General features: G+C 72.4%; 156 protein-coding genes, 3 tRNA genes and 1 riboswitch (1 of these 160 only partly in view). Of the genes, 65 read left to right on the top strand and 94 right to left on the bottom strand.

The window, feature by feature from the left end; all coding sequences use genetic code 11:
- Both AMK19_RS21435 and AMK19_RS21440 read left to right on the top strand, forming a co-directional pair.
- Nucleotides 1–4,790, top strand: partial view of a hypothetical protein gene (locus AMK19_RS21435; RefSeq protein WP_073814192.1) — the 3' portion only. 70 nt of this gene lie to the left of the window's left edge; only the last 4,790 of its 4,860 coding nucleotides appear in the window; its start codon lies beyond the left edge, outside the window; the stop codon is at nucleotides 4,788–4,790.
- 108 nt (nucleotides 4,791–4,898) lie between these two features.
- Nucleotides 4,899–5,828, top strand: a complete 930-nt coding sequence (locus AMK19_RS21440; RefSeq protein WP_014138112.1) for a cellulose-binding protein — start codon at nucleotides 4,899–4,901, stop codon at nucleotides 5,826–5,828.
- Between the two features lie 82 nt (nucleotides 5,829–5,910).
- On the opposite strand, the gene AMK19_RS21445 is transcribed toward AMK19_RS21440, so the two are convergent.
- A complete protein-coding gene (locus AMK19_RS21445) occupies nucleotides 5,911–6,714 on the bottom strand; it encodes an alpha/beta fold hydrolase (protein WP_073814194.1) in 804 nt (267 codons plus the stop codon).
- Nucleotides 6,715–6,809: 95 nt separating this feature from the next.
- Between AMK19_RS21445 and AMK19_RS21450 the strand changes: the two genes are divergently transcribed.
- The gene (locus AMK19_RS21450) at nucleotides 6,810–7,793 is read left to right on the top strand and encodes an ABC transporter ATP-binding protein (protein ID WP_073814196.1); all 984 of its coding nucleotides are present in this window, start codon (nucleotides 6,810–6,812) and stop codon (nucleotides 7,791–7,793) included.
- A gap of 1 nt (nucleotide 7,794) precedes the next feature.
- Entirely contained in the window at nucleotides 7,795–8,562 is a 768-nt protein-coding gene (locus AMK19_RS21455; protein ID WP_073814198.1) for an ABC transporter permease subunit, read from the top strand.
- Between the two features lie 7 nt (nucleotides 8,563–8,569).
- On the opposite strand, the gene AMK19_RS21460 is transcribed toward AMK19_RS21455, so the two are convergent.
- Nucleotides 8,570–8,884 (bottom strand): ATP/GTP-binding protein, encoded by a 315-nt coding sequence (locus AMK19_RS21460; protein ID WP_073814200.1) that lies wholly within the window; start codon nucleotides 8,882–8,884, stop codon nucleotides 8,570–8,572.
- 411 nt (nucleotides 8,885–9,295) lie between these two features.
- On the opposite strand from AMK19_RS21460, the gene AMK19_RS21465 reads away from it, so the two are divergent.
- Nucleotides 9,296–10,420, top strand: a complete 1,125-nt coding sequence (locus tag AMK19_RS21465) for an LLM class flavin-dependent oxidoreductase (RefSeq protein ID WP_073814500.1) — start codon at nucleotides 9,296–9,298, stop codon at nucleotides 10,418–10,420.
- A 64-nt stretch (nucleotides 10,421–10,484) separates the two neighbouring features.
- Here the strand turns inward: AMK19_RS21465 and AMK19_RS21470 are convergent, their stop codons facing one another.
- A complete protein-coding gene (locus tag AMK19_RS21470; protein WP_073814202.1) occupies nucleotides 10,485–10,877 on the bottom strand; it encodes an SCO5389 family protein in 393 nt (130 codons plus the stop codon).
- 558 nt (nucleotides 10,878–11,435) lie between these two features.
- On the opposite strand from AMK19_RS21470, the gene nucS reads away from it, so the two are divergent.
- From nucS to AMK19_RS21485, 3 genes are all read left to right on the top strand, one after another.
- Nucleotides 11,436–12,095 (top strand): endonuclease NucS, encoded by a 660-nt coding sequence (nucS, locus tag AMK19_RS21475; RefSeq protein WP_073814204.1) that lies wholly within the window; start codon nucleotides 11,436–11,438, stop codon nucleotides 12,093–12,095.
- Between the two features lie 61 nt (nucleotides 12,096–12,156).
- Nucleotides 12,157–12,804 carry a hypothetical protein gene (locus AMK19_RS21480; protein WP_073814206.1) on the top strand — a complete coding sequence of 216 codons (648 nt, stop codon included), beginning with the start codon at nucleotides 12,157–12,159 and terminating at the stop codon, nucleotides 12,802–12,804.
- A 13-nt stretch (nucleotides 12,805–12,817) separates the two neighbouring features.
- Complete coding sequence (locus AMK19_RS21485) at nucleotides 12,818–14,008, top strand: nucleotidyl transferase AbiEii/AbiGii toxin family protein (RefSeq protein ID WP_073814208.1); 1,191 nt, start codon at nucleotides 12,818–12,820, stop codon at nucleotides 14,006–14,008.
- A 647-nt stretch (nucleotides 14,009–14,655) separates the two neighbouring features.
- Here AMK19_RS21485 and AMK19_RS36065 read toward each other — a convergent pair.
- The 4 genes from AMK19_RS36065 to AMK19_RS21505 all read right to left on the bottom strand — a co-directional run bounded on the left by AMK19_RS36065 (nucleotide 14,656) and on the right by AMK19_RS21505 (nucleotide 19,658).
- Nucleotides 14,656–16,875, bottom strand: coding sequence for an ATP-binding protein (locus AMK19_RS36065; protein ID WP_158071931.1), 2,220 nt, complete (start codon nucleotides 16,873–16,875; stop codon nucleotides 14,656–14,658).
- A gap of 110 nt (nucleotides 16,876–16,985) precedes the next feature.
- Complete coding sequence (locus tag AMK19_RS21495; protein ID WP_073814212.1) at nucleotides 16,986–17,321, bottom strand: STAS domain-containing protein; 336 nt, start codon at nucleotides 17,319–17,321, stop codon at nucleotides 16,986–16,988.
- A gap of 493 nt (nucleotides 17,322–17,814) precedes the next feature.
- Nucleotides 17,815–18,468, bottom strand: a complete 654-nt coding sequence (locus AMK19_RS21500) for a response regulator (RefSeq protein ID WP_073814214.1) — start codon at nucleotides 18,466–18,468, stop codon at nucleotides 17,815–17,817.
- Nucleotides 18,465–19,658, bottom strand: coding sequence for a sensor histidine kinase (locus AMK19_RS21505; RefSeq protein WP_073814216.1), 1,194 nt, complete (start codon nucleotides 19,656–19,658; stop codon nucleotides 18,465–18,467). Before AMK19_RS21505 ends, AMK19_RS21500 begins: the two co-directional genes overlap by 4 nt.
- 123 nt (nucleotides 19,659–19,781) lie before the next feature.
- On the opposite strand from AMK19_RS21505, the gene AMK19_RS21510 reads away from it, so the two are divergent.
- The gene (locus AMK19_RS21510; protein WP_073814218.1) at nucleotides 19,782–20,312 is read left to right on the top strand and encodes a hypothetical protein; all 531 of its coding nucleotides are present in this window, start codon (nucleotides 19,782–19,784) and stop codon (nucleotides 20,310–20,312) included.
- A gap of 7 nt (nucleotides 20,313–20,319) precedes the next feature.
- Here the strand turns inward: AMK19_RS21510 and AMK19_RS21515 are convergent, their stop codons facing one another.
- The 26 genes from AMK19_RS21515 to AMK19_RS21640 all read right to left on the bottom strand — a co-directional run bounded on the left by AMK19_RS21515 (nucleotide 20,320) and on the right by AMK19_RS21640 (nucleotide 48,073).
- Nucleotides 20,320–20,892 (bottom strand): cob(I)yrinic acid a,c-diamide adenosyltransferase, encoded by a 573-nt coding sequence (locus AMK19_RS21515; protein ID WP_073814220.1) that lies wholly within the window; start codon nucleotides 20,890–20,892, stop codon nucleotides 20,320–20,322.
- 67 nt (nucleotides 20,893–20,959) lie between these two features.
- Complete coding sequence (locus tag AMK19_RS21520; protein WP_073814222.1) at nucleotides 20,960–21,460, bottom strand: DUF2550 domain-containing protein; 501 nt, start codon at nucleotides 21,458–21,460, stop codon at nucleotides 20,960–20,962.
- A gap of 127 nt (nucleotides 21,461–21,587) precedes the next feature.
- The gene (locus AMK19_RS21525; RefSeq protein ID WP_073814224.1) at nucleotides 21,588–21,971 is read right to left on the bottom strand and encodes a F0F1 ATP synthase subunit epsilon; all 384 of its coding nucleotides are present in this window, start codon (nucleotides 21,969–21,971) and stop codon (nucleotides 21,588–21,590) included.
- Between the two features lie 219 nt (nucleotides 21,972–22,190).
- Nucleotides 22,191–23,636 (bottom strand): F0F1 ATP synthase subunit beta, encoded by a 1,446-nt coding sequence (gene atpD / locus AMK19_RS21530; protein ID WP_073814226.1) that lies wholly within the window; start codon nucleotides 23,634–23,636, stop codon nucleotides 22,191–22,193.
- A gap of 2 nt (nucleotides 23,637–23,638) precedes the next feature.
- The gene (locus AMK19_RS21535; RefSeq protein ID WP_073814228.1) at nucleotides 23,639–24,553 is read right to left on the bottom strand and encodes a F0F1 ATP synthase subunit gamma; all 915 of its coding nucleotides are present in this window, start codon (nucleotides 24,551–24,553) and stop codon (nucleotides 23,639–23,641) included.
- A gap of 32 nt (nucleotides 24,554–24,585) precedes the next feature.
- A complete protein-coding gene (atpA, locus tag AMK19_RS21540) occupies nucleotides 24,586–26,160 on the bottom strand; it encodes a F0F1 ATP synthase subunit alpha (RefSeq protein WP_073814230.1) in 1,575 nt (524 codons plus the stop codon).
- Between the two features lie 153 nt (nucleotides 26,161–26,313).
- Complete coding sequence (locus tag AMK19_RS21545; protein WP_073814232.1) at nucleotides 26,314–27,129, bottom strand: F0F1 ATP synthase subunit delta; 816 nt, start codon at nucleotides 27,127–27,129, stop codon at nucleotides 26,314–26,316.
- The gene (locus tag AMK19_RS21550; RefSeq protein ID WP_073814234.1) at nucleotides 27,126–27,683 is read right to left on the bottom strand and encodes a F0F1 ATP synthase subunit B; all 558 of its coding nucleotides are present in this window, start codon (nucleotides 27,681–27,683) and stop codon (nucleotides 27,126–27,128) included. The genes AMK19_RS21545 and AMK19_RS21550 overlap by 4 nt, the downstream gene beginning before the upstream one ends.
- Before the next feature lie 41 nt (nucleotides 27,684–27,724).
- A complete protein-coding gene (atpE, locus tag AMK19_RS21555) occupies nucleotides 27,725–27,952 on the bottom strand; it encodes an ATP synthase F0 subunit C (RefSeq protein ID WP_043916032.1) in 228 nt (75 codons plus the stop codon).
- Between the two features lie 80 nt (nucleotides 27,953–28,032).
- A complete protein-coding gene (gene atpB / locus AMK19_RS21560; RefSeq protein ID WP_198953402.1) occupies nucleotides 28,033–28,848 on the bottom strand; it encodes a F0F1 ATP synthase subunit A in 816 nt (271 codons plus the stop codon).
- Nucleotides 28,849–29,127: 279 nt separating this feature from the next.
- Nucleotides 29,128–29,481 carry a hypothetical protein gene (locus AMK19_RS21565; protein WP_241844505.1) on the bottom strand — a complete coding sequence of 118 codons (354 nt, stop codon included), beginning with the start codon at nucleotides 29,479–29,481 and terminating at the stop codon, nucleotides 29,128–29,130.
- 346 nt (nucleotides 29,482–29,827) lie between these two features.
- Nucleotides 29,828–31,183: a glycosyltransferase family 4 protein gene (locus AMK19_RS21570; RefSeq protein WP_073814240.1), complete on the bottom strand. Its 1,356-nt coding sequence runs from the start codon at nucleotides 31,181–31,183 to the stop codon at nucleotides 29,828–29,830.
- Nucleotides 31,184–31,333: 150 nt separating this feature from the next.
- Nucleotides 31,334–32,596, bottom strand: coding sequence for a serine hydroxymethyltransferase (gene glyA / locus AMK19_RS21575; RefSeq protein ID WP_073814242.1), 1,263 nt, complete (start codon nucleotides 32,594–32,596; stop codon nucleotides 31,334–31,336).
- Nucleotides 32,597–32,802: 206 nt separating this feature from the next.
- On the bottom strand, nucleotides 32,803–33,438 hold the full coding sequence (locus AMK19_RS21580) for an arsenate reductase/protein-tyrosine-phosphatase family protein (RefSeq protein ID WP_073814502.1): 636 nt from the start codon (nucleotides 33,436–33,438) through the stop codon (nucleotides 32,803–32,805).
- A 32-nt stretch (nucleotides 33,439–33,470) separates the two neighbouring features.
- Entirely contained in the window at nucleotides 33,471–34,118 is a 648-nt protein-coding gene (locus tag AMK19_RS21585) for an L-threonylcarbamoyladenylate synthase (protein ID WP_073814244.1), read from the bottom strand.
- Nucleotides 34,119–34,194: 76 nt separating this feature from the next.
- The gene (prmC, locus tag AMK19_RS21590; protein WP_073814246.1) at nucleotides 34,195–35,061 is read right to left on the bottom strand and encodes a peptide chain release factor N(5)-glutamine methyltransferase; all 867 of its coding nucleotides are present in this window, start codon (nucleotides 35,059–35,061) and stop codon (nucleotides 34,195–34,197) included.
- 22 nt (nucleotides 35,062–35,083) lie between these two features.
- Entirely contained in the window at nucleotides 35,084–36,160 is a 1,077-nt protein-coding gene (gene prfA, locus AMK19_RS21595) for a peptide chain release factor 1 (protein ID WP_073814248.1), read from the bottom strand.
- Between the two features lie 120 nt (nucleotides 36,161–36,280).
- Nucleotides 36,281–36,505: a 50S ribosomal protein L31 gene (gene rpmE, locus AMK19_RS21600; RefSeq protein WP_073814250.1), complete on the bottom strand. Its 225-nt coding sequence runs from the start codon at nucleotides 36,503–36,505 to the stop codon at nucleotides 36,281–36,283.
- A 125-nt stretch (nucleotides 36,506–36,630) separates the two neighbouring features.
- Nucleotides 36,631–37,743, bottom strand: a complete 1,113-nt coding sequence (locus AMK19_RS21605) for an LCP family protein (protein WP_073814252.1) — start codon at nucleotides 37,741–37,743, stop codon at nucleotides 36,631–36,633.
- Between the two features lie 145 nt (nucleotides 37,744–37,888).
- Nucleotides 37,889–40,045, bottom strand: a complete 2,157-nt coding sequence (gene rho / locus AMK19_RS21610; protein ID WP_073814254.1) for a transcription termination factor Rho — start codon at nucleotides 40,043–40,045, stop codon at nucleotides 37,889–37,891.
- A gap of 511 nt (nucleotides 40,046–40,556) precedes the next feature.
- Complete coding sequence (thrB, locus tag AMK19_RS21615) at nucleotides 40,557–41,474, bottom strand: homoserine kinase (protein WP_073814256.1); 918 nt, start codon at nucleotides 41,472–41,474, stop codon at nucleotides 40,557–40,559.
- Nucleotides 41,475–41,770: 296 nt separating this feature from the next.
- Complete coding sequence (gene thrC / locus AMK19_RS21620; RefSeq protein ID WP_073814258.1) at nucleotides 41,771–42,868, bottom strand: threonine synthase; 1,098 nt, start codon at nucleotides 42,866–42,868, stop codon at nucleotides 41,771–41,773.
- Between the two features lie 8 nt (nucleotides 42,869–42,876).
- A complete protein-coding gene (locus tag AMK19_RS21625) occupies nucleotides 42,877–44,169 on the bottom strand; it encodes a homoserine dehydrogenase (protein WP_073814260.1) in 1,293 nt (430 codons plus the stop codon).
- A gap of 132 nt (nucleotides 44,170–44,301) precedes the next feature.
- The gene (gene lysA / locus AMK19_RS21630) at nucleotides 44,302–45,693 is read right to left on the bottom strand and encodes a diaminopimelate decarboxylase (RefSeq protein ID WP_073814262.1); all 1,392 of its coding nucleotides are present in this window, start codon (nucleotides 45,691–45,693) and stop codon (nucleotides 44,302–44,304) included.
- A 97-nt stretch (nucleotides 45,694–45,790) separates the two neighbouring features.
- Nucleotides 45,791–47,449 carry an arginine--tRNA ligase gene (gene argS / locus AMK19_RS21635; protein WP_073814264.1) on the bottom strand — a complete coding sequence of 553 codons (1,659 nt, stop codon included), beginning with the start codon at nucleotides 47,447–47,449 and terminating at the stop codon, nucleotides 45,791–45,793.
- Between the two features lie 117 nt (nucleotides 47,450–47,566).
- Nucleotides 47,567–48,073, bottom strand: coding sequence for a response regulator (locus AMK19_RS21640; protein WP_083647164.1), 507 nt, complete (start codon nucleotides 48,071–48,073; stop codon nucleotides 47,567–47,569).
- Between the two features lie 166 nt (nucleotides 48,074–48,239).
- Here AMK19_RS21640 and AMK19_RS21645 point away from each other — a divergent pair.
- Nucleotides 48,240–48,311: transfer RNA gene (locus tag AMK19_RS21645), tRNA-Arg, on the top strand.
- Between the two features lie 117 nt (nucleotides 48,312–48,428).
- Nucleotides 48,429–48,767 carry a hypothetical protein gene (locus AMK19_RS21650; protein ID WP_073814266.1) on the top strand — a complete coding sequence of 113 codons (339 nt, stop codon included), beginning with the start codon at nucleotides 48,429–48,431 and terminating at the stop codon, nucleotides 48,765–48,767.
- Between the two features lie 33 nt (nucleotides 48,768–48,800).
- On the opposite strand, the gene AMK19_RS21655 is transcribed toward AMK19_RS21650, so the two are convergent.
- The 5 genes from AMK19_RS21655 to AMK19_RS21675 all read right to left on the bottom strand — a co-directional run bounded on the left by AMK19_RS21655 (nucleotide 48,801) and on the right by AMK19_RS21675 (nucleotide 54,928).
- Nucleotides 48,801–49,553 (bottom strand): hypothetical protein, encoded by a 753-nt coding sequence (locus AMK19_RS21655; protein ID WP_073814268.1) that lies wholly within the window; start codon nucleotides 49,551–49,553, stop codon nucleotides 48,801–48,803.
- Between the two features lie 67 nt (nucleotides 49,554–49,620).
- The gene (locus tag AMK19_RS21660; RefSeq protein ID WP_083647167.1) at nucleotides 49,621–50,607 is read right to left on the bottom strand and encodes a trypsin-like serine peptidase; all 987 of its coding nucleotides are present in this window, start codon (nucleotides 50,605–50,607) and stop codon (nucleotides 49,621–49,623) included.
- Nucleotides 50,608–50,826: 219 nt separating this feature from the next.
- The gene (locus AMK19_RS21665) at nucleotides 50,827–52,335 is read right to left on the bottom strand and encodes an MFS transporter (RefSeq protein ID WP_073814270.1); all 1,509 of its coding nucleotides are present in this window, start codon (nucleotides 52,333–52,335) and stop codon (nucleotides 50,827–50,829) included.
- Nucleotides 52,336–52,508: 173 nt separating this feature from the next.
- Nucleotides 52,509–54,221 (bottom strand): DUF885 domain-containing protein, encoded by a 1,713-nt coding sequence (locus AMK19_RS21670; protein WP_073814272.1) that lies wholly within the window; start codon nucleotides 54,219–54,221, stop codon nucleotides 52,509–52,511.
- Between the two features lie 56 nt (nucleotides 54,222–54,277).
- The gene (locus tag AMK19_RS21675) at nucleotides 54,278–54,928 is read right to left on the bottom strand and encodes a rhomboid-like protein (protein ID WP_073814274.1); all 651 of its coding nucleotides are present in this window, start codon (nucleotides 54,926–54,928) and stop codon (nucleotides 54,278–54,280) included.
- Between the two features lie 128 nt (nucleotides 54,929–55,056).
- On the opposite strand from AMK19_RS21675, the gene AMK19_RS21680 reads away from it, so the two are divergent.
- Nucleotides 55,057–55,791, top strand: a complete 735-nt coding sequence (locus AMK19_RS21680) for a TetR/AcrR family transcriptional regulator (RefSeq protein ID WP_073814276.1) — start codon at nucleotides 55,057–55,059, stop codon at nucleotides 55,789–55,791.
- A gap of 10 nt (nucleotides 55,792–55,801) precedes the next feature.
- Here AMK19_RS21680 and AMK19_RS21685 read toward each other — a convergent pair whose 3' ends face one another.
- Together AMK19_RS21685 and AMK19_RS21690 are read right to left on the bottom strand one after the other, a co-directional pair.
- On the bottom strand, nucleotides 55,802–56,908 hold the full coding sequence (locus tag AMK19_RS21685; protein ID WP_073814278.1) for a DUF6745 domain-containing protein: 1,107 nt from the start codon (nucleotides 56,906–56,908) through the stop codon (nucleotides 55,802–55,804).
- 29 nt (nucleotides 56,909–56,937) lie between these two features.
- On the bottom strand, nucleotides 56,938–57,264 hold the full coding sequence (locus AMK19_RS21690; RefSeq protein ID WP_073814280.1) for a hypothetical protein: 327 nt from the start codon (nucleotides 57,262–57,264) through the stop codon (nucleotides 56,938–56,940).
- A gap of 165 nt (nucleotides 57,265–57,429) precedes the next feature.
- Here AMK19_RS21690 and AMK19_RS21695 point away from each other — a divergent pair, with 165 nt between their 5' ends.
- The 5 genes from AMK19_RS21695 (at nucleotide 57,430) to AMK19_RS21715 (ending at nucleotide 62,704) form a co-directional block, all read left to right on the top strand.
- Entirely contained in the window at nucleotides 57,430–58,380 is a 951-nt protein-coding gene (locus tag AMK19_RS21695) for an STM4015 family protein (RefSeq protein ID WP_073814282.1), read from the top strand.
- A gap of 14 nt (nucleotides 58,381–58,394) precedes the next feature.
- A complete protein-coding gene (locus AMK19_RS21700) occupies nucleotides 58,395–59,522 on the top strand; it encodes an STM4014 family protein (protein ID WP_073814284.1) in 1,128 nt (375 codons plus the stop codon).
- Nucleotides 59,523–59,634: 112 nt separating this feature from the next.
- Nucleotides 59,635–60,459, top strand: coding sequence for an STM4013/SEN3800 family hydrolase (locus AMK19_RS21705; protein WP_073814286.1), 825 nt, complete (start codon nucleotides 59,635–59,637; stop codon nucleotides 60,457–60,459).
- Nucleotides 60,456–61,811: an STM4012 family radical SAM protein gene (locus AMK19_RS21710; RefSeq protein ID WP_073814288.1), complete on the top strand. Its 1,356-nt coding sequence runs from the start codon at nucleotides 60,456–60,458 to the stop codon at nucleotides 61,809–61,811. Before AMK19_RS21705 ends, AMK19_RS21710 begins: the two co-directional genes overlap by 4 nt.
- Nucleotides 61,808–62,704 carry an STM4011 family radical SAM protein gene (locus tag AMK19_RS21715; RefSeq protein ID WP_073814290.1) on the top strand — a complete coding sequence of 299 codons (897 nt, stop codon included), beginning with the start codon at nucleotides 61,808–61,810 and terminating at the stop codon, nucleotides 62,702–62,704. Before AMK19_RS21710 ends, AMK19_RS21715 begins: the two co-directional genes overlap by 4 nt.
- On the opposite strand, the gene AMK19_RS21720 is transcribed toward AMK19_RS21715, so the two are convergent.
- From AMK19_RS21720 to AMK19_RS21745, 6 genes are read right to left on the bottom strand one after another with little or no spacing between them, the layout of a single operon-like run.
- On the bottom strand, nucleotides 62,673–63,662 hold the full coding sequence (locus tag AMK19_RS21720) for an ABC transporter substrate-binding protein (protein ID WP_443135031.1): 990 nt from the start codon (nucleotides 63,660–63,662) through the stop codon (nucleotides 62,673–62,675). The two genes, AMK19_RS21715 and AMK19_RS21720, sit on opposite strands and share 32 nt — an antisense overlap.
- Nucleotides 63,663–63,708: 46 nt before the next feature.
- Nucleotides 63,709–64,479 (bottom strand): amino acid ABC transporter ATP-binding protein, encoded by a 771-nt coding sequence (locus tag AMK19_RS21725; RefSeq protein ID WP_073814292.1) that lies wholly within the window; start codon nucleotides 64,477–64,479, stop codon nucleotides 63,709–63,711.
- Nucleotides 64,476–65,414: an amino acid ABC transporter permease gene (locus AMK19_RS21730; protein ID WP_073814294.1), complete on the bottom strand. Its 939-nt coding sequence runs from the start codon at nucleotides 65,412–65,414 to the stop codon at nucleotides 64,476–64,478. The genes AMK19_RS21725 and AMK19_RS21730 overlap by 4 nt, the downstream gene beginning before the upstream one ends.
- Before the next feature lie 16 nt (nucleotides 65,415–65,430).
- Complete coding sequence (locus AMK19_RS21735; RefSeq protein WP_073814296.1) at nucleotides 65,431–66,366, bottom strand: ABC transporter substrate-binding protein; 936 nt, start codon at nucleotides 66,364–66,366, stop codon at nucleotides 65,431–65,433.
- On the bottom strand, nucleotides 66,363–66,869 hold the full coding sequence (locus tag AMK19_RS21740) for a GNAT family N-acetyltransferase (RefSeq protein WP_073814298.1): 507 nt from the start codon (nucleotides 66,867–66,869) through the stop codon (nucleotides 66,363–66,365). The genes AMK19_RS21735 and AMK19_RS21740 overlap by 4 nt, the downstream gene beginning before the upstream one ends.
- Nucleotides 66,866–67,981: an LLM class flavin-dependent oxidoreductase gene (locus tag AMK19_RS21745; protein WP_073814300.1), complete on the bottom strand. Its 1,116-nt coding sequence runs from the start codon at nucleotides 67,979–67,981 to the stop codon at nucleotides 66,866–66,868. Before AMK19_RS21745 ends, AMK19_RS21740 begins: the two co-directional genes overlap by 4 nt.
- A 575-nt stretch (nucleotides 67,982–68,556) precedes the next feature.
- Here AMK19_RS21745 and AMK19_RS21750 point away from each other — a divergent pair.
- From AMK19_RS21750 to AMK19_RS21760, 3 genes are all read left to right on the top strand, one after another.
- Nucleotides 68,557–69,498 (top strand): amino acid ABC transporter permease, encoded by a 942-nt coding sequence (locus tag AMK19_RS21750; RefSeq protein WP_073814302.1) that lies wholly within the window; start codon nucleotides 68,557–68,559, stop codon nucleotides 69,496–69,498.
- A 5-nt stretch (nucleotides 69,499–69,503) separates the two neighbouring features.
- Nucleotides 69,504–71,390, top strand: coding sequence for an FAD/NAD(P)-binding protein (locus AMK19_RS21755; protein ID WP_198953404.1), 1,887 nt, complete (start codon nucleotides 69,504–69,506; stop codon nucleotides 71,388–71,390).
- Between the two features lie 71 nt (nucleotides 71,391–71,461).
- Nucleotides 71,462–73,738: an FdhF/YdeP family oxidoreductase gene (locus AMK19_RS21760; RefSeq protein ID WP_073814305.1), complete on the top strand. Its 2,277-nt coding sequence runs from the start codon at nucleotides 71,462–71,464 to the stop codon at nucleotides 73,736–73,738.
- A gap of 66 nt (nucleotides 73,739–73,804) precedes the next feature.
- Here the strand turns inward: AMK19_RS21760 and AMK19_RS21765 are convergent, their stop codons facing one another.
- A complete protein-coding gene (locus tag AMK19_RS21765) occupies nucleotides 73,805–75,226 on the bottom strand; it encodes a C40 family peptidase (RefSeq protein WP_073814307.1) in 1,422 nt (473 codons plus the stop codon).
- 288 nt (nucleotides 75,227–75,514) lie between these two features.
- Here AMK19_RS21765 and AMK19_RS21770 point away from each other — a divergent pair, with 288 nt between their 5' ends.
- Together AMK19_RS21770 and AMK19_RS21775 are read left to right on the top strand one after the other, a co-directional pair.
- Nucleotides 75,515–76,675, top strand: a complete 1,161-nt coding sequence (locus AMK19_RS21770; protein ID WP_073814309.1) for an inorganic phosphate transporter — start codon at nucleotides 75,515–75,517, stop codon at nucleotides 76,673–76,675.
- A 14-nt stretch (nucleotides 76,676–76,689) separates the two neighbouring features.
- Nucleotides 76,690–76,917, top strand: a complete 228-nt coding sequence (locus AMK19_RS21775) for a hypothetical protein (protein WP_073814311.1) — start codon at nucleotides 76,690–76,692, stop codon at nucleotides 76,915–76,917.
- Between the two features lie 530 nt (nucleotides 76,918–77,447).
- Here AMK19_RS21775 and AMK19_RS21780 read toward each other — a convergent pair.
- Nucleotides 77,448–79,019: an MDR family MFS transporter gene (locus AMK19_RS21780; RefSeq protein WP_083647169.1), complete on the bottom strand. Its 1,572-nt coding sequence runs from the start codon at nucleotides 79,017–79,019 to the stop codon at nucleotides 77,448–77,450.
- Between the two features lie 105 nt (nucleotides 79,020–79,124).
- Nucleotides 79,125–79,589 (bottom strand): MarR family winged helix-turn-helix transcriptional regulator, encoded by a 465-nt coding sequence (locus AMK19_RS38150; protein WP_073814315.1) that lies wholly within the window; start codon nucleotides 79,587–79,589, stop codon nucleotides 79,125–79,127.
- A 107-nt stretch (nucleotides 79,590–79,696) separates the two neighbouring features.
- Between AMK19_RS38150 and AMK19_RS21790 the strand changes: the two genes are divergently transcribed.
- On the top strand, nucleotides 79,697–80,731 hold the full coding sequence (locus AMK19_RS21790; RefSeq protein WP_073814317.1) for an ABC transporter permease: 1,035 nt from the start codon (nucleotides 79,697–79,699) through the stop codon (nucleotides 80,729–80,731).
- Between the two features lie 25 nt (nucleotides 80,732–80,756).
- Here the strand turns inward: AMK19_RS21790 and AMK19_RS21795 are convergent, their stop codons facing one another.
- The 3 genes from AMK19_RS21795 to AMK19_RS21805 form a co-directional block, all read right to left on the bottom strand.
- Nucleotides 80,757–81,281, bottom strand: coding sequence for a GtrA family protein (locus AMK19_RS21795; protein WP_073814319.1), 525 nt, complete (start codon nucleotides 81,279–81,281; stop codon nucleotides 80,757–80,759).
- Between the two features lie 78 nt (nucleotides 81,282–81,359).
- Nucleotides 81,360–83,753 carry an endopeptidase La gene (gene lon, locus AMK19_RS21800; RefSeq protein ID WP_073814321.1) on the bottom strand — a complete coding sequence of 798 codons (2,394 nt, stop codon included), beginning with the start codon at nucleotides 83,751–83,753 and terminating at the stop codon, nucleotides 81,360–81,362.
- A 110-nt stretch (nucleotides 83,754–83,863) separates the two neighbouring features.
- Nucleotides 83,864–84,550: a rhomboid-like protein gene (locus AMK19_RS21805; protein WP_073814323.1), complete on the bottom strand. Its 687-nt coding sequence runs from the start codon at nucleotides 84,548–84,550 to the stop codon at nucleotides 83,864–83,866.
- 360 nt (nucleotides 84,551–84,910) lie between these two features.
- Between AMK19_RS21805 and AMK19_RS21810 the strand changes: the two genes are divergently transcribed.
- The 6 genes from AMK19_RS21810 to AMK19_RS21835 all read left to right on the top strand — a co-directional run bounded on the left by AMK19_RS21810 (nucleotide 84,911) and on the right by AMK19_RS21835 (nucleotide 93,326).
- Complete coding sequence (locus AMK19_RS21810) at nucleotides 84,911–85,645, top strand: response regulator transcription factor (protein ID WP_014138042.1); 735 nt, start codon at nucleotides 84,911–84,913, stop codon at nucleotides 85,643–85,645.
- An 82-nt stretch (nucleotides 85,646–85,727) separates the two neighbouring features.
- Entirely contained in the window at nucleotides 85,728–86,867 is a 1,140-nt protein-coding gene (locus AMK19_RS21815) for a HAMP domain-containing sensor histidine kinase (RefSeq protein ID WP_073814326.1), read from the top strand.
- 299 nt (nucleotides 86,868–87,166) lie between these two features.
- The gene (locus tag AMK19_RS21820; protein ID WP_073814328.1) at nucleotides 87,167–90,913 is read left to right on the top strand and encodes a multifunctional oxoglutarate decarboxylase/oxoglutarate dehydrogenase thiamine pyrophosphate-binding subunit/dihydrolipoyllysine-residue succinyltransferase subunit; all 3,747 of its coding nucleotides are present in this window, start codon (nucleotides 87,167–87,169) and stop codon (nucleotides 90,911–90,913) included.
- Nucleotides 90,914–91,040: 127 nt separating this feature from the next.
- Complete coding sequence (locus AMK19_RS21825; RefSeq protein WP_073814331.1) at nucleotides 91,041–91,223, top strand: DUF6104 family protein; 183 nt, start codon at nucleotides 91,041–91,043, stop codon at nucleotides 91,221–91,223.
- Between the two features lie 212 nt (nucleotides 91,224–91,435).
- Nucleotides 91,436–92,329 carry a DUF4097 family beta strand repeat-containing protein gene (locus AMK19_RS21830; RefSeq protein ID WP_073814335.1) on the top strand — a complete coding sequence of 298 codons (894 nt, stop codon included), beginning with the start codon at nucleotides 91,436–91,438 and terminating at the stop codon, nucleotides 92,327–92,329.
- 1 nt (nucleotide 92,330) lies between these two features.
- Entirely contained in the window at nucleotides 92,331–93,326 is a 996-nt protein-coding gene (locus tag AMK19_RS21835; RefSeq protein WP_073814337.1) for a PadR family transcriptional regulator, read from the top strand.
- Nucleotides 93,327–93,368: 42 nt separating this feature from the next.
- Here the strand turns inward: AMK19_RS21835 and AMK19_RS21840 are convergent, their stop codons facing one another.
- A complete protein-coding gene (locus AMK19_RS21840; protein ID WP_073814340.1) occupies nucleotides 93,369–94,331 on the bottom strand; it encodes a zinc-binding dehydrogenase in 963 nt (320 codons plus the stop codon).
- Between the two features lie 259 nt (nucleotides 94,332–94,590).
- The gene (locus tag AMK19_RS21845; protein ID WP_073814342.1) at nucleotides 94,591–95,784 is read right to left on the bottom strand and encodes an NAD(P)-dependent malic enzyme; all 1,194 of its coding nucleotides are present in this window, start codon (nucleotides 95,782–95,784) and stop codon (nucleotides 94,591–94,593) included.
- Nucleotides 95,785–96,364: 580 nt separating this feature from the next.
- On the opposite strand from AMK19_RS21845, the gene AMK19_RS21850 reads away from it, so the two are divergent.
- From AMK19_RS21850 to AMK19_RS21870, 5 genes are all read left to right on the top strand, one after another.
- On the top strand, nucleotides 96,365–97,294 hold the full coding sequence (locus AMK19_RS21850; protein WP_073814343.1) for an ABC transporter substrate-binding protein: 930 nt from the start codon (nucleotides 96,365–96,367) through the stop codon (nucleotides 97,292–97,294).
- A 302-nt stretch (nucleotides 97,295–97,596) separates the two neighbouring features.
- Entirely contained in the window at nucleotides 97,597–98,541 is a 945-nt protein-coding gene (locus tag AMK19_RS35355) for an ABC transporter substrate-binding protein (RefSeq protein ID WP_073814345.1), read from the top strand.
- Between the two features lie 35 nt (nucleotides 98,542–98,576).
- Nucleotides 98,577–99,539 carry an amino acid ABC transporter permease gene (locus tag AMK19_RS35360; RefSeq protein WP_073814347.1) on the top strand — a complete coding sequence of 321 codons (963 nt, stop codon included), beginning with the start codon at nucleotides 98,577–98,579 and terminating at the stop codon, nucleotides 99,537–99,539.
- A 41-nt stretch (nucleotides 99,540–99,580) separates the two neighbouring features.
- A complete protein-coding gene (locus AMK19_RS21865) occupies nucleotides 99,581–100,333 on the top strand; it encodes an amino acid ABC transporter ATP-binding protein (RefSeq protein WP_073814515.1) in 753 nt (250 codons plus the stop codon).
- Between the two features lie 226 nt (nucleotides 100,334–100,559).
- On the top strand, nucleotides 100,560–101,159 hold the full coding sequence (locus AMK19_RS21870; protein WP_073814348.1) for a CGNR zinc finger domain-containing protein: 600 nt from the start codon (nucleotides 100,560–100,562) through the stop codon (nucleotides 101,157–101,159).
- A 7-nt stretch (nucleotides 101,160–101,166) separates the two neighbouring features.
- On the opposite strand, the gene sodX is transcribed toward AMK19_RS21870, so the two are convergent.
- A complete protein-coding gene (gene sodX / locus AMK19_RS21875) occupies nucleotides 101,167–101,574 on the bottom strand; it encodes a nickel-type superoxide dismutase maturation protease (protein ID WP_073814349.1) in 408 nt (135 codons plus the stop codon).
- A gap of 104 nt (nucleotides 101,575–101,678) precedes the next feature.
- Here sodX and sodN point away from each other — a divergent pair, with 104 nt between their 5' ends.
- The 4 genes from sodN (at nucleotide 101,679) to AMK19_RS21895 (ending at nucleotide 104,396) form a co-directional block, all read left to right on the top strand.
- Nucleotides 101,679–102,074, top strand: a complete 396-nt coding sequence (gene sodN, locus AMK19_RS21880) for a superoxide dismutase, Ni (RefSeq protein WP_073814350.1) — start codon at nucleotides 101,679–101,681, stop codon at nucleotides 102,072–102,074.
- Between the two features lie 240 nt (nucleotides 102,075–102,314).
- Nucleotides 102,315–102,794 carry a GNAT family N-acetyltransferase gene (locus AMK19_RS21885; RefSeq protein WP_073814351.1) on the top strand — a complete coding sequence of 160 codons (480 nt, stop codon included), beginning with the start codon at nucleotides 102,315–102,317 and terminating at the stop codon, nucleotides 102,792–102,794.
- A gap of 171 nt (nucleotides 102,795–102,965) precedes the next feature.
- A complete protein-coding gene (locus tag AMK19_RS21890) occupies nucleotides 102,966–103,379 on the top strand; it encodes an anti-sigma regulatory factor (protein ID WP_073814352.1) in 414 nt (137 codons plus the stop codon).
- A gap of 36 nt (nucleotides 103,380–103,415) precedes the next feature.
- Nucleotides 103,416–104,396, top strand: coding sequence for an RNA polymerase sigma factor SigF (locus tag AMK19_RS21895; protein WP_073814519.1), 981 nt, complete (start codon nucleotides 103,416–103,418; stop codon nucleotides 104,394–104,396).
- 68 nt (nucleotides 104,397–104,464) lie between these two features.
- On the opposite strand, the gene AMK19_RS21900 is transcribed toward AMK19_RS21895, so the two are convergent.
- Nucleotides 104,465–104,884 carry a hypothetical protein gene (locus tag AMK19_RS21900; protein WP_073814353.1) on the bottom strand — a complete coding sequence of 140 codons (420 nt, stop codon included), beginning with the start codon at nucleotides 104,882–104,884 and terminating at the stop codon, nucleotides 104,465–104,467.
- A 51-nt stretch (nucleotides 104,885–104,935) separates the two neighbouring features.
- Here AMK19_RS21900 and AMK19_RS21905 point away from each other — a divergent pair, with 51 nt between their 5' ends.
- Nucleotides 104,936–105,907 carry a diacylglycerol/lipid kinase family protein gene (locus AMK19_RS21905; protein ID WP_073814354.1) on the top strand — a complete coding sequence of 324 codons (972 nt, stop codon included), beginning with the start codon at nucleotides 104,936–104,938 and terminating at the stop codon, nucleotides 105,905–105,907.
- 342 nt (nucleotides 105,908–106,249) lie between these two features.
- Nucleotides 106,250–106,501 carry a WhiB family transcriptional regulator gene (locus AMK19_RS21910; protein ID WP_014138019.1) on the top strand — a complete coding sequence of 84 codons (252 nt, stop codon included), beginning with the start codon at nucleotides 106,250–106,252 and terminating at the stop codon, nucleotides 106,499–106,501.
- Nucleotides 106,502–106,815: 314 nt separating this feature from the next.
- Here the strand turns inward: AMK19_RS21910 and AMK19_RS21915 are convergent, their stop codons facing one another.
- The 3 genes from AMK19_RS21915 to AMK19_RS21925 all read right to left on the bottom strand — a co-directional run bounded on the left by AMK19_RS21915 (nucleotide 106,816) and on the right by AMK19_RS21925 (nucleotide 111,293).
- On the bottom strand, nucleotides 106,816–108,336 hold the full coding sequence (locus AMK19_RS21915) for a sensor histidine kinase (protein ID WP_073814355.1): 1,521 nt from the start codon (nucleotides 108,334–108,336) through the stop codon (nucleotides 106,816–106,818).
- Nucleotides 108,337–108,763: 427 nt separating this feature from the next.
- The gene (locus AMK19_RS21920) at nucleotides 108,764–109,822 is read right to left on the bottom strand and encodes an SIS domain-containing protein (protein ID WP_073814357.1); all 1,059 of its coding nucleotides are present in this window, start codon (nucleotides 109,820–109,822) and stop codon (nucleotides 108,764–108,766) included.
- 166 nt (nucleotides 109,823–109,988) lie between these two features.
- The gene (locus AMK19_RS21925) at nucleotides 109,989–111,293 is read right to left on the bottom strand and encodes an extracellular solute-binding protein (protein WP_073814359.1); all 1,305 of its coding nucleotides are present in this window, start codon (nucleotides 111,291–111,293) and stop codon (nucleotides 109,989–109,991) included.
- A gap of 564 nt (nucleotides 111,294–111,857) precedes the next feature.
- On the opposite strand from AMK19_RS21925, the gene AMK19_RS21930 reads away from it, so the two are divergent.
- The 8 genes from AMK19_RS21930 (at nucleotide 111,858) to AMK19_RS21965 (ending at nucleotide 120,936) form a co-directional block, all read left to right on the top strand.
- Nucleotides 111,858–113,159: an extracellular solute-binding protein gene (locus AMK19_RS21930; RefSeq protein ID WP_241844506.1), complete on the top strand. Its 1,302-nt coding sequence runs from the start codon at nucleotides 111,858–111,860 to the stop codon at nucleotides 113,157–113,159.
- A 149-nt stretch (nucleotides 113,160–113,308) separates the two neighbouring features.
- Nucleotides 113,309–114,298 (top strand): carbohydrate ABC transporter permease, encoded by a 990-nt coding sequence (locus AMK19_RS21935; protein ID WP_073814363.1) that lies wholly within the window; start codon nucleotides 113,309–113,311, stop codon nucleotides 114,296–114,298.
- On the top strand, nucleotides 114,295–115,221 hold the full coding sequence (locus AMK19_RS21940) for a carbohydrate ABC transporter permease (RefSeq protein ID WP_073814365.1): 927 nt from the start codon (nucleotides 114,295–114,297) through the stop codon (nucleotides 115,219–115,221). Before AMK19_RS21935 ends, AMK19_RS21940 begins: the two co-directional genes overlap by 4 nt.
- A 58-nt stretch (nucleotides 115,222–115,279) precedes the next feature.
- Nucleotides 115,280–116,860, top strand: coding sequence for a glycoside hydrolase family 3 protein (locus AMK19_RS21945; RefSeq protein WP_073814366.1), 1,581 nt, complete (start codon nucleotides 115,280–115,282; stop codon nucleotides 116,858–116,860).
- A gap of 170 nt (nucleotides 116,861–117,030) precedes the next feature.
- Nucleotides 117,031–117,813 (top strand): GntR family transcriptional regulator, encoded by a 783-nt coding sequence (locus AMK19_RS21950; protein ID WP_073814367.1) that lies wholly within the window; start codon nucleotides 117,031–117,033, stop codon nucleotides 117,811–117,813.
- A 290-nt stretch (nucleotides 117,814–118,103) separates the two neighbouring features.
- Nucleotides 118,104–118,406 carry a DUF3311 domain-containing protein gene (locus AMK19_RS21955; protein ID WP_073814368.1) on the top strand — a complete coding sequence of 101 codons (303 nt, stop codon included), beginning with the start codon at nucleotides 118,104–118,106 and terminating at the stop codon, nucleotides 118,404–118,406.
- A gap of 20 nt (nucleotides 118,407–118,426) precedes the next feature.
- Nucleotides 118,427–120,022: a monocarboxylate uptake permease MctP gene (mctP, locus tag AMK19_RS21960; protein WP_073814523.1), complete on the top strand. Its 1,596-nt coding sequence runs from the start codon at nucleotides 118,427–118,429 to the stop codon at nucleotides 120,020–120,022.
- 167 nt (nucleotides 120,023–120,189) lie between these two features.
- Entirely contained in the window at nucleotides 120,190–120,936 is a 747-nt protein-coding gene (locus tag AMK19_RS21965) for a histidine phosphatase family protein (protein ID WP_073814369.1), read from the top strand.
- Nucleotides 120,937–120,943: 7 nt separating this feature from the next.
- On the opposite strand, the gene AMK19_RS21970 is transcribed toward AMK19_RS21965, so the two are convergent.
- Nucleotides 120,944–121,918 carry a helix-turn-helix domain-containing protein gene (locus AMK19_RS21970; RefSeq protein WP_073814370.1) on the bottom strand — a complete coding sequence of 325 codons (975 nt, stop codon included), beginning with the start codon at nucleotides 121,916–121,918 and terminating at the stop codon, nucleotides 120,944–120,946.
- Between the two features lie 117 nt (nucleotides 121,919–122,035).
- Here AMK19_RS21970 and AMK19_RS21975 point away from each other — a divergent pair, with 117 nt between their 5' ends.
- From AMK19_RS21975 to AMK19_RS21985, 3 genes are all read left to right on the top strand, one after another.
- Nucleotides 122,036–122,548, top strand: a complete 513-nt coding sequence (locus tag AMK19_RS21975) for a GNAT family N-acetyltransferase (RefSeq protein ID WP_073814371.1) — start codon at nucleotides 122,036–122,038, stop codon at nucleotides 122,546–122,548.
- Nucleotides 122,549–122,606: 58 nt separating this feature from the next.
- Nucleotides 122,607–122,766, top strand: a riboswitch (cobalamin riboswitch).
- 172 nt (nucleotides 122,767–122,938) lie between these two features.
- The gene (locus AMK19_RS21980) at nucleotides 122,939–125,353 is read left to right on the top strand and encodes a ribonucleoside-diphosphate reductase subunit alpha (protein ID WP_073814373.1); all 2,415 of its coding nucleotides are present in this window, start codon (nucleotides 122,939–122,941) and stop codon (nucleotides 125,351–125,353) included.
- Nucleotides 125,353–126,372, top strand: coding sequence for a ribonucleotide-diphosphate reductase subunit beta (locus AMK19_RS21985; protein WP_073814376.1), 1,020 nt, complete (start codon nucleotides 125,353–125,355; stop codon nucleotides 126,370–126,372). The genes AMK19_RS21980 and AMK19_RS21985 overlap by 1 nt, the downstream gene beginning before the upstream one ends.
- 95 nt (nucleotides 126,373–126,467) lie before the next feature.
- Here the strand turns inward: AMK19_RS21985 and AMK19_RS21990 are convergent, their stop codons facing one another.
- From AMK19_RS21990 to AMK19_RS22030, 9 genes are all read right to left on the bottom strand, one after another.
- The gene (locus AMK19_RS21990; protein ID WP_073814390.1) at nucleotides 126,468–128,441 is read right to left on the bottom strand and encodes a glycoside hydrolase domain-containing protein; all 1,974 of its coding nucleotides are present in this window, start codon (nucleotides 128,439–128,441) and stop codon (nucleotides 126,468–126,470) included.
- A 116-nt stretch (nucleotides 128,442–128,557) separates the two neighbouring features.
- Nucleotides 128,558–129,190: a peptide deformylase gene (gene def / locus AMK19_RS21995; RefSeq protein WP_073814393.1), complete on the bottom strand. Its 633-nt coding sequence runs from the start codon at nucleotides 129,188–129,190 to the stop codon at nucleotides 128,558–128,560.
- Nucleotides 129,191–129,295: 105 nt separating this feature from the next.
- The gene (locus AMK19_RS22000; RefSeq protein ID WP_073814396.1) at nucleotides 129,296–130,279 is read right to left on the bottom strand and encodes a tetratricopeptide repeat protein; all 984 of its coding nucleotides are present in this window, start codon (nucleotides 130,277–130,279) and stop codon (nucleotides 129,296–129,298) included.
- 128 nt (nucleotides 130,280–130,407) lie between these two features.
- Nucleotides 130,408–131,730 carry an HD-GYP domain-containing protein gene (locus AMK19_RS22005; RefSeq protein ID WP_073814398.1) on the bottom strand — a complete coding sequence of 441 codons (1,323 nt, stop codon included), beginning with the start codon at nucleotides 131,728–131,730 and terminating at the stop codon, nucleotides 130,408–130,410.
- Entirely contained in the window at nucleotides 131,727–133,121 is a 1,395-nt protein-coding gene (locus tag AMK19_RS22010; RefSeq protein WP_073814399.1) for an HD-GYP domain-containing protein, read from the bottom strand. Before AMK19_RS22010 ends, AMK19_RS22005 begins: the two co-directional genes overlap by 4 nt.
- 178 nt (nucleotides 133,122–133,299) lie before the next feature.
- Entirely contained in the window at nucleotides 133,300–133,659 is a 360-nt protein-coding gene (gene rsrA, locus AMK19_RS22015) for a mycothiol system anti-sigma-R factor (RefSeq protein WP_073814400.1), read from the bottom strand.
- Nucleotides 133,656–134,402 carry a sigma-70 family RNA polymerase sigma factor gene (locus tag AMK19_RS22020; RefSeq protein WP_443135034.1) on the bottom strand — a complete coding sequence of 249 codons (747 nt, stop codon included), beginning with the start codon at nucleotides 134,400–134,402 and terminating at the stop codon, nucleotides 133,656–133,658. Before AMK19_RS22020 ends, rsrA begins: the two co-directional genes overlap by 4 nt.
- 248 nt (nucleotides 134,403–134,650) lie before the next feature.
- Nucleotides 134,651–135,271, bottom strand: a complete 621-nt coding sequence (locus AMK19_RS22025; RefSeq protein ID WP_073814401.1) for an alpha/beta hydrolase family protein — start codon at nucleotides 135,269–135,271, stop codon at nucleotides 134,651–134,653.
- Between the two features lie 26 nt (nucleotides 135,272–135,297).
- The gene (locus AMK19_RS22030; protein ID WP_073814402.1) at nucleotides 135,298–136,035 is read right to left on the bottom strand and encodes an SOS response-associated peptidase; all 738 of its coding nucleotides are present in this window, start codon (nucleotides 136,033–136,035) and stop codon (nucleotides 135,298–135,300) included.
- 109 nt (nucleotides 136,036–136,144) lie between these two features.
- On the opposite strand from AMK19_RS22030, the gene AMK19_RS22035 reads away from it, so the two are divergent.
- From AMK19_RS22035 to hisN, 5 genes are all read left to right on the top strand, one after another.
- Entirely contained in the window at nucleotides 136,145–136,849 is a 705-nt protein-coding gene (locus tag AMK19_RS22035; RefSeq protein WP_073814403.1) for a M50 family metallopeptidase, read from the top strand.
- 28 nt (nucleotides 136,850–136,877) lie between these two features.
- Nucleotides 136,878–138,212 (top strand): 3-phosphoshikimate 1-carboxyvinyltransferase, encoded by a 1,335-nt coding sequence (aroA, locus tag AMK19_RS22040; protein WP_073814405.1) that lies wholly within the window; start codon nucleotides 136,878–136,880, stop codon nucleotides 138,210–138,212.
- Nucleotides 138,213–138,227: 15 nt separating this feature from the next.
- Nucleotides 138,228–139,283, top strand: a complete 1,056-nt coding sequence (rsgA, locus tag AMK19_RS22045; protein WP_073814407.1) for a ribosome small subunit-dependent GTPase A — start codon at nucleotides 138,228–138,230, stop codon at nucleotides 139,281–139,283.
- Between the two features lie 89 nt (nucleotides 139,284–139,372).
- The gene (locus AMK19_RS22050) at nucleotides 139,373–139,696 is read left to right on the top strand and encodes a DMT family transporter (protein WP_073814409.1); all 324 of its coding nucleotides are present in this window, start codon (nucleotides 139,373–139,375) and stop codon (nucleotides 139,694–139,696) included.
- Nucleotides 139,697–139,715: 19 nt separating this feature from the next.
- On the top strand, nucleotides 139,716–140,513 hold the full coding sequence (gene hisN, locus AMK19_RS22055) for a histidinol-phosphatase (protein ID WP_073814412.1): 798 nt from the start codon (nucleotides 139,716–139,718) through the stop codon (nucleotides 140,511–140,513).
- A gap of 153 nt (nucleotides 140,514–140,666) precedes the next feature.
- Here the strand turns inward: hisN and AMK19_RS22060 are convergent, their stop codons facing one another.
- The 5 genes from AMK19_RS22060 to AMK19_RS22080 form a co-directional block, all read right to left on the bottom strand.
- Nucleotides 140,667–142,583, bottom strand: a complete 1,917-nt coding sequence (locus AMK19_RS22060; RefSeq protein WP_241844507.1) for a tetratricopeptide repeat protein — start codon at nucleotides 142,581–142,583, stop codon at nucleotides 140,667–140,669.
- A 352-nt stretch (nucleotides 142,584–142,935) separates the two neighbouring features.
- Nucleotides 142,936–144,942 (bottom strand): glycosyl hydrolase family 18 protein, encoded by a 2,007-nt coding sequence (locus AMK19_RS22065; protein ID WP_073814415.1) that lies wholly within the window; start codon nucleotides 144,940–144,942, stop codon nucleotides 142,936–142,938.
- A gap of 258 nt (nucleotides 144,943–145,200) precedes the next feature.
- Nucleotides 145,201–145,274 (bottom strand) — tRNA-Met (locus tag AMK19_RS22070).
- Nucleotides 145,275–145,419: 145 nt separating this feature from the next.
- Nucleotides 145,420–145,493: transfer RNA gene (locus AMK19_RS22075), tRNA-Met, on the bottom strand.
- A gap of 57 nt (nucleotides 145,494–145,550) precedes the next feature.
- The gene (locus AMK19_RS22080) at nucleotides 145,551–148,451 is read right to left on the bottom strand and encodes a UPF0182 family membrane protein (RefSeq protein WP_073814536.1); all 2,901 of its coding nucleotides are present in this window, start codon (nucleotides 148,449–148,451) and stop codon (nucleotides 145,551–145,553) included.
- A gap of 172 nt (nucleotides 148,452–148,623) precedes the next feature.
- Between AMK19_RS22080 and AMK19_RS22085 the strand changes: the two genes are divergently transcribed.
- Nucleotides 148,624–149,184 (top strand): PPA1309 family protein, encoded by a 561-nt coding sequence (locus AMK19_RS22085; protein WP_198953406.1) that lies wholly within the window; start codon nucleotides 148,624–148,626, stop codon nucleotides 149,182–149,184.
- A 118-nt stretch (nucleotides 149,185–149,302) separates the two neighbouring features.
- On the opposite strand, the gene AMK19_RS22090 is transcribed toward AMK19_RS22085, so the two are convergent.
- The 4 genes from AMK19_RS22090 to AMK19_RS22105 all read right to left on the bottom strand — a co-directional run bounded on the left by AMK19_RS22090 (nucleotide 149,303) and on the right by AMK19_RS22105 (nucleotide 152,470).
- A complete protein-coding gene (locus tag AMK19_RS22090; RefSeq protein ID WP_073814417.1) occupies nucleotides 149,303–150,385 on the bottom strand; it encodes a YlbL family protein in 1,083 nt (360 codons plus the stop codon).
- Nucleotides 150,386–150,454: 69 nt separating this feature from the next.
- Nucleotides 150,455–150,634 carry a hypothetical protein gene (locus tag AMK19_RS22095; protein WP_073814419.1) on the bottom strand — a complete coding sequence of 60 codons (180 nt, stop codon included), beginning with the start codon at nucleotides 150,632–150,634 and terminating at the stop codon, nucleotides 150,455–150,457.
- A gap of 159 nt (nucleotides 150,635–150,793) precedes the next feature.
- Nucleotides 150,794–151,234, bottom strand: a complete 441-nt coding sequence (locus AMK19_RS22100) for a molybdenum cofactor biosynthesis protein MoaE (protein WP_241844508.1) — start codon at nucleotides 151,232–151,234, stop codon at nucleotides 150,794–150,796.
- Between the two features lie 87 nt (nucleotides 151,235–151,321).
- Nucleotides 151,322–152,470 (bottom strand): NAD-dependent epimerase/dehydratase family protein, encoded by a 1,149-nt coding sequence (locus AMK19_RS22105; protein ID WP_143200325.1) that lies wholly within the window; start codon nucleotides 152,468–152,470, stop codon nucleotides 151,322–151,324.
- A 191-nt stretch (nucleotides 152,471–152,661) separates the two neighbouring features.
- Between AMK19_RS22105 and AMK19_RS22110 the strand changes: the two genes are divergently transcribed.
- Together AMK19_RS22110 and AMK19_RS22115 are read left to right on the top strand one after the other, a co-directional pair.
- Nucleotides 152,662–154,221: a zinc-dependent metalloprotease gene (locus AMK19_RS22110; RefSeq protein WP_073814423.1), complete on the top strand. Its 1,560-nt coding sequence runs from the start codon at nucleotides 152,662–152,664 to the stop codon at nucleotides 154,219–154,221.
- Nucleotides 154,218–154,781: an NUDIX hydrolase gene (locus AMK19_RS22115; RefSeq protein ID WP_073814425.1), complete on the top strand. Its 564-nt coding sequence runs from the start codon at nucleotides 154,218–154,220 to the stop codon at nucleotides 154,779–154,781. The genes AMK19_RS22110 and AMK19_RS22115 overlap by 4 nt, the downstream gene beginning before the upstream one ends.
- Before the next feature lie 58 nt (nucleotides 154,782–154,839).
- On the opposite strand, the gene AMK19_RS22120 is transcribed toward AMK19_RS22115, so the two are convergent.
- A complete protein-coding gene (locus AMK19_RS22120) occupies nucleotides 154,840–155,499 on the bottom strand; it encodes a M48 metallopeptidase family protein (protein WP_083647177.1) in 660 nt (219 codons plus the stop codon).
- 230 nt (nucleotides 155,500–155,729) lie between these two features.
- Here AMK19_RS22120 and AMK19_RS22125 point away from each other — a divergent pair, with 230 nt between their 5' ends.
- The 3 genes from AMK19_RS22125 to AMK19_RS22135 all read left to right on the top strand — a co-directional run bounded on the left by AMK19_RS22125 (nucleotide 155,730) and on the right by AMK19_RS22135 (nucleotide 159,663).
- Nucleotides 155,730–156,839 (top strand): ThiF family adenylyltransferase, encoded by a 1,110-nt coding sequence (locus AMK19_RS22125; protein ID WP_073814427.1) that lies wholly within the window; start codon nucleotides 155,730–155,732, stop codon nucleotides 156,837–156,839.
- A 299-nt stretch (nucleotides 156,840–157,138) separates the two neighbouring features.
- Nucleotides 157,139–158,473, top strand: a complete 1,335-nt coding sequence (locus AMK19_RS22130; protein WP_073814430.1) for an ABC1 kinase family protein — start codon at nucleotides 157,139–157,141, stop codon at nucleotides 158,471–158,473.
- Nucleotides 158,474–158,496: 23 nt separating this feature from the next.
- Nucleotides 158,497–159,663 carry a barstar family protein gene (locus AMK19_RS22135; protein WP_143200326.1) on the top strand — a complete coding sequence of 389 codons (1,167 nt, stop codon included), beginning with the start codon at nucleotides 158,497–158,499 and terminating at the stop codon, nucleotides 159,661–159,663.
- Between the two features lie 13 nt (nucleotides 159,664–159,676).
- On the opposite strand, the gene AMK19_RS22140 is transcribed toward AMK19_RS22135, so the two are convergent.
- The 5 genes from AMK19_RS22140 to AMK19_RS22160 form a co-directional block, all read right to left on the bottom strand.
- Complete coding sequence (locus AMK19_RS22140) at nucleotides 159,677–160,750, bottom strand: phosphotransferase (RefSeq protein ID WP_073814433.1); 1,074 nt, start codon at nucleotides 160,748–160,750, stop codon at nucleotides 159,677–159,679.
- A gap of 289 nt (nucleotides 160,751–161,039) precedes the next feature.
- Entirely contained in the window at nucleotides 161,040–161,450 is a 411-nt protein-coding gene (locus tag AMK19_RS38655; RefSeq protein ID WP_143200327.1) for a hypothetical protein, read from the bottom strand.
- Entirely contained in the window at nucleotides 161,447–161,812 is a 366-nt protein-coding gene (locus tag AMK19_RS22150) for a WhiB family transcriptional regulator (RefSeq protein ID WP_143200328.1), read from the bottom strand. Before AMK19_RS22150 ends, AMK19_RS38655 begins: the two co-directional genes overlap by 4 nt.
- A 172-nt stretch (nucleotides 161,813–161,984) precedes the next feature.
- On the bottom strand, nucleotides 161,985–162,404 hold the full coding sequence (locus AMK19_RS22155; RefSeq protein WP_073814435.1) for a hypothetical protein: 420 nt from the start codon (nucleotides 162,402–162,404) through the stop codon (nucleotides 161,985–161,987).
- A gap of 159 nt (nucleotides 162,405–162,563) precedes the next feature.
- The gene (locus tag AMK19_RS22160) at nucleotides 162,564–164,861 is read right to left on the bottom strand and encodes an ATP-dependent DNA helicase UvrD2 (protein ID WP_443135032.1); all 2,298 of its coding nucleotides are present in this window, start codon (nucleotides 164,859–164,861) and stop codon (nucleotides 162,564–162,566) included.
- Nucleotides 164,862–165,030: 169 nt separating this feature from the next.
- Here AMK19_RS22160 and AMK19_RS22165 point away from each other — a divergent pair, with 169 nt between their 5' ends.
- Nucleotides 165,031–165,282 (top strand): mycoredoxin, encoded by a 252-nt coding sequence (locus AMK19_RS22165; RefSeq protein WP_073814440.1) that lies wholly within the window; start codon nucleotides 165,031–165,033, stop codon nucleotides 165,280–165,282.
- A gap of 38 nt (nucleotides 165,283–165,320) precedes the next feature.
- On the opposite strand, the gene AMK19_RS22170 is transcribed toward AMK19_RS22165, so the two are convergent.
- The 6 genes from AMK19_RS22170 to AMK19_RS22195 all read right to left on the bottom strand — a co-directional run bounded on the left by AMK19_RS22170 (nucleotide 165,321) and on the right by AMK19_RS22195 (nucleotide 173,009).
- Nucleotides 165,321–166,100: a GntR family transcriptional regulator gene (locus AMK19_RS22170; protein WP_073814442.1), complete on the bottom strand. Its 780-nt coding sequence runs from the start codon at nucleotides 166,098–166,100 to the stop codon at nucleotides 165,321–165,323.
- 212 nt (nucleotides 166,101–166,312) lie between these two features.
- A complete protein-coding gene (nudC, locus tag AMK19_RS22175) occupies nucleotides 166,313–167,254 on the bottom strand; it encodes an NAD(+) diphosphatase (RefSeq protein ID WP_073814444.1) in 942 nt (313 codons plus the stop codon).
- 58 nt (nucleotides 167,255–167,312) lie between these two features.
- Nucleotides 167,313–168,710, bottom strand: a complete 1,398-nt coding sequence (locus AMK19_RS22180; RefSeq protein ID WP_073814446.1) for a dipeptidase — start codon at nucleotides 168,708–168,710, stop codon at nucleotides 167,313–167,315.
- Nucleotides 168,711–168,794: 84 nt separating this feature from the next.
- Nucleotides 168,795–171,617 (bottom strand): FtsX-like permease family protein, encoded by a 2,823-nt coding sequence (locus AMK19_RS22185; protein WP_083647183.1) that lies wholly within the window; start codon nucleotides 171,615–171,617, stop codon nucleotides 168,795–168,797.
- On the bottom strand, nucleotides 171,614–172,378 hold the full coding sequence (locus tag AMK19_RS22190) for an ABC transporter ATP-binding protein (RefSeq protein ID WP_073814449.1): 765 nt from the start codon (nucleotides 172,376–172,378) through the stop codon (nucleotides 171,614–171,616). The genes AMK19_RS22185 and AMK19_RS22190 overlap by 4 nt, the downstream gene beginning before the upstream one ends.
- A gap of 16 nt (nucleotides 172,379–172,394) precedes the next feature.
- On the bottom strand, nucleotides 172,395–173,009 hold the full coding sequence (locus tag AMK19_RS22195; RefSeq protein WP_073814451.1) for a PadR family transcriptional regulator: 615 nt from the start codon (nucleotides 173,007–173,009) through the stop codon (nucleotides 172,395–172,397).
- A gap of 87 nt (nucleotides 173,010–173,096) precedes the next feature.
- Between AMK19_RS22195 and AMK19_RS22200 the strand changes: the two genes are divergently transcribed.
- Nucleotides 173,097–174,008 (top strand): endonuclease/exonuclease/phosphatase family protein, encoded by a 912-nt coding sequence (locus AMK19_RS22200; RefSeq protein ID WP_198953408.1) that lies wholly within the window; start codon nucleotides 173,097–173,099, stop codon nucleotides 174,006–174,008.
- On the opposite strand, the gene AMK19_RS22205 is transcribed toward AMK19_RS22200, so the two are convergent.
- The 4 genes from AMK19_RS22205 to AMK19_RS22220 form a co-directional block, all read right to left on the bottom strand.
- Nucleotides 174,005–175,222: a PP2C family protein-serine/threonine phosphatase gene (locus AMK19_RS22205; protein WP_083647185.1), complete on the bottom strand. Its 1,218-nt coding sequence runs from the start codon at nucleotides 175,220–175,222 to the stop codon at nucleotides 174,005–174,007. The genes AMK19_RS22200 and AMK19_RS22205 overlap by 4 nt on opposite strands.
- Before the next feature lie 195 nt (nucleotides 175,223–175,417).
- Nucleotides 175,418–178,609, bottom strand: coding sequence for an ATP-dependent DNA helicase (locus AMK19_RS22210; protein WP_073814454.1), 3,192 nt, complete (start codon nucleotides 178,607–178,609; stop codon nucleotides 175,418–175,420).
- Nucleotides 178,596–181,865: an ATP-dependent helicase gene (locus AMK19_RS22215; RefSeq protein ID WP_073814456.1), complete on the bottom strand. Its 3,270-nt coding sequence runs from the start codon at nucleotides 181,863–181,865 to the stop codon at nucleotides 178,596–178,598. Before AMK19_RS22215 ends, AMK19_RS22210 begins: the two co-directional genes overlap by 14 nt.
- Before the next feature lie 132 nt (nucleotides 181,866–181,997).
- Nucleotides 181,998–182,333, bottom strand: a complete 336-nt coding sequence (locus AMK19_RS22220) for an MGMT family protein (protein ID WP_073814459.1) — start codon at nucleotides 182,331–182,333, stop codon at nucleotides 181,998–182,000.
- A 143-nt stretch (nucleotides 182,334–182,476) separates the two neighbouring features.
- On the opposite strand from AMK19_RS22220, the gene AMK19_RS22225 reads away from it, so the two are divergent.
- Nucleotides 182,477–185,317: a lysylphosphatidylglycerol synthase domain-containing protein gene (locus AMK19_RS22225; protein WP_241844510.1), complete on the top strand. Its 2,841-nt coding sequence runs from the start codon at nucleotides 182,477–182,479 to the stop codon at nucleotides 185,315–185,317.
- Nucleotides 185,318–185,335: the final 18 nt, after the last annotated feature.

The following is a 185,335-nucleotide window of genomic DNA, read 5'->3' on the forward strand; positions in this document are numbered from 1 at the left end:
AGCGGGACAAGACCATCGAGCACGCCGACGACCTCGCCTACCAGGTGGAGGTGCTGCGGGCCAAGCTCCACGAGGCCCGTCGGCAGCTGGCGCAGCCGCGCGCCTTCGACTCCGTCTCCGGCCAGGCCGAACAGCTCCTGCGCAACGCCGAGATGCAGGCCGAGGCGCTGCGTGCGGACGCCGAACGGCAGGTGCGCGAGTCCCAGGTCGCGACCCAGCGGATGATGGCCGAGGCGGCCGAGCGCACCGCCCAGCTGGAGGCCGAGTTCAACACCCGGCGCCGCCGGCTGGAGGAGGAACTCGCCGAGTTCCGCGCCGCCGCCGAACGCCACGTCAACGAAAACGTCAACTGGGCGGAGCAGACCCGCGCCGGGACCGAGCAGGAGGCGCAGCGCCTGCTCCAGGAGGCCCGCGCCGAGGCCGACCGGATGATGGCCGCCGTCCGCGCGGAGGCCACCGCCCTCGCCGACCAGGCCCGCGCGCAGACCGCCGCCGACGTGGACGCCGCCCGCGGTGAGGCCCGGGCCCGCGCCGAGGAAGCCCTGCTGCGCGCCCAGTCCGACGCCGAACGCCTGCTGCGCGCCGCCTCCGAGCAGGCCCAGCAGACCGGCGCCCAGGCCGAGGAACAACGCGTCGCCGCCGCCAGCGCCGCCCAGCAGCAGCTGGCCGAGGCGCACTCCGCCGCCGAGCAGAAGCTCGGCGCCGCCGAGGCCGAGATCACCGCCCTCAAGCAGCAGGCCCGTGCCGACCAGGAGCGTGCCGAGGCCGCCCTGGTCGGTGCCCAGGCCGAAATAGAGCGGCTGCGCGCCGAGGCCCTCGCCGAGGCCGAGCGGGCCCGCACCGAGGCCGCCCGGATGCACCAGGAGGCCCTCGCCGCCGCCGAACGCCTCCAGTCCGAGGCCGCCGCCGAGGCCGAGCGCAAGGTCGCCGACGGCGACGCCGCCAGCGAACAGCGCTCGCAGACCGCCCGGGCCGAGATCGCCAAGATGGTGGCCGCCGCCACCCGCGAGACCGAGCTGATCAAGGCCGCCGCCTCCACCGCCCAGGCCCAGGCGGACGCCGCCAAGGCCGCCGCCTCCGAAGAGAGCGAACGCCTGCGCAGCGCCGCCGAGTCGGTCGCCACCGAGCTGCGCTCCGACGCCGAGAAGGAGATCGCCGAGCACTGGGCCGCCGCCGAGCGCAAGGCATCCGAGCTGCGCGAACAGGCCGCCGCCGACGCCGAACGGCTGCGCGCCGAGGCCGCCGAGGAGGGCCGCGCCGAGGGCGCCAAGGACGCCGCGCTGCGCCTCGCCCGGGGCGCCAAGCAGGCCGAAGAGGTCCTCGCCCGCGCCGCCGTCGACGCCGAGGCCACCCGCGGCGAGGCCGCCGCCGAGGCCGAACGGCTGATCGAGCACGCCAAGTCCGAGGCCGGCACGCTGCTGGAGCAGGCCCGCGAGGCCGTCGAGCAGGCGCAGAACGCCGCCATGGAGGACGCCGCCTCGATCCGCGAGCAGCTGGAGCGGATGCAGGCCGAGGCCGCCCGGGCCCGCGAACAGGCCGAGGAGCAGCGCTCCGCCGCCGAGGCCGAGGCCGAACGGGTCCGCGCCGAGGCCCGCCGCCAGGCCGCCGTGCAGATCGAGGAGTCCGCCAAGCAGGCCGAGGAACTCCTCACCGGCGCCAAGACCGACGCGGACGCCCTGCGCGCCGGCGCCGCCGAAGAGGTCGAACGGCTGCGCACCGCGACCCGCGAGCAGGCCTCCGCCGTCCAGGGCCGCGCCGAGCAGACCCTGACCCGGGCCCGCACCGAGGCCGAGAAGCTCACCTCCTCCGCCGCGCAGGCCCGCGACGAACTGCTGGCCGCCGCGAAGACCGCCGCCGAGGAGCAGCGGGCCGCCGCCGAACGCGACGCCGCCGAGACCCGCGAACTGGCCGACGCCGACGCGGAGACCGTCCACACGGAGGCCGAGGCCGCCGCCGAGGCCGTCCGCTCCGACGCCGCCCAGTGGGCCGAACTCCGGCGCGAGCAGGCCGAGGAGGCCGGTCGGGGCGTGCGCGAGGCCGCCGAGGAGGCTGCCCGTACGGTCGCCGAGCAGGCCGAGGCCGCCGCGCAGGCGCTGCGCGACGAGGCCGGCGCCGCCCGCGAGGCCGCCCGTGGCGACCTGGAGCGCGACCAGGCACTGACCGCCGAGAAGCTCGCCGAGGCCACCGCCATCCGGGAGGCCGCCGACGGCGAGGCCGCGGCCGTCCGCAAGGCCGCCGCGCAGGACGCCCAGCGGGTCCGCGCCGAGGCCGACCAGCAGCTCTCCACCGCCCGCACCGACGCCGAGACGCTGGCCGCCGAGGCCACCGCCGACCGCGCCGGGGCCGAGCGGCTGCGCGAGGACGCCGAGACCTTCGACCGCGAACTGCGCGCCACCGCCGAGCAGGAGACGGCCGAGCTGCGCGCCCTCGCGGAGCGGGAGACCACCGAACTGCGGGCCGCTGCCGAGCGGGAGACCACCGAGCTCCGCAACGCCGCCGACCGCGAGACCACCGAGCTGCGCGCCCTCGCGGACCGCGAGACCGCCGAACTCCGCGACGTCACCGACCGCGAGACCGCCGAACTCCGGGACGCCGCAGCCACGTTCGACCGCGAACTGCGCGCCCTCGCGGAACAGGACACCGTCGAACTCCGCGACGCCACCGAGCAGGAGGTCGCCGAGCTCCGCGCCGCCGCGGACCGCGAGACCGCCGAACTCCGGGACGCCGCAGCCGCGTTCGACCAGGAGCTGCGCGCCACCGCCGAGCAGGAGGTGGCCGAGCTCCGCGCGGTCGCCGACCGCGAGACGGCGGAACTGCGCGCGAACACCGAACGAACCGCCGAGGAGCTGCGGGCGCAGGCCGAGGCGCTGGCCGCCGAGCTGGTCGAGACGGCCGAGCAGGACGCCGCCGAGGTCCGGCAGTCGGTCGCGGGCCTGCACGAGACGGCGACCCGGCAGATCACCGACCTGCGGGCCGCCGCCGAGCAGGAGGCCGCCGGCCTGCGCGAGGCCGCCGAGCAGGACGCGGCCGAGCTGCGCGCAACGGCCGAGCGCGAGACCACCGAGCTGCGCGCCGTCGCGGACCGCGAGGCCGTCGAACTCCGCGACGCCGCAACGGTGTTCGACCAGGAGCTGCGCGCCCTCGCCGAGCGGGAGACCACCGAGCTCCGCAACGCCGCCATCGCGTTCGACCACGACACCCGGGCGACCGCCACCACGTTCGACCGCAAGCTCCGCTCCACCGCCGAACGGGAGACCGCCGAACTCCGCGAGGCCACCGAGCAGGAGGTCGCCGAGCTCCGCGCCGTCGCCGAGCGCGAGACCACCGAGCTGCGGGCCGTCGCCGACCGGGAGACCGCGGAACTGCGCGCCGTCGCGGACCACGAGACCGCCGAGCTGCGCGCCGCCACCGAGCGGGAGGTGGCCGAGCTGCGCGCCCTCGCCGACCGCGAGGCCGCCGAACTGCACGCCGCCGCAGCGGAGTTCGCCGAGCAGCAGCGGTCCGCCGCGGAGGCCGGGGCGCAGCGCGCGCTGGCCGAGGCGGACGAGCTGGCGACGGCCGCGCTGGCGGACGCCGAGGAGCGGGCCGCGGCGCTGCGTGGGGACGCCGAGGAGTACGCGCTGGCGACCCGCACCCTGGCGGAGGAGTTCGACGCGGGCATCCGTTCCCGCGCGCAGTCCTTCGACGCGGAGCTGCGGGAGGCCGCCGAGGCGTACGACCGTTCGACCCGCGAGCAGGCCAAGTCGGTGCTGGAGAAGGCGTTCGCGGACGCCGAGCAGCTCGCCGAGCAGGCCCAGTCGGAGGCGCTGGCGGCGGCCGCGGCGGCCGAGGAGCAGGCCGACGCACTGGTCACGGCGGCCCGCAAGGAGGCCGAGCGGCTGGCCGCGACCGCCGAGGCGCAGGGCAGGGCCGAGGTGGAGCGGGCCCGTTCGGACGCGGACGCGTTGCTGAAGGAGGCCCGCCGGGACTCCCACGCGATCCGCGAGCGGGCGGAGGAGCTGCGCGAGCGCACCGACTCCGAGATCGAGGCGCTGCACGAGCGGGCCCGCAAGGAGAACGCGCAGGCGATGAAGTCCGCCGGCGAGCGGGTGGACGCGCTGGTGACGGCCGCCCAGGAGCAGCTGACCGAGGCCGAGGAGCAGGCGCAGGCGCAGGTCGCGGAGGCCGAGGAGCGGGCGGCGGAGCTGATCGCCGCGGCCGAGTCGCGGGCGGCGGAGCTGACGTCGGAGGCGTCGGCGGAGGCCGGCCGGGTGCGGATCTCGGCGGTGCGCAAGGCCGAGGGTCTGCTGAAGGAGGCGGAGAACAAGCTCGCCGACTCCACGACCCGCGCCGAGGCGCTGATCATCAAGTCGGAGGCCAAGCTGAAGGCCGCCGAGATGGAGTCCGAGGAGCAGCTCGAAGCGGCGGCCGACGAGGCCGCGACCCGGCTCAAGCGCGCCGACGAGGAGTCGGAGAAGCGGATTCGGCGGGCCGGTTCGGACGCCGAGGAGCAGCTGCGGCTGGCCGCCGAGGAGGCGGAGCGGCTGCTCGCGGAGGCAAAGGCCGAGGCGAAGCGCGTGACCGACGAGGGCCAGCGGGAGTTGGACGAGTTGGTGCGCCGCCGAAAGGACATCAACACCGAGATTTCTCGGGTCCAGGACGTGCTGTCGGCGTTGGAGGCGTTCGAGGCCCCGGCGCCGGCCGCTCACAGCAACGGGGGCAGTAAGAAGGACGGAGGACCCAAGGCCGGTGCCGGGGTGGGCTCTCCGCGATCGGGCGGCAATCGCTCCGGGGGCGCGCCACCCGATTGAGCGGACATTGTCCGTCAGCCAACGGCGTTTCGCCGTTGACACTCCGGTACCGTGTCAGGATTCCCTCAACCATCTCAGCGGTTTGACGACAGGAAGCCCAGAAATCCCATGAGCGACAGTCACTCCCCGCACGGCTTCGACCTGGTACGCCGTGGGTACGAGCGCGCCCAGGTCGACGAGCGGATCGCCAAGCTGGTGGCCGACCGAGACAGCGCGCTTTCCCGGATCAGCGCGCTGGAGAAGCGCATCGAGGAACTCCACCTGGAGACCCAGACCGCGCAGGCTGCGGTCACCGAGGCGGAGCCCTCCTACGCCGGTCTCGGCGCCCGCGTCGAGAAGATCCTCCGCCTCGCCGAGGAGGAGGCGAAGGACCTGCGCGACGAGGCGCACCGCGCCGCCGAGCAGCACCGCGAGCTGGCCGAGGCCGCGGCGCAGCAGGTCCGCACCGAGGCCGAGAACTACGCCAAGGACCGCAAGGCCAAGGCGGAGGACGAGGGTCTGCGGATCGTCGACAAGGCCAAGTCGGACGCGGCGCAGCTGCGTGCCGAGGCCAACAAGGACGCGCAGAACAAGCGCGAGGAGGCGGACGCCCTCTTCGAGGAGACCCGCACCAAGGCCGCGCAGGCCGCGCTGGAGTTCGAGACCAACCTGGCCAAGCGCCGGGAGCAGTCCGAGCGCGACCTGGCGGCCCGTCAGGCCAAGGCCGAGAAGCGCCTCGCCGAGATCGAGCACCGTGCCGAGCAGCTGCGCCTGGAGGCGGAGAAGCTGCGCACCGACGCGGAGCGCCGTTCCCGGCAGACCATCGAGACCGCGCAGCGCCAGGCCGAGGACATCGTGGCCGACGCCAACGCGAAGGCCGACCGGGTCCGCAGCGAGTCGGAGCGCGAGCTGGCGGCGCTCACCAACCGCCGCGACTCGATCAACGCGCAGCTGACCAACGTCCGCGAGATGCTGGCCACCCTGACGGGTGCGGCGGTCGCCGCGGCGTCGCTGCCGACCGACGACTCGCTGGGCGTCCCGGCGCAGCAGTCGCGCTGACGGCGGCCCCGGTCGGGGCAGCCGCCCGCTGAGAACAGCACGGAAGGGCCCGGAGCGTGCCGCTCCGGGCCCTTCCGGCGTGTCAGGAGCCGTGCTGCTTCAGGCGCTTGAGGAAGGCCCGGACGGCGGCGTTGAAGGTCTCGGGGGCCTCCAGCGAGGAGAGGTGGCCGACGGCGGGGATGACGGTCAGTTCGGCGTCGTGCAGCGCCTCGGCCATCATCCGGGCCTCGTCGAGCGGGGTGACGGTGTCGAGTTCGCCGACGATGACGGCGGCGGGCACCTCCAGAGCGGCCAGCGCCTCCAGCGAGTCGGGCCGGTCGGCCATCGCGCGCTGCGCCCAGGCGACCGCGGCCGGGTCGGCCTCGGCGATCATCTGCCGGACGCTGTCGGCGAGTTCGGGGTCGGTGCCGGGGGCGAGCAGGTTCTCGGCGGTGTTCTCCTCGATCAGCAGGTCGGTGCTGCGGCGTTCGAGGACGGTGGCGGCGATGCGTTCGCGGTTGGCGCGGGCGGTGTCGGTGTCGGTGGTGGCCTTGGTGTCGGCGAGGATCAGGCCGGCCAGCCGTTCCGGGTGGCGGCGGGCGAAGGCCATCGCCACGTAGCCGCCCATGGACAGGCCGCCCACCACAGCCTGTTCGATTCCGAGCCGGTCCAGCAGCTCGGCCAGGTCGTCGGCGGCGGCGTCCAGCGAGGGCGGCCCGTCGCCGAGCGGGGCGGCGCCGAAGCCGCGCTGGTCCGGTGCGACCACCCATGCGTCGTCCCCGGCCGGGCCGGGTACACGTTCCAGTTGTCCTTCCCACATGCGCGCGGAGAGCGGGAAGGCGTGCAGGAGGACGAGCGGGGTGCCGGTGCCGTTCTCGCGGACGGTCGGCGCGCTGGGGGAGGTCATGGCTCCACCGTAGGCCCCGTGGCCGCGCCCCGGACGGCGTTCGTCCGATTCCAGGGCTTTTGTCCTACCCTGGCCGCAGACCAAGGGAGTGGCACATGATCGAGTTGCACCACCTGACGAAGCGTTATGGCGACAAGTTGGCCGTGGACGATCTGAGCTTCCGGATCCCGGAGGGCGTGGTCACCGGCTTCCTCGGCCCGAACGGCGCGGGCAAGTCCACGACCATGCGGATGATCCTCGACCTGGACCGGCCGACCGCCGGCGAGGTGACCATCGACGGCCGCCGCTACGCCGACGTCCAGGACCCGCTGCGGGAGATCGGCGCGCTGCTGGAGGCGAAGGGCGCACACCCGGGGCGGACCGCCTACGACCACCTGCTGTGGATGGCGCAGTCCAACCGGATCCCGCGCGAGCGGGTGGACCAGGTGCTCGACCTGGTGGGCCTGACGGCCGTCGCGAAGAAGCGCGCCCGGGGGTTCTCGCTGGGCATGGGCCAGCGTCTGGGCATCGCCGCGGCGCTGCTCGGCGACCCGAAGATCCTGATGTTCGACGAGCCGGTGAACGGCCTCGACCCCGAGGGCATCGTGTGGATCCGGCGGCTGATGAAGTCGCTGGCCGCCGAGGGCCGCACGGTGTTCGTCTCCTCGCACCTGATGAGCGAGATGGCGCTGACCGCGGACCACCTGGTGGTGATCGGCCGCGGCCGGCTGCTGGCGGACCTGCCGATGGCCGAGTTCATCCGCCAGAACTCGCGTTCCTCGGTGCGGCTGCGCACCCCGCAGCCGGAGCAGCTGCTGGACGCGCTGCGCGGTGCCGGCCTGTCCCCCCGGCCGGGCCCGGACGGGTCCTGGGAGGTGACCGACGGGGACCCGGTGCTGCTCGGCGACCTGGCCGCCGCGCACGGCGTCACGCTGCACGAGCTGAGCCCCCAACAGGCTTCGCTGGAGGACGCGTTCATGCAGATGACCGCGGACTCCGTGGAGTACCGCACCGACATCCCCGGCGCCGCCGCGACCCCGGCCCCGCAGCCCGCCTGGGGCTCCGGCTGGGACACTCGCCAGGCCGGAAAGGAGAGCTGAGATGGCCGCGTTCCCCGCTGTCCTGCAGTCCGAGTGGACCAAGGTCCGCAGCATCCGCTCCACCGTGTGGACGCTGGTGACCACCTTCCTGATCGTGGTCGCGATGGGCTTCGCGATCTCGCTGCTGACCAGGCTGAACTTCGCCCAGTTCACCGAGCACGACCGGAACCCGTTCGACGCGACGAACACCTCGCTCTCCGGGATCGCACTCGGCGAGCTGGCGATCGTCGTGTTCGGCGTGCTGGCGGTCGGCAACGAGTACGCCAGCGGCATGATCCGGGTGTCGCTGGCGGCCGTCCCGCAGCGCGGCGTCCTGATGGGCGCGAAGACCGCGGTGCTGGGCGTGCTGGCGCTGGCGGTCTCGTTGGTGACGGTGTTCGTCGCGTTCTTCGTCGGGCAGGTGGCGCTCGGCCGGTACAACACCGATCTCGGCCGGCCCAACGTGCTGCGGGCGGTGTTCGGCGCGGGCTGCTACCTGACGCTGCTGTGCCTGTTCTCGATCGGCGTCACCATGATGCTGCGCAGCCAGGTGCTGTCGCTGGGCATCCTGATCCCGTTCTTCTTCCTGGTCTCGCCGATCCTGTCGATCGTCCCCGTGGTGAAGAACGTGGTCCGCTACTTCCCGGACCGGGCCGGCTCGGCGGCGCTCCAGGTGGTGCCGACCGGGGACCACCCGTACGGGCCGTGGACGGGCCTGGCGATCTGCGCGGCGTGGGCGGCGGCCGCGTTGATCGGCGGCTACCTGGTGCTGAAGCACCGCGACGCCTGACCGGCCGTCAGTACCTCGGAGCGCCGCGGCCCCGCAGCAGGTTGGAGCCGCGGCGCTCGCGTGCGCCCCAGCACGCCCGGTGCCAGTGCCGCCGGTCGTCCACCCCGCTGCCGTGGTCCGGCCAGGCCACCACGTGGCCGACGCCGGGCGGGATCTCCTGGTCGCAGCCGGGGCAGCGGTAGTGCCGCCCGGCGGTGCCGGCCACGGTCTGCACGACCCAGTCCTCGCCCCGGTACGACTCCACCCGACGCAGCGAGCCGCCCATGGGCGCGGCGCTCTCACGGTCCTCGGACTTCTGGATCCGGTTGCGGCGCGGTGACACGTGACTACCCCTCGTTCCGGCGCGTTGTCCCTCCAGGGTACGGTCCGCCGCGCCGCCGGGGGACGGCGGTGGCCGGACCTGTTCCCGCCCGCTGTGTCCGGGAGTCACACGCGTCACACCCGTCACTCCCGCGCCATTAGCATGTATCCCCGCCAGGCTTCAGCGATTCGACGGTAATCCACCCTTCCCTTGGGCAAATTGAGGGTTCGGCGTGCCATTGGCACATGACATGGGTTACTCACGAGGTGACACGGCGGGGCCCGCGAACCCTGCGCGCGCACCGAGGAGACACGCCCCATGACGAAGACCACCGCCCGCCCGCATGCCCGCTCCGCCGAGCGGCGAACGACCGCCCGAGGGGTGGCCCCGGCCACGCAGCCGGCCCCGGCACCGGGCGCCGACACGGACGCGATCCGGGTCGGCGCGTTCCTGCTGTCCGCGCAGTTCCCCGGCCAGAGCCACGGCGAGGCGCTGGAGCGGACCGTCTCGGCGGCGCTGACCGCCGAGCGGGTGGGCCTGGACGCGGTGTGGCTGGCCGAGCACCACTTCGTGCCGTACGGGGTCTGCCCGGACGCGGCGACGCTGGCCGGGATACTGCTGGGCCGCACCCGGCGGATCGGCGTGGGCACCGCGGTGAGCGTGCTGAGCACCCGGCACCCGGTGGCTCTGGGCGAGCAGGCGGCGCTGCTGCACCTGACCTCCGGCGGCCGGTTCACCCTCGGCGTGGGCCGCGGCGGGCCGTGGATCGACCTGGCGGTGTTCGGCGGCGGCCTGGCGGCGTACGAGCAGGGCTTCCCGGAGCGCCTGGACCTGCTGCTGAGCTGGCTGCACGGGGCCCGGGTGGGCGGCTCGGGGCCGCAGTTCGACTTCCCGGAGGTGGCGGTGGTGCCGCGGGCCGTGGAGCCCCGGCGGGCCGACCTGACGGGCTGGCTGGGCCTGGACGGGACGCCGCCCGCGGCGGCCGCGGTGATTCCGAGGCAGCGTCAGGAACCGTCCCAGCAGCTGCAGTCGGGCCCGCCGGTGGTGATGGCTTGCACCTCGCCGGCCGGGGTGCGGACGGCCGCCGAGCGGGGCCTGCCGATGCTGCTGGGCATGCACTCGGGCGACGAGGACAAGCGGGAGATGCTGGCCGCCTACCGGGCGGCCTGGCGGGCCGCGGGGCGCGGCGAGGAGCAGTTGGCCCGGGTGGAGCGGGAGCACGTGGCGGCGGGCGTGGTGCAGGTCGACGACCGGGCGGGGGCGGCCCGGGCCGACCTGCTGCGGACGATGCCGGACTTCTTCGCGTACGGGCTGGGAGCGCACCGCACGGTGGACGGCCGGGAGCGGTCGATGCGCGATCCGCGGGCGTACACCGAGCTGCTGTGCGACCTGCACGCGGTGGGCACGCCCCGGCAGTGCGCGGACCGGCTGCTGGCGACCGCGGAGGGCACCGGCATCCGGCGTTTCGCGCTGCTCGCCGAGGGGTCCGGGGACACCGCGGCGACGCTGCACAACCTGGACCGGATCGGCGCCGAGGTGCTGCCGCAGCTGCGCTGAGCATGCGCCCGCGGGCCGCCCCGGCCCTGGGTCCGGGGCGACCCGCGCTCGGGTGTGTCGGGTCTCAGCAGTCGCGCAACTCGGGCGACTGGTTGAGGAGTTGGGCACGGACCGAGGTGAAGCGGGCGTGCCGCTCGGTGGTGTCGGGGCCGGGGGCGAAGACCGCGACCCGGTGGCAGTTCTGGAAGGCCAGCTGGACGCCGAAGTGGCGCTGCAGGGCTCCGCGGATGGCGTCACTGGCCATCGCCCGGAGCAGCTGTCCGCGTTCCTGCTCGCTCGGCGGGGGGACTTCGTTGTCGGCGAAGTCGGTCCCGTCGACCTCGAGTTGGGTGACCAGGGAGCTGATCATGTCCCAGGCGTAGGGCAGCGAGGTGCGGACACAGTCGACGAACTCCCGCTCGTCGACCTCGCCTCGTTCGGCCTTCTCCAACAGGGCCGGTGAGACGTCGAGCGACATGGGTTCTCCTCTCACGGTCCGCCCCGGCGGAGTCGACGGGGCGGTCGTACCGGTGTGCTGAGGGTGCGTTGGACGGACGTGCGGTGAACCGCGCGCGATGTTCGAGTGCCGGCGGCGCGACGGTCTGGGGGGTCGCGTCGCGTCGTCGAGGTCCTGGCCAGGGGTTCAGACCAGCGTGTCAGTCCTTCCCGGGCCCGGCTGGAGAATCCGGGGATTGCCACCCGAATCGCTCCGCCGGGGCCCAGATTGGCCGGAATCAGTTGTGCACCGACCCTTCGCGCCGAGCCGGCCCGGCCCACCTCGGTGGCCTTGCGAGCACCATGGTTCGCCCCTCCCGGCCCGCCCACACCCGCTCTGCGGGCACTCGCTTCAAACGGCCCCCGGGCCCGCCTTCCGACAGCCGCCTGTCTCGGGAATCACGCCCCCTCGACCCACTGCGCGCCGGCGCACCTCCCCCGGCCGCACGCCCCGTCCACGCGCCCCTCCCCGCGCCCCTCCCCGCGCCTCCGGAATCGAACAGGGACAGGGGCACTCCCGGCGGGCCGTAGGCTTGTCCCCATGCGTCTTGTAATCGCCAAGTGCACCGTGGACTACGCGGGCCGCCTCGCTGCACATCTGCCCTCCGCCGTGCGCCTGGTGATCGTGAAGGCCGACGGGAGCGTCAGCATCCACGCCGACGACCGGGCCTACAAGCCGCTGAACTGGATGTCCCCGCCGTGCTCCCTGAAGGAGACCGAGGGGGTGTGGACGGTCACCAACAAGGCCGGCGAGAAGCTGATCATCACCCTGGAGGACGTCCACCACGACTCCAGCCACGAGCTCGGCGTCGACCCCGGCCTGGTGAAGGACGGCGTCGAGGCGCACCTGCAGGAGCTCCTCGCGGACCGCATGGAGGTGCTCGGCGCCGGCTGGTCGCTGATCCGCCGCGAGTACCCGACCGCGATCGGCCCGGTCGACATCCTCTGCCGCGACTCCGACGGCGCGACCGTCGCCGTCGAGATCAAGCGCCGCGGCGAGATCGACGGCGTCGAGCAGCTCACCCGCTACCTCGACCTGCTCAACCGCGATCCGCTGCTCGCCCCGGTCAAGGGCATCTTCGCCGCCCAGGAGATCAAGCCCCAGGCCCGCGTGCTGGCCACCGACCGCGGCATCGGCTGCGTCGTCCTCGACTACAACGAGCTGCGCGGCATCGACGACGACAAGCTCAAGCTGTTCTGAGCCCCCCGCGGCGGCCGATTGCGGTGGCCGCCGCCCGCACCGCGCTGCGACAATCCCCCGCATGCCCGTTCGAAGCGCCGACCCGGTCGGCCGGTACGAGACCCATCTCACCCTGGCCCCGGCCGAGGTCGACGCGCTGGCCCGCTGGGCGGCCGCGCACGGCCTGGAGTTCACCCACATCCTGCTGGCCCGCGGCCGGCACCCGTCGCAGCCGATGCTGTCCTGGCAGAGCGACGGCACTCTGGCCGCCCAGCACCGCCGCGCCGCCGCCGAGGTGGCCCGGCTGCGGGCCGCCGGGTTCACCCCGGTCCGGGTGAAGATCGAGGCGGCGCCCTGGACGCCGGGCGTCCCCGACACCGACGCGGAGGCCGAACTCGCCGACGCCGCCTGCTACTTCGAACACCATGTGAAGGTCCGGACGGCCCCCGGCGTCCCCCGCGACGCGCTGGCCCGGGCCGCCGACGGCCACCACGCGCACGTCTCCTGGAACGCCCGCCGTACCGAACCCGACGGCCACCGCCAGTACTTCGTCACCCAGCGCTGCCACCGCCTCGGCCCGGCCTCCGCCGGCGCCCGCCTCGACGACCTCACCGCCGCGCTGACCGCCGCCGGTTTCCCACCGCTGAAGGTCACCCGCGAGTACGTGGTCCACGACTCGGCGCTCGCCCTGGACTCCGGCTGGCTCGACGACGCCCCGACCACCCGCTGACCGAGGAGGCCCCGTGCCCGACCACCGCCTGCTGCCCGAGGACCGTCGCCACCGGCCGCGCACCCACCGGCCGATCGACGACCCGCGGGCCACTCAGCCCGAGATCTTCGACCCGGCCCTGAAGCAGTTCGACAACGCCTACCGGGCGGGCGAGCCGCGCTTCACCGACCCCGACCTCTCCACCGCCTGGTACGCGGCCCGCCGCACCGCGATGGACGCCGCCCTGGCCGCCGTCGCCGCCTCCGGCCGGGCCGACCACCTGGTGCTGCGCGGCTCCGTGGTGCTGAAGGCCTGGTTCGGCGACGCCGCCCGCGAACCCGGCGACGTGGACTTCGTCGTCACCCCCGCCGACTGGACGCTCGACGACCCGCGCACCGAGAACCTGTTCGACGAAATCGTCGGCGCCGTCAGCCGCACCACCGGGCCCGTCCGCTTCCCGCCCGGCCGGAGCGTCACCGAGGACATCTGGACGTACGAGCGGGCCCCCGGTCGCCGCCTGCTGCTCGGCTGGGAGGCCGACGGCCTGCCCGGCGGCACGGTGCAGCTCGACTTCGTCTTCAACGAGGAGCTGCCCGTCCCCGCCGAGCCCCTGGAGCTCGCCCCCGGCACCGTGCTGAACGTCGCCGGGCGTGAACTCTCGCTCGCCTGGAAGCTGTTGTGGCTCGCCACCGACTGCTACCCGCAGGGCAAGGACCTGTACGACGCGGCCCTGCTGGCCCGCTCGACCGGCCTGCGCTACCAGGTGCTGCGGGACGTCTTCGTCACCGGCGAGGCCCACTACGCCGAGGACCCGGTGGGCCCGGAGAGCGTCCCCACCGAGACCGACTGGTCGAACTTCGCCACCGAGTACCCGCAGCTGGCCGGCGAGGAGTCCGACCACGCCCGCAGCCTGGCCGAGGCCCTCGCGCCGACCTTCGCGGAAGTCCCCGACGCCGATCGCGCCGCCTGGTGGCGCGAAGGCTGGCTCGGACCCGTCCGCCGCCTGCACGCCGACCAGGGCTTCGCCGCCGCCCAGGCCTGGCTGGGCGCCCGCCAGGCACCGCTCCAGCTGGCCCACCGCCTCACCGCCGAGGCCCTCGGCCCCGCCGCCCCCGAGCACCTCGGCGCGGCCATGCTCGACTGCCCGGCCTGGTCCTGGTACACCGACCGGGCCGCGGGCGGGCGGCTGTCCGCGGAGACCGTCGACGCCTGGCTCCGTTCCTGACCCCGCCGCCCTTCCAGTGGATTCGCGTGCCCGGGGCGCCGATTCGGTGAGGCGTGCCCACGCTGCCGGATTCCCTGAACGGCAGAGGGCCGCAAGGCCCCCACCGAAGGGAGCCGTCAGCGTGCACCACGTCATCCGCAGGTTCGCCCCACTCGCCGCCGTCGCAGCGACCGCCGTCGCGACCGTCCTTCCCGCGCCGCCCACCCCAACGGCGAGTGGATCGTCCTCGACGCCGACGACCGCCCGGGCGGCTGCCTGCTCGCCTTCGGCCTGTTCGACCCGCAGAACCAGCTGGGCCCGGCCTCCGTTCGGTACGCCTGGACGGCCTCGCCCGGCACCGGCCCGGGCCAGTGCGAAAACCAGGGCGACTACCGGATGCCTGCCTCGCCCTCGGCCCGCACCTTCGGCCCGTCGATCCGCATCGACACCGACAGCCGACCGGGCGGGTGCATCCTCACCTTCCTCGTGGCGGACACCCCGTCCGTCTCCCCCGACATCCGGTACGCCGGGAACGGCGACGCCCGCCAATGCGGCGGCGCGCTCCCCGACGATCGCTTCACGGCCACCCCGGGCCACCCGGTGCACTCACCGTGGACACCGACAACCGCCCCGGCGGCTGCCGGCTCCAACTCCGGCTCAACGTCCAGCTAACCGGCGGCGGGCGGGCTGGTCGACGGGTCCGGGCCGGTCGGCGGCGGGGAGCTCGGCGTCTGGCTGTTGGACGGCGGCGAGGGGCTCGACGACTGACCGGTCGACTTGCTCGGCTGCGGAGCCGAACTCGACTGTGCCGGCGTGGACTTGGTGGAGCTGGGCGTCGTGCCCGGCTTCGTGCTGCTCGGGCTGCCGCTCGGCCGGTGGGTGCTGGACGGGCTGTCGCTCGCCGACTCCGACGGGCTGTCGGACGGCGTCGCACTGTCACTCGCCGACGGCCGCGGGCTGGTGCTCGGCCGGGGGCTGGTGGTCGCGTCCGGCACGGGGATGTCGTCGGCGGACGTGCCGGGCTGCTTGCCCGCGGGGGTGTCCTCGTTGCTGACGGCCACGCCGATCGCGGTGCCGAGCACGCCGAGCGCCATCACCGCCGCGCTCGCCGCCAGCACCGTCCTGCGCGCCCCGGCGGGTGCCCGCTTGCGCAGCCGGGCCGGCACCTGGGCGATCGCCCGGATGGTGCGCCGCCCGCGCATCGGCTGGGTGTCGTCGGCCCCGGCGGTGAGCGCCGCGGTCTCCTCCAGCCGGATCAGGTCGAGCATCCGCCGCGCCGCCGTCCCGCCGCGCCGGTCGCCGCCGTCGGCCCGCAGCGCGAGCGCCGCCTCCAACTCGCCGACGGCCCGCCGGGAGCTGCCGACGCACAGTGCGAGAACGCCCAACTCGTGGTGGAACCAGGCCTGTTCGGCCGTCGCCCCGAGCATCCGGGCGGCCTCCAGGCCGAGTTGGAGGGCCTGCTCCCAGGCGCCCCAGCGCAGCGAGAGGGCCAGCGCGGGCGCGGCGGCCCGGGCCAGCCGCAGCACCTGCTCGGGTTGGTCGGCGTCCCGTTCGGCGCGCAGCACCGCGAGGATCACCCCGGCTTCGGCGGCGACCTGCCGGGTCGTCACCGACGCGTGCCCGACCCACCAGGAGAGGTGCTCGGCCGCGCCGTGCGCGACCCCGCCGGGGGCGAACGGCGCGGGCTCGCCCTGCGTGTCGGACTCCAGTTCGGGGAGCAGCGCGACCAGCACGCCCTCGGTGAGCCGGTGGTGGCCGCCCACCGACACCGCCAGGCCGTTGTCCACCAGTTCCTGCAGCGCGCTCTCGCCGAGGCCGACGTCGATCAGCGCGGGCAGGTGCGGCGCGGTCGGGCACTCGCCGTCCAGCGCCAGCGCCAGCCGCAGCACCCGCCGGGCCGGCTCGCTCAGTCCCTGCACCAGCAGCCGGGCCGGCGAGGCGCTCTCGCCCACCGACGGCAGCGGCACCCCGGCCCGCAGCTCGGCCTCCAACTCGGCCGGATCGCCGGGGAGTTCGTACTCCTGCACGAAACCGAAGACGCTCCGCCGGTCCTCCTGCGCGGCGACCAGCGCGTCCACTGTGACGTCCCGCTGCCGCAGCAGCGCCGCCGCCCGGACGAAGCGCAGCGGCAGGCCCTCCGACTCGAACCACAGGTCCACCGCCCAGGCCCGCTCGCCCTCGTCCAGCTGACGCCCCGCCAGTCGCGCCGCGAGCGTCAGGGACGCCGGCCGGGACAGGCCCGCCACCAGGTGGTCCCGCAGCCGCGAACCGGGGGCCGACAGCGGCGCGTCCGGCGCGGTGGAGACCAGGAACGCGCACTCGGGCGCCAACGCCAGCAGGCCTTCCAGCTCGTCGCCGGACGGCTCCACGTCGTCGATCACCACCACCGCGGCGACCCCGGCCAGCAGCTCGACCAGCTGCTCCCGATCGGGGCGGAAGTCCGGTGCCTGGTGCGTCGCCGCGAACAGGTCCTGCAACAGGTCGGCGGGCGTCCGGCGGTAGCCGCTCAGCCGCACCACGCCGTCGGGCGCCAGCTCCCCCGCCGCCTCGGCGACGGCCGCGAGCAGGGCGGAGCGGCCCGAACCGGCCTGCCCGACCAGCCGTACCGAGCGGCCCTCGCGGAGCTGCCCGAGCACCGCCTCGATGTCGCCGTCCCGATCCAGCAGCGGCAGGTCCCCGGGCCCGGCCCCCAACGCGAGCGGTCCCACCGCGGCCGTCGGCCCCAACTCCGGCCGCGCCTGCACCAGTCCGCGGATCCGCCGCGGCTCGGGCAGCCACTCGTCCGGGCAGTGCCGAGCCTCCGACCCCTCCGGTCCCCCGACCACCACCAGCCGCTCACCGCTGACCAGTTCGCCGCCCCGCGGACGTATCCCACTCGGCTGTCCCACGTCACTGCTCCCCGCCATTCGGACACCTGACCGGAGACTGTCCCACATGACCGAACCGGGTCAACACACCGGGTGGACAAGGGCGGGCGGGAGGACGGGGAGTGCAGAACCTAGCCCAGCATGGGGAGCGTCGTCCCCACCGGGTCCTGAACCGCCCCCTCGACCGCCAGGATGCGGTGCAGCCGGGTCGCCACCAGCAGCCGCTGCAGCTGCACCGGCACGTTCCGCAGGACCAGCCGTCGTCCGACCCGCCCGGCCCGCCGGTGGGTGCCCATGATGACACCGAGCCCGGTCGCGTCCCAGAATTCGAGCCGCCCGAGGTCGAGGACGAGGTCGCCCTCTCCGCCGTCGACCGCCGCGTGCAGCAACGCCCTGGCATCGGCGGCGCTGCGCACGTCGAGCCGCCCTTCGATGGCCAGTCCGGTGTGGTCGCCGGTGATGCGCACGCTGTCCTCCTCCTCCGCCGTGTGCCGTTGTTCGCCCGCCGCGTTGCGCCTGCCGCCCGTCCCGTGCCCCAGGGACCGATCGCGCTGCGTTTCAGGTCCGGTTGTGCACCGGTCCTTTTCTGAATCTGACGGCCAACCAGTTCCGCAGGTTGCTGTCACCCGGCGGACTGTCCCTCAACTTCACCCGTCCGAGGGAATATACGCAGGTACACCTGGTACCTACGCTCGATTACCGCCCAAATCACCCGTCTGCGCGGTGCTCCGTGAGCAAACTCACCCGGAGGGTGCGGGGCTTCATCCTGCGGTCATCTGGTCCTCCCGGGGGCACGCCGAGCAGCTCGCCGTGCCGGGGCAGCACGGACCGCCCGACGGGAGCCACATCGCTCTGCGCCGGACTCTAGTAGGAGCACGCGCCCCGTGGTGCGTTCCGGCAGTGTGATCTGCACCGGAACCGGTGTGATCTGCGCCCCTCCCCCCGAAACGGCAGGAACCGTCACTGCTCCCCGGGAACGGTCACTCCCCATTCCTGCGCGAGGATCGCCGCCTGCACCCGGCTGCGCAGTCCGAGCTTCGCGAGGATCCGGCTGACGTGCGTCTTGGTGGTGGCCTCCGCCGTTCCGAGCCGGTGCGCGATCTCCGCGTTGGACAGGCCCGCGCCGAGGCAGCCGAACACCTCGCGCTCCTTGGGCGTCAGCGCGTCCAGCGCGTCCGGCTCCACCGCCGACGCCTCGGACCGGGCGAAGGAGGAGATCAGCCGCCGGGTGACGGACGGCGCGAGCATCCCGTCGCCGCGGGCGACCGTGCGGATGCCCTCGACCAGCGTCTCGGCCTCCAGGTCCTTCAGCAGGAACCCGGCCGCGCCGGCCCGCAGCGCGCCCCACACGTACGCGTCCAGGTCGAAGGTGGTCAGGACGAGAACCTGCGCGGCCCCGGCCTCCACCACCCGCCGGGTCGCGGCGACGCCGTCCAGCCGGGGCATCTGCACGTCCATCAGCACGACGTCGGGCCGCAGCTCCAGCGCCATCCGGACGGCTTCCTCGCCGTCCGCGGCCTCGCCGACGACCGCGAGGTCGTCCTCGGCCCGCAGGATCATCACCAGCGCGGCCCGGACGGCCGCCTGGTCCTCCGCCACCAGTACCCGGATCATTCCCGCTCCCCGCTCGTCGTCCGCGGCAGCACTGCCCGCACCCGCCACGTGTGTCCGTCCGTCGGCCCGGCGTCGAACTCGCCGCCGAGCAGCTGGGCCCGCTCCCCCATGCCGACCAGCCCGGCCTTCGCGCCGGGCACCGCCCGGCCCTCGCCCTCCCGGTACGGGGACTCCACGATGATCTCCAACTCCCGCTCGCCGTACCGGATGCGCAGCCGGACCGGGCCGGGCGCGGCGTGCTTGACGGCGTTGGTCAGCGACTCCTGGACGATCCGGTACGCGGCGAGTTCGACCGGCGCGGGCAACTCGCCCGGCTCGCCGAGCTGTTCCTCCTCGAACCGCAGCCCGGCCGACCGCCCGGCCGCGACGGCCTGTTCCAGCAGCACGTCGACGGCCGCCAACCGCGGTGCGGCGTACGGCTCTTCGGGGGCGGCCTCGCGCAGCAGGCCGATCATCCGGCGCATCTCGGCGAGGCCCTGCACGCTGTTCTCCCGGATCACCGCGAGCGCCTCCACCAGCGGTTCGTCCGCCGCGCGCTCCTGCCGGCGGGCCACCGACTGCGCGCCGGTGGCGTGGATGGCGATCGCCGACAGGTGGTTGGCGATCACGTCGTGCAGCTCGCGGGCCATCCGCGACCGTTCGGCGACCACCGCGCCGCGCCGGTCCATCTCCGCGAGCAGCGCGGTCTGTTCGGCCCGCAGCCTCTCCGCCTCAGCGGCGTCCCGGTGCCGGCGCAGCAGGTCGGCCGTCCACACCGGGGAGAGGAAGATCAGCCCGCAGAACACGGCGACCAGCAATGCCTCCGGCAGCGAGGCGAACTGCCAGGCCAGGCCGGTCAGCACCACGGTGGTGGCGGCGCCCGACAGCTGCAGGACCCGGCTCATCCGCGGCGGGCCGTACAACACGGCCGCGTACAGCAGGTCGGTGTACAGCAGCAGCGTCGCCAGCACCGAACCGAGGTACAGGCCGAGGCCGAACACCACCCCGCCGACGCTGACCGCCAGCACGGTGCGCCGGCGGCGCAGCAGCGTGAGCCCGGCCATCGCGACCAGCGGCAGCACCGACGCCCACGCCGACAGCCCGGGCCGCCGGTCGTACGCGCCGACCACGATCAGCAGCAGCCCGCCGAGCAGCCCGGCCGCGGCGATGGCCTGGTCCTGTCGGTGCTCGGAGAGTCTCACCCGGCCCATCCCAGCACTCCTTCCGCCCCGCCGGAACGACCGGTCGGACGACCCGCCGTCCGACGAACGGCTGACGTCCCTGTCCGCTGGGCGGACGATGACGACGTGCCCGTACGCGGGGAGGATCGAAGCATGGTATCCCTGATCGTGGCCGGCGAGGCCGGCTTCTGGGTGGTGCTGGCGGCGGGGCTGCTGGCCCGCTACGCGCTGCGCCTGCGCCGCACCGGTCTGGCACTGCTGGCGCTGCTGCCGGTGGTCGATCTGGTGATCCTCGGCGCCACCGTCGCCGATCTGCGCGGCGGCGCCACTGCCGACTGGTCGCACGGCCTGGCCGCCGCGTACGTCGGCTTCTCGATCGCCTACGGCCACCGCATGGTCCGCTGGGCCGATGGCCATGCCGCGCACCGGCTGGCGGGCGGCCCCAAGCCCGCCGGCGCGCCCAAGTACGGTGCGCCGCGGGCCCGTTACGAGTGGGGCGTGTTCCTGCTGACGCTGCTGGCCGCGGCCGTCACGGTGGCGCTGGTCGCCGCCGTCCAGTGGCTGGTCGGCGACGCCGCGCGCACCGCGGCGCTCGACGACTGGTACCCGCGCATGGCCCTGGTGGTCGGCATCAACCTGGTGGTGGCCGCCAGCTACACGCTCTTCCCGAAACGGCAGAAGTGACGGCGGGTCAGCGGTTCTCGCCGGGCACCCAGAGCACGTCGCCGCGCTCCTTGTTCGCCACCCGCGCCAGGATGAACAGCAGGTCGGACAGCCGGTTGAGGTACTTCGCGGTCAGCGGGTTGATGTTGTCGCCGTGCGCCTCGATCGCCGCCCAGGTGGCCCGCTCGGCCCGCCGCACCACGGTGCACGCCAGGTGCAGGTACGCGGCGCCGGGGGTGCCGCCGGGCAGGATGAAGCTGCGGAGCTTCTCCAACTGCTCCAGGAACCGGTCGCAGTCCCCCTCCAGCCGGTCGATGTAGGTCTGCTCGACCCGCAGCGGCGGGTACTCGGGGTTCTCCACGATCGGCGTCGCCAGGTCCGCGCCCACGTCGAACAGGTCGTTCTGGATCCGGGTCAGCACCGGCACCAGCTCGCCGTCCAGCGCCCCGGCGGCCAGCGCCACACCGATCGCCGCATTGGCCTCGTTGGTGTCGGCGTACGCGATCAGCCGCGGGTCGGTCTTGGTGGTCCGGCTCATGTCGCCGAGCGCGGTCGTGCCGTCGTCCCCGGTCCGGGTGTAGATGCGCGTCAGGTTCACCATGCCCGCAGCCTAGCGCGCACGTCGAAGCCGGTGGACGCGAGCCGCGTCACGCCCGACTGGCCGGGAATCAGGCGACGTTGACCCTCTGCCCGGGCGGGGCGGCCTCCAGCCAGGCCAGGAAGCCGGTCAGCGCGTCGTCGCTCATCGCGAGCTCCAGCGGCGCGCCCCGGTGCAGGCAGCGCAGCACCACCGAGCCGGAGAGCAGGGCGAGTTCCTCCTGCCCCTGCGGGTAGCGGCGGCCCAGCACCTCGATCTCGGTGCGCGGCAGGACCCGTCGCGGCCGGGGCGCGTACGAGAACACCCGGAACCACTCGATGGAGTCACCGCTGTAGCGGCCGATACCAAAAACCCACCCCTTGCCATCGGTCTGGGGGACCGGGGCCGAGGTGGGCTGGCCGTTCTCGTCGAGATCCGGCTGCGTGGAGGCGTCCACAGGCATTTTCAAGCGGTAGGAGCAGTCGAAGGTGCCGCCCACCCGCTGGATGAGGCGGCGGCGTACCGCGAAGCCGACCAGCCCCGCGATGGCGAGGACCACCACCGACGCGCACACCACAAGGGCGAGGACCACGCTCACCTACCTCCTCGCTGCCTTCATCCCCGTTGACGGCCTTGCGCGGCCGCCCATTCCTACCAACTGATACGACAGTCCCGAGGACACGCACCAGGCGTCCCCGGGACCGTCGCTGAAACCAGGCTCAGTGATGCGCCTTCAGGCCGCCGGCGGCGACCAGTCGGACCTCGGCGCGACGCTCGGCGTGCGAGTCGGTGTCGGCCTTGGCGTTCTCCAGCGCGCGCTCGGCGCGGGCGACGTCGATCTCGTCGGCCAGCTCGGCGATCTCGGCGAGGATCGACAGCTTGTTGTCGGCGAACGAGATGAAGCCACCGTGCACCGCGGCGATGATCGTGCCCTCGGAGGCGGTGCGGATGGTGACCGGACCGGTCTCCAGCACGCTCAGCACCGGGGTGTGACCCGGCATGATGCCGGTGTCGCCGGAGGCCGTACGGGCAACAACGATGGTGGCCGCACCGGACCACACCTTGCGGTCGGCTGCGACCAGCTCGACGTGCAGCTCAGCCAACGTGGGCTCCTTGGCTCTTGCCGGGCCTCGACCACCCGGGCGAACGGGCGGCTGAGCTCTCGGCAGTTTCGGTAAGAATAACGGTCTCGCGCCCCCGGAACGAAACCAAGGGCCCGTAAATGACCGGGATCACAGCAGATCCAGCGTTGAGGGGTGGCCCCCGACGAGAGCCGGGAACCACCCCTCAACGGTTGGGTCTGCCGTGCGACCGGTCTGCGGTTACTTCTTCAGCAGCTCGGCGGCGTTGCGCTCGAGGTCGTCGATGCCACCGCACATGAAGAAGGCCTGCTCCGGGATGTGGTCGTACTTGCCGTCCGCGATCGCGTTGAAGGCCTCGATGGTCTCCGACAGCGGCACGGTCGAACCGTCGACACCGGTGAACTGCTTCGCCACGTAGGTGTTCTGCGAGAGGAAGCGCTCGATGCGGCGGGCACGCTGCACCGTGATCTTGTCTTCCTCGGACAGCTCGTCGATACCGAGGATCGCGATGATGTCCTGCAGGTCCTTGTACTTCTGCAGGATCCCCTTGATACGGATGGCCGTGTCGTAGTGGGTCTGCGCGATGTACCGCGGGTCGAGGATGCGGGACGTGGAGTCCAGCGGGTCGACGGCCGGGTAGATGCCCTTCTCCGAGATCGGGCGCGACAGAACGGTGGTCGCGTCCAGGTGGGCGAAGGTGGTGGCCGGCGCCGGGTCGGTCAGGTCGTCCGCGGGGACGTAGATCGCCTGCATCGAGGTGATCGAGTGACCGCGGGTCGAGGTGATGCGCTCCTGCAGGAGGCCCATCTCGTCGGCCAGGTTCGGCTGGTAGCCCACCGCGGAGGGCATACGGCCGAGCAGGGTCGACACCTCGGAACCGGCCTGGGTGAACCGGAAGATGTTGTCGATGAAGAGGAGCACGTCCTGCTTCTCGACGTCGCGGAAGTACTCCGCCATGGTCAGCGCGGAGAGCGCGACGCGCAGACGGGTGCCCGGCGGCTCGTCCATCTGACCGAAGACCAGCGCGGTCTTGTCCAGAACGCCCGAGTCGACCATCTCGTCGATGAGGTCGTTGCCCTCACGGGTGCGCTCACCGACACCGGCGAACACCGACACACCACCGAAGTTCTCGGCGACGCGGTAGATCATCTCCTGGATCAGAACGGTCTTGCCGACACCGGCGCCACCGAACAGACCGATCTTGCCACCCTGCACGTACGGGGTGAGCAGGTCGATGACCTTGATGCCGGTCTCGAACATCTCGGTCTTCGACTCGAGCTCGGAGAAGTTCGGGGCCTTGCGGTGGATCGGCCACTTGACCTCGACGGAGGCCTCGAACTCGGCCTTGTCGACGTTCAGCACCTCGCCGAGGGCGTTGAAGACCTTGCCCTTGGTGATCTGGCCGACCGGGACGGAGATCGCCGCACCGGTGTCGGTGACCTGCGAGCCACGGACCAGGCCGTCGGTCGGCTGCATCGAGATGCCGCGGACCAGGCCGTCGCCGAGGTGCTGGGCAACCTCGAGGGTCAGGGTCTTCTTGCCCGTGCCGTCGGGGTTGTCCACCTCGACGCGCAGGGCGTTGAACATGTTCGGGATCGCGTCGACGGGGAACTCCACGTCGACGACCGGGCCGATGACCCGCGCGACGCGGCCCGTCGCCGTGGTCGGCTCAACAGTGGTGGTCATACTCATTCGCTCCCGCGGCTAGCGTCGGCGAGGGCGTTGGCACCGCCGACGATCTCGCTGATTTCCTGGGTGATCTCGGCCTGACGGGCCGAGTTGGCAAGCCGCGTGAGCGACTTGACGAGCTCGCCGGCATTGTCCGTCGCGCTCTTCATCGCGCGGCGGCGGGCGGCGTGCTCGGAAGCGGCCGACTGCAGCAGCGCGTTGTAGATCCGGCTCTCGACGTACCGCGGCAGCAGGGCGTCGAGGACGCCCTCCGCCGACGGCTCGAAGTCGTACAGCGGGAAGATCTCGTTCTTCGCCGACGACTTGTCGCTGAGCTCGACCTCGTCGAGCTTCAGCGGCAGCAGGCGCTTGTCCACGGCGGTCTGCGTCAGCATCGACACGAACTCGGTCGACACCAGGTGCAGCTCGTCCACGCCACCGGTCTCCGCGGTGAAGGCCTCGATGAGGTCCGCCGCGACGGCCTTCGCGTCCCCGTAGGTCGGCTTGTCCGAGAAGCCCGTCCACGAGTTGGCGACCGCCAGGTTGCGGAACCCGTAGTACCCGACGCCCTTGCGGCCGACGATGTACGTGACCACGTCCTTGCCCTCTTCGCGGAGCCTGGCGCTGAGCGCCAGGGACTGCTTGATGGCGTTGGTCGAGTAGCCGCCCGCCAGACCGCGGTCCGCCGTGATCAACAGCACGGCGGCACGGGTGGCGTTCGGGTTCTCGGTGGTCAGCGGGTGCTTCGCGTTGGACCGGGTGGCCACCGCGGTCACCGCACGGGTGAGCTCATCGGCGTACGGAGTGGAGGCGGCCACCGCGCGCTGCGCCTTGACGATGCGCGACGCGGAGATCATCTCCATCGCCTTGGTGATCTTCTTCGTCGCGGTGACGGAGCGGATGCGGCGCTTGTAGACCCGAAGCTGTGCTCCCATGGGTCGTTACGTCCTTTCCCTCGCTACCGGACTCAGGCCTGCTCAGACAGCAGCTTGCCGTCCGCGGTGGTGAAGCCCTGCTTGAAGCCGGTGATGGCGGAGGTCAGCGCGTCGACGGTGCCCTGCTCCAGCAGGCCCGTCTCGACGATGCCGGCCAGGATGCCCTTGTGCTCCAGGCGCACGTGGTCCAGGAACTCGCGCTCGAAGCGGCGGATGTCGGCGACCGGGACGTCGTCCAGCTGACCGGTGGTGCCGGCCCAGATCGAGACGACCTGCTCCTCGACCGGGAACGGCTGGTACTGACCCTGCTTCAGCAGCTCCACCATGCGGGCGCCGCGCTCCAGCTGGGCCTTGGAGGCCGCGTCCAGGTCGGAACCGAAGGCGGCGAACGCCTCCAGCTCGCGGTACTGGGCCAGGTCCAGACGCAGGCGGCCGGCGACCGAACGCATGGCCTTGATCTGGGCAGAGCCACCGACGCGGGAGACCGAGATACCGACGTTCACGGCCGGGCGGATGCCGGCGTTGAACAGGTCGGACTCCAGGAAGCACTGGCCGTCGGTGATGGAGATGACGTTGGTCGGGATGTACGCCGAGACGTCGTTGGCCTTGGTCTCGATGATCGGCAGACCGGTCATCGAGCCGCCGCCGAGGGCGTCGTTCAGCTTGGCGCAGCGCTCCAGCAGGCGGGAGTGCAAGTAGAAGACGTCACCCGGGTAGGCCTCGCGGCCCGGCGGGCGGCGCAGCAGCAGGGAGACGGAGCGGTAGGCCTCGGCCTGCTTCGACAGGTCGTCGAAGACGATCAGGACGTGCTTGCCGTCGTACATCCACTCCTGGCCGATGGCCGAACCGGTGTACGGGGCGAGGTACTTGAAGCCGGCCGGGTCGGAGGCGGGAGCAGCCACGATGGTGGTGTACTCCAGCGCGCCGGCCTCCTCCAGGGCGCCGCGGACGGACGCGATGGTGGAGCCCTTCTGGCCCACGGCGACGTAGATGCAGCGGACCTGCTTCTCCGGGTCGCCCGAGCGCCAGTTGTCGCGCTGGTTGATGATGGTGTCGACGGCGACGGCGGTCTTGCCGGTCTGACGGTCACCAATGATCAGCTGGCGCTGGCCGCGGCCGATCGGGGTCATCGCGTCGATGGCCTTGATGCCGGTCTGCAGCGGCTGCTTGACCGACTTACGGGCCATGACGCCGGGGGCCTGCAGTTCCAGGGCGCGACGGCCGGTGGAGGCGATGTCGCCCAGGCCGTCGATCGGGTTGCCCAGCGGGTCCACGACGCGGCCGAGGTAGCCGTCGCCGACCGGAACCGAGAGGACCTCGCCGGTGCGGCGCACGGTCTGGCCCTCTTCGATGCCGCCGAACTCACCGAGGATGACGACACCGATCTCGCGGGTGTCGAGGTTCAGCGCGAGGCCGAGCGTGCCGTCCTCGAACTTCAGCAGCTCGTTCGCCATGACCGAGGGCAGGCCCTCGACATGCGCGATGCCGTCCGCAGCGTCAGTGACCTTGCCGACCTCTTCCACAGAAGCGGCGTCCGGCTGGTACGACTGGACAAAGTCGGCCAGCGCGTCCCGGATCTCCTCCGGACGGATCGTAAGCTCCGCCATCAGGCTTCCCTGCTCTCCTAGTTTGCGATCCTCGGCCCGCCATTGAGGGCCGCAAGTGCTCGACTCTCGGCCGGGTCAGGTGAACCGGCCGTACGTTTTGCCGGCCCACCTGGTGTGGACCGACGCCCGACCGAGGGTCGGATAGTGCTGGTGTCAGCCTTCGAGGCCCTGACGAGCGCCTTCGAGGCGGCTCGCGACCGTGCCGTCGATGACCTCGTCGCCGATCTGCACCCGGACACCGCCCTGGACCTCGGGGTCCACGTCGATGTTCAGGTGGACCGGGCGGCCGTGCAGGCCGGCCAGGGCAGCGGCGAGCCGCTCCTTCTGGCGGTCCGACAGCGGCACGGCGCTGGTGACCCGCGCCACCACGCGGCCCCGCCGGGAGGCGGCGAGCTTGGAGTAGGACTCCAGGCCACCCTCCAGGCTACGGCCCCGGGGAGCGGTGATCAGGCTGGTGACCAGGCGGACGGTGCCCGCATTGGCCTTGCCGCCGAGGAGCTTGCGGATCAGCGCCGCCTTGGCGGCGGCGTCGGCCTTCGGCTCGGTCAGCGCGGCGCGCAGCTCGTGCGAGCCCGCCACCACCCGGCCGAACCGGAACAGCTCGTCCTCGACGTCGTCCAGCGCGCCCGACTTGTCGGCAGCGATGACCTCGGCGTACGCGGTCAGCTGCTCGGCCGCGTCGGCCAGGTCACGCGAACCGGACCAGCGCGAGCGCACCAGGCCGGAGACCAGGTCGACGGTCTCGCCCGAGACCTGACCGGTCAGCAGCGAGGAGACCAGCTGGGCCTTGTCCTGACCGGCCCGGGACGGGTCGGTCAGCACGCGGCGCAGCGAGACCTCGCGGTCCAGCAGCGCGGTGACGGAAGCGAGTTCCTCGGCGAGCTTGGCCGCGTCCACCGAGGTGTTGTCGGTCAGGCTCTCGAGGTTCTCGCGACCGGCGGCGAGGGCCTCGCGGCTCGCGCCGATCACTTGGACGCACCCTGGGCAGCGGCGGCCTTGGACTCCAGCTCGTCCAGGAAGCGGTCGATGACACCGCTCTGGCGGGCGTGCTCCTCCAGGGACTCACCGACGATGCGGGAGGCCAGCTGGGAGGCCAGCGAGCCCACGTCCTGGCGCAGGACGGCGGTCGCCTGCTTCTTGTCGGCGTCGATCTGCGCGTGGCCGGCGGCGACGATGGCCTCACGCTGACGCTGGCCCTCCTCGCGCATCTCGGCGATCAGGACAGCACCCTGCTCACGGGCGTGCTCGGTGATCCGAGCGGCCTCGTGACGCGCCTCGGCCAGCTCGGCACGGTACTGCTCAAGCATGGCCTGGGCCTCGGCCTGAGCGGTCTCCGCGCGCTTCATGCCGCCTTCGATGGCGTCACGGCGCTCCTCCAGCACCTTCTCGATGCTGGGGAGGAGCTTCTTGCCGAGAAGGCCGAAGACGATGAAGAAGCAGAGCAGGCCGATGATGACCTCGGGCCACGCGGGGAGAAGAGGGTTCATCTTCTCTTCAGCCGCGAGGAGAACCTCGGGGGTCATATCAGAACCTTTCGTCGGAATTGACTACCGGTGCGCCTGGCTCACTGGCCGTAGACGAACGGCATGACGATGCCGATCAGGGCGAGGGCCTCGGTCAGGGCGAAGCCGATGAACATGTTGGAGCGGATCAGGCCGGCAGCCTCGGGCTGACGGGCCATCGCCTGCACGCCGTTACCGAAGATCAGACCGACGCCGATGCCGGGGCCGATCGCGGCGAGGCCGTAGCCGATGGAAGCGACGGAACCGGACACAGCAGCGAGAGCGGACATCTCAGCTAATCCTTTGCGGGGATGGGATACCGGTGGGTGTTGGCCACCGGGAGTTCAGGGCGCGGCCGGGGCCGCGGGGCTCAGTGCGCCTCTTCCAGGGCACCGGCGATGTAGCTGCTGGCGAGCATCACGAAGATGTACGCCTGCAGGAACTGCACCAGCAGCTCGAAGGCGGTCAGACCGACGGCCACCACGAAGGACACGGAGCCGTACAGGGCGCCGAGGGTGGGGCTCAGCAGGTACCACGAGGCCACCGAGAACACGACGATCAGCAGGTGACCGGCGAACATGTTCGCGAAGGCTCGGACCGCGAGGGTGAAGGGGCGCACGAAGATGTTCGAGAAGAACTCGATCGGCACCAGGATGAACATGACCCAGCCCGGAATACCGGACGGCCAGCAGAGGTTCTTCATACCGCCGACGAAGCCGTGCTTCTTGAAGGTCAGCGTCATGTAGGTGATCCATACGATCACCGCGAGCCCGACCGGGAACGCGATGCGCGACATCACCGGGAACTGGGCGAACGGGATGATGGACATGATGTTCATGATCCACACGAAGAAGAACATCGAGACCAGCATCGGGACGTACTTCTCGCCCTTTTTGCCGATCGTCTCGAGCACGATGCTCCGCTTGACGAAGTCGTACCCGATCTCACCGACCAGCTGGAGCTTGCCCGGGAGCAGCTTCGGCTTGGCGAACGCGGCCCAGAAGAAGCCCACCACCAGCAGCGCGCAGATGATCGACAGCAGCATCGGCTTGGTGAAGTCGACGCTGCCGATCGAGAAGATCGGCTTGAACTCGAACTCGTTCAGGCCGGGGGCGGGGAAGCCGCAGCCGGAGTCGAAGTGGCAGCTGGCCTCGGAGGCGAGCTGGACGACGTCAGCACCCACCACAGACTCCTTCGTTCTGACGCATGGTTACGGCAACCTCGGTGTGTCGGCATGGCCGGCGGCCACGGTGCGGCACTGGGACTAGTTGGATTTCTCGCGGACCCGACGCGGCGCATATCCACGCCGCGGGATCTTCGAAAGCTTCGTGGAGCCGGGGGGCGATCCGTCCGATTCTCGGAGAGACCTGGCCGCATCCCGTACTCCGCCGTTGGGACGGACGATAGCAGCCCGTCAGGAGGGCATAAACACCGCCCCCCTCGCGAGGGGGACAGCAAGCCCCGCTCACGGTTGACGCCCGGATTTCGGCTTGTTGCCGGGTTCCACGTAGTAGATCTTCGCCTTCAGCGCACCCCGGACCTGGAACGCGGTCCAGATGATCGCGAGCCCGAGCAGGGTGAACCCGAAGACCTTGCGGTCGAAGAACGTCAGATGCTTGGCCACCGCGAGCAGGATGCCGATCGCGAAGATCTGGGTCGTGTAGACCAGCAGCGCGGCGGCCATCATCATCTGCGGGTTGTTGCGGGTCAGGCGGTCCAGCGCGTACTGGCCGAAGCTGAAGAAGCCCAGCACCACCACGGTCGCGAGCGCCGCGCCGAGCAGGCCCTTCCCCTGGGCGACAACGAAAGAGATCACCATGGCGATCACTCCGGCGGCCGCAGTGGGAATTGCGGCGCCACGGAGGATCCGGGCGTCGTGGGACGGCATGTCGGCAGCTCCGGCGGCATGTCGGCGGCAAGGGCGGAAGTACTTGGACGAGCACCACACCGCAGACCGCCGTTGAGGGCGAGCCCGTCGAGGGAGACCGACCGGGGACGGAAGTCCTCCATGTCAGGTCTTTCGGCGTGTTCTCGGTACTCGTGAACGGTATCACAAACTATTTGATGAGAGCTTTACCATGAAGATGTGGCACCTGTCACACCATCGACCCGCGGGTGCCGCCGAACGGGTGGCCCCGTTCGGCGGAGCGGGAGTTGACGATCCCTCAGGACTCCTGCTCGCCCCGCCGGCCGGACGCCGTCGCACCGGTGCCGATCCGCCCCAGCAGCGCCTTGTCCTCGGCCGACAGCTCGGCCATCGCGGGCGTCTCGGGGGCCTCGTCCTCGGCCCGCTCGACGCCGTCCGTCGCCGAGACCTTCGCAGTGGCCCGGGCGGCCCGCGCGGCGCGCAGGCCGCGGCTGCGGTAGCGGGGCGGCACGAACGGCTGGACGGCCTTCGGGGCGCGCGGCCGGAAGCGCGGCATCAGCAGCACCGCGAGGCCCACCAGGCACAGGCCCGCCGTCGTCAGGACCACCGTGCGGCCGGTGTTGGTGACCGAGACCGCGACAGTGCCGAAGGCGATCAGCGCGGCCCAGAAGTACATGATCAGCACGGCCCGGCTGTGCGAGTGCCCGACCTCCAGCAGCCGGTGGTGCAGGTGCTGCTTGTCCGCCGCGAACGGCGACTTGCCCGCCCAGGTGCGGCGCACCACGGCCAGCAGCAGGTCGGCCAGCGGCAGCGCGATCACCGTCAGCGGCAGTAGCAGCGGGATGTAGATCGGCACCAGGGCGTGCACCGTGATGGTCTGCGAACCGGTGCGGGACGAGACCAGGTCGGGGTCGACGCGGCCGGTGATGGAGATCGCGGCGACGGCCAGCATCAGGCCCAGCATCATCGAGCCGGAGTCGCCCATGAAGATCCGCGCCGGGTGCAGGTTGTGCGGCAGGAAGCCCAGGCACATGCCGATCAGCACGGCGGTGAACAGCGCGGCCGGCGCGGCGTCGTTGATCCCGTAGCCCAGCCAGAGCCGGTACGAGTACAGGAAGAACGCGATCGCGGCGATGCACACCATGCCCGCCGCCAGGCCGTCCAGGCCGTCGATGAAGTTCACCGCGTTCACCATCACGACCACCAGCGTGACCGAGATCAGCATGCCCTGGGTGGGGGTGAAGGTGACGGTGCCGTAGCCGGGGACCGGGATGGAGATCACCGTGACGCCCTGCCACACCATCACGCCGGCCGCGATCATCTGACCGCCGAGCTTCACCAGCGCGTCCACGCCCCACTTGTCGTCCAGGACGCCCAGCACGAACATGATGCCGGCCCCGGACAGCAGCGCCTTGACGTCCGCGCTCTGCACGAACAGCCGCCCCAGGTTGGTGAGTTGGGAGGCCGCCAGCAGGCCGGCCAGCAGGCCGCCGAACATCGCGATGCCGCCCAGCCGGGGGGTCGGTTCGCGGTGCACGTCACGTGCCCGCACGGCGGGCATCGCGCCGGCCGCGATCGCGAACTTCCGTACCGGGCTGACCAGCAGGTAGGTCACCGCCGCCGAGACGAACAGGACCAGCAGATACTCACGCACCACTGGCCTCCAGGGTCATGGTCCGACGGACGAGTACGCAGGGTACTCCCGCGCAGGTTCGGGGTTCGAGGTGCGTCGCCACGATGCACACCTTATTGACTCCGACGCCCGGGTCCCGCATCGCGGTTCGCCTCCGCGACCGCCGAATGCTCAGCGGCGCCCCGCGAAGTCCCGCGCGAGCTCCCGGACCCGGTCCCGCACCGGCTCCACCGGGGCCCCCGCGAGCACCCGTCCGAGCAGTTCGCCGACCTCGCCGAGCTCGGTCTCCGCCATCCCCTGGGCGGCGCACGTCCCGGTGCCCAGCCGGATCCCGGAGGTCTCGGTGGCCGGTGCCGGGTCGTACGGGACGGCGCACCGCCCGAGCAGCAACCCGGCTGCGGCGCACCGGCGTTCGGCCTCCACGCCGGTCAGGCCGAGGCTGCCGACCTCGGCGGTCACCAGGTGGGTGTCGGTGCCTCCGGTGAGCGGCTCGGCGCCGGCGGCGGACAGCGCGGCGGCCAGCGCGCGGGCCCCGTCCACCGCCCGGCGGGCGTACTCGGCGAAGCCGGGGGTGGCAGCCTGGGCCAGCGCCACCGCCTTGGCGGCCACCTCGTTCATCGCCGCCCCGCCCTGGCAGAACGGGAACACCGCCCGGTCGATCCGGTCGGCCAGCGCGCCGCCGGACAGCAGCAGGCCGCCGCGTGGGCCGCGCAGCAACTTGTGGGTGGCCACCACGGTGACGTCCGCGTACGGCACCGGGGAGGGCGCCAGGCCGACCGCGACCAGGCCGGCGGTCTGCCCGGCGGTGGCGATCAGGTAGGCGTCCACCTCGTCGGCGATCTCCCGGAAGGCCGCCCAGTCCGGGTGCCGGGGGTAGGAGATGCCGCCCGCGACGATCGCCTTGGGTCGGTGTTCGTGGGCCAGCCGGCGGACCTGGTCGAGGTCGATCAGGCCGTCCTCCTCGCGCACCCCGTAGCCGTGGAACTGGAACCAGCGGCCGGAGAAGTTGGCCCGCGAGCCGGCGCTCAGGTGGCCGCCGTGCTCCAGCGACATCGCCAGCACCGCGTCGCCGGGCCGCAGCAGCGCCGCGTAGGCCGCCAGCACGGCCGAAGTCGCCGACCGGGGTTGGACGTTGGCGTGCGGGGCGGCGAACAGCTCACGGGCCCGGTCGACGGCCAGCAGCTCGACGGTGTCGGCGGGCGCGCAGCCGGTGTGGTGGCGGCGGCCCGGGTAGCCCTCGGCGTACTTGTCGACCAGCGGGCCGGCCAGCGCCGCCAGCACGGCGGGGGTGGCCAGGTTCTCGCCGGCCAGCAGTTGCAGGCTCTCGGCCCGGCGTTCGTCCTCCGCGGTGAGCAGGTCGGCGATCAGCGGGTCCGCCGTTCGCAGGGCCTCGGCGGCCTGCCAGTGGATCTGTCGGGCATCGGCGACCGTCATGCTGCGGCTCCCGGGTGGGGGGTCCCCCCAGCCGAAGGCGAGGGGGCCGGTGCGGGCGGAGATCCCTCCAGCCTAGGCCGGGCCCTGCCGCCGGGCCCGCCCCCACACGCGGGACTGGGCCTTTCGGCCGCGCCCCGTCACCTGCACTCTCTGCGCACATGGGCTTCACAAATCCTCCACCGAAACTTTAGTGGAGGGCGCTCAACTCACCGGCCCACGCCGGTCAGCGCGGTCACCACCGGGTCCAGCGCGTCGAATATCTCCTCGCCGCAGTTGCGGAACATGCCGATCGGGGCACCGTACGGGTCCCTCAGCTCGTCCGATTCCGGCGCGGCGGCCAGCAGCCAGCCCCGCAGGGCGGCGGCCGAGCGGACCAGCGCGCGGGCGCGTTCGGTCAGCCGCGCGCCGTCCCTGGGGTCCGGCAGGGTCCGCGGATCGACCCTTTGCACCAAACGGGTGAACTCCTTCAGCGTGAAGGTGCGCAGACCCGCCGCGTGTCCCATCGAGATCACCTGCGCGCGGTGGTCCAGGGTCGCGGTCAGCACCAGGTCGGCGTCGATCACGTGCTCGTCGAGCAGTTCCCGCCCGGCGAAGTCGGCGCTGTCCGCGCCGTACTCCCCCAGCACGGTGGCCGCGTGCGCCTCCATCGGGGCGCCCTCGTGGCCCCAGGTCCCGGCGCTCTCCACCACGATCCGGCGACCCACCGGGACCCCGAGCCGGGAGTCCAGCTCCAGTCGGGCCAGCCGCTCGGCGATCGGCGAGCGGCAGATGTTGCCGGTGCAGACGAACAGGATCCGGAAGGTGTCGAGCGGGAGCGGCCCGGACGCCGGGAACGGCGCCAGGGCACTCCCCGCTCCGTACAACGGGGCGGCGGTCAACTGCCGGCCTCGACGTCCGGAGCGACCTCCCTCAGCTGCTCGACGCTGATCGCGCCCGCCCGCAGCACCACCGGTACCTTGCCGGTGACGTCGACGATGGTGGAGGCCGTCGCATGGTCGGCCGTTCCGCCGTCGAGGTAGATCGACACCGCGTCGCCGAGCTGCGCCTCGGCCGCGTCGCAGGTGGACGGGGACGGGCCGCCGGTCTTGTTCGCGGAGGAGACCGCGAGCGGGCCGGTGGCGTTCAGCAGCTCCAGTGCCACCGGGTGCAGCGGCATCCGGACGGCGACGGTGCCGCGGGTCTCGCCCAGGTCCCAGCGCAGCGACGGTTGGTGCCGGGCCACCAGGGTCAGGCCGCCCGGCCAGAACGCGTCCACCAGTTCCCAGGCCTGCTCGGAGAAGTCGGTGACCAGCCCGTGCAGGGTGGTCGGCGAGCCGACCAGCACCGGCGAGGGCATGTTCCGCCCGCGGCCCTTGGCCGCCAGCAGCGCGCCGACCGCCTCCGGGGAGAACGCGTCCGCGGCGATCCCGTACAGCGTGTCGGTCGGCACCACCACCAGCTCCCCGCGGCGGATCGCCGTGGCGGCCTCACGCAGCCCGCTCGCGCGGTCCTGGGCGTCGGAGCAGTCGTATCGGCGGCTCATCGGAGCAATCCCCTTCCGGTGATGTCAGTGGTGGTCCACAGCGAAGCGCGACGCGCGGTCGTGCCGGGCCCGACGGTCACAGCGAAGCCCTGCGGGCCGTGGTGAAGCGCGGGCGGTTGTTGAGGTCCCGGTGGTCGGCGGCGTCCGTCCAGCCGCCCTCCTCGCGGAAGATCCACGGGACCTGCCCGCCCTGGGTGTCCGCGTGTTCGATCACCACCGCGCCGCCGGGCCGCAGCAGCCGGGCGGCGACCCGCTCGATGCCGCGGATGGTGTCCAGGCCGTCCTCGCCGGAGAACAGCGACATCTGCGGGTCGTGGTCGCGCGCCTCGGGCGCGACGTACTCCCACTCGGTGAGCGGGATGTACGGCGGGTTGCTGATCACCAGGTCGAACCGGCCGTCCCAGGCCCGGTCGTCGGCGAACGCCTTGGTGGCGTCGCCCTGGTGCAGGTGGATCCGGGCCCGGTCGGGGCTGGCCTCGACGTTGCGGCGGGTGTAGGCGATCGCGCCCTCGTCGAGCTCGAACGCGTGCACCGTGGAGCGCGGCAGCTCCTGGGCGAGGGCCAAGGCGATCGCCCCGGAGCCGGTGCACAGGTCGACCACCAGCGGCTCGGCGACGTCCATCGCGCGGACCGCCTCTATCGCCCACTCGACCACGCTCTCGGTCTCCGGCCGGGGCACGAACACCCCGGGGCCGACCTCCAGTTCGAGGTAGCGGAAGAACGCCCGCCCGGTGATGTGCTGGAGCGGCTCGCGCTGCTCGCGGCGGGAGATCGCCTCCCAGTAGCGGGCGTCGAAGTCCCCGTCCGGCACGGTGTGCAGCTGGCTGCGCTTCACGCCGTGGACGTGCGCGGCCAGTTCCTCCGCGTCGAAGCGCGGCGAGGGAACGCCGGCCGCGGCCAGGCGCTGGGTGGCCTGGGCCACCTCGGCGAGCAGCAGGTTCATCCCACGGGCCCCTTAGCTAGGCTCAGTTCTCCTGGGCGGCGGCCAGCTTGGCCGCGGCGTCGGCGTCCACACAGGACTGGATCACCGCGTTCAGGTCGCCGTCCAGCACCTGGTCCAGGTTGTAGGACTTGAAGCCGGTGCGGTGGTCGGAGATGCGGTTCTCCGGGAAGTTGTACGTCCGGATCCGTTCGGAGCGGTCCATCGTGCGGACCTGGCTGCGGCGGGCGTCGGACGCCTCCCGCTCGGCCTCCTCCTGCGCGGCGGCCAGCAGCCGCGAACGCAGGATGCGCAGTGCCTGCTCCCGGTTCTGGAGCTGGCTCTTCTCGTTCTGGCAGGACGCCACGATACCGGTCGGCAGGTGGGTGATCCGGACCGCGGAGTCGGTGGTGTTGACCGACTGCCCGCCCGGGCCGGAGGACCGGTAGACGTCGATCCGCAGGTCGTTGGCGTGGATCTCCACCTCGACCTCCTCGGCCTCCGGGGTGACCAGCACGCCCGCGGCGGAGGTGTGGATGCGGCCCTGCGACTCGGTCGCCGGCACCCGCTGCACGCGGTGCACGCCGCCCTCGTACTTCAGCTGCGCCCAGACGCCGTGGCCGGGTTCCGCGTTGCCCTTGGTCTTCACGGCCACCGAGACGTCCTTGTACCCGCCGAGGTCGGACTCGTTGGCGTCGATGATCTCGGTCTTCCAGCCGACCCGCTCCGCGTACCGCAGGTACATCCGGAGCAGGTCGCCGGCGAACAGCGCGGACTCCTCGCCGCCCTCGCCCGCCTTGACCTCCAGGATGACGTCCTTGTCGTCATTGGGGTCGCGCGGCACCAGCAGCAGCCGCAGCTCCTCGGTGAGCTCGCCCTGCCGGGCCTCGGACGCCTTCGCCTCGGCGATGAAGTCCGGGTCCTCGACCGCGAGTTCACGGGCGGCGGCGATGTCCTCGCCGGCCTGCTTCCAGGCCACGTAGGTGCGGGTGATCGGGGTCAGCTCGGCGTACCGCTTGGCCAGCTTGCGCGCGTTCGCCTGGTCCGCGTGCACGGACGGATCGGCCAGCCTCTTTTCGAGGTCGGCGTGCTCGACGAGGAGCTCTTCGACTGCCTCGAACATCGGGTGGTCCTACTTCCGTGAGTGCCGAACGGGGGTGATGGCGGGAGAGACGCGAACGGCGCCGGCCCGGACGCCCCCGTGGAGTACACGAGAACGCCCGAGACCGGCGCCGTGGAAGCGCTAGGCCTTGTTGCCGGAGAGCTTCTTGCCGAAGCGGGCCTCGAAGCGGGCCACGCGGCCACCGGTGTCCAGAATCTTCTGCTTGCCGGTGTAGAACGGGTGGCAGCTCGAGCAGACCTCGGCGCGGATCTCACCGCTGGTCTCGGTCGAGCGAGTGGTGAACTCGTTGCCGCAGGTGCAGGTCACCTTGGTGACCACGTACTCCGGGTGAACGTTGGACTTCAACGGATTCTCCTAGCTGATCGGGAGGGTACCGGGTCGGCGAACATGGACATCCGCACGTGAACCGGGACCGACGGACCAGTGTGCCAGCACTGCCCGCTACTTCCCAAACCGGGAGGCCGATCGCGCTATTCCGCGCCCCCTCGGAGGGCCGCCTCGCCGGGGTTGACCGAGGCCGTGGCGGACGGCGAGGCCTCCGCCGGGTTGTTGGGCTGCTGGGAGACCACCGAGGTCGGCACCGGCTGGTCGGCCCGCAGCGCGGCCCACAGCTGCTGGGCGTCCGGGTTCTTCGGCACCACCCGGTTCGGGTCGCTGGGGGCGTACCCGACCGGCAGGGTGACCATGGTGAGCTGGTCCGGGCCGATCTGCTTCAGGGTCTGCGCCAGGCCCACCAGCGAGCTCACCGAGGCCAGGTCGGAGTCGGTGGTGAGCGACTTGGTCAGCTTGTCGCCGAGGTTCCACATCGCCACCGGGTCGGTGGCCAGGCCGAGCGTGTTCACCCGGCCGAGCATGGCCTTGACCATCTCCTTCTGGAGCTCGATCCGCCCCAGGTCGCTGCCGTCGCCCACGCCGTGCCGGGTGCGGACGAACGCCAGCGCCTGCTGCCCGCCCAGGTGGTGGGTGCCGGCCGCCAGGTGCAGCCCGCTGTCCTGGTCGCTTATCGGCACCGTGGTGGTGACGTCCACCCCGCCGATCGCGTCGATCAGCGAGGCGAAGCCGGCGAAGTCCACCTCGACGAAGTGGTCCATCCGCATCCCGGTGAGCTGCTCGGTGGTCTTCACCGCGCAGGCCGGGCCGCCGACCTCGAAGGCGGAGTTGTACATCGCGCTGCGGACCGCCGGGACGGCCTTGCCGTCGGCGCCGGTGCAGGCGGGCCGGGCGACCAGCGTGTCGCGCGGTATCGAGACCACCGAGGCCGCCGTGTGCGACTGGTTGACGTGCACCACCATCGCGGTGTCCGAGCGCGCGGTGTCCCCCGTGTCGCCGCCCGCCAGGTTGCCGTTGGCGCCCGCCCGCGAGTCGGAGCCGAGCACCAGCAGGTTGAACGAGCCGTCGGTGGACGCGGGCGGACGGGCGCTGCCCAGCTGCCCGGAGATGTCGACGCTGTGCAGGTTCCCGTTGAGCTTCCAGTAGGCGAGCCCGCCGAGGCCCGCCACCACCAGCACCACGCCGACCAGCGCGAACAGCACGATCCGCAGCCCGCGGCGACGCGGGGTGCGGCCCTTCCGGTGTTCGCCCATATCGCCTCATTCCACCTTCAGTGCGACCTTTCGAGCATAAGTGACGCACCGGTAGGGCGAGCGGGTTCTGAATCGAGGATGAGAAAAGCCTGAGACCCCGCACCGCGCGGAGCGGTACGGGGTCCCAGGCCTGTGGCCCGACGGATCAGTCGCCGGAACCGGGGGTGTTCTTGGCGATCTGCATCAGGAACTCGGCGTTCGACTTGGTCTGCTTCATCTTGTCCAGCAGCAGCTCGATCGCCTGCTGCGAGTCGAGCGCGTGCAGCACGCGGCGGAGCTTCCAGACGATCGCCAGCTCCTCGTGACCGAGCAGGATCTCCTCCTTGCGGGTGCCGGAGGCATCCACGTCGACGGAGGGGAAGATGCGCTTGTCGGAGAGCCTCCGGTCGAGCTTGAGCTCCATGTTGCCGGTGCCCTTGAACTCCTCGAAGATCACCTCGTCCATGCGCGAGCCGGTGTCGACCAGCGCGGTGGCGAGGATGGTCAGCGAGCCGCCGTTCTCGATGTTGCGCGCCGCGCCGAAGAACTTCTTCGGCGGGTACAGCGCGGTCGAGTCGACACCACCGGACAGGATGCGGCCGGAGGCGGGCGCGGCCAGGTTGTAGGCGCGGCCCAGGCGGGTGATGGAGTCCAGCAGGATCACCACGTCGTGGCCCAGCTCCACCAGGCGCTTGGCGCGCTCGATGGCGAGCTCGGCGACGGTGGTGTGGTCCTCGGCCGGGCGGTCGAAGGTCGAGGAGATGACCTCGCCCTTCACCGACCGCTGCATGTCGGTGACCTCTTCCGGACGCTCGTCGACCAGGACGACCATCAGGTGGCACTCGGGGTTGTTGTGGGTGATCGCGTTGGCGATCGCCTGCATGATCATGGTCTTGCCGGTCTTCGGCGGGGCCACGATCAGACCGCGCTGGCCCTTGCCGATCGGCGACACCAGGTCGATGATCCGGGTGGTCAGCACGCCCGGGTCGGTCTCCAGGCGCAGCCGCTCCTGCGGGTACAGCGGGGTCAGCTTGCCGAACTCGGGGCGGCCGCGGCCGCTGTCCGGGTCCATGCCGTTGACGGAGTCCAGGCGCACCAGCGCGTTGAACTTCTCGCGGCGCTCGCCGTCCTTCGGCTGCCGGACGGCGCCGGTGATGGCGTCGCCCTTGCGCAGGCCGTGCTTGCGGACCTGGGCCAGCGAGACGTAGACGTCGTTCTGGCCGGGCAGGTAGCCGGAGGTCCGGACGAAGGCGTAGTTGTCGAGGATGTCCAGGATGCCCGCGACCGGGATCAGGACGTCGTCGTCGCTCAGCGGGACCTCGGGGCCGGCCGCGGCCTCGAAGCCGTCACGGCGACGGCCCCGGCGGTCGCGGTAGCGGCCACGACGGCCGCGGCGGCCGTCGCCGAACTCGTCGTCGTCGTAGCCGCCCTGTTGCTGGGCGCCGCCGACCTGCTGTTGCTGGCCGCCGCTCTGCTGCTGGCCCTGCTGGCGGGACTGGCCGCCGTCCTGCTGCTGGCCGCCGCCCTGCTGCCGGTCGGCGCGGTCGCGCTCGCGGCGGTTGCGGCGGTCCCGGCGGGACTCGCGGATCTCGTCACCCTCGGCCGAAGCGGCCTCGGTGCGCTCAGTGCGCTCAGTGCGCTCAGTGCGCTCGGTGCGCTCGGTGCGCTCCGTACGCTCGCCGCCCTCGCGGCGGTCGCGGCGGTCCCGGCGCTCGCGGCGCTCGGAACGGCCCTCGGCCTCGCCGGCCTGGCGCTGGCCCTCGGCCTTGGCCTCGGCGGCCGGCTGGGCCTGCTCGGTGGCGGCGGCTGCCGCTGCGGCTGCGGCCTCGGCGGTCGGCGCACCGGCGGCGGCGGTGGCACGGCGGCGCGGACGCTCGGTCCGGGCGGCGGCGGCCGCGGTGTCGGCGGCGGCCTGCACCGGGATCTCGATCTGCGCCTGCGCCTGCGGCTGCGGCTCGGTGGCGGCGGCGGTGCGGGCGCGGCGGGCCGGCTTCTCCTTCTCCTCGGCGGCCGGGGCGGCCTCCGCGGGAGCAGCCGACTTGGCGGCCTTCTTGGCGGCCGGAGCGGCGGGGGCGGAGCCGCCCGCGAGCAGCGGGTCTCCGCCGCTCTTCTCCTTGATGGCCTCGATCAGCTGGCTCTTGCGCATCCGTCCGGTACCGCTGATCCCGAGGGTCGAGGCGAGCTTCTGGAGCTCGGTCAGGACCAGACCGTCCAGGCCGGCGGCAGCGGTACGACGGCGTCGCGCCGGAGCCGCCGGGGCGGCGGCTGCGTCCGACGCCTCGGCGTCCGGGCGCGCGCCCATCAGATCGGTGGTGTCGCTCACTAAGGGTCCTTCCCTGGAGCGGACGTCGGCCTGTCTGGCACGGCGACCGGTTGTGCTGTCCTGGCCAGCATCTCTGTGCGCTGGTCAGGGGCTGGATTCCCGCGGAAGGCTGGTCCTTCCGGGGAGCTGCGAAGTGCGGTGCACTGTGGTGCGAAGTGGCGCGGACGGCCGGTACTGGTGCCGACCTCGCTGCGCCTGTTTGATGCCCGGCCCCCGTCGCGCGGCGGCAGTTCGGGCCCCGCCCGACCAAGCCTCAGTACAGAGGCTGCGGGTGGGAGTCTGGTGCCGTCACGGCCTCCGGATGGGCCGCAGTCGCGCAGGCAGGCTGCGTACGCGGTGTGGCGGGCTCCCGGAGAATCGTGATCCCGAGCTTCCGGCCCCCGTGCAGACGGGGGAACGGGATCGGGATGCGTCGCACCGGGCCCCGGAGGGCATCTGGTGCAGCAATGAGGTTAACACTACCTACCCCCTGACACATTCCCCAGCCCTTTGTTTGTCAATCGTGTCCGTCTCACATGTCGAGCGGCAGCACGGTCGCGCCGGTGCGGTCGAGTTCGAGCCGGTGCGCCGCGAACTGCGGCCCCGCGAAGGAGAGGAGCTTCTCGGCGCCGGCCTCGTCGGTGAGCGCGAGGACCGTCGGTCCGGCGCCCGAGATGACGGCCGGCACGCCCTCGGCGCGCAGGGCGGCGACCAGGGCGGCGCTGTCGGGCATGGCGGAGGCCCGGTAGTCCTGGTGCAGGCGGTCCTCGGTGGCGGTGAGCAGCAGTTCGGGGCGGCGGGTGAGCGCCTCGACCAGCAGGGCGGCGCGGCCGGCGTTGACGGCGGCGTCGGCGAGCGGAACGGTCTTGGGGAGGAGACCGCGGGCCGTCTCGGTGAGCACCTCGGTGGAGGGCACGAACACGACCGGCACCACCCGGTCGGAGGGGTCGAGCGCGATGGTGCGGGCGGTGCCGTCCTCGGTCCAGGCGACGGTGAAGTTGCCGCGCAGGCAGGCCGCGACGTTGTCGGGGTGGCCCTCCAGCTCGGAGGCGAGGGCGAGCAGCGCGTCGTCGTCGAGGGCGGAGGCGCCGCCGATGGTGACGGCGCGGGCGGCGACGATGCCGGCGCAGATAGCGGCGGACGAGGAGCCCAGGCCGCGGCCGTGCGGTATGCGGTTGGCGCAGACCACTTCGAGGCCGCGGGGCTGTCCGCCGAGCCGGTCGAAGGCGGCGCGCAGCGAGCGGACCAGCAGGTGGCGCTCGTCGCGGGGCAGGGTGTCGGCGCCCTCGCCGGCGATGTCCACGCTCAGACCGGATTCGGCGACCCGGACCACCACATCGTCGTAGAGCCCCAGGGCGAGGCCGAATGCGTCGAAGCCGGGGCCGAGGTTGGCGCTGGTCGCGGGGACGCGGACCCGGACGGCGGCGGCGCGGAACGCGGGACCGGCCATGCGGTGGACACTCCTGAAAGTGGGGGCGGCCCGGACGACGGGGCCTGCGGTGGTACGACGGCGGGGTGGTCGAAGGGAGCGCGCAGCGTGGCGCGGCCCGCCGGGGTCCAGCGTATCGAAGAGAGGTTCCAGAGCGGTACACCCTGCCCGACTCCGATCTGCCGTGTTGCCCACAGCAGCGGAAAAGCGCCGGTCCGATGACCTGAAAGCGGCGGGAAAGTGTGGCTCGGTGGCCCGAATGCGACGGCGAGCGGCAGACCCGGATCGGGTCTGCCGCTCGCCGTCGTGACGCGGGGTCAGTCCAGCAGGCCGAGGCGGCGGGCGGCCGTCTCCGGGTCGATCGGGACGATCTGCGGCTGCGGCGCGCCGGCCACCGCCCAGTCCGGGTCCTTGAGGCCGTTGCCGGTGACGGTGCAGACGATCCGCTGGCCGGGGTCGACCAGTCCGGCCTCGGCCTTGGCGAGCAGGCCGGCCACCGAGGAGGCGGACGCGGGCTCGACGAAGACGCCCTCCTGCGAGGCCAACAGGCGGTAGGCGGACAGGATCTGGCGGTCCGTCACCTTGTCGATGAGGCCGCCGGACTCGTCCCGCGCGGCGAGCGCGTAGTCCCAGGAGGCGGGGTTGCCGATCCGGATCGCGGTGGCGATGGTCTGCGGCTTGAGCACCGGGGCGCCGTCCACGATGGGGGCGGAGCCGGACGCCTGGAAGCCCCACATCCGGGGGGTCTTCGAGGAGAGGCCGTCCGCCGCGTACTCGCGGTAGCCCTTCCAGTAGGCGGTGATGTTGCCGGCGTTGCCGACCGGGAGGACGTGGATGTCCGGGGCGTCGCCGAGCATGTCGACGATCTCGAAGGCGGCGGTCTTCTGGCCCTCGATGCGCACCGGGTTGACCGAGTTGACCAGGGCGACCGGGTACTTCTCGGAGAGTTCGCGGGCGAGCGTGAGGCAGTCGTCGAAGTTGCCGTCGACCTGGAGGATCTTCGCGCCGTGCACCAGCGCCTGGCCCATCTTGCCGAGGGCGATCTTGCCCTGCGGGACGAGCACGGCGGACACCATGCCGGCGCGGACCGCGTAGGCGGCGGCGGAGGCGGAGGTGTTGCCGGTGGAGGCGCAGATGACGGCCTGGGCGCCGTCCTCCTTGGCCTTGGAGATGGCCATGGTCATCCCGCGGTCCTTGAAGGAGCCGGTCGGGTTGGCGCCTTCGACCTTGAGGTAGACCTCGCACCCGGTGCGCTCGGAGAGCACCTGGGCGGGGACGAGCGGCGTGCCGCCCTCCAGCAGGGTGATCACGGGGGTGGAGTCGGTGACCGGGAGGCGGTCGCGGTACTCCTCGATGAGGCCGCGCCACTGGTGGGTGTGGGTGCCTCGGGCAGCGTTTCCGGCAAGGGCGTTCATGGTTCCTGTTACTCCCCTTCGACCCGCATGATGCTGGCCACGTCGCGCACGCTGTCCAGTGCGCGGAGCTTGTCGACCGTCGCCGACAGCGCGGCGTCGGTGGCGCGGTGGGTGACCACGACGAGCGCGGCGTCGCCGTCGCGGCCCTGCTGGCGGACGGTGTCGATGGACACGCCGTGCTCGGCGAAGACCGAGGCCACCTGGGCCAGCACACCGGCCCGGTCGTCCACGTCGAGGCTGACGTGGTAGCGGGTGACGACCTCGTCCATCGGCTTGGCGGGCAGCTGGGCGTAGACCGAGTCGCCGGGGCCGGTGGTGCCGTTGACCTTGTTGCGGCAGACCGCGACCAGGTCTCCGAGGACCGCGGAGGCGGTGGGCGAGCCGCCCGCGCCGGGGCCGTAGAACATCAGCCGGCCGGCCGCCTCGGCCTCGACGAAGACGGCGTTGTAGGCCTCGCGGACGGAGGCCAGCGGGTGGCTGAGCGGGATCATCGCCGGGTGCACCCGGGCGGTGACCGAGGTGCCGTCGGCGGAGCGCTCGCAGATCGCCAGCAGCTTGACGACGCAGCCCATCTGCTTGGCGGAGGCGATGTCGGCGGCGGTGACCTCGGTGATGCCCTCGCGGTAGACGTCCGCGGCGGTCACCTTGGTGTGGAAGGCGATCCCGGCCAGGATGGCGGCCTTCGCGGCGGCGTCGAAGCCCTCCACGTCGGCGGTCGGGTCGGCCTCGGCGTAGCCCAGCGCGGTGGCCTCCTCCAGCGCCTCGGAGTACCCGGCGCCGGTGGAGTCCATCTTGTCGAGGATGAAGTTGGTGGTGCCGTTGACGATGCCCAGCACCCGGTTCACCTTGTCGCCGGCCAGCGACTCGCGCAGCGGGCGCAGCAGCGGGATGGCGCCGGCCACGGCGGCCTCGTAGTAGAGGTCGGCGCCGGCCGCGGCGGCCGCGGCGTGCAGTTCGGCGCCGTCCTTGGCGAGCAGCGCCTTGTTGGCGGAGACCACCGAGGCGCCGCCCCGGAAGGCTTTCAGGATCAGCGATTTGGACGGCTCGATGCCGCCGACGACCTCGATCACCACGTCGATGTCGTCGCGGCCGACGAGGGCCTCGGCGTCGGTGGTGAGCAGGTGCTCGGGCACCCCGGGGCGGGGGCGGCCGGCACGCCGGACCGCGATGCCCGCGAGCTCCACCGGGGCGCCGATGCGCGCGGCGAGGTCGTCGGCCGTCGTCGTCATGATGCGCGCCACCTCGGAGCCCACCACACCACAGCCCAGCAACGCCACCTTCAGCGGGCGCGTACGCATCATCCGACTCCGCTCTGCATTCTTCGGTCCCCGCCGGGGCGATTCGGTGTCCCCGGGGGCTTTCCTGTCCGTACCAGTCTCCGGGACTTTCCGCACAGATCTACGGCCGGTCCACGTTATGAGACGAAAATTTCGTCAGCCGATATCGAGGCGCAGGAGATCCTGTTCCGTCTCGCGGCGGACGATCACCCGGGCGGCGCCGTCGGCGACGGCCAGCACGGGGGGCTTGAGGGCGTGGTTGTAGTTGCTCGCCATCGACCGGCAGTAGGCGCCGGTGGCGGGCACCGCGATCAGGTCGCCGGCGGCCAGGTCGGCCGGCAGGAAGGCGTCCCGGACCACGATGTCGCCGGACTCGCAGTGCTTGCCGACCACCCGGACCAGCATCGGCTCGGCCTCGCTGGTGCGGGAGACCAGCGCCACCGAGTACTCGGCGTCGTACAGCGCGGTGCGGATGTTGTCGGACATGCCGCCGTCCACGCTGACGTAGGTGCGCAGGCCCTCCAGCGGCTTGACGGTGCCGACCTCGTACAGCGTGAACGCGGTCGGGCCGACGATCGCCCGGCCGGGCTCCACCGAGATCCGAGGGGGCGTCAACTGCGCTGCGGTGCACTCGCGTCGGACGATCTCGCCGAGCGAGACGGCGATCTCGGCGGGCTCGCGCGGGTCGTCGTCGGGGGTGTAGGCGATGCCGAGTCCGCCGCCGAGGTCGATCTCCGGCAGCTCGACGCCGTGCTCGTCGCGGACCTCGGCGAGCAGGCCGACCACCCGGCGGGCGGCCACCTCGAAACCGGCGAAGTCGAAGATCTGCGAGCCGATGTGCGAGTGGATGCCGCGCAGCTCCAGGGAGGGCTTGGCCAGCACCCGGCGGACCGCCTCGGCGGCCAGGCCGCCGGAGAGCGACAGGCCGAACTTCTGGTCCTCGTGCGCGGTGGCGATGAACTCGTGGGTGTGCGCCTCGACGCCGACCGTGATCCGGATCAGCACCGGCTGCCGGACGCCCTGCGCGTCGGCGATCTCCGCCAGCCGGTCGATCTCCTGGAACGAGTCGACCACGATGTGCCCGACGCCGGCCTTCACGGCCTGCTCCAGCTCGTGCACCGACTTGTTGTTGCCGTGCAGCGCGATCCGCTCCCCCGGCATCCCGGCCGCCAGCGCCACCTGCAGCTCGCCGGAGGAGCACACGTCGACGTTGAGGCCCTCCTCGTGCAGCCAGCGGACGACGGCCTTGGACAGGAACGCCTTGCCGGCGTAGTACACGTCCGCGTGGTCGCCGAAGGCGTCCCGCCAGGCGCGGGCGCGGGCCCGGAAGTCGGCCTCGTCCAGCACGTACGCGGGGGTGCCGAACTCGGCGGCGAGGGTGCGGACGTCGATGCCGCCGACGGTGGCCACGCCCTCCGCGTTGCGGGTGACGGTGCGCGACCAGACCTTCGGGTCGAGGGCGTTCAGGTCGGCGGGCGGAGCCTGGTAGTGACCCTCGGGCAGGACGTCGCCGTGCCGGGGGCCTGCGGGGTGTGCGGAGCGAGACATGTGCGGAACTTCCTCGGCCTATGGCAAGGGGCGGCGACCGGTCTCCGTCGACCGGTCCGCCGCCCCCGCTCTTGCTGCGCTTGGGGGTTGTGGTGCTTTACATCCGCTCGGGGGCGGATACGCCGAGCAGAGCGAGGCCGTTGGCGAGCGTCGTTCGCGTGGCGTCGGCGAGCCAGAGGCGGGCGTGCGTGAGGTCGGTGACCTCGTCGTCGCCCTTCTTCGGCAGGATGTGGCAGTTGTCGTAGAACCGGTGGAAGGCCCGGGACAGCTCCTCCAGGTACACGGCCACGTGGTGCGGCGCGCGCAGTTCGCCGGCCTTGGCCAGCACCCGCGGGAACTCGCCGAGCTGGCCGATCAGGTCGTTCTCCCACTCGGAGTTCAGCAGCTCCGGTTTGTAGTCCGCGCTGCGCGTGATGCCCTTCTCCACGGCGTTGCGCGCCACGGAGCACATCCGGGCGTGCGCGTACTGCACGTAGAAGACCGGGTTGTCCCTGGTCTGGCTGGTGACCACGTCGATGTCGATGGTGATGGTGGAGTCGGTGGACTGCCGGACCAGCATGTAGCGGGCGGCGTCCACGCCGATCCAGTCGATCACGTCGTCGATCGTGATGATGTTGCCGGCGCGCTTGGAGAGGCGGACCTCCTTGCCGTCGCGCAGCATCTTCACGAACTGGCCGATCATCACCTCGATGTTGCGGTCCATGTCGTCGCCGGCGCAGGCCGCGATGGCCTTGAGGCGGTTGACGTAGCCGTGGTGGTCGGCGCCGAGCATGTAGACCGAGACCTCCGCGCCGCGGTCCCGCTTGCTCAGGTAGTAGGCGGCGTCGGCGGCGAAGTAGGTGGTCTCGCCGTCGGCCTTGACCAGGACGCGGTCCTTGTCGTCGCCGAAGTCGGTGGTGCGCAGCCAGATCGCGCCGTCCCGGTCGAAGACGTGGCCCTGCTCGCGCAGCCGCTCGATGGCCCGGCCGACGGCGCCGGACTCGTGCAGCGTCTGCTCGGAGAACCAGGTGTCGAAGTGCACGCCGAACTCGACCATCGACCGCTGGATCTCGGCGACCATCAGCTTCAGGCCCTCGGTGCGGAAGGCCGACAGCTGCTCGTCCTCCGGCAGCTCCAGGATGCCGGGCACGCCCTCGGTGACGGCCTTGGCGATGTCGACGATGTACTCGCCGACGTAGCCGTCCTCCGGCACCGGCTGCCCGTTGGCGGCGGCCTTCAGCGACTTGGCGAACTTGGTGATCTGCACGCCGGCGTCGTTGAGGTAGTACTCGGTGGACACCTCGGCGCCGGTCGCCTTGAGGACGCGGGCCAGCGAGTCGCCGACGGCGGCCCAGCGGACGCCGCCGATGTGGATCGGGCCGGTCGGGTTCGCCGAGACGAACTCCAGGTTGATCGTCAGGCCCTTGAGCGCCTCGTTGCGGCCGTACGCCTCGCCCGCCTCGACGATGGTGCGCGCCAGCTCGCCCTGGGTGGCGGCGTCCAGCGTGATGTTCAGGAAGCCCGGACCGGCGATGTCGACCTTGGCGACGCCGGTGATCTCTCGCAGGCGGGCGGAGAGGATCTCCGCGACGGCTCGCGGCGGCTTGCCGGCCGCCTTCGCGAGCTGGAGGGCCACGTTGGTGGCGTAGTCGCCGTGGTCCCTGTTCTTGGGCCGCTCGACCGTCACGTGCGCGGGCACGTCGACGGTCAGCTCGCCGGCCTGGATGGCGGCGCTGACGGCGGCCTGGACTGCCTGGGAGAGTTCTGCGGGTGTCACGGCCCCCAGCCTAGGCGAGAGGGGGTGGTCGACCGCCACTCGGTTTGCCCAACGGGGCGCGCGTCGCGGCGCCGGGTGTGCTTCGTCTCGTCGGAGAGCGCCGAAGACCGGCACATCTCATGGGCGTGACTCGTCCGGCGGAACAAGTTCCTGCACGTGTTCGCCGAGGGCGAAACTCCGTTCGGTGCGATCGAGGCCGGCGCCGCCGAAGTCGTACGCGAAACGCCGGGCGCCCGGCGCGACCGGCCGGTCCATCGCCCGCAGCCGGTGCACCAGTTCGATCAGGTCCGCCGGATCGAACGGCTTCGCCAGGTAGCCGTCCACGCCCACCGACTCGCCGCGTTCCAGGTCGGCGGGGGTGCAGGCGCTCACTATCGCTATCGGCAGGTGCGCGGTCTCCCACGCGGCGCGCAGCCGGGCCGCCGTGCGCAGGCCGTCCAGCCGGGGCATCATCACGTCCAGGGTCACCACGTCCGGCGCGACGCCCCGGACCACCTCCAGGCACTCGGCACCGTCGGCGGCGGTCACCACCTCGAAGCCCTCCAGCTCCAGGTTGACCTTGATCAGCCGGCGGATCACCTCGCTGTCGTCCACCACGAGGACCCGCCCCGACGTCGCCGCCACCTCACCGAGGGTAGCCGCGCCCCACCCTGCCCGTCCGGGCTTTCCGCTACTTCCCGGTTGCCCCTGACGGCCCGTCCGGCCCGGCCCCCCGGAAACCCGTGCACGGAGCACGGAGTTTCCCTGGTAGTGTTTTCCCCGCAAGGCCGGGTGATCACAGGTCGCTCAGGCCCCCGTAGCTCAGGGGATAGAGCACCGCCCTCCGGAGGCGGGTGCGTAGGTTCGAATCCTACCGGGGGCACTTCGCAGCAAGTGCGTGAACGAGGCTCAAGTCCAAGGGACTTGGGCCTTTTTCGTTGTCCTTCGCACTCCCCCGACCGGTACGCTCCCCCGACACCTGAACGAGGGGGGCACCACCATGACCAGAACCGTTCCGAACCTGCCTGACGAGCGGCTGTGCTGGCTGGCCGTCCGGGACCAGGTGAACCGGAAGGCCCGTCGGCGCGGCGTGCTCGGCTGGCTGACCGCGCTGTTCCGCCCCCGGGACAGCTGGGAGGGCAACGAACGGGCAGAGGATGCCGCGGACCTGCGGCGCGAGACAGCCTCGGGGAAGCTGCACAAGTACGCCTTCGCCGTGGACATCGTGGCCGAGACACTCACCGCCGCGGAACGCGCGCACCTGCGGGCCACCGGCGAGGTTCCGCCGCACTTCCTGGCCGAGGTCGAACGCCGGGTGGCCGAGCGCAAGAAGCGCTGAGGCGCAGCGCCGAGGCGTAGCACCGAGGCAGTGTCAACTCGGCTTCCGCTTGCGGTGATCGCCGCGCAGCACCAGGGCCGGGGTGGCCGGGTCGTAGGCGCCGCAGGCGGTGGTGGACCACGGGGACCACTGGCGGGGGACGGCGAAGTAGGGGACCAGGACGGGGCCCTTGCGGCCGGGAGCGGCCTTGGCGGGGAGCAGCGCGGGCAGCACGTCGGGGGTCTGGCCGGCCAGGATCGCGGCGCGGCAGGAGCGGCAGGCGGGGCGCCGCTCCGCGGCGGCCTCCCGGGCGCCGGTGCGGGCCCGTTGGCGGGTCTTGCGGTTCTTGGGCGCTTCGTCGGCGGTCTCGGCGGGGCCGTGCAGCGGGTTGTAGTAGCAGCGGACGGCGAGCGGGCCGGGCCGCTGTCCGGCGTGCAGCAGGTGGGCGGCGGCGAGGCGTTCGACGGCCTGTTCGGCGAGGACGACGGCGGCGGCGAGGTCGGGCAGGTCGGTGTCCCGGTGGTCGGCACCGTCGAGCAGTCGGCCTGCGGCCTCGTACGCCTCCAGTGCCCACTGGTAGGCCCGGCGGGCGGCGGACTCCTCGGTGGGGAGCCGGAGTTCGGCGGCCTGGAAGACCGTGCCGGCGGCGGTGACGCGTTCGGTGGCGAGCTCGCGCAGCCGGTCGCGGAGGGCTTCCCACTCGCCCAGCACCAGGGCGTTGTGCTCGCGGATCTCCCGGCGGCTCGGGTGGTGTTCGGCTGTCGGGGCGGGCCCCGCGGACTTCAGGAACCACCAGCGGCGGAACACCGCGCCTCCCCCTCGTCTGCGTCGTCGCCCCATTGTGGGCGACGGCGGAGGGGGATTCCAGGGCCGGTCAGCTCGCCCGGGCGACCAGGTCGGCGACGGTGTGGTCGAAGTAGGCGCTGTAGGAGGTGTCCTCGGTGTCGCCGCCCTGCTGGTAGCCGCCGATGACGCCGACCACCTGGCCGGTGGCGGCGTCGATGAACGGGCCGCCGCTGGTGCCGCTGGGGAAGGACGGGCAGTCGATGTGCCGCTGGTAGGTGTCCTGGCGGCTGGTGGCGTTGGTGCACACGACGGGCCGCTCGGCGCCGTCCGGGTAGCCGTACAGCCGGGTCTGGACGCTCCAGGCGGCGTTGATGCCGAGCTGGTTGCCGCCGACCACGTCCTCGATCCGCGTGCCGTTGTTGGGGGCGAGGGCGAGCACGGCGAAGTCCTCGTCGGGGTCGTCGTCGTTCTGCCAGCCGTCGGCGGTGTACGCCTTGGTGACCTGCCAACTGCCGAACGGGGCCTGGCCGTCGTGGTAGCCGGGGACGAAGGTGACGCCGTTGACGCCGGACAGGCAGTGCGCGGCGGTGAGGATCAGGTTGCGCCCGGGGCTGTCGATGACGCTGGCGGTGCAGAAGTGGTTGCCCGGCGTGGCGTCGCCGGTGAACAGCGCGCCGACCCGGATCGACTCGGTGCTGGTCGGGGCGTTGCCGGTGACGCCGAGCCTGACGTCCGGCGGGGCGACGGGCGGGATCTGCCGGGTGAGTCCGCCGGCGGGGTCGGCCGTGCCGTCGGCGCTCAGCTGCCCGCCGGCCTCGCCCGCGGAGGCCTCCGCACTCGGGCTCGGGCTCGCGCTCGTGTTCGCGAAGGCGCCGGAGCTCCCGAGCGGGGCGGGGGCCGGGAGCGGGCCGGCCGCCGCGACGCTGTCGGAGCTGGACTGCTGGCGCGGGTCGCGCAGGTGGACGGAGACCAGCCCGGCTGCGGCTATCGCGCCGACCACGCCCACGGTGAGCAGCGAGGTGAGGGCGACCGGCCGCAGCGAGCGGCGCTTGCGCTGCTTGGAGTGCCGTCCCATGGTGCCCCGTTTCCTCCCGACCGGAGGCCGCCCCGCCGTCCGCGCCGTTGTCGTCGGCGGGCGGGGGCGACCCTAGCTGTCTCGAATATGCGTCGCCGAGCTGGAAATGCCGTGATTCCTGGCTGGGAGACTCGTGAGATTTCCGGTGGCGGACAGCAGGGTCTCATGACCGGGACCGACCGTGCGGACGGCGGCACCGGGCGAACGGGTCGGGGTCGCCTATGCCTCTGCCTGGGCGACGGTTCCGGTGCCCGCCTGGGCGGCACGGCCCTCGGCCTCGCCGGGGGCGGGGCGGTGGTTGATCATCAGGAAGGCGACCACGGCGGCGAGCAGCAGGATGCCCATCGCGACGGCGGTGGCGACCGCGTAGCCGTGCACCGCGCCCTGGGCCTGGACCAGGGGGTCGGTCGGGTTGCGGGTGGCGAGGTAGGTGGCGGTGACACTGGCGGCGATGGTGTTGAGCAGCGCGGTGCCGATCGAACCGCCGACCTGCTGGGCGCTGTTGATGATGGCGGAGGCGGCGCCGGTCTCCTGCGGGGCGACGCCCAGGGTGGCCAGGCTGATGGCGGGCATGAAGACCAGGCCGAGGCCGATGCCGAGCAGGATCTCGGCGGGGAGCACCAGGCCGGCGTACGAGCTGTCCACCCGCAGTTGGGTGAGCCAGGCCATGCCGCCCGCGCCGATCAGCAGGCCGGGGACCATCAGGGCGCGGGTGGGGATGCGGGTCATCAGGCGGGAGCCGATGCCGGCGGAGCTGATGATGATCGCGGCGGTCATCGGAAGGAAGGAGACGCCGGCCCGGATCGGCGAGTAGCCCTTCACCACCTGCATGTAGTACGTCAGGAACAGGAACAGGCCGTACATGGCGATGACGGCCAGGCCGACCGAGAGTGCGCTGCCGGCCCGGTTGCGGTTGCGGATCAGGTGCATCGGCAGCAGTGCGTGCGGGGTGCGCCGCTCGACCAGGGCGAACACCGCGAGCAGCACGACGCCGACGCAGAGCGAGGTGAGCACCAGCCAGTCGCCCCAACCGCGGTCGACGGCCTCGGAGGTGCCGTAGACGATCAGCAGCAGGCCGCCGCAGCCGAGCACCGCGCCGGGCAGGTCGAGCCGGACCCGGTGCGAGCGGTCGATGTGGTCGCGGCGCAGCAGGTAGGAGGCGGCGATCGCGGTGACAACGGCGATCGGGCCGTTGACGTACAGGCACCAGCGCCAGCTGAGGTACTCGGTGAGCAGTCCGCCGGTGATCAGTCCGATCGCCGCGCCGCCGCCGGCCAGGGCGCCGAACACGCCGAACGCGGTGGCCCGTTCGCGCGGGTCGCGGAAGGTGTTCGACAGCAGGGACAGCGCGGACGGGGCGAGCAGCGCGCCGAAGGCGCCCTGCAGGGCGCGGGCGGCGAACAGCATGCCGCCGGTGGTGGCGAAGCCGCCGAGGCAGGACGCCAGTGCGAAGCCGAGCAGGCCGACGATGAAGGTGCGTTTGCGTCCGAAGAGGTCGCCGATCCGGCCGCCGAGCAGCAGCAGGCCGCCGAAGGCCAGCGTGTAGGCGGTGATCACCCACTGCCGGTTGGCGTTGGAGATGCCCAGGTCGTGCTGGGCGGACGGGAGGGCGATGTTCACGATCGTCGCGTCCAGGACGATCATCAGCTGGGCGATGGCGATGACCGCCAGGGCCCACCAGCGGCGCGGGTCGGCCTGCTGGGTGTCGGGGGCGTGCGGGGAGGTCACCGGAGGACCGCCTTCCGCCGAATCGGGAATGGGCCGGGTGCGCGCGTTCACGGCGCTCTCTCCAGCCAAGCGCCCGATCCGGTCCCGAGCAAGGCAGTATGTGCAGTTTTGTCAGCATTTGGGACGGCGGACCCGGGTGCCCGGCCGCTCGGCCACCCGGGACACTCCTGCGGTTACAGCGAGCTCAGCTCCGTCACCAGGTCGTCCAGGCCCAGCGAGCCCTGCGACAGTGCCGCCATGTGCCACGCCTTCAGGTCGAACTCCTCGCCGCGCGCCTCGGCGGCCGCCCGGGCCGCGGCCCGGCCGCTCAGCCAGGCGCGTTCGCCGAGCTTGTAGCCGATCGCCTGGCCGGGCAGGCCGAGGTAGCGGACCAGTTCGCTGTCCAGGAAGTCGGCGGACAGGCCGCAGTACGCGCCGAAGAACTCGCGGGCGCGCTCCGGCAGCATCGGCTCGCCGGCGGCGAACGGGGAGTCGGCGGGGAACTCCAGCTCCGCGTGCATGCCGATGTCGACGATGACCCGCAGCGCGCGCATCATCTGCGCGTTCAGGTAGCCGAGGCGGTGGCCCGGGTCGGTGAGGTGGCCGAGCTCGTCCATCAGGCGCTCCGCGTACAGCGCCCAGCCCTCCATGTTGGCGCTGACGCCGCCCAGGGTGACCTGGTAGGTGGAGAGCCGGTCCGCCACGTACGTCCACTGCGCGAGCTGGAGGTGGTGGCCGGGGACGCCCTCGTGGTACCAGGTGGAGACCAGGTCCCACTCCGGGAACGCCTCACGGCCCAGGGTGGGCAGCCAGGTCCGGCCGGGGCGGGAGAAGTCCAGCGACGGCTGGGTGTAGTAGGGGGCGGCGGCGCTGCCGGGCGGGGCGATCCGCGACTCGACCTTCAGCAGCGGGTCGGCCAGGTCGAAGTGCACGCCCTGCAGGTCGTTGATCGCCCGGTCCATCAGGTCCTGCAGGTACTCCTGCACCTCCTGCTCGCCGCGGATCGCCGGGCCTTCGGTCTCCAGCCACTTCATCGCCTGCATCGGGGTCGCCCCGGGCAGCACCTTCTCCGCCTCGACCCGCATCTGCGCGTCCAGCTCGTGGAACTGCTCCCACGCCCAGCGGTACGCCTCGTCCAGGTCCAGATCGGCGCCCGTCCAGTACCGCACCCAGCGGGTGTAGCGCTCGCGGCCCATCGCGTCGGGGGTGCCCTGGGCGGCGGGGCCGTACACGTCGCGCAGCCAGTCGCGCAGCTCGACGAGGGACCCGGTGGCCTCGACGGCGGTGGCGGTCAGCTGCTCCCGCAGGTCCTCGGGCGCGGGGCCGACCAGTTCGCCGAACCAGCCGCCGGGGCGCTCGGACTCGATCCACTCGTCGAACTGGCCGACCATGGTGTCGACCTGGCGCGGCGCGGAGAACAGGCCGCGGCGCAGGCCCTCCTCCAGGGTCTGCCGGTACTGGGCCATCGCCGCCGGGAAGCGGGCCAGCCGGCGGCCGAGCCGCAGCCAGTCCTGGTCGGTGTCGGTGGGCAGCAGGGTGAACATCTCGCGGGTGTTGTGGACCGGCGAGCCGAGGTTGCGGACCGACCGGAAGTCCTCGCCGGCCTCGTGCACGGCGATCTCGGCGGTCAGCCGCTCGCGCAGCAGCCGGGCGCAGCGGCGCTCCTCCTCCTCGTCGACCGGGCCGGACGCCTCCAGCGCGTCCAGCTCGGCGAGGGTGCGGCGGGCCAGGTCGGCGAGGGCGCCGGTGCCGGCCGGGGAGAGGTCGGTCAGCCGGTCGTCCTCCGGGTTGAGGCCGAGGTAGACCGCGGTCAGCGGGTCGATCTCGGCGAGGGCGTGGACATGGGCGTCGGCGATGCGGCGCGGGGTGGAGCCGCCTGCGTGACGATCGTTCAGTTCATGAGCCATCCGGCCATCCTGTCGCAGCGCCGGACGAATTCAAGCCCTCTTTGGAAGTGGTCGCGTCAACTGCGTGCCATGCGCAGCCGGCGCAGCGTCCGGGACGGGTCCCAGACCGGCCGGCCCCGGGTGATCGGACGGAACGCCAGTCCGATCAGCACCGCGCAGAAGTGCCCCAGATCGGTGAAGGTCCGCGAGGTCAGCAGCGGCACCAGGTAGAACGCCACCAGCCCGCACCCGTACACCCACCGCCAGACGCCCGCCAGGCTCCACGTCAGCACGCCCTGCACCCCGGCCAGCGCGTACGACACCCCGACGTCCACGGTGCGCGCCATCCGCATCGGCAGCACCTCGTGGTGCACGCCCCACGCCACCACGCCCTGGCTGAGGTACGTCGCCAGCACGTGCGCCGTCAGCGCGACCGTCAGCCACCGGCCGGTGCCCAGCCAGCGCTCGGCGGGGACGTGGAAGACGTGGAACATCACGAAGTAGAACAGGAAGTTCGCCTGCTCGGTCCAGATCAGGCTGGCCAGCAGCACGCGCAGCGGGTGGGCGTTCAGCTGGTCGATGTTGGTGGAGCGCTGCTGCAGGAAGAAGTGCAGGGCCGCCGGGTCCTTCCGGGCCACCACGAAACTGGTGACGGCGAGCAGCAGCAGCCACACGTACGTCCCCGGGGACTTCCCGATCCACCGCCAGACCGCCCGCACCCACCGCACCGGCCGCTCCTCGTCACGATCCGCAGACGCCTGGTCACAGTCTGCGGTCGGTGACGCCGCCCGGCCGGTAGGAACCCGCCGGTCCCGACCGTGCCGGGCCGGCCCGCCCGACTATTACCCTGGCACCCATGGCAGCGACCCCCTCCCCCGCCGAGGCGGAGCGCCCCCGGCGCACCACCTACCGCCGACTGCCCGTCCAGCAGCGGCGCGAGCAGCTCATCGCCGTCGCTCTCGAACTGTTCGCCGCCCGCCCGCCCGAGGACGTCTCGCTCGACGACGTCGCCGAGGCCGCCGGGGCGTCCCGCCCGCTCGTCTACCGCTACTTCGCCGGCGGCAAGCAGCAGTTGTACGAGGCCGCGCTGCGCAGTGCGGCCTCCGAACTCGTCCGGCGCTTCCGCACCGACGGCTTCACCGGCACCCCGACCGAGCAGCTCCGCGCCGTCCTGCACCGCTACTTCGCCTTCGTCGACGAGCACGCCGCCGGTTACGGCGCGCTGCTCCGCGGCGGCTCGGTGGTGGAGACCGCCCGCACCTCGGCCATCGTCGACGACGTCCGCCGCGCCGCGCTCCGACGCACCCTGCGCCACCTGGGCGTGGGCGAGGCCGGACCCCGGCTCACCCTGCTGGTCCGCTCCTGGATCTCGGTGGTCGAGGCCTCCGCGATCAGCCGGCTGGACGAGGGCCGCCAGATCCCTGTCGACTCGCTCTGCGGGTGGCTGGTGGACCAGTTCGTGGTGATGGCCGCCGCGACCGCCGTCCGCGACGACCAGACGGCCGAAGTCCTGCGCCCGTGGCTGGAGTTGGAGACTCCGGAGAGCCCTGCGGGGGTGCTGTTGGCCCGCCTGCGGAGCATAGGGCTGTAGGCGGCGCCTCTCACGTCTCGCGCTGCGGCCGGTACGCCTCCTCCTCGACCCCGAACGTCCACGCCACGCCCGCCCTCGCCGTGCGGATGTGCGGCGGGACGCGCAGGTAGTAGGTGCGGTGGGTGCCGTCGGGTTCGGGGGTGGAGTTGACCACCTCGACCATCACGACCGGTTCGTCGTCCGGGAGTTGGATCCGCCACAGGATGCCGGTCTCGTCGCGGTGCAGCGGCTCCGCCCCGGATTCGGCGAGGTAGCGGTCGTAGCCGAAGTGCTCCAGCATGACGCGGCGCAGTTCGGCGTTCTCCTCGGTGCGGATGCGCTCGACGGTGAGGCCGGTGAGCTGCTCCAGGAAGTCCGCCGGGACGGGCATGCCGCGCCAGGCGTACAGCGCGAAGCCGTCGGCGTAGGCGAGGGCGGGGCCGTCGGCGCGGTCGAGTCGGCCGGCCTCGTCGCGGTGCAGGGCGACGGGGCGTTCGCTGAGCAGCACGGTGTTCTCGAACGGCCACCACCAGCCGGCCTGTCGGGCGACGCCGGCCAGCGCGGCGAGGGCGTCGTCGCCGGTGCCGGCGGTGTCGAAGGCGGCGAACCAGGCGGCGTCGTGCTGGCCGGCGACGGCGTCCAGGACGGCGAGCCGGACCGTGGCGCGGGTCTCGCCGACCACCCGGCGGAGCTCCTTGTTCTCCGGCCGGCGGGACTCCTCCCAGCCCTGCGGTGCGGGCTCGGGCGCGAAGTGGTCGAGCAGCGCGGCGCGGACGCGTTCGGCGGGCAGTGCGGTGGTGGCGGCGAGTTCGGCGCCGGTCGCGCCCCACAGTTCGGCCCAGCCGCCGGGGCCGTGTGCGGCGAGCGCGGCGGTGCGGGCCCGCTCCCAGGCGGCGGTGCGCACCTGCTCGCGCACGGATCGGCCGAACCCGTCCCGGTGGTCGAGCAGTTCGGTGACCGCGGCGAGCGGCGACGGGTACCAGCGGAACTCGGCGGGTTCGGCCAGCCCGGCGGCCCGGTAGGCGTCCCGGACGGCCTGTTCGGCGGTGGCCCGGTCGGCCGGTCCGGTGGCGGCGGCGACCGCGCGCCAGTGCGCCACCGAGGCGTCCGCCGGACGGCCGGTCAGCTGCGTGCTCATCAGTTCTGTCCTTGTCTCGTACGGGTGGGTCAGTCGGCGACGATCCGGACGGCGCCGGGCATGTACTCGCGCTGCCGGACCACCCGGAACCAGCCGGTGGGCAGCGCGATCGTCGCGTGCTCCTCGTGCACGACCCGGCCGCCCTCCGGCAGGTGCAGCCAGGCGCGGCCGAACGGGCCGCCCTCGCGCAGCAGTTCGCCGGGGCCGACCACCGCGTGCGCGTGGCCGGTGACTTCGCCGAGCGCCAGCACCAGCCGGCCGCGGCCGTCCCGGGGCTGGCGCGGCAGGTGGGCCACGGCGGCCGGGACCGCACTCTGTTCGGTCGGCACGATCAGTACGTCACCCTGGCGGTACACGCGAGTCCTCCCGCGGTCGGGTCCGGCCGGGCGCCGGACGTCCCGATCGGAAAACTAGGCGGCCCCACCGACAACACCACGCCCGAAAGATTCCCCGTGCGGGTGAACGTCGGGGGCGGCTGGTAGACAGGGTCAGGCCCCACGACGAGCAGCGAGGAGCGGCGCATGACCATCAACCAGCACATCGAGGAGTTCCACGGGCTCCCCGTCACCGACTTCCTGGAGGCGTCGAAGGAAGGAAAGCTGCCCGAGGCGCCGTCCACCGCGTGGAAGGTCTGGGTGGACTGGGACGACGAGACCGCCTTCGCCGAGCACTGGGCGACGTTCCTGGAGACCGTCGCGGTGGAGAAGGTCACCGCGCTGGTGATCGGCCGCTGGTTCTCCGAGGAGCCGGAGTCGCTGGCCGAGGCACTGCCGGTGCTCCTCGCGTCCGCCGGCCGCTTCCCCGCGCTGCGGGCGCTGTTCATCGGCGACATCACCTTCGAGGAGTGCGAGATCTCCTGGATCCAGATGTGCGACATCACGCCGGTCTTCGAGGCGTTCCCGCAGCTGGAGGAGCTGGTGGTGCGCGGCGCCGGCGAGGACTACGACGGCAACGACCGGCTCGCCCTGAAGCCGGTGCGGCACGAGAAGTTGAAGGCACTGCGCTTCGAGGCCGGCGGCCTGCCGGGCCCGGTGGTCCGCGCCGTCGGCGCCTGCGACTTCCCGGCGCTGGAGAAGCTCGAACTGTGGCTGGGCGTCGACAACTACGGCGGCAACTGGACGAACGAGGACCTCGCCCCGTTCCTGTCCGGCGCCAACCTGCCCGCGCTGAAGCACCTCGGCCTGCAGAACGCCGAGACCCAGGACCGGATCGCCGCCGAGGTCGCCCACGCCCCGGTGGTGCCCCGGCTCACCGGGCTGTCGCTGTCCATGGGCGCGCTCACCGACGAGGGCGCGGCGGCGCTGCTGGAGGGCCAGCCGCTCACCCACCTGGAGACCCTCGACCTGCACCACCACTACCTCACCGAGGGCATGCAGAAGCGCCTGCGGGACGCCCTGCCCGGCGTCGAGGTCGACCTGTCCGGTGCCGAGGACCCGAACGACAACTGGCGCTACGTCGCCGTCTCCGAGTAGGCAGGGCCGCCGCGTTGACGTCGCCACAGCTGGTCGTCCTGGGCTGTCCCGGGCACCGACGGGTCGCCCTGTTCGCCGCCGCGGCCCGCGCCGCGGGGCTGGCGGAGCCCGCCGTGCTGCCCTGGTCCTCGGTGCTGCGCGGACGGTACGAACTGCCGCCCGGCGCGGTCGTCCGGGTCGACTCGCCCGGCGAGGACCCGGAGGCCGACCGGCTGCTGCGCGGCGCCGCGCTGGGCGACGGCTACGCGGCCACCAGGGTCGAGGGCGGCCCGGCCTGGTACGCGGGCGTCACCGCCGCGCTGCGCGAGCTGGCCGCCCGGCCGGGGGTGCGGATGCTCGGCGATCCGGAGGAGATCGCGGTGATGTTCGACAAGCGCCGCGCGCATGCGGCGCTGGCCGCCGCAGGAGTCCCGGTGCCCGCCGCGCTTGCGGGCGAACTCCCGTCCTCCTTCGAGGAGTTGCGCGAACGGCTGGCCGCCGCCGGGATGCGCCGGGTGTTCCTCAAGCCGGTGCACGGCTCCTCCGCGTCCGGGGTGGTCGCCCTGGAGTTCGGCCCGCACGGCCGGATCCAGGCCACCACCTCGGTGGAGGTCGCCCCGGACGGGCTGCACAACTCGCTCACCGTCCGGCGCTACCGCGACGCGACCGAGGTCGCCGCCCTGATCGACCGCCTCGCCCCGGAGGGCCTGCACGTCGAACAGTGGGTCCCCAAGTCCGGCCGGCACGGCCGCACCGCGGACCTCCGGGTCCTGGTCGTCGACGGCCGGGCGACCCACGTGGTGGTCCGCACCAGCCGCCACCCCATGACCAACCTCCACCTCGGCGGCGCCCGCGGCGAGACGGCGGCCCTCCGGTCCGCCGTCGGCGACGCCTGGCCCGCCCTCCTCGCCACCGCCGAAGCCGCCGCCGCCCGCTTCCCGCAGACCCCCATGGTCGGCGTCGACCTCCTCCCCACCTCCCACTGGCGCCGCACCCTGGTCGGCGAGGTCAACGCCTTCGGCGACCTCCTCCCCAACCTCCCCGGCCTCCCGGACGGCCCGGCCCCGGGCCTCGACACCTACGCCGCCCAACTGGCCTCGCCGACCTACCGGCAGGCCCTCTTCGCCCGCGTGGCCGGATCCGCTCGCTCAAGAGCCAGTTGACGCCCCGACGGCACAGACCGTTGCGCCGCACCCGACACCCCGCCAAGGCCCGCCCTCTCAACAGCCGGGCGTCAACCCCAAGGAACCCTCGTTGCACCACGACATACCGAACATGAACGAGATCGTCGGCACCCACGACCTCCTCCTCGTCACCCTCGACACCCTCCGCTTCGACGTCGCCGAAGAACTTCTCGCCGCCGGCCGTCTCCCCCACCTCGCCCGCGTGATCCCGAACGGCGTCTGGGAGCGCCGCCACTCCCCCGGCAGCTTCACCTACGCCGCCCACCAGGCGATCCTGGCCGGCTTCCTGCCCACGCCGGCGTCCCCCGACGGCCCGCACCCGCGGCTCTTCGCCGCGCGTTTCGCCGGCTCCGAGTCGACCGAGTCCCGCACCTGGGTGTTCGACGCCCCCGATCTGCCGTCGGCTCTCGCCGGGGTCGGCTACCGCACGGTCTGCATCGGCGGTGTCGGCTTCTTCAACAAGCAGGGCCCGCTCGGTTCCGTCCTCCCCGGCCTGTTCCAGGAGAGCCACTGGGCACCGGAGTTGGGCGTCCCGTCCGCCACCTCGTTCGAGTCGCAGGTGGCGGTGGCGGAGCGGGTCGCCGCCGAGCAGCCCCCGGACCGGCCGCTCTTCCTCTTCGTCAACGTCTCCGCCCTGCACCAGCCGAACTGGTTCCACCTCCCGGGCGCGACCCGCGAGGACGGCGATTCGCGGGCCAGTCACGCCGCAGCACTGGAGTACGTGGACGCGCACCTGGGGCGGCTGTTCGCGGCGATGTCCGCGCGCCGCCCGTGCTTCGCGATCGTCTGTTCCGACCACGGCACGGCGTACGGCGAGGACGGCTACACCGGTCACCGGATCGGCCACGAGGTGGTCTGGACGGTGCCGTACGCACACTTCACCCTCCCGGCCGCTCCCCCGAGGCAGGACCGATGACGACACCGACCGCGTCCGAATCCCCGTACCAGTCCTACGTCTACGCCTACCCGCACAAGACGGCGTACCGTCCGCTCCCCGACCGCCCGCCGCTGGCCGAGCTGTGGCGGGGCGAGAAGCAGGACGCCCTCTCGCTCTACCTGCACATCCCGTTCTGCGAGGTGCGCTGCGGCTTCTGCAACCTGTTCACCCGGATCGGCAGCCCGGAGGGCCTGACCACGGCCTACCTGGACGCGCTGGAGCGGCAGGCCGGCCAGGTGCGCGAGGCGCTCGCCGCCGACGCCCGGTTCGCCCTCGCCGCGTTCGGCGGCGGCACGCCGACCTACCTGACGGCGTCCGAGCTTGAGCGGCTGTGCGACATCGCCGAGCACCGCATGGGCGCCGACCTCACCGCGATCCCGCTCTCCGTCGAGGCCTCCCCCGACACCGCCACCGCCGACCGCCTGCGGGTGCTGGCCGAGCGCGGCACCACGCGGCTCAGCCTGGGCGTGCAGTCCTTCCTGGACGAGGAGGCGAAGTCGGCGGTCCGGCCGCAGAAGCGGGCGGCGGTGGAGGCGGCCCTCGGCCGGGTCCGCGACGCCGGCTTCCCGGTGCTGAACATCGACCTGATCTACGGCATCGACGGCCAGACCGTGGTCAGCTGGATCAAGTCCCTGGACGCGGCGCTGAGTTGGCGGCCGGAGGAGCTCTACCTCTACCCGCTGTACGTCCGCCCCCTGACCGGCCTCGGCCGCCACACCGCGCCCACCGCCGCGCCCACCGCCACCGCCGACGGCACCCTGGACTGGGACGTCCAACGCCTGACGCTCTACCGCGCCGGCCGCGACCACCTGCTGGCGAACGGCTACCGGCAGGTGTCCATGCGGATGTTCCGCCGGGCCGACGGGGCGACCGCGAGCACCGGCGAGTACGCCTGCCAGACCGACGGCATGGTCGGCCTCGGCTGCGGGGCCCGCTCGTACACCTCGAAGCTGCACTACTCCTTCGACTACGCGGTCGACGCCCGCGAGGTGCGCCGGATCATCGACGACTACGTCGCCGCCCCGGACTTCTCGCGCGCCGAACTGGGCTGGGAGATGACGGACGAGGAGACCCGCCGCCGCCACCTGGTGCAGTCCCTCCTGCAGGGCGAGGGCGTCGACCTGACCGCCTACCGCGAGCGCTTCGGCAGCACCCCGGAGCAGGACTTCCCGGCCGAACTGGCCGAGTTCGCCGCCCACGGCTGGCTGGCCGGCGACGCGCAGAACAGCCTGCTGCTGAGCCCGGAGGGCCTGGCCTGGTCGGACGCGATCGGCCCGCGGCTGTTCTCCGCCGGGGTGCGCGCGCGGATGACGGAGTACTCGCCGAAATGAGCGCGCTGACGATCCTGTACCGGGGCCCGCTGTCGTCGTGCGACTACGACTGCCCGTACTGCCCGTTCGCGAAGCGGCGGGACTCCCCGGAGCTGCTGCGCACCGACCGGGCGGCGCTGGAGCGGTTCACCGCCTGGGCGGCGGCGTACGAACACGGGCCGCTCTCGGTGCTGTTCACGCCGTGGGGCGAGGGCCTGGTGCGGTCCTGGTACCGCCGGGCGATGGTGGAGCTGAGCCGGCTGCCGCACCTGGAGCGGGTGGCGATCCAGACCAACGCGAGCTGCCGCACCGGCTGGCTGGCCGAGGCGGACCTGTCGAAGCTGGCGCTCTGGGTGACGTACCACCCGGGCCAGGTGACGGAGCAGCGATTCCTCGCCAAGTGCGCCGAACTGACCGCGCTGGGCGTGCGGTTCAGCGTCGGCGTGGTCGGGCAGCCGGAGCACCTGGCGGCGGCCCGCCGGCTGCGGGCCGCCCTGCCGCCGTCCGTCTACCTGTGGGTGAACGCCGCCGACGGCCTCACGTACACCGACGCCGAGGCGGCCGAGTGGACCGCGCTGGACCCGCTGTTCGGCTACAGCCGCCACCCGCACCGCAGCGCGGGCCTGCCGTGCCGCACCGGGGAGAGCGTGGTCTCGGTGGACGGGGACGGCACGGTGCGCCGCTGCCACTTCGTCCGACCGCCGCTGGGCAACCTGTACGACGACTCATACCGGGCCCAACTGCGGCCCCGGGCCTGTCCGTTGGGCGAGTGCGACTGCCACATCGGCTACGTGCACCTGGAGCCGCTGCCGCTGTACGACGTGTTCGCGGGCGGGGTGCTGGAACGCATCCCGCACGGCTGGGCGGGGCCCGGGGCGCCCGTCAGTCGGTCTTCGGCAGGCCCGGCGGGTTGATCTCGGAGCTCTGCACGGCCTCGTTGTCCAGGCCCCAGCGCTTCAGCACCTCGCCGTAGCTCCCGTTCCTGATCAGCTCGTCGATGGCCGCGCCGAGCGCCTTCACCAGCCCGTTGTCCTTCTTCGTGGTGGCCGCGATCTTGCCGAGGACCTGGTCGCCGGCGCCCGAGTAGGTGCCGATGATCTCGGTCTCGCCGGTCTGCGCGGCGTGGAACGCGCCGGACGGGTTGGGGCCGAGCCAGGCCTCGATCCGGCCGGAGCCGAGGGCCAGGTAGTAGTCGGAGGAGGTCTGGAAGTACTTCACGTCCACCGGCCTGAGGCCGGCTTTCACGTTCTGCTCGTTCCAGGCGAGCAGCAGCTTCTCCTGGTTGGTGCCGGAGGCGACGCCGATGGTGTGTCCGGCGACGTCGGCCGGGCCCTTGACCTTCCAGCTGCCGCCCTTCTTGGCCTCGAAGCCGAGGATGTCGAGCCGGTAGGTGGCGAAGTCGTACTTCTCCTTGCGGGCCTCGGTGACGGTGATGTTGGTGATGCCGACGTCGAACTTGCCGCTGTCCAGGCCGACGAAGACGTTCTCCCAGGAGACCGGCGTGAGTTCGACCTTCAGGTCGAGGACGTTGCCGATCAGGTACGCCAGGTCGGGTTCGGCGCCGATGATGGTGCGGTCGTCGGTGGCGTGGAAGTCCAGCGGTGGGACGGTGCCGAGGTTGTCCACCACCTGGAGGGTGCCTCTTCGGCGGACCTCCGCGGGCACCAGCGCGGCGATCGCGTCGACCTTGGGCGTGGTGACCCGGTGCTGCTCGGGCGTCAGGTTGACCTTGACGCCGTTGGGCGCGGTGCCCGCGCCGGACCCGCCCAGGTCGGCGGCGGCGTTGCCGCCGGAGCCGCAGGCGGCGAGCAGAAAGGCGGCGGCGAGGGCCAGGGCGGCCGGACCGGCACTGCGACGAAGACCAGCGATCACGACGACAACTCCCTTACGGAAAAACAGACTTACGGACAACGAGGGCTCAGAGGACCTTGGCGAGGAAGGCGCGCGTGCGCTCGTGCTGCGGCGCGTCCAGCACCTGGGCGGGCGGGCCCTGTTCGACCACCACTCCGCCGTCCATGAACACCACGGTGTCGGCGACCTCGCGGGCGAAGCCGATCTCGTGGGTGACCACGATCATGGTGGTGCCGGTGCGGGCCAGGTCCTTGATGACGTCGAGGACTTCGCCGACGAGTTCGGGGTCGAGCGCCGAGGTCGGTTCGTCGAACAGCAGCACCTTGGGTTCCAGGGCGAGCGCCCGGGCGATGGCGACGCGCTGCTGCTGGCCGCCGGAGAGCCGGCGCGGGTAGGCGTCGGCCTTGTCGGCGAGGCCGACCCGGGCCAGCAGCTCGCGGGCCCGGGCGCGGGCCTGTTCGCGGGGGACGCCGAGCGCGCCGACGGGCGCCTCGACGAGGTTCTCCAGCACGGTGAGGTGCGGGAACAGGTTGAAGTTCTGGAACACGAAGCCGAGCCGGGTGCGCTGCTTGAGCACCTCGCGTTCGGGCAGTTCGCGCAGCCGGTCGCCGGCCTTCCGGTAGCCGATCAGTTCGCCGTCCACCCGGACGTGGCCGCGGTCGAGCTTCTCCAGGTGGTTGATGGCCCGCAGCAGGGTGGACTTCCCGGAGCCGGACGGTCCGAGCACCACCGTGACGGTGCCGGGCCGGACGTCGAGATCGATGCCGCGCAGCACCTCCAGCCGTCCGAACCGCTTGTGGACGCCGCGTACTTCCACCATCGCCGTGCCGCTGCTCATGCTCGTTTCTCCTGGATCTCGGTGACGGCGGCGCGCAGGCGCTGCCAGGGGGTGGGCGGCGGGGTGCGTTCGCTGCCGCGGGCGAAGTAGCGCTCGACGCGGTACTGGACGAGGGAGAGGGCGGTGGTGAGCAGCACGTACCAGGCGGTGGCGACCATCAGCAGCGGCACCACCCGGCCGGTGCGGCCGTAGATCACCTGCGCCTGGTAGAAGAGTTCGCCGATCGCCATCACGTAGACGATCGAGGTGCCCTTGAACAGCGAGATCACCTCGTTCGCGGCGTTCGGCAGGATGCCGCGCATGGCCTGCGGCAGCACGATCCGCCAGGCCTGCCGGAAGCGCGGGATGCCGAGCGCGGCGGCCGCTTCGAGCTGCCCGGCGTCCACCGCGAGGACGCCGCCGCGGATGATCTCGGCGGCGTACGCGGCCTGGTGCAGGGCGAGGCCGAGGACGGCGGCGCCGAGTGCGCCGAGCAGGTCCATGGTGCCGAAGGAGACGAAGCTGGGGCCGAACGGGATGCCGATGCCGATCCGCTTGTACAGGTAGGCGAGGTTGAACCAGAACACCAGCTGGACGATCAGCGGAATGGACCGGAACGCCCACACGTACGTCCAGGCGATGGTGCGCAGGATCGGGCTGCCGGACAGTCGCAGCGCGGCGACGACCGCGCCCAGGGCGAAGCCCAGCACCGTTCCCCAGGCGGTGAGTTGGAGGGTGACGCCGACGGCGCGCAGGATGCTGTCGGAGAACACGAAGGCGCGGAAGGTCGGCCAGTCCCAGCCGGGGTTGACGGCCAGGCCGTGCAGGAACTGGGCGACCAGCACCAGCGCGGCCAGGCCGGCCACCAGCCGCCAGGGCCGGCGGTGCGGGACGATCGGCAACTCGGCGGTGCCGTCGTCCTGTTGTCGCGGGGTGTCGAGAGTGGTGGCGGTCATCGCGGGGGCTCCGGGGTCAGGAGTGCTCGGGCGGGTTGATCCGGGATTCGGTGATCGCCGAGTCGGTGGTGCCCCACTTGGCGAGGATCTTCTGGTAACTGCCGTCCTGGATGAGGCGGTTGACGGCGGCCTGGAAGGCGGGGGTGAGCGGCGAGCCCTTCTTGAACGCGAAGCCGACGTCGAGGCGGTGGTACTCGCCGAGGAAGCGCACGTTCGCACCGGGCTGGGCGGCCTGGTAGCGCAGGCCGTTGATGGTGGACATCACCACGTCGAGCCGGCCCTGCTGGAGGCCGGTGACGGTGGCGCCGCTCTCGGCGAACGCCTTCACCTCGTAGGGCTTCCGGCCGGCCTGCGGGCAGACGTCCTTCTTGGCGTTCAGGGTGGCCTCGAAGGTGGTGCCCGCGCCGGTGCCGACGGTCAGTCCGCACAGCTGGGTCAGGTCGGTGACGTCGGTCAGCGCGGTGTTGTCGGCGCGCACCGCGAAGCCCTGGCCGTCGTCGATGTAGGTGACGAAGTCGACGGTCTTCAGCCGGGCCTCGGTGACGCCGAAGTTGCCGGTGCCGACGTCGTACTTGCCGCTGCCGAGCGCGGGCAGGATGGTCTCGAACGCGGCGTCCTCGCGCTGCACCGTCAGCCCGAGCACCTTGGCGACGCCGTCGACGATGTCCACGTCCAGGCCGACCGGGCGGTGCTGGGAGGAGTCGGGGTAGTAGGCGCCGGGCGGGGTGCCGATCGAGCCGCCGAGCTTGAGGGTGCCGGCGGCGCGCACCTCGGCGGGCAGCAGGGCGGCCGCCGCGTCGTCCTTCCGCACCTGGCCCAGCGCGTCCTGGCTCGGCTGCACGCCGACCGGCGCGGCCGCCGGACCGGCCGTCGGGTCGGAGCCGCAGCCGGACAGCAGCAGGACGGCCGCCACGGCGGGTGCGAACGGGAGTCGGCGGTGGAAGCGTCTCATCGGAGCGGGGCCTTTCCGGCCGCCGCGGCGGCGGCCAGGTCTTTCTCGAACGGCAGCGGGCGGGATTCCTCCGGCTGCTCGGTGACGTCGAACAGGGGCGTGTAGCCGGCCGCCAGGTAGAGGCCCTTGGCCTCGGGCTGGCGCCAGCCGGTGGTGAGGAAGATCCGCCGGTAGCCGGCCTCCCGGGCGGCGGACTCCAGTGCGGCGAGGACCCGGCGGGCGTGGCCCTGGCGGCGGTGCTCGGCGCCGGTCCACATCCGCTTCAGCTCGGCGGTCCGCGCGTCGTAGCGCCGGTAGGCGCCGCCCGCGACGGGTTCGCCGTCGCGGAGCAGCAGCAGGAGCAGGCCGTGCGGCGGGACGAACTCCTCGGCGGGGTGGCGGGCCATCTCCTCGTGGCCGCCCGGGCCGTAGCGGGTGACGTACTCGTGGGTGAGTTCGCGGATCAGCGGTTCGGTGCGGGGATCGCCGAGGACGGCCCGTTCGACGGTCAGCGTGCTGCTCACGCGGGGACCGCCCCGGCCTTGGCGGCGTCGCGCTTGGCGACCTCCTCGCGCACCAGCGGGATGACGTACCGGCCGAAGTCGATGGCGTCGTCGATGTGGTCGTAGCCGCGGGCGGAGAGGATCTCCACGCCGAGGTCGTAGTAGTCCAGCAGTGCCTGGGCGACGGTCTCGGGGGTGCCGACCAGCGCGTTGGAGTTGCCCGCGCCGCCGGTCGCGGCGGCGGTCGGCGTCCACAGGGCGCGGTCGTAGCGCTCGCCGGCCTCGGCGATCTCCAGCAGCCGCTGCGAGCCGGCGTTCTCGGGCTGCCGGTCGGCGGCCTGGCGGCGGCGCACCAGGTCGCTGCTCTCCCGCCGGGCCCTGATCGTGCCGACCGTGCGGTGCGCCTTCTCCCAGGCGAGTTCCTCGGTGGGCGCGATGATCGGCCGGAACGCGGCCTGGATGCGCGGGACGTCGGTGCGCCCGGCGGCCTTCGCGGCGGCCTCGACCAGCTCGATCTGCTCGGCGGTGCGGGCCAGCGGCTCGCCCCACAGGCAGTAGATGTCGGCCTCGGCGCCGCCGGCCGCGAAGGCGGCGGGCGAGGAGCCGCCGAAGGAGACGTTCGGGCGGGGCAGCTGGACCGGGAAGACGTCCGCGACGAAGTCGTTGAAGCGGTAGAACTCGCCGTCGTGGTCGAAGGGTTCGCGACTGGTCCAGGCCTGCTTGACGATCCGGATGTACTCCCGGGTGCGGTCGTAGCGGCGGTCCTTGGGCAGGAAGTCGCCCTCGCGCTGCTGCTCGTGGTCGTTGCCGCCGGTGATGAAGTGCACGGTGAGCCGGCCGTCGCTGATCCGGTCCAGGGTGGCGAAGGTCTTGGCGGCGAAGGTCGGGTAGGAGACGTTCGGGCGGTGCGCCAGCAGGATCTGCAGGGTGTCGAGCTTGGCGGCGAGGTACGCGGCGGAGGCGGCGGGCTCCGGGGAGCCGGCGCCGTAGGCGAACAGCACCCGGTCCCAGCCGTGGTCCTCGTGGGCGCGGGCCAGCCGCAGCGTGTAGTCGCGGTCGAAGGCGTGGGTGGTGCGGGCGGTGGTCTCCGAACCGTCGCCGGTGGCGGCGATTCCGAGAAACTCGACGGGCATGGCGGGCCTCTTCGGGTCGGCGCGGTTCCGCGTCCGGGCATGCCGGGGGGACGCCTCGGCGGGCGGGACGGGAACGGCGGGAACTCAGCGGGAATCAGGTCGGCGCGTGACGGGGCGCCGGGGGGCTCGGAGCGAGCGGGAACGCGAAAAGGGCGGCAGCGTACGCCTGTTGGACCGTCCGGACGGACGGCTTCCCGGCCCGCGACGGGGCGACCGAGGGAGGACTCCCGGAGGAGAGGAAAGGGCCGGTCAGGCGGCCCGCTGCCGGGTCAGCCGCAACACGCGGCGGACCACACCCGACAGAAGTCGATGTGTCCGCGCGTCACCAGGTCGGGCTGCTCGGCAGTCATGTCGAACAGTTGAGCAGTGGCCCCGATGATCCGTCAACCATCGTTCACGGGGCGAAACCTGGCTGCTCTTGACAGTGCCGCGCGGCCCGCCCGTACCATCGGAGCGGAGCGAGTACTGCCCGGGCCCGGCCGCGAACCGCCGCCGAGCCCAGCCGCGTTGAGGGACGCGGCGCGCGTGAGTGACGGCATGCGGCCACCGCCTGCCCCGCCGCCCCTGGAGCCCTCATGGCCTCGCCCACCGCCCCACCCCTCCCCCGGGTCTCCCCGGCACCGCCCGACCACCCGCTGCTGATCGCACCCCGCCGTCGCCCCTGGCGGTACGTCTCCGGCGGCCTGGCGCTGCTCGCCACCGGGCTGCTGCTGCGCTCACTGGCCGGCAACCCGGCCTTCGAGTGGCCGGTGGTGGGCGCCTACCTGACCTCCACCGCGATCCTGCGCGGCCTGTGGCTGACGCTCTGGCTGACCGCCGTCGTGATGGCGGCCGGATTCGCCCTCGGCACCGGCCTGGCGGTGGCCCGACTGTCCGGCAACCCGGTGCTGCGGAGCCTGAGTTGGGGATTCGTCTGGATCTTCCGGGCCACCCCGCTGCTGGTCCAGCTGCTGTTCTGGTTCAACATCGGCGCGCTGTACCCGAGGCTCGCACTGAGCGTCCCGTTCGCCGGCGAGCTGTTCTCGCTGCGGACGGTCGACCTGCTCGGCCCGGTGCTCACCGCCGTGATCGGGCTGACCCTGCACGAGGCCGCGTTCGCCGCCGAGGTGGTGCGCTCCGGCGTCCTCTCGGTCGACCAGGGCCAGCTGGAGGCGGCCGCCTCGCTCGGCCTCGGACGCGGCCGGGTGCTGCGCCGGATCGTGCTGCCGCAGGCGATGCGGGCGATCCTGCCGCCCGCCGGGAACATGCTGATCGGCACCCTCAAGGGCACCTCGGTGATCTCCGTCCTGGCCGTCCACGACCTGCTGTTCTCCGCCCAGTTGATCTACAACCGGACGTACCAGGTGATCCCGCTGCTGATGGTCGCGACGCTCTGGTACGTGGGTGTGACCAGCCTGCTCTCGATCGGCCAGTACTACCTGGAGCGGCACTTCGCCCGCGGCTCCACCCGCGCCGAGCTGCCGCCCACCCCGTGGCAGCGGGCCCGGGCGGCGCTGCGCCGGGCCGGCGGGCGGTGAGCCGGGTGCCCGTCCTGGTCGTCGTCGGCGCCGGTCCGCGCGGCACCGGCCTGCTGGAGCGGATCGCCGCCAACGCGCCCGAACTGCTCGCCCCCGGCGTCGAGTTGGACGTCCACCTGGTCGATCCGCACCCGCCCGGCGGCGGCCGGATCTGGCGGTACGCGCAGTCGCCGCTGCTGCGGATGAACTCGATGGCCGAGGACGTCACCATGTTCACCGACGAGCGCTCCACCGTGCTGGGCCCGGTCCGCCCCGGCCCGTCGCTCGCCGAGTGGGCCGCCGAGCCGGCCGCGCACCCGCCGTACCGGCCGGTCGAGGACCCGGACGTCGCCGACGAACTGCGCACCCTCGCGCCCACCGACTTCCCCACCCGGCGCGCCCAGAGCGCCTACCTGGACTGGGTGCTCCGCCGGGCCGCCGCCGAACTCCCGGACACCGTAAGGCTGTTCGTCCACCGCGACACCGCCTGGCGGATCACCGGCGATCCGGACGGCCCGCAGCGCGTCCACCTCTCCGACACCGTGCTGCTCGCCGACCGGGTGGTCCTCGCGCTCGGCCACCTCGACTCCGCGCCCGACCCCGGGACGGCCGCCGCCCGCGCCTTCGCCGCCCGCCACGGCCGCACCTACCTGCCGCCCGCGTTCACCGCCGACGCCGACCTGGACGGCCTCGCCCCCGGCGCACCGGTGATCGTCCGCGGCCTCGGCCTGGCCTTCGTCGACCTGGTCGCGCTGCTCACCGAGGGCCGCGGCGGCCGCTTCGTCCGGCAGCCCTGCGGCGGCCTGCGCTACCTCCCGTCCGGCCGCGAGCCGGTGCTGTACGCGGGCTCCCGGCGCGGCGTCCCGTACCACGCCAAGACCGGCTACCGGCTCCAGGGGCCGCCCCCGCCGCTACCCCGCTACTTCGGGCCGGACACCCGACTCCCGGACGGGCCACTGGAGTTCCGCCGCGACCTGTGGCCGGCGATGGCCAAGGAGATCGGCTTCGGCTACTACCACGAGCTGTTCCACGGCCACCCCGGACGCACCACCCTGCCCTGGGCCGAGTTCCTCGCCGCCTACCACCCGCTCGACTGGTACAGCCCGCAGCGCGAGGCGCTGGTCGCCGCCGCCGTCCCCGACCCGGAGGACCGCCTCGACCTGGAACGGCTCGACCGCCCGCTGGCCGGCCTGCGGGTCGCCGACCCCGCCGAGCTCCAGCAGCACCTGCACGCCCACCTGCGCGCCGACCTGGCCCGCCGCTCCGACCCCCGGCACAGCGCCGACCTGGGCGCCTTCCACGCCCTGCTCTCGCTGTACGGCCAACTCGTCCGGCTGCTGCCCCGGCACCCGCTCACCGCCCGCTCCACCGCCGCCGACCTCGACGGCTGGTGGAACGGCTTCTTCTCCTTCTACGCCTCCGGCCCGCCCGGCTTCCGGCTCGACCAGCTGCTCGCCCTCGCCGACGCCGGGCTGCTCCACTTCCTCGGCCCCGACCTGCACGTGCACCTCGACGAGCGGCACGGAAGCTTCCGCGCCTCCTCCCCCGCACTGCCCGGCCACCACGTCCACGGCACCGCCATGGTCGACGCCTTCCTGCCCCGGCACGCCCTGGAACGCACCGCCGACCCGCTGCTGCGCCGCCTGCTGCACGAGGGCCGGATCGCCGAGGAGCACCTCGGCGACCCGGACGGCCACACCTACCGCTCCGGCCTGATCCGCACCGACGCCGACGCCCGGCTGTTCGACCCCGCCCTCGACGGCCACCCGCACCCGCGCCGCACCGCCCTCGGCGCACCCACCACCACCCGCGCCCCCGCCGCCTTCGCCCGCCCCCGCACGGACGCGCCGACCTTCCGCCAGAACGACGCCGTCGCCCGGCGACTGCTCGCCGAACTGCAGAAGGACGCCTGACCGCCACCCCACGACACCCGCCGCCGCACCGGATACGCTCCAAGCACCCCGAGCCCTCCGGAGAGTCCGCCATGGCCAAGCAGCCCCCGCACCGCGACCCCGCCCAGGACGCGCCGCACGTCGGACCCCCGGCCCACGCCGCCGCCGGCCTGCCCGCGATCGGTCACACCCTGCGGATGGCCGCCGACCAGATGTCGCCGGGCCGGGTGCTGTCCACCCTGCGCAAGGTCAACCAGCCGAACGGCTTCGACTGCCCGGGCTGCGCCTGGCCCGAGCCCGACAAGCCGCACCTGGCGGAGTTCTGCGAGAACGGCGCGAAGGCGGTCGCCGAGGAGGCCACCGAACGCCGAATAACGCCGGAGTTCTTCGCCGCCCACCCGGTCGCCGCACTCGCCGACCGCTCCGGCTACTGGCTCGGCCAGCAGGGCCGCCTGACCACGCCGATGCTGCTCGACGAGGGCGCCACCCACTACACGCCGATCGGCTGGGACGAGGCGTTCGCGCTGATCGCCGCCGAACTGACCGCGCTCGGCTCCCCGGACGAGGCCGCGTTCTACACCTCCGGCCGCACCTCCAACGAGGCCGCCTTCGCCTACCAGCTGTTCGCCCGCCGACTGGGCACCAACAACCTGCCCGACTGCTCCAACATGTGCCACGAGTCCTCGGGCTCGGCGCTCACCGAGACCCTCGGCGTCGGCAAGGGCAGCGTCTCGCTGAAGGACCTCTACCAGGCCGATCTGATCATCGTCGCGGGCCAGAACCCGGGCACCAACCACCCCCGGATGCTCTCCGCGCTGGAGCGCGCCAAGCGGGCCGGCGCGAAGATCGTCAGCGTCAACCCGCTGCCCGAGGCCGGCCTGGAGCGCTTCAAGAACCCGCAGACCCCGCGCGGCCTGGTCGGCGGCGGCACCAAGCTCACCGACCTCTTCCTGCAGATCCGCCTCGGCGGCGACCTCGCGCTGTTCCGGGCGCTGAACCACCTGCTGCTCACCACCCCGGGCGCGGTCGACGAGGCCTTCGTCGCCGAACACTGCGCCGGCTACCCGGAGTTCGCCGCCGAGGCCGCCGACCTCGACCGTCCGGCCACGCTCGCCGCCACCGGCCTGCCCTGGGAGCTGATCGAGGAACTGCACCGCCTGGTGCTCTCCTCGAAGAAGATCATCGTCTGCTGGGCGATGGGCCTGACCCAGCACAAGCACTCGGTGCCGACCATCCGCGAGGTGGTCAACTTCCTGCTGCTGCGCGGCAACGTCGGCCGCCCCGGCGCGGGCGTCTGCCCGGTCCGCGGACACAGCAACGTGCAGGGCGACCGCACCATGGGCATCTTCGAACGCCCCGGCACGGCGTTCCTGGACGCCCTCGGCAAGGAGTTCGCGTTCGAGCCGCCGCGCGCCCACGGCTACGACACCGTCGACACCATCCGGGCCATGCGCGACGGTCGAGTACGCGTCTTCTTCGCGATGGGCGGCAACTTCGTCTCCGCCAGCCCCGACACCGACGCCACCGAGGCCGCGATGCGCCGCTGCCGGCTGACCGTGCACGTCTCCACCAAGCTGAACCGCTCGCACGTGATCACCGGCGCCCGCGCACTGATCCTGCCCACCCTGGGCCGCACCGACCGGGACGTCAGCACGCTCGGCCCGCAGTTCGTCACCGTCGAGGACTCCATGGGCATGGTGCACTCCTCGCGCGGCGGCCTGCGCCCGCCCGCGCCCGGCCTGCTCTCCGAGGTCGCCATCGTCAGCCGGCTGGCCCGCGCCGCACTCGGTCCGCAGGACCCCACGCCGTGGGAGGACTTCGCCCGCGACTACGACCTGGTCCGGGACCGCATCGCCCGGGTGATCCCCGGCTTCGACGACTTCAACGCCAAGGTCCGCCGCCCCGGCGGCTTCGCCCTGCCGCACGCCCCGCGCGACAGCCGCACCTTCCCCACCGCCACCGGCAAGGCCAACTTCACCGTCAACCCGCTCACCGCCCCCGACGTCCCGCCGGGCCGCCTGCTGCTCCAGACGCTGCGCTCGCACGACCAGTACAACACCACGATCTACGGCCTGGACGACCGCTACCGGGGCATCACCGGCGGCCGCCGCGTGGTCCTGGTCAACCCCGCCGACGCGACCGAACTCGGCCTCGCCGACGGGCAGTTCGTCGACCTGGTGAGCGAGTGGACGGACGCCGTGGAGCGCCGCGCCCCGCACTTCCGGGTGGTGCACTACCCGGTGGCGCGCGGCGGCGCGGCCGCCTACTACCCCGAGACCAACGTGCTGGTGCCGCTGGACTCCACGGCGGACGTCAGCAACACCCCGACTTCCAAGGCCGTGGTGGTCCGCCTGGAGCCGACCGCCTGAACGACGGAACGGACGACGGTCGTCGACCGTCGTCCGTTCCGTCGTTCCCAAACCTGCCGGTGAGGCCTACTCGGAGCTCTTGGCGCTCGCCGACGCCGACCCGGACACCGAGGCCGAGGCCGAGCCGCTCGGCGTACCGGAGGCCGAGCCGCTGGGCGTCCCGCTGGGGTCGGTGCTCGGCGAGCCGCTGCCGCCGGGCTGCGACGGAACGGGCTTGTCGGGCTTCGGGGCCGGCGAGCCGGCACCGCCGGGCGCCGGCGTGCTCGGGGCCGGCGAGGGCGGCAGGTTGGACGGCTTGGTGGGCTGGATCTTCGACCCGCCGACCTTCACGTCCGGCACCTTCCACTCGCCGCCCGCGTCGTCCGCGTTGTCCTCCGGGTCGGGCCGGACGGCGCCCAGGATCGGCATCGCGCCGACCTGCGAGATCTTCACCACGTCACCGGTACGCGGAGCCTGCACGACCAGCCCGCCGCCGATGTACATCCCGATGTGGGTGGCGCCGCCGTAGTAGACCACCAGGTCACCGGGGCGCATCTGGTTCAGCGGCACGTGCTTGAGCTGCGCCCACTGCTCCTGGCTGGTGCGCGGAATGGCCTTGCCGGCGTGCAGCCAGGCCTGCGAGGTGAGGCCGGAGCAGTCGAACACGTCCGGCCCGGCGCCGCCCCACACGTAGTCCTTGCCGAGCTGCTTCAGCGCCCAGGTCACCGCCTTGCGGCCCATCGCGGACGGCGTGCGCTCGCCCTTGCCGAGCGCGCCGGAGGCCAGGAAGGCCAGCTGCGCCTCGTTGGCCTGCTGCCGCTCCAGTTCCTCCAGCTCGCTGCGCTGGGCGCCGGTGAGCGAACCGACCAGGGTCTCCACGTCGGCCAGCTTCTTGGCCACGTCGTTCTTCTGCTGCTCCTGCTGGGTGGCCAGCGCCTGCGCGTCGGCCAGCGCCTGCTGGGCGGACAGCTGCGCGGCGGTCAGGGTGTCCCGGTCGGCCTTCAGCCGCTCCAGGAACGCCTTCTGCGAGCGCCCGGCGGAGTCGAGCAGTTCGGCGATCACCACCGCCTCGTACGGGTCCTTGGCGAGCAGCAGCTCGGCGTACCCGGATATCTGGCTGTTGCGGTACTGCGCACCCGCCAGCTGCGCGGCCAGGTCGTTGCCGGTGTCCACGGCCTCCTGCTGCCGCGTCACCCGGAGGTTCAGGTCCTGGACGGTGGCCTGCTGCTCGGTGAGCCGGGCGGCGGTGCCGTTGTACTGCTCGGTGGCGGCCTCGGCCTCCTGGTACAGGGTGTGCAGCTGCTCCAGCAGCGGGCCCAGGGTGGCCTTGGCCTCGGCCAGCGGGTCGCCCGCGGGGGCGGAGCTCGGCGTGTTCGGGCTGGGCGCGGCGTACGCGGCGGAGGCGAACGGCAGGGCCAGTGCGGCGACGGCGATCACCGCCCCGCAGCGCAGCGCGGCACGTACCCACGGCCGCAGTCCGGTCGATTCCGCGCGCTGCCCTGCCCCCATCGGCCGGCCCTCCCCTGGTTCTCCGTCGGCGATCGGACCGATCCTGCCATGCGGAGGGGGGTTCCCGGCAGATGCCCTGGGGGGCGTGAAGTGAATTCTCACCTTCGCCGAAGTGTGACAACCCTCTCATCGGCTGCCGTGATCTCCACGGAAATCAGACGACACGGCAACTCCCGCGCCACTAACGGAACCACGACTCCGCGCCGAGTTAACCTCCCGTTCACCAAGGCTTCCTACGGTCGCGACGGACAGCAACGTCAGTCCGACCACTTCGACGATTGTTTGGGTATGGAACACATCACGTTCCTGGTGGCCGTTGTGATCATCACGGCGCTCGCCTTCGACTTCACGAACGGCTTCCACGACACCGCCAACGCGATGGCCACCTCCATCGCCACCGGCGCCCTCAAGCCCAAGGTCGCGGTCGCCATCGCCGCGGTGCTGAACTTCGCCGGTGCCTTCCTCTCCGTGAAGGTCGCCACCACCATCTCGGGCGGCATCGTCAACGAGAAGGCCGGACTGCAACCCTCGATCATCTTCGCCGCCCTGGTCGGCGCGATCCTGTGGAACCTGCTGACCTGGCTGAAGGGTCTGCCCTCGTCCTCCTCGCACGCCCTGTACGGCGGCCTGATCGGCGCGACCGTGGTCGGCGCGGGCATCGGCGGGGTCAACTTCACCACCGTGGTCTCCAAGATCCTGATCCCGGCGGTGGCCTCCCCGATCATCGCGGGCGTGGCGTCCTGGGGCGCCACCAAGATCGCCTACCTGATCACCGGCGGCACCCCGAAGAAGAGCACCGAGAAGGGCTTCCGTCGAGGCCAGATCTTCTCCTCCTCGCTGATCTCGCTGGCGCACGGCACCAACGACGCGCAGAAGACCATGGGCATCATCACGCTGACCCTGATCTCGGCCGGTCAGCTGCACAAGGGCGACGGCCCGCCGACCTGGGTGATCGTCAGCGCCGGGATGGCGATCGCGCTGGGTACCTACATGGGCGGCTGGCGGATCATCCGCTCGATGGGCTCCGGTCTGGCCGACATCCGGCCGCCGCAGGGCTTCGCCTCGGAGACCGCCGCCGCGACCGTCATCCTGACCTCCTCGCACATGGGCTACGGCCTGTCCACCACCCAGGTCTGCTCCGGCGGCATCATGGGCGCGGGCCTGGGCGGCCCGTCGGGCAAGCTGCGCTGGGGCATGGTCCGCCGCATGGCCTACACCTGGGGCCTGACTCTGCCGGCCGCCGCCGCGGTGTCCGGCCTGGCCGCCCTGATCGCCGACCAGGGCGACTGGGGCGTGGCCGTGGTCGGCGTGGCGCTGGTGCTCGGCGCCGGCTCGATGTGGCTGATCTCCCGGCGCCAGCCGGTGCACGCCGACAACGTGAACGACAGCGAGACGGTGGACCTGCCGGTCACCGGCGGCCCCACCGGCCAGACCACCATCGCGGCCTGAGAGGACTCCGAACCATGCACATCAAGTGGGCCGCTCTGGCCGAGACCGCGGGCGTCAGCCTGGCCATCACCCTCGCCGTCGTCACCGTCTTCGCGCTGGGCAACCTGGCGCTGTCCCGCCGGGAGGCCGCCGTCGAGGCCGGCACCGGCAAGGGCACCCCGGCACTGGTCGCCGCAGGCCTGTGCTTCGCCGCCTGCGCGGCGGCGGTGGCGTACGGCATCTCACTGATCGCCGCCAAGTAACGCACCTCCGAGCCACCAGACACGACGAAGGGCCCCGCCACCCCGGCAGGGCCCTTCCCGCACGCCGGCAGCCCCACGCAGCCGTCAGCGACAGCGCAACACCGATCGCCACCGCACGCCCCACTCGGCAACGCCCCTGCCGCTCGCCACCGCCATCGGCAGCGCCACCCGGCAGGACCCCTTCTCGCACGCCGGCAGCCCCGCGTCGGCGCAGCCGTCAGCGACAGCGCGACGCCGATCGCCACCGCACGCCCCACTCGGCAACGCCCCTGCCGGCTACAGCCCTCGACCCCGGCGCCCCGCCCCGCCACCCGGCAGGGCCCTTCCCGCACGTCGGCAGCCCCGCGTCTGCGCAGCCGTCAGCGACAGCGCAACACCGATCGCCACCGCACGGCCCACTCGGCAACGCCCCTGCCGGCTACAGCCCTCGACCCCGGCGCCCCGCCCCGCCGTTCGCCGAGGTCCCAATGCGACGAAGGGCCCCCGCCGTCCATCCCGCCGGGGGCCCTTCTCGCATGTCGACAGGCAGGTCAGTCGGCGACCAGTTCCACCGGCTTGGCCGGAGCCGGGGTCTCGTCCGCGCCGGTGCGCAGCGGCACCTCGCGGATGAACAGCACCAGCAGGAAGCCGACCGCGGCGAACGGAGCGGCGACCAGGAAGACGGTGCCGACGCCGTGCCCGAACGCGTCGGTGATCAGCGGGACGATCGGTGCGGGCAGCTTGTGCAGGTCGGGGATGCCGTCGCCGCCGCCCAGCGGGGCGGGGATGCCGGCCTTGGCGAAGTTCTCCGCCGTGTAGGAGGCGACCTTGTGGCCGAGCAGCGCGCCGAGCGCGGAGACGCCCATCGCACCGCCCATGGTGCGGAAGAAGGTGACCACCGAGCTGGCCGCGCCGAGCTCGTTGCGCGGGACGGTGTTCTGCACCGCGAGCACCAGGTTCTGGCTGGTCAGGCCGAGGCCGATGCCGGCGATCAGCATGTAGAGCGAGAGCAGCGCGTACGAGGTGTCGGCCCGGGAGGTGCCCATCAGGCCGAGGCCGACGGCCAGCATGACGGTGCCGCCGACCAGGTAGCCCTTCCACTTGCCGTACTTGGTGATGAGCTTGCCGGCCACGGTCGAGGAGACCGCGAGGCCGAGGATCATCGGCAGGGTGAGCAGGCCGGCCTGGGTGGGGGTCTTCTCCTTGGCGAGCTGGAAGTACTGGCCGAGGAAGGTGGTGGTGCCGTACATGCCGACGCCGACGAACGCGGAGGCCACCGAGGCGAGCGCGACGGTGCGGTGCCGGAACAGGCCGAGCGGGATCAGCGGTTCGGCGGCGCGCTTCTCGACGGCGACGAACAGCCCGGCCAGCGCCAGGCCGCCGATCACCATCACCGCGGTCTGCCAGGACAGCCAGTCGTAGTTCTTGCCGGCCAGCGAGATCCAGATCATCAGCAGGCTGACGGCGGCGGTGATCAGCACCGCGCCCAGGTAGTCGATCTTCGGCTTGCGGCTGGGGTGCTCGGGGAGCTTGAGGGTGCGCTGCAGTACGAAGATGGCGAGCAGGGCGAACGGGACGCCGACGTAGAAGCACCAGCGCCAGCCGAGCCAGGAGGTGTCCACGATGACGCCGCCGATCAGCGGGCCGCCGATGGTGGCGAGCGCGAAGACCGCGCCGAAGTAGCCGCTGTAGCGACCGCGCTCGCGCGGCGGGACCATCGCAGCCAGGCAGATCTGGCCGAGCGCGATCACACCGCCGGCGCCGATGCCCTGCAGCACGCGGCAGAAGATCAGCATGCCGATGCTCTGCGAGAGGCCGGCCAGCGCCGACGAGAGCACATAGATCACCATGGCGATCTGGACCAGCAGCTTCTTGCTGACCAGGTCGGAGAGCTTGCCCCAGAGCGGGGTGGCGGCGGTGATCGACAGCAGGGCGGCGGTGACCACCCAGGTGTAGGCGGACTCGCCGCCGTGCAGATCGTTGAGGATCCGCGGCAGCGCGTTGGAGACGACCGTGGAGGACAGCACGGCCACGAACAGGCCGAGGAGCAGGCCCGAGAGGGCTTCGAGCACTTGACGGTGCGACATCTGGGCTTGCGGGGCGGTCGGGTGGGTCGTCGACATGCGCTTCCTTCGACTGAAAATTCGTTGCCTCAAGCAACTATACGCAGATAGTTGACTAGGGCAACTTTCTTCAAGCCCAGGTAAAGGAACCGTCGAAATCCCTGGTCAGACCCCTTCGGTCAGCTCGTTGAAGCGCTCCAGCAGCCGCGCGAAGTGTTCGAGCTCACCCAGCTCCCACCCCGCCAGCGAGGCCCGGAACCGCGCCATCCGCGCCACCCGGGCCGCCGCGAACCGCCGCTCGCCCTCCTCGGTCAGCGACACCAGCGAGGCCCGCCGGTCCAGCGGGTCGGTCTCCCGGCAGAGCAGCCCGAGCTCCTCGATCGCCCGGATCTGTCGGCTGACGGTGGCCTTGCCCACCCCGAAGTGCAGCCCGATGTCGGTCACCCGGGCCTGCCCGGACTCCCGGATGAAGGAGAGCAGCACGTACGCCCCGGCCTCCAGCTCGGGGTGCACCAGCCGGGAGACCTCGGCCGCCCGCGCCCGGCTGCGCCGGAACAGCGTCGCCACCTCGCGCTCGACCGCGAGAAATGCCAGTTCGGCGGCGTCCGGGTCCGCCACGGGGTCGTTCATGGCGCTCAGTATCGCGCAGGCCGCGCCTCCCTCGGCGCGCAACTGTTTCATGATATGAAGTATCCGTTTTGCGTACTGGCACCGGATTGATAGGGAGATGCCCACCCATGGCAGAGCCTGCGAAGGGCTTCGTCGGCGAGCTCAAGGACGCGGTGACCCCCCGCGCGTTCTTCCTGGTGGTGGCCGTCCTGCTGCTCCAGCTCGGCTTCATCACCTCGTACGTGGGCGCGCTCCACCAGCCGAAGCCGCACGAGCTGTCGATCGCCGTGGTCGCACCGCCCGAGATCGCCCCGAAGCTGACCGCTGCCCTGGAGTCCGTCCCGGACAACGCGGTGCGCGCCTCCGTCGAACCCGACGTGGCCACCGCGCAGGCCCGGATCAAGGACCAGAAGATCTACGCCGCCTGGGTGTTCGACCCGGCCGGCACCCAGGACACCCTGCTGGTCGCCGAGGCCCGCGGCCCGGCCGCGTCCGGTGCCGCCGAGCTGATCGTCACCAAGGTGGCGGCGGCCCAGCACCGCACCGTCGAGGTGCAGGACACCATTCCGCTGGCCTCCGGCGACGGCAAGGGCCTGTCCAGCTTCTACCTGGTGGTCGGCTGGTGCGTCGGCGGCTACCTGGTCGCCTCGATCCTCGGCGTCAGCGCCGGCGCCCGTCCCGCCAACGTCCACCGGGCCGGGCTGCGGCTCGGCACCCTGGCGCTCTACTCGGTCGCGGCGGGCCTCGGCGGCACGCTGATCACCGGGCCGATCCTGAACGCGCTGCCCGGCTCGATCCTGGCGCTGAGCGCCGTCGGAGCGCTGGTGGTGTTCTCGGTCGGCGCGTTCACCATGGCGCTGCAGTGCCTGTTCGACATCATCGGCATCGGCCTGGCCGTGCTGGTGTTCGTGGTGCTGGGCAACCCGAGTGCGGGCGGCGTCTACCCGCCGCCGCTGCTGCCGACGTTCTGGCGGGCCATCGGCGAGTGGATCCCGAACGGTGCCGGCACCTCGGCCACCCGCTCGGTCGCCTACCTGGGCTCCTCCGCGATGGCGATGCCGCTGACGGTGCTGGCGGTCTGGGCCGCCATCGGCGTCGCGGTCACCTTCGTCGCCGCGTCCCGCCGACCGTTCCTCGGCCGCCCCGCCCCGACGGAGGCGTGAGCGGCCGGCACGCGCAGGGCGGGGGTCAGACCCGCTCCGGCTCCCGCCCCTGCTCGTCCGAGATCACCCGGTCCGACAGGTGGGTGAACACGAACCGGTTCATCGCCCAGTAACGGAACACCATCGCCACCAGCGTGCCGACGATCATGCCGCTGACGAAGTCGGCGACCTCCTGGGTGAAGTGGCTGACGTCCGGCTCGCGCAGGTCGAACACGTAGCGCGAGGCAGCCAGCGGAAGGTCGTTCACACCCACCGCGAGGGCGCTGACCACCACGAACAGGATCGCCTCACGCTGCTTGCCGGCGGCCCGGAACGACCACTGCCGGTTCAGCACGTACGACACACCGGTCGCGATCACGGTCGCGACGGTCAGGGCGACGATCGGCTTGGCCTCGAACACGGTCATCTTCAGGGCGAAGTTGATCACCATGGTGAGCAGGAAGCACGTTCCTCCGACCACGAGGAACTTCACCAACTTGCGGTGCTTGACCAGGAACGGACGGAACGACTCCGGCACTGCGGTCAGCGCGCGCTGCGTAGGGGACGGCATGCCGGAAGTCTGCCACGGGCCCGGATCGGCAACCACCGAGGGCCGCGGAGTGGACACCCCGCGGCCCTCCGGCCACCGTCAGGCGGCCGCGACCAGCACTTCCGCCGGTTCCAGCGCCAGCCGCAGCACCTCCCGGACGTCGGCCACGGCGTGCACCGTGAGCCGCTCCAGCACCTCCGCCGGGACGTCGTCCAGGTCGGCCTCGTTGCGCTTCGGGATGATCACCGTGGTGACCCCGGCCCGGTCCGCGGCCAGCAGCTTCTGCTTGACCCCGCCGATCGGCAGCACCCGGCCGGTCAGCGACACCTCGCCGGTCATCGCCACATCGGTGCGCACCTTGCGCCCCGACAGCAGCGAGGCCAGCGCCGTGGTCATCGTGATGCCCGCGCTCGGGCCGTCCTTCGGCACCGCGCCGGCCGGCACGTGCAGGTGGATGCCCCGCTCGCGCAGGCCCGTCACCGGCAGCTCCAGCTCGGCGCCGCGCGACCGCAGGTAGGAGAGCGCGATGTGCGCCGACTCCTTCATCACGTCGCCCAGCTGCCCGGTCAGCGTCAGCCCGGTCGAACCGGTCTCCGCGTCCGCCAGCGACGCCTCGATGTAGAGGACGTCGCCGCCGGCCCCGGTCACCGCCAGCCCGGTCACCACACCCGGCACCGCGGTGCGCCGCTCGGCCGGCTCCTGCGCCGACTCCGGCACGTGGTGCGGCCGCCCCAGCAGCGCCCGCAGGTCGTCCGGGCCGATCGCGGCCGGCAGCTCCCGCTCGCCCAGTTCGGTCTGCGCCGCGATCTTGCGCAGGATCCGCGCGATCGCCCGCTCCAGGTTCCGGACGCCCGCCTCCCGGGTGTACTCGGCGGCGAGCCGGCGCAGTGTCTCCTCGTCCACCGTCAGCTCCGGCGTGCCCAGGCCCGCCTTGGCGAGCTGGCGCGGCAGCAGGTGGTCGCGGGCGATGGCGACCTTCTCGTCCTCGGTGTAGCCGTCCAGCCGGACCACGTCCATCCGGTCCAGCAGCGGTTCCGGGATCGCCTCCAGCACGTTGGCGGTGGCCAGGAACACCACGTCCGACAGGTCGAGCTCGACCTCCAAGTAGTGGTCCCGGAAGGTGTGGTTCTGCGCCGGGTCCAGCACCTCCAGCAGCGCCGCCGCCGGGTCGCCCCGGTAGTCCGAGCCGACCTTGTCGATCTCGTCCAGCAGCACCACCGGGTTCATCGTCCCGGCCTCCTTGATCGCCCGGACGATCCGCCCGGGGATCGACCCCACGTACGTCCGCCGGTGGCCGCGGATCTCCGCTTCGTCCCGCACGCCGCCGAGCGCCACCCGGACGAACGACCGGCCCATCGCCCGGGCCACCGATTCGGCCACCGAGGTCTTGCCGACGCCGGGCGGCCCGACCAGCGCCAGCACCGCACCTCCGCGCCGACCGCCGATCAGCCCGAGCCCCTGCTCGGACCGGCGCTTGCGCACCGCCAGGTACTCGACGATCCGGTCCTTCACGTCGACCAGCCCGGTGTGGTCGGCGTCCAGCACCGCCCGCGCGGCCGCGATGTCGTACGCGTCCTCGGAGCGCTCGTTCCACGGCAGCTCCAGCACCGTGTCCAGCCACGTCCGGATCCACGAGCCCTCGGGCGACTGGTCACTGGACCGCTCCAGCTTGTCGACCTCCTTGAGCGCCGCCTCCCGCACCTTCTCCGGCAGCGACGCGGCCTCCACCCGGGCCCGGTAGTCGTCCTCCTCGGTGCCCGACTCGCCGTTCAGCTCGGCCAGCTCCTTGCGGACCGCCTCCAGCTGGCGCCGCAGCAGGAACTCCTTCTGCTGCTTGGCGACACCCTCCTCGACGTCCTTGCGGATGGTGTCGCCGACCTCTTCCTCCGCGAGGTGCTCGCGCAGCAGGCCCAGCGCGTACTCCAGCCGGGCCGGACGGTCCGCCTCCAGCAGCACCTTCAGCTTCTGCTCGGCGGTGGCGAACGGCGCGTACCCGATGTTGTCCGCCAGCTCGCCGATGTCCTCGATCGCGGCCACCCGGTCGACGATCTGCCAGGCCCCGCGCTTGCGCAGCCACTTCGTGGACAGCGCCTTGTACTCCTTGACCAGCTCGGCCGGCCGACCCGCCACCGGCAGGCCCTGGTCCGACTCCTTGAACGGGGTGGTCTCCACCCACAGCGCCGCCCCCGGCCCTGTCGTCCCCTTGCCGATCCGTACCCGGCGCACGGCCCGCACCAGCGCGGCCGGATCGCCGTCCGCCAGCCGCCCCACCTGCTCGACCGTCGCCAGCGCTCCCACCGCCGCGTACGACCCGTCCAGCCGGGGCACCAGCAGCACCTGCGGCTTTCCCCCGCTGTTCCCCGCCCTGGCCGCCTCCACGGCGGCCCTCACCTCCGGATCCGAGAGCTCCAACGGAACCACCATGCCGGGGAGCACCACCTCGTCGTCGAGCGGCAGCACAGGCAGAGTGAGCGGAACGGACGTCGATGCCATGATCTCTCCCCAGTCAGTGAAGTTGAGTCGACCTGACTAAGGCTTGGGCGGCGTCGGTTGTTCCCCTCCGGGTGTTCACCCTGAGCGAAGAGGGTTCAGGTGGGCGCGAATCAGCCCTCCACGACCGCCGCAGCCTTCCAGGCCCGCGCCCGCCGACGCCGCCGAGGACCCTTCCGCAGCCAGGGCCACATCGCGATGCCCAGCGCCAACGCCGCCGGGTGCCCGACCGCCGTCACCAGGTCCGGCCCGCTCACGAACTGGTGCCCGATGAGCGCCAGCCCGGCCCCCAGCGCGACCACCCGCCCCACCGGCCGCAGCAGCCCGGCCAGTCCGCCCAGCGACGCGAGGACCCCGTAGCTGACGCCGATGTCCATCGCGTCCAGCACGTCCGCCCCGGTCGCGCCCCCCGCCACCGAGGCGACCACCACTCCCTGCGAGAGCAGCGTCGCGCCCACGTGCCCGGCCCCGAAGACGGCCAGCGCCCGCAGCCCGCCCACCCGGCGTTCCAGCGGCGCGACCGTGAACCCGAACGCCCAGAAGTAGGGCATCCACACCGATCCGGCGACCCACATCCCGCTGCCGATCAGCGAGAGCACGGGATGCGCCATCAGGTTGTGCGCGTCCGTGGAGGACACCGCCTGGAGCCGCTCCACGGTGTCCGGGTCGCCGAAGCGCGCGTACAGCGTCGTGCCGAGCAGCACCGCGAGGTAACCCAGCGCGAAGGGGTTGGTCCGCGGCGTGGGAACGGCCCGCAGGCCGGGCCGGATCAGTCGTCGTCGCAGTTCCGCGCTGGTCATGGTGCCCTCCGAAGGCCTCCGTCGGGCCCACGATACGGGTGGCAGGTGAGAGGTGTCTGCGGAAGTCCTGTGAAGACCACTGTCCGTGCATATGCCGCTCGCACACGTACCGTTACAGGTCGCAAGTGCTGCGGGTAAGGTACAGGCCCGTGCCCGTCCGAACGGGGACCTGCCAAACACGAACGGTCCGCGGCCGGAATCCTCCGGTCCGCCCTCGCGGGCGGGGACGGCGTCCGTACGCTGCCAGGAGCAGCACCGACGGGCGGGGCACAGCCCACGACGGAACAAGACGACTACAGAAGCGGAGCCCGCCGTCCCCACAGGCGGCCGGCCCGCAGCCCTGGGGGCGGTGGCGTGACCGTGACAGAGATCCAGCAAGAGACGATCAGCAGTGGCCCGGTGGGCACCCAGCGACGGGTGCTCGTCGTGGAGGACGAGCCGACCATCGCGGAGTCGATCGCGGCCCGGCTGGGGGCCGAGGGCTTCAAGGTGGCGGTGGCCCACGACGGGCCGGGCGCGGTGGACGGGTTCCACACCTGGCAGCCCGACCTGGTGGTGCTCGACATCATGCTGCCGGGCTTCGACGGCCTTGAGGTGTGCCGCCGGATCCAGGCCCAGCGCCCGGTGCCGGTGCTGATGCTGACCGCACGGGACGACGAGACGGACCTGCTGGTCGGCCTGGGCGTCGGCGCGGACGACTACATGACCAAGCCATTCTCGATGCGTGAACTGGCCGCCCGGGTGAACGTGCTGCTGCGCCGGGTGGAGCGCGCCCAGCAGGCGGCCCGCACGCCGGCCCTGGGCAGCCTGCGCTTCGGCGAACTGGAGATCGACCACGTGCAGCGCCGGGTCCGGCTGGGCTCGGGCGACGTGCACCTGACGCCGACCGAGTTCGACCTGCTGGCCTGCCTGGCCGCCCAGCCGCGCGCGGTGCTGACCCGCGAGCAGCTGCTGGCCGAGGTGTGGGACTGGACCGACGCGTCCGGCACCCGCACGGTCGACAGCCACGTGAAGGCGCTGCGCCGGAAGATCGGTGCGAGCTGGATCCGCACGGTGCACGGCGTGGGGTACGCGCTGGAGGCTCCGCTGTCCTGATCGGGCGCCGCCGGTCCGGGCCTCCGGGGGGCCCGCGCGGCGGCCCGGTCGTGCACGGGGGACGACGAGTCCGAGGGACACCATGACCTTTCCGCAGCAACGCAACGGGGAAGCCGAGCCGACCCCGCGGCCCCCGCTCGCGGTGCGCGCCGCGCGCCGGGTGTGGGCCGACATCCGCCCGTTCGACCCGGTGCGCTCGGTGAAGGGCAAGCTGGCGATGCTGGTGGTCGTCTCGGTGGTGCTCGCCACCGGCATGGTGGTGGTGGCGATCCGGTCGGAGACCCAGATCCGGATCATCATGATCTTCTCGCTGATCGCCTCGCTGCTGTTCATGCAGTTCCTGGCGAACGGCCTGACCGCGCCGCTCAGGGACATGACGGCGGCCGCCCGGTCGATGGCCGAGGGCGACTACAGCGCCCGGGTGCACGTCTCCTCGCGGGACGAGATCGGCGAGCTGGCCGACACCTTCAACCGGATGGCGGGCGACCTGGAGGCCGCCGACCGGCACCGCCGCGAGCTGATCGCCAACGTCTCGCACGAGCTGCGCACGCCGATCGCGGCGCTGCGCGGCCTGCTGGAGAACGTGGTCGACGGCGTGGTGAAGCCGGACCCGAAGAACCTGGGCACCGCACTGGAGCAGACCGAACGCCTGGGCCGGCTGGTCACCCACCTGCTGGACCTGTCGAAGCTGGACGACGGCGTGGTCCCGCTGGACTCCCGCCCGTTCCGGGTACGGGAGTTCCTGGACGGCGTGCTGCGGGGCGTGACGGTGGACGGCGCGACGGCGGGCGGCGCGTACGCCCGGCGCGAGGACGTGCGACTGGCGCTCGACGTGCAGCCGGCCGACCTGTCGGCGGTGGCGGACGCGGAGCGGCTGCACCAGGTGGTGGCCAACCTGGTGGACAACGCCTGCAAGCACTCGCCGGCCGGCGGCACCGTGACGGTGCGGGCCCGGACGGCGGAGGGCGGCGGGCTGCTGCTGGAGGTGGACGACCAGGGTCCGGGCATTCCGGTCGCCGACCGGGAGCGGGTGTTCGAGCGGTTCGGCCGCAGCGGTTCGCCGACCGCGCTCGGCCCGGGCAGCGACGGCGGCACCGGCCTCGGGCTGGCGATCGCCCGCTGGGCGGTGGACCTGCACGGCGGCCGGATCCGGGTCGCGGAGGCCGGCGAGGGCTGCCGGATCGAGGTCACCCTGCCGGGCGGGAAGAGCGTCGCCGCCTAGTTTGTGGCGGAACCGGTACAAATCCGGGTTCGGGGCCGATCGGTCCCGAACCCGGGCCGTCCCGCACCGCCTCTGACCACCTGTTCGTCCGATTTTCACTCGGTTTGGCAGCGATCGACCGACCCGGCAGTTCCCTGCTTTCCGACATCTCTAACGCACAGTTCCGGCCAAAATCCGGTCCGACGATGTGATCTGGGCGACGCCTGCCCACCGGGGACTGCGCGATCACTGATCGGAGGCGTAGCCTTAATCCCCGCTGTCCACCATCCCAAAAGGAAGCGGAAGAGGGCGGTTGCCCCGTGTCGCCACACCAAGAAACCCCCAGCTCGGCAAGCTCCACTGGCTTCGGCCCCAATGAGTGGCTCGTCGACGAGATCTACCAGCAGTACCTCCAGGACCCGGCCTCGGTCGATCGCGCCTGGTGGGACTTTTTCGCCGACTACAAGCCCGGTACCGAGGTGACTCCAGTGACCCAGGCCGCAACTCCGGTCGGCGCCCAGCCGACCCCCGTTGCCGCTCCCGTTGCCGCTGCTCCGGCTGCGACGCAGGCTCCGGCCCCGGCCGCAGCCGCTCCGGCCGCCGCTGCCCCGGCGCCCGCGCAGCCGCTGGCCGCCGCTCCCGCCGCCCCGCCCGCGCCGAAGGCCGCCGCTCCGGCCGCCCCGGCGAAGGCGCCCGCGGCGGGTCCGGAGCTGGTGCAGTTGCGCGGCCCGTCCAAGGCCGTGGCGTCGAACATGGATGCTTCGCTGGAGGTTCCGACCGCCACTTCGGTGCGCGCGGTGCCCGCCAAGCTGCTGATCGACAACCGCATCGTCATCAACAACCACCTGCAGCGCGCCCGCGGTGGCAAGGTGTCCTTCACCCACCTGATCGGCTACGCGCTGGTTCAGGCCGTGAAGGCCAACCCGGGCATGAACTACAGCTACAAGGTGGAGGACGGCAAGTCCTACCTGGTGAAGCCCGAGCACGTGAACCTGGGCCTCGCCATCGACCTGGTCAAGCCGAACGGCGACCGCCAGCTGGTCGTCGCAGCCATCAAGAAGGCCGAGACGCTCGACTTCTTCGGCTTCTGGCAGGCCTACGAGGACATCGTCCGCCGGGCCCGCGCCAACAAGCTGACCATGGACGACTTCACCGGCGTCACGGTCTCGCTGACCAACCCGGGCGGCATCGGCACCGTGCACTCCGTGCCGCGTCTGATGCAGAACCAGGGCACCATCGTCGGCGTCGGCGCGATGGAGTACCCGGCCGAGTTCCAGGGCTCCTCCCCGGAGACCCTGGCCCGCCTGGGCGTCTCCAAGATCATGACGCTCACCTCGACCTACGACCACCGGGTCATCCAGGGCGCGGCCTCGGGCGAGTTCCTGCGCTCGATCCACCAGCTGCTGCTGGGCGCGAACAACTTCTACGACGAGGTGTTCGAGTCCCTGCGGATCCCGTACGAGCCGGTGCGCTGGGCCACCGACGTGGCCACCACGCACGACGACGAGGTCAACAAGACCGCGCGCGTCATGGAGCTCATCCACTCCTACCGGGTCCGCGGCCACCTGATGGCCGACACCGACCCGCTGGAGTACATGCAGCGCAAGCACCCCGACCTGGACGTCACCACGCACGGCCTCACCCTGTGGGACCTGGAGCGCGAGTTCGCGGTCGGCGGCTTCGGCGGCCAGAAGATGATGAAGCTCCGCGACATCCTCGGCCTGCTGCGCAACACGTACTGCCGCACCGTCGGCATCGAGTACATGCACATCCAGGACCCGGCCCAGCGCAGCTGGCTGCAGGAGCGCCTGGAGAAGCCGTACACGAAGCCGGAGCGCGAGGAGCAGCTGCGCGTCCTGCGCCGGCTGAACTCGGCCGAGGCGTTCGAGACCTTCCTGCAGACCAAGTACGTCGGGCAGAAGCGTTTCTCGCTGGAGGGCGGCGAGTCGCTCATCCCGCTGCTGGACGCCACCATCGACGCCGCCGCCGAGCACCGCCTCGACGAGGCCGTCATCGGCATGGCGCACCGCGGCCGTCTGAACGTGCTGGCGAACATCGTCGGCAAGCCGTTCGGCAAGATCTTCGGCGAGTTCGAGGGCAACCTCGACCCGAAGTCGATGCACGGCTCCGGCGACGTGAAGTACCACCTGGGCTCCGAGGGCACCTTCACCGGCCTGGACGGCGAGACCATCAAGGTGTCGCTGGCCGCGAACCCGTCCCACCTGGAGACGGTCGACCCGGTCGTCGAGGGCATCGCCCGCGCCAAGCAGGACATCCTGGACTTCGGCGGCACGACCTTCCCGGTGCTGCCGATCCAGATCCACGGCGACGCGGCCTTCGCGGGCCAGGGCGTGGTCGCGGAGACCCTGAACATGTCGCAGCTGCGCGGCTACCGCACCGGCGGCACCGTGCACATCGTGGTCAACAACCAGGTCGGCTTCACCGCCGCCCCGACCTCCTCGCGCTCGTCGATGTACTGCACCGACGTCGCCCGGATGATCGAGGCGCCGATCTTCCACGTGAACGGTGACGACCCGGAGGCCGTGGTCCGCGTCGCGCGGCTGGCCTTCGAGTTCCGCCAGGCGTTCCACAAGGACGTCGTCATCGACCTCATCTGCTACCGCCGCCGCGGTCACAACGAGGCCGACAACCCGTCGTTCACCCAGCCGCTGATGTACGACCTGATCGACAAGAAGCGTTCGGTGCGCAAGCTGTACACCGAGGCGCTGATCGGTCGCGGCGACATCACCATGGAAGAGGCGGAGCAGGCGCTCCAGGACTTCCAGGGCCAGCTGGAGAAGGTGTTCGCGGAGGTCCGCGAGGCCACCACCGCCCCGGCGCCGGCCGAGATCGGCCGTCCGGTCTCGGACTTCCCGGTGGCCATCCAGACCGGCATCTCCGCCGAGATGGTCAAGCGGATCGCCGCCTCGCAGGTCAACCTGCCGGACTGGCTGACCGTGCACCCGCGTCTGCTGCCGCAGCTGCAGCGCCGTGCCGCCTCGATCGAGGACAACACCATCGACTGGGCCACCGGCGAGGCGCTCGCCATCGGTTCGCTGCTGATGGAGGGCCACCCGGTCCGGCTGGCCGGCCAGGACTCCCGCCGCGGCACCTTCGGTCAACGCCACGCGGTGCTGATCGACCGGAACACCGGCGAGGACTACACCCCGCTGATGTACCTGACCGAGGACCAGGCCCGCTTCACCGTCTACGACTCGCTGCTCAGCGAGTACGCGGCGATGGGCTTCGAGTACGGCTACTCGCTGACCCGCCCGAACGCGCTGGTCATGTGGGAGGCGCAGTTCGGCGACTTCGTCAACGGCGCGCAGACCATGGTCGACGAGTACATCGCGTCCGCCGAGCAGAAGTGGGGCCAGCACTCCGGCGTCACCCTGCTGCTGCCGCACGGCATGGAGGGCCAGGGCCCGGACCACTCGTCCGCCCGCCCGGAGCGCTTCCTGCAGCTGTGCGCGCAGGACAACATGACGGTCGCGATGCCGACCTCGCCGTCGAACTACTTCCACCTGCTGCGCTGGCAGGCGCACAACCCGCACCACAAGCCGCTGGTCGTCTTCACCCCGAAGTCGATGCTGCGTCTGAAGGCTGCGGCGTCCTCGGCGTCCGAGTTCATGAGCGGCTCGTTCCGCCCGGTGATCGGCGACAGCACGGTGGACCCGGCGCAGGTGCGCAAGGTGGTCATCACCTCCGGCAAGTTCTACTACGACCTGGAGGCGGCCCGGACCGCGCGCGGCGTCACCGACACCGCGATCGTCCGTGTCGAGCGCCTGTACCCGCTGCCGATCGCGGAGCTCCAGGAGGAGCTGGCCCGCTACGGCGAGGACGTCCAGTTCGTCTGGGCGCAGGAGGAGCCGGCCAACCAGGGTGCCTGGCCGTTCATCGCGATGAACCTGGTCGACCACCTGCAGGTCGTCGTCGGCCGCTCCGCCAACAGCGGTGCCCGTCTGCGCCGCGTCGCCCGCACGGCCTCCTCGGCCCCCGCGGTCGGCTCGGCCAAGCGGCACGCCGCCGAGCAGGAGGCCCTGGTCAACGAGGTGTTCGCGCTCTGACGCGCTGACGCCCGCCCGGCCCTGTCGGCCCCCGTCCCCGGTCTCCGGGGGCGGGGGCCGCGTCGTTTCCGGGCGACGCACTATTCTGGGCGGCGGCGTAGCAGAACCATCACCGGAGCGAGCAACCGTGTACTTCACCGACCGCGGCATCGAGGAGCTGGAGAGCCGGCGAGGCGAGGAGGAGGTCACCTTCGAGTGGCTGGCCGAGCGCCTGCGGGAGTTCGTGGACCTGAACCCGGACTTCGAGGTGCCGGTCGAGCGGCTGGCCACCTGGCTGGCCCGGCTGGACGACGAGGACGACGAGGACTGACCCGCAGTCCCGACAGCACGGCCCGGTAGGCGTTTTCGCCCACCGGGCCGTCGGCTTTCCCGGGGTCGTTCCTCGGGGTGGGGTCGGGGTCGACCGGGGTGCGCTCCGGGTCCGGATCGGGGTCGGATCTCCTTGACTTCCGCCCGACGCGATATATCGTAAACACCAACGACAACGCGATACATCGCGTATGGGAGGACGGGGAGCCGGACATGTTCCAGCGGACGGTAGACAGCACCGAGACCATCACCTTCGACGAGGCCGTGCACATCCTGCACGTCCGGGCCGTCGACGGCACCGTGAACGTGGTCCCCACCGAGGGACCGGCGCGCCTCGAAGTGGCGGCCCTGGAGGGCGAACCGCTGGAGGTCACCCTGCTCGACGGCGTGCTCACCGTCAGCTACAAGGACCTCAGCTGGGCCGAGTTCGGCGAGGCCGCGAAGTCCGTGCAGACCGTGAAGTCGTACTTCTCCGGCCTGCGCCGCAAGCGCCGGGTCGAGGTCACGGTGGCCGTTCCGGCCGCCGCCGCGGTCAAGGTCGGCACGGTCTCCGCGCACGCCACCGTCTCCGGCATCGCCGGCGAGGTCGGCGTGCACGGCGCCAGCGGCGACACCACGCTGGCCGGGCTGACCGGCCTGGTCTCCGCCAACACCGTCTCGGGCGACGTGGACGCCGAGGGCCTGTCCGGCGAGCTGAAGGTCAACACGGTCTCCGGCGCGGTCACCCTGGTGGCCGGCAGCGCCACCCGGATCCGCGCCCACTCGGTGTCCGGCGCGGTCACCCTCGACCTGGACGCCGCCACCCCCACCGACATCGGCGTGACCACCGTCTCCGGCGCGGTCGGCGTCCGACTGCCCTCGTTCGCCGACGCCAAGGTCCAGGCCGGCACCACCAGCGGCACCCTCTCCAGCGCCTTCGCCGAGCTCCAGGTCGGCGGCGGCTGGGGTTCCAAGAAGCTCTCCGGCCAGCTCGGCTCGGGCGCCGGCCGCCTCCAGGTGACCACCGTCACCGGTGCGGTCACCGTCCAGCGCCGTCCCGACGCCGAGGAGGACCGGCCGGCCAAGGAACTGCCCGCCGGCCCGCTCGACCTGACCAAGGAGGTCTGAGATGACCCCGGTGTTCGGCCACGGCCGGCTCCGTCTGTACCTGTTGAAGCTGCTCGACGAGAGCCCCCGCCACGGGTACGAGGTGATCCGCCTGCTGGAGGAGCGCTTCCACGGCCTGTACGCGCCCTCCGCGGGCACCGTCTACCCCCGGCTCGCCAAGCTGGAGGCCGAGGGCCTGGTCAGCCACACCACCGAGGGCGGCCGCAAGGTCTACCGGCTGACCGACGCCGGGCGCGCCGAACTCGCCTCCCGGCAGGCCGAACTGACGGCCCTGGAGGTGGAGATCCACGACTCGGTGGGCCAGCTCGCCGGTGCCATCCGGCAGGACGTCCGGGACAGCGCCAAGGACCTGCGCGCCGAGCTGTGGCAGCAGGCCGAGCAGACCCCGGCCGCCGGCGGCGACCCGTTCGCCACCCCCTGGCAGAGCAAGGAGTCCTGGCAGCGCGCCAAGGACGAGTTCTCCCGCCTCAAGGCCGAGGCCAAGGAGCAGGCCCGCCGCGCCAAGGAGCAGGAGAAGGCGGCCCGGCAGCAGGCCAAGGCCGCCGAGGCCGAGGCCAAGCGGCTGCGCGAGCAGTCCAAGGCCGCCCGCACCGCCGCCCAGCAGGAGGCGCTGCGGCTCAAGCGCCGGATCGAGGAGCAGGTCCGCGAGCACACCTCGCACGGCGACTGGTCCACCGGCCTCGCCGAGGGCCTGGCCGAACTGACCCGCGGCCTCGGCTCGCTGGCCGACGCCGCCCGCTGGGGCTCCACCGACACCCCGGCCGCCGAGGAACCCGTCCGGATCGACCTCGACAAGGACGCCGCCCCCGGCGACCTGCCGGACTGGGCCCGCACCGATCCGTCCGGCGACCCGGCCCGCGAACTGGAACGCCTGCTCGACCGCTTCCGCGACCACGTCCGGGACACCGCCCGTGACCGCGGCGTCAACGCCGCCGACCTGGCCCGCGCCCAGCAGGCCCTGGCCGCAGCCGCCCACGCCCTGCACGGGCGCCGCTGAGACCCGGAGGGCCCCTGACTGGACGGACAGGGGCCCTCCGACTCAGGGCGTCAGCACCAGCTTGCCGAACACCTGCCCCCGCTCCAGCTGCTCGAACGCCGACCGGGCCTCCGCCAGCGGCCGCACCGAGTCGATCACCGGGCGCACCCCGGAGTTCGCGCACAGCGCCAGCAGGCCGGCCAGCTCCTCCTTCGAACCCATGGTCGAACCGACCACCTTCAGCTCCAGGAAGAAGATCCGGTTCAGCTCGGCGGCCTTCGGGCTCGGCCCGCTGGTCGCCCCCGAGATCACGATCGTGCCGCCCGGACGCAGCGACTTCACCGAGTGCGACCACGTCGCCGCACCCACCGTCTCCATCACCGCGTCCACCCGCTCCGGCAGCCGGGCCCCGCTCTCGAACGCGGCGTCCGCGCCCAGCTCCACCGCCCGGGCCCGCTTGGCCTCGTCCCGGCCGGTCACCCACACCCGCAGGCCCGCCGCCTTCCCCAGCACCACCAGTGCCGTCGACACCCCGCCACCGGCGCCCTGCACCAGCACCGTGTCGCCCGGCTTCACGCCCGCGTTGGTGAACAGCATCCGGTACGCCGTCAGCCACGCGGTCGGCAGGCACGCCGCCTGCTCGAAGCTCAGCTCCTTCGGCTTCGGCAGCAGGTTCCACGTCGGCACCGCGACGCGCTGCGCGAACGTCCCCTGGTACCGCTCGGTGAGGATCGACCGCGGCTCGTCCGGTCCCACCCCGTGGCCGCTCTGCCCGACCACCGAGTGGATCACCACCTCGTTGCCGTCCTCATCGACGCCTGCGGCATCACACCCCAGGACCATCGGCAACCGCCCCTCCGGCAGCCCCACCCCCCGCAACGACCACAGATCATGGTGGTTCAACGTGGCGGCCTTCACCGTCACCACACTCCACCCAGGCCGCACCGCGGGCTCGGGCACCTCGCCCAACTCCAGCGCGCTCAACGGATCGTCAGGACTGATACGGGCGGCATAGGCAGCAAACATGCCCGGACCATAGCCCTGCGGCCGCCCGGCTGTTAACCACGACTCACTGTGAGACGACGCATATTGCGCACGCGGGCGGGTGCGAACCTGCGCGGACGCGGAGAGCACAACCAGGGAGAGCACAACCAGGGGCGCGGGGAACTGCGCGAAGCGGAAGGCCCCCAACCGCAAGGTCGCGACGCGGGCAATGACTTGCCGTTGATCGCGACCTCACGGACGGGTCGGCGCTTGTCGCGCAGTTCCCCGCGCCCCTGTGCTCCTACAGCCGCGCGAGCCCCTCCGCCTTCGCCGCCGCCGCGACGGCCCGCGTGACCGCCGGGGCGACCCTCTCGTCGAAGGGGGACGGGATGACCTTCTGTGCGGTCAGCTCGTCCGCGACGACGCCCGCCAGGGCCTTCGCGGCGGCGAGCTTCATGCCCTCGGAGATCCGGCTGGCCCGGACCGACAGCGCGCCGGCGAAGATGCCCGGGAAGGCCAGCACGTTGTTGATCTGGTTCGGGAAGTCGGAGCGCCCGGTGGCCACGACGGCCGCGTAGCGGTGGGCGACCTCGGGGTGGATCTCCGGCGTGGGGTTGGCCATCGCGAAGATGAAGCAGCCGGGCGCCATGGTGGCGACGGCCTCCTCGGGGACGGTGCCGCCGGAGACGCCGATGAAGACGTCCGCGCCGTTCAGGGCGTCCGCGAGGCTGCCCTTCCGGCCGGTCCGGTTGGTGAGCGCGGCGATCTCCGCCTTGACGTCGGTGAGGTCGCCGCGGCCCTCGTGCACCACGCCGCGGCGGTCGCAGACGGCGACGTCGCCGATGCCGGCGGCGACCAGCATCTTGGCGATGGCGATGCCGGCCGCGCCGGCGCCGGAGATGACGGCGCGGAGGTCGCCGATCTCGCGGCCGGTCACCTTGGCGGCGTTCCAGAGCGCGGCGGTGGTGACGATCGCGGTGCCGTGCTGGTCGTCGTGGAAGACGGGGATGTCGAGGCGCTCCTGGAGCTGCTTCTCGATCTCGAAGCAGCGCGGGGCGGCGATGTCCTCCAGGTTGACGCCGCCGAAGGACGGGGCCATCCGAACCACGGTCTCGACGATCTCGTCGACCTCGGTGCAGGCCAGCGCGATCGGCACCGCGTCCACGCCGCCGAACTGCTTGAACAGGATGGCCTTGCCCTCCATGACGGGCAGCGAGGCTTCGGGGCCGATGTCGCCGAGGCCGAGCACCGCGGTGCCGTCGGTGACGACGGCGACGGTGTTGGCCTTCCAGGTGTAGTCGTTGACCAGCGCGGGCTGTTCGGCGATGGCGGTGCAGACCCGGGCCACGCCGGGGGTGTACGCGAGGGACAGGTCGTCCGCGTCGCGCACGGGGACGGTCGCCCGGATCTCCATCTTGCCGCCGCGGTGCAGCGCGAAGACGGCGTCGACCGGGTCGTCCGTGCTCTGGGTTTCGGTGATGATCTCCGCTGCCACAATGACCTCTTCGTCATATCGGCGAAGGCGCTTCCGACGGACTTCGACCCGTTCGCGCGCCGGTGCGCGAAGGACGGGCACGCCGTGGTCGGCGTACCCGTGGCCGGGTCGGGGCGCTGCCGTCGGGCGGGCGCCCTCGAATGAGGGTTTAGGTGTTCTGCGCTGTTTCGTCGGGACGCCGGCATCGCACCTTGCACCGGGTCCGTCTTGTTCCGCGTGGCCCCCGAAGCGAGGGGTCCGCAGGCACTCGCAGGAGTGAACGCAGACACGTGTGGGAGCTGGTGCCTCGGATACGGAGCCGGTGACGGCTTCCGTTCCTGCGCACCTCCGGCCCTGTGGCGAACCGGCGGTCTGAGTTCTGCGTCGGGGGTCACCCGTTACCAGATTCTGACACACCCGCCACCGGGGTCGTCCGGGAGGGATGGCAGTATCCGGGGTTCGACCACCGTTGTCCGGACGTTCCCCCGCCCTTTCGGCGCTGTCCGGCATCTCCCGCCGCCGTCGTGCGGTCGCGCACACCCTGGTGCGCCCGTGCCCGGCGGAGGAGGACCGCACCACCTCTCCCACAGGAGCACGTGTCATGTCGTTCGCCTCCCTCTCCTCCGGTTCCGCTGCAAGACAGCGCCTCGGCATCGCTGCGGCGGCCGGGTCCCTTCTGCTGACCGCGTGCGGCAGCTCTTCCTCGGGCGGCCCGGCCGCCCCCGACCTGCACGGGCAGCTGCCCGAGCAGGTGCGCAGCACGGGGGTGCTGCGGATCGGCACGGACCTGGGGTACGCCCCGATCGGGTTCAAGAACGCCGCGGGCAAGCCGGACGGCCTGGACGTGGACCTGGCGAACGCGCTGGGCGGGGTGCTGGGGGTGCGGGTGGAGTTCTCCCAGGTGCCGTTCGACAAGCTGTTCATGGGGCTGCAGGCCCACCAGTTCGACGTGGTGATGGCCGGTGTGACGGACAACCTGCAGCGCCGGGACGGCACCGACGCCAAGGGCATGAAGATGAACTCCGGCGTCGACTTCGTGGACTACTTCGTCACCGGCACCTCGATCGTGGTGGCCAAGGGCAACCCGCAGAAGATCACCACGCTGGACGACCTGTGCGGGCGGACGGTGGCGCTGCAGCGCGGCACCGTTCAGGCGACGCTGGCGGAGCGTCAGGCGGGGGTGTGCGAGAAGTCCTCGCACAAGAAGCTGACGGTGCAGGAGACCGACACCGACGACCAGGCGTTGGCGCTGGTGGCGCAGGGCAAGGCGGCCGCGGACCTGAGTGACACGCCCGCCGCGGCGTACGCGGCGCAGCAGGGGCGCGGTGGGGCGCAGTTCCAGGTGACGGGCGAGCAGATGCAGGCGGGGCCGTACGGCATCGTGCTGTCCAAGGAGGACACGGTGCTGCGGGACACCCTGGTGAAGGCGCTCGACCGGGTGATCCGCAGCGGTGAGTACGACAAGATCCTTTCGAAGTGGGGCCTGTCCGCAGGTGCGGCGCAGAACGCGGTGGTGAACGGCGGCTTCTGACCGGGCCGCGTGGGGACGGGCCCGGACCGGTGGCGGTTCCGGGCCCCGACACGCCCAAGGTGCATACTTATGCGCAATGTGACATGGCTAGGATAATGGTCCGAATAGCGGACACATGGTGGTCCTGTTATCCGATTTTGATCTGATCCGAGGTCCGATCGGCCGTGCACGGTGGCAGGATTCCCCACACATCGGATCCACCTGTCACCTCGGCGGAGGGTGGCGAGAGCACCGACCCCGCTGTACCGCACCGCTCCCCCCGCGGCGCAGACCCGTCCGACCCCCAGGAGGAGATCCCCCTCATGACTGCTCGCACCCAGCGCACCCGGCTCATCGCCGCTGCCGCCGTCCTCGCCACCGGCTCCCTGCTCCTCACCGCGTGCGGCAGCAACACCGCCTCGTCCGGCTCGGCCGGTGCCGCGGGCCCCGCGGCCATACCGACCCAGGCCGTCCCGGCCGCGTCCGCCGACCCCGCGCTGGCCGCCCTGCTCCCGGCCGACGTGAAGTCCTCCGGCAAGCTCGTGGTCGCCGCCGACGCGTCGTACGCGCCCAACGAGTTCAAGGACGAGAGCGGCAAGATCGTCGGCATGGACATCGACCTAGCGGTCGCCATCGCCCAGAAGCTCGGCCTGACCGCGGACGTCCAGAACGCCGACTTCACCTCGATCATCCCGGGCATCACGTCGAACAAGTACCAGCTCGGCATGAGCTCCTTCACCGACACGAAGGAGCGGGAGGCCACCGTCGACATGATCACCTACTTCACCGCGGGCTCCGCCGCCGCCGTGAAGAAGGGCAACCCGGCCAAGATCGACCCCAAGGACCTGTGCGGCAAGAAGGTCGCGGTGCAGACCGGCACCACCCAGGCCGACGAGATCAAGGACGTCCGCAACCCGGACTGCGTCAAGGCCGGCAAGCCGACCATCCCGAACGACGGCGACAAGTTCACCCTCCAGACGGACGTCACCCAGTCCCTGATGGCCGGCCGCGAGCAGGTGATGCTCGCCGACTCCCCGGTCATCGACTACGCGCTGAAGCAGACCGGCGGCCAGCTGGAGAAGCTCGGCGACACCTACGACTCCGCCCCCTACGGCGCGATCGTCAACAAGGGCAGCGAGCTGACCAAGGCCGTCCAGGGCGCGATCACCGCGCTGATCGCCGACGGCACCTACAAGACGATCCTCGACAAGTGGGGCGTCTCCGCGGGCGCCGTCACCACCTCCGAGATCAACGCCGCCAAGAGCTGACCCCCTGCCGCCCGAACCCCTGCCGAGGTAATCACGTGAACAAGACCGACCAGGGGTCGGTGACATCGGGACGGCCTGAGGCCATCAAGGCCGTCCCGGTCCGCCACCCCGGACGTTGGGCCGGAGTGGCGGTCATCGCCGTCCTCGCGGCGATGCTGTTGCACACCCTCATCTACAACCCCGCCTTCATGTGGGACGTGGTCTGGCAGACCATGCAGGACCGGACCGTGCTGCACGGCATCTGGGTGACCATCGAGCTGACCGTGCTGTCGATGGTGATCGGCGTGGTCGGCGGCGTGCTGCTGGCCGTCATGCGGCTGTCCGGCAACGCGGTGCTGTCCGGCACCGCCTGGTTCTACATCTGGATCTTCCGCGGCACCCCGCTGCTGGTGCAGTTGGTGTTCTGGAACAACATCGGCTACCTGTGGCCGAAGCTGTCGATCGGCATCCCGTTCGGCCCGTCCTTCTTCTCCGAGGACGCCAACACCCTCGTCCCGGTGTTCACCGCCGCCCTGCTCGGCCTCGCGCTGAACGAGGCCGCGTACATGGCGGAGATCGTCCGGGCCGGCGTCCAGTCGGTGGACGAGGGCCAGACCGAGGCCGCCCACGCGCTCGGCATGTCGAAGGCCGCCACCATGCGCCGGATCGTGCTGCCGCAGGCGATGCGGGTGATCATCCCGCCGACCGGCAACGAGACCATCTCGATGCTGAAGAACTCCTCGCTGGTCCAGGTGATCGCGCTGGTCGAGCTGTTCACCGCCGGCCACGACATCTACGCCCGCACCTTCCAGACCGTGCCGGTGCTGATCGCGGTCTCCATCTACTACCTGCTGATGACCTCGGTCATGACGGTCGGCCAGTACTACATCGAGCGGCACTACGCCCGGGGCGCCAACCGGACGCTGCCACCCACCCCGATCCAGCGGTTGCGGGCCCTGCTCGGCGGCTCCTCCGCCCGCAAGCCCGCCGCGGTGACGGACGAAGGGAGCCAGGCATGACCGACCTGACCAAGGCGCCGGTGGCGGTCGACGACCGCCCGATGGTCAAGGCCGAGGGCGTGCACAAGTCGTACGGCCAGGTCGAGGTGCTCAAGGGCATCGACCTGGAGGTCAAGCAGAGCGAGGTGTTCTGCCTGGTCGGCCCGTCCGGCTCCGGCAAGTCCACCTTCCTGCGGTGCATCAACCACCTGGAGAAGATCAACGCCGGCCGGCTGTACGTCGACGGCGAGCTGGTCGGCTACCAGCAGCGCGGCGACCGGCTGTACGAGCTGAAGGACCGCGAGGTCGCGCTGAAGCGCCGGGACATCGGCATGGTGTTCCAGCGGTTCAACCTGTTCCCGCACATGACGGCACTGGAGAACGTCATCGAGGCGCCGGTGCAGGTCAAGAAGGAGAACCGGGCCGCCGCCAAGGAACGGGCGATGGCCCTGCTGGAGCGGGTCGGACTGTCCGACAAGGCCCGCAACTACCCCACCCAGCTCTCCGGCGGCCAGCAGCAGCGGGTGGCGATCGCCCGGGCGCTGGCCATGCAGCCCAAGCTGATGCTGTTCGACGAGCCCACCTCGGCGCTCGACCCCGAACTGGTCGGCGAGGTGCTGGACGTCATGCGCGGCCTGGCCGAGGAGGGCATGACGATGATCGTGGTCACCCACGAGATGGGCTTCGCCCGCGAGGTCGGCGACGCCCTGGTGTTCATGGACGGCGGCGTGGTCGTCGAGTCCGGCCACCCGCGCGAGGTGCTCACCAACCCGCAGCACGAGCGCACCAGGGCATTCCTCTCCAAGGTGCTCTGACAACGCACAACCAGGGGCGCGGGGAACTGCGCGAGGGGGAACGCGCCACGTCCGCAAGATCGCGACGCAGGACAATGACCTGCACGTGATCGCGACCTTGCGGACGTGACTTGCGCTTGTCGCTCAGTTCCCCGCGCCCGCCCGCTTTCGCGCCCGCAGGGCTCTCGTGCCCGCTGTAATACCCTGGAGTCCTTCAGCCCGTTACACCCCCCCTGGAAGGACCCCCGTGGATCTCGCCTCGTACGCCGACTTCGCCGTCCGGCTGGTCAACAGCGAGGAGCCGGCCCGCGGCACCGACGACCTCACCTCGGTGGACGCCGTCCGGGCCCTGTTCGGCACCACCTCGGCCCGGGCCTCCGCGCTCGCCGACGAGTCGGACCTGCCCAGGCTGCGCGGCGTCCGCACCCGGCTGCGCGGCGTCTTCGAGGCCGCCGCCGAGAGCGAGGACGTCCGCGCCGTCAACCTGCTGAACAGCCTGATGGTGGAGTACCCCGTCAGCCCGCTGGTCTCCGGCCACGACGACCTGGACGACACCGGCCGGCCCAACTGGCACCTGCACCTGGCCGACAACGCGCCCACCGCCGCCGCCAATTACGCCGCGGTCGCCTGCATGGGGCTGGCCATCCACCTCACCGAGCTCGGCGTCGACCGGCTCGGCATCTGCCAGGCCTCGCCCTGCCGCAACGCCTACCTGGACACCTCCACCAACCGCTCCCGCCGCTACTGCTCGGACCGCTGCGCCACCCGCGCCAACGTGGCCGCCTACCGGGCCCGCAAGCGCCAGGAGGCGCTGCGCGCCTCGGCCGCCGCGACCGCACAGGACTGAGCGGCCGTCAGAGCTCCGTCTCCACCGGCGCGCTGACGCCCAGCCGTTCGGCCAGCCACGCCGGGCGGCCGCGCAGGGCGCGCTCCAGCCGGCGTCCGGGGGCCAGCCAGGCCGGCCGGGGCGCCAGCCGCAGCAGCACCCGGCCGAGCACCAACTCGTCCGGCACCGCGCCGTATTCGCGGCTGTCGGTGCGCACCAGCGGGTTGTCGGAGAGCATCCACCAGCCGCCCGGACGGCGGCCCACCGCCCGCTTCACCACCAGCAGGTCCTGTTGCAGCGGATGCCGGAACAGCGCGATCGCACCCGGCCGCAGTGGCGCGCCGTAGCGCACCAGCACCCGGTCGCCGTCGGCCAGCAGCCGGCGCATCGACGGTCCGGCGATGTCGGCCACGCCGAGCGGTGTCCCATATCGCACGATTCCCACTCCTTCTTTTGCCCTAGGCCCCCGGGGCGACGGCGAATTCGGCCCGCCGTGAGGGTAATGTCGGGCCCGGGAAGACGATCTAAGGAAGGACCCCCATGTTCTCTCGTCTGTTTGCTCCGCGGGTCACCGCCCACGCGCACTGCGACCTGCCCTGCGGCGTGTACGACCCGGCTCAGGCCCGCATCGAGGCCGAGTCCGTGAAGGCCACTCAGGAGAAGTACCAGGCCAACGAGGACGCCGAGTTCCGCGCTCGCGCGATCGTCATCAAGGAGGAGCGCGCCGAGCTGGTCAAGCACCACCTCTCGGTGCTGCACACCGACTACTTCAAGGCCCCGCACTTCGAGGCCTACCCGGGCCTGCACGACCTGTTCAACCGTGCGGGCAAGGCCGCTTCGGCCGCCAAGGCGTCCACCGACCCGGCGACCGGCCAGGCCCTGCTGGACCTGATCGCCGAGATCGACGGCATCTTCTGGGAGACCAAGAAGGCCTGACGCCGCGCCAGTTCAGCGTGCCGGAGCCCGGCCGCCACCGCCCCGCCCGGGGGCGCCGGCGGCCGGGCTCCGCGTTTCCCCGCCGCCGCACCGAACGCCCGCACCCGCCGCCCGCACCCGCCGCCCGCACCGGGCGCGCCCGCCGGGTCGGGGTTTTCCGGGGTTCGTCCCGGGCATACAGCAATTTCCCGGGCGACGGACCTTTCCGGAAGGAGGGGGGAGATGAGTACGCTCGATCGTATGATCCGCAATGCGACTCCCGCCGACGTCCCCGTCATCCACGCCATGATCCGCGAGCTCGCCGACTACGAGAAGGCCCTGCACGAGGCCCGGGCCACCGAGGAGCAGCTGCACGACGCGCTGTTCGGCGAGCACCCGGCGCTGTTCGGCCTGATCGCCGAGGACGAGTCGGGCGTGCCGGCCGGTTTCGCGCTGTGGTTCCGCAACTTCTCGACCTGGCGCGGCACTCATGGCATCTACCTGGAAGACCTGTACGTCTCCCCCGACAAGCGCGGCGGCGGCCACGGCAAGGCGCTGCTCACCGAACTGGCCCGGATCTGCGTGGAGCGCGGCTACCACCGGATGGAGTGGTCGGTGCTGGACTGGAACGAGCCGTCGATCGGCTTCTACAAGTCCCTGGGCGCGGTCCCGATGGACGAGTGGACGGTCTTCCGGCTCACCGACGACGCGCTCGTCGAGCTGGGCTCCACGCCCCGCTGAGCGCAGTCCCGTTCGAACTCTGATCCCTCGTTCCCGTGACGGTGGACGGAGATCACGACAGACCGACCCCGAGCGCGGTAACGTCTCGGGGCACAAGGCAGTTGAACCAATGCCAGTGGTGGCGCCGGGGCCTCCGGGCCCCGAGCACCGAGCTTCATCCAGGAGGTGAGGGTGTCCCAGATCGACGGCGAGCCCGGAGTGAAGGACTTCGTTGAGGTCCGCCTGCCCGCGGCGGGCGCCTACCTCTCGGTGCTGCGGACGGCTACGGCCGGCCTCGCGGCCCGCTTGGACTTCACCCTGGACGAGATCGAGGATCTCCGCATCGCAGTGGACGAGGCCTGCGCGATCCTGCTCCAACAGGCCGTTCCGGGCTCGATCCTGAGCTGCGAGTTCCGCCTGGTGGGCGACGCGCTGCGGGTCACCGTGTCCGCGCCGACCACCGACGGACGCGCCCCGGAGCGGGACACCTTCGCGTGGACGGTCCTCTCCGCGCTGGCCGGGGAGGTGGAGTCCGCGGTGGCCGCGGACAACACCGTCTCCATCAGCCTGAACAAGAAGCGCGGCGGGTCCTCGGCCCAGCCTTAACCAGTGTCGTTTCTCGGAACGGAACGGGTGATCGCCGTGAGTGATCTGGACCGCACAGTTGCCGTCGTACCGCCGCAGGCGAGCGTTGCCCGCACCGCCACCCCTGACGAAGCCCTCCCGAAGGACCCCAGCCGGATGAGCCAGCCGACCGACCCGAAGCCCGAGCGGCCCGCGGCCGAGCCCGAGGAGGGGAACGCCGCCCCGGCGTCCGCCGCCGAGGCCGTCCGCTCGACCGTGCCGGCGCAGGGGCACCGCAGCGGCGCGCCGGACCGCGAGGCGGCCCGGGCCCTGTTCGTGCGGCTGTCCGAGCTGCCGGAGGGCTCGCCGGAGCGGGTGGAGATCCGCAACCAGCTGGTCCGGATGCACATCCCGCTGGTCGAGCACCTGGCCCGCCGCTTCCGCAACCGCGGCGAGCCGCTGGACGACCTGACCCAGGTCGCCACCATCGGCCTGATCAAGTCGGTGGACCGCTTCGACCACGAGCGGGGCGTGGAGTTCTCCACCTACGCGACGCCCACCATCGTCGGCGAGATCAAGCGCCACTTCCGCGACAAGGGCTGGGCGGTGCGGGTGCCGCGCCGCCTGCAGGAGTTGCGGCTGTCGCTGACCACGGCGACCAGCGAGCTCTCCCAGCGGCACGGCCGCTCCCCCACGGTGCACGAGCTGGCGGAGCACCTGGGGATCTCCGAGGAGGACGTGCTGGAGGGCCTGGAGTCCGCCAACGCGTACTCCACGCTGTCGCTGGACGTCCCGGACAGCGACGACGAGTCGCCTGCCGTGGCGGACACCCTGGGCGCCACCGACGAGGCGCTGGAGGGCGTCGAGTACCGCGAGTCGTTGAAGCCGCTGCTGGCCCAACTCCCGCCCCGGGAGCAGAAGATCCTGGTGCTGCGGTTCTTCCGGAACATGACGCAGTCGCAGATCGCGGCCGAGGTCGGCATCTCCCAGATGCACGTCTCCCGGCTGCTGGCCCGCACCCTGGCGCAGCTGCGCGAGAAGCTGCTGGTCGAGGAGTAGCCGACCCGTGCGAACGCCGCAGGGCCCGCCCCCGAACCCGGGGGCGGGCCCTGCGTGTCGTCGTGGGTCTACCGGTCGCCGTACAGCACCGCGGTGACCCGCGGGTTGAGCAGCGAGACGATGCCGATCAGGCCGACGACGCCGATCGCGGCGCCGACGGCGACCATGCCGCCGCCGGACTGCCACATGTAGTACGCGACCGGCAGGCAGATGGAGTTGGTGAGCACGGCGGGGCTGCGGCCCCACTTCTGCCCGCGCAGCAGGGCGCGGCCGGCCATCAGCGGCAGCAGGCCCATCAGCAGCAGCACGATGCCGCCCATCTCGGTGCGGCCGAAGTCGGTGCCCGAGCCGACGAAGCCGGAGATCAGGTCGTAGATCCCCCAGCCCGCCATCGCCGCGCCTTCGAGCGCGGTGATACCCGCGCCCACGAGCAGCGGGACGGGCCGGTCGGGTGCGGTGGCGGTGGCGGTAGCGGATTCAGCGGTCACCGGGCCAGGGTAACGGTCGTCTTATGTCGGACGGGTCGTAGGCTGATCGCCATGCGCGCTCTCCTGGTCGTGAACCCGAAGGCGACCACCACCAGTGGCCGGACCCGGGACGTCCTGATCCATGCCCTGCGCAGCGACCTGAAGCTGGACGTCGCGGAGACCCAGTACCGGGGCCACGCGGGCGATCTGGCCCGTCAGGCGGCCGAGGACGGCACGGTGGACCTGGTGGTGGCGCTGGGCGGCGACGGCACCGTGAACGAGACCGTGAACGGCCTGCTGGCGCACGGGCCGGGCGAGCGGGTGCCGCGGCTGGCGGTGGTGCCGGGTGGTTCGACCAATGTGTTCGCGCGTGCGCTGGGGCTCCCGAACGACCCGGTGGAGGCGACCGGCGCACTCCTGGACGCGTTGGAGCACCACAGGGAGCGCGCGATCGGTCTGGGCAAGGCGCTGACCGCCGGCGAGCCGGACCGCTGGTTCACCTTCACTGCCGGACTGGGGTTCGACGCGGGTGTCGTCGGCCGGGTGGAGCGTCAGCGCCGGGCGGGGCGCAAATCCACTCACGCGCTCTATGTCATGGAGGCGCTGCGGCACTACGTCACCGAGCGTGAACACCGCCGTTCGGGTCCGATCACGCTGGAGATCAACGGCCGCGAGCCGGTTCCGGGCATGGTGATGGCCATAGTCTCCAACACCTCTCCCTGGACTTTTCTGGGCTCCCGTCCGGTCCTTCCGTCCCCCTCGGCGTCCTTCGAAACCGACCTGGACATCTTCGGCATCACTCGAATGACGGCGTTCCGCACAGCCCGGACGGTCCGTCAGATCCTGCGCCCACAGGCCCCCGCAGAGGGTGACGCGAACCCCGCAGGCCCGGCCGGGAAGCATCTCGTCTCCTATCACGACGTCAGGCACTTCACCTTGGTTTCACAGGAACCTGTGCCGTTTCAGGTCGACGGGGACCACCTTGGAGACAGGAGTCGCGTCAGTTTCACAGGCGTACGGCGGGCACTGCGTGTGATTGTGTGACCAGAAGGGGGTCTTCACCTTGCACTCGAACGTGCGAGCCCCTTCACTCCATAGAAGTACCGCCTGTGAGGTAGGCGACACCGAAGAATCAAAAATTTCTTGCCGAAGGGGGTTGTATCCGGCTTCGAGGTTTGCGAACCTCTACATGGCGATCGGGACACACCGCAGACGACATCGCGGCAGAGTCCCTCGAATCGCCGAACCCCTCTCAGCAAAGACCTCCCGGGCCCGGTGGGCCTTTGGTCCCTTTTGCTGTTGCGGGATTCGTGAAAGCGTTCACATTCACAAGCCGTACGAGTGAGTCGCGGGCTACCGCCTGTCGACCGGAGGAGTTGGACGACCATGGACTGGCGCCACCGCGCTGTCTGCCGCGAAGAGGACCCGGAGCTGTTCTTCCCGATCGGGAACACCGGTCCTGCTCTGCTGCAGATCGAGGAAGCCAAGGCCGTGTGCCGCCGTTGCCCCGTGATGGAGCAGTGCCTGCAGTGGGCGCTCGAGACCGGCCAGGACGCCGGCGTCTGGGGCGGCATGAGCGAGGACGAGCGTCGTGCGATGAAGCGCCGCGCCGCCCGCAACCGCGCCCGCACCGCCTGACACACCGTCAGAAGCCTTACAGATCAACCCATGATCAAGGGTTCGGCCGCATTTGGCCGGCCGAGCCTTCCCGAACGGGCCCCGCTCCAGTTGCGGGGCCGACGACGCGAGCCGCCCAGGCACTTGATACTGTTCACTTAGAGCAATATTGTGGACCTGTGGCGCTCACCGTGTGCAACACACACGAGGCGGGCGTCGCGCCACACCAGAGCCCCCGTTCCGGCCGACTCCCCCCGACGGCCGGACCGGGTTGAGAGGCCCTGCCGACCCACCCCCCCGGTCGGCAGGGCCTCGTTTCTCTTCCCGACCTGCCGTCAGCGGACGGGGATCTCCAGCACCACCTTGGTGCCGCCGCCGGGCGCGGCCACCATGTCGAAGCTGCCGCCGAGTTCACCGGTGGCCAGGGTGCGGACGATCTGCAGGCCCAGGTTGCCGGCCTGCTGCGGGTCGAAGCCTTCCGGCATGCCCCCGCCGTCGTCCTGCACGGTGATCAGCAGGTACTCCTCCGGCCGCGCCCCGCTGTTCCAGCTGTCCGACCAGCCCTTGCCGCCGACCGGCGCACGCCCGCGCAGCGCGCTCACCTCCAGGTTGCCGGAGGCGGACGGACCGAACGCGTGCTCCAGCGCGTTCTGGGTCAGCTCGGTGAGGATCATCGCCAGCGGGGTGGCCACCTCGGCGGACAGGATGCCGAACGAGCCGCTGCGGCGGGCCGACACCCGGCCGTCCTGGGACAGCTCCATCACCATCGCCAGCACCCGGTCGGCGATCTCGTCGAACGTCACCTGCTCGTCCAGCGCCTGCGACAGCGTCTCGTGCACGATGGCGATCGAACCGACCCGGCGCACCGCCTCGTCCAGCGCGGCCCGGCCGGCGTCGGAGTCCATCCGGCGGGACTGCAGCCGCAGCAGTGCCGCGACCGTCTGGAGGTTGTTCTTCACCCGGTGGTGGATCTCCCGGATGGTGGCGTCCTTGGTCATCAACTCGCGGTCCCGACGCCGGAGTTCGGTGACGTCGCGGCAGAGCACCAGCGAACCGGTGGGCGTCCCCTTGGGCTTCAGCGGGATGGTCCGCAGGGTCACCACGCCGCCCTGCGCCTCCACCTCGGTCTGTCGGGGCGCCCAGCCGCTGGCCATCTTCACCATCGACTCGTGCACCTTGCCGCGGCTCGGCGGCACCAACTCGGCGGTGGCCTGGCCGAGATGACTGCCCACCAGGTCGGTGGTCAGCCCGAGCCGGTGGTACGCCGACAGCGCGTTCGGGCTGGCGTACGTCACCACGCCCTCCGCGTCCAGCCGGATCAGGCCGTCGCCGACCCGCGGCGCGGCGTCCATGTCGGTCTGCTCGGCGCCCGGGAACGGGAAGGTGCCGGCGGCGATCATCTGCGCCAGGTCGGACGCGCTCTGCAGGTAGGTCAGCTCCAGCCGGCTCGGGGTGCGCACCGTCAGCAGGTTGGTGTTCCGGGCGATCACGCCCAGCACCTTGCCCTCCCGTCGCACCGGGATGGACTCCACCCGCACCGGCACCTCCTCCCGCCACTCCGGGTCGCCCTCCCGGACGATCCGCCCCTCGTCGTACGCGGCGTCCAGCAACGGCCGCCGCCCCCGGGGCACCAGGTGGCCGACCATGTCGTCCTGGTACGAGGTCGGGCCGGTGTTGGGCCGCATCTGGGCCACCGAGACGTAGCGGATGCCGTCCCAGGTGGGGATCCACAGCACCAGGTCGGCGAAGGACAGGTCGGAGAGCAACTGCCACTCCGAGACCAGCAGATGCAGCCACTCCACGTCGGCACCGGTGAGGGTGGTGTGGCGGCGGACGAGTTCGTTCAGCGAGGGCACACCGTGAGCGTATCTCCGACCGCCACGGCCCACGTTGTCCAGACCAATCGGGGGGAGCCCCTGGACAACGCGGATTGGTCTAGTCCACAATGAAAGTGCACCAAGGAGAGGCCCCCCGCGCAACTGCCCTGACCGCGCGAGGCCGCTCCGCGGTCGGAGGCGTCGTTCGAGAGTCCCGCACAACTCTCGGCCGAGACCCGCCTCCGACATACAGCTCCGGGCTGCGGTGCCGCACAGGTTGAGGGTCCTGTGTCGGCGCCGTGGCCCGTAGTGTTTTCCGGAGCACTGCAAGGGCGCGAACCCACGCGCTCGCGCGCGCCTCCCCGGTCTTCGCACTCCCCCGGTTTCGCACTCCACAGCCCGCCCCCTCCCAAAAAAGGCCGCCCCCACCGACTTCTCGTGGGAGCGGCCTTTCGTGCAGCAGGCGTCAGTGCGTCTCGGTGACCTTCGCGAGAGCGCGCGGCGCGTCCGGGTCCTGGCCGCGGGCGATGGTGACCTCGTAGGCGAGGAGCTGGAGCGGGAGGATCTCCAGGATCGGCTGGACCTCCTCGGGCACGCCGCCGGGCAGGGCGAAGCCGGCGCTCGCGGCGTCGACCTGGTCCTGCTGGCCGACCACGACGAGGTCCGCGCCCCGGCCGCGCAGGCGGTCGAGGACCGGCTGCAGGGCCTCGCCGCCGCGACCGTCGGGGACGATCGCGATGACCGGGGAGACGTTGTCGACCATGGCCAGCGGGCCGTGCAGCAGGTCGGCGCCGGAGAACGGGGAGGCCGGGATGTAGGTGGTCTCCATGAGCTTCAGCGCCGCCTCGCGGGCGGTCGGGTAGCCGTAGCCGCGCGAGGTGATGACCAGGCGCTGGGCGAAGCGGTAGCGCTCGGCGAGCGCCTTGACCTCGGCCTGGCGGGCCAGGATGCCGGCGGCCAGCTCCGGCAGGACCTTCGCCGCGGAGCCGTCGTTGCCGCGCAGGCCCTCGACGAAGAGGTACAGCGCGAGCAGCTCGGCGGTGTAGGTCTTGGTGGCGGGCAGGGCCTTCTCCGGCCCGGCCAGCACGTCGATGTGGAACTCGGAGACCTCGGCGAGCGGCGAGCCGGCGTTGTTGGTGACCGCCAGGGTGATCGCGCCGGCCTCGCGGGCCGCCTTGGTGGAGGCGACCAGGTCGGGCGAGCCACCGGACTGGCTGACGGTGATGACCAGGCAGTCGGTGAGGTCCGGCTTGGCGCCGTAGGCGGTGGTGGTGGACATCGAGGTGAGGCCGGCGGGCTTGCCGAGCAGGACCTCGATCAGGTACTTGGCGTACAGCGCGGCGTTGTCGGAGGTGCCGCGGGCGGTGAGCAGGACGAACCGCGGGTTGCGGGCGGCGATCTGCGTGGCGATCTCACGGATCGCCGGCGCGCCCTCGTCGAGGATGCGCTGCAGGACGGCCGGCTGCTCGGCCATCTCCGCCGACATGATCCTGCCGGGTACGGAAACAGTCTGCGGGTCGGACATCGGGGTGTGCCTCCGTGGAGAGATGGATCTACCCCGTGGGGCGGGACGCCCGACGGGGACCTCTTGAACGGCGGCGAGACCGCACCCTCGCTGCAGTGGAACTGTGCTGTGCCGATCCTACGTGGACCGGGGGCCGTGCGTCGGCACCCGGTCCACAGAAATCGGATCAGGACGGGTTGTTGATCAGCTGGTCGATCTGTGCGTCGGCTTCCTTGGTGGCGTCCTCGACGCTCTTGCCCTTGAAGATCGCGTCGAGCATGTTCACCAGGACGTTCTGCTTCTCGACCGCGCCCCAGCCGGGGGCGGCCGGGGTGAACCAGGCGTCCTGGACGGCGTTGGCGGCCGCGGCGGTGGCGGGCTTGTTCTTCAGCGGCGCCAGCTGGGTGAGGTTGTTGGGCAGGGTGTCCTTGTCGGCGAGCACCTGCTGGGACTTGGTGCTGGTGAACATCCGTACCCAGTCGGTGGCGGCCGCGGCGTTCTGCGACTTCGCGGTGACGGCGAGGTCGGAGCCGCCGATGAAGGAGGGCAGCGGCTTGCCGTTCGGGCCGGGCATGGTGACGATCTTCAGCGAGTCCTTGAGCGCCGGGGTGCCGGTGATCGGCGCGATGGCGTCGCTCAGCTCCCAGCCGTTGGCGTAGATCAGCGCGGCCTTCTCGTGGCCGAGCACGCCGGCCTGCTTGGCCTCGTTGACCTTCAGATCGCCCTTGTTGTACGTCTTCACCAGGTTGACGAAGTGCTGGAGGCCGGCCTGCGACTTGGTGTCGTGCAGGGTTCCGTGCCAGATGCCGGCGGAGTCGAACTTGGCGATCGAGCCGCCGTACGCGGTGACGTAGGACATCGCGGCGTACCAGTAGGGGCCGGGCAGGTAGAGCGCGGAGAAGCCGGGGGTGCTCTTGTAGCGCAGGGCGACCTTGTCGAGGGCGGCGGTCAGCTCCTCCTCGGTCTGCGGCAGGCTCGCGGAACCGGTGGCGTCCTGGAACATCTTCGCGTTGTAGACGCCGACCCGGGCGCCCGCGTAGTAGGGAACGCAGTAGAGCTTCTGGTTGTACGTGCAGGTGTCGGCGAGACCCTTGATCCAGTTGTCGGAGTTGTCGAAATCGGTCCGGTCGAGTCCTGCCAGCGCCCCGTTGACCATGTACTTCGTGGTCTCGGTGTTGCCGAGCTCGACCACGTCGGGCACCTGGTTGGCGGCGATCGCGGCGTCCAGCTCGGCGATCTTGTCCTTCCAGGTGTGGTAGCTGAGCTTCAGCTGGACGTTCGGGTACTTGGCGCCGAACTCGTCGTTGACCTGCTGCACCAGCTCCGGCCAGCTCTTCTGCGCGTCGTCCATGAGCCAGACCGTGACGGTGCCGGTGACGCTCTTCGGGTCGACAGTGCCGGCGGGGGCGGCCGACTTTCCGCCGGACGAGCAGCCGACGGCGGTGGCCAGCAGGACGGCAGTGCCGAGCGTGGCCAGTACCTGACGCTTCACGCGAATCCTCCGAATGTGGTGCGGGGAGGTCTGCGCGAGTGGTACAGACCAGCGCTTCGGATACTGGCTTAGACCAATTGCACCGTCAACGCACGTGATGATTACAAGTCCCGCTTGTTGTCGATCCGTTGCTGGTTCTGCCCCGCTCACGTCAATACCGGGCCGGGTATGCCGCTTAAGGCTCACTTAAGGTGCACTTCAGGCCACGTTGAGCAACCGGAGGCAAAGGTTCCGGGATGGCCGATTCGTCCCGCCATATCCGGATCCGCCCCCGACTTGGTCCAGTCCAACACGGCCGAGTCAAGCGTTGATAACGGCTTGTGCATGCACTCTTCGATCCCTTGACGCTCGTCATTGGTCCATGCCAATCTCCAGGCGTTGGTCTAAACCAATGGTCTACTCCACCTCACGGATCGGCCCGCCTGCCCCGGCAGTTCGCGTCCGTGTCATCCGGTGACGTTCCCCCAAACGGCACGACGCAGCTTCAGGGCCCATGGCCCGGCAGCCCGGTGCCTCACCTTGCTCATCCCTCTGGAGGATGGTTTGAACCGCAAGATCGCAGCCGTGGCCGCTATTGCCACCGTGCTGGTCGCCTCGGCTTGCTCCTCGTCTTCGTCCAGCTCCGGCGGTGGTGACAGCAAGGGCTTCGCGCTCAGCAAGGACGGCAAGGGCAAGAAGATCACCGTCTGGCTGATGGAAGACGCCCAGAAGGGCTGGCCGGACGTCGTCGAGGCGGCGAAGAAGGAGTTCACCGCCCAGACCGGCGCCGAGGTCGACATCCAGTGGCAGACCTGGACCAACTACACCACCAAGCTCGACACCGCCCTGGCCGCTTCCGGTGGCCCGGACGCGCTGGAGCTCGGTAACACCCAGGTCGCCAAGTACATCGAGGCCGGCTCCTTCGCCGACCTGACCGGTGTCAAGAGCCAGTTCGACAACTCGGACAAGTGGCTGGACTCGCTGGCCGCCTCCGGCCAGTCGCCCGACGGCTCCAAGACCTACGCCGTTCCGTACTACGCCGGCGCCCGCGTCCTGATCTACCGCAAGGACCTGTTCGAGGCCGCCGGTGTCGCCCAGGCCCCGACCACCCTGGCCGAGCTGAAGGACGCCCTGACCAAGGTCAAGGCCGCCAACGCCAACGTCCCGAACTTCTCCGCGCTCTACATGCCGGGCCAGAACTGGTACTCGGCGGTCTCCTTCGGCGCCGGCCAGTTCGGTGTCAAGGGTGTCATCGCCAAGAAGGACGGCGAGAAGTGGACCGGCAACCTGACCGACCCGAAGTTCGTCGAGGGCGTCAAGACCTGGAACGACCTGCAGAAGGAGTACTCGGTCGGTGGCACCACCACTGACGAGGCCACCCAGGACGCGCTGATGGCCAAGGGCAACATCGCCGCCATCATCGGCAACGGCTGGGAGGTCACCTCCGTCGCCGACCCGAAGACCGGTGACCCGGCGCTGAAGGACAAGCTCGCCACCATCGCCCTCCCGGGCGCTGCGGCCGGCGCGCCGACCCCGGCCTTCCTCGGCGGCTCCGACCTGGCCGTTCCGGCCAAGGCCGCCAACGCCGGCCTGGGCGCGACCTTCCTGCAGATCTACACCAACACCGCGCAGCAGACCGCGCTCGCCAAGTTCGCCATCCCGAACGCCAAGAACCTGGTCGCCGCCTACAAGGCCGCCGACCCGACCAACAAGGCGGCCGGTGACGCGGCCGAGGGCGCGACCTGGTTCATCCCGAACTCGCCGCTGTGGTCCGGTGCCGACGAGACCGCGCTGAAGACCGCCTTCGGTGCGATCGCCTCCGGCGGAGACGCGGCCGCCGAGCTCAAGAAGGCCCAGGAGACCATCGTCAAGGACCTGAACGGCTGACCCAGCTGTTCCGCAGTCGGCCCGGGAGTCCGCTCCCGGGCGGACCACCGCACTGAGCGCCGATGAAGGGGGTGGGCAGTCCGCGATCGCGCGGACTGCCCACCCGTGCGCCAGGACCGATCAGAACCGCGGGCCCGGGAAGGACCCTGATGAGTGTGACTACGAACGAGACCGTGACCCGGTCCGGAAAGTCGGGGCCTGCCCCGGTGGGGAAGCCGCAGCGCCGCGGATTCTTCGCGGCCGGCCAGTACATCCCCTACGCCCTCCTGCTGCCCGCCATCGTCGTGCTGGTGGGCGTTCTGGCGTATCCGATGTTCAGACTGTTCGACCTGTCGTTCCAGAACGTCAACCGGTACGCCTACCTGGTCAACCCCTCCCTGGCGAAGTACATCGGGTTCGACGGCTACACCAACATCCTCGGCGACCACCAGTTCTGGGAGGTCGTGCTCCGCTCCATCTACTTCACCGCCGAGCTGGTCGTCCTCTCGCTGGTGCTGAGCATGCTGATCGCGCTGCTCCTGAACCGGGTGTCCAACTGGGCCCGGGTCACCGTCATCACCGTGATGATGTTCGTCTGGGCGATCCCCGCGCTGGTCAACGGCCAGGTGTTCCGCTGGCTGTTCTCCTCCAACGGCGGCGTGGTCGACTACCTGGCCTTCCTGGTCACCGGTGACGAGTCCTGGAAGCACTACGACTGGTTCGCCGACCCGTCGGTCGGCCTGTACGTGGTCGGCGCCTCGGTCATCATCTGGGGCGCACTGCCGTTCCTGGTCCTCGGCCTGTACGCCGCGCTGACCCAGGTCCCGGTCGAGCTGACCGAGGCCGCCCGCCTGGACGGCGCCTCCGGCTTCCAGGTCTTCCGGCACGTGACCATCCCGGTCATCCGGCCGTTCCTGATGATCTCCGCCGCACTGAGCTTCATCTGGGACTTCCAGGTCTTCGCGCAGATCTACGCGCTGCGCAACGCCTCGCCCGAGCCCGGCTACTGGACCATCGGCACCTACCTGTACATGAACGGCATCGTCCGCTCGCGCTACAGCGAGAGCTCGGTGATCTCGATCGTCATGATCCTCATGATGCTGGCGGTCCTCGTGTACTACATCCGCCAGATGCTGAAGATCGGAGCCAACGAGCGATGACCGCGACGACCACGCACCCGTCCGGGCCGCCACTGGCGCCCGAGGCCGCAAAGCCGAAGAAGCAGAAGAAGGCCAAGGTCCGCACCATCGGCCGCAACCCCGTCATGACGGGGGTCTGGAACACCGTCGCCATGGGCGTGGCCCTGGTGATGGCCTTCCCGATCTACTGGATGATCCTCACCACGTTCAAGACGAACAAGGACCTGATCTCCCAGGACCCGACCTTCTGGCCGTCGGCCTTCTCGTTCGACAGCTACAAGACCATCTTCGATGACAAGGAGTTCCTGCCCTCGCTGCAGAACACCCTGATCATCACGGTCGGCGCCATGCTGCTCGGCCTGGCCGTCGGCTTCCTCGCCGCCGTGGCGGTGGCCCGGTTCAAGTTCCGCGGCCGCAGCTTCTTCATCGTCACCATGCTGGTGGTCCAGATGGTGCCGCTGCTGGCGATCATCATTCCGCTGTTCGTGGTGATGAACAAGGCCGGCATGACCGGCTCGCTGTTCGGTGTGATCCTCGCGTACCTGGTCTTCACCGTGCCGTACGTGATCTGGACGCTGCGCTCCTTCATCGTGAACATTCCGGCGGAGCTGGACGAGGCCGCCATGGTCGACGGCTGTACCCAGTGGGGCGCGTTCTTCCGCGTCATCCTGCCGCTCACCCTGCCCGGCCTGATCACCACCGGTGTCTACAGCTGGATCCAGGCGTGGAACGAGTTCATCGTCGCCAACACGCTGCTCGCCAGCAGCGGCGCCAAGACCTCGATGATGTGGCTGACCTTCTACTCCACCACCCCGACCCGGGGTGCGGACTACGGCTCGCAGATGGCCGGCGGTCTGCTGGTCTCGCTGCCCGTGATCATCCTGTTCGTGTTCTTCCAGAAGAAGGTGTCGGCGGGTCTCACCGCCGGTGCGGTCAAGGGCTGAGTCCCCTTCCACACCCCCCGATCGCACCTGAAGCACCTCCACCCCCAGGGAAGGAACCATGGCGATGCCCGGTACGGAAAGCGCCTCGCTCCTGCGCGACGCCGGAGCGGTCCTGCAGCCCGGCTTCGCCGGTCTGACCGCGCCCGAGTGGCTGCGCCGCAGACTGGGCGACGGCGAACTCGGCGGCGTCGCCCTGTTCGGCCGCAACATCCGCACCCCGCAGCAGGTCGCCGCGCTGAACGCCGAGATGTACGCGCTCAACGGCGAGCTGCTGATCGCCACCGACGAGGAGGGCGGCGACGTCACCCGCCTCGAAGTGACGAGCGGCTCGTCCTACCCGGGGAACCTGGCGCTCGGTGAGGTCGACGACACCGACCTCACCGAGCGGGTCGCCCGCTCCATCGGGTTCGACCTGGCCAGCGTCGGCGTGAACCTCAACTACGCGCCCGACGCGGACGTCAACTCCAACCCCGACAACCCGGTGATCGGCGTCCGCGCCTTCGGCGGCGACGGCGACCTGGCGGCCCGGCACACCGCCGCGTACGTCCGCGGCCTGCAGTCCGCGGGCGTCGCGGCCTGCGCCAAGCACTTCCCCGGCCACGGCGACACCGCCGGCGACTCGCACCTCGGGCTGCCCCGGATCGACCTGGCCGCCGACCAGTTCGGCCAGCACCTGCTGCCCTTCAAGGCCGCCATCGCGGCCGGCGTGAAGAGCATCATGACGGCGCACATCCTGTTCGACGCCTACGACGCCCAGCTGCCCGCCACCATGTCGCAGCGCATCCTCACCGGCCTGCTCCGCGAGGAGCTCGGCTTCGACGGGCTGATCGTCACCGACGGCATCGAGATGGGCGCCATCTCCGGCACCCACGGCGTCGCGGCCGGCTCGGTCCGGGCGATCGCGGCCGGCGCCGACACCATCTGCGTCGGCGGCGGTCTGCAGGACGAGGACGCCTTCGTGTACCTGCGCGACGCGCTGGTCTGGGCGGTCCGCGAGGGCCGGCTGTCCGCCGAGCGCCTGCACGAGGCCGCCGAGCGCAACCGGACGGTGGCCCGCTGGTCCGCCGACCTGCGGGCGTCGCTGGTCGGCCGGCAGGGCGAGGTCGGCGTCGGCCTGACCGCCGCCCGCCGGGCGCTGCGGATCACCGGCGGGCTGCGCCCGCTGGGCGGGATCCCGCACGTGGTCGAGTTCTCCCCCGGCGCGAACATCGCGGCCGGCGACGACACCCCGTGGGGCGTGGCCGGCCCGCTGGCCGAGCTGGTCCCCGGCACCACCTCCAGCCGGGTCTCCCCGCCGGCCACCGTCACCGAGGGCTCCGGCCTGCTGCACGTGGCCGTCGCCGCCGAGGACGCCGAGATCGACACCGCTCCGCTGCTCGGCGCCGCGGTGGGCCGTCCGCTGGTGCTGGTGGTGCGCGACGTGCACCGCCACTCCTGGATGCGCCGGGCCGCGCTCGCCCTGGTGGAGCACCGCCCGGACGCCGTCGTGGTGGAGATCGGCACCGGCCACGGACTGGCCGAACTGTTCGCCCCGTCCGGCGTCACCACCCTTGCCACGTACGGCGGTTCGCGGGTCTGCGCGATCGCCGCGGCGGAGGCGCTGGCCGGACTCGCGGTGACCGCGGCCACCGCGGGCTGAGACACTCGGGTACGGGCCCGGACGGGCGCCACGCGCTCCGTTCCGGGCCCGTCGCATGCCGGTTTGACCCCAGGCGCTCCCGCAGGCTTCCCCGCGCGTGCAAACATGTGCTGTTACATAGGACTTAGGGGTCCGTTAAGGACCACCTCCAACGAGGAGTGAGAGCTGCCATGAGTGGCGACAGGGATTCGGCGCTCGCCGAGGGCTCCACGGTGCCGACCCAGACCGGCCCTGCCACCACCACGGCCCGGGTGCCGAAGTACTACGGCCTGAAGCGGCACCTGCTGCAACTGACCGAGACCCAGCCGGCCGGCACCCCGGTGCCGCCGGAGCGGGCGCTCGCCGCCCAGTTCGACACCTCCCGCACCACCGTCCGGCAGGCCCTGCAGGAGCTGGTGGTCGAGGGCCGGCTGGAGCGCATCCAGGGCAAAGGCACCTTCGTCGCCAAGCCGAAGGTCGCGCAGGCCCTGCAACTGACCTCGTACACCGAGGACATGCGCGCCCAGGGCATGGAACCGACCTCCCGGCTGGTCGAGGTCGCGTACATCTCCGCCGACGAGCGGCTCGCCCCGCTGCTGGACATCAAGCCCGGCGGGCGCGTCCTGCGGATCGAGCGCCTGCGGCTCGCGAACGGCGACCCGATGGCCATCGAGGTGGCGCACCTGTCGGCCAAGCGCTTCCCCGCGCTCCGCCGCAACCTCGCCAAGCACAACTCGCTCTACACCGCGCTGCGCGAGGTCTACGGCGTGACGGTCGCGGAGGCCGAGGAGACCATCGAGACCACCCTCGCCAACCCGCGCGAGGCCGGCCTGCTCGGCTCCGACCTGGGCCTGCCGATGCTCCAGCTCTCCCGGCACTCCTTCGACGCGGACGGCGCGCCGGTCGAGTGGGTGCGGTCGATCTATCGCGGGGACAGGTACAAGTTCACGACGAGGTTGCAGCGGCCCGAGTAGCCGTCCTTCGCAGCTCCGGGACAAGCACAGCACGACGAGGTTGCAGCGGCCCGAGTAGCCGTCCTTCGCAGCTCCGGGACAAGCACAGCACGACGAGGTTGCAGCGGCCCGAATAGCCGGGCGGGTACGACCCGTCGAGTAACGCGTAGTTGACAGGGTAGTGACACAAGTCACTCCCCTGCCCTACTCTCGCGGAGACCTTTCGATCACCGAAGGTGCTGCTCGGCGGACGCACAGCGATGTGCGGTGCGGCGCCAGTGAGGTGACTCCTCGTCATCCGGGAGCCGCTCGTGTCGTCTCAATCGCCATCCGCGGGCGCGCTGCCCGCGGTCTCTCCCGCCCGGGTACTGGCGGGCCTGTGCCTGCTGGTGCCGATCGTGGTGGTGCTGTGGGTGCCCTCGTACGCCAAGGCCGAGCCGTCGCTCGGCGGTATGCCGTTCTTCTACTGGTACCAGCTGATGTGGGTGCCGGTGTCGGCGGTGTTCACCACCTCCGCGTACCTGCTGCTGCGCCGTGACGAGGCGGCCCGCCGGGCCGCCTCGGCCGGTTCGGCGCCGGTTCCGGCGCAGCCGGACGGGGGTGAGCAGTCGTGAAGCACGTGGACTGGACCGCGATGACGGTCTTCCTGCTGTTCTTCGTCGTGGTCACCGTGATGGGCTTCATGGCCGCGCGCTGGCGCAAGGCGGACGACGCGCAGCACCTGCACGAGTGGGGTCTGGGCGGCCGGAACTTCGGCACCTGGGTCACCTGGTTCCTGCTGGGCGGCGACCTGTACACGGCGTACACGTTCATCGCGGTGCCGGCCGCGGTGTACGCGACGGGCGCGGCGGGTTTCTTCGCGGTGCCGTACACGATCATCGCGTACCCGCTGGTGTTCCTGATCCTGCCCCGGCTGTGGTCGGTGTCGCGGGTGCACGGCTACGTGACTCCGGCGGACTTCGTGCGCGGCCGGTACGGTTCGCGCGGGCTGTCGGTGGCGGTGGCGCTGACCGGCATCCTGGCGACCATGCCGTACGTGGCGCTGCAGTTGGTGGGCATCCAGGCGGTGCTGTCGGTGCTGGGCTTGGGCGGCAGCGGCAACTGGTTCCTGCAGGACCTGCCGCTGTTCGTGGCGTTCGGCGTGCTGGCGGCGTACACGTACTCGTCGGGTCTTCGGGCGCCGGCGCTGATCGCGTTCGTCAAGGACACCCTGGTGTACGTGGTGATCCTGGTGGCGGTGATCTACATCCCGATGCGGCTGGGCGGCTACGGGCACATCTTCGACGCGGCGGCGCACAAGTTCGCCCCGCCGGCGGACGGCTCGAAGCCGACGGGGTCGCTGATCATCGCGACGGCCTCGCAGTGGCAGTACGCGACGCTGGCGTTCGGGTCGGCGTTGGCGCTGTTCATGTATCCGCACTCGGTGACGGGCGTGCTGGCGGCGAAGTCCCGCAACACGGTGCGCCGCAACATGGCGATCCTGCCGACGTACTCGCTGATGCTGGGCCTGCTGGCGCTGCTGGGCTTCATGGCGATCGCCGCCGGGGTGAGCCGGGGCGACAAGAAGTTCAACGCGCAGCTGGCGGTGCCGCAGCTGTTCGCGGACATGTTCCCGAGCTGGTTCACGGGCGTGGCGTTCGCGGCGATCGGGGTGGGTGCGCTGGTGCCGGCGGCGATCATGTCGATCGCGGCGGCGAACCTGTTCACCCGCAACGTGTACAAGGAGTTCCTGAAGCCGGAGGCGACGCCGGCCGACGAGACCCGGGTGGCGAAGATCGCCTCGCTGCTGGTGAAGGTCGGCGCGCTGGCGTTCGTGCTGGTGATGGACAAGCAGGCGGCGATCAACATGCAGCTGCTGGGCGGCGTGTGGATCCTGCAGACCGCGGTGGCGCTGGTGGCGGGCCTGTTCACCCGGTGGTTCCACCGCTGGGCGCTGCTGGCCGGCTGGGCGGTCGGCATGGCGTACGGCACCTGGAAGGCGTACGGGATCTCGTCGGCGGCGACCAAGCACTTCGGCGGGTCGGCCGCGGAGATCCCGGTGCTCGGGCAGGTCGGCTACATCGGCCTGACCGGGTTCGCGCTGAACCTGGTCGTCGCGGTGGTGCTGACGCTGGTGCTGCGGGCCCTGAAGGCCCCGGAGGGGACCGACGAGACCTCGAAGGCCGACTACTCCGCGGAGGCCGGTGACGAGGCCGTGGAGCAGGCCCCGCAGCCCACGCTGGCGCACTGACGCGTGCGGGGGCGCAACCAGCCCCCGCATGCGCCCTTGGGTCGCGCCGTTGCCTCGATCGACACTGGGGTGACGGCGCGATCATCTGTTATGACAGCGCTTTTCGGGAGAGACCGGGGAGAGACGAGAACCGCCGACGCAGCACCGACAACGGGGAGCCACCGCCAATGACCGACCTCACCACGGTACGCAACGGGCACCGCACCCAGGCCGACGGCGGGCGGCGGCTGCCGTCGGTGCTGATCGCCACCCGGCACGGCGAGTCGACCGCCAACGTGGAGTTCCGGCACGCGGACGCCACGGGCGCGCTGACCGTCCCGATCACCTGCCGGGACGCCGACATCCCGCTCTCGCTGCGCGGCCAGGCCCAGGCCACCGACCTGGGCCGCTGGTGGGGCGCCCTGCCACCGGCCGACCGGCCCCGCTCGGTGTGGTGCTCCCCGTACGTGCGCACCGCGGAGACCGCGAGAATCGCCCTGGCCCAGGCGTCGGGGCTGGGCGCCGTCCCGGTGGGCCTGCCGATCCGCTGGGACGAGCGGCTGCGCGACCGCGAGCTGGGCGTGCTGGAGATGCTCACCAAGGCCGCCATCGAGCGCGACCACCCGGCCGAGGCGGAGCGGCGCCGGCGGATGGGCGAGCTGTACTACCGGCCGCCCGGCGGCGAGTCCTGGCTGGACGTGGCGCTGCGGGTGCGCGGTGTGCTGCGCGACCTGGGCGAGGAGGAGGCGGGCCGGCCGGTGCTGCTGGTCGCGCACGACTGCACGGTGCTGATGCTGCGCCACGTGCTGGACCGGCTGGGCGAGGAGGAGCTGCTGGCGCTGCCGCCGGTGGCCAACTGCTCGGCCAGCGTGTGGCGGGCGCGCGAGGGCCGGTTGCGGCCGACCGCCTGGAACGAGACCGAGCACCTGTCCTGAGCGCCCGTCAGACCGCGTGGAGCGCGGCCGTCCGGCCGGGGCCGCCGAAGGCCCGCCGGTAGGCCTGCGGGGTGGTGCCGAGCCGGCGGCCGAAGTGGTGCCGCAGGGTGGCGGCGTTGCCGAAGCCGCAGCGGGCGGCGACCGCGTCGACGCTCTCGCCGGTGGACTCCAGCAGGCGCTGCGCGAACAGCACCCGCTGGCCGGTGAGCCAGCGGTGCGGGGTGGTGCCGGTCTCCTGCTGGAAGCGCCGGGCGAAGGTCCGCGGGGACATGTGGGCGTGCCGGGCGAGGTCGTCCACGCTGGTCTCCCGGTCGAGGTGGCGGCGCATCCACTCCAGGGTCCCGGCCAGCGAGTCGCCGGCGCCCTCGGGCAGCGGGCGGTTGATGAACTGCGCCTGCCCGCCGTCGCGGTGCGGGGCGACCACCATCCGGCGGGCGATCTCCCGGGCCACCTCCGCGCCCTGCACCTTGCGCACCAGGTGCAGGCAGGCGTCGATGCCGGCGGCGGTGCCGGCCGAGGTGATCACCGGATGGTCGTCCACGTACAGCACGTCGGGTTCGACGGTGGTCAGCGGGAAGCGCTCGGCCAGCACGTCGACGTACTTCCAGTGCGTGGTGCTGCGGCGGCCGTCGAGCAGGCCCGCGGCGCCGAGCAGGAAGCTGCCGGAGCAGATCGACAGCAGCTGGGCGCCGCGGTCGTGGGCGGCCCGCAGCGCCTCGCAGAGCGCCTCGGGGTAGTGCGCGCGGATGCCGGTGGCGGTGGCGATCACCAGGTCGGCCTCGGCGATCCGCTCCGGGCCGTACGGCACGTGGACGTCGTAGCCGGCGTGGGTGCGCATCGGGCCGGGCCGGTCGCCGACCAGGCCGAACTCGTACGCCGGCAGGCCGCTGTCGCTGCGGTCCAGGCCGAAGATCTCGCTGGCCACGCCCAGCTCGAAGGGGTGGATCGGCTCCAGCACGATCACCGCGACGTTGCTCAGCATCCGCCCAGCATGGCACTGGCAGGATTTCGCGGCAAAGGCGCGTTCCTGCCATCTCGGCGGGCCGTTCGACCCGGACCTGGCCGATCCGCGCCGGGAGCGGTCCGGCACACTGTCCGGATGCACTCCCCGACCGACCGCGTCACGCTCGTCCGCCGCGCCCTCGACCACGACCTCGCCGGAGCCGCGGAGGTCACCGTCGAAGCCTTCGTCGGCGACGGCCACACCCGCCCCGAGTCCGACTACGTCGAGCTCCTGCGGGACGCCGCCCGGCGCAACCGGGAGGCCGAGGTGCTGGTCGCCGTCGACCGCGCCGACGGCTCGGTGCTCGGCAGTGTGACGTTCGCCGCGGGCGGCAACCCGTGGGCGGACATCGCGCGTCCGGACGAGGGTGAGATCCGGATGCTGGCGGTCGGCGCGGCGGCCCGCGGGCGCGGTGTCGGCCGGGCGCTGGTGTCCGCGGCGATCGACCGCAGCCGGGAACTCGGACTGGCCGGGATGGCGTTCTCCACCCGGCCGACGATGACCGCCGCGCATCGGATCTACGATGTTCTGGGCTTCGTCCGGACCCCGGAACGGGACTGGGCTCCGGCCCCCGGGGTGGACCTGATGGTCTACACGATGCGGTTCTGAGGCGACTCCGGCGTGGTTCCCGTTGTCTACGCGCGGCACCACGCCGCGACACGCGGCTACTACATCTGGTGCCGCCAGCTCCAGCCGCCACAACATGTATGCTCGACTCGCTGTCGAAGCAGGGGAATCCGGTGCAAGTCCGGGACTGCCCCGCAACGGTGAGCGGGCTGTAGCGACGCCCGCGCAGTCCGAGGACCTGCCGACGGTGTGCGACACGGCATCCCCGCAGACGCCATGCAGCACAGCTTTGCCGTCCGGCCTCGCGGGCGGGCCGGGGGTGGGTCTTTCGCGCGCCGATCGAGCGTTTCGGCGTGCCGTCCTCCCCTGTCCTCCCGTGTGCCACCGGACACCTCGATCCACGTCCGTCGCCGCCACAGGAGAGAGTGCGCCTTGACCGTCGCCGCCTCAGTCACCCTGCCGTCCCAGGGTTCCGCCGACGCCTTCACCGACCCCGGTGCGGCGCTGCTTCGGCTGCTCACCGACCGCAGCACCGACCTCCCCCAGGTGGACCCCGGCCACGTCGCCGCCGCCGCGCTGCGCGGCCGCCACGCCGGTTCGGACTTCGCCGAGCTGCGCGGGCTGGCCGTGGAGGCCGCCGCGTCGATGATCGCCGAGGACCCGCAGTACTCGAAGCTGGCCGCGCGCCTGCTGGCGATGGAGATCGCCGACGAGGCCGCCACCCAGGGCGTCACCTCGTTCGCCGCCTCGATCGCCGTCGGACACGCCGAGGGCCTGATCGGTGACGCCACCGCCGAGTTCGTCGCCGCGCACACCGAGCTGTTCGACTCGCTGATCGACGCCTCCGGCGACGACCGCTTCGAGTACTTCGGCCTGCGCACCGTGCAGTCCCGCTACCTGCTGCGCCACCCGATCACCCGCAAGGTGGTCGAGACCCCGCAGCACTTCCTGCTGCGCGTCGCGGCGGGCCTGGCGGTCGGCACCTCCGAGCAGTCGGTGCTGGAGGTGGCCGAGCTCTACAAGCTGATGAGCCGCCTGGAGTACCTGACCAGCTCCCCCACGCTGTTCAACTCCGGCACCCGGCACCCGCAGATGTCCTCCTGCTACCTGCTGGACTCGCCGCTGGACAACCTGGACTCGATCTACAACCGGTACGCGCAGATCGCCCGGCTGTCCAAGCACGCCGGCGGCATCGGCCTGTCCTACTCGCGGATCCGCTCCCGCGGCTCGCTGATCCGCGGCACCAACGGCAAGTCGAACGGCATCGTCCCGTTCCTGCGCACCCTGGACTCCTCCGTGGCGGCGGTCAACCAGGGCGGCCGGCGCAAGGGCGCGGCCTGCGTGTACCTGGAGACCTGGCACGCCGACATCGAGGAGTTCCTGGAGCTCCGCGACAACACCGGCGAAGAGGCCCGGCGCACCCACAACCTGAACCTGGCGCACTGGATCCCGGACGAGTTCATGCGCCGCGTCAACGCCAACGAGGACTGGTCGCTGTTCTCCCCGGCGGACGTGCCCGAGCTGGTCGACCTGTGGGGCGCCGACTTCGACGAGGCCTACCGCAAGGCCGAGCTGGCCGGCAAGGCCGTGCGCACCATCCCCGCGCAGACCCTGTACGCCCGCATGATGCGCACCCTGGCGCAGACCGGCAACGGCTGGATGACCTTCAAGGATGCCTCCAACCGGGCCGCCAACCAGACCGCGCTGCCGGGCCGCACGGTGCACTCCTCGAACCTGTGCACCGAGATCCTGGAGGTCACCGACGACTCCGAGACCGCGGTCTGCAACCTGGGCTCGGTCAACCTGGGCGCGCACGTCGCCCCGGGCGCCACCGCCGACGACCTGGTCAACGCCATGGACTGGGACCGCCTGGACGCCACCGTGCGCACCGCGGTGACCTTCCTCGACCGCGTGATCGACATCAACTTCTACCCGACCACCGAGGCCGGGACGTCCAACTCCCGCTGGCGCCCGGTGGGCCTCGGCGTGATGGGCCTGCAGGACGTCTTCTTCAAGCTGCGGCTGGACTTCGACTCCGCCGAGGCGAAGGCGCTCTCCACGCTGATCTCCGAGCGCATCATGCTCACCGCGTACGAGCGCTCCGCGGACCTGGCCGAGCAGTTCGGCCGCCACGAGGCGTACGGCGAGACCCGCGCGGCCCGCGGCCAGCTTCACATCGACCACTTCGGCGCGGCCACCCCGCAGTGGACCGGCCGTTGGGACGCGCTGCGTGCCCGGATCGCCGAGACCGGCCTGCGCAACTCGCTGCTGCTGGCCATCGCGCCGACCGCGACCATCGCGTCCATCGCCGGCGTCTACGAGTGCATCGAGCCGCAGGTGTCCAACCTGTTCAAGCGCGAGACCCTGTCCGGCGAGTTCCTCCAGGTCAACCCGTACCTGGTGCGCGAGCTGAAGGAGCTCGGCGTCTGGGACCAGCAGACCCGGGACTCGCTGCGCGAGGCCAACGGCTCCGTGCAGGACTTCAAGTGGCTGCCGGAGAGCGTCCGTTCGCTGTACCGCACCGCGTGGGAGCTGCCGCAGCGCGCGCTGATCGACCTGGCCGCCGCCCGGCAGCCGTACATCGACCAGAGCCAGTCGCTGAACCTGTTCATGGCCGCGCCGACCATCGGCAAGCTCTCCTCGATGTACGCCTACGCGTGGAAGGTCGGTCTGAAGACCACCTACTACCTGCGGTCCCGTCCGGCGACCCGGATCGCCCAGGCCGCGTCGGGCACCGCCCGCACCGCCGCCCCCGTGCCGGTGCAGACCCCGACCCTCAGCCAGGACGAGCAGGACGCCATCGCCTGCTCCCTGGAGAACCCCGAGTCCTGCGAGGCGTGCCAGTAATGAGCTCCGAAGACCAGAAGAAGATGCTGCTCGACCCGGGCTTCGAGCTGACCCTGCGTCCGATGCGCTACCCGTCGTTCTACGACCGGTACCGGGACGCGATCAAGAACACCTGGACCGTCGAGGAGGTGGACCTGCACTCCGACGTCGCCGACCTCGCCAAGCTCTCCGAGGGCGAGCGGCACATGATCGGCCGGCTGGTCGCGTTCTTCGCCACCGGTGACTCGATCGTCTCGAACAACGTGGTGCTGAGCCTCTACAAGCACATCAACTCGCCGGAGGCGCGGCTCTACCTGTCGCGGCAGCTGTTCGAGGAGGCCGTGCACGTCCAGTTCTACTTGACGCTGCTGGACACCTACCTGCCCGACCCGGAGGACCGCAACGCGGCTTTCGCCGCGGTGGAGAACATCCCCTCCATCGCGCAGAAGGCGCAGTTCTGCTTCAAGTACATGAACGCGGTCGACCACATCGACTCGCTGCAGAGCAAGGAGGACCGGCGGGCCTTCCTGCTGAACCTGATCTGCTTCGCGGCGTGCGTCGAGGGCCTGTTCTTCTACGGCGCGTTCGCCTACGTGTACTGGTTCCGCAGCCGCGGCCTGCTGCACGGCCTGGCGACCGGCACCAACTGGGTGTTCCGCGACGAGTCGATGCACATGGACTTCGCGTTCTCGGTGGTCGACACCGTCCGCGAGGAGGAGCCCGACCTCTTCGACGACAAGATGGCCCAGCAGGTCACCGAGATGCTGGAGGAGGCCGTCGAGGCCGAGCTCCAGTTCGCCCAGGACCTCTGCGGCGACGGCCTGCCCGGCATGAACACCGAGTCGATGCGCCAGTACCTGGAGGCCGTCGCCGACCAGCGCCTGGCCCGGCTCGGCCTGCCGATCCGCTACGGCTCGACCAACCCGTTCGGGTTCATGGAGCTGCAGAACGTCCAGGAGCTGACCAACTTCTTCGAGCGCCGGGTCTCCGCGTACCAGGTCGCCGTCGAGGGCTCGGTCTCCTTCGACGACGACTTCTAGGCCGGACTCCGGGCCGACGCCGGAACGACCCGAGGGCCGCACCCCGCCGCAGAGCGGGGGTGCGGCCCTCGGCCGTGTTCGGGGGCGGCGGCCGGTCAGCCGCGGCCGAAGGTGCCGCTGGCCCAGAGCGAGCCGCCGGTGGACGGGCTGCCGTCCCAGCGGTAGACCACGAAGTTGGCGTCGTCCTGGAGCAGGGCGTACGCCCCGGTGTTGCCGTAGGTGCCGGTGCTCCACAGGGCGGTGGTGCCGTCGGCCTTGTAGACCACCAGGTTGCCGTCGTCCTGCATGGACAGGCGCGCGCCGGAGTTGCCGTAGGTGTTGGTGGACCAGATCGCGGCGCCGTCGCTGCGGCGGTAGATCACCAGGTTGCCGTCGTCCTGCATGAGCATCCGGACGGACGCCGACTGGATCCACTGGTTGGGGTACAGGGCCTGGCTGCGGCCGATCTTGGACGGGAAGGCCGCGGTGCCGGTGCCCCACAGCCCGCCGTTGCCCGACCCGCCGCCTCGGCGGTAGACCACCACGTTGCCGTCGTCCTGCACGGCGGTGTACGCGCCGGCGCTGGAGGTGTTGCTCGCCCACAGCGCGCCGCCGTTGCCGGGGCCGCCGTCCTTGCGGTAGACGACCAGGTTGCCGTCGTCCTGCATGACGGCGTACGCGCCGGGGTTGCCGTAGGTGTTGGTGCTCGCCAGGGCGCGGCCGCCGCCGACCTTCAGGGAGGTGACCAGGTTGCCGTCGGGCTGCATGGTCAGCTTGACCGAGTCGCTGCTGAGGCTCTGGCCGGAGGAGAGGCGCCGGCCGGGCTGCAGGGTGTTGCCGGAGCCGGGCCAGGTGACGTCCATGTAGCTGGCGTCGATGGCCATGCCGATGCCGCCGTAGGTCTCGGTGACATTGCCGGAGTACTGGTGGCCGCGACGGCCGTCCGTCCACTGGCCGGCGCCGACGGGCAGGCCCATGCCGGCGTCGCTCACGTCGTGGTGGGAGTTCCAGGCGGCGGCCCACAGCACGTCGGGCTGCGTGTAGGAACCGGTGGTCCAGCGGCTGGAGAGGTCCTTCACGCCGCTGGCGGCGCCGGTGTAGACGCCCGAGCGGTAGCCCTTGTTGTGCAGCTGCGTCGTCCACCCGAAGAAGTATTCGAGGACCCGGTCGCGGTAGAGGGAGGAGTCGTAGCCCTCCATGTCGGTGTAGAGCACCGAGCCCTGTTGGAAGCCGAGGGCGGCGGCCTTGGCGACCGCGTCGTCGGCGGCGTCGGAGCCCTGCCGGCGGGCGACCGCCGGGTCGGCGTCGACCAGCAGGTTGCCGATGGAGGCCTGGCGGCCGACGTACAGCGGCATGAAGCCCCAGCCCTCGGCGTTGCGGGCGTCCACCCAGCTCTTCGTGGGCGAGGCGCAGGCCTGCGCGGGCCCGCCGAGGTACACGCTGGTGCCCCGGTACGGGGAGTTCGCCGCCCAGGCCGCCATGGTGGTGTCCGACGGCGCGGCGCAGCGGTCGAAGGCGTACCCGGCGATGTCGGTGCGCAGGGCGCCGGTCGCGGCGGCGGCCTTGGGGGCGGCCGGCGCGGTGGCGTGGACCCCGGCGTCGAGGCTCGCGGTCTCCAGGATCCGCCGGACCTGGTCGGACGAGACGGCGTAGGTCGCCGTCACCTCCAGGCCGCCGGCGCCGAGCCGGGCCTGGATCTGGCGGCCGGCGGCCGCGTCGTCCAGGACGCTCTTGCCGATCGGCCGGCCGGGGACGACGGTGCCCTGGGTGCGGCCGGCCACCGCGGGCTGGATCAGCAGGCCGTCGGAGCGGCCGGGCGCGAGGTGCGCCGGGCAGTCCTGGTCCGCGCCGGGGGTGCCCAGGTAGACGGCGTTCACGTCGAACCGGACGCAGGTACGGGGGTTGGCGGCGAGGTCGACGACCGGCCAGTCCGCGGGTACCCGGGCGTGGAAGCCCTGGTAGTCGACCTGCTTGGCGCCCTGGCCCGCAGACGGCTGCGCCCCCGCGGCCCAGGCGTCGGGGACGGCCGCGGCCAGTCCCGTGACGGCGAGCGCGATGATCGCGGCCCGCCCTGCTGCACGACGTTGCATGCTGATGCCCCACCCCTGAAGTCGTGTCCGACCTGACATGTGGACAGGACTGTAGCGGACGGAAACGACGAAGGGCCGTACTCGAACTTCGAGTGCGGCCCTTTTGTGATCGTCCGTCAGCTGTTGGGCGCCGTGGCGTACTTGGGGGTGCCGTCGGCCATCTGCCGCAGGGCGTCCTTGCGGTCGCGCTTGGAGAGCCGGTCGATGTACAGGTACCCGTACAGGTGGTCGGTCTCGTGCTGGAGGCAGCGGGCGAAGAAGCCGGTGCCCTCGACCCGGATCGGGTTGCCGTGCTTGTCCTGGCCGTTGACGGCCGCGTAGCCGGGGCGGGCGAGCTCCTGGTAGGCGGTGGGCACCGACAGGCAGCCCTCCTGGCCGTCGTCCAGGCTGCGGCGGCCCGCGGGGAGCTCCTCCAGCACCGGGTTGACGACGTGCCCGACGTGGCGGACGCCCTCGTCGTCGGGGCAGTCGTAGACGAAGACCTTCAGGTCGACGCCGATCTGGTTGGCGGCCAGGCCGACGCCCTCGGCGGCGTACATCGACTGGAACATGTCGTCGATGAGCGCGGCGAGGTCGTCGTCGAAGGCGGTGACGGTCTGCGTCTCGCGGTGCAGGACCGGGTTGCCGACCACGGTGATCGGGCGGGCGGTGCCCTTGCCCGGGTCGGGCAGATCGCCGACCACCTGCTGGACGTCGCCGCCCGGGTGCTCGTGGTCGTGCTCGTGCTCGTGGTCGTGGTGCTCGGCCATCGCTTGGTTTCCGCTCCGTCCGCGTCCGGCTGGTGTACCGGTCCAGGGTACGGGGCGTGGCGGCGCGCGGAAGTACCTCCCGGCCCCCTTGAGCTGGGGGGCGGGTCAGCACACCTCTTCGAGGTCCCGGTAGGCGCGGGTGGCCGGGGAGGCGGCGGCCCAGCGGTCCAGCAGGGTGCGGACCAGGCCGGCGGGCGCGGCGATGCCGCATTCGCGTTCGATCTGCCAGGGGCCCCCGGCCGATCCCTGGCTGAGGTGGCTGAGGTGGCCGGGGTGCAGCGGGTCGCCGTCGTCGTGCGGGTCGTGGTGCGCGGTGTGGCCGTCGTCGATGGCCATCCGGCTCTCCGAACAGGTGCGGCACAGCAGCCGCACCGAGGACGTCCAGTCCTCGGCGGCGTACCCGGCGTCGGCGACGGTCTTCTCCAGCGCGTCCCGGTCGGCGGCGGTGGCGGCCTGCAGCAGCACCACCCAGGTCGGCACCGGGGAGGGCGCCCACAGTTCGATCTCGTCGAACACCGGGTAGGCGACGCCGTCGGCGACCCGTTCGCCGTGCGGCGCGCCGTCGTGCAGCACCACTTCGCCCCAGCGGCGGCCGGAGGACGGCAGCGGGATGGACAGCACCTCGATCCGCGCCGGGTCGAGCCGGCGGCCCCACACCACCTCGGACTCGCCGTCCGGGGACAGCCGCACCGGAGTGGTGCCGAGGTCGAGCTCGATCGGCCCGTCCGTGCCGGGGCCGCCGGGCAGTCGCAGCCCGTACGCCTGCCAGGCGCGGCGGGCCAGCGGCCAGTCCTGCAGGGCGGTGGCGGTGATGCCGAGGTTCCACCAGTCCGGGGCGCCGTGCTGGCGGTCGAGCAGGGCGACGGCGCGCAGGCCGGCGCTGCGGGCCTGCTCCCAGTCGCGGCGGAACTTGTGCAGCAGGGCGAGGTTGAACCAGGAGTCGGACAGGCCGGGTTCCAGGTCGGCCGCCATCACCAGCAGTGCCCCGGCGTCCTCGTACCGGCCGTCGCCGATCAGCGTGAACGCACGGTCGGTGGTCTGCCGCCAGGTCGCCGACGGACGGTGCCGTGCGCGGTGGAAGATCCTCACGTTGGTCCCTTGCCGTCGGTCGTCACCGGGTCGCCCCGCCTCCGGGTCTTCCCGCCACGACCGCATCCAACCACGCGCGCCGCGGGCCGCGCGCCCTGCGCGGCCATTCAGTCCGCGGGCCCGGGAACTCATCGGGCCGCGAACCGGCAGCGGGCCGCGCGGTGGCCGCGGCGGCCGAGTCGGGCGAGCGCGTCCAGCACCACCGGGTCGTAGCCGCGGCCGGCGTCCAGGCGCAGGTGGTCGAGCGGGTCGAGGGCGCCGGCCCTGGGGCGGTCGGCGGCGGCGGTGCGCAGGTCGTCGTGCGCGTTGGCGACCCGGATGATCCGGGAGGCCAGCGGCAGGGTGGGGTCGTGGCGGCCGTCGTCGAGCCGGCACGGGTCGGCGAGCCGGGCGACCTGCTGCCAGACCTGCTTGGGCACGCCGGTGCGCCGGATCACCTCGCTGCCGAGCCGGGCGATCTGCTGCTGCTCGTCGTCGGGCAGCAGCGCGGTCGCCCCGCCGGGGACGGGCTCCACCAGCGACAGCTGGCCGATGTCGTGCATCAGCGCGGCATACTCCAGCAGCGTCAACTCCCGGCTTCCGAGGCCGAGTTCGCGCCCCAGAGCGCACGCCGTGTCGGCCACCCGGCGGGCATGCCCGGGCGTGGTGTAGCCGGCGATCTCGGTGGCCCGGGCGAGCGTCTCGATGGTCTGCCCGGTGGTGGCCCGGACTTCGACGGCCCGCCGGAACGAGGCCTGCGTGAGCAGCAGCGGCACGCAGAACACCGGCAGCGCCCACAGTCCGGCCTCGCCGGCCAGCAGGCTGAGCAGCAGACCGGTGGCGACCTGCGCGGAGCCGATGCCGAGCAGCGCGTGCAGCTGGTCGTCGAGCGCGGCGCTGTACCGCAGCCCGGTGCGGGCCCGCTGCTGCCCGGCCGCCAGCACCGCGTCGCCGAGCGCGGCCAGCGCGGCGACGGCGGCCAGCAGCGCCCCGTACGCGGGGCCGGGCAGCCGGTCGGTGGCGCCGGAGTCGTACAGCGGCTGGAACAGCAGTGCCGCGAAGGAGACGGTCACCACCCGGCGGGCGGCGGCGTCCAGCCCGCCGAGCGGGGTGCGCGGCCGGCGGCGGACGGCGGCCAACGCGGCCAGCCCGACCCACTGCACGGCGAGGCCGACGGCGGTGCCGGCCGCGGTGACGGCGGTGGCCTGCAGCACGCCGTGCGCGGTGGGCAGGCCGTGCAGCGGCCCGAGCAGCGCGTACGCGAGGGCGACGGCGGTGGCCACCGGTGCGGGTTCGCGGTCGCCGGGCAGCGCGGGCCCGGCGCACTGGCCGAGCGCGATCAGGGCGGTGAACGCGAGCGCCACCTCGGTCTGGCTGGTGCCGGCGGCGAGCGCGTGCGCCAGCGCGAAGCCGCCGAGCAGGACGGCGGCCACGTGCGGCAGGTCGGCCGGTCCCGGCCGCCGGAGGGTCACGGCGCCCCGCCGGCCGGCAGGCCCTGCCCGGACTGCTGCGGCAGCCGGGCCGGTTCGGGCACGCCGAGCGGGATGTCCGGCACCTCGCCGTCCCAGCCGCCGGGCGGCGGCGGCTCGGGCTGCCAGCCGTGTTCGGCGACGGCCTCGACCAGGGCCCGCACCATCACCGGGTCGAACTGGCTGCCCGCGCACCGCTCCAGTTCGGTGACGGCCTCCTGGACCGGCCGGCCGCGCCGGTAGGAGCGGGTGGAGGTCATCGAGTCGAAGGCGTCGGCGACCGAGATGATCCGGGCGAACTCGGGGATCCGCTCCCCCGCCAGCCCGTGCGGGTAGCCGCGGCCGTCCACCCGCTCGTGGTGGTGCAGGATGCCGTCGCGGCCCTCGCCGAGGAAGTCCAGCTGCCGCACCAGCTCGTGCCCGAACACCGGGTGCACCTCGACGGCGCGCCGCTCCGCGGGCGTCAACGGGCCGTTGCGGCGCAGCAGTTCGGTGGCGACGGCGAGCTTGCCGACGTCGTGCAGGGTGCCGGCGAAGTGCAGGGTGCGGATCCGGTCCTCGGCGAGGCCGAGCTGGCGGGCGATCAGCACCGAGGCCCGGCCGACGCGTTCGCTGTGGCCGCGGGTGTAGGCGTCCTTGATCTCCACGGCCTGCACCAGGGCCTGCACGGTGGCGCGGTGCGCGGAGCGTTCGCGGTGGCCCTGCGCGGACAGCCAGGCGGTGATGGTCAGCGGCAGCAGGCCGAGCACCGCCGCGAACGCCCCGTACGGGCCCTGCCACAGCACCGCGACCATCAACCCGCCCGCGCCGTGCAGCAGCGCGGCGGGCGCCGCCCGGTGCAGCTTGCGGATCACGCCGTGGCCGGCCGAGCCGCAGGTCAGCCGCACCATGCCGGCCACCAGCACGCCGTTGACCAGGCAGAACGTCAGGATCGCGGCGAGCGCGCCGAGGGCCGCGCCGGGAAAGCGGGTGCCGAGCAGCAGCCGGGAGCCGCCGAGCAGTCGGAACACCTCGGCGGAGCACGCCGCGGCCAGCGCCAGCTGGGCGGCGTTCCACACCCGGCGCAGGGCGCGCGGGCGCTGGGCCGGGCCGAGCAGTGCGCCGGGCAGCGCGACCAGCGCGGCGGCGGCGGGCGGCAGCATCAGCACGCCGGCGAACAGCACCGGGAAGAAGCCGCTGCCGCGCGGATCGGCCGAGGTCTCCTGCGCGGGCCGGCCGCGCAGCCACCGCCACACCCGGGCGCACGGGGTGCGGGCGCCCTGGGCGAGCGATTCCAGACAGAGGTGGAGCAGGGCGAGCAGCCCGATCCGGGGCCAGTCGAGGTCCGGGCCGGCGCCCGACAGCGGCAGCAGCGCGGCGAGCGCCGCCGTCAGCACGGCGGACAGATAGGCCACGGCCCGCCCCGGCAGGGCGATGCGCTCGCATTCGCTGGCGATCTCGGCCTCCCCAGCCCGTACCGGGCCCTCCGACGTGAGGACTCGTCAGAGAATAGGGCCCGGCCACCCGGACGGGGCGCACGATCGCGGATTGCCGCAGCCGGAGCAGCGACAGCTCACCCGATCGAGTGAGTAATCACTCCGCGGTGGCGACGGCGGAGCCGTGACCGGCCGCGCCCTCGACCGTCATCTCCATGCTGACGGAGGACACCTCGACCGTCGGGCCCTCGCCGGGGCGCTGGCCCGCGCGGATCGAGTCGATCCGGGCCAGCACCTTCGCCCGGAGGTCGGAGGGCGTGTCGTCGCAGCCGCACGAGCGCTTGATCAGCGCCTTGATGGCCTGCTCCAGGCCGTACTTCTCCAGGCACGGCGAGCACTCGTCGAAGTGCACCCGCAGCTTGGCGCAGTCGCCCTCGGGCATCTCGTTGTCGAGGAATTCGTAGAGGTGGTCGAGCACCTCTCCACACTCGGTCTCGTGCGGATCGCCGCAGCTCATGAGCCCGCGCCCTTCGCTTCGTGCCCTGCACCGGTACCGGCCGGGACCAGCCCCCGCTCGCGGGCGTAGTCCTCCAGCATGCCGCGCAACTGGCGGCGACCACGGTGCAGTCGGGACATCACCGTACCGATGGGTGTACCCATGATGTCCGCGATCTCCTTGTACGCAAAGCCCTCGACGTCCGCGAGATAGACCGCGATCCGGAACTCCTCCGGAATGGCCTGCAGGGCGTCCTTCACATCGCTGTCCGGCAGGTGGTCGAGCGCCTGCGCCTCGGCGGAGCGGAGCCCCGTCGACATGTGCGACTCGGCGCGCGCCAGCTGCCAGTCCTCGATCTCCTCGGCCGCGGTGCGTTGCGGTTCGCGCTGCTTCTTGCGGTACGAGTTGATGAACGTGTTGGTGAGGATGCGGTACAGCCAGGCCTTGAGGTTGGTGCCCTCACGGAACTGGTGGAACGACGCGTACGCCTTGGCGAACGCCTCCTGGAGCAGGTCCTCCGCGTCGGCCGGGTTGCGGGTCATCCGCAGCGCCGCCGAGTACATCGGATCCAGGAACCCCAGCGCGTCGCGCTCGAAGCGCTCGCGCCTGGCCTCCTCGCTCTCGTTCTCGGACACCCTGAAGGTGTCCTCGCCGATCACCTCGGCCAGTTCGTCGCCGGTGAGCTGGTCGCTCTCCGGACGGCCCTGGTCGGTGCCTGAAGCACCCGACACGGCCGCGTCATCGGTCCCGACGACCGGACCCACCTCCTCGGTCAGCTGCACACGGCCCACTTCGGGCCGACCCGCAAGCGAGGATATCGGGCTGACCGGCTTCTCGCCCGCGACAACCCACTCCGACCAGTCCGGCACGAGCGACGACTCGGCCGCCCGCTCGTCGGGCCGCTCGGGGCACGCGATCGAAACCATGGGCGCTGCCTTTCCACCGGGGCATGTTCTGACGACTCGTGCAACCCCGCTCGTTGCCCGGACATTCCCGGCCTCCGCCGAGGGGGTCAGAGCCAGCCGGCCACGGCGTCGGTGATCAGCGCCAGGGCCTCGCCCTGGTCCAGCGGCGCCTTCTTCGGGACCTTGAACGCGTGGGAGCCGTACGGCACTTCGACCAGGCGGTGGGTGTCGGGCAGGGCCGGGAACTCCTCCGGGGCGCCGAAGGTGTCCGCGCCGCCCTGCACCACCAGGGTCGAAAGTCCGGTCTCCAGCAGTTCCTCGGCGCGGCTCTTCTCCGGCCTGCCGGGCGGGTGCAGCGGGAACGCCAGCGCCAGCACGCCCGCCGCGCCGAGCCCGGCGGCGGTCCGGCAGGCCACCCGGGCGCCGGCGCTGCGGCCGCCCGCGTACACCGGCAGGCCCTCCTCGGCGGCGGCCTCGAACTGCGCGGGCCAGCCGGCGTCCAGCGTCTTCGGCGCGGGCGCGAGCTTCTTCCCGGCCACCCGCCAGGGCTGCTCGGCCAGCACCACGGTGACGCCGGCCGCCGGGAGCGCCGCGGCGATCGCCTGCAGGTCGGGGGCCTCGATGCCGCCGCCCGCACCGTGGCCGAGCAGCAGGACGGCGCGCGGGGCTCCGGCCCGGAACCAGTGGAGCCGGGCGTCGCCGGCGGGGGTGCTGATGATCCGCTGCATGGCGCGAGCGTATAGAGAGGTCGTGCTCAGAACAGCGTGGTGCGGTCGTCCTCGGTGAGTCGCCTGGTCAGCCCGGGGTGGTTGTTGCGGATCGAGCCGACCTCGTCGGGCACGGCGTGGATCCGCAGGTCGCCGGGCGGCGGCGGGGTGAGGTCGGCGGTCTCGGCGTACGGGTCGAGCCAGGCGTCCCAGCGGTCGGGGCCCAGGTACAGCGGCATCCGCTGGTGGACGGGGGCGAGCAGCGGTTCGGCGGCGGTGGTGACGACGGCGCAGGTCACCAGCCAGGCGTCCGGGTGCCCGGCGGGGACGTCCCGGTTGCGCCAGAACTCGTACAGCCCGGCCAGTGCCAGCGGGGCGCCGTCGGCGCGGGAGACGAAGTAGGGGCGGCGGGGCGGCCGGGAGACGTCGTCGGTGGGGGCGGTCTGCCACTCGTAGTAGCCGTCGACGGGTATCAGGCAGCGCCGCGAGGCGTACGCCTGCCGGTAGGCGGGCTTCTCGTGGACGGTCTCCGCCCGGGCGTTGATCATCTTCACCGCGGTGTCCGCACTGCCCGCCCAGGCCGGCACCAACCCCCAACGCAGCACCCGCAGTTGACGCACCGGCCGGCGTTCCCCGCGCGGCGCCCGGTCCAGCACGACGAACGCGGCGGCGGTGGGCGCGACGTTCCAGCTCGGGGCCAGCGTCTCGGTCGGGTCCCACTGCCGGACGCCGAAGTGCCGCACCAGTTCGGCGGGATCGGTGGAGGAGGCGAAGCGGCCGCACATGCCGTTCAGCTTGCCAGAACAGAACCGGCCGCTGGTCGCCGTCCGTCCTTCCGTGGGAGGCTGCCCGCCCGGGCGAGCGGGAAGCGACGGCGATCGGAGGCCCGCCGGCATGGACTTCGCACAACTGTGGGACCACGTGACGGCCGCACAGCCCGACCCGCCGCACTGGCTGGTGTGGGCCACCGCGGCGGCGGCGCTGCTGGCGGTGGCGGTGCGCCCGGTGTGGCGGCTGAGCCGCACGGTGGTGACCATCGCGCACGAGGGCGGGCACGGCGTGATGGCGCTGCTGACCCGCCGCCGCCTGTCCGGGATCCGGCTGCACTCGGACACCTCCGGGTTGACGGTCTCCTCCGGGCGCCCGACCGGCCCGGGCATGGTGCTGACCGCCGCGGCCGGCTACCCGGCGCCGTCCCTGCTCGGCCTGGGCGGCGCGGCGCTGCTGGCGACCGGCCGGATCACCGCGCTGCTGTGGATCGGCATCGCGCTGCTGGCCGCGATGCTGCTGACCCTGCGGAACCTGTTCGGGGTGCTGGCCGTGCTGGCCACCGGCGGCGCGTTCGTCGCGGTGTCCTGGTACGGGGACGCCGAGTGGCAGGGCGCGTTCGCCCACCTGGGCGTGTGGTTCCTCCTGCTGGCGGGGGCGCGCCCGCTGATCGAACTGTTCTCCACCCGGCGGCACGGCGGCGCCACCGGCTCGGACGCCGACCAGCTGGCCCGGCTGACGGGCGTGCCCGCGACGGCCTGGGTGGCGCTGTTCCTGCTGGTGGCGCTGGCCTGCCTCGGGCTCGGAGCGGCCTGGCTGCTGCCCCGGTAGCGGACCCGGTCCTCATAGACTGGGCGGCATGACCGACTCCCTGTGGCCCGCTCCCGTCGCCACCACCGCCGTGGACGCCACCGTGACGATCCCCGGCTCGAAGTCCGCGACCAACCGTGCGCTGGTGCTGGCCGCCCTCGCCGACGGCCCGGGCTGGGTGCGCCGCCCGCTGCGCAGCCGCGACTCGCAGCTGATGGCGGACGGCCTGCGGGCGCTGGGCGTGACGGTCGAGGAGACGGTGAACGAGGCGTCCGGCGGCACCGGCGGCGGCGAGGCCTGGCGGGTCATCCCGGCCGAGCGGCTGCGCGGCCCGGCGCAGGTGGACGTCGGCAACGCCGGCACCGTGATGCGCTTCCTGCCGCCGCTGGCCACCCTCGTGGACGGCCCGGTGCACTTCGACGGCGACCCGCGCAGCCACGAACGCCCCCAGCACGGCGTGATCGACGCGCTGCGCACCCTCGGCGCCCGGATCGACGACGGCGGCCGCGGCGGTTTCCCGCTGACCGTGCACGGCACGGGCGCGCTGGACGGCGGCCCGGTGGAGGTGGACGCCTCGTCCTCCTCGCAGTTCATCTCGGCGCTGCTGCTGTCCGGCGCCCGCTTCAACAACGGCGTGGAGATCCGCAACGTGGGCGCGACGGTGCCCTCGCTGCCGCACATCCGGATGACCGTCGACATGATCCGCAAGGCCGGCGGCCAGGTCGACGCCCCCGAGGACGGCGGTGAGAAGGACGTCTGGCGGGTCACCCCGGGCGCGCTGATCGGCCGCGACCTGGTGGTCGAACCGGACCTCTCCAACGCCGCCCCGTTCTTCGCCGCGGCCCTCGCCACCGGCGGCCGGGTCGTCGTCCGGGACTGGCCCAAGCACACCTACCAGCCCGGCGACCAGCTCCGCGACATCTTCAGCGCGATGGGCGGCTCCTGCCGGTTTGTCAATAAGCACAGCGCCGACGAGGGGCTGGAGTTCACCGGCACCGGCAAGATCCACGGCATCGAGGTGGACCTGCACGACGTCGGCGAGCTGACCCCGGTGATCGCCGCCGTCGCGGCCCTCGCCGACTCCGAGTCCCACCTGTACGGCATCTCCCACCTGCGGCTGCACGAGACCGACCGGCTCGCCGCGCTCGCCAAGGAGATCAACGACCTCGGCGGCGACGTCCGGGAGACCGAGGACGGCCTGCGGATCCGCCCCCGCCCGCTGCACGGCGGCGTCTTCCACACCTACGAGGACCACCGGCTGGCGACCGCCGCCGCCGTGCTCGGCCTGGTGGTGGACGGCGTCCTGGTGGAGAACGTGGCGACCACCGCGAAGACCCTGCCGGACTTCCCGCAGATGTGGGCCGACCTCCTCGGCCAGGGCTGACAGGGGATCACGAACATGCGCCGCTACGGCAAGGACGCCGACGAGGACGACATCCGCAGCCGCCCGGGCCGCCGGGGCTCCCGCCCCCGCACCCGCATCCGGCCCAAACACGAGGACGCCGCCGGGGCGATGATCCTCACCGTGGACCGGGGCCGGATGACCTGCCTGGTCGACGGCGGCACCAAGGACGAGCGCCTGGTCACCGCCATGAAGGCCCGCGAACTCGGCCGCAAGGGCGTGGTCGTCGGCGACATCGTCAACCTGGTCGGCGACCTCTCCGGGGACCCCGACACGCTGGCCCGGATCGTCCGGGTCGAGGAACGCACCTCGGTGCTGCGCCGCACCGCGGACGACGACGACCCGTACGAGCGGATCGTCGTCGCCAACGCCGACCAGCTGGCCATCGTCACCGCGCTCGCCAACCCGGAGCCCCGCCCCCGGCTGATCGACCGCTGCCTGGTCGCCGCGTACGACGCCGGGATGAAGCCGCTGCTGGTGCTCACCAAGTCCGACCTGGCGTCCGCCGACGAGCTGCTGGAGTCGTACGCGCCGCTCGGCATCGACTACGTGGTGACCCGGCACGACGAGCTGGCCACCGCCGGCGCGGAGGCCGTCCGGGAGCATCTGCGCGGGCGGACCACCGTCTTCATCGGGCACTCCGGCGTCGGCAAGACCACCCTGGTCAACGCGCTCGTCCCGGACCAGCAGCGGACCACCGGCCGCGTCAACGCCGTCACCGGCCGCGGCCGGCACACCACCGTCTCCGCGCTCGCCCTGCGGCTGCCCCCGCCGCCCGGCGTGAAGCCCGGCTCCCGGAAGGCCCTCGACCCGGGCTGGGTGATCGACACCCCCGGCTTCCGGTCCTTCGGTCTCTCCCACATCGACCCGTCCCGGGTCATCCTCGCCTTCCCCGACCTGGAGCCCGGCACCGAGGACTGCCCGCGGGCCTGCTCCCACGACGAGCCCGACTGCGCGCTGGACGCCTGGGTCGCCGACGGCCACGCCGACCCGGCCCGGCTGTACTCGCTGCGCCGCCTGCTCGCCACCAAGGAGGCCCACGAGGACGACTGAGAGTTCACGCAGCCGACGAGTCGCCCGGCCCTGTCCACTGGGTAACGATAGGAAGGTCACACCGTCCTATCTGACAGGGAGTCAACCCGATGGCATGGGCCATGGTGATCCTCGCCGGTCTGCTGGAAACGGGATTCGCGGTCAACCTCAAGCTCAGCCACGGCTTCACCAAGCTCTGGCCCACCATCAGCTTCTGCCTCTTCGCCCTCGGCTCCTTCGGCCTGCTCACCCTCTCCCTGAAAACCCTCCCGGTGGGCAGCGCCTACGCGGTGTGGACGGGCATCGGCGCGGCCGGCACCGCGCTGTACGGAATCGTCTTCCTCGACGAGTCCTCCTCCACTCTCAAGCTGGTCTCGATCAGCCTGGTCATCGCCGGTGTGATCGGTCTTCAGCTCAGCGGCTCGGGACACTGAGTCCGCTAGGGTTCGGGGCATGGCCGACTACCACGACGATCTCCGACTCGCCCACGTCCTCGCCGACTCGGCCGACTCGGTCACCATGGAGCGCTTCAAGGCCCTCGACCTCAAGATCGAGACCAAGCCCGACCTGACGCCCGTCAGTGACGCCGACAAAGCCGCCGAGGAACTCGTCCGCTCGGTCCTGCGACGCGCCCGCCCCCGCGACGCGGTGATGGGCGAGGAGTACGGCCTGCAGGGCTCCGGCCCGCGCCGCTGGGTGATCGACCCCATCGACGGCACCAAGAACTACGTCCGCGGCGTCCCTGTCTGGGCCACCCTGGCCGCCCTCCTCGAGGAACAGCCCGACGGCGAGTACGCCCCCGTCGTCGGCATCGTCTCCGCCCCCGCCCTCGGCCGCCGCTGGTGGGCCGCCAAGGGACTCGGCGCGTTCGCCGGCCGCAGCCTCGCCAAGGCCCAGCGCATCCACGTCTCCAAGGTCTCCCGCCTCGCCGACGCCTCGCTCTCCTTCTCCTCCCTCAGCGGCTGGGAGGAGCGCGCCCGCCTCGACGCCTTCCTCGACCTCACCCGCAAGTGCTGGCGCACCCGGGCCTTCGGCGACTTCTGGTCCTACATGATGGTCGCCGAGGGCGCCGTCGACATCGCCGCCGAACCCGAGCTCTCCCTCTGGGACATGGCCGCCCCCTGCATCGTCGTCCAGGAGGCCGGCGGCCGCTTCACCGGCCTCGACGGCATCGACGGCCCCTCCGGCGCGGACGCGGTCGCCACCAACGGCATCCTCCACGAAGCCGCACTGCGTTCGCTGTCGATCTGACAGAGCACCACCAGGGGCGCGGGGAACTGCGCGACAAGCGCAGACCACATCCGCAAGGTCGCGATCAAGTGCAGGTCGTTGTCCCGCGTCGCGATCTTGCCGTCGGATGCGTTCCCCTTCGCGCAGTTCCCCGCGCCCCTGATGGTGCTGCCCCTACGCGCTGAGCTCCGCGGTCATCGCTTCCAGCAACCGCCCCGCCCGCTCCGCGACCTCCGCCGGCCCGTACTCGGCAGCCCGCTTGCACCAGTTCTCGGCCTGTACGGCCTCCCCCCGCCGGAGGGCCAGCAGCGCCAGCCGCAGAGCCGCCCGGCCGTGGCCCGCGTCCGCCGCCCGGGTGTACCAGAGCATCGCTTCGGCCTCGGAGTCCTGACGCGCCAGCAGCAGCCCCAGGTTGAACGCCGCGCTGCGGCTCCCGCCCTCCGCCGCCCGCCGGTACCAGCTCTCCGCGATCTCCAGCGCCCCGCGCTCCGCCGCCCGCACCCCCATCCGGACCTGCGCCCGGAGGTGCCCGGCGTCCGCCGCGATCGCGTACCAGTGTTCGGCGTCCGCGTCGGCGCCCCCGCGCCGGTCGAGCAGCGAGGCGAGCCGGAAGGCTCCCTCCGCGGAGCCGCCGCCCGCGGCCTGCCGGTAGCGGTCGAGCGCGCCGACGAGGTTGCCGCGCTGTTCCTGGACGACGGCCAGTTGCAGGGCCGCTTCGCCGTGCCCCTCGGCGGCGGCGCGCGCGTACCACTCCTGGGCCTGCCGGGTCTCGCCGCGGCCGGCGTGCAGCACGCCGAGGTTGAACGCGCCGTCGACGGATCCGGCTTCGGCGGCCTTGGAGAACCAGGGTTCGGCGCCGGATTCGTCGCCGCGCTGGAGCAGCATGACGGCGAGTGCGTTGCAGGCTTCGCGGTGGCCGGCGTACGCCGCGCGCCGGTACCACTGTTCGGCCTGGGTGTCGCGGCCGGCGCCGGCGCACAGCAGGCCGAGGTTGAACGCGCCGTTGTGGTCGCCGGCGTCGAGCGCGGCGCGGTACCAGTGTTCGGCGACGGCGTTCTCGCCGCGCCCGGCGTGCAGCGCGCCGAGCGCGTTGGCCGCTGTGCCGTCGCCGGCTTCGGCGGCCTCCTGCCACCATTCGGCGGCGGCGGTGGGGTCGCCGGTGTCGCGGAGCAGGAAGCCGAGGGCGCAGGCGGCGCGGGCTTCGCCGTTCTGGGCGGACTGCCGGTACCAGCGGGCGGCTTCGTCGAGGTCGCCGCGGGATTCGAGCAGCACGCCGAGGCGCAGCGCGGCGCGGGCGTGGCTGCGGGCGGCGGCGGTGCGGTACCAGGTTTCGGCGGTGTCCTTGTCGCCGGCGGCTTCGCGCATCCGGGCGAGGCGGTAGGCGGCTTCGCGGTGGCCGGAGTCGGCGGCGGCCTTGAACCAGCGTTCGGCGCGGACGTCGCGGCGGTGTTCCATGAGGTCGCCGAGGGCGTACGCGCCGAGCGGGTGGCCCTGTTCGGCGGCGAAGTGCAGCCAGTATTCGGCGGCTTCTTCTTCGCCCTGGTCGCGCAGTTGCAGGCCGAGGGCGTGGGCGGCGGGGGCCGAGCCGGCGACGGCGGCCTGTCGCCACCACTGGCCGGCTTCGGCGCGGTGGCCCTGCTGGTGGAGCAGGACGCCGAGGTTGTTGGCGGCGGCGCGCAGTCCTGCGGCGGCGGCGGTGCGCAGGTAGGGTTCGGCGTCCTGGAGGTCGCCGCGGCGCAGCAGGAGGGCGCCGAGTTGGCTGGCGGCGCCGGGGTCGCCGGCGTCGGCGGAGCCGCGGTGGCGGGCTTCGAGGGCGGCCTGTTCGCGGGCGGCGAGGGCGGTTTCGAAGCTGTCGGCGCCGTCGTCGCTCTCCAGCAGGTCGCGGGCGGAGGCGGTGGCGACGACCTGGTCGGCGGTCAGGTGGACGAGGCTGTCGGGGCCGTAGCCGGACATGGCGGGGCCGCCCCGGGTGCTGCGCTGCGCGGGCAGGCTGCTGCCCGGCCGGCGGGCGGGTCGGGCACCGGTGTCACTGTCCGTGGTGCTGTTGGCCGCCAGTCGTTCTCCCGTCCCGTTTTTTCCGATGAGTTTCATGCCGACTCCAGCTCCCCCCGAGTGTCGCGGCATTCGCCCCCGGCCGTCGGCCCGGGGTGGTTCCCCCAGGGGTCGCGCCGGATCGGACGGCCTGTCAATGGCCGCGCCGCGTCCCCCTCGTGGTCCATCGTCGCATCACCCGTAACCCTCGTACACCTGCTCCGTCCGTTTTGGCGGAGCGGGGCCGAAGCCCGGCGAGATTGCTTCAGCGCTTTGTCGATTTCCCGACACTGAGCCCCACAAACCCCAACCCCGCATCGTACCGGAGTCGATCAACTCTCGGCGCATGCAAGGGCGAAGGCCCGGAGGGTGTCTCCCTCCGGGCCTTCGCTGCACGCGTGGTGACGTTGAGTCAGCTGACGGTGAAGTCGTCCGCCTGGTAGGCGCCCTGTCCGTACCAGCCGTGCACCCAGATGGTCACCGAGGTGACCGAGGCGCCGGTGGTGAACTTGGTGGACAGTTGCGCCCACGAGCTGCCGCCGGGGGTCCAGGTCGAGCTGTCCGCCCCGGAGCCGGTGACGCCGAGGTAGGTGTAGTTGCCCTTCACCCATGCGGAGAGCGTGTAGGTGGTGTTCGGCTTGACCGTGACGGTCTGTTGGCACTGCGCGGTGTCACCGGCACTGGCGTTGCCCTGCAGCGCGTACGAGCCGGTGTGGCCGCCGCCGACCACGCTGCCGCCGCTGCCCGCGCAGGTCCACGGGCTGAGCGCGCCGGACTCCAGGCCCGGGTTGGCGACGATCCCGCCGCCGGGGCCGCTCGGCGAGGAGGACGGGCTGCTGGACGGCGAGCCCGAGGGCGACGAGGACGGCGAGCCGCTGGGCGAGTTGGACGGCGACGGGCTGCTGCTGGTGCTGCTGCTCGCGCTCGGCGACGGCGAGGTCGGCGGCGCCGGGCAGTTGGCGGCCGAACCGGAGGTCGCCGTCATCAGCGGGTTGAGCAGCACCGCGTTCGGGTCGTCGTACAGCGAGAACACGAAGGAGCCGCCGAGGCCGTTGCAGTGCGCGTAGTCCATCTTGGCCTGGATCGACTTGGTGTTCTCCCCGGACCAGAAGTTGGTGCCGTCGTAGAAGTACGAGGCCTGCGACGCCGGGTCCCAGTACGTGTAGCTCGGGTTGTCGACGACGCCCAGCAGTTCCTTGTACATCCGCACGCCGGCCACGTTGCCGGAGTTCGGCGCGCCCTGCGCGGGCCCGCTGGCCGGCTGGAACAGCCCGTGGTTGGCGCCGGCCGCCACGCCCGTCCAACCGCGGTAGTACAGCGGGACGCCCATGTTGAGCTTGTTGGCCGGGAAGCCGCCGGGGATGCCGTACGAGGGGTCGCCGACCGTGTAGGCCTTGACCGCCTCGTCGATGGAGTACTTGGCGTTGCCCGGCGGGATGTTGTTCGACGGGTCGCTCGGGTTCTGGTAGACCGGCGTCTGGTGGTTGGTCGGCCCCTGCGCCTCCCAGCCGCCGTGCATGTCGTACGTCATCGGGTCGGCGAAGGTCAGGTACTGGGCGATCTTGTCGGTCTCGATGTACTGGATCTTGTCCTGACCGGCCGGCAGCGCGGCGCTCAGCGCGTAGGTCTTGCCGTCGGCGCTGCCCTGGGCGTTGAGCTGGTTGCGGAACTCGGCGAGCAGCGCGGTGAAGTTCTGCTTGTCGTTGGGCGAGGCGTGGTTGCCGAGGTGGCCGCCGCCGCCCGGGTACTCCCAGTCGATGTCGAAGCCGTCGAAGATGCCCTTGCCGGTGCCGGCGCCGCCGTAGCCGCCCTGCGCGGGCAGGTTGCCCTTGATGAACATGTCGACGCAGGAGGAGACGAGCTTCTTGCGGGAGGCGTCGGTGGCGGCCGCGTCCGAGAAGTACTTGGAGTAGGTCCAACCGCCGATCGACATCAGGACCTTGAGCTTCGGGTACTTGGCCTTCAGCTCCTGGAGCTGGTGGAAGTTGCCCGCCAGCGGCTGGTTCCAGGTGTCGGTGGAGTTGTCGACGCTGTTGCCGTTGGCGAAGGTCTTCGCGTAGTCGGCGTAGTAGTCGCCCGCGCCGTCGCCGGCGTTGGGGTTGTTCTCGTCCTGGGAGGCCGCCGAGTTGGCCTCGAAGCAGGTCAGGTTGGTGGGGTCGATGTTGGCGAAGTCGTACAGCAGGTAGTCGAGTTTCCCGGCCATGCCGTTGGTGTCGACGTTCTTCAGGTAGTACGCGTTCTGGTAGATCGACCACTGGTCGAAGTAGGCCACCTTCATGCCGCCGCTGGTGGCGGGGGCACCGGTGGTGTTGGCCGGTCCGGCGGACGCGTTGGGGGCTCCCAACAGCGACATCGCCCCGGCGAGCAGAGTGGCGGCCGCGGCCGTGACGGCCCAGAGCCTTCGGTTGTTGCGGTGCATGCGGATGTGCCTCTCCTGTCACGTGGGGATGCAGGAAACGCCGTCCGACACCCCGGTCGGGGAGAGCGGCAGACGGGGCAGAACACGATCAATTCCCGTTGCGGGCATACGCGTTGCAGCACCACCAGGCGGGCGGTGGGGGCCGCTCGTCATGGGCACGACCCAGATTGGACTGGACCACATGGAGTGTCAATGGGACGCACTCCAGGGAATGGCAAAGGCCCGGAGGCTGATGCCTCCGGGCCTTTCGCTACAGAGTAGCGGGGACAGGATTTGAACCTGCGACCTCTGGGTTATGAGCCCAGCGAGCTACCGAGCTGCTCCACCCCGCGTCGGTAAACCAACAGTATCACGATCACGACCGCACCCATGACCACCCATGACCACCCCGGGACGCCGAGGTCTCCGAGGTCCCCGGGGCCCTTGGGGAATGGCAAAGGCCCGGAGGCTGATGCCTCCGGGCCTTTCGCTACAGAGTAGCGGGGACAGGATTTGAACCTGCGACCTCTGGGTTATGAGCCCAGCGAGCTACCGAGCTGCTCCACCCCGCGTCGGTGAGCTAACAGTAGCACGGCTGCGGGGTGGAGCAGCAAATCGGTTCTCGCAGCTCAGCCGGTCGGCGCCGGTGAACCCGACGGCGCCGGCGAGCCGCCGCCGTTCTTCGACTCGGCCGCCATCGCGGCGTCCAGCGCCTTCTGCAGGGCCTGCTGCGCCTGCCCGTAGGCCGCCCAGTCGCCGTTCTTCAGCGCGGCCTGGCCGTCGGTGAACGCCTTCTGGGCGTCCGCCAGCGCCTTGTCCAGCGCCGGGTTGGCGCCCGGCGTGGTCGGGGCGGGCGGGGTGGTGCTGCCCGGGTCGGCGGGGGCGGGCGGGGTGGTGGCCCCGCCGGCCGTCGGGCCGAGCACCTTCGCCAGCGCCTTGTCCAGGGTGTCCTCAAGGGCCACGTTGTGGTCCCCGTACACCGCCAGCACCTTCTTCAGCACCGGCACCTTCGCACCGCGCGCCACCAGGTACACCGGCTCCACGTTGAGGATGCCGCCGCCGACCGGCAGGGTCAGCAGGTTGCCGTACACCAGGTCGGAGTCGGTGCCGCTGCGCAGCAGCGTCAGCTGGCGGGCGACCTCGGTGTCGGAGTTGAACTTCGCCTGCGTCAGCGCCGGGCCGAGCGCGCCCGACTCGGACGTCATCCGCAGGAGCCGCAACTTGCCGTAGTCGTCCCCGGGGTCGGCGTCCGCCGTGAGGAACGCGGCCAGGTTCTTCCGGCCCGAGGGCACGAACGAGCTGGTCAGCGAGAAGCTGGCCTTCGCCGCGTCCGGCATCCGCACCGTCAGGTAGTACGGCGGCTGCACCTCGTCGGCGTTGACGGTCGGGTCGACCGGCACCTCCCAGATGTCGGTGCCGTTGAAGAACGCCGTGGCGTCCGTCATGTGGTACATCCCGAGCAGGTCGCGCTGCACCTTGAACAGGTCCTGCGGGTAGCGCAGGTGCGCCTCCAGCTCCTTCGGGATGTCCGCCTTCGGCTGGACGGTGCCCGGGAACGCCTTCATCCAGGTCTTCAGCACCGGGTCGGCCTCGTCCCACTGGTAGAGCGTCACCTCACCGGTGTACGCGTCGACCGTGGCCTTCACCGAGTTGCGGATGTAGTTGACCTCGTTGACGGCGCTCAGGGTGCGGCCGCGCTGGTCGGTCAGCGAGTCCTTGGTGGCGTCGCCCAGCACCGTCTTCGACGCGAACGGGAAACCGTCCGAGGTGGTGTAGCCGTCCAGCACCCACACCAGCCGGCCGTTCTCCACCACCGGGTACGGGTCGGCGTCGATCGACAGCCACGGCGCGACCTTCTCCACCCGCTCCTTGGGGGTGCGGTCGTAGAGGATCTTCGCGCCGTCCTTGATCGCGCCCGAGTACAGGATCTGCGGCTCGCCGAACTTCATCGCGTACGCGGCCCGGGTCAGCGGGTTGTCCAGCGAGACGCCGCTGCCGCCGGTGTACTGGTACGTCCGGTCCGGGTCGGAGTCCCGGGTGTAGTCGATCTCGTCCATGCCGGGGCCGACGATCGAGTACATGGTGGACTTCTCGCCGTAGTACACCCGCTGCTGGTAGTCGCCCAGCGACCCGGTGGTCGGCAGCGACTGCTGGGTGTAGACCGGGTTGCCGTTGGCGTCGACCTGGTTGCCCTTGGCGGCGACCATGCCGTAGCCGTGGGTGTACTTGAAGTGGTCGTTGATGAAGTTGCGCTGCTGAACGCCCGACAGGTCCAGCTCGCGGACGCCCATCACGGTGTCCTGGTCGCCGTACCGGTCCACGTCCAGGGTCTTCGGGAACGAGTAGTACTGCCGCAGCGCCTGGTTCTGCTGGAACGTCGGCGACACCACGTTCGGGTCCAGCAGCCGGATGTCCGAGATCGTCTGCGCGTCCTGCTTCAGCTTGCCCGCTTCCGGGGCGTCCGTCGGCGTGTACGGCTGCACGTCGACGCCGGCGATGCCGTAGGCCTGCCGGGTCGCGTCGATGTTCTTCTGGATGTACGGCGTCTCCCGGGCCTGCTCGTTCGGCTTGACCTGGAACTGCTGCACGATCGCCGGGTACAGCCCGCCGACCAGCACCGCCGACAGCGCCATCAGCCCGAAGCCGATCAGCGCCGGCGCCCAGGTCCGCCGCACCGGCGTCAGGAAGAACAGCACCGCGCAGATGATCGCCACGAAGAACAGGATCGTCTTGGCCGGCAGGAACGCGTTCGCGTCCACGTACCGCAGACCGGTCCAGCCCTCGACGCCCTTGTACGACTCGCTCTTCACCGCCAGCGCGTACCGGTCCAGCCAGTACGCCCCCGCCTTCAGCAGCACGAACACGCCCAGCAGCACGGCCAGATGACCCTGTGCCCCGGCGCTCGCCCGGCGGCCCGGGCCCTGCAGCCTCAGCCCGCCGTACAGGTAGTGCACGGCCGCCGACGCCAGCAGCGACACGATCACCGCGCTGAACGCGAAGCCCAGCAGGAACTCGTACCAGGGCAGGTCGAACGCGTAGAACGAGACGTCCAGGTGGAACTGGCTGTCCTTCTGCCCGAACGAGGTGCCGTTGACCCACAGCATCCACGTCCGCCAGTGCGCGCCCGCGGCCGCGCCGGCCGCCAGGCCGACCAGCAGCGCCAGGCCGATCAGCAGCCACTTGCGGAACGGCGCCACGCCCATCCGGTAGCGGTCCAGGCTCTGCTGCTCCACCGACATCGCCGCCAGCGGCGGCCGCAACCGGTACGCCAGCCACAGGTTGAACCCGACCACCAGCGCCATCAGCAGCCCGAACACCGCGAACAGGCCGGCCTTCGCGCCCAGCTGCGAGGTGAACACCGAGCCGTACTTGACCGACCGGAACCACAACCAGTCGGTCCACAGGCCGGCCACCAGCGCGAACACCAGGAACAGGGCCGCCAGCACACCGGCCGTCAGCAGCAGCACCTTTGTCCGGCGCGGTGGCGGCCCGACTCTCGCTCGGAAACCCGGATCGGAGCGATCCGGCATCTGGAAGGTCAAGACGCCACCTCAGCTGTTGTTGTCGTTGGGGATGACGGTGTCGCGCCGTGGACGGGCGGACACCGGGACTCCCATGTGGAACTTAAACAGTCTTTACCGGAGTTCCCGGAGACTGCGTCGGAGTTGGAGACGGCCGCCCCGAACATGTGAGGATGGCCCCATGTCCGACTCCCCTGACCTGACCAACGCTGCCTCCGGCATGCCCGCCGCCACCCCCCTCACCCGGGCCGCGCTGGAGATCGACGAGCACGCCGCCACCCTCGGCTGGGACGGCCCGGCCCGCCTGTTCGCGCTGGTCGACAACGCCCAGATGCGCAAGGCCAACCCGCGGCTCGCCACGCAGCTCGGCCTGGACGAGAACCCGACCGGCCTCACCCCGGTCGAGCAGGAGGAGATCCCCCGGGGCACCGAACTCGACCGCTTCCTCGGCACCATCGCCTGGCCCGACGGCGTGGTCGGCTGCGCCCTGGTCGTCGAGCGCCTGATGCTCCCGCCGGGCGCCGAGTCCTCCCGCCCGAAGAACGCCACCGAGCAGGAGATCAACGACTGGGTGGCGACCCACCCGCAGCGCCAGGAAGTCCGCATCACCGCCGCTGTCCTCCGCGGCGGCGGCCGCGAGGTCGCCCTCCGCCTCCGCGAGAAGGACATCGCCCGCGAGGTCCTCACCGGCCCCGACCTCGTCCCCAACCTCACCACCGCCCTCCTGGCCACCTTCCAGTAGGCGAACCGGGAGGTCGCTCCCCGGGGCGCGGGAACTGCGCGCAGCGGAAGGCACTCAACAGCAAGGTCGCGACGCGGACAATAACGTGCCGTTCGTCGCGACCTTGCTGTTGCAGCCACTACTTGTTGCAGCTGGGCAGCGCCGCCTTGTCCCCGCTCCGGATGGAGTCCAGGGCCTTGACCGCGCCGGCGAGGTTCTCGACCTTGACCAGCGTGAGCCCGGAGGGCGTCCCCTTCGTCGCCTCGGTGCAGTTGTCCGCCGGCGTGAAGAAGTACTCCGCGCCCTTGTCCCGCGCCGCTATCAGCTTCATCTGGATGCCGCCGATCGGCCCGACCGTCCCGTCGTCGTCGATGGTGCCAGTGCCCGCCACGAACTTGCCGCCGGTGAGGTCGGTGGCGGTGAGCTTGTCGACGATGCCGAGCGCGAACATCAGGCCGGCGCTCGGGCCGCCGACGTCCTGCAGGCCGATGTCGATCTTGAACGGGTAGGTGTGGTCGACGCCGGGCGTGATCCCGACGATGGCCCGGTCCTCGTCCGGCGCCTTCGCGGTGGTGATCGTCACCTGCTGCTCGTTCGCCGGGTCCGGCGTCGCGTCGGCGGCCTTGGCGTGCGGGACCACGGTGAAGACGGCGTTCTCGCCGGGCTTGTGCTTCATCACCTGCTCGGCGACCTGGGTCCGGCTGTTGATCGCCACGCCGTCCACCGCGACGATCCGGTCACCGGCGTGCAGCTTGCCCTCGGAGGGGCCGCCGGCGGTCACCGAAGAGACGATGATCTGCGTGGTGACCGGGATGTCCAGCTGCTTGAGCGCGGCGGTCTTCGCACTGTCCTCGGAGGACGCGAACTCCTCCGCGTTCTGCTGCTGGGCCTCCTGGTCGGTCTGCCCCTTCGGGTACACGTTGTCGTGCGGCACCACGAGCACGTCCCCGCGCATCCAGCCGACGATCGCCGAGATCAGGCTGGGCTGGTAGTTCGCCCCGGTGACCTGGACCGTGGTCATGTTGAGGTGACCGCTGGTCGGATAGGTCTCCCGCCCGGTGATGGTGATCACCGGGGTGCCGGTCTTGTCCTGCGTGCCGAGGGTGTTGTACGTCGGCCCCGGGCTCATCTCGGTGAACGGCACCTTCATCAGGACCGAGGCACAGAGCAGGCCTATCAGCAGCAGGGTGGCGGCGAGCATGGTCGCCGATCGGCGTGGCATGGCACGACAGTACGGGAAGTGAAGGTCGTCATGTACTGCCGGTGCGCCCCCGTCGCCGCCCCTCGGCAGCTACTTCTCGTCGGCGCGTCCGCTGCCGGTGCTGCGCTCCATCGCGGCACGGAAGCGTTCGTGTTCGGCGAGCGAGGACGGGTCGGTGATCGAGCGCGGCGGCCGCGCCGCCCATCCCGCCCACACCGAGGCCAGCAGTCCGGCCACTACAGGAATGATCAACCAGGCAAGCGCAGCCATCTTCGAACTCCCCACAGGCTCGTCATGCGTATCAGCAGATTAACCGCCTACCGGAGGAACGGCGCGTGCGGTGTCCGAGTTACGGGACCCCTGGCGCGCCCGCCGTCCCCGGATACCCCCGAACGGGGAACGAGCGGGGCGCGGAGCGGACACGGGCGGTCAGCAGGAGCCCGCGCCGACCCATTCCTCCTCGCCGTCGGCGAAAACCTGGTGTTTCCAGATCGGCACCTCGTGCTTGAGGTCGTCGATCAGCCGTCGGGAGGCCTCGAACGCCTCCCCGCGGTGCGGACAGGAGACCGCGACGATCACCGCGACATCCCCGATCTCCAGCCGGCCGGTGCGGTGCACCGCAGCCAGCGCCCGGACCGGGAAGTCCGCGCAGATCTTCTCGGCGATCCGGCGCAGCTCCCGCACCGCGCTCGGGTGGGCGCTGTACTCCAGCGCCGCGACGGCCTTCCCGCCGTCGTGGTCGCGCACCGTGCCGACGAACAGCGTGGTGCCGCCCGCCGCGTCGTCGCCGACCGCCGCGTGCACCTCGTCCAGGGAGAGCGGCGTCTCGCGGACGGCGAGCAGCCGGATCGGGTCGTGGTTCTCGGACATGGCCCCCATCATTCCGCATCCGATCGGCGCGACCGCCGGGATTTTCGCACCGCGGAACGGTCGTCCCGCGGTGCGAAAATCCGGTGGTCAGATCCGCCGGTGCTTGCGGGCCCGGCGGACCAGCGCCGCCGTGCCGATCAGCGCCACCGTGGCGCCGGCCGCGCCCAGGCTGGTGGCGGCCTCCTTGCCGCCCAGCCGGCGACCGGCCACCGCGTGCTTGCCGGACACCTGGGCGAGCAGCTCGGCCAGCACCTCCTCGTTGGTGTGCTCGGGCCGCCAGCCCGCCTCGTGCAGCCGGCTGCCGGACACCACCCAGGGGTACATCGTGTACGCGAGGTCGCCGGCCGGGGCCGGGGTCAGGCCGAGGCGGTGCAGCCGGGCGGCGGTGCCCAGGGCCAGCGAGGCGGGCAGTTCCATCCGGCGGATCCCGGACAGCTCCTCCACGTCCTCCTGCTCCAGCCAGCCGTCGCAGCCGACCGTCACCTCGCCCTCGACCAGGCCGAGCGCCGCGTACTCCAGCGCCGAGGCCAGGTCGTCCAGGTGGCAGAACTGCCAGCACGGACGGGAGCCGGCCACCACCAGCAGGCGCGGGGCCTCGAAGTGGCGGGTGAGCACGGTGTCGATGCCGGGGCCGACCACCACGGCCGGGCGCAGCACGGTGATCTGCAGGCCGGGGTGGGCGCGCGGGGCGCGGCGGGCCAGCCGTTCGATCTCCAGCAGGTCGCCGACCAGCGAGGCCTCCTCGGTGGCCCGCAGCTCGGAGTCCTCGGCGAGCGGGACTTCGTTGTCGGCGAGCGCGCCGTAGACCATCGCGGAGGTGCACAGCACGACGCGGTGCACCCCGGCGGCCGCCGCGGCGGTCACCACGGTCTGCGCGCCGCGCACGTTGTAGGCGCTGCGGGTGCGCGGGTCGGACTCCATGCCGAGGTCCATCGCCAGGTGCACCACGACGTCCACGCCGGTCAGCCGCTCGGCGACGGCCGGGTCGCGGACGTCGAGCACGCGCCAGTGCACGCCGGGGACTTCGCCGCGGCGGTCGTCCACCGCGAGCACCCGGCGCACGTGCGGCGAGGCCACCAGGCGTTGGGCGACGCGCTCACCGAGCACGCCCGCCGCGCCGGTGACGGCCACGGTAAGGGGTTTGCCGCCGTAGGCTGGAGACGGCGAACCGGCATCGGCCGGCGCATCCTCGCCCTCGGTCAGCCCAGAGCGAACGTCCGAAGGCGGGGAACTCACCGGCCATCCTCCACGGTTAGCTTAAGTGCGTACGTACGAGTGTCACGCACCGTCCATCCTGCCCGAGGCTCAGCCCCTGCGGTGCACCCGGCGCGGTCGGCCGCGAGACCATTGAAGCCGCCCGGAGCCTCCGGGCAACAGAATTTCCCGCCACACCACCCGCGTGACGGCCGACCAGATCGAGGATCCCCGTGAACGACCTCCCCTTCGGATTCGGCGTTCCCCCCGAGGAGCCCGAGGACGGCGACAACAAGGGCAAGAAGGACGGCGAGCAGGGCGACTCCACCCCGCAGCAGCAGCCGTTCGGCTTCGGCAACGGAAACCCCTTCGGGGCGCTGTTCGGCATGGGCGGCGCCGGCGGGGCGGGCGGCGACAACCCGTTCGCCGCGATGATGGGCGGTTTCAACCCCAACGACCTGGGCGCGGCGTTCCAGCAGCTCGGGCAGATGCTCTCGTTCGAGGGCGGCCCGGTCAACTGGGAGCTGGCCAAGAACATCGCCCGGCAGACCGTGGTCGCCGAGCAGCCCGAGGGCAAGAGCAAGGACCGCTCGGTGGGCGCCGCCGAGCGCACCGCCGTCGTCGAGTCGGTCCGCCTGGCGGACCTGTGGCTGGACTCGGCGACCGAGTTCCCGTCCACCTCCTCGGCGGCCGTGGCGTGGAGCCGCGCCGAGTGGATCGAGGCCACCCTGCCGGTCTGGAAGGACCTGGTCGACCCGGTCGCCGAGCGGGTCGGCAACGCCATGGGCGGCGTGCTGCCCGAGGAGATGCAGGCCGTGGCCGGGCCGCTGATGGGCATGATGCGCTCCATGGGCGGCGCCATGTTCGGCACCCAGATCGGGCAGGCGCTCGGCGCGCTGGCCGCCGAGGTGCTCGGCTCGACCGACGTCGGCCTGCCGCTCGCCCCGGCCGGGAAGGCCGCGCTGCTGCCGCAGAACATCGCCGAGTTCGGCGACGGGCTGAACGTGCCCGCCGAGGAGGTCCGGCTCTACCTGGCCCTGCGCGAGGCCGCCCACCAGCGGCTCTTCGCCCACGTGCCGTGGCTGCGGGCTCACCTGTTCGGCGCGGTCGAGGCGTACGCGCACGGCATCAAGGTCGACACCTCGCGGATGGAGGAGCTGGTCGGCCAGCTCGACCCGAGCAACCCCGAGGCCCTCCAGGACGCGCTGGCCGGCGGCCTGCTGCAGCCCGAGGACACCCCCGAGCAGAAGGCCGCGCTGGCCCGGCTGGAGACCGCACTCGCCCTGGTCGAGGGCTGGGTCGACGCCGTCGTGCACGCCGCCGCCACCCCGCACCTGCCGCACGCCGCCGCGCTGCGCGAGACGCTTCGCCGCCGCCGCGCCACCGGCGGCCCCGCCGAGCAGACCTTCGCCACCCTGGTCGGCCTGGAGCTGCGCCCGCGCCGCCTGCGCGACGCCTCCCGGCTGTGGGCCTCGCTCGCCGACGCCCGCGGCGTCGAGGGCCGCGACGCGCTGTGGAGCCACCCCGACATGCTGCCCACCGCCGCCGACCTGGACGACCCGGACGGCTTCGTGCACCGCGACACCAGCGCCGAGATCGAGGGCGGTTTCGACTTCGACGCGCTGACCAAGCTGCTCGGCGAGGCCGCCGGCGGCGGCGCGAAGCCCGACCTGACCAAGGGCGACGCCGCTTCCGGCGACGACCCGGCCGAGGGCAAGGGCAAGGGCGACGACAAGGCCGAGGGCAAGGCCGACGGCAAGGACAACGACGGCCGGGAGGGCGACGCCAAGTGACGTCGCTGCACACCGATGCCGTCCGGGCACTGACCGACTGGGCGCCGGACGAGGACAGCCAGCAGGAGCTGCGCCGCGGCTACCTGGCGCACCTGGCGGCCAACCCCGACGGCCTGTGGCGGGCCTGCGTGCCCGGCCACATCACCGCCAGCGCGCTGGTGGTCGACCCGGCCGAGGGGCGGGTGCTGCTGACGCTGCACCCCAAGGTCGGGATGTGGCTGCAGATGGGCGGCCACTGCGAGCCCGGCGACGCGACGCTCGCGGCGGCCGCGCTGCGCGAGGCGGTCGAGGAGTCCGGCATCGCCGACCTGGAGCTGCTCGAGGTCGGCGGCCGCACCACGCCGGTCAAGCTGGACCGGCACCACGTGCGCTGCATGGGCAAGGACCGGCCGGAGAACGTCCACCTGGACGTCCAGTACGTCGCCCTCGCCCCGGCCGGGGCGCGCGAGTTGATCAGCGAGGAGTCGCTGGACCTGCGCTGGTTCGGCTGGGAGCAGCTGCCCGCCGACACCGACCACTCGGTGCGCGACCTGGTCGCGCGGGCCCGGGCGCTGGTCTGAGGTTCCTCCGTGACCCCCGTGGGCCCCTGACGGGCCTGCGGGGGTCCGTCGTTGTCCGTCAGGTGTTCCGGGCGCCGGGGATGTGCGGCAGGCGGGCGGCCGAGGCGACGCCCTCCAGGTAGCCGCGGGCCCGTTCGGTGCGCGGGTAGGCGTCCAGCAGCTCCCAGAACCGGGGGCCGTGGTCGGGCACCAGCAGGTGGGCGAGTTCGTGCAGCAGCACGTAGTCGACGACGTACTCGGGCATGCCCTGGAGGCGGTGGGAGAGCCGGATGGTGCGTTCGCTGGGGGTGCACGAGCCCCAGCGGGAGTTCTGGTTGGTCACCCAGCGGACGTGCTCGGGCTCGGCGCGGCCGCCCAGGTACAGCCGGGACAGTTCGGCGGCCCGGGCCTGCAGGGCTTCGTCGCCTAGCACCCGGCGCTTCTCCTGCGCGGCCAGCTTGGCGAGCATCTGCGCCACCCAGCGCTGTTCCTCGGCGTGCGACATCCGGGCCGGGATCAGCACGATGGTGCGGTCGCCCTCGCGGTAGGCGGAGACGGTGCGGCTGCGGCGGGCGCTGCGGCGGACCTCGACCTTGCTGCGGTCGATGCCGCGCTCGGGGCCGCGGGCCCGTTCGGCCTCGGTGCTGGCATGCGCACCGGGCGCCGCGACCGTGGACCCGGAGGCGGCCCGGGCACGCCGACGCGACGCCGCCCGATGGGAGTCCGGTTCGGCTGCCATGGCACAGGACGTTACCCCGTCGTCACGACAGAAGTCCGGTACCGGGACGGCGCGGCCCCCGGTACCACCCGGGTGCGTTATCCACAGGCTGTGCACGGTGATGAACCGATAGTCGGCACGGGTCTGTGGACAACGGGTTTCCGTGTGCGGACGGTCGCGGGCAAGCTGCGGTCACCAGTTGATCCGACGCCTCGACCGGGACGCCGGAGACCGACGCTTGGAGGACCGACATGCGCCCCGTGATCAAGCCCGCCCTGTCCCGGCTCTGGCGGGAGAAGCAGACTCTTCAGTTCGGCACCGTCCGCCGTCACGCCCGGGTGATCGAGGGCGTCGACCGCAAACTCTGCCTGTTCCTGGAACTGATCGACGGCACCCGGGACGGGCCCGCGGTGGTCGCCGCCGGGAGACGGCTCGGCCTGAGCGAGGAGTACTGCCAGGGCATGCTCGACTCGCTCGGGCAGAGCGAACTGCTGGACGACGCCGAGGCCCTGCACGACGTGCTGGAGCTGTACCCGGCGGCGCGCGGCGAGTTGCTCGGCCCCGACGTCTCCTCGCTGTCCCTGGTGCACCCCGCCCCGGACGAGGCCGCCGCCGTGCTGCGCAGCCGGGCCCTGGCCCGGGTCGAGGTGCGCGGCGCCGGGCGGGTCGGCGCGGCCGTCGGCACGGCGCTGGCCGCCGGCGGCATCGGCGAGGTCGCGGTGCTCGATCGCGGCCGGGTCGCCGCCCGGGACTGCGCGCCCGGCGGCTTCCCGCCGGCCGACGTCGGGCGGCTGCGCGCCACCGCCGCCCGCGAGTTGGTGCACCGCGCCACCGGCGCCCCGGTCGGCGAGCGCTACCGGCGGCCGCCCGCCAGCCCGCCACCGCCGGCCCTGGTGGTGCTCGCCCCGCGGGACGGCTCGGCCGCGTACACCGGGGCCGCCGTGGACGCCCAGGAGTTGATGCGGGCCGGCATCCCGCACCTGTACACCGGGGTGCTCGAACACCTCGGTGTGGTCGGCCCGTTGGTCGTCCCCGGGGCCTCCGCGTGCGGCAGCTGCGCCACCCTGGCCCGGCGCGACCAGGACGAGGCCTGGCCCCGGCTGCTGGCCCAGCTGATCGACGAGGGCCCCGGCCGGCCCCGCGCCCCGGCCTGCGACAGCGCGGTCGCCGCCTCCGTCGCCGGGCTCGCCGCGCTGCACGTCCAGCTCTACCTGGACGGGGTGCTGCCGCCCAGTGTGGACGGCTGGTGCGAACTGTCCGCCGCCGACGGCATGGTGCGCCGCCTGCGGCTGCGCAGTCACCCCGACTGCGGTTGCCTGTGGCAGTCCGCCACGCCCGTTCAAGCGGGCACAATGGCCTAGGACATGCCTTCGGGTCCGTCCGGCGAAACCTCGCCGAACCACCGCACGCCCTGCCCGGCGCACCGCCGCCGGAGCGTGCGGGCCTCGGCGGGGAGGGGCGTCGGGCGGGCCCGGGGAGTCCGCACCACCGCCGGCGGGGGCCGCCGGTCGGTCCGGCTGATCTGGAGGTCCGGTGAGCGATCTACCGCGCAAGGCAGTGACCGGCACGGCGCGACCGGTTGCCCGCCCGCGCCCGGCGACGGCCCTGCGGCCGCCGGCCACGACTGTCGCCGGCGGCCCGGCCCGAACGGAGGCGGCCGATGTCTGAGATGCCGCGCAAGGCGGTCTCCCGGACGGCCCGGCTGGCCGCTCTGCCGCTGAGCTTCGCCGGCCGCGCCACGCTGGGCCTCGGCAAGCGGCTCGGCGGTCGCCCCGCGGAGGAGGTCGCGGCCGAGCTCCAGGCCCAGACCGCCGAGCAACTCTTCGCCACGCTCGGGAAGTTGAAGGGGGGTGCGATGAAGTTCGGGCAGGCCATGTCGGTCTTCGAGTCGGCCCTCCCGGAGGACGTCGCGGGCCCCTACCGGGCCGCGCTGACCAAGCTCCAGGACTCCGCACCGGCGATGCCGACCCGCACCGTGCACTCCGTGCTGGCCTCCGACCTGGGCGAGGACTGGGCTGCCAACTTCCGTTCCTTCTCCGACCAGCCGTCCGCCGCCGCCTCCATCGGCCAGGTGCACCGGGCCGTGTGGCGGGACGGGCGGGACGTCGCGGTCAAGATCCAGTACCCGGGCGCGGGCGACGCCCTGCTCAGCGACCTCGGCCAACTCGCCCGGCTGGCCCGGATGCTGGGCCCACTGATCCCCGGGATGGACATCAAGCCGCTGATCGCCGAGCTGCGCGAGCGGGTCACCGAGGAGCTCGACTACCGGTTGGAGGCCGAGTCGCAGCAGCTGCACGCCCAGGAGTTCGCCGACGACGCCGACATCCGGGTGCCCCGGGTGGTCGCCCAGTCCGGGCGGGTGCTGGTCACCGAGTGGCTGGACGGCAAGCCGCTGTCCCAGGTCATCTCCGACGGCACCCGGACGGAGCGCGACCGGGCCGGGCAGCTGCTCGCCCGGTTCCTGTTCGCCGGCCCGGCCCGCACCGGCCTGCTGCACGCCGACCCGCACCCCGGCAACTTCCGGCTCGTCAAGACCGGCCGCGCCGCCTCCACCTGGCAGCTCGGCGTGCTCGACTTCGGCACCGTCGACCGCCTCCCCGGCGGCCTGCCCCGCCCGATCGGCACCTCCCTGCGGCTCGCCCTCGCGGGAGACGCCGGCGCCGTCTACGAGCTGCTCAAGCAGGAGGGGTTCGTCCGCCCCGCCATCTCGCTCGACCCGGACGCGATGCTCGACTACCTGCTGCCGATCATCGAACCGACCCGCGCCGAAGAGTTCACCTTCAGCCGCGAGTGGATGCGCACCCAGGCCGCCCGGATCGCCGACCCGCGCTCCCCCGCCTACAACCTCGGCAAGCAGCTCAACCTCCCGCCGTCCTACCTCCTCATCCACCGGGTCACGCTCTCCACCATCGGCGTGCTCTGCCAACTCGGCGCCACCGTCCGCCTGCACGAGGAACTCCTCCACTGGCTCCCCGGCTTCGCCGAGGCCGAGTAGCCGCGCCGCCAAGGGGGGTGAAGGTGCGAGTGACGGACCACCCGCCGTGGGAACGGCCGTACCCGGTGCGGTTCCTGATCGTCGGGGAGGGCGAGGACGACGACGCGATCGACGTCGACCTGCTGCTCGGCCGGTGCGCGGCCGCCGAGGGGCTGTTCGCCGACCCGCCACCGCCACCGCGCGAGGTCCTGGTGCTGCGCGGCTGCGCGCCGGGCCTTGCGGCCGGACGACTCGGCCCGGCGGTGCTCGTCGGGCTGTCGGAGGCCGGGCGCGAGTACTCGTGGGAGCTGCTGGACGCCGAGGTCCTCGTAGTCGGACCGCACTCCGCCGATCCGACGCTGGTCGACGTGGTGGTCGGGGCGGCAATCGGCGAGGTGGACGACTTCCGCCTCGCGCAGGACCCGTGCGAGCGCTTCGAGTTGCTGGGCGGCCGGGACGAGCCGCCGACGACGTGCGCGGAGGTGACGGGGCTGCCGGTGGCCTCGGCCGAGCCCGCGCGGCTGCCGGTGCGGCTGATCGGCTGCGAGCCCACCGAACCACTGCGGGCGAAGCTGGACGGCGGCTACCTCGGCTGGCCCGCGTACACCCAGCTGTGGGCGCTGGACGACACCGGCCGGGTGATGGCCCGGTTCCACACGGGGCTGGCCGTCGACCGCGTCCGGCCGTCGGTCCTCGGCGGCGGCCTGCTCGACCTGCTGCTGTCGGTCCCGCCCGGGGACCTACCGGGCTCCGCGGCCCGCGAGGCCTGGCAGCGGTGGCAGCAGGGGCCGCCCGAAGAGCCGGGCAGCTGGCGGGGGTTGAGCGTCGCCGCCAAGAGGGAGTGGCAGTCGCTGGCGCTGTACCGGCGCGATCCCGGACCGGACCGCCCGGGCGGCGACTACCACCTGGCGGGCGCGGGCGTCGAGGACGAGACCGGCCTGCACTGCGCCCTCGGCGAGGCGGTCAACGGCCCGGGCGGCTACTACGGGCGGGAGTGGAACGGCTTCAAGGACTGCTTCGGCGGCGGCTTCGGGCCGGTCCCGCCGTTCACCCTGGTCTGGCACGACTTCGTCGCGACGGAGCGGGAGTTGGCGGCCGGGGCGGGCGGGGCACCTGGGGCGGGCAGAGCGGGCCAGGACGGTAGGTCGGGCTACCCGGAGGAGCTCGCCCGGTTGATGGAGAGCCGCGGCATCCGGGTGGTCCGCGCCTGACGTCCGACCGGAGTCAGTCGCGGTCGCCCGGCAGCGGCCCCGCCGTCGGCCAGGCCGTGCGGATCCGGGTGGCGAGGGTGGCGCAGAAGCGGCCGAAGATCGGCAGAGCGGTGTCGGCGTCCGCGAGGGCGGCGACGGCCCGGACGCGGTGCAGCAGGCGGCGGCGGGCGGTGGTGTTGCCCCAGGTCCAGTCCGCGTGGTGGAGGCGGGCCAGGTAGTCGGCGGTGCCGCGTTCGGCCCTGGGGACGAGGGCGTCGCCGCGCAGCAGCCAACCGGCGCAGGCGTCGGCGAGTTCGGCGCGGCCGGCGGCCTCGGTGCCGGTGGCGGCCCGCCAGGTGGCGCGGTAGGCCGCCTCGGCCTCGGCCAGGACGGCGGGCGGCGGGGCCGTGGAGCACCGGCAGGTCGGGAACCCCGTGCGCAGGTAGGCGAATTCGGCCGCGCCCGGGCCGAGCGCGGCCTGCTCGAAGTCGACGAACCGGACGCCGTCGGCGGTGTGCAGGTCGTTGCCGGGGCACGGGTCGCCGTGCAGCAGGGCGTGCCGCACGGGGGTGGCGGACAGCCGGGCGAGCAGGTCCTCGGCCTCGGCCCGGGCGCCGGGCGGGGCGGGGACGTCGAGGGCGCGGGCCAGCGCGATGAAGCAGCCGAGGTCGCGCCCGGTCGGCCCGGTCCAGGTGGGCAGGGCGGTGGCGGGGGCCGTCCCGGCGAGGTCGTCCAGGTCGGCGGGGGCACTGGCGTGCAGCCCGGCCAGCGCGGTGGCGTAGTGGGCCAGCCAGTCGGGGCCGGGCGTGCGGTCCACCAGACGTTCCAGCACCAGGACGCGCGCGGTGGGGTCGGTGCCGAGCAGCGCGGGCACCACGGGACGGCCGGTGCGGCCGGCCCTCCGGGAGGCGAGCGCCAGCGCGGCCGCCTCGCGCGCGAAGCGCTCCTCGACGCCGGGCGAGTCGACCAGCTGCTTCACCACCACCGGGACGCCGGAGAGCTCGGCCCGCCAGATCCGGGAGCGCGGGCTGCTGACCAGACGGCGGGCCTTGCGCGGCGGGCCGAGCTCCGCGCGCAGCCGCTCGCCGAGCGGAAGGGAGGACCACATGCGACCCATCCTTCCAGAACCAGTTCGACCACCGAACGACAGTACGACCGGCACGAGTTGGACCGGTCGCAGTCGCAGTCGCGATCGCAGTCGAATCGGCATGACTGCGGAGGAAGCGGGCACACGCTGCCCGGGCCGGTGGCGGCTCCCGGGCCGGCGGCGGCCGGGCCGGCGGCGGCCGGGCCGGGACGCGCCGATGGCCGGCTCCCCGGCGGGGAGTCGGCCATCGGCGTTCAGGGGTTGGTCACCGGCGTGGGCGCGGGCCCGGCCGGCAGGGGTGGAGCAGCCGTCACATCAGGGCGACGGCAAGGGCCTTGCGGGCGCGCAGGGAGGCCTGCTCGGCCTTGCGACGCAGTCGCGTCGCGCGCATCACCCGCAGGCCGAGGCGTTGCTCCTCGGCCTCGTGGAGGCGTTCCTGCATATGCGCACGCGCCAGGGATTCTTGGAGAAGATTCATTTCGAGCGTCCTGTTCTGGATCTGAAGTTCGGTGGTCTGCTCGGAGCGGACGGTGGGATCGATGCCGGCGGGGTTCATGTGGTGGTCCTGCTCGTGGTGCGTAGAAGGGAAGGGACGGGAGAGTTCGGCGTCGGCCTTGGCGGCCGCGAGGCGTACCGAGTCGCGCAGTGCGGTGTCCAGCGGGGGCTGCTCTCCCCTGCGGACGGCTGCGCCTTCGGTGCGGGTCCTGGCTGCGGGGTTCACGCCATGACCTCGGTCTTGCGCGGGCGGCCACGGGGACGCTTGCGGGCGACGACGACGCCCTGGACGAAGAGCTCGCCGCCCCAGACGCCCCAAGGCTCGCGGCGCTCGAGCGCACCGGTGAGACAGGCGGCCTTGACGGGGCAGGTGCCACACAGCGACTTGGCGTACTCGACGTCGGCGGGCGTCTCCGCGAAGAAGACCTCCGGGTCGAAGGCCCGGCACGGGATGGGAAGCCCGAGCGAGTCGGCCTCGTCGATGGCGGTGAGCTGCATGAGTGTTACCTCCGGGGGGTCGGCCTGATCGGCCTTGACGGTCTTGTCGGGTACGGACGGGAGGGGCGGCGGTGTGATGACCGTGGACACTGTGGGCGTCTTCCTCGTCTTCTTGGTGGATCCGGCCGCTCTCGTTGTTCGAGTTCGGCCGGAGGCCCCGAGGGGGCCTGGGTAGGTCGTGCGTACCGGACAAAACAGAAGGGCCGCGGAACCCGGTTGCTGGGTTTCCGCGGCCCTGGAGGCACCGCCCTGACGAGTTGCGTCAGGGTCGTTCGCTCCAGGGTCCAGGCCCGCGGAAAGCCTGCTTCCGGACGGCATCGGCGCCGTTGACGGCGGCCGTGGCCAGAATGATCTGCTGCTGCTTCTGCTCGACTCCGGCACCGACGACGGCTGCATAGCGCCCATGGGCCGCTTCTGCCGCTACTGCCTTCGGTGCCTTGATCGGTCGCTCGTCGGACAGCGAGACGCCGTCGACAAACATGGACCAGTCACGGGACGGACCCGCCTCGACACGGGTGCCCTCAGCATTGCCACGACCACTGACAAGGCAGTGCTCGGCAACTAGCAGGACTCCGGCGTTGCCGCCGGCCACGTCGAGACCCAGACCCGGCACGAGGACGCGCGTGGGCATGGCGAGGGTGGACATCGGGTCGGTCATTTTGATGATCGTCTTCGTCGACACTGAACTCGCCTCCTCTCGGCGTCTCGCGGTGCCCAGTCCCCCGGGCTCCGATATCTGGTTGATGGTCAGCGCACGCAGAAACAAGCCCTCTGCGAGCGTTGCGGCCTCGTCCCCTTGACCGCTCCGGCAGGCTATTGCGCCTTACATGCGGCGCGCAAACTATTTTTCCGGCGAGTTCTCCGGCGGGTTCCCGGCCTGCTCCGAGGCTTCGTCCCCGGGCGAGTCCTGCGCCTGCTCCCCGTCGGGCTCCCCCACGAGCTCCGGACTCTCCCCCGCACACAACAAGAGCACGTCAGAGCCGTACTTGTCCAGCTTCATGGCGCCCACCCCGGAGATCCGGGAGAGCTCTGCGAGGCTGCCCGGCACGTCCTCCGCGATGGCCGTCAGGGTGGCGTCGGTGAACACCACGTAGGCCGGCACGCCCTGCTCCTTGGCGCGCGCCGACCGCCACTCGCGCAGCCGCTCGAACAGCGCCTCGTCCATGGTGGACGGGCAGCCCTCGCAGCGGCGCAGCTTGCGCTCGACGGCGTCGGTCAGGGTGCGGTCGCAGACCCGGCACTTGACCGGCCCGCGCGCCCGGCGCGCGGCCGAGCGGTCCGCGCCGGGCTCGACGCCCCCGCGCCCGCCGCGGGTGCGCGCGCCGGGGCTGGAGGAGCCGGGGCGCAGGCCGTCCAGGAAGCGGGTGGGCTTGCGCGAGGCGCGGCCGCCCGGCGAGCGGGACAGCGCCCAGGAGAGGGTGAGGAAGCGGCGGGCCCGGGTGACGCCGACGTACAGCAGCCGGCGCTCCTCCTCGATCTGCTCGTCGGTCTTGGCGTAGATGATCGGCAGCGTGCCCTCGCTCAGGCCGACCAGGAACACCGCGTCCCACTCCAGGCCCTTGGCGGCGTGCAGCGAGGCCAGCGTGACGCCCTCGACGGCGGGGGCGTGCTGGGCGGCGGCCCGGGCGTCGAGTTCGGCGACGTAGGAGGCGAGGTCGGCGCTCTCCCCGGCGGCGCGGCGGGCGGTCTCGAACTCCTCGGCGAGGCGCACCAGCGCGTTCAGCGACTCCCAGCGTTCGCGGACCGCGCCGGAGCCGGCCGGGGCGGTGGCCGAGAAGCCGCGGGTGGCGAGCACCGCGCGGACCTGCGCGGCGAGGTCGGGCGCGCCGGAGGTCAGCGGGTCGTCGGCGGCCCGGGCGGCGCCCTTGAGCAGCACCCCGGCCTCCCGGACCTCGGGCCGTTCGAAGAACCGCTCGGCGCCCTTGAGCTGGTAGGAGATGCCGAGGTCGGAGAGGGCCTGCTCGTACACCTCGGACTGGCCGTTGGTGCGGAACAGCACGGCGATCTCGCTGGCCCGCACGCCGGTGCCGAGCAGGTCGCGGATCAGCCGGGCGGTGGACTCGGCCTCGGTGGGCTCGTCCTGGTACTCGCGGTAGACCGGCTCGGGGCCGGCCTCGCGCTGGGAGATCAGCTCCAGGCGGTGCTGGGCGGCCTGGCCGCGGGCCTGCGAGAGCAGTCCGTTGGCCAGGTGGACCACCTGCGGGGTGGAGCGGTAGTCGCGCACCAGCTTGACCACCGTCGCCTCGGGGTGGCGGTGGCGGAAGTTCAGCAGGTAGTCGGGGGTGGCGCCGGTGAAGGAGTAGATGGTCTGGCTGGCGTCGCCGACCACGCAGAGGCTGGCGCCGCCGTCGCTGCCCGTCCACTGCTCCAGCAGGCGCTGCTGGAGCGGGGAGACGTCCTGGTACTCGTCGACGGTGAAGTGCCGGTACTGGGAGCGGACCTGGGCGGCGATCTCCGGGCGGTCCTCCAGGATCGCGGCGGTGAGCAGCAGCACGTCCTCGAAGTCGATCAGGCCGCGTTCCTGCTTGGTGCGCTCGTAGGTGGCGTAGACCCGGGCGATCTCGGCCGGGTCGCGCGGGGCCTCGCGGGCGGACTTGGCGACGGCGGTCGGGTAGTCGTCGGGGACGACCTGGGTGACCTTGGCCCACTCGACCTCGGCGGTCAGGTCGCGCAGTTCGGTGCGCTGGACGCGCAGGCCGCTGCGGCCGGCGGCCTCGGCGACCAGCTGGACCTTGCGCTCCAGCAGGCGGGGGACGTCGCCGCCGATGGCGCGCGGCCAGAAGTACTGGAGCTGGCGCAGCGCGGCGGAGTGGAAGGTGCGGGCCTGGACGCCCTCGGCGCCGAGCTGGCGGAGCCGGCCGCGCATCTCGCCGGCGGCGCGGGCGGTGAAGGTGACGGCCAGGACCTGCGCGGGGTGGTAGACGCCGCTGCGCACCCCGTAGGCGATCCGGTGGGTGATGGCCCGGGTCTTGCCGGTGCCGGCGCCGGCCAGCACGCAGACCGGGCCGTGCAGGGCGGTGGCCACGGCGCGCTGTTCGGGGTCGAGTCCGGCCAGCACGGCGTCCGCCCCGAGGGGGGCAGGGCCGTCGGGGCTGTAGGGCTGGTTGGGGCCGCCGAGGCCGGGGAGGTCATCCTGCATGCCTTCCATCCTCGCAGGCGCGCCGGACAGTCCGGTCGGTGTTGTCCACAGGCCTGCCCGGATGATCGGATCGTCCCACTGTTGTCCGTTCCGGAATGGGGGCGGCCCGCCGGACGTTTGTTCCGTGGGCTGCACGGCCCCCGTCCGTCGATCGAAGGAGTCCCTCACCATGTCCGGCACCGTCACGATGTACAGCACGACCTGGTGCGGCTACTGCAACCGCCTCAAGAGCCAGCTGGACCGGGAGGGCATCGCCTTCACCGAGATCAACATCGAGCAGGACCCGGCCTCGGCGTCCTACGTGGAGTCGGTGAACGACGGCAACCAGACGGTGCCGACGGTCGTGGTGGTCGGCGCCTCCGGCGAGCAGAGCGTGATGACCAACCCGAGCCTGCGCCAGGTCCAGGCCGCGCTGGTCTGACCGGCGGGCCCCGCACCGGCGGCCCGCCCCCGCCCGGCTCAGTCGGTCGGGGGCGGGTCGCCGAGTTCGTAGAGCAGCCGGGCCCGGTCGGCGGCGTAGCGGGTCTCCACCACCCGGATCGGGCCGCGCCGGTCGCGGGTGACGCGGGTGTTGACGAGCAGCGGCACGCCGGGCCCGAGGCCGAACCAGGCGGCCTCGGCGGGGTCGGGCATCCGGGCGGTGAGGTGGTCGGTGGCGGTGGTCTCGGTGCGGCCGAGGTCGGCCAGCGTCCGTTCGTCGCCGCCGGGGGCGGGGAGGTCCTCCATCAGCGGGGTGCCGTCGGCCAGTCCGGGCCAGTAGTGGCTGTCCTCGATGGCGTAGGGCTCCCGGGCGACCAGGCAGCGCTGGCGGCGCATCATGACGGCGTCCTCGGGCTGGAGTCCGAGCCAGTCGGCGACGTCGCGGCGGGCCCGCACGGCCCACACCTCGTACTCGAAGCTGAGGTCCAGCCCGGCCCTGCGGGCTTCGGCGGCGTAGGTCTCGCCGGCGACGGGCAGGGCGCCGCGGCGGTGCGAGCGGGGGTGGACGCGGTGGTCGTACCGGGCCTGCCGGCGCAGGTAGGTGCCCTTGCCCTGGACGCGGACCACCCGGCCCTCGTTGACCAGGACGTCGACGGCGAGGCGGACGGTGTTGCGGGCGACCCCGTACTGTCCCTCCAGTTCGCTCTCCACGGGGAGCCGGCCGCCGTCCTCCCATTCGCCGGAGTCGATGCGGCGGCGCAGGTCGGCGGCGAGGAGCTGGTACTTGGGCGTGGGCGTGGGCGCGGCGGCGCGGGGCATCGTCACGCGAGCGAATGTAGTGAGGCCCTTCGTGGCATTTCAGCCGAACCGGCAACCGTGTGCGCGGCGCTGTTCGGGTACCCCGCGAATCCGCCCGACGGGATTCGAACACATTCCGGTCGGACGGCGCGGGTCGCACCGATCGACCCGGCGCGACGGAAGCACTGCGGGGGCGCGCGGAGCAATCCGCACGCCCCCGCAGCTGCCGACGATCACCAGCGGGCGGCCGTCGGCAGCGGTTCGCCGTACCAGAGCTCGATCAGGTGCCGGGCGATCGAGATGCCGGACGGCGGCAGGATCTCCCCGGCCTCCATGCCCGCCCGCAGCTCCTCGCGGGCGAACCAGCGGGCCTCGGACAGCTCCTCGCCGTCCACGGTGATCCCGGTGCCGTCGGGGTGCGCCCGGCCGAGGAAGCCCAGCATCAGGCTGGACGGGAACGGCCAGGGCTGGCTGGCCACGTACTCGACCTCGGCGACCCGGACGCCCGCCTCCTCCAGCACCTCGCGGCCGACCGCCTGCTCGATCGACTCGCCGGGCTCGACGAACCCGGCCAGCGTCGACCAGCGGCCCTCCGGCCAGAGCGCCTGCCGGCCCAGCAGGCAGCGGTCCTCGCTGTCGGTGATCAGCATGATCACCGCCGGGTCGGTCCGCGGGTAGTGCTCGGCCGCGCAGGAGGTGCAGCGGCGCAGGTGGCCCGCGCCGGCCTTCTCGGTGCGGTGGCCGCACCGGGAGCAGAAGGTGTGCAGCCGGTGCCAGTGCTCCAGGGCGACGGCGTGCACCAGCAGTCCGGCGTCCCGGTCGGCGAGCGTGCCGCCGACCTCGCGCAGCCCGGCCGGACGGGCGTCGCCGTCCAGCCGGCCGGGCAGCGACTCGCAGTCCAGCGCGAAGTAGTGCACGCCGTCCTCGCCGGTCCCCAGGAAGTAGCGGTCGCCGCTCTGCGGGGCCTCGAAGGACGGCAGCAGCACCAGTTCGCTGCCGCCGTCGGTGTCCACCACGAACACCTCGCCGCCGGCGATCGGCAGCACCTTGGTGGTGGGGTGGCTCCAGGCCGCGGCCAGCCACGGCTCGTCCAGCCGGCGGTGCGCCGCCCGGTCCACCCCGGCGCGGGCCAGCGCAAGGTGCTTGCTGTCAGGGGCGCTGCTCAACTCGTCCATCCCCGTTCGCTTCGGTAAGGCAGGTGCGGCAGGTGCGAGATCGCTCCGGAGCGCGCGCTCACGGGCGGAAGTTCTCCGCGAGGTCGCCCCACAGGTACGCGGAGGTCTCGACGCCCTTGCGGAGCAGGTCGAGCTCCACCTTCTCGTTGATCGAGTGCCAGCCGTCCGAGGGCACCGAGATGCCGAGGAACAGCACCGGCGCGCCCAGCACGTCCTGGAGGTCGGCGGCCGGGCCGGAACCGCCCTCACGGGTGAACAGGATCTTCTGTTCGAAGGCCCGTCCCATCGCCCGGACGGTGGACTGCAGCGCGGGGTGGTCCAGCGGCGTCAGGCACGGGCGGGTCGCGCCCGGGAAGACGATGTCGTACCGGATGCCCGCCGGGACGTGCGCGGCGACCCAGGCGCCGACGGCCTCCCGGACCTTCTCGACCTCCTGGCCGGCGACCAGCCGGAAGGACAGCTTGAGGTGCGCCTCGGCCGGGACGATGGTCTTGCCGCCGGGGCCGGTGTAGCCGCCCCAGATGCCGTTGACCTCGGCCGTCGGGCGGGCCCAGACCCGCTCCAGGGTGGTGTAGCCGGCCTCGCCCTGGGTGCCGTACGACTTGGCGACCTTCAGCCACTGCGCCTCGTCGAAGGGCAGCTCGGCGAAGAGCGCCCGCTCCTGCTCGGTGAGCTCGACGATGCCCTCGTAGAAGCCGGGCACCGCGACCTTGCGGTCCGCGTCGTGCAGGCCCGCGGCGAGCGCGGCGGCCACGTCGGCCGGGTTGGGGACGGCGCCGCCGAACGAGCCGGAGTGGATGTCGCTGTCCGGGCCGTACAGGTCGATCTGGCAGTCCGCCAGGCCGCGCATGCCGGTGCACACGGTGGGGGTGGTCTCGGACCACATGCCGGTGTCGGAGATGATCACCACGTCGGAGGCGAGCCGGGCGGCCTCGCGGCGCACCAGGGCGCCGAAGTTCGGCGAGCCGGACTCCTCCTCGCCCTCGATCAGCAGCTTGAGGTTGACGGCCGGCGCGGTGCGGCCGGTGGCGGCGAGGTGGGCCCGCACCCCGAGGGTGTGGAAGAAGACCTGGCCCTTGTCGTCGGCGGCGCCGCGCGCGTACAGCCGGCGGCCGACCACGGTGGGCTCGAACGGCTCGGTGTCCCAGCCGTCCGCCTTGGCGGCGGGCTGCACGTCGTGGTGGCCGTAGACCAGCACGGTCGGCGCGCCCTCGTCGCCGGACGGCCACTCGGCGAACACCGCGGGCAGCCCGTCCGTCTCCCACACCTCGGCGACCGGGAAGCCGGTCGCGCGCAGCTTCTCGACCAGCCACTCGGCGGAGCGGCGGACCTCGCCGGCCCGGTCGGGCTCGGCGGAGACGGAGGGGATGCGCAGCCAGTCGGCGAGGTCGGCCAGGAAGGCGTCCTCGTGCTGGTCGATGAAGGAACGGACGGCGCTGTCCGGGGTTTTCGTCATACGGACGACTTTAGTTCGCCCGGGTGGGTCCGTGCCCACGGCCTCCCCCAGCCGTGAGCACGGTCACGCTCCCCCCGCCGGGCCTCAGGCGGCCCGGCGGCTCAGGGCGATCTTGGAGCGGGTGAGCAGCGCAGCGAGCAGCACCGCCACCACCGGCAGGCCGACCACCACGGCGGCCAGTTCGGCCCACGGGATCGCGATCACCGCATCGGGGGCCTCCTGCCCCGGAGGCATGTGCCTCGACTGGTCCTGTGCCTGGAACAGGCGCAGGGCGATGGCCGGGATGGCGCCGCAGAACAGGCCGAGCACCGCGCCCATCGCGGCGATCACACCGCACTGGAAGCCGGACAGCCGGCGCCGGATGCCGCCGCTCGCACCGACCGCGGCCAGCGTGGCGAGGTCCTGCTGGGAGTCCGCGGAGGCCAGGCCGGTGGCGATGCCGGCCGCGCCGAGCGCCACCAGTCCGGCGAACACCGTCAGGCCGACGGTGATCAGGTCGGTGGTCGGCTGGAAGCCGCGCTCGACCGTGAGCGTCGCGTTGTCGTCCAGCTTGGCGAGCGACGCGTTGGCCTTCTGGTACGCCTTGCCGGACGGCTCCGCGGCGGGCAGCCAGAGCGAGCCGGCCTCCCGGGTGCCCAGGCCGGCCTTCTCGGCGGCCTGGGGGGTCATCATGGCGGTGCCGTACGGCGTCGGGGACTGCACCTCGACCGCGTCCACCAGCAGGTGGCGCACCGCCGGCTCGTACGAGGGGTCGGCGTTCGCCTTCTTCGAGTCGAAGGCGTCGGTGACCTGCAGGTCGATCTTGCCGTTCTCCACGTACCCGGACCGGAACACCAGCACCTTGCCGGCGGCGAGGGCCTGCTCGGCGGCCTGGTCGTGCACCCCGAACAGGGTGTGCAGCAGGGTCACGTCACCGACCGGGGTGTCACCGAACCTGCTGCTCTGGAACGCCCGCCGCTCCTGGTTCACCGCGCACCGCGGGTCGGCGTGCAGGCGCTCGTACTCCTCGGGGGTACGGGCCCCGTCGGCCGGGCAGCGCTTGGCCTCCGGCAGCACGGCCTGGATCCAGCCGCAGGGTGCGCCGGAGGCGCACTTGGCGGCCGGCGTCAGGTCCCGGATGTCGGCGCGCTGGCCGAGGCCGGGCATCGCGCCCTCGACCGCGTCGCGCATCACCGGCAGCCGGTTCTGGTCGGCGGTCGGGCCCCAGCCGGCGTTCAGCGCGACGGCGTTGGCGGGCGCCTGCGGCATGTAGTCGCGGCGCTGCTGCTCGTTGCCGCTGGTGGTGTAGATGCCCACGGCGACCGCGCCGGCCACGGCGGCCATCACGGCGGCCACCGCCGGGGCGGTGCGGCTGCGGTGGCGCACCGAGTCGCGCAGCGCCAGACGCGGGCTGAGCGGCAGGTGGCGGCCGAGCCGGCCGAACAGGCCGATCAGCATCGGGGTGCACAGCAGCACGCCGATCTCGGCGATCACCGAGCCGCCGAGCAGGCCGGGGATCGCGGCGACGCCGGTGGCCGCGCAGGCCAACGCCAGGACGGCACCGCCGGCGACCATGATCAGACCGATCACGGCGACGATCCGGCTGGCGGGCTTGCTGCCGCCGCGTCCGGTGAGCGCCGCCACCACGTCCTGCCGGGCGGCCTGGACGGCGGGCACCACGGCCGCGAGCAGGCCGGTGACCAGGCCGACCGCGGCAATCGCCAGCAGGTCGAGCGGCTGCAGGTCGAAGTGGCCGAAGCGGCGGCCGGCGAACTGTTCGGCGTTGTCGCGGAACACCGCGACCAGCAGGATCGCGATCACCAGGCCGACCACCGCACCGGTCACGCCCAGCACCACTCCGCCGCCGAGCACCACCGCGCGCACGTGTCCGCGGTCGCCGCCGCCGGCGGCGAGCAGTCCGAGCTGGCGGCGCGAGCGGCGGGCGCCGACCGCGAAGGCCGGTCCGGCGAGCAGCACGATCTCCAGCAGGGCCATGCCGACCACGGTGGCGAGGATCGCGACGGCCACCTTGTCGGGTCCGTTGCTCTGGCCGGGCTGCTGGTACAGCGGCACCTCGGAGCGGGCGGGCGGGTGCAGCAGAACGGCCTTGGAGCTGACCGCGAAGCCGAACTTGTTGAGCTCGAGCACCTTCGGCCAGTCCAGCACGGCTCCGGCGGGCAGCTGGACCAGCCAGAGGTCGCGCTGGAACAGGCTGGCGGCCTGGTCCGGCTTGGCCGCCAGCAGCGGGGCGATGAGGCTGCCGGGGCGGGCGATCAGCCCGGTGCGCTTGAGCTGGCTCGGGTACTCGGCGACGGCGGTGATGGTGAAGGGCTTGGCCTCCAGGCCGCGGACGGCGGTGACGTCGCCGAGCCGCAGCCCGGACTGGTTCAGGAACTCCTGGGTGGCGGCGATCTCGCTCGGCCCGGTCGGGACGGTGCCGCGGACCACGTTCACCATGCCGTGCCACACCGGGTCGGAGAGGTCGGCCTCGACGGTCTCCACCGTCATCCGGCCCTCTTTGGTGGTGGTCGTGGTGCGTGGCCCGTCGGGCATCCGCACCAGCTTGGCACCGGCCGGCAACAGCTGCGTGATCAGGTCGCCGGGCTCGGTGTCGGAGCTGCGCTTCTCCTCGGCGGTCTTCGGCCTGTCCCGCTCGTAGTTGCCGATCCGGGTGTCGGTGTCGGGGTCGGGCGCCTGGAGCAGGGTGTCGCCGCGCATGGACATCTCGATCCGGGCGTCGGCGGTGCCCATCGCCCGGGCGACCTTCTCGCCCGGTTCCAGCTGGGCGCTGCGGGCGACCACGTCGACGCCGGCGACGCCGAGGATCGGCAGGGCGATCATCGCCACCACGAGGGCGCTGCGGCCCTTGGCGCGCATGGCGTCGCGGCGGGCGATCCGCAGCGTTGCCCGCCAGGCGGTCAGCCTCACTGGTCCTTGCCCTTCAGTGCGTTGGCGGCGGCGGTGACCAGCAGGGTGCCGGCGTCCTGCCGGGCGGTCTCGTCGACCAGCCGGCCGTCGCGCAGGAACACCACCCGGTCCGCCCAGGCGGCGTGCCGGGCTTCGTGGGTGACCATCATGGCGGCGGCGCCGGCGTCGCAGCGGGCGCGCAGGACGGCGAGCACGGATTCGCCGGTGGTGGAGTCGAGGGCGCCGGTGGGTTCGTCGGCGAGCACCAGGCGGCGGTCGCCGATCAGTGCGCGGGCGATGGCGACGCGCTGCTGCTGGCCGCCGGACATCTCGTCGGGGAAGCGGTCGGCGAGTTCGGGGATGCCGAGTTCCTCGAGCGCGACGAGCGCCTCCTTGCGGGCGGCGCGGGCGGACACGCCGTCGAGTTCGCGGGGCAGCCCGATGTTCTCGGCGGCGGTGAGCCCCGGTATCAGGTTGTAGTCCTGGAAGACGTAGCCCACCGAGCGGCGCCGGACGGCGGCCTGCTGCTTGCGGTCCAGGTCACCGAGGACGGTGCCTTCGACGATCACCCGGCCGTCGCTCGGGCTGTCCAGGCCTCCGGCCAGGGTCAGCAGGGTGGACTTGCCGGAGCCGGAGGGCCCCATCACGGCGACCAGTTCGCCGGGGTAGACGCACAGGTCGACGGCGCGCAGCGCGTGCACCTCGGACGCGCCGTGGCCGTGCACCCGGCTCACCCGGTCCAGGTGCAGCACGGGCTGGGCCGGCTTGAGTTGTTCGGTCATCGCTCCCCCAGGAGTTTCAGAGGCGGCCGCGTGCGCGGCTCTTGACGGCGCGGCGCGCGGGCGGCGCGGCACCGGGTTCGGCCGTGGCAGCGGCCTGTCGCTCGGCGTGCTGGCCGAGTCGGGATTCGCAGTGGTCCAGCCAGCGGATCTCCGCCTCGGTCTGGAAGATCAGCTGCTCCAGGACCAGCAGCCAGGCCAGGTCTCCGCCGGAGCCGGTGTCGGCGGCCAGCGCCCGGCCCTTGAGCCGGGTGTAGTCCTGCAGCGCCTTCATGCTGTGTCGGCGCTGGCCCTGGACGACGCCGGTGACGTCCACTCCCGGGACGGTCACCGCCATCGCCAGCTTGATCGCCAGTTCGTCGCGCGGCGGGTTGGTGCGCGGCACCGGACTGTCGAACCAGCGGCGCAGTTCCGCGCGTCCCTCCTCGGTGACGGCGTAGAACTGGTGGCCCTCGTCGTCCTCGCCCGCGGACTCGACCAGGCCGTCGCGCTCCAGTCGGCCCAAGGTGGTGTAGACCTGACCGACGTTCAGCGGCCAGGTCGCCCCGGTGCGGGCCTCGAACTCGGATCGCAGCTGGTAGCCGTAGCGCGGGCCCTGGTCGAGCAGGGCGAGCAGGCCGTGACGGATCGACATACCGAGTATGTATACCCGGTATGGCCCACCCGCTCAAGCCGCGCCGCCGCCCCGGCCCGTTCACCCCCACCCGGTACGGTCGGCACCGTGACCACTCTGCGGATCGCCACGTACAACCTGCTGCACGGCCAGCCGCTCACGGCCGACGGCAGCCCCGCGCCCTACCCGGTCGAGCCGGGCGCCCCGCTGGCCGAGGCCGTCGCCGCGCTGGACGCCGACGTGCTCGCCCTCCAGGAGGTCGACCGCGGCCAGCAGCGCTCCGGCCGCACCGACCAGGCGGCGGTCGCCGCCAAGGCGATGGGCGCCGCCGACTGGCGCTTCGCCGCCGCGCTGCACGGCACGCCCGCGCCGTCGGCGGGCTGGGTGACCGACCCGGCCGTCCCGGGCCTGCAGGTGTACGGTCCGGCCGACGCGGACGGCGGCGCCCTGCGTCCGGCGTACGGCACGGCGCTGCTGACCCGGCTGCCGGTGCTGCACTGGCGGGCCCGCCGGTTCGCGCCCGCCCCGTTCGGGCTGCCGCTGCGGGTGGCCGGGCGGCGCGGGCTGACGGCCGTGCCGGACGAGCCGCGGGCCGCGCTGGCGGCGGTGCTGGCCGGGCCGGCCGGGGAGTTCACCGTGGTCGCCGCGCACCTGTCGTTCGTGCCGGGGTGGAACGTCGCGCAGCTGGCCGCGATCCGCCGCTGGATCGCCGATCTGCCGCAGCCCTACCTGGTGCTCGGCGACTTCAACCTGATCGGCGCGGTGCCGCGCACCGTGCTCGGTTCGGCGCACGCGATCCAGCGCACCGCGGCCCGCGACCGGGTGCGCACCGCCCGCCGCACCCGCCTGCAGGGCTGGTACGACCTGGCCCGCACCCCCACCTACCCCTCGCACCGGCCGACCGTGCAGTTCGACCACATCCTGGGCATCGGCGTGCCGCGCTCCACGGTCGGCTCGGTGTCGGCGCCGCGCACCGGGGTGTCCGACCACCGCCCGCTGGTGGTGGAGATCGACGTCTAGAGCGCCTGCCCGGCGCCCGGAGGCGTCCGGAGCGCCTGCCCGATCGGGGCCTCGCCCTGCTGCTGGGCGGGGAGCACCACCGGGTCGAACTGGAGCATCAGCATCGCCGCGTCGTCGCCGAGCTTGTGCCCGACGTGCCGGACCACGTCGTCGTGCAGGCGGCGCAGGACCTCGACGGGGCCGCTGTCGGCGAGCAGCGGCAGCCGGTCGGTGAGCGGGTAGAACGCGCCCCGGTGGTCGCGGGCCTCGATGACGCCGTCGGTGTACAGCAGGATGCGGTCGCCGGGTTCGGTGGCGAGCCGCTGCAGCGGCGGGCAGACGTCGCCCGGGTCGAGCACCCCGAGCGGCGGGACGGTCTCGTCGGCGGCCAGCAGCCGGGGCGCGTCCTCGCCGCGGAGCAGGACGGGCGCGGGGTGGCCGCAGTTGGCGATCTCCAGGACGCCGTCGGCGCGGACGCCGATCAGCACCAGCGTGACGAATTCCTCCTCCACGCCCGGGTGGTCGTTCTCGTGCAGGGCGCGGTCCAGGCTGACGGCGAGCCAGCCGGCCACCCGGTCGAGGTCGGGTTCCTGGTGGGCGGCCTCGCGGAACGCGCCGAGCACGGCGGCGGCGGTCTCCACGGCGGCCAGCCCCTTGCCGCGGACGTCGCCCATCACGGCGCGCACACCGTGCCGGGTGTTGACCACCTCGTACAGGTCGCCGCCGATCGAGGCGTGCGCGGCGGCGGCGGCGTAGCGGACCGCGGCACGCACCGGCCCGACCCGTTCGGGCACCGGGCGCAGCAGCACCCGGCGGGCGATCTCGGCGACCAACTGGGCTTCCGCGAGGGCGAGTTCCTGGCGCAGTCGGAGGGTGGCGCTGAGGTGGCCGATGCCGGCGATCAGCACGATCGCGGCGACGGTGGCGGTGTGCACGGACTCGCCGAGCACGCCGTTGTACCAGGCCATGCCGAAGGCGCACAGCTCGGCGAGCGCGCCGGTCAGCAGCGGGTACCACGTCCGCCGGGAGACCACGGCGGCGAGGGCGGGGACGGCGGTCAGTGCGGGTTCGACGGTGACCTGGCTGTTGGTCAGCAGGTCGAGGGAGACCACCAGCGCCATGCCGATCAGCGGCAGGGCGTGCGAGGTCTTGGGCCATGTGCCGGTGACGGTGTCGGGTACCGGCCCTGGGGTGGGGCCGTGGAGGACGTCCCTGATCCATCCGGTCGCGCTCAACGTCGGTCTCTCCAGCGGAAGGTGCGGGTGCTCGGCACCTGCGGGTCTGACGGGAGGTCAGGGGGTGGGGGCCCTGACGGCGGCCGGAGTACGGGAGGATGACCGGTTACCGACCCCACAATAGGCACGAAACGTGCAGGGCGCACAGGTTTCGCTTGATCTCGTGACGAGTTGGATGCTCTGAGTGACTCTTTTCTACCTATTCCCGATCAGAAGATCGCTCAACTCTTTTCGGCCGGGAAGTCCTGACGGTGTTTCGATCCGGCCGCTGCGCACGTAGCAGAACGAGGCGGTGACCTGCTCCACCGGGACGCCCGCCTGCTCGGCCCAGGCGAGGCGGTAGACGGCGAGCTGGAGGGGGTCGCCGCTGTCCTCCCGGCCGGTCTTCCAGTCGACCACCTCGTAGCGCGGTGACCCTGCGCCACCGGCCGCGTCCCGGTAGACCGCGTCGATCCGGCCGCGCACCACCCGTCCCGCCAGCACCAGTTGGAACGGCGTCTCGACCCGGTAGGGGGTGCGGCCTGCGTAGGGGCCGCGCAGGAAGGCCTCCTTGAGGCGCTCCAGGTCGCGTTCGTCCTCGATCTCCTCGACGTCGACGTCCAGGCCGGGCAGCGCGTCGGGGCCGAGCAGCATCGGCTGGTCGTAGCGGGCCTGCACCCAGGCGTGGAAGCGGGTGCCGCGGCGGGCGGCGGGCGCGGGCGGGCGGGGCATCGGGCGGGCGAGTTCGCGGGCGAAGCCGTCGGGGTCGGCGGCCAGCCGCATCAGTTCGGTGGCGGACAGCGAGGCGGGCAGTTCGACCTCGCGGACGGTGCGCCGGGAGCGTTCCAACTCGCCGAGCAGCGCGGTCAGGTCGCGGTCCCAGGAGGCCGCCAGCCGCTGGTCCTCGATGCCCATCTGCTCCGGCTCGGCGGCGGGCGCCCCGGCCAGCCGGCGCCGGACCACGTCCGCGACCCGGCGGCGGGCGTGCTGCGCGGACGGGTCGAGCGGCAGCGGCCAGGGCGTCTCCACGGACACGTCGAACGCCGGGTTCTGCGCGTCGTCCGCGGGCGCCTCGGCCCAGTGCTCGATCTCGCCGTTGCCGGGCCGTTCGGCGTGCGCGCGCAGCTTCAGCAGGAACTCGGACGGCCCGCGCCGGCGCTTCTGCGAAGGACCCCACCAGTGGCCGGAGGCCAGCAGCAGCGACCGCGGGCGGGTGAACGCGACGTAGCCGAGCCGCAGTTCCTCCACCTCGGCGTGGTGGGCCATCTCCTTCTTGAACAGGCCCATGCCCTTGGCGTTCCACCCGGGGTCGGCGGGCAGCGTGGCGGCGTCGCCGCGCAGCGCGTGCGGCAGCACCTTGCGGGTGGAGGTCCAGCGTTCGCGGCCCTGCCCGGACGGGAAGCCGCCCTTGACCAGGCCGGGGACGGCGACCACGTCCCACTCCAGGCCCTTGGACTTGTGCGCGGTGAGCACCTTGACGGTGTCCTCGCCGCCGGGCAGGCCGGCGTCCAGGCCGCGTTCGTGCTCCTGGGCGGCGCGCAGGAACGCCAGGAAGGCGGCCAGGCCGGGGTCGCCGTCCAGGTCGGCGAAGGACGCGGCGATGTCGAGGAAGGAGTGCAGGGTCTCCCGGCGGCGGGCGGCCAGCGCCAGCGGGGAGGCGGAGAGCTCGACCTCCAGTCCGGTGACGGTCAGCACCCGGTGCAGGACGTCCATCAGCGGCTCGGCGAGCGCCCGGCGCAGGTCGCGGATCTCCCGCGCGAAGCGGGCGAAGCGCACCCGGGCCTCCGGGGAGAACGGCAGCTCGTCGGGCTGTTCGGCGTCGACGAAGGTCTCCAGCGCGTCGGCGAGCGAGACCACCTCGGTGGGGTCGGTCTCGGCGACGGCGGCGGCCAGCGGGTCCTGGTCGCCGAGGCGGGCGGTGCGGACCAGGTCGGCGGCGCGGCGGCCGAGCAGGGCGAGGTCGCGGGGGCCGATCCGCCAGCGCGGGCCGATCAGCAGGCGCACCAGGGCGGCGTTCGCGGTCGGGTCCTGGAGGACTTCGCAGACCGCCACCAGGTCGGCGACCTCGGGGAGTTGGAGCAGCCCGCCGAGGCCGACCACCTCGACCGGGACGCTGCGCGCCACCAGCGCGGCGTGCAGGTCGGGGAAGGCGGTGCCGGCCCGGCTGAGCACGGCGATCCGGCCGGGCGCGGTGCCGGTGCGCACCAGGTGGGCGATGGAGTCGGCCAGCCAGTCCACCTCCTCGGCGTGGGTGGGCAGCAGCGCGGCGCGCACGTACCCGTCCTGTTCGGCGCCGGGTGCGGGCCGCAGCGCCTCGACGCCCTCGTGCATCTCCCGCAGCGGGGCGGCGAGTTCGTTGGCGAAGGCGAGCAGCCGGCCGCCGCTGCGGCGGTTCTCGCTGAGCGCGAAGCGGTGTGCGGGGCTGCCGTCGGCCTGCGGGAAGTGCTGCGGGAAGTCGTCCAGGTTGGCGACCGAGGCGCCGCGCCAGCCGTAGATGGCCTGGCAGGGGTCGCCGACCGCGGTGACCGGGTGGCCGGCGCTGTCGGGGCCGCCGAACAGGCCGGCCAGCATGAGGCGCTGGGCGACGGAGGTGTCCTGGTACTCGTCGAGCAGCACCACCCGGTACTGCTCGCGCAGCAGCCGCCCGACCTCGGGGCGCTGTTGGGCGAGCCGGGCGGAGGCGGCGATCTGGTCGCCGAAGTCGAGCAGGCCGAGCTTCTGCTTGCGGGCCCGGTAGTCCTCGACCAGGTGCAGCAGTTCCTGCCGGCCGCGGGCGGCCTTCGGGACGGCCCGCAGGTCCTCGTTGCTGAGCTTGACACCGGCCAGCTCGTCGAGCAACTCCTCGTCCCAGGAGCGCAGTTGCGAGGGCTGGACCAGGTGTTCGGCGAGTTCGGAGTCGAGTGCGATCAGTTCGGCGACCAGGGCGGAGAAGGTGCCGGTGAGCGCCGGGTAGGGGCCGCGGGCCTGGCGCAGCACCCGGGCGGCGAGCTGGAAGCGGGTGGCGTCGGCGAGCAGCCGGACGTCGGGTTCGATGCCCAGCCGCAGGCCGTGTTCCTTGAGCAGGGTGCCGGCGAAGGCGTGGTAGGTGGAGATCTGCGGGTCGCCGAGGGCGTCGTCCTCGCGCACGCCGGCCCGCAGCAGCGAGCCGCGGACGCGTTCGGCGAGTTCCCCGGCGGCCTTGTTGGTGAAGGTCAGGCCGAGCACCTGTTCGGGGCGGACGGCGCCGGAGCCGACCAGCCAGACCACCCGGGCGGCCATCACGGTGGTCTTGCCGGAGCCCGCGCCGGCCACGATCACGCCGGGGGCCATGGGCGCGCCGATGGCCGCCAGCTGCTCGGGGTTGAACGGGATGCCGAGGAGTTCGCGGAGCTGGTCCGGGTGCCGCAGCAAGGGCTCAGTCGACGACATGCCGGCCGTCCCGCTGCGCGGAGCAGCTGCCGCGGAACGCGCAGCGGCCGCAGCGCTCGCCCGCGGTGGGGGTGAACCGTTCGGCGAGCACCCGCCCGGCGGTGTCGGCGAGCAGGTTCTCGATCCACGGCTCGCCGGGCGGCAGTTGCTGCTGCACCTTGGGCGCTTCCGGGTCGGCCTTGGCGGGCTCCCGCAGGTGGACGAGTTCGGCGCCGCCGACCGCCGCGCCCCGGTCGAAGCCGGGCAGGTCGTCGAGCGCGCCGCCGCGCACCGCCAGCTGGTAGACGGCGAGCTGGCGGTGCTCGGGCAGCGACTTGTCGGTGGGGATCTGCTTGCCGGTCTTGAAGTCGACGACGTAGGCGCGGCCGGCCGAGTCGGCCTCGACCCGGTCCATCGAGCCGCGGATGCGCACGGCGACGCCGCCGACGTCCAGGGTCAGGTCGAAGCCGTGCTCGGTGGCGACGGTGGTGCGGTCGCGTTCCAGCACGTGCCAGTGCAGGAAGCGTTCCAGGGCGGCGCGGGCCTCGGTCTTCTCCTGCTGGGACTTCCACGGCGCGTCGAAGGCGAGGGCGTCCCAGACGGTGTCCAGGCGTTCCATCAGGACGGCCAGGTCGGCGGGGGTGCGGCCGGAGCCGACCTCGTCGGCGAGGGCGTGCACCACGTTGCCGAAGCCCTGGGCGGCGGACGCGGTCTGCCCGGCCTTCACGTCCTTCTCCAGGAACCACTGCAGCGCGCAGGACTCCAGCTGTTCCAGGCCGCTGCCGGACAGCCGGACCGGCAGCCCGGGCTCGCGCAGCGGCTCGGGGGCGGCGGTGGCGTCCACCAGGCCCCACCACTGGTCGGGGTGGGCGGCGGGGACGAGCGGGCGGCCCTCCTCGTCGAGCGCGGCGGCGAGGGTGGCGAGGCGTTCGGCGGCGGCCCGGCGCAGCTCCGGGGAGCGGGCCGGGTCGACGGTGACGGCGCGCAGTTCGGCGACCAGCGCGGCCACCGCGAGCGGGCGGCGCGGGCGGGCGGTGACGTCGGCGACCTTCACCTGCGGGACGCGTTCCAGTATCCGTCCGGTGCGCGGGTCGAGGGTCTCGCGGTAGAGCTCGCGCAGGAACCGGGAGGGTTCGTCGCCGTCCTCGGCGGGGGCCTTGACGGCGGTGACCACCAGGCGTTCCTTGGCGCGGGTGGCGGCGACGTAGAACAGCCGGCGTTCCTCGGCGAGCAGCGCGGCGGGCGACAGCGGTTCGGCGAGGCCGTCGCGGCCGATCCGGTCGGCCTCCAGCAGCGAGCCGCGGCGGCGCAGGTCCGGCCACAGGCCCTCCTGGACGCCGGCCACCACGACGAGCCGCCACTCCAGGCCCTTGGAGCGGTGCGCGGTCATCAGCCGGACCGCGTCGGGGCGGTGGGCGCGCACGTGCAGGGTGTCGGCGGCGATGTCCTGGGCCTCGACCTCGGCGAGCAGGTCGAGCGCGCCGCGGTGGCCGGTGACCCGGTCCTCGGCGCGGGCGGCGGTCTCGAACAGGGCGCACAGCGCGTCCAGGTCGCGGTCGGCGTTGCGGCCGGCCGCGCCGCCGCGCAGCGCGGCCCGTTCCAGGCGTTCGCGCCAGCGCCGGGAACCGTCCCACAGCTCCCACAGCGCGTCCTCGCCGGACGCGCCGCCGGCCAGCATCTCGCGGACCTTGCGCAGCAGCACGCCGAGTTCGTAGGCGCGCCGGGCGTACGGGGGGTCCAGCAGGGCGAGCAGTTCGGGCTGCTCCAGTGCCTCGCGGACGAGTTCCTCGGCGGGGCGGACCACGCCGGTGATGCCGTCCTCGGCGAGCGCCCGACGCTCCTCCTCGCGCAGGGTGCGGCCGAGGCGGCGCAGGTCGGAGCCGTCCAGGGCGGCGAGCGGGCCGGTGAGCAGGGTGTGCGCGAGGTCGGCGGTGAGCGCGCCCTCGCCCTCGGCGCAGACCCGCAGGGCCAGCAGCAGCGGGGTGACGGCGCTCTCCTCGCGCAGCGGCAGGTCGTCGCCGTCGATCTCCAGCGGCACGCCGGCGGCGGCCAGCGCGCGACGCACGCCCGGGATCGACCGGGAGCCGGCCCGCACCAGCACGGCCATCTGCCCCCAGGGGACGCCGTCCTCCAGGTGGGCGCGGCGCAGCAGGTCGGCGATCGAGTCGAGTTCGGCGCCGGGCGTCGGGTAGGTGTACACCTCGACGCCGCCGCCCTCGCGGGAGGGCAGCAGGGCGCGGTGCGCGGCGAGCTTGTCGGCGGGGAGGCGGCCCATCGGCATCCGGCGGGCGAGTTCCCGGGAGGCGGCCAGCAGGACGGCGCCGGAGCGGCGGGACACCCGCAGCACCTTGACCTCGGCGGGGCGGCCGTCGGCCTGCCGGAAGGCGTCGGGGAACTCCAGGATGCCGTTCACGTCGGCGCCGCGGAACGCGTAGATCGACTGGTCGGGGTCGCCGACCGCGACCAAGTCCCGGCCGCTGCCCGCCAGCCGCTGCAGCAGCCGCACCTGCGCCGGGTCGGTGTCCTGGTACTCGTCGACGAAGACCACGTCGTAGCGGCCGCGCAGCTGCGCGGCGACGTCCTCGCGCTCGGCGAGCAGCACGGCGCGGTGGACGAGTTCGGCGTAGTCGAGGACGCCGCGCAGGTCGAGCACGTCGAGGTACTCGGCCAGGAAGTGCGCGGCGGCGGCCCAGTCGGGGCGCTGGACGCCCTCGGCGAAGCGCAGCAGTTCCTGCTCGCCGAGGCCGAGCTCGCGGCTGCGGGCGAGCACCGCGCGGACCTCGTCGGCGAAGCCGCGGGTGGTCAGGCAGGCCCGCAGGTCGAGCGGCCAGCGGATGGTGGCGGTGCCGGCCTTCGCGTCCTCGGCGCCGCCGGCGAGCAGCTCGCGGACCATCACGTCCTGCTCGGGCCCGGACAGCAGCCGCAGCGGTTCGGCGTACTCCTCGGCCGGCTGGTGGGCGCGCAGCAGGGCGTAGCAGAACGAGTGGAAGGTGGTGGCCTGCGGGGCGGTGGTGCCGATCCGGGCGGTCATCCGGTCGCGCAGCTCCATCGCGGCCTTGCGGCTGAAGGTGAGCACCAGCACACGCTCGGGGGCGGTGCCGTCGGCGATCCGCCGGGCGACCGCCTCGACCAGCGTGGTGGTCTTGCCGGTGCCGGGCCCGGCGAGCACCAGCAGCGGCCCCGACGCGTGCTCGACCACCGCCTGCTGGAAGTCGTCCAGCACGGGCGGGTCGGGCTGCGCGAGGGGGCTGCGCACCAGGCGGAACGGTGAGGTCACTGCGGTCCAGGGTCGTACGGCGGTTCACGGCGGGCGATGGGCGTGGGGTTCTTCCGAAAATCGCGCCCGCCGCATCGAGCCTACGATCCTGCACCCACAGACCCCTCCGACGCACATTCCCCGGTCAGACGGTCAGGCCTCCGCAGCGCCGTCCCAGCGGGCCGCCCGCAGGTCGACCCGGGGCTCGCCGGCCACCGTGCGCAGCGGGGTGCCCTCGGCGCGGTACTCGGGCAGCGCGCGGTGCTCGTGGCCGGGCAGCGGCCGCCCGTCCGCGCGGATCACCCGCCACCAGGGCACCGAGCCGCCGTACAGCGCCATCACCCGGCCGACCTGGCGGGGGCCGCCGCGGCCCAGGTACTCGGCGACGTCCCCGTAGGTCATCACCCGGCCCGGCGGGATGTGCTCGGCCAGGTCGAGCACCGCCTCCGCGTAGGGCGGGATCTCGGGCACGTCTTCCGGCTCGGTCATCCGACGCATTCTTCCCCATCCGGTCGATTTCCAGCACCCCGTGCGGGCGATGCGGCACGCGGGATGCCGCCCCTGGACCGCACCGGGGTTCCGGGCATGGCAGCATCTTCGGGGCAGTGCGACACGCGAGGAAACAAGACCAGATGACCGGGACGGCTGAATTGAACGTGGACAAGGGCTCCGAGGAGTCCGCCACCGCCGGTTCCGCCCCGCGGGCGCAGGACGCCCCGCCGGTCGACCTGCGCCACCGGGCGCGGGACGCACACCACACGGGGGAGGACGCGGTGGCCGCTCAGCTGCCGCCGGACGGCGGATCGGACGGTCCGGGCACACCGGACCGTCCGCCGGAGCGGCCGGACCAGCACACCGACGGGCCGGACGGCGGGCTGCCCGCCGAGCGGCCCGAGCCGTCCGCGGCCGCCGGGGAGCCTGCGGAGTCCGGGGAGTCCGCGGCGTCCCGGGAGTCCGGGGAGCCCGTGGAATCTGTGGAGGAGGAGCCGGCCGGCGAGTACCTGGCGGTCGACGAGCCGCTGCTGGCCCCGCGCGCCCACCGCCCGTCGGACCTGCTGCGCTTCCTCGCCGGGCTGCTCGGCATCGTCGCGGTGTTCGTGCTGGCGCAGGTGGCGGTCTCCACCACCAGCGGCATCGAGAACGACATCACGGCCAACGCCAAGCGCATCCCCGACCTGCTGTCCACGGTCTCCGCGCTGGTCTCCTCGGTCGCGGTGCTGGCGGTGCCGCTGGCGTTCGCGGTGGAGCGGCTGATCAAACGCGACGGCCTGCGGGTCGCCGACGGCGTGCTGGCCTCGGTGCTGGCGTACGGCGTCTCGCTGGGCGTCGACTGGTGGGTCGCGGCGAGTGCGCCCGAGGAGATCCGCAACGCACTGACCCAGTTCCCGCCGGGCCACGAAGAGACCCTCACCGACCCGGTGCACGGCTACCTCGCCCCGGTGATCGCGTACATGACAGCAGTCGGCATGTCGAGCCGGCCGCGCTGGCGGGTCGCGCTGTGGATCGTGGTGATCCTCTCCGGCGCGACCGAGCTGGTGAACGGCTACACGACGCCGCTGTCCCTGCTGCTCACCGTGCTGATCGGCTGGTCGGTGGCGTACGGCACGCTGTACGCGATCGGCTCGCCGAACATCCGGCCGACCGGGCAGCACCTGATGATCGGCCTGCGCAAGGTCGGCTTCACCCCGTCCGCCGCGCACCTCGCCCCCGACGGCCCCGGCGGCACCCGCCGCTACCTGGTCGTCCAACAACAGGGGCCGCTGCTCGACGTCCACATCATCGACCGCGAACAGCAGGCCTCCGGCTTCTTCTACCGGGCCTGGCGGCGGCTGCGGCTGCGCTCGGTCGCGGTCCGCCGCAGCCCGCAGTCGCTGCGCCAGGCGCTCGAACAGGAGGCGCTGATCGCGTACGCGGCCGCCGCCTCCGGGGCCCGCGCCCCGCAGCTGGTCGCCACCTCCGAGCTCGGCCCGGACGCCGCCGTCCTGGTGTACGAGAACGTGGCCGGCCGCACCCTGGACGAGCTCGCCGACGAGGAGGTCACCGACGCGGTGATGACCTCCTTCTGGACGTCGGTGGCCACCCTGCACGAGCGCCGCATCGCGCACCGCCGGCTCACCGGCGAGTCCCTGCTGGTGGTCGACGACCGCACCGGCTGCCTGATCAACCTGTCCGGCGGCGACATCGCGGCCGGCGACCTGACGCTGCGCATCGACGTCGCCCAGCTGCTCACCACCTTCGCGCTGCGCACCGGCCCGGAGCGGGCGGTGGCCGCCGCCACCGAGGCGCTCGGCCCGGCCCGGATCGCCGAGGCGCTGCCGCTTCTGCAACCGGTCGGCCTGAGCCGGCAGACCCGCGGCGACCTGCAGCGGATGACCAAGGAGCGGAAGGCCGCCGCGCAGGCGCTGGCCCTCAAGCAGGTCGCGGCGGGCGAACGCACCCAGCAGCAGGCCGAGGAGGACATCGCGCAGGCCGGCGAGGACCTGCTGTCCAAGCTGCGCGGGCAGATCCTGCAGATCGCCCCCGAGGCGCCGATGGCCCCCGCCAAGCTGGAACGGCTCAAGCCGAAGACGCTGATCATGGTGGTGGCGCTGACCTTCGCCGCCTACCTGGCGCTGACCACGATCCGGCCGGACCAGTTCAAGGTCTCCCAGATGAACTGGGCCTGGGCGGCGGCCGCGCTGGCCGCCGCGGCCGCCTCGTACGTGGCGGCCGCGATGAGCCTGACCGGCTTCGTCCCGGAGAAACTGCCGTTCGGACGGACGGTCGCCGCGCAGGTCGCCGGGTCGTTCGTGAAGCTGGTCGCCCCGGCGGCGGTCGGCGGCATCGCGCTGAACACCCGCTACCTACAGAAGGCCGGCATCCGGCCGGTGCCGGCGGTCGCCTCGGTCGGCGCGTCCCAGCTGGCCGGGCTCGGCGGCCACCTGCTGCTGCTGTTCGCCTTCGGCCTGATCACCGGCACCCAGACCAACGGCGACCTGGGCGCCTCCCGGGCGGTGATCATCGGGGTGCTGTCCGCCGCGGTGCTCGCCCTGGTGGTGGCCGCAGTCGCCCCGCTGCGCCGGTTCGTGGTGACCCGGGTGCGCTCGCTGTTCTTCGGCGTGGTCCCGCGAATGCTCGACCTGATGCAGACCCCGCGCAAGCTGGTCACCGGCTTCGGCGGCATCCTGCTGCTGACGCTGTCCTTCACCGCCTGCCTGGACGCCTCGGTGCAGGCGTTCGGCGGCGGCGGGCACGTCACCTACGCGGCCGTCGCTGTGGTCTTCCTGACCGCCAACGCGGCCGGTTCGGCGATCCCCACCCCGGGCGGCATCGGCCCGGTCGAGATCGCCCTGATCACCGCCCTGACCGTGGCCGGCGTCCCCGCCACCGCGGCCACCCCGGCGGTGTTCCTGTACCGCCTGCTGACCTTCTGGCTCCCCGTCCTCCCCGGCTGGGTCGCCTACAACCTCCTCCAGCGCAAGGGATCGCTCTAGGTCGTGTCTCATAATTGA

It is taken from the genome of Kitasatospora sp. CB01950 (assembly GCF_001905465.1).
In the GTDB taxonomy this organism is placed as follows: domain Bacteria; phylum Actinomycetota; class Actinomycetes; order Streptomycetales; family Streptomycetaceae; genus Kitasatospora.

Coding starts and splice junctions, on each gene's coding strand:
- AMK19_RS21440 (WP_014138112.1), top strand. CDS start 4,899: ATGAGCGACAGTCACTCCCCGCACGGCTTCGACCTGGTACGCCGTGGG.
- AMK19_RS21445 (WP_073814194.1), bottom strand. CDS start 6,714: ATGACCTCCCCCAGCGCGCCGACCGTCCGCGAGAACGGCACCGGCACC.
- AMK19_RS21450 (WP_073814196.1), top strand. CDS start 6,810: ATGATCGAGTTGCACCACCTGACGAAGCGTTATGGCGACAAGTTGGCC.
- AMK19_RS21455 (WP_073814198.1), top strand. CDS start 7,795: ATGGCCGCGTTCCCCGCTGTCCTGCAGTCCGAGTGGACCAAGGTCCGC.
- AMK19_RS21470 (WP_073814202.1), bottom strand. CDS start 10,877: ATGTCGCTCGACGTCTCACCGGCCCTGTTGGAGAAGGCCGAACGAGGC.
- nucS (WP_073814204.1), top strand. CDS start 11,436: ATGCGTCTTGTAATCGCCAAGTGCACCGTGGACTACGCGGGCCGCCTC.
- AMK19_RS21480 (WP_073814206.1), top strand. CDS start 12,157: ATGCCCGTTCGAAGCGCCGACCCGGTCGGCCGGTACGAGACCCATCTC.
- AMK19_RS21500 (WP_073814214.1), bottom strand. CDS start 18,468: ATGATCCGGGTACTGGTGGCGGAGGACCAGGCGGCCGTCCGGGCCGCG.
- AMK19_RS21505 (WP_073814216.1), bottom strand. CDS start 19,658: ATGGGCCGGGTGAGACTCTCCGAGCACCGACAGGACCAGGCCATCGCC.
- AMK19_RS21510 (WP_073814218.1), top strand. CDS start 19,782: ATGGTATCCCTGATCGTGGCCGGCGAGGCCGGCTTCTGGGTGGTGCTG.
- AMK19_RS21515 (WP_073814220.1), bottom strand. CDS start 20,892: ATGGTGAACCTGACGCGCATCTACACCCGGACCGGGGACGACGGCACG.
- atpD (WP_073814226.1), bottom strand. CDS start 23,636: ATGACCACCACTGTTGAGCCGACCACGGCGACGGGCCGCGTCGCGCGG.
- AMK19_RS21535 (WP_073814228.1), bottom strand. CDS start 24,553: ATGGGAGCACAGCTTCGGGTCTACAAGCGCCGCATCCGCTCCGTCACC.
- atpA (WP_073814230.1), bottom strand. CDS start 26,160: ATGGCGGAGCTTACGATCCGTCCGGAGGAGATCCGGGACGCGCTGGCC.
- AMK19_RS21550 (WP_073814234.1), bottom strand. CDS start 27,683: ATGACCCCCGAGGTTCTCCTCGCGGCTGAAGAGAAGATGAACCCTCTT.
- atpE (WP_043916032.1), bottom strand. CDS start 27,952: ATGTCCGCTCTCGCTGCTGTGTCCGGTTCCGTCGCTTCCATCGGCTAC.
- AMK19_RS21565 (WP_241844505.1), bottom strand. CDS start 29,481: ATGGTGATCTCTTTCGTTGTCGCCCAGGGGAAGGGCCTGCTCGGCGCG.
- glyA (WP_073814242.1), bottom strand. CDS start 32,596: ATGACGGTCGCCGATGCCCGACAGATCCACTGGCAGGCCGCCGAGGCC.
- AMK19_RS21585 (WP_073814244.1), bottom strand. CDS start 34,118: ATGAGCCGCCGATACGACTGCTCCGACGCCCAGGACCGCGCGAGCGGG.
- prmC (WP_073814246.1), bottom strand. CDS start 35,061: ATGAACCTGCTGCTCGCCGAGGTGGCCCAGGCCACCCAGCGCCTGGCC.
- prfA (WP_073814248.1), bottom strand. CDS start 36,160: ATGTTCGAGGCAGTCGAAGAGCTCCTCGTCGAGCACGCCGACCTCGAA.
- AMK19_RS21605 (WP_073814252.1), bottom strand. CDS start 37,743: ATGGGCGAACACCGGAAGGGCCGCACCCCGCGTCGCCGCGGGCTGCGG.
- thrB (WP_073814256.1), bottom strand. CDS start 41,474: ATGGCCGGTCCCGCGTTCCGCGCCGCCGCCGTCCGGGTCCGCGTCCCC.
- thrC (WP_073814258.1), bottom strand. CDS start 42,868: ATGAACGCCCTTGCCGGAAACGCTGCCCGAGGCACCCACACCCACCAG.
- AMK19_RS21625 (WP_073814260.1), bottom strand. CDS start 44,169: ATGATGCGTACGCGCCCGCTGAAGGTGGCGTTGCTGGGCTGTGGTGTG.
- lysA (WP_073814262.1), bottom strand. CDS start 45,693: ATGTCTCGCTCCGCACACCCCGCAGGCCCCCGGCACGGCGACGTCCTG.
- AMK19_RS21650 (WP_073814266.1), top strand. CDS start 48,429: ATGACCAGAACCGTTCCGAACCTGCCTGACGAGCGGCTGTGCTGGCTG.
- AMK19_RS21660 (WP_083647167.1), bottom strand. CDS start 50,607: ATGGGACGGCACTCCAAGCAGCGCAAGCGCCGCTCGCTGCGGCCGGTC.
- AMK19_RS21670 (WP_073814272.1), bottom strand. CDS start 54,221: ATGGCTCATGAACTGAACGATCGTCACGCAGGCGGCTCCACCCCGCGC.
- AMK19_RS21680 (WP_073814276.1), top strand. CDS start 55,057: ATGGCAGCGACCCCCTCCCCCGCCGAGGCGGAGCGCCCCCGGCGCACC.
- AMK19_RS21685 (WP_073814278.1), bottom strand. CDS start 56,908: ATGAGCACGCAGCTGACCGGCCGTCCGGCGGACGCCTCGGTGGCGCAC.
- AMK19_RS21695 (WP_073814282.1), top strand. CDS start 57,430: ATGACCATCAACCAGCACATCGAGGAGTTCCACGGGCTCCCCGTCACC.
- AMK19_RS21705 (WP_073814286.1), top strand. CDS start 59,635: ATGAACGAGATCGTCGGCACCCACGACCTCCTCCTCGTCACCCTCGAC.
- AMK19_RS21710 (WP_073814288.1), top strand. CDS start 60,456: ATGACGACACCGACCGCGTCCGAATCCCCGTACCAGTCCTACGTCTAC.
- AMK19_RS21715 (WP_073814290.1), top strand. CDS start 61,808: ATGAGCGCGCTGACGATCCTGTACCGGGGCCCGCTGTCGTCGTGCGAC.
- AMK19_RS21725 (WP_073814292.1), bottom strand. CDS start 64,479: ATGAGCAGCGGCACGGCGATGGTGGAAGTACGCGGCGTCCACAAGCGG.
- AMK19_RS21730 (WP_073814294.1), bottom strand. CDS start 65,414: ATGACCGCCACCACTCTCGACACCCCGCGACAACAGGACGACGGCACC.
- AMK19_RS21735 (WP_073814296.1), bottom strand. CDS start 66,366: ATGAGACGCTTCCACCGCCGACTCCCGTTCGCACCCGCCGTGGCGGCC.
- AMK19_RS21745 (WP_073814300.1), bottom strand. CDS start 67,981: ATGCCCGTCGAGTTTCTCGGAATCGCCGCCACCGGCGACGGTTCGGAG.
- AMK19_RS21750 (WP_073814302.1), top strand. CDS start 68,557: ATGGCCTCGCCCACCGCCCCACCCCTCCCCCGGGTCTCCCCGGCACCG.
- AMK19_RS21760 (WP_073814305.1), top strand. CDS start 71,462: ATGGCCAAGCAGCCCCCGCACCGCGACCCCGCCCAGGACGCGCCGCAC.
- AMK19_RS21765 (WP_073814307.1), bottom strand. CDS start 75,226: ATGGGGGCAGGGCAGCGCGCGGAATCGACCGGACTGCGGCCGTGGGTA.
- AMK19_RS21770 (WP_073814309.1), top strand. CDS start 75,515: ATGGAACACATCACGTTCCTGGTGGCCGTTGTGATCATCACGGCGCTC.
- AMK19_RS21775 (WP_073814311.1), top strand. CDS start 76,690: ATGCACATCAAGTGGGCCGCTCTGGCCGAGACCGCGGGCGTCAGCCTG.
- AMK19_RS21780 (WP_083647169.1), bottom strand. CDS start 79,019: ATGTCGACGACCCACCCGACCGCCCCGCAAGCCCAGATGTCGCACCGT.
- AMK19_RS38150 (WP_073814315.1), bottom strand. CDS start 79,589: ATGAACGACCCCGTGGCGGACCCGGACGCCGCCGAACTGGCATTTCTC.
- AMK19_RS21790 (WP_073814317.1), top strand. CDS start 79,697: ATGGCAGAGCCTGCGAAGGGCTTCGTCGGCGAGCTCAAGGACGCGGTG.
- AMK19_RS21795 (WP_073814319.1), bottom strand. CDS start 81,281: ATGCCGTCCCCTACGCAGCGCGCGCTGACCGCAGTGCCGGAGTCGTTC.
- lon (WP_073814321.1), bottom strand. CDS start 83,753: ATGGCATCGACGTCCGTTCCGCTCACTCTGCCTGTGCTGCCGCTCGAC.
- AMK19_RS21805 (WP_073814323.1), bottom strand. CDS start 84,550: ATGACCAGCGCGGAACTGCGACGACGACTGATCCGGCCCGGCCTGCGG.
- AMK19_RS21815 (WP_073814326.1), top strand. CDS start 85,728: ATGACCTTTCCGCAGCAACGCAACGGGGAAGCCGAGCCGACCCCGCGG.
- AMK19_RS21830 (WP_073814335.1), top strand. CDS start 91,436: ATGTTCCAGCGGACGGTAGACAGCACCGAGACCATCACCTTCGACGAG.
- AMK19_RS21835 (WP_073814337.1), top strand. CDS start 92,331: ATGACCCCGGTGTTCGGCCACGGCCGGCTCCGTCTGTACCTGTTGAAG.
- AMK19_RS21840 (WP_073814340.1), bottom strand. CDS start 94,331: ATGTTTGCTGCCTATGCCGCCCGTATCAGTCCTGACGATCCGTTGAGC.
- AMK19_RS21850 (WP_073814343.1), top strand. CDS start 96,365: ATGTCGTTCGCCTCCCTCTCCTCCGGTTCCGCTGCAAGACAGCGCCTC.
- AMK19_RS35355 (WP_073814345.1), top strand. CDS start 97,597: ATGACTGCTCGCACCCAGCGCACCCGGCTCATCGCCGCTGCCGCCGTC.
- AMK19_RS21865 (WP_073814515.1), top strand. CDS start 99,581: ATGGTCAAGGCCGAGGGCGTGCACAAGTCGTACGGCCAGGTCGAGGTG.
- sodN (WP_073814350.1), top strand. CDS start 101,679: ATGTTCTCTCGTCTGTTTGCTCCGCGGGTCACCGCCCACGCGCACTGC.
- AMK19_RS21885 (WP_073814351.1), top strand. CDS start 102,315: ATGATCCGCAATGCGACTCCCGCCGACGTCCCCGTCATCCACGCCATG.
- AMK19_RS21905 (WP_073814354.1), top strand. CDS start 104,936: ATGCGCGCTCTCCTGGTCGTGAACCCGAAGGCGACCACCACCAGTGGC.
- AMK19_RS21910 (WP_014138019.1), top strand. CDS start 106,250: ATGGACTGGCGCCACCGCGCTGTCTGCCGCGAAGAGGACCCGGAGCTG.
- AMK19_RS21920 (WP_073814357.1), bottom strand. CDS start 109,822: ATGTCCGACCCGCAGACTGTTTCCGTACCCGGCAGGATCATGTCGGCG.
- AMK19_RS21935 (WP_073814363.1), top strand. CDS start 113,309: ATGAGTGTGACTACGAACGAGACCGTGACCCGGTCCGGAAAGTCGGGG.
- AMK19_RS21940 (WP_073814365.1), top strand. CDS start 114,295: ATGACCGCGACGACCACGCACCCGTCCGGGCCGCCACTGGCGCCCGAG.
- AMK19_RS21945 (WP_073814366.1), top strand. CDS start 115,280: ATGGCGATGCCCGGTACGGAAAGCGCCTCGCTCCTGCGCGACGCCGGA.
- AMK19_RS21950 (WP_073814367.1), top strand. CDS start 117,031: ATGAGTGGCGACAGGGATTCGGCGCTCGCCGAGGGCTCCACGGTGCCG.
- mctP (WP_073814523.1), top strand. CDS start 118,427: ATGACGGTCTTCCTGCTGTTCTTCGTCGTGGTCACCGTGATGGGCTTC.
- AMK19_RS21965 (WP_073814369.1), top strand. CDS start 120,190: ATGACCGACCTCACCACGGTACGCAACGGGCACCGCACCCAGGCCGAC.
- AMK19_RS21970 (WP_073814370.1), bottom strand. CDS start 121,918: ATGCTGAGCAACGTCGCGGTGATCGTGCTGGAGCCGATCCACCCCTTC.
- AMK19_RS21975 (WP_073814371.1), top strand. CDS start 122,036: ATGCACTCCCCGACCGACCGCGTCACGCTCGTCCGCCGCGCCCTCGAC.
- AMK19_RS21985 (WP_073814376.1), top strand. CDS start 125,353: ATGAGCTCCGAAGACCAGAAGAAGATGCTGCTCGACCCGGGCTTCGAG.
- AMK19_RS21990 (WP_073814390.1), bottom strand. CDS start 128,441: ATGCAACGTCGTGCAGCAGGGCGGGCCGCGATCATCGCGCTCGCCGTC.
- def (WP_073814393.1), bottom strand. CDS start 129,190: ATGGCCGAGCACCACGACCACGAGCACGAGCACGACCACGAGCACCCG.
- rsrA (WP_073814400.1), bottom strand. CDS start 133,659: ATGAGCTGCGGCGATCCGCACGAGACCGAGTGTGGAGAGGTGCTCGAC.
- AMK19_RS22025 (WP_073814401.1), bottom strand. CDS start 135,271: ATGCAGCGGATCATCAGCACCCCCGCCGGCGACGCCCGGCTCCACTGG.
- AMK19_RS22030 (WP_073814402.1), bottom strand. CDS start 136,035: ATGTGCGGCCGCTTCGCCTCCTCCACCGATCCCGCCGAACTGGTGCGG.
- AMK19_RS22035 (WP_073814403.1), top strand. CDS start 136,145: ATGGACTTCGCACAACTGTGGGACCACGTGACGGCCGCACAGCCCGAC.
- aroA (WP_073814405.1), top strand. CDS start 136,878: ATGACCGACTCCCTGTGGCCCGCTCCCGTCGCCACCACCGCCGTGGAC.
- rsgA (WP_073814407.1), top strand. CDS start 138,228: ATGCGCCGCTACGGCAAGGACGCCGACGAGGACGACATCCGCAGCCGC.
- AMK19_RS22050 (WP_073814409.1), top strand. CDS start 139,373: ATGGCATGGGCCATGGTGATCCTCGCCGGTCTGCTGGAAACGGGATTC.
- hisN (WP_073814412.1), top strand. CDS start 139,716: ATGGCCGACTACCACGACGATCTCCGACTCGCCCACGTCCTCGCCGAC.
- AMK19_RS22060 (WP_241844507.1), bottom strand. CDS start 142,583: ATGAAACTCATCGGAAAAAACGGGACGGGAGAACGACTGGCGGCCAAC.
- AMK19_RS22065 (WP_073814415.1), bottom strand. CDS start 144,942: ATGCACCGCAACAACCGAAGGCTCTGGGCCGTCACGGCCGCGGCCGCC.
- AMK19_RS22080 (WP_073814536.1), bottom strand. CDS start 148,451: ATGCCGGATCGCTCCGATCCGGGTTTCCGAGCGAGAGTCGGGCCGCCA.
- AMK19_RS22085 (WP_198953406.1), top strand. CDS start 148,624: ATGTCCGACTCCCCTGACCTGACCAACGCTGCCTCCGGCATGCCCGCC.
- AMK19_RS22090 (WP_073814417.1), bottom strand. CDS start 150,385: ATGCCACGCCGATCGGCGACCATGCTCGCCGCCACCCTGCTGCTGATA.
- AMK19_RS22095 (WP_073814419.1), bottom strand. CDS start 150,634: ATGGCTGCGCTTGCCTGGTTGATCATTCCTGTAGTGGCCGGACTGCTG.
- AMK19_RS22100 (WP_241844508.1), bottom strand. CDS start 151,234: ATGTCCGAGAACCACGACCCGATCCGGCTGCTCGCCGTCCGCGAGACG.
- AMK19_RS22120 (WP_083647177.1), bottom strand. CDS start 155,499: ATGGCAGCCGAACCGGACTCCCATCGGGCGGCGTCGCGTCGGCGTGCC.
- AMK19_RS22125 (WP_073814427.1), top strand. CDS start 155,730: ATGCGCCCCGTGATCAAGCCCGCCCTGTCCCGGCTCTGGCGGGAGAAG.
- AMK19_RS22130 (WP_073814430.1), top strand. CDS start 157,139: ATGTCTGAGATGCCGCGCAAGGCGGTCTCCCGGACGGCCCGGCTGGCC.
- AMK19_RS22140 (WP_073814433.1), bottom strand. CDS start 160,750: ATGTGGTCCTCCCTTCCGCTCGGCGAGCGGCTGCGCGCGGAGCTCGGC.
- AMK19_RS22160 (WP_443135032.1), bottom strand. CDS start 164,861: ATGCAGGATGACCTCCCCGGCCTCGGCGGCCCCAACCAGCCCTACAGC.
- AMK19_RS22165 (WP_073814440.1), top strand. CDS start 165,031: ATGTCCGGCACCGTCACGATGTACAGCACGACCTGGTGCGGCTACTGC.
- AMK19_RS22170 (WP_073814442.1), bottom strand. CDS start 166,100: ATGCCCCGCGCCGCCGCGCCCACGCCCACGCCCAAGTACCAGCTCCTC.
- nudC (WP_073814444.1), bottom strand. CDS start 167,254: ATGGACGAGTTGAGCAGCGCCCCTGACAGCAAGCACCTTGCGCTGGCC.
- AMK19_RS22180 (WP_073814446.1), bottom strand. CDS start 168,710: ATGACGAAAACCCCGGACAGCGCCGTCCGTTCCTTCATCGACCAGCAC.
- AMK19_RS22190 (WP_073814449.1), bottom strand. CDS start 172,378: ATGACCGAACAACTCAAGCCGGCCCAGCCCGTGCTGCACCTGGACCGG.
- AMK19_RS22195 (WP_073814451.1), bottom strand. CDS start 173,009: ATGTCGATCCGTCACGGCCTGCTCGCCCTGCTCGACCAGGGCCCGCGC.
- AMK19_RS22210 (WP_073814454.1), bottom strand. CDS start 178,609: ATGTCGTCGACTGAGCCCTTGCTGCGGCACCCGGACCAGCTCCGCGAA.
- AMK19_RS22220 (WP_073814459.1), bottom strand. CDS start 182,333: ATGACCGAGCCGGAAGACGTGCCCGAGATCCCGCCCTACGCGGAGGCG.
- AMK19_RS22225 (WP_241844510.1), top strand. CDS start 182,477: ATGACCGGGACGGCTGAATTGAACGTGGACAAGGGCTCCGAGGAGTCC.